General features: G+C 40.8%; 171 protein-coding genes and 2 tRNA genes (2 of these 173 running past the window's edge). 103 read left to right on the top strand and 70 right to left on the bottom strand.

What is annotated here, in order from left to right; all coding sequences use genetic code 11:
• From RYH73_RS14025 to RYH73_RS13985, 9 genes are all read left to right on the top strand, one after another.
• On the top strand, positions 1-492 hold the final stretch of the coding sequence (locus RYH73_RS14025) for a SusC/RagA family TonB-linked outer membrane protein (RefSeq protein WP_335314067.1). It extends 2,976 nt beyond the left edge of the window; only the last 492 of its 3,468 coding nucleotides appear in the window; its start codon lies beyond the left edge, outside the window; its stop codon occupies positions 490-492.
• A gap of 22 nt (positions 493-514) precedes the next feature.
• Complete coding sequence (locus RYH73_RS14020) at positions 515-2,119, top strand: SusD/RagB family nutrient-binding outer membrane lipoprotein (protein ID WP_335314066.1); 1,605 nt, start codon at positions 515-517, stop codon at positions 2,117-2,119.
• Between the two features lie 63 nt (positions 2,120-2,182).
• Positions 2,183-3,334, top strand: coding sequence for a mannonate dehydratase (locus RYH73_RS14015; RefSeq protein WP_335314065.1), 1,152 nt, complete (start codon positions 2,183-2,185; stop codon positions 3,332-3,334).
• A 38-nt stretch (positions 3,335-3,372) separates the two neighbouring features.
• Entirely contained in the window at positions 3,373-4,314 is a 942-nt protein-coding gene (locus tag RYH73_RS14010; RefSeq protein ID WP_335314064.1) for an RraA family protein, read from the top strand.
• 32 nt (positions 4,315-4,346) lie between these two features.
• Complete coding sequence (locus tag RYH73_RS14005; RefSeq protein WP_335314063.1) at positions 4,347-4,775, top strand: nuclear transport factor 2 family protein; 429 nt, start codon at positions 4,347-4,349, stop codon at positions 4,773-4,775.
• Between the two features lie 78 nt (positions 4,776-4,853).
• On the top strand, positions 4,854-6,125 hold the full coding sequence (locus tag RYH73_RS14000; protein ID WP_335314062.1) for an MFS transporter: 1,272 nt from the start codon (positions 4,854-4,856) through the stop codon (positions 6,123-6,125).
• Positions 6,126-6,254: 129 nt separating this feature from the next.
• On the top strand, positions 6,255-8,597 hold the full coding sequence (locus tag RYH73_RS13995) for a TonB-dependent receptor (RefSeq protein ID WP_335314061.1): 2,343 nt from the start codon (positions 6,255-6,257) through the stop codon (positions 8,595-8,597).
• Positions 8,598-8,676: 79 nt separating this feature from the next.
• Positions 8,677-9,153, top strand: coding sequence for a thioredoxin family protein (locus RYH73_RS13990; RefSeq protein ID WP_335314060.1), 477 nt, complete (start codon positions 8,677-8,679; stop codon positions 9,151-9,153).
• 338 nt (positions 9,154-9,491) lie between these two features.
• Positions 9,492-10,208, top strand: coding sequence for a DUF4198 domain-containing protein (locus RYH73_RS13985; protein ID WP_335314059.1), 717 nt, complete (start codon positions 9,492-9,494; stop codon positions 10,206-10,208).
• Between the two features lie 46 nt (positions 10,209-10,254).
• Here the strand turns inward: RYH73_RS13985 and RYH73_RS13980 are convergent, their stop codons facing one another.
• Complete coding sequence (locus RYH73_RS13980; protein ID WP_335314058.1) at positions 10,255-11,259, bottom strand: aldo/keto reductase; 1,005 nt, start codon at positions 11,257-11,259, stop codon at positions 10,255-10,257.
• A 217-nt stretch (positions 11,260-11,476) separates the two neighbouring features.
• Between RYH73_RS13980 and RYH73_RS13975 the strand changes: the two genes are divergently transcribed.
• From RYH73_RS13975 to RYH73_RS13955, 5 genes are all read left to right on the top strand, one after another.
• Entirely contained in the window at positions 11,477-12,058 is a 582-nt protein-coding gene (locus tag RYH73_RS13975; RefSeq protein WP_335314057.1) for an RNA polymerase sigma factor, read from the top strand.
• A 141-nt stretch (positions 12,059-12,199) separates the two neighbouring features.
• Positions 12,200-13,390: a FecR family protein gene (locus tag RYH73_RS13970; protein WP_335314056.1), complete on the top strand. Its 1,191-nt coding sequence runs from the start codon at positions 12,200-12,202 to the stop codon at positions 13,388-13,390.
• Between the two features lie 107 nt (positions 13,391-13,497).
• Positions 13,498-16,848, top strand: a complete 3,351-nt coding sequence (locus RYH73_RS13965; RefSeq protein ID WP_335314055.1) for a TonB-dependent receptor — start codon at positions 13,498-13,500, stop codon at positions 16,846-16,848.
• Positions 16,849-16,866: 18 nt separating this feature from the next.
• A complete protein-coding gene (locus RYH73_RS13960) occupies positions 16,867-18,372 on the top strand; it encodes a RagB/SusD family nutrient uptake outer membrane protein (RefSeq protein WP_335314054.1) in 1,506 nt (501 codons plus the stop codon).
• Positions 18,373-18,384: 12 nt separating this feature from the next.
• Positions 18,385-19,599 (top strand): glycoside hydrolase family 88 protein, encoded by a 1,215-nt coding sequence (locus RYH73_RS13955; protein WP_335314053.1) that lies wholly within the window; start codon positions 18,385-18,387, stop codon positions 19,597-19,599.
• Between the two features lie 54 nt (positions 19,600-19,653).
• Here the strand turns inward: RYH73_RS13955 and RYH73_RS13950 are convergent, their stop codons facing one another.
• The 3 genes from RYH73_RS13950 to RYH73_RS13940 form a co-directional block, all read right to left on the bottom strand.
• The gene (locus tag RYH73_RS13950) at positions 19,654-20,244 is read right to left on the bottom strand and encodes an alpha-ketoglutarate-dependent dioxygenase AlkB family protein (protein WP_335314052.1); all 591 of its coding nucleotides are present in this window, start codon (positions 20,242-20,244) and stop codon (positions 19,654-19,656) included.
• 11 nt (positions 20,245-20,255) lie between these two features.
• Positions 20,256-21,113 carry a methylated-DNA--[protein]-cysteine S-methyltransferase gene (locus RYH73_RS13945; RefSeq protein ID WP_335314051.1) on the bottom strand — a complete coding sequence of 286 codons (858 nt, stop codon included), beginning with the start codon at positions 21,111-21,113 and terminating at the stop codon, positions 20,256-20,258.
• 107 nt (positions 21,114-21,220) lie between these two features.
• Entirely contained in the window at positions 21,221-22,081 is an 861-nt protein-coding gene (locus RYH73_RS13940; RefSeq protein WP_335314050.1) for an alpha/beta hydrolase family protein, read from the bottom strand.
• 193 nt (positions 22,082-22,274) lie between these two features.
• Here RYH73_RS13940 and RYH73_RS13935 point away from each other — a divergent pair, with 193 nt between their 5' ends.
• The 3 genes from RYH73_RS13935 to RYH73_RS13925 are packed head-to-tail and all read left to right on the top strand — an operon-like array spanning position 22,275 to position 26,215.
• On the top strand, positions 22,275-22,958 hold the full coding sequence (locus RYH73_RS13935) for a hypothetical protein (RefSeq protein WP_335314049.1): 684 nt from the start codon (positions 22,275-22,277) through the stop codon (positions 22,956-22,958).
• Between the two features lie 11 nt (positions 22,959-22,969).
• Entirely contained in the window at positions 22,970-24,895 is a 1,926-nt protein-coding gene (locus RYH73_RS13930; protein ID WP_335314048.1) for a hypothetical protein, read from the top strand.
• A gap of 9 nt (positions 24,896-24,904) precedes the next feature.
• On the top strand, positions 24,905-26,215 hold the full coding sequence (locus RYH73_RS13925) for a hypothetical protein (RefSeq protein WP_335314047.1): 1,311 nt from the start codon (positions 24,905-24,907) through the stop codon (positions 26,213-26,215).
• Positions 26,216-26,225: 10 nt separating this feature from the next.
• On the opposite strand, the gene RYH73_RS13920 is transcribed toward RYH73_RS13925, so the two are convergent.
• From RYH73_RS13920 to RYH73_RS13895, 6 genes are all read right to left on the bottom strand, one after another.
• Complete coding sequence (locus RYH73_RS13920; RefSeq protein WP_335314046.1) at positions 26,226-27,593, bottom strand: MFS transporter; 1,368 nt, start codon at positions 27,591-27,593, stop codon at positions 26,226-26,228.
• A gap of 46 nt (positions 27,594-27,639) precedes the next feature.
• The gene (locus RYH73_RS13915; RefSeq protein WP_335314045.1) at positions 27,640-28,098 is read right to left on the bottom strand and encodes a DUF2721 domain-containing protein; all 459 of its coding nucleotides are present in this window, start codon (positions 28,096-28,098) and stop codon (positions 27,640-27,642) included.
• A gap of 29 nt (positions 28,099-28,127) precedes the next feature.
• The gene (locus RYH73_RS13910; protein ID WP_335314044.1) at positions 28,128-29,732 is read right to left on the bottom strand and encodes a Na+/H+ antiporter; all 1,605 of its coding nucleotides are present in this window, start codon (positions 29,730-29,732) and stop codon (positions 28,128-28,130) included.
• Positions 29,733-29,873: 141 nt separating this feature from the next.
• A complete protein-coding gene (locus RYH73_RS13905) occupies positions 29,874-30,332 on the bottom strand; it encodes an SRPBCC family protein (RefSeq protein ID WP_335314043.1) in 459 nt (152 codons plus the stop codon).
• A gap of 17 nt (positions 30,333-30,349) precedes the next feature.
• Positions 30,350-30,877 carry an SRPBCC family protein gene (locus RYH73_RS13900; protein WP_335314042.1) on the bottom strand — a complete coding sequence of 176 codons (528 nt, stop codon included), beginning with the start codon at positions 30,875-30,877 and terminating at the stop codon, positions 30,350-30,352.
• A gap of 147 nt (positions 30,878-31,024) precedes the next feature.
• Entirely contained in the window at positions 31,025-31,336 is a 312-nt protein-coding gene (locus tag RYH73_RS13895; RefSeq protein ID WP_335314041.1) for an ArsR/SmtB family transcription factor, read from the bottom strand.
• 215 nt (positions 31,337-31,551) lie between these two features.
• On the opposite strand from RYH73_RS13895, the gene RYH73_RS13890 reads away from it, so the two are divergent.
• Positions 31,552-32,076: a DinB family protein gene (locus RYH73_RS13890; RefSeq protein ID WP_335314040.1), complete on the top strand. Its 525-nt coding sequence runs from the start codon at positions 31,552-31,554 to the stop codon at positions 32,074-32,076.
• Here RYH73_RS13890 and RYH73_RS13885 read toward each other — a convergent pair.
• Positions 32,073-32,840: an MBL fold metallo-hydrolase gene (locus RYH73_RS13885; RefSeq protein WP_335314039.1), complete on the bottom strand. Its 768-nt coding sequence runs from the start codon at positions 32,838-32,840 to the stop codon at positions 32,073-32,075. The genes RYH73_RS13890 and RYH73_RS13885 overlap by 4 nt on opposite strands.
• A 167-nt stretch (positions 32,841-33,007) precedes the next feature.
• Here RYH73_RS13885 and RYH73_RS13880 point away from each other — a divergent pair, with 167 nt between their 5' ends.
• Entirely contained in the window at positions 33,008-34,138 is a 1,131-nt protein-coding gene (locus RYH73_RS13880; RefSeq protein ID WP_335314038.1) for a metallophosphoesterase family protein, read from the top strand.
• Here RYH73_RS13880 and RYH73_RS13875 read toward each other — a convergent pair.
• From RYH73_RS13875 to RYH73_RS13840, 8 genes are all read right to left on the bottom strand, one after another.
• Positions 34,127-34,687: a DUF922 domain-containing protein gene (locus RYH73_RS13875; RefSeq protein ID WP_335314037.1), complete on the bottom strand. Its 561-nt coding sequence runs from the start codon at positions 34,685-34,687 to the stop codon at positions 34,127-34,129. The genes RYH73_RS13880 and RYH73_RS13875 overlap by 12 nt on opposite strands.
• Positions 34,688-35,493: 806 nt before the next feature.
• The gene (locus RYH73_RS13870) at positions 35,494-36,042 is read right to left on the bottom strand and encodes a DUF3347 domain-containing protein (protein WP_335314036.1); all 549 of its coding nucleotides are present in this window, start codon (positions 36,040-36,042) and stop codon (positions 35,494-35,496) included.
• A gap of 48 nt (positions 36,043-36,090) precedes the next feature.
• On the bottom strand, positions 36,091-37,287 hold the full coding sequence (locus RYH73_RS13865) for an efflux RND transporter periplasmic adaptor subunit (RefSeq protein WP_335314035.1): 1,197 nt from the start codon (positions 37,285-37,287) through the stop codon (positions 36,091-36,093).
• 84 nt (positions 37,288-37,371) lie between these two features.
• Entirely contained in the window at positions 37,372-38,586 is a 1,215-nt protein-coding gene (locus RYH73_RS13860; RefSeq protein WP_335314034.1) for an efflux RND transporter periplasmic adaptor subunit, read from the bottom strand.
• Positions 38,564-39,850 (bottom strand): TolC family protein, encoded by a 1,287-nt coding sequence (locus RYH73_RS13855; protein ID WP_335314033.1) that lies wholly within the window; start codon positions 39,848-39,850, stop codon positions 38,564-38,566. Before RYH73_RS13855 ends, RYH73_RS13860 begins: the two co-directional genes overlap by 23 nt.
• The gene (locus RYH73_RS13850; RefSeq protein ID WP_335314032.1) at positions 39,834-41,768 is read right to left on the bottom strand and encodes an efflux RND transporter permease subunit; all 1,935 of its coding nucleotides are present in this window, start codon (positions 41,766-41,768) and stop codon (positions 39,834-39,836) included. Before RYH73_RS13850 ends, RYH73_RS13855 begins: the two co-directional genes overlap by 17 nt.
• A 4-nt stretch (positions 41,769-41,772) precedes the next feature.
• Entirely contained in the window at positions 41,773-43,056 is a 1,284-nt protein-coding gene (locus RYH73_RS13845) for an efflux RND transporter permease subunit (RefSeq protein ID WP_335314031.1), read from the bottom strand.
• A gap of 139 nt (positions 43,057-43,195) precedes the next feature.
• Positions 43,196-43,600, bottom strand: coding sequence for an HYC_CC_PP family protein (locus RYH73_RS13840; RefSeq protein WP_335314030.1), 405 nt, complete (start codon positions 43,598-43,600; stop codon positions 43,196-43,198).
• Positions 43,601-43,817: 217 nt separating this feature from the next.
• On the opposite strand from RYH73_RS13840, the gene RYH73_RS13835 reads away from it, so the two are divergent.
• Entirely contained in the window at positions 43,818-45,680 is a 1,863-nt protein-coding gene (locus RYH73_RS13835) for a CocE/NonD family hydrolase (RefSeq protein WP_335314029.1), read from the top strand.
• A gap of 51 nt (positions 45,681-45,731) precedes the next feature.
• On the opposite strand, the gene RYH73_RS13830 is transcribed toward RYH73_RS13835, so the two are convergent.
• Genes RYH73_RS13830 through RYH73_RS13820 form a run of 3 tightly spaced genes read right to left on the bottom strand, consistent with a single transcriptional unit; the run spans position 45,732 to position 51,077 of the window.
• The gene (locus RYH73_RS13830; protein WP_335314028.1) at positions 45,732-46,793 is read right to left on the bottom strand and encodes a hypothetical protein; all 1,062 of its coding nucleotides are present in this window, start codon (positions 46,791-46,793) and stop codon (positions 45,732-45,734) included.
• Positions 46,794-46,802: 9 nt separating this feature from the next.
• Positions 46,803-48,590: an HSP90 family protein gene (locus tag RYH73_RS13825; RefSeq protein WP_335314027.1), complete on the bottom strand. Its 1,788-nt coding sequence runs from the start codon at positions 48,588-48,590 to the stop codon at positions 46,803-46,805.
• A gap of 6 nt (positions 48,591-48,596) precedes the next feature.
• Positions 48,597-51,077, bottom strand: a complete 2,481-nt coding sequence (locus tag RYH73_RS13820) for an SEL1-like repeat protein (RefSeq protein WP_335314026.1) — start codon at positions 51,075-51,077, stop codon at positions 48,597-48,599.
• Positions 51,078-51,322: 245 nt separating this feature from the next.
• On the opposite strand from RYH73_RS13820, the gene RYH73_RS13815 reads away from it, so the two are divergent.
• From RYH73_RS13815 to RYH73_RS13805, 3 genes are all read left to right on the top strand, one after another.
• Positions 51,323-51,868 carry an RNA polymerase sigma factor gene (locus RYH73_RS13815; protein ID WP_335314025.1) on the top strand — a complete coding sequence of 182 codons (546 nt, stop codon included), beginning with the start codon at positions 51,323-51,325 and terminating at the stop codon, positions 51,866-51,868.
• Positions 51,849-52,130 (top strand): hypothetical protein, encoded by a 282-nt coding sequence (locus RYH73_RS13810; protein ID WP_335314024.1) that lies wholly within the window; start codon positions 51,849-51,851, stop codon positions 52,128-52,130. Before RYH73_RS13815 ends, RYH73_RS13810 begins: the two co-directional genes overlap by 20 nt.
• A 61-nt stretch (positions 52,131-52,191) precedes the next feature.
• Positions 52,192-52,866: an ATP-dependent Clp protease proteolytic subunit gene (locus RYH73_RS13805; protein ID WP_335314023.1), complete on the top strand. Its 675-nt coding sequence runs from the start codon at positions 52,192-52,194 to the stop codon at positions 52,864-52,866.
• 82 nt (positions 52,867-52,948) lie between these two features.
• Here RYH73_RS13805 and RYH73_RS13800 read toward each other — a convergent pair whose 3' ends face one another.
• Positions 52,949-53,431, bottom strand: coding sequence for a YMGG-like glycine zipper-containing protein (locus RYH73_RS13800; RefSeq protein ID WP_335314022.1), 483 nt, complete (start codon positions 53,429-53,431; stop codon positions 52,949-52,951).
• A gap of 234 nt (positions 53,432-53,665) precedes the next feature.
• Here RYH73_RS13800 and RYH73_RS13795 point away from each other — a divergent pair, with 234 nt between their 5' ends.
• A complete protein-coding gene (locus RYH73_RS13795; RefSeq protein WP_335314021.1) occupies positions 53,666-53,950 on the top strand; it encodes a hypothetical protein in 285 nt (94 codons plus the stop codon).
• 13 nt (positions 53,951-53,963) lie between these two features.
• Here the strand turns inward: RYH73_RS13795 and RYH73_RS13790 are convergent, their stop codons facing one another.
• Positions 53,964-54,686 carry a class I SAM-dependent methyltransferase gene (locus RYH73_RS13790; RefSeq protein WP_335314020.1) on the bottom strand — a complete coding sequence of 241 codons (723 nt, stop codon included), beginning with the start codon at positions 54,684-54,686 and terminating at the stop codon, positions 53,964-53,966.
• Positions 54,687-54,774: 88 nt separating this feature from the next.
• Here RYH73_RS13790 and RYH73_RS13785 point away from each other — a divergent pair, with 88 nt between their 5' ends.
• The 3 genes from RYH73_RS13785 (at position 54,775) to RYH73_RS13775 (ending at position 57,680) form a co-directional block, all read left to right on the top strand.
• Positions 54,775-55,647 (top strand): LysR family transcriptional regulator, encoded by an 873-nt coding sequence (locus RYH73_RS13785; protein ID WP_335314019.1) that lies wholly within the window; start codon positions 54,775-54,777, stop codon positions 55,645-55,647.
• A gap of 179 nt (positions 55,648-55,826) precedes the next feature.
• Positions 55,827-57,245, top strand: a complete 1,419-nt coding sequence (locus RYH73_RS13780; protein WP_335314018.1) for a glycoside hydrolase family 125 protein — start codon at positions 55,827-55,829, stop codon at positions 57,243-57,245.
• Positions 57,246-57,359: 114 nt separating this feature from the next.
• Positions 57,360-57,680 (top strand): cupin domain-containing protein, encoded by a 321-nt coding sequence (locus tag RYH73_RS13775; RefSeq protein WP_335314017.1) that lies wholly within the window; start codon positions 57,360-57,362, stop codon positions 57,678-57,680.
• Positions 57,681-57,716: 36 nt separating this feature from the next.
• Here RYH73_RS13775 and RYH73_RS13770 read toward each other — a convergent pair whose 3' ends face one another.
• Positions 57,717-58,244, bottom strand: a complete 528-nt coding sequence (locus RYH73_RS13770) for a GNAT family N-acetyltransferase (protein WP_335314016.1) — start codon at positions 58,242-58,244, stop codon at positions 57,717-57,719.
• Between the two features lie 167 nt (positions 58,245-58,411).
• Between RYH73_RS13770 and RYH73_RS13765 the strand changes: the two genes are divergently transcribed.
• The 3 genes from RYH73_RS13765 to RYH73_RS13755 are packed head-to-tail and all read left to right on the top strand — an operon-like array spanning position 58,412 to position 60,795.
• A complete protein-coding gene (locus tag RYH73_RS13765; protein ID WP_335314015.1) occupies positions 58,412-58,816 on the top strand; it encodes a GtrA family protein in 405 nt (134 codons plus the stop codon).
• Entirely contained in the window at positions 58,813-60,474 is a 1,662-nt protein-coding gene (locus tag RYH73_RS13760) for an ArnT family glycosyltransferase (protein ID WP_335314014.1), read from the top strand. Before RYH73_RS13765 ends, RYH73_RS13760 begins: the two co-directional genes overlap by 4 nt.
• A 9-nt stretch (positions 60,475-60,483) precedes the next feature.
• On the top strand, positions 60,484-60,795 hold the full coding sequence (locus RYH73_RS13755) for a hypothetical protein (RefSeq protein WP_335314013.1): 312 nt from the start codon (positions 60,484-60,486) through the stop codon (positions 60,793-60,795).
• Here the strand turns inward: RYH73_RS13755 and RYH73_RS13750 are convergent.
• The 7 genes from RYH73_RS13750 to RYH73_RS13720 form a co-directional block, all read right to left on the bottom strand.
• Positions 60,770-61,000, bottom strand: coding sequence for a 4a-hydroxytetrahydrobiopterin dehydratase (locus RYH73_RS13750; protein ID WP_335314012.1), 231 nt, complete (start codon positions 60,998-61,000; stop codon positions 60,770-60,772). The genes RYH73_RS13755 and RYH73_RS13750 overlap by 26 nt on opposite strands.
• Positions 61,001-61,053: 53 nt before the next feature.
• Positions 61,054-62,469 (bottom strand): TolC family protein, encoded by a 1,416-nt coding sequence (locus RYH73_RS13745; RefSeq protein WP_335314011.1) that lies wholly within the window; start codon positions 62,467-62,469, stop codon positions 61,054-61,056.
• Between the two features lie 29 nt (positions 62,470-62,498).
• Positions 62,499-65,702, bottom strand: a complete 3,204-nt coding sequence (locus RYH73_RS13740) for an efflux RND transporter permease subunit (protein ID WP_335314010.1) — start codon at positions 65,700-65,702, stop codon at positions 62,499-62,501.
• A 2-nt stretch (positions 65,703-65,704) separates the two neighbouring features.
• Complete coding sequence (locus RYH73_RS13735; protein WP_335314009.1) at positions 65,705-66,922, bottom strand: efflux RND transporter periplasmic adaptor subunit; 1,218 nt, start codon at positions 66,920-66,922, stop codon at positions 65,705-65,707.
• Positions 66,923-67,021: 99 nt separating this feature from the next.
• Positions 67,022-67,621: a TetR/AcrR family transcriptional regulator gene (locus tag RYH73_RS13730; protein ID WP_335314008.1), complete on the bottom strand. Its 600-nt coding sequence runs from the start codon at positions 67,619-67,621 to the stop codon at positions 67,022-67,024.
• Positions 67,622-67,742: 121 nt separating this feature from the next.
• Positions 67,743-68,255: a C40 family peptidase gene (locus tag RYH73_RS13725; protein ID WP_335314007.1), complete on the bottom strand. Its 513-nt coding sequence runs from the start codon at positions 68,253-68,255 to the stop codon at positions 67,743-67,745.
• A gap of 6 nt (positions 68,256-68,261) precedes the next feature.
• Positions 68,262-69,137, bottom strand: coding sequence for a PfkB family carbohydrate kinase (locus RYH73_RS13720; protein WP_442946081.1), 876 nt, complete (start codon positions 69,135-69,137; stop codon positions 68,262-68,264).
• Between the two features lie 292 nt (positions 69,138-69,429).
• Between RYH73_RS13720 and RYH73_RS13715 the strand changes: the two genes are divergently transcribed.
• The 14 genes from RYH73_RS13715 (at position 69,430) to nagA (ending at position 92,950) form a co-directional block, all read left to right on the top strand.
• Positions 69,430-69,975, top strand: coding sequence for an RNA polymerase sigma factor (locus tag RYH73_RS13715; protein WP_335314005.1), 546 nt, complete (start codon positions 69,430-69,432; stop codon positions 69,973-69,975).
• A gap of 40 nt (positions 69,976-70,015) precedes the next feature.
• Positions 70,016-71,164 (top strand): FecR family protein, encoded by a 1,149-nt coding sequence (locus RYH73_RS13710; protein ID WP_335314004.1) that lies wholly within the window; start codon positions 70,016-70,018, stop codon positions 71,162-71,164.
• A 185-nt stretch (positions 71,165-71,349) separates the two neighbouring features.
• A complete protein-coding gene (locus RYH73_RS13705; RefSeq protein ID WP_335314003.1) occupies positions 71,350-74,640 on the top strand; it encodes a TonB-dependent receptor in 3,291 nt (1,096 codons plus the stop codon).
• Positions 74,641-74,679: 39 nt separating this feature from the next.
• Positions 74,680-76,140, top strand: coding sequence for a RagB/SusD family nutrient uptake outer membrane protein (locus RYH73_RS13700; protein WP_335314002.1), 1,461 nt, complete (start codon positions 74,680-74,682; stop codon positions 76,138-76,140).
• Positions 76,141-76,160: 20 nt separating this feature from the next.
• Positions 76,161-78,149 (top strand): FAD-dependent oxidoreductase, encoded by a 1,989-nt coding sequence (locus tag RYH73_RS13695; RefSeq protein WP_335314001.1) that lies wholly within the window; start codon positions 76,161-76,163, stop codon positions 78,147-78,149.
• Positions 78,150-78,237: 88 nt separating this feature from the next.
• Complete coding sequence (locus tag RYH73_RS13690; RefSeq protein WP_335314000.1) at positions 78,238-80,619, top strand: mechanosensitive ion channel family protein; 2,382 nt, start codon at positions 78,238-78,240, stop codon at positions 80,617-80,619.
• A gap of 225 nt (positions 80,620-80,844) precedes the next feature.
• Complete coding sequence (locus RYH73_RS13685; protein ID WP_335313999.1) at positions 80,845-81,903, top strand: LacI family DNA-binding transcriptional regulator; 1,059 nt, start codon at positions 80,845-80,847, stop codon at positions 81,901-81,903.
• Between the two features lie 182 nt (positions 81,904-82,085).
• On the top strand, positions 82,086-83,096 hold the full coding sequence (locus tag RYH73_RS13680) for a Gfo/Idh/MocA family protein (RefSeq protein ID WP_335313998.1): 1,011 nt from the start codon (positions 82,086-82,088) through the stop codon (positions 83,094-83,096).
• A 7-nt stretch (positions 83,097-83,103) separates the two neighbouring features.
• Complete coding sequence (locus RYH73_RS13675; protein ID WP_335313997.1) at positions 83,104-84,261, top strand: sialidase; 1,158 nt, start codon at positions 83,104-83,106, stop codon at positions 84,259-84,261.
• A 52-nt stretch (positions 84,262-84,313) separates the two neighbouring features.
• Complete coding sequence (locus tag RYH73_RS13670) at positions 84,314-87,427, top strand: SusC/RagA family TonB-linked outer membrane protein (protein WP_335313996.1); 3,114 nt, start codon at positions 84,314-84,316, stop codon at positions 87,425-87,427.
• 33 nt (positions 87,428-87,460) lie between these two features.
• A complete protein-coding gene (locus RYH73_RS13665) occupies positions 87,461-88,975 on the top strand; it encodes a RagB/SusD family nutrient uptake outer membrane protein (protein WP_335313995.1) in 1,515 nt (504 codons plus the stop codon).
• A gap of 26 nt (positions 88,976-89,001) precedes the next feature.
• On the top strand, positions 89,002-90,360 hold the full coding sequence (locus tag RYH73_RS13660) for a Gfo/Idh/MocA family protein (protein WP_335313994.1): 1,359 nt from the start codon (positions 89,002-89,004) through the stop codon (positions 90,358-90,360).
• Between the two features lie 60 nt (positions 90,361-90,420).
• Complete coding sequence (locus RYH73_RS13655; RefSeq protein WP_335313993.1) at positions 90,421-91,728, top strand: sugar MFS transporter; 1,308 nt, start codon at positions 90,421-90,423, stop codon at positions 91,726-91,728.
• Between the two features lie 31 nt (positions 91,729-91,759).
• Entirely contained in the window at positions 91,760-92,950 is a 1,191-nt protein-coding gene (nagA, locus tag RYH73_RS13650; protein WP_335313992.1) for an N-acetylglucosamine-6-phosphate deacetylase, read from the top strand.
• 27 nt (positions 92,951-92,977) lie between these two features.
• Here nagA and RYH73_RS13645 read toward each other — a convergent pair whose 3' ends face one another.
• The 10 genes from RYH73_RS13645 to RYH73_RS13600 are packed head-to-tail and all read right to left on the bottom strand — an operon-like array spanning position 92,978 to position 107,609.
• Positions 92,978-94,606, bottom strand: coding sequence for a GMC family oxidoreductase (locus RYH73_RS13645; protein ID WP_335313991.1), 1,629 nt, complete (start codon positions 94,604-94,606; stop codon positions 92,978-92,980).
• An 11-nt stretch (positions 94,607-94,617) separates the two neighbouring features.
• Entirely contained in the window at positions 94,618-96,144 is a 1,527-nt protein-coding gene (locus tag RYH73_RS13640; RefSeq protein WP_335313990.1) for a PQQ-dependent sugar dehydrogenase, read from the bottom strand.
• On the bottom strand, positions 96,141-96,914 hold the full coding sequence (locus RYH73_RS13635) for an SGNH/GDSL hydrolase family protein (RefSeq protein WP_335313989.1): 774 nt from the start codon (positions 96,912-96,914) through the stop codon (positions 96,141-96,143). Before RYH73_RS13635 ends, RYH73_RS13640 begins: the two co-directional genes overlap by 4 nt.
• Positions 96,915-96,939: 25 nt before the next feature.
• Positions 96,940-98,319: a Gfo/Idh/MocA family protein gene (locus RYH73_RS13630; RefSeq protein ID WP_335313988.1), complete on the bottom strand. Its 1,380-nt coding sequence runs from the start codon at positions 98,317-98,319 to the stop codon at positions 96,940-96,942.
• A 51-nt stretch (positions 98,320-98,370) separates the two neighbouring features.
• Positions 98,371-99,660: an enolase C-terminal domain-like protein gene (locus tag RYH73_RS13625; RefSeq protein WP_335313987.1), complete on the bottom strand. Its 1,290-nt coding sequence runs from the start codon at positions 99,658-99,660 to the stop codon at positions 98,371-98,373.
• A 1-nt stretch (position 99,661) separates the two neighbouring features.
• On the bottom strand, positions 99,662-100,726 hold the full coding sequence (locus RYH73_RS13620) for a dihydrodipicolinate synthase family protein (RefSeq protein ID WP_335313986.1): 1,065 nt from the start codon (positions 100,724-100,726) through the stop codon (positions 99,662-99,664).
• A 22-nt stretch (positions 100,727-100,748) separates the two neighbouring features.
• Positions 100,749-101,771 (bottom strand): NAD-dependent epimerase/dehydratase family protein, encoded by a 1,023-nt coding sequence (locus RYH73_RS13615; RefSeq protein WP_335313985.1) that lies wholly within the window; start codon positions 101,769-101,771, stop codon positions 100,749-100,751.
• Between the two features lie 5 nt (positions 101,772-101,776).
• Positions 101,777-103,054, bottom strand: coding sequence for an Nramp family divalent metal transporter (locus tag RYH73_RS13610; protein ID WP_335313984.1), 1,278 nt, complete (start codon positions 103,052-103,054; stop codon positions 101,777-101,779).
• A complete protein-coding gene (locus RYH73_RS13605; RefSeq protein WP_335313983.1) occupies positions 103,055-104,527 on the bottom strand; it encodes a RagB/SusD family nutrient uptake outer membrane protein in 1,473 nt (490 codons plus the stop codon).
• A 4-nt stretch (positions 104,528-104,531) separates the two neighbouring features.
• On the bottom strand, positions 104,532-107,609 hold the full coding sequence (locus RYH73_RS13600; RefSeq protein ID WP_335313982.1) for a SusC/RagA family TonB-linked outer membrane protein: 3,078 nt from the start codon (positions 107,607-107,609) through the stop codon (positions 104,532-104,534).
• A 309-nt stretch (positions 107,610-107,918) separates the two neighbouring features.
• On the opposite strand from RYH73_RS13600, the gene RYH73_RS13595 reads away from it, so the two are divergent.
• From RYH73_RS13595 to RYH73_RS13535, 13 genes are all read left to right on the top strand, one after another.
• Positions 107,919-108,353, top strand: a complete 435-nt coding sequence (locus RYH73_RS13595) for an Hsp20/alpha crystallin family protein (RefSeq protein WP_335313981.1) — start codon at positions 107,919-107,921, stop codon at positions 108,351-108,353.
• A gap of 333 nt (positions 108,354-108,686) precedes the next feature.
• A complete protein-coding gene (locus RYH73_RS13590; RefSeq protein WP_335313980.1) occupies positions 108,687-111,239 on the top strand; it encodes a glycosyl hydrolase family 95 catalytic domain-containing protein in 2,553 nt (850 codons plus the stop codon).
• Positions 111,240-111,280: 41 nt separating this feature from the next.
• Positions 111,281-113,095, top strand: a complete 1,815-nt coding sequence (locus RYH73_RS13585; protein ID WP_335313979.1) for an alpha-L-fucosidase — start codon at positions 111,281-111,283, stop codon at positions 113,093-113,095.
• A 124-nt stretch (positions 113,096-113,219) separates the two neighbouring features.
• A complete protein-coding gene (locus tag RYH73_RS13580) occupies positions 113,220-116,312 on the top strand; it encodes a SusC/RagA family TonB-linked outer membrane protein (protein WP_335313978.1) in 3,093 nt (1,030 codons plus the stop codon).
• A gap of 11 nt (positions 116,313-116,323) precedes the next feature.
• Complete coding sequence (locus RYH73_RS13575; protein WP_335313977.1) at positions 116,324-117,892, top strand: RagB/SusD family nutrient uptake outer membrane protein; 1,569 nt, start codon at positions 116,324-116,326, stop codon at positions 117,890-117,892.
• Between the two features lie 17 nt (positions 117,893-117,909).
• Complete coding sequence (locus RYH73_RS13570) at positions 117,910-119,364, top strand: alpha-L-fucosidase (RefSeq protein ID WP_335313976.1); 1,455 nt, start codon at positions 117,910-117,912, stop codon at positions 119,362-119,364.
• 66 nt (positions 119,365-119,430) lie between these two features.
• Positions 119,431-121,899: a glycoside hydrolase family 2 TIM barrel-domain containing protein gene (locus tag RYH73_RS13565; RefSeq protein ID WP_335313975.1), complete on the top strand. Its 2,469-nt coding sequence runs from the start codon at positions 119,431-119,433 to the stop codon at positions 121,897-121,899.
• 173 nt (positions 121,900-122,072) lie between these two features.
• Positions 122,073-124,634: a glycoside hydrolase family 95 protein gene (locus tag RYH73_RS13560; RefSeq protein WP_335313974.1), complete on the top strand. Its 2,562-nt coding sequence runs from the start codon at positions 122,073-122,075 to the stop codon at positions 124,632-124,634.
• Between the two features lie 9 nt (positions 124,635-124,643).
• The gene (locus tag RYH73_RS13555) at positions 124,644-126,794 is read left to right on the top strand and encodes a glycoside hydrolase family 31 protein (RefSeq protein WP_335313973.1); all 2,151 of its coding nucleotides are present in this window, start codon (positions 124,644-124,646) and stop codon (positions 126,792-126,794) included.
• Positions 126,791-127,978 (top strand): alginate lyase family protein, encoded by a 1,188-nt coding sequence (locus RYH73_RS13550; RefSeq protein WP_335313972.1) that lies wholly within the window; start codon positions 126,791-126,793, stop codon positions 127,976-127,978. Before RYH73_RS13555 ends, RYH73_RS13550 begins: the two co-directional genes overlap by 4 nt.
• A 127-nt stretch (positions 127,979-128,105) precedes the next feature.
• A complete protein-coding gene (locus RYH73_RS13545) occupies positions 128,106-129,992 on the top strand; it encodes an alpha-L-fucosidase (protein ID WP_335313971.1) in 1,887 nt (628 codons plus the stop codon).
• Between the two features lie 10 nt (positions 129,993-130,002).
• Positions 130,003-131,232, top strand: coding sequence for a glycoside hydrolase family 88 protein (locus RYH73_RS13540; RefSeq protein ID WP_335313970.1), 1,230 nt, complete (start codon positions 130,003-130,005; stop codon positions 131,230-131,232).
• Positions 131,233-131,328: 96 nt separating this feature from the next.
• Positions 131,329-135,534 carry a two-component regulator propeller domain-containing protein gene (locus tag RYH73_RS13535; protein ID WP_335313969.1) on the top strand — a complete coding sequence of 1,402 codons (4,206 nt, stop codon included), beginning with the start codon at positions 131,329-131,331 and terminating at the stop codon, positions 135,532-135,534.
• Positions 135,535-135,606: 72 nt separating this feature from the next.
• Here RYH73_RS13535 and RYH73_RS13530 read toward each other — a convergent pair whose 3' ends face one another.
• The 3 genes from RYH73_RS13530 to RYH73_RS13520 all read right to left on the bottom strand — a co-directional run bounded on the left by RYH73_RS13530 (position 135,607) and on the right by RYH73_RS13520 (position 138,028).
• Complete coding sequence (locus RYH73_RS13530) at positions 135,607-136,608, bottom strand: aldo/keto reductase (RefSeq protein WP_335313968.1); 1,002 nt, start codon at positions 136,606-136,608, stop codon at positions 135,607-135,609.
• Between the two features lie 74 nt (positions 136,609-136,682).
• Entirely contained in the window at positions 136,683-137,600 is a 918-nt protein-coding gene (locus RYH73_RS13525) for an AraC family transcriptional regulator (protein WP_335313967.1), read from the bottom strand.
• A gap of 176 nt (positions 137,601-137,776) precedes the next feature.
• Complete coding sequence (locus tag RYH73_RS13520) at positions 137,777-138,028, bottom strand: hypothetical protein (protein ID WP_335313966.1); 252 nt, start codon at positions 138,026-138,028, stop codon at positions 137,777-137,779.
• Between the two features lie 111 nt (positions 138,029-138,139).
• Between RYH73_RS13520 and RYH73_RS13515 the strand changes: the two genes are divergently transcribed.
• Positions 138,140-138,781: a hypothetical protein gene (locus RYH73_RS13515; RefSeq protein ID WP_335313965.1), complete on the top strand. Its 642-nt coding sequence runs from the start codon at positions 138,140-138,142 to the stop codon at positions 138,779-138,781.
• Between the two features lies 1 nt (position 138,782).
• Here the strand turns inward: RYH73_RS13515 and RYH73_RS13510 are convergent, their stop codons facing one another.
• From RYH73_RS13510 to RYH73_RS13500, 3 genes are read right to left on the bottom strand one after another with little or no spacing between them, the layout of a single operon-like run.
• Complete coding sequence (locus RYH73_RS13510; RefSeq protein ID WP_335313964.1) at positions 138,783-139,859, bottom strand: dipeptidase; 1,077 nt, start codon at positions 139,857-139,859, stop codon at positions 138,783-138,785.
• 10 nt (positions 139,860-139,869) lie between these two features.
• A complete protein-coding gene (locus RYH73_RS13505) occupies positions 139,870-140,994 on the bottom strand; it encodes a D-TA family PLP-dependent enzyme (protein WP_335313963.1) in 1,125 nt (374 codons plus the stop codon).
• A gap of 28 nt (positions 140,995-141,022) precedes the next feature.
• The gene (locus RYH73_RS13500; RefSeq protein WP_335313962.1) at positions 141,023-141,493 is read right to left on the bottom strand and encodes a RidA family protein; all 471 of its coding nucleotides are present in this window, start codon (positions 141,491-141,493) and stop codon (positions 141,023-141,025) included.
• A gap of 218 nt (positions 141,494-141,711) precedes the next feature.
• Here RYH73_RS13500 and RYH73_RS13495 point away from each other — a divergent pair, with 218 nt between their 5' ends.
• Positions 141,712-142,692, top strand: coding sequence for a sugar phosphate isomerase/epimerase family protein (locus tag RYH73_RS13495; protein WP_335313961.1), 981 nt, complete (start codon positions 141,712-141,714; stop codon positions 142,690-142,692).
• A gap of 143 nt (positions 142,693-142,835) precedes the next feature.
• On the opposite strand, the gene RYH73_RS13490 is transcribed toward RYH73_RS13495, so the two are convergent.
• Complete coding sequence (locus tag RYH73_RS13490) at positions 142,836-143,861, bottom strand: LacI family DNA-binding transcriptional regulator (protein ID WP_335313960.1); 1,026 nt, start codon at positions 143,859-143,861, stop codon at positions 142,836-142,838.
• Between the two features lie 239 nt (positions 143,862-144,100).
• Here RYH73_RS13490 and RYH73_RS13485 point away from each other — a divergent pair, with 239 nt between their 5' ends.
• The 3 genes from RYH73_RS13485 (at position 144,101) to RYH73_RS13475 (ending at position 148,416) form a co-directional block, all read left to right on the top strand.
• A complete protein-coding gene (locus RYH73_RS13485) occupies positions 144,101-144,838 on the top strand; it encodes a rhamnogalacturonan acetylesterase (RefSeq protein WP_335313959.1) in 738 nt (245 codons plus the stop codon).
• Positions 144,839-144,845: 7 nt separating this feature from the next.
• The gene (locus RYH73_RS13480) at positions 144,846-145,826 is read left to right on the top strand and encodes a pectinesterase family protein (RefSeq protein ID WP_335313958.1); all 981 of its coding nucleotides are present in this window, start codon (positions 144,846-144,848) and stop codon (positions 145,824-145,826) included.
• 109 nt (positions 145,827-145,935) lie between these two features.
• Entirely contained in the window at positions 145,936-148,416 is a 2,481-nt protein-coding gene (locus RYH73_RS13475; protein ID WP_335313957.1) for a glycoside hydrolase family 95 protein, read from the top strand.
• Between the two features lie 357 nt (positions 148,417-148,773).
• Here RYH73_RS13475 and pelA read toward each other — a convergent pair whose 3' ends face one another.
• From pelA to RYH73_RS13460, 3 genes are all read right to left on the bottom strand, one after another.
• Positions 148,774-149,790, bottom strand: a complete 1,017-nt coding sequence (gene pelA / locus RYH73_RS13470; RefSeq protein ID WP_335313956.1) for a pectate lyase — start codon at positions 149,788-149,790, stop codon at positions 148,774-148,776.
• A 2-nt stretch (positions 149,791-149,792) separates the two neighbouring features.
• On the bottom strand, positions 149,793-151,433 hold the full coding sequence (locus tag RYH73_RS13465) for a glycoside hydrolase family 43 protein (protein WP_335313955.1): 1,641 nt from the start codon (positions 151,431-151,433) through the stop codon (positions 149,793-149,795).
• A 79-nt stretch (positions 151,434-151,512) separates the two neighbouring features.
• Positions 151,513-152,514, bottom strand: coding sequence for a pectinesterase family protein (locus tag RYH73_RS13460; protein WP_335313954.1), 1,002 nt, complete (start codon positions 152,512-152,514; stop codon positions 151,513-151,515).
• Between the two features lie 228 nt (positions 152,515-152,742).
• On the opposite strand from RYH73_RS13460, the gene RYH73_RS13455 reads away from it, so the two are divergent.
• The 13 genes from RYH73_RS13455 (at position 152,743) to RYH73_RS13395 (ending at position 177,237) form a co-directional block, all read left to right on the top strand.
• The gene (locus RYH73_RS13455; RefSeq protein ID WP_335313953.1) at positions 152,743-155,733 is read left to right on the top strand and encodes a SusC/RagA family TonB-linked outer membrane protein; all 2,991 of its coding nucleotides are present in this window, start codon (positions 152,743-152,745) and stop codon (positions 155,731-155,733) included.
• Positions 155,734-155,744: 11 nt separating this feature from the next.
• A complete protein-coding gene (locus RYH73_RS13450) occupies positions 155,745-157,409 on the top strand; it encodes a RagB/SusD family nutrient uptake outer membrane protein (RefSeq protein WP_335313952.1) in 1,665 nt (554 codons plus the stop codon).
• A 295-nt stretch (positions 157,410-157,704) separates the two neighbouring features.
• Complete coding sequence (locus RYH73_RS13445; RefSeq protein ID WP_335313951.1) at positions 157,705-160,806, top strand: SusC/RagA family TonB-linked outer membrane protein; 3,102 nt, start codon at positions 157,705-157,707, stop codon at positions 160,804-160,806.
• A gap of 30 nt (positions 160,807-160,836) precedes the next feature.
• Positions 160,837-162,519 carry a RagB/SusD family nutrient uptake outer membrane protein gene (locus tag RYH73_RS13440; protein WP_335313950.1) on the top strand — a complete coding sequence of 561 codons (1,683 nt, stop codon included), beginning with the start codon at positions 160,837-160,839 and terminating at the stop codon, positions 162,517-162,519.
• A gap of 122 nt (positions 162,520-162,641) precedes the next feature.
• Positions 162,642-164,273 carry a glycoside hydrolase family 28 protein gene (locus tag RYH73_RS13435; RefSeq protein WP_335313949.1) on the top strand — a complete coding sequence of 544 codons (1,632 nt, stop codon included), beginning with the start codon at positions 162,642-162,644 and terminating at the stop codon, positions 164,271-164,273.
• Positions 164,274-164,279: 6 nt separating this feature from the next.
• Complete coding sequence (locus RYH73_RS13430; RefSeq protein ID WP_335313948.1) at positions 164,280-166,181, top strand: glycoside hydrolase family 88 protein; 1,902 nt, start codon at positions 164,280-164,282, stop codon at positions 166,179-166,181.
• A 71-nt stretch (positions 166,182-166,252) separates the two neighbouring features.
• The gene (locus RYH73_RS13425) at positions 166,253-167,791 is read left to right on the top strand and encodes a tagaturonate reductase (protein ID WP_335313947.1); all 1,539 of its coding nucleotides are present in this window, start codon (positions 166,253-166,255) and stop codon (positions 167,789-167,791) included.
• Positions 167,792-167,800: 9 nt separating this feature from the next.
• On the top strand, positions 167,801-169,444 hold the full coding sequence (locus RYH73_RS13420) for a UxaA family hydrolase (RefSeq protein WP_335313946.1): 1,644 nt from the start codon (positions 167,801-167,803) through the stop codon (positions 169,442-169,444).
• An 88-nt stretch (positions 169,445-169,532) separates the two neighbouring features.
• The gene (uxaC, locus tag RYH73_RS13415; protein WP_335313945.1) at positions 169,533-170,945 is read left to right on the top strand and encodes a glucuronate isomerase; all 1,413 of its coding nucleotides are present in this window, start codon (positions 169,533-169,535) and stop codon (positions 170,943-170,945) included.
• Between the two features lie 226 nt (positions 170,946-171,171).
• On the top strand, positions 171,172-172,614 hold the full coding sequence (locus RYH73_RS13410; RefSeq protein ID WP_335313944.1) for an MFS transporter: 1,443 nt from the start codon (positions 171,172-171,174) through the stop codon (positions 172,612-172,614).
• A gap of 229 nt (positions 172,615-172,843) precedes the next feature.
• Positions 172,844-174,013 carry an MFS transporter gene (locus tag RYH73_RS13405; protein ID WP_335313943.1) on the top strand — a complete coding sequence of 390 codons (1,170 nt, stop codon included), beginning with the start codon at positions 172,844-172,846 and terminating at the stop codon, positions 174,011-174,013.
• Positions 174,014-174,767: 754 nt separating this feature from the next.
• Complete coding sequence (locus RYH73_RS13400) at positions 174,768-176,183, top strand: alkaline phosphatase (protein WP_335313942.1); 1,416 nt, start codon at positions 174,768-174,770, stop codon at positions 176,181-176,183.
• A gap of 70 nt (positions 176,184-176,253) precedes the next feature.
• On the top strand, positions 176,254-177,237 hold the full coding sequence (locus RYH73_RS13395) for a 2-hydroxyacid dehydrogenase (RefSeq protein ID WP_335313941.1): 984 nt from the start codon (positions 176,254-176,256) through the stop codon (positions 177,235-177,237).
• Positions 177,238-177,612: 375 nt separating this feature from the next.
• On the opposite strand, the gene RYH73_RS13390 is transcribed toward RYH73_RS13395, so the two are convergent.
• From RYH73_RS13390 to RYH73_RS13345, 10 genes are all read right to left on the bottom strand, one after another.
• Positions 177,613-178,695 (bottom strand): metallophosphoesterase, encoded by a 1,083-nt coding sequence (locus RYH73_RS13390; protein ID WP_335313940.1) that lies wholly within the window; start codon positions 178,693-178,695, stop codon positions 177,613-177,615.
• Positions 178,692-179,372: a GDSL-type esterase/lipase family protein gene (locus tag RYH73_RS13385; RefSeq protein ID WP_335313939.1), complete on the bottom strand. Its 681-nt coding sequence runs from the start codon at positions 179,370-179,372 to the stop codon at positions 178,692-178,694. The genes RYH73_RS13390 and RYH73_RS13385 overlap by 4 nt, the downstream gene beginning before the upstream one ends.
• Before the next feature lie 10 nt (positions 179,373-179,382).
• Entirely contained in the window at positions 179,383-180,336 is a 954-nt protein-coding gene (locus tag RYH73_RS13380; protein ID WP_335313938.1) for an HAD family hydrolase, read from the bottom strand.
• Positions 180,337-180,341: 5 nt separating this feature from the next.
• Positions 180,342-181,121, bottom strand: coding sequence for a glycerophosphodiester phosphodiesterase family protein (locus RYH73_RS13375; RefSeq protein WP_335313937.1), 780 nt, complete (start codon positions 181,119-181,121; stop codon positions 180,342-180,344).
• A 116-nt stretch (positions 181,122-181,237) separates the two neighbouring features.
• On the bottom strand, positions 181,238-182,812 hold the full coding sequence (locus RYH73_RS13370) for a RagB/SusD family nutrient uptake outer membrane protein (protein ID WP_335313936.1): 1,575 nt from the start codon (positions 182,810-182,812) through the stop codon (positions 181,238-181,240).
• Between the two features lie 24 nt (positions 182,813-182,836).
• Positions 182,837-185,965, bottom strand: coding sequence for a SusC/RagA family TonB-linked outer membrane protein (locus tag RYH73_RS13365; RefSeq protein WP_335313935.1), 3,129 nt, complete (start codon positions 185,963-185,965; stop codon positions 182,837-182,839).
• Between the two features lie 316 nt (positions 185,966-186,281).
• Positions 186,282-189,464 (bottom strand): TonB-dependent receptor, encoded by a 3,183-nt coding sequence (locus RYH73_RS13360; protein WP_335313934.1) that lies wholly within the window; start codon positions 189,462-189,464, stop codon positions 186,282-186,284.
• A 218-nt stretch (positions 189,465-189,682) separates the two neighbouring features.
• The gene (locus tag RYH73_RS13355; RefSeq protein ID WP_335313933.1) at positions 189,683-190,417 is read right to left on the bottom strand and encodes an MIP/aquaporin family protein; all 735 of its coding nucleotides are present in this window, start codon (positions 190,415-190,417) and stop codon (positions 189,683-189,685) included.
• A 181-nt stretch (positions 190,418-190,598) separates the two neighbouring features.
• The gene (gene glpK / locus RYH73_RS13350; RefSeq protein ID WP_335313932.1) at positions 190,599-192,113 is read right to left on the bottom strand and encodes a glycerol kinase GlpK; all 1,515 of its coding nucleotides are present in this window, start codon (positions 192,111-192,113) and stop codon (positions 190,599-190,601) included.
• A 42-nt stretch (positions 192,114-192,155) separates the two neighbouring features.
• Complete coding sequence (locus tag RYH73_RS13345) at positions 192,156-193,745, bottom strand: FAD-dependent oxidoreductase (RefSeq protein WP_442946087.1); 1,590 nt, start codon at positions 193,743-193,745, stop codon at positions 192,156-192,158.
• A 177-nt stretch (positions 193,746-193,922) separates the two neighbouring features.
• Here RYH73_RS13345 and RYH73_RS13340 point away from each other — a divergent pair, with 177 nt between their 5' ends.
• The 6 genes from RYH73_RS13340 to RYH73_RS13315 all read left to right on the top strand — a co-directional run bounded on the left by RYH73_RS13340 (position 193,923) and on the right by RYH73_RS13315 (position 199,203).
• Positions 193,923-194,693, top strand: a complete 771-nt coding sequence (locus RYH73_RS13340) for a DeoR/GlpR family DNA-binding transcription regulator (protein WP_335313931.1) — start codon at positions 193,923-193,925, stop codon at positions 194,691-194,693.
• A 261-nt stretch (positions 194,694-194,954) separates the two neighbouring features.
• Complete coding sequence (locus RYH73_RS13335) at positions 194,955-195,197, top strand: thioredoxin family protein (RefSeq protein WP_335313930.1); 243 nt, start codon at positions 194,955-194,957, stop codon at positions 195,195-195,197.
• A 15-nt stretch (positions 195,198-195,212) separates the two neighbouring features.
• Complete coding sequence (gene nrdI / locus RYH73_RS13330) at positions 195,213-195,617, top strand: class Ib ribonucleoside-diphosphate reductase assembly flavoprotein NrdI (RefSeq protein WP_335313929.1); 405 nt, start codon at positions 195,213-195,215, stop codon at positions 195,615-195,617.
• Positions 195,580-197,697 carry a class 1b ribonucleoside-diphosphate reductase subunit alpha gene (gene nrdE / locus RYH73_RS13325; protein ID WP_335313928.1) on the top strand — a complete coding sequence of 706 codons (2,118 nt, stop codon included), beginning with the start codon at positions 195,580-195,582 and terminating at the stop codon, positions 197,695-197,697. The genes nrdI and nrdE overlap by 38 nt, the downstream gene beginning before the upstream one ends.
• A gap of 146 nt (positions 197,698-197,843) precedes the next feature.
• Complete coding sequence (nrdF, locus tag RYH73_RS13320; protein ID WP_335313927.1) at positions 197,844-198,827, top strand: class 1b ribonucleoside-diphosphate reductase subunit beta; 984 nt, start codon at positions 197,844-197,846, stop codon at positions 198,825-198,827.
• Positions 198,828-198,948: 121 nt separating this feature from the next.
• A complete protein-coding gene (locus tag RYH73_RS13315) occupies positions 198,949-199,203 on the top strand; it encodes a hypothetical protein (protein WP_335313926.1) in 255 nt (84 codons plus the stop codon).
• A 180-nt stretch (positions 199,204-199,383) separates the two neighbouring features.
• Here the strand turns inward: RYH73_RS13315 and RYH73_RS13310 are convergent, their stop codons facing one another.
• A complete protein-coding gene (locus tag RYH73_RS13310) occupies positions 199,384-200,274 on the bottom strand; it encodes a bestrophin family protein (protein ID WP_335313925.1) in 891 nt (296 codons plus the stop codon).
• A 289-nt stretch (positions 200,275-200,563) separates the two neighbouring features.
• Here RYH73_RS13310 and RYH73_RS13305 point away from each other — a divergent pair, with 289 nt between their 5' ends.
• The 7 genes from RYH73_RS13305 (at position 200,564) to RYH73_RS13275 (ending at position 207,745) form a co-directional block, all read left to right on the top strand.
• Positions 200,564-201,352: a beta-carotene 15,15'-monooxygenase gene (locus tag RYH73_RS13305; RefSeq protein WP_335313924.1), complete on the top strand. Its 789-nt coding sequence runs from the start codon at positions 200,564-200,566 to the stop codon at positions 201,350-201,352.
• 25 nt (positions 201,353-201,377) lie between these two features.
• Positions 201,378-202,877: a GH3 auxin-responsive promoter family protein gene (locus RYH73_RS13300; protein WP_335313923.1), complete on the top strand. Its 1,500-nt coding sequence runs from the start codon at positions 201,378-201,380 to the stop codon at positions 202,875-202,877.
• Between the two features lie 101 nt (positions 202,878-202,978).
• Positions 202,979-204,157 (top strand): 1-deoxy-D-xylulose-5-phosphate reductoisomerase, encoded by a 1,179-nt coding sequence (locus RYH73_RS13295; protein WP_335313922.1) that lies wholly within the window; start codon positions 202,979-202,981, stop codon positions 204,155-204,157.
• Between the two features lie 3 nt (positions 204,158-204,160).
• Positions 204,161-205,501 carry an RIP metalloprotease RseP gene (rseP, locus tag RYH73_RS13290; RefSeq protein WP_335313921.1) on the top strand — a complete coding sequence of 447 codons (1,341 nt, stop codon included), beginning with the start codon at positions 204,161-204,163 and terminating at the stop codon, positions 205,499-205,501.
• Positions 205,502-205,586: 85 nt separating this feature from the next.
• Positions 205,587-205,666, top strand: a tRNA-Leu gene (locus RYH73_RS13285).
• A 285-nt stretch (positions 205,667-205,951) separates the two neighbouring features.
• On the top strand, positions 205,952-206,803 hold the full coding sequence (locus RYH73_RS13280; RefSeq protein WP_335313920.1) for an NmrA family NAD(P)-binding protein: 852 nt from the start codon (positions 205,952-205,954) through the stop codon (positions 206,801-206,803).
• 12 nt (positions 206,804-206,815) lie between these two features.
• Positions 206,816-207,745 (top strand): helix-turn-helix domain-containing protein, encoded by a 930-nt coding sequence (locus tag RYH73_RS13275; protein ID WP_335313919.1) that lies wholly within the window; start codon positions 206,816-206,818, stop codon positions 207,743-207,745.
• Positions 207,746-207,799: 54 nt separating this feature from the next.
• Here the strand turns inward: RYH73_RS13275 and RYH73_RS13270 are convergent, their stop codons facing one another.
• Positions 207,800-208,681, bottom strand: a complete 882-nt coding sequence (locus tag RYH73_RS13270) for an NmrA/HSCARG family protein (protein ID WP_335313918.1) — start codon at positions 208,679-208,681, stop codon at positions 207,800-207,802.
• 72 nt (positions 208,682-208,753) lie between these two features.
• On the opposite strand from RYH73_RS13270, the gene RYH73_RS13265 reads away from it, so the two are divergent.
• Entirely contained in the window at positions 208,754-209,140 is a 387-nt protein-coding gene (locus tag RYH73_RS13265) for a winged helix-turn-helix transcriptional regulator (RefSeq protein ID WP_335313917.1), read from the top strand.
• A 25-nt stretch (positions 209,141-209,165) separates the two neighbouring features.
• Here the strand turns inward: RYH73_RS13265 and RYH73_RS26690 are convergent, their stop codons facing one another.
• Together RYH73_RS26690 and RYH73_RS13260 are read right to left on the bottom strand one after the other, a co-directional pair.
• Entirely contained in the window at positions 209,166-209,402 is a 237-nt protein-coding gene (locus RYH73_RS26690; RefSeq protein ID WP_442946080.1) for a DUF2798 domain-containing protein, read from the bottom strand.
• A complete protein-coding gene (locus RYH73_RS13260; RefSeq protein WP_335313916.1) occupies positions 209,389-210,156 on the bottom strand; it encodes a nuclear transport factor 2 family protein in 768 nt (255 codons plus the stop codon). The genes RYH73_RS26690 and RYH73_RS13260 overlap by 14 nt, the downstream gene beginning before the upstream one ends.
• A 153-nt stretch (positions 210,157-210,309) precedes the next feature.
• Here RYH73_RS13260 and RYH73_RS13255 point away from each other — a divergent pair, with 153 nt between their 5' ends.
• Positions 210,310-210,672: a winged helix-turn-helix transcriptional regulator gene (locus RYH73_RS13255; protein ID WP_335313915.1), complete on the top strand. Its 363-nt coding sequence runs from the start codon at positions 210,310-210,312 to the stop codon at positions 210,670-210,672.
• 385 nt (positions 210,673-211,057) lie between these two features.
• Here the strand turns inward: RYH73_RS13255 and RYH73_RS13250 are convergent, their stop codons facing one another.
• Positions 211,058-212,032 carry a helix-turn-helix transcriptional regulator gene (locus tag RYH73_RS13250; protein WP_335313914.1) on the bottom strand — a complete coding sequence of 325 codons (975 nt, stop codon included), beginning with the start codon at positions 212,030-212,032 and terminating at the stop codon, positions 211,058-211,060.
• Between the two features lie 112 nt (positions 212,033-212,144).
• On the opposite strand from RYH73_RS13250, the gene RYH73_RS13245 reads away from it, so the two are divergent.
• The 9 genes from RYH73_RS13245 (at position 212,145) to RYH73_RS13205 (ending at position 222,870) form a co-directional block, all read left to right on the top strand.
• Positions 212,145-214,559: a TonB-dependent receptor gene (locus tag RYH73_RS13245; protein WP_335313913.1), complete on the top strand. Its 2,415-nt coding sequence runs from the start codon at positions 212,145-212,147 to the stop codon at positions 214,557-214,559.
• 60 nt (positions 214,560-214,619) lie between these two features.
• Positions 214,620-215,870: a PepSY-associated TM helix domain-containing protein gene (locus RYH73_RS13240; protein WP_335313912.1), complete on the top strand. Its 1,251-nt coding sequence runs from the start codon at positions 214,620-214,622 to the stop codon at positions 215,868-215,870.
• A 191-nt stretch (positions 215,871-216,061) separates the two neighbouring features.
• Positions 216,062-216,646, top strand: a complete 585-nt coding sequence (locus RYH73_RS13235) for a chemotaxis protein CheB (protein ID WP_335313911.1) — start codon at positions 216,062-216,064, stop codon at positions 216,644-216,646.
• Between the two features lie 108 nt (positions 216,647-216,754).
• A tRNA-Leu gene (locus RYH73_RS13230) sits at positions 216,755-216,836 on the top strand.
• 61 nt (positions 216,837-216,897) lie between these two features.
• Positions 216,898-218,241 carry a trigger factor gene (tig, locus tag RYH73_RS13225; protein WP_335313910.1) on the top strand — a complete coding sequence of 448 codons (1,344 nt, stop codon included), beginning with the start codon at positions 216,898-216,900 and terminating at the stop codon, positions 218,239-218,241.
• Between the two features lie 250 nt (positions 218,242-218,491).
• Positions 218,492-219,187: an ATP-dependent Clp endopeptidase proteolytic subunit ClpP gene (clpP, locus tag RYH73_RS13220; RefSeq protein WP_335313909.1), complete on the top strand. Its 696-nt coding sequence runs from the start codon at positions 218,492-218,494 to the stop codon at positions 219,185-219,187.
• A 1-nt stretch (position 219,188) separates the two neighbouring features.
• Positions 219,189-220,433 carry an ATP-dependent Clp protease ATP-binding subunit ClpX gene (clpX, locus tag RYH73_RS13215; protein ID WP_335313908.1) on the top strand — a complete coding sequence of 415 codons (1,245 nt, stop codon included), beginning with the start codon at positions 219,189-219,191 and terminating at the stop codon, positions 220,431-220,433.
• A 114-nt stretch (positions 220,434-220,547) separates the two neighbouring features.
• Positions 220,548-221,366 (top strand): AMP nucleosidase, encoded by an 819-nt coding sequence (locus RYH73_RS13210; RefSeq protein WP_335313907.1) that lies wholly within the window; start codon positions 220,548-220,550, stop codon positions 221,364-221,366.
• 142 nt (positions 221,367-221,508) lie between these two features.
• A complete protein-coding gene (locus tag RYH73_RS13205; protein ID WP_335313906.1) occupies positions 221,509-222,870 on the top strand; it encodes a pyridoxal-phosphate dependent enzyme in 1,362 nt (453 codons plus the stop codon).
• Positions 222,871-222,929: 59 nt separating this feature from the next.
• Here RYH73_RS13205 and murA read toward each other — a convergent pair whose 3' ends face one another.
• From murA to RYH73_RS13190, 3 genes are all read right to left on the bottom strand, one after another.
• Positions 222,930-224,252, bottom strand: a complete 1,323-nt coding sequence (gene murA, locus RYH73_RS13200) for a UDP-N-acetylglucosamine 1-carboxyvinyltransferase (RefSeq protein WP_335313905.1) — start codon at positions 224,250-224,252, stop codon at positions 222,930-222,932.
• Between the two features lie 89 nt (positions 224,253-224,341).
• Positions 224,342-225,025, bottom strand: coding sequence for a DUF4290 domain-containing protein (locus tag RYH73_RS13195; RefSeq protein WP_335313904.1), 684 nt, complete (start codon positions 225,023-225,025; stop codon positions 224,342-224,344).
• 35 nt (positions 225,026-225,060) lie between these two features.
• On the bottom strand, positions 225,061-227,346 hold the full coding sequence (locus RYH73_RS13190) for an ATP-dependent helicase (RefSeq protein ID WP_335313903.1): 2,286 nt from the start codon (positions 227,344-227,346) through the stop codon (positions 225,061-225,063).
• 378 nt (positions 227,347-227,724) lie between these two features.
• Between RYH73_RS13190 and RYH73_RS13185 the strand changes: the two genes are divergently transcribed.
• The 4 genes from RYH73_RS13185 to RYH73_RS13170 form a co-directional block, all read left to right on the top strand.
• Entirely contained in the window at positions 227,725-228,555 is an 831-nt protein-coding gene (locus tag RYH73_RS13185) for a 3-keto-disaccharide hydrolase (RefSeq protein WP_335313902.1), read from the top strand.
• A 3-nt stretch (positions 228,556-228,558) separates the two neighbouring features.
• Positions 228,559-229,026 carry an NUDIX domain-containing protein gene (locus tag RYH73_RS13180; RefSeq protein ID WP_335313901.1) on the top strand — a complete coding sequence of 156 codons (468 nt, stop codon included), beginning with the start codon at positions 228,559-228,561 and terminating at the stop codon, positions 229,024-229,026.
• 68 nt (positions 229,027-229,094) lie between these two features.
• The gene (locus tag RYH73_RS13175) at positions 229,095-229,901 is read left to right on the top strand and encodes a hypothetical protein (protein WP_335313900.1); all 807 of its coding nucleotides are present in this window, start codon (positions 229,095-229,097) and stop codon (positions 229,899-229,901) included.
• Positions 229,891-230,686 carry the 5' end (the start) of a ComEA family DNA-binding protein gene (locus tag RYH73_RS13170; RefSeq protein ID WP_335313899.1) on the top strand. Its footprint extends 1,244 nt past the window's final position, so the window shows 796 of its 2,040 coding nt (coding positions 1-796); the start codon lies at positions 229,891-229,893; its stop codon lies beyond the right edge, outside the window. The genes RYH73_RS13175 and RYH73_RS13170 overlap by 11 nt, the downstream gene beginning before the upstream one ends.

Below are 230,686 nucleotides of genomic sequence, written 5' to 3'. Positions count from 1 at the left end.
TTCACCTGGAGAAATTTTAACCTTAATGTATTGATAGACGGAAAATTCGGAGCAAAAGTTTATTCTGCAACCACTGCTTATGGTACACAATACGGCTTGGACAAGCGTACCGTTGCCAATAATGTTCGCGAAACCGGTGTAGCTGTATCGGGTGTAGATCAGCAAGGGAATCCTTATAATGCTTCTGTGAATGCACAGACATATTACTCCACAATTTGGTCTATGTTAACAGATGAATTCGTTACAAGTGCAGATTTCATTAAGCTACGTTCGATTACCTTGGGATATTCATTGCCTGCAAAAGTATTAAACAAAACCCCCTTCAAAACAGCGTCGTTTTCTTTTGTTGCCCGTAACTTATTGTTCATTTATAAAAAGGCTGATAATATCGATCCTGAGGCCAGTTATAACAGTGGTAATGCACAAGGGTTGGAAAATTTTGGTTTACCAACGGTCCGCAATTATGGATTGAATTTAAGTGTGAAATTTTAGAGCTATAATGAAGCTAAGCGTTATGAAACGATTTCAGCGAAATATCCTACCATCGATTATGGCAATCGCTATGTTATTGTCTGCATGTGACAAAGGTTTTGAAGCAATGAATCAAAACCCCAATGCGTTTACGGATCCTGTATTGGGCAATTTATTCACAACCAGTTTAATAAGAACGGCTGGGACTGGTACGCCGGATAGAAATCGAACAAATATTAAATATTTTGCAGGGACAATGCAATATATGGCGTCGTTGGGCATTAATTGGTCAGGCGACAAAAATTATGAAAATAATCAGTTTGGGGATCTTTTTGAAACAATTTATGGAACACATCTAAAAGAACTGCAACAACTGATAGCGGCTATCGAAGAGAAACCCGAACTTGTGAATGAAGGTGCAATGGCCAACATCTGGCGTGTTTTTGTTTTACATCGAGCAACTGATATGTATGGAGATGTTCCTTACACGGAAGCCGGGCAAGGATATATTAGTGGTACATTTAAACCGAGATACGATAAGCAATCAGCTATTTATCCTATGATGCTAGCTTCATTAGAGACTGCTGCGCAGCAGTTAGATCCATCTAAATCAACCTTCGGTAATAATGATGTGTTATACCAGGGCGATGTAGCAAAATGGAAAACCTTTGCTTATTCGCTTATGTTACGGTTAGGAATGCGATTAAGTAATGTAGACCCTGGTCAGTCAAAAAACTGGGTTGAAAAAGCCATAGCAGGAGGGGTTATGACGAATAATGATGATATCGCAAAAATAGAACACGTCGCTGGAAATGAAAACACACAGAATTGGGATGCATTTGAATTGAAACGGGAAAGCTTGCCGGAATCCAATGCAGGTAAAGGGCCGGTGAAGCTAGGAAAAACCTTAATTGATGCTTTAGTCGACAGAGATGATCCGAGACTATCTTTTTATGCAACTTTATGGCAGGGTAATATAGTGGCCGAACAGTCGGCCAGATTGCCTGCCTCAACGAATCCGACTTTACAACAAGGCTTACCGAACGGTTATGATGCAAATACAATCAGAAATGTTTTTCCAGGATTTTCTAATGAGATGTTAGCCGAATTTTCGGAACCTAATACGGGCACGATTGCCAGTTTAAATGCGCCTACTATTATTTTAAGTTATTCGGAAGTAGAATTTCTTCTTGCAGAAGCCGCTTTGAGAGGATGGGGTTCAGGCACCGCCGCTGAACACTATAATAAAGCCATCACCGCTAACATGCAAAGCACTTCCTTATTTCCTATAACCACTTTATATACGGGGCAAAGTATTATTCCTATAACAATAATCAATAGCTATTTAGCGAGAAATCCTTTAGATGAAAGTGCTTCATTTGATAAACAGATGGAGCAGATTTTTACTCAATTTTGGTTAGCTCATTTTATGTATTATGATAATTTTGAAGCTTTTTCCACGTGGCGTCGCACTGGTTATCCGTTATTGGATCCTCCTAATTATCCAGGTAATTTTACTGGAGGAAAGCATTTGGTAAGGTTACGGTACCCTGTTTCTGAAGCTACATTAAACAAAGAAAATTATGATCAAGCCATTGCCGATCAAGGTTCGGATCTATACACTACACCGGTTTGGTGGGATAAATAGGAGGTGAAGGGAAAAAGGGAATTTATATTGGTAATCAAAACTGCCGGATACAAAAAAACATTTATGGAAAAACAGCGAAGAGACTTTATCAAAAAGATTGCCACGATCACCGCTGGCATATCTTTAACGGATGTTGCCAGAGCTTCAATGGCCGTCCCCAAACAGCTTTCTTTACAGAAGGAGTGGATAAAAGATGCCGGTATGGAAATGAGCAATGCTTATTTTTCAGGAATAACGGCAAATCAGCAACTCATTGCATTGGCAAAGCAAATGGATGCCCTTGGCGCTGTTGCGGGTATTAATCCTAGTGTGGCTGATTTAAGGAATGCAAAACCTTGGGAATATCATACGATCGTAGGCGTAAAAGAGGCTTGGAAAAAGCAAGGGTTGAATTTCAATGTGGTGGAAGGTCCTCCATGTCTTGGTGAACAAACAAAATTGGGTTTATCGGGAAGAGATGAAGAGATTGATCGTTTCATTTTGTTTATGAAAAATCTAAAAAGAGCTGGCATAGATATCATTTGTTATAATTGGATGCCTGTCATTAGCTGGGCTAGAACTTCATTCAATCGTCCTGGACGAGGAGGGGCCTTAATGACAGCTTTTGATTACAGTGATCTTAAGAATAAACCGTTGACGAAATATGGTGAGATAAGCAAAGACGTATTATGGGATAACCTAACCTATTTTCTAAAAGCAGTGGTACCAGAGGCAGAAAAAATCCAGATGAAACTGGCCCTTCATCCCGACGATCCACAAGTAGACAGTATTCAAGGAATTTCGCGTATTATGAATACCGTAGAAAGCTTCGACAGGATGTTGAATATAATGCCGAGCGATTGTAACGGAATCACTCTTTGTCAAGGAAATTTTTCATTGATGGGAACAGATATTCCTTCGTTGATCCGCAGATGGGGTAAAGCTGGAAAAATACATTTTGTGCATTTTAGAAATGTTAAAGAATTGAGTGGCGAAATTCCGAGCACGAAGTTTACAGAGACCTTCCATGACGAAGGAGACATTGATATGTATCAAGCGATGAAAGCTTATTATGAGGTAGGATTTAAAGGTCCGATCAGACCTGATCACGTACCGACCATGGCAGGAGAAGAAAATACTTTTCCAGGTTATATGACTTTGGGTAACCTGTTTGCCATTGGTTATATTCGTGCTTTGGCAGAAGCTGTAACCAAAGAAGCAATGCATCAAGCCTAAACGATTTCACATATTAACAAATAAAGTAAATCCTTTTTATGAAAAAAATTATTTTAAACTGCGTCGTACTAATTTTATTAGTCTCCATTAGCTTTGCTCAGCAAGTCGGGTCTTCACCGGAATATATTAGCGCATTGACCTCACAGTGGAAAGGCGAAAGGTATCCGGATGGACGTCCAAAAATTCCCGATAATCTCTTAGAAAGGCTAGCAAAAATATCTATGGAACAAGCCTGGGGGTATTTGAGAAGCCAAAAATACAACAACCAATTTGAGGCCGATTGGGATCTGATTATGTATCTGGATCAGGTTATGGTGGGAAGGGCTGTGACTGCGCAGTATATGCCTGCCAGGCCCGATCTGATTGATCAGATAAAACAACAAGGACTGAAAGAAAAGCGATCTGCCCAAGGCGGGACAAACACCTGGCCCATTGATGTCCTTGTGCCGGGTGATGTGTATGTCGCAGATAGCTATGGTAAAATTATCGATGGAACATTGATTGGTGATATGTTAGGAAATACCATTTATGCCAATTCAAAAAATGGTGTTATATTTTGGGGTGCTGTACGTGATATGGACGGATTAAGTCAAATAAAAGGCTTCAATGTCTGGGCAAAGGGGCAAGACCCTTCATATATTATGGAAATGACTTTAACAACGATTAATGCACCCATTCGAATTGGTAGAGCAACTGTACTCCCCGGAGATGCCGTGCTGGCAAATAAGTATGGAACCATATTCATTCCGTCTCACCTCGTCGAAGATTTAGTACTCAGTTCCGAATTCACGATGTTAAGAGATAGCTTTGGGGCACAACGGTTAAAGGAAAAGAAATATCTTTCCGGACAAATTGATAGTAAATGGACCGAAGACATAAAAAATGATTTTATTAATTGGTTGAAGAATCTATCAGGTGATGAATTACCAATGTCTCGAGAAGAATTAGATGCTTATTTAAAAAATCGCGATTTTTATTAATAACACGCGGGTAATTGACGAAAGGAGAAAGTATGCAACGATACATTGTAATATTGGCCATGGTCTTAATAAGCTGCTCAAATAAATCAAACGAATCGAATATAATGGCCGTTAAAAAGGCCGTAGAGGTTTTCCGTCAAACAATGCTTCACCCCGATCAATCGAAGTTTGAAGCATTGACATCACCTTTGTTAAGCTATGGTCATTCGAATGGTCTGATCGAAGATAGAGAAAACTGTATAGCGTCTATGGTTGATGGGAAGTTTAAATTCTTACAGATTGAATTAACAGAAGAAACAATCGATATAGAGGATAATACGGCCATTGTAAGGCATCATTTTTTTGCCCGAACCCATGATGAAGGTAAGTCGCCCGGAACAGTTAGTTTAAAAGTTCTTCAGGTTTGGCATCTACATAATGGGCATTGGCGTTTATTGAGCAGACAGGCTGTTCGGATATAATGGAGCCATCTTTAAAACATCGACGCAATCGGGTGAAAATCCCGTGTTTATTTTATTTAAATTATAAATACTAATCTAATGATCAAAACACTAGCCCCTTCCCGTTGGTATCGAATTATTCCTATTGTATTTATTACGTACAGCTTAGCTTATCTCGATCGTGCTAACTTCGGTTTTGCCGCTGCAGGCGGTATGGCAGAGGATTTGAAAATTACACCAGGTATTTCCTCTTTATTGGGATCACTCTTTTTTCTCGGCTATTTTTTTTTTCAGATACCAGGGGCACATTATGCTGCCCATAAAAGTGCGAAGAAATTAATTTTCTGGTCGCTAATCTTGTGGGGGATATTGGCAACGGCCACAGGGATGGTTAACAATGTAAACTTACTCATAATAATAAGGTTTATGTTAGGAGTAGTGGAAAGTGCCGTGATGCCATCTATGTTGATTTTATTAAGTCAATGGTTCACAAAAGAAGAACGTTCACGAGCGAATACCTTTTTAATACTGGGAAACCCGGCAACAGTTCTTTGGATGTCTGTTCTCTCAGGATATCTCATTCATGCCTTGGGCTGGCGTTGGATGTTTATTCTACAAGGAGCACCGGCAATTGTTTGGGCGTTCGTCTGGTGGAAAATGATTGATGAAAAGCCAGGTAATGCCAGGTGGTTAAGTGCTGAAGAGAAAGCGGATATCGAGCATCGTTTAATGGAGGAACAACGTGCGATAAAGCCGGTAAAAAACTATTTAGAGGCATTTAGATCGAAGACTGTTATTTTACTATGTCTTCAATACTTCCTATGGAGCATGGGCTTATATGGTTTTGTGATGTGGTTGCCCTCTATCATTAAAGCAGCACCGGATATGGATATTGTAACAACGGGATGGTTATCATCGGTTCCTTACCTGTTGGCGATTATAGCGATGCTTGTTGCTTCCTATGCTTCTGACAAGCGTATGAACAGAAGACTTTTTATATGGCCCTTTTTATTAATAAGTGCGTTGGCTTTTTATGGTTCTTTTCTGATCGGTACCGCTAACTTTTGGTTTTCGTTTTCCTTATTAGTTATTGCGGGAGGAGCTATGTATGCGCCTTACGGGCCGTTTTTTGCGGTGATTACTGAAATTTTGCCTAAGAACGTATCGGGCGGGGCGCTTGGCTTGATTAATAGTATGGGGGCTTTGGGTTCTTTTGTTGGAGCCTATATCGTGGGTTATTTAAATGGGCTTACTCATAGTTTTGGTACCTCCTATCTTCTCATGGCAGGTACGTTGCTATTGTCTTCTATCTTGACGTTGATGGTTGTAAGACCGGGTGGAAACGTTGACAGGCAAGATAATATGCATTAAAAAATATAGCATTGAACGTTTAGTTTATTTGATGGTAAGTCTTACTTTTTGTTTTAAATATTTTTATTTTATTTGTTAGATTAACCTAACTTTCATAGTTTTGTTGTCTGATAAGTAAATAATAGATATATGAAGCAACTATTCCTTTTTTTATTTTTTCTCTCTGCGAGCATGATTTCCAAGGCACAAACCGATGTTGCTGTCCAAGGTCATATTTTCCATCTTGGAATTCCTTTGGAAGGTGCAACGGTAAAAATAGGGGATATGCAGCGTGGAACGGTAAGTGACAGTTCAGGAAAATATGTTTTAAAGGGACTCGTGAATGGAAATTATCGACTTTCAGTTAGTCGTTTAGGTTTTAAGAGTCAAATGAAAGTATTTCAAGTAACGGATCAGCAGAACATTAATTTGGATTTTAGCATGGAGGAAGAAGAAGGTGGATTGGAAGAGGTCGTGATTACAGGTACAATGAAAGAAGTAAATAGGCTCGAAACACCTGTTCCGGTAGAGGTTTACAATCAACATTTTTTTAAAAAGAATCCCACTGCAACGATCTTTGACGCCTTACAAATGGTGAATGGTGTGCGTCCGCAAATAAATTGCAATGTATGTAATACAGGTGATATTCATATTAATGGTTTAGAAGGGCCTTATACCATGGTGCTTATTGATGGTATGCCGATTGTGAGTGGTTTATCAACTGTTTATGGTTTATCGGGTATTCCGTCTTCTCTTATTGAGCGGGTTGAAGTAGTAAAAGGACCTGCTTCTTCTTTATACGGCTCAGAAGCGGTAGGCGGTTTAATTAATATTATTACAAAGAAACCTCAAAATGCGTCTAAGTTGAGTACAGATGTTTTCGCAACCACTTGGGGCGAATATAATGCTGATATTGGCTTCAATCAGCAAATAGGGAAAAGTGCAAATGTATTGACGGGGATCAATTATTTTAATTTTACCAACAGGATAGATCGTAACCATGATGGTTTTACTGATATGACTTTACAAGATAGAATATCTGTATTTCAAAAATGGAATTTTAATAGAAAAGAGAATAGGTTGTTTTCTTTGGCAGGAAGATACCTATATGAAGATAGGTGGGGAGGCCAAACGAATTGGAACAAATCGTTCCGGGGAAGCGATCAAATTTATGGCGAAAGCATTTATACGAAACGATGGGAGATTTTAGGTAACTATCAGTTACCTATAAAAGAAAAAATGTTCTTTATGTTTTCCTATAATGATCATGATCAAAATTCGGTTTATGGAGAAGATTGGTACATGGCCAAACAACGGATAGCCTTTGGTCAACTAACATGGGACAAACAATTAGAATCACATGATTTGCTGGCGGGAGTGGCCGTACGTTATACTTATTATAATGATAACACACCGGCAACGGCTAGAACAGGGACGAATGGAGAGATAATAAATGATGCTAATAAAATAACTATGCCGGGTGTTTTTATCCAGGATGAAATTAAATTAGCTGCGAAGCACAGCTTGTTATTGGGTATGCGCTATGATTATAATTCAGAGCATGGCAATATCTTTACTCCTCGAATGGCTTACAAATGGCGTATCACAGAAAACGATATACTGCGTCTCAATGCAGGGACTGGTTTTCGGGTGGTTAATCTCTTCACGGAAGATCATGCCGCCATAACAGGCGCCCGTGATGTGGAACTTGAAGGGGATTTAAAGCCAGAAAGAAGCATTAATGTGAATTTGAATTATATTAAGAAATTACAACTTGGCGATGGAAATCTACTTAGTTTTGAATCATCCGCTTGGTATACCTATTTCAACAACCGGATCTTGCCGAATTATGATGAAGACCCGAGGAAAATTATTTATAGAAATCTAGATGGTCATGGCGTAACTCGAGGCTTAAGTTTGAATGCGGATCTCGCTATGTATAATGGTCTAAAGTTAACTGTTGGAGGTACCTGGATGAATGTTTTCAATAAAGAAAGAAACGAAGAAGGTATAATGGAAAAATTTCGCCCTATCTTGACCGAAAATTGGACGGCGACCTGGGCTTTGTCTTACCATATCAAAGCACTGAATCTAGGTGTGGATTATACAGGAAATGTATACGGCCCTATGCGTTTAGCCTTATTGAGCGAATTAGACCCACGACCAGCATACGCTCCCGTTTGGAGCATTCAAAATATTCAATTTACCTGGCATGGTGGAACTAATCTAGAGATATATGGAGGAGTTAAAAATTTATTAAACTGGACCATTTCAAAAAGCGTACCTGCCTTGGATAAAGGAGAAGGATCCGGCATCAAATCACCAATTGCACGGTCTTTTGATCCGTTTAATGAAAAGGTGATTTATGGCGAAAATGGCCAGATTATTCCAACACCAGATAACCCTTATGCTTTACAGTTTGACCCTGATGGATATTCTTACGGTCCTAACCAAGGTATAAGAGGTTTTTTAGGGCTGCGGGTGCGGATTTAAGCCGAATGGCTCCAGTGGGTGTTTAGCTGTGTGGTAGGCGATTCCGCTGAGCTATTATTGAGATCCTATAGCTTGACAAATGAGAAAAAGAACTATTTTATGTTTGCTGGTTTGTAGCATCGTGCTAAGGGCTACTGCTTTGGTAGTTCCCTTAGATACGGTGCCATTTGATCAATTAACGGAACTGCAACAAAAACAGAAGCGATTGGTTTTGGTATTAATCGGTACCAACTGGTGCAAATATTGTCAGGCGATGGAGGCCTATCTTAGGACTGATTTGCCAAGGGATGTAGAACAGGGGTATTATTTTCTTAAACTAGATGCTGAACAAAAAGAACCTATAAAATTCAATAAGAATGTATTCAATTATAATCCGAATGGTATCTCAACGGGATTGCATGAACTGGCGCGCTATCTCGGAGCTGATGAAACGGGCAGGATTTCTTTTCCAACCATTTGTATACTAAACGAAAAGAATGAATTACTATTCCGATACGGTGGTTTTCTCCGAAGAAAGGAACTCTATCGTATTATGATGGAAATTCTATCTAAGTAATACTGACCACATGTATACGGTCGGAAATTTTAGCGCTTTCTAGTGTATTAAAGGCTATCTAAACTTCGTATTTTCCGGTATGCATATCGTTCCTTGATAAGGATTTGGGGTTAAGTTCTGTCTGCGTCTATTGAAATAGGGGAATATGGGTAGCAAAAACCGAACAACAGCTTGTTGCTATTTTAGAAAAATAGCAACGGATTATTAACAATATTTCGGATGTTATTTTTAAATCTGTTCATGTGTTTTATTTGTACTAAATCTAAATAAATGTATATTTGCTGAAACCTTCGTTGATTAACCGAGGCATATCGAAAAATAAAAACGAATAAAAATTCATGAAAACTTTAAAATTTACCTTATTAGTATGCTTATGCATCTTCACCGGTATGCAGGTGCAGGCACATGCTTTATGGATTGAAACACCCACGAATGGAAAGTTGGGGACTGCGCATGATGTTAAAATTTTTTATGGAGAATTTGCGCTTAATGAACGTGATGCTCCGGAAAAATGGTATTCAGATGTGAAAGACTTTACGCTTTGGTTGGTAACTCCGGATGGGAAGAAAACGCAACTTACAACAATTGCGGGGCCATCACATTATAGCAGCAGTTTTACTCCTGAAACAGAAGGAGTATACACCTTGATGGTAAGTCATGAGGCCGCCGAATTGGGAGGAACAACGAAATACCATTTTGTTTCTTCTGCTTATGTAAGCATTGGCAAGTCTAGTAAGGTAAATGCCGATTTAAATGAAAATGGTTTAAAGCTGTATGTTGACAATCACGAAATTTTTGCAAAAAATAAGTCGGTTAAATTGCTCGCGTATTTGAATGGCAAACCTCTTGCGAACAAACCAGTGACCGTAGCTTCTCCCGAAGGGTGGTCAAAAGAAGTAATGACAGACGAAAATGGCGCGCTAAGCTTTCAACCTTTATGGTCGGGCCGTTATGTTGCAGAAGTGCAGAATTTTGAAAAAATAAGTGGAAATCACAATGGTAAAGATTTTGATGCTGCTTGGGTTGGATCAACTTTTTCCTTTGAAGTAAAATAATGTATAAACGCAGGTGTTCTGAGGTATGCAACACCTGCGTTTTTTGCTAGAGAACATATTCTATTAATCCGGCTTCTCTTAAGTCTTTCCAGAAACTTGCCTGAATAGATTCATTTATCAGCATCCTATTACGTTCTACATGGTGCGGTTTGGAGGTATTTAGTGCAATACTATCAATACCGGGTATTCGCAAACCGAAGTGAACACAAACAGCAGCAGGTTGAAGTTTGTGCTTTTTACAGAGATCGAAAAAAAGTGCTCGCCATTGATGCAACTTTCGTCCCTCTTCCGATGCTTTATCTACGTAACAGTAATTGTAATAGTCACTACCTATTAAAAAACCACCATTGAATACAGCAGAGTTAATAACATGAATACCCTTATGGTGTAGATCCAAAATAAAATTCCTTAACTCCTTTGGATGATGGTGAACCGTCAAACTATTGGCAATCATCACCCAGTCGAGCCTAATAAATGGACTAATTCGCTGAATAACCCGCCAGTTTTTTGCCCCGATACCTACTGAATGAACTTCCCCTTTTGCCTTGAGCTCATTCAGTGCTTCATAAGCCTGCAATATTTTCTTAAAACGATGTTCCTCATCTTTGATACTGTCAGCAGCCGCTAGATACTCATCTGGATCGTGCACAGAAACCATTTGCGGTATAAAACCTCCAAGTAGGTCGTTGCCTTGATAAAAGCATTCCAATATGCCTTGGTGGCTTATTTTTTGTATGGCATCGTGTTGAATATCCTTCCACACACCCTTCTCAAAATGAGGTTCGTCGCCTTCTGCCAAAGGGACCCGATACCATCCGAGTTTATTACTGATCAGTATCTCTTCATTTTTCAGATCAAGTTGTTTTAAGCTTTGCCCGAGTGTTTCTAAGGCTAGGCCAGCACCGTATTTTCCGGCACAATCAAATACAGGGATTCCCTCAGACTGTTGGATACAAGATTTAACAATTTCGTGTTTTGTTGCAAAATCCAGTGCTTCATAGAGGTTGCCCAAGCTACTCGTGCCGTAGATGAGACGTGGTAATTTAAACATAGTATGCGGCAGAATAAATGTGATGTATACGTTTACAAATTATGTCCATTTTAATCGTATTTTATTAAGGTTTTTTAACATTTGTTTACGAGATTTTGTCTTAATTTGAAACAATTCATTTCTTTTTTCTTGATTTTTTATCGTTCAAATGTTTAGTTTTTGACTAAAAAAGCTATAATTTAGCTCCAGTTGATTGAGCTAAGAATAAACCTAATTCATGTTGTTACCAAAACTAGAGAACGAACATGCTTTATTGCAAAGGATTGCAAAAAATGATGAACAGGCTTTTAAATATTTGTTCTCTATATATCATCATGAATTGGGTGCTTTCATCCACTCGCTCTTGAATGATCGGGAAAGTACGCTTGAGATTGTGCAAGATATTTTTTTAAAGATCTGGCTCCAGAGAGCTAAACTTCCTGACATTGGCAATTTTACCTCTTATTTATTTATCATTACCCGAAACTATACATTAAATAAAATACGGCAGATTACTCAAGAGCAGAAAAAGTATAAACATTACCTAAATAATCTGGAAAACGAAGTGCTATTTGAGGTCGATCATCAAAATAATCGATATGAAGTGCTTGACAAGGCGTTGAGTAAGTTGCCTCCCCAACAACAACGGGTATTTGCCCTCAGGCAACAAGGGCTTAAAAACCCTGAAATAGCACGGACCTTAAATATTTCCACTGCTTCCGTTGCTAAGTATCAGCAACTGGCCATGCATGCCTTGGCCGAATTTGTCAAAGCCTATCACTTGGTTTTACCCTTTGTATGGTTTTTTTTCACTTTTTAATGTTTGATATTTCCTCACTTACTTAGGTTTATTTTATATCAAATCAAGTGGCAGTAAAAAAAAAAATTGAAAGCATCCATAAATTGACCTTCTCCGTGTCTTTATAGATAACCAAGTGACCAATATTGTTAAAACGCTTATATGAGTCGAGCAAGGATCACATTTTTATTTGATAAGGCGATGCGTATGGAAATTACGCAGGAAGAGCGTTTGGAATTATTTGAATTGATTGAAAATGAGCATCTTAAAAAAGATGTTGATGATGTTTTTTTGCAAGCTCGCTTAAACTTCGAGCATACCGAAACTTTTTTCAACAATGAGGAATCATCCCGTATGATTGATAAGCTAATAGGAGTTGCCAAACCAAAAGAAAGGGAGAGATACCGAATGAACCCGTTGAAATGGATGGTGGCTGCTCTTGTTTTAATCCTATTTGGTTCAGCTATTTTTCTTTATTATTCTCATAAGTCAATTATGATCCAACCAAGGAACTATACTGAAAATGGGGTAATTCGTCCTGCACGTGATCGAGCGACTTTATTGCTGGGCAATGGTAAGATAATAGATTTGGAAAATATTGGAAACAAGGTGGTTAAAGAAGGTGATGTAACTATCACTAAAACGACAAGTGGACAGCTTGTATATCAGGTAGGAAAAGGAGATCCTGCTGATGAAATCAAACAGAATGTGCTGAGTACCCCGCGAGGTGGCCGTTTCCAAGTTCTATTGCCCGATGGAACACAAGTTTGGCTTGGCCCCATCTCTTCACTACGATACCCGACACGATTTGAAGGAGCAAAAAGAGAAGTAACTTTAACAGGCGAGGCTTATTTAGAAGTAGCTAAAAATCAGAAAATGCCTTTTATCGTGCGGGCAGGCGATGCAGTAGTCCAGGTAATGGGTACGAATTTTCTGGTGAGTGCATATGAAGATATGAATGAAACAATGACTACACTTTTTGAGGGGAAAGTGCGTGTTTCTGCTGCTTATAGCACGCTAGAAACAAGCCCTCCTCAGGTTCTTAGCCCCGGTCAACAGGCAAGTATTAATAAAGAGACGAAAGTTATTTCAATTCGAGCGGTAGATACGGAGGACGCTTTGGCATGGAAGAATGGTTATTTTGTATTTCATGGAAACAACATCCAACAAGTGATGAAAACAATTGCCCGATGGTATGATGTCGATGTGACTTATCAAGGGGACCTAAGTGGTGAAACTTTTATCGGTACCGTATCTAAGTTCGATCAGATAGAAAAATTACTACAGACAATCGAGTTAACAGGAGGTGTTCATTTTAAAATAGAAGGGAGGAAGATTATTGTCATGAAATAGCCAAAAAACAAAATTAAAAACTATCAAAGGCGGTGCAACGCCTCTGATAGTAGGCACAATGCCGGATTAAAGATCGAATCAAATTACCAATTCTTTAACCTAATCAAATGTATAAAATAACTGCTACAATATGGCATAGGAGGAAGGACTATGTCAAATTTAAACCTATATTGATCATGAAGTTGTCACTTATCTTGGTCTTAGCCGGTGTATTAGAAGTCAATGCGACGGTTTCCGCTCAAAAGTTGACCATGCACAAGAAGCATGTTTCTTTACATGAAATTTTCAACGAAATACGAAAACAATCGGGTTACAATGTGCTGTACACTGCAAGTACGCTAAAAAATACGCTTCCTGTAAGTGTTGATTTGGAGAATGCTTCGGTAGTACAAGCCATGGAGGAATGTTTAGCTAATCAGGGGTTAAACTATAAGATAATAGATAAAAATATTGTTATTTCCAAAAAATCGTCAATAGCTGATGTGCAACAGGAGATAACTGTTTCCGGTAAAATAACAGATAATAGCGGTAGAATATTACCTGGTGTTTCCGTAAGTGTAAAGGGGCTCGTTAATAGAGGAACCCAAACAAATGAACAAGGCCTTTTTACCTTAAAAGTACCGCAAAATGCTACACTGCTAATTAGTTATATTGGTTTTCAGCGCCAAGAACTATTGTTGAAAAGCGGGCAAACCAGTATAAACGTTCAGCTTGAAGCAGAAGACGCGGCTTTGGACGAAGTGGTGGTGGTGGGATATGGAACACAGCGAAAGAGTGATTTAACTGGATCGGTTGCATCCGTTTCGTCCGAAAAAATAGCCGCATTTCCTGTGGCAGGAACTGCTCAAGCACTTCAGGGCAGATCGCCCGGCGTAGCCGTTTCCAGCGTTAATGGTGAACCAGGTAAAGCTCCTCGTGTCCGAATTAGGGGAGGTACTTCCATCAATGCCAGCAGTGATCCGCTTTACGTAGTAGATGGTTTTGCCGGTGGGACCCCACCTCCTCCAGAAGATGTGGAGTCGGTCGAAGTGCTAAAAGATGCATCAGCAACAGCAATATATGGATCTAGAGGAGCTAATGGGGTTATTATGGTAACGACTAAGAAAGGAAAAGTTGGTCGGCCCGTTATCGATTTCAATAATTCTTACTCCATTCAAAAGATTGGTAAAAAACTCGATCTTTTAAACGGGCGAGAGTTTGCTGAGTATATTAATGATATCTATAGAAACAGCGGGAATTCAAATATTCCCTATCCTGATCCGGCATCTTACGGTGAGGGGACTGATTGGCAAGATTTGATTTTCAGAACGGGTGCACTGGTTAATAATCAACTCGCTGTTTCGGGCGGAAGCGAACATGTCAGATACTATACTTCACTTAGTCATTACGGACAAAAAGGTACGGTTATCAATTCTGATTTCAGACGACTTTCAGGGACTTCCAATCTAGACGTAAAGGTGTCGGAGCGGGTACGTCTAGGTACGAAGCTATTTTTTATTAGAAATGATCTCGATGGTGTGAGGACGCAAGAAACAAGTAGCGGGACGTCCAGTGCAGGTGTGATTTCAGGCGCATTGCGTTTTGATCCTTTGCAAGGCGTATATGATGCCAATGGCAAATATACATTAAAGCAAGTGGGTGATCCACACGACAATCCGGTTGCTGTTGCGCGGGAACGAAAAAATGAGCAAATAACCGATTTGTTTCAAGGAAATGCCTATGGTGAGCTTGAATTATTAAAAGGACTAAAATTCCGCAGTACACTTGGGGTCCAAATTAGCAATCAGCGCACGGGAAACTATGTGACACAAAATTTAGTTGAAGGACGTAATTACGGAGGGGCAGGAAGTATCACGGCACACAAAAATACGAATGTGATTAACGAAAACTTTTTAACCTATACCAAAAGCTTTCAGGATGTACACAATATAGAGGCAATGGGGGGATACTCATATCAATCTTTTAGAAATGAAACCTGGGGAGCTTATAATCGAAACTTCGTTTCTGATAACTTTTCGTTCTGGAATCTAGGTGCTGGATCTAATTATCAGAATGCAGCTTCGGAATTAATAGATTGGGTGATGTCTTCGTTCTATGGAAGGGTTAACTATAATTACAAAGGTAAATATTTACTGACAGTTACGGGTCGTTATGATGGCTCATCACGCTTCGGTGACAACAATAAATGGGCTTTTTTTCCATCAGGGGCTTTGGCTTGGAATATAAGTCAAGAGCCATTTATGCAATCGGTGGAAGCGATATCGAATCTTAAAATTCGTACCAGCTATGGGGAAACTGGTAATACAGAGATCGGTTCTTACATGTCGTTAGCACGTTTTTCTCCAACACTCGCAACGATTAATGGAACACCGATTAATGCTGTAAGACCAACCAATGTGGCCAATCCTAATCTTACCTGGGAAACAACTAAGCAAACGGATGCAGGTTTAGATATCGGTTTTTTGAATGGAAGGCTTAATCTTTCCGTTGATTATTATTATAAAAAAACAGTCGATCTTCTTTATGAAGTACCTCTTCCTATTTATTCCGGGTACACGGTTTCGTTGCAGAACATCGGAAGTGTAGAGAATAAAGGATGGGAACTTGCGCTGAATACAATCAATATTAAGGGAGAAGATTTTACCTGGACCAGCGATTTCAACATTACCTTCAATCGAAACAAAATCCTTCAATTGCCAGGTGGAGATATCCGTTATAATACAATTCCCGGTCATATGTTGTCAACGGAATCACAGATTCTTCGTGTGGGTGAGGTTGTGGGTGCCTTTTATGGATGGCAGTTTGATGGATTGTACCAAGAAGGCGATGACTTTTCAGCATCTCCTAATAAAGTGCCTGGTGATGTGAAGTACCGTGATATATATGGGCGTGATGCTAATAACAATTTAACGGATGGGCCAAATGGCGTGATCAATGCAGACGATCGCACCATTATCGGTAATCCGCATCCTGACTTTATCTATGGTTTCAATAATGATCTTCGATATAAAAATTTTGACCTAAATATTTTCTTTCAGGGAAGTCAAGGTAATGATATGTTGAATATCACCCGGATGGAACTTGATTGGATGGCTGGAAAGGGAAACGCAACCAAAGACGCATTGAATAGATGGACGCCTACTAACACAAATACTGATGTACCTCGAGCAAGTGCGTCCAATAATCCGGAAGTTTCGTCGCGGTGGGTGGAAGATGGTTCTTATCTACGACTAAAAAATATTGCATTGGGTTATAACTTTCCGAAGTTTATGTTGGGGAAATTGCAAGTGAGCCGATTAAGGGTCTATGCAAGTGCGCAAAACATAGTAACCATTACAAATTACAAGGGATATGATCCGGAAGTTAGTTTTCAGGACTCAAATCGAAACGTAGGACTTGACTATATGGGATATCCAAATGTGAAGTCGGTTACCTTGGGAATAAATGTTGGATTTTAAGTTAATGAGAAATAGACAATGAAAGAGCTTTTGAAATATATATATGTATTCACAATACTTATCTTTTCTGCTTGCACCAAATTGGACGAAGAACCGATAAGTATTTTAGTCCCTGGCCAATATTTTAATACAGAAGCGGACGCAGAAGCCGCGGTAATGGGGTCTTATGCTTTGTTGAGCAGTGATAATTTCTATGGAAGACGCTTAACAATGGTATTACAACTGTTGGGCGATGATATCGATATTGCGGATATAGGGACGCAATCGAGCCGTATACAGTTGAATGGTTTTACCCACGATGGTAGTAATCAGGATATACTTGCTGTGTGGCGTTTAGCATATTTGGGCATCGGCGCAGCCAACGCTGCCATCGATGGTATTCCGAATGTGCAGATGGACGAAGCAAAAAAAAATGCGCTTATTGCGGAAGCACGGATGGTAAGAGCCTTAAATTACTATCATCTCGTCCAGTTGTTCGGTGATATCCCTTATATAGGTGAATTTGTAACAGATCCCAATACCATCAAGGATATTAATAAAACTTCTTCAGATGAAGTTTATCAGCGTATTATAGAGGATTGTGAGTTTGGTGTCAGCTACCTACCGGATGCCTTTCCAAGTAACATTAAATCAAGAGCAACCAAAGGCGCCGCTCATACCTTATTATCATCAGTGTATCTGATTTTACAACAATGGGATAAGGCTGCTGAGCATGCAGAATCGGTCATTAACGACGCCGGCAAATACCATTATGGCCTAGTTAACGACTATCAAGATTTATGGAAAGCCGACCTAGGTCATCAGCTTGAACACATTTGGGTAGTTGATTTTATGGGTGGTATTACCGGTGAGAATGGGACAAACCAAGATTATACTGCTCCGATGACGGGAGTTCGTGATGCTGATATGCTGGGTTGGAGCGTATTGGTCCCTTCTCCGGGCATGTATGGGAGTTTTGATGATAACGATTACAGAAAGCAGGTTAGTTACTTAACAGAAACTCCCATAAAAGGAGTTATGACCCCCTATCAACAGTGGAGGTGGCCCCGTATACATACGGCCAAGTGGTGTTTATATCCAGGGGCCAATGCCAATGCGGAAGGTGCTGATTCCGATATTAAACACGTTATCTTTCGTTATGCTGAGGTTTTACTTATGGCGGCGGAATCACTCAACGAAAGTAATGGCGGCCCAACAGCAAAGGCTTATGAATACCTGAATGCTGTTAGGAGGCGAGCGCGTAATACACCAAATGGAACAAAGGCCATACCAATGGATGTTCCTGTTGGATTAGATCAAGAAGCCTTTCGAGCAGCTGTGAGAGAGGAGCGGAGAGTAGAACTTGCTTTTGAATGGAAACGTTGGTACGATTTGAAACGTTGGGATATAGTAGTGGAGGCATTTACGCGCGAAGGGGCTTATGAGAAAAGAGAAAATATAAAGCCATTCCATAAACTCTTGCCAATCCCACAGGAAGAAATTGGTAGAAATGCGAATCTCTTACCCCAGAATGAAGGTTATTAAAAATGGATACATATGACAAATCATTTAAAAATGAGCACACTGCTGCTTTTTCTGGGTATACTATTTATACCTTCTGTAAAGGCACAATATAAGCTAACCGCGGATTTTATTGATGGAAATTTGGATAATGCAGTACAACAAATAATCCATTTAGGTGCTAATACTCCGGACGATAGACTTCCTCGAACCTACGAGGGAGGGAAAGCCATATCATCCGGTACAGGTTGGTGGACCTCCGGATTTTATCCAGGTACGCTTTTATACCTATATGAATATAGTGGTAACAGTGAACTTTTGGACAAGGCGAAACAGAAATTGAAATTGTTAGAGAAGGAGAAGGACAATACCACTACGCATGATTTGGGTTTCATGCTCTATTGCAGTTTTGGAAATGCATTACGCATTACAGGAGATAGCAGTGCTTACAGTAACATTCTTCTGACTGGTGCCAACTCCTTGATTAGCCGCTTTAATGCAACCACTAAAACAATCCGTTCATGGGAAGGTTGGACCTACCCGGTGATTATCGATAATATGATGAACTTGGAATTTCTGACGCAGGTGAGCAAAATTAGTGGTGAAAACAAGTTTCGTGATATCGCCATAACACACGCTAATACAACTATGAAAAATCATTATCGCAGTGATATGAGCTCTTATCACGTGATTGATTACAACCCGCAAACAGGAAAGGTTATTGCTAAAAAGACGGCGCAAGGTGCTTTTGACGAATCAGCATGGGCAAGAGGACAAGCTTGGGGTTTGTACGGTTATACGATGATGTACCGAGAAACAAAGCGAAAGGAATATTTGCAATTTGCCGAAAAAATAGCCGATTATGTTTTGAATCATCCCAATATGCCTCAAGATATGGTACCCTATTGGGACTTTAATGCACCTGATTTGGCCGCTAACAGCCCTTACGCGGTTCAATATAAGCAGTATCGAGATGCGTCTTCTGCTTCCATCATTGCTTCCGCGCTGTTGGAGTTGAGCACCTACGTAAAAGGCAAACGAGCAAAACAATTTGTAAGTGCGGCGGAGAAGATGCTCGTTAGCCTGTCATCCGACGCGTATAAAGCGCCAATTGGGAGTAATGGAGGCTTTATTTTAATGCATAGTGTTGGTTCGATACCACATAACAGTGAGATTGATGTGCCTTTGACCTATGCTGACTATTATTATGTAGAGGCCTTGTTAAGGTATCGGAATCTGTTAAAAAATTAAAAAAGTAAGGGAAGAAAATATCTTCCCTTACTTTTTGTTTTAACCTGGACAACTTTAGTAGTTTGTGATCGTTCTAAAAGTCAAATTAATTCTTGCTTCCGCCAATTTCGGCACTTTTGGTAAGCTATGTTGCCAGTGATGTTGTGTGGCACCTTTCATAAGTAGTAAGCTGCCAGGTGTCAAATTAATTTTAATACGTAATTCCCGGTCATCGTAATGTCGAAGTAGAAAGGGACGAGAAGCTCCAAGGCTAATGGAAACAATCACCGGATTTCTACCCAATGATTGCTCATTATCACGATGCCAACCCATACTGTCTGTCCCATTTCGATAATAATTAAGTAGCACGGTGCTAAACTTTTGCCCTAAAAACGCTTCTATTTTTTTCTTGATGAATAGCAGATCGTCCGTCCATTTTTCCGGATTCATCGTAATGCCTGAATAACTATATGATTTATCAACATCACCATAAAGTGCCGTTAAACGTGGTTGTAGAACTTGGTTGCCCATTATCCTAATGGACTCTTGACGCCACAGTGTTTGCTGCTTAAGGATTGTAAATAAATGGCTTTCTTCTAAGTGTGAGAAGAAATTTTGATAGAGATAAACTTCTCCGTCCTTCGATAATAAATTATTCGGCATCATTGATCTTGCCTTTATTTTTCTATGTATAGTTCTGTTCGTGCGGCTTCCCAACCAATAATTGCTTGTTTTCGTGAACTTCCCCAATGGTACTGTCCGGTTTCACCGGTGGATCTGATAACGCGGTGACACGGTATTAACAAGGCAACGGGGTTGGCCCCAACCGCACTTCCCACGGCTCTTGATGCTAATTTATTCCCCCATCGCTCCGCCAACTGAGCGTAGGTTGTAAGCGTACCTATCGGAATTTGTAGAAGTGTCTCCCAAATTTTTATTTGAAACGGTGTACCCTTTAGATGCAATTTAATCTCTTTAATCTTGTTCCAATCTTGATCAAAGATAAATAAAGCATGTTGTTGAAAGTTATCAACTAATTGCTGATATCGAGCATTTGGAAATACAGATCGAAGGGTGTCGAAAGCGACATCTCTTCCCTCGTCTGCAAAAGCCATATAGCATATACCTTTATGCGTAGAGGCGACAATAATATTGCCAAAAGGACTTTCGGCAAAGCTGTAATTAATCGTTAATGATATCCCACCGTTTTTATATTCCCCAGGGGTCATTCCTTCAATATTTATGAAAAGATCATGTAGTCGTCCCGTACCTGAAAGTCCGCTTTCGTAAGCTGTATCGAAGAGCGTCGAATGGTTTTCTTTAAGCATATTTTTTGCATGCTCAACAGTGAGGTACTGCAAGAATTTCTTAGGCGAAACTCCTGCCCAATCTTGAAACATCCGTTGAAAATGGTATGGACTTAAATGTACATGTTCAGCGATCTGTTCCAAGCTCGGCTGACTTTTGAAGTGTTCTTTAATGAAAGCAATGGAAGCTGCGATTCTATTAAAGTCTAATTGTTGTTGCGTTTCCATAAGTTAACTATTTTTTTCAAAGCTAGCCAAAGACGAAGGATGCCAAAACCCGATTCTTGCGCGTTTGATAAATTCAAAAATAAAAAAGCCAACAGCTTAAAACAACGCTATTGATCAAGATGTTGCTTCAAGAATAAAATGTTTCGGTTCAATACTTCTTGCATGGGGGGCGGTTGAATCGGTTCATACCAAGGGTGTTTTCTTCCGAAAACATGATTAGCGGAAACAGTCACCATAACGGCTCGTAAATTAGCTTCTTTTAAGTTGTACGCATGACTTAAAGGTACATTAGTATCTTCAGTGCCATGACAAATCATCCAGGGGATATCGATAGACGATGCCGCCCTTATAATATCTAAACGCTTGTCGTTATTTAAGTAATCTTCATACAACTGATAGTTTAGTGGCATTTTTTGCCTTGTACGACTGTTTACATAATAAGTCACACCTTCTTGCTTCCAGTCCAGCATTTTTTCTTTTGACCAATTTCCCCAGGGTGTTTTACAGACCGCATTGGCGGACCAGGTTATCAGGGCCTTAATGCGAGGGTCTTCGGACGCCTTAATAACGCTAATACCGCCCCCCATACTATGACCGATTAAGCCAATACGTTTTCTATCAATGCATCGTAAATAAGGGTTGCAACTATTTTGTACCCAGTTTATTACCTGCTCTAGATCGTAAAGTTGCTTGCTGTAGTTGTTTTCACCGAAAGCGGATAAATCAACGAAATTTTCCGGCTGATCGGGAGAGGTGCCATTATGAGAAAAATTGAACTTTATAAATGTAAAGCCTGAAGCGAGAAATTGTTCGGCGATCAAATCGAAGTTTCCCCAATCTTTAAATCCATTGAAGCCATGCGCATATATAATGGTGGGCTGATAATGCCTTGACTCGTTAAAAAAAATATCAAGAACCATCGGCCGATTATTACTGCCGCTGATCATTATATTTTTTACTTTTGCCATGACTCCATTCCTTTTTTAATCTATAAAGTTACGGAATATAACTATGGAATCTGAGGTGCTAGGTATAAATTTTAATGTGGTTGGTGCACTTAAGCTGGCTTTTGCCTTAAAAACCCGTTACCTTAGAAACCCCTGAAATCAGTTAGCCTCGAACTGTTTCTTTTCTCTACTTTTGCTCGGTAGAAAGAAAAAGATGATCCTAAAGACTAAATATATTTGCACATTGCTCTTCTTAAGCCTTTTTAGCCTGAGCTCTTGTTTTGAGGTGATCGAAGAACTTGATGTCCATAAAAGTGGTTCGGGAAACATGACCGTGACACTCAACCTGAGTCAAAGTAAGACTAAACTCGCATCAGTGATGTTATTGGACAGCATTAATGGCTATAAGGTACCTAGTAAGACTCAAATTCAACGTGAGTTAAATGAGGCGGTTACGATACTGAAAAAAACGCCTGGAATAAGTGCTGTTGGACATCGAATAGACTTTGAGAACTTTATCATTTCTATTAGCTATTCTTTTGAGAGAATCGATAATCTAAATCATATCAGTAAAGTCATTTATGAAAAATTAAAGATCAAACCTACTGGAAAGTCTTTATACAATTTTGATACAGGAAAACAATTGTTTTCCCGAGTCTATACGTATGCTCCCGAAGCTAAGAGTGCTTATGCAAAGTTGAAAGATGCGGATAAAGAGATATTTAACACGGCTTCTTATACCAGCATTTATCGCTTTGATAACATGGTAAAACAGTTGACTAACAAACAAGCAAAAGTGTCTGGTACAAAAAAGGCAGTTATGCTTCGTACGTCAGTGTTAGACTTAATTAATGGTAAAACCAATATTGCCAACCAAATACAATTAGTGAATAACTGAGAATAGAAAATATGCAGAAAATTAAACTTTTAATAGGTCTTTTGGGCCTATTCTTTTCAAATAATCTACTAGCACAAAGGCTCGCTCCGAAAATTCCGAAGGATGCTTTTGTTGTGGCTACTATTAATGGGCGCAGTTTTTTTGAGCTAATAAGTGTCAGTCAATTTAACCAATCGAAGATAGGACAGGCATTGATTACAAAGTTAAACAGGATAGGCAAGGGCAATATACAGGGGTTGGAGGAACTGGGTTTTAATCTAGACGCACAAGTATATGCCTATAGTACCAAAACAGATAGTATCCGCTATTATGGGATGTCAGTACCACTTAGCAATAGCACTAGAGTCGGAGACTTTTTGAAAACCTTTGGTGAGCCTCAAAAACTTAATAATGGGCAATGGATCTTGGATCTTAATGAAAAAAAACAGCTGTTGGTCTGGAACGAGCAAACACTTTATCTCCTTAGCGCTGAGCTTCGAACTAGCTTTTTTGAAGATGAAACGACGGCAAAAAAGTACGGATTAGCAAATAAAAAATTAAGTGATGAATATAATGACAGCGTCATTGACTCAACTGCCTTAAAAGATTCTGCGGATGTGGAGTGGGATGCTGTTGATTCTTTATATAATTATGATACGGGCATCGATTCAGCTACAGTAGAGGGTTATGACGAGGTTCTCCCTGCTGAAGAGTATGAAGCTGCTGATGCCGCTCGCAATGCAATGTATGATACTTATTACGCAAGTATTGCAGCAGACGATTCGATAAAAAACGAATTACTTAAACAATGGTTACATCAAGAGGCTATTAAGCTGATTGAATCGAAAGAAGTATTCAATGACCCGGCCTTTAATAAATCGTATCGTAAAAATGCACTGGCAAGCCTATGGATAAGGAACGTCAATGAACTTTATCACGATTTTGTTCCAGGGGTGTATAATGCTTATGCATTGCTTTTAGGGGCAAAAGCCAAAAAATTTGATACGGGATTTGAAAGCGCTAATATTTACTTAACCTTAGCAAAAAATACCCTTACAGTCGATGGTTCTATAGCGCTAGCCAGTGAACAGGTAAGCGCGTATCGTAATGTATATAATCGGAGACTGAACAAAAAGTTCTTTAAATACCTGACTGAAGATGCTATCGCCTATACATCAATTGCTGTTAATACAGAGAACTATCTCAGAGAACTACCAACTTTAATGCAGCAGTATTACGGTAGCCTGCTTGGCCAATACGACAAGGAAGTAGACCTGGGGTCCAGTATATTCTCCCTTTTATTGGACGAAAAAGCAATTGGAAAAACAATTAAAGGCGATGGGGTTTTTGCTTTGACAGGAATAAAAGAACAGGAAGTGAAGTATACGACCTACGAATATGACGAAGATTATAATTCAGTAGAAGTTGAAAAGACTAAAAAAGAAAGTATACCAGCTTTTTTAGCCATGTTTTCTTCTAATGATATGAGCTTATTCAAGAAAACAATTGCCTTGGGAATAGCAAGGGGTAAGGTAACGGAGAACGAGGGTGTTTATACAATTAGTGGGCTGAAAGGGCCATTCGAAGTCCATATTTTATTGAAGGATGGTATTGTATTCATTGGTACAGCATTCGATGATTTACTGGACATTAAGTATAATCGATATAAAAGTAATTTGTCTTCGAAGCACAAAAAGATACTAAATGATAATAAATTTGCTGTTCTCTTTAATAGTAAAAAAATAGTGAAAGCTGTAAACTCGCTGGATATACCTACTACCAAACGAGCTTTGGCTTTGCAAGAAAAGATTCAGGCTTTAGGTGATTTTTATTTTACTTCAAAAGGTATTAAAGGCAAAAAAATGCTCGGTAGTTTTCAGGCTGAGTTTCCGAATTCGAAGAATAATGCTCTACAATATATATTGGATATTGTTGAAAATGAATCTTTTAGGCCTTAGGTTTATTTGATGATGAAGAAGCGAGTACTGATCGGTATTGCAGTTGTTTTTATTACTGGATTGATTGGTTATGGTTATTTAGCATATCGCCAAAAGCAATCGTACCGACAGTACATTCCAGCTAACGCATCTGCGCTCTTTCGTATTAATGTTGACGCCTTATTACAATCAATAGTTTGGAATGCAGTGTCAAATCCCTTATATTATTTCGGTTCTGATAAAGAAAAACCTAAGAAGCCTTTTGAAATAAATGGCTTAGGACTCCATATTCCCGCTAATGTTTTTTTCTTTTCAATGGAGCCTTATGATGCAACACTTTTTTCTGTATTTAGGATCGATGATTTTGAAAAATTTGAACATTATATAAAGCATGGACTAAATATAAAGAGCGTAAACACGATGGATTCGCTTACTTTTCAAGGAAATACAGCTGATGAAAAACTTTGCTTACTGTACTCAAAGGAATATTTGGCGCTTTCTATATCGGCCTCAAAAGTGGCAACTACCACCATACTTCGTAGCTTAGTGCTACAGAATAATATGATAGCCGTTGAGCAATCGCATTTGCTTGACGCAATTAAAGCAAATCATGAGTTGGTTTATACAAATGGAACAAACACCGTGATAGCGGATTTTGGACCTGGAACGCTGTCGCTAAAAGGACAGGTAAAAACAAATATGATTCGTGGTGCAGAACACATCCACCCAAGGAGATTTACCCGCAATAGCTTAGTGAAAGGCTGGTTAGCAGCGGATGTTGGTCCGCTATTAACCAGACAACAAAAATTTTTCGAAAAACATCGTATTCCTGTTGATACCTTGTTACACTATTACGGTGGTTACGTCGATCTGGAATGGAAAAAGAATCTTATTCTTCAACAGGATACGGTCATTACTTACGACTACAATGAGAATTTTGAAAAGGTCGAGCAAAAGTCTATTCGTAAAGAACGCATACCTGAAATTTATCTTTCCTTTCAGGCATCACCACATTTAGCAAATTATCTTCCAAAACAACTCTTTTACAAGTTCGGGCACAAAAGCCAAGGAGATCGTTTGCTTTTTGGCACGGGCGAGAACTATCAGCAGAACAGTCTAGACGGTCTTTCCAGTAATTTCTTTTATTTCTATATAGACATTAAGGGGTTAAAGAAACAAGGAAATTACCCTTTATTACAGCAATACAGCAAGCAAGTGGAGAAAATAGAACTCAAAAGTCAAAAGTTAGCTAGTCAATATATGGCAGTATATGGAAAACTGAATTTTGAGAATAAGTCAATTCATGGCTTAATGCAATTGCTCAGAAGCGTTCCAAACTAAATTTCTCTACCTACTTTTTTAAGGAAAACTCTTCTTTTAGCAGATACAATACAGCAATAGCAGCTATTAACAGGAGAAGGCTTGCTGAAGCAATCAGCTGCTTTATGGTGCTTGGAAACAACGTATTTAATTGCATCATCAATGATATGAGCGATAAGCCGATACCCGATCCAAAAAAATAAGAAGTGGTATTGACTCCAGAAGCTACTCCCTGATGTTCAACCGGAATTTGACTTAGTGCCATGACAGTTAAACTTGGAATTGATATGGCCATACCTGCGCCTATTACACAAGCTATTGAAAATACCAAAGGAGCGAATAATCCATAATACATGCTGATAATTAATAATAATGCACCAAAAAACATCAAAGTCATCCCCAACCGTGCTGTTCGAATAATTTTAAAACGTTTGATCAAGCGGGGTAAAAGAAAGCGAGAGATGAAAGCAGAACCCACACTAAAAGGAAAGAGCAATAAACCTGCTTTAGCGGCTGAAAATCCCAAAATCTCTTGCAAATAGAACGAGAGGATAAGTAGATAGCTCAAGAAGAAAGAACCTAATATAAAAATAGTTCGATTACCCAACATGACATTATTACCTTTTAATAAGGTGAAATTTATTAAAGGATTTGGGTGATGACGAGTTCGCTTAATAAAGTATATCAAGCTCGAGCTTATTAAGCTTAGTACGATGACAATCCATATAGGTTTATGAATAAGAACTGGAATTGCGTGTATGAAATAGGAAAGAAGAACGATACAAAAAGATAGGATAATACCGGAAAGCAAATCTGGTTGGTTCGTACCGATTATCCGTATATCGCGTTCTAGTAAGATAAAAGCTAAAATCAAACTGATACTTATAATCGGGACGTTTATAAAGAAAATCCATTGCCAACCCAACGAAGATGCGATGAGTCCCCCCACCGATAATCCGCAACCTGAACCAATGGCGGCGAAAGAACTGAATATACCCAAGGCCTTGCTTCTGGCATCTTCTGTTATGAATGTATTGGTAATAATTGCCATCGCCGATGGCATAAGAAAAGCGGCTCCTAGGCCTTGGATTGCCCGGAAAAAAAATAAAAACTCAAAGGAATTTGCTTTACCGGCACCGATTGATGTTATTAAAAATAAAAGCGCACCGGTTAAAAAGACTTTTTTTCTCCCCCAAATATCGGCTAGCTTACCCCCGATAATAAGAAAGCCGCCATATAAGAGAACATATATAGTTTGCAACCATTGCGATTGCTCTTCTTCTAAATGAAAGTGTTTTTGAATGAGGGGCAGCGCAAGATTCATAATGGCAAGATCCAGTGCTTCTAAGAAAACGGCTGAACATGCAATAAATAATACAACTGAGTTTTTACGCTTCATAGGAGGTATTATCGGAATGAACCAGGTAGGATATCAAGAGTTTTAATCAGGTGTTTTTGTCTTTTGTTTCCAATTTCTTTTTCAGATAATTAACAAAAGAAAGCCCTGCTTTATCTTCCTCCATGTTACTTAGTTCAAGTTCAAGGGCGGTCGTGCTTTTCTGTATTTCAATCAACGATATAATAAGTGAGATAGTAAAAAAAACTAAACTGAGTCCAAAGAGCATCTCCGCCCAGAATACCCATTCCAAGAATATAAAAAACATACATAAAACGCAGGCCACAAAGCTTAAGACACCATAAGCTTGCATATATTTAATCAGGCGTAGTCGGTAGCGTAAGTTCCTTATCTGGCCATGAATAACACCACTCTGATTATTTTCAAGGTACTTAGCATGTAAACTTCTTACTAAACTAGCCAGAGCGAGAAAACGATTAGTATAGGCCAGCATAATTAAACTGATAGCCGGAAATAATAAGGCGGGTGTGGTGATCGTAATCATCATTTTATGTGTTTTATTTAAGAAATCCAAGCCTATTGTTTGGTAAGCCGAGACTCTTCTAAATCCAGGTTATGTTCCAATTGTCTGATAACGTGATCGTCATATTTTTTTTCTTTGCGTAGTTTATTAAGGCCTTCTCTTCGATGGGCAATTAGCTCTAACATAATATGCCTGTATAACATGCGAACTGAAATTAATTTTTCTTTCTTTCCCTGTTCTTGTGCAGAGCTTTCCGTTGCTTCAATGCTGCGTTGTAGCTGTTCTTTTATTCGACCAATGGTGGGGTGCTCTTCCATTTCGTGATCGTAATTCCGGTCAAGATATTTGATGCTTGACTTGGCGAGCTGAAGACGAATCGCTTCAAGCTGATCTTCTACAGGAACATAGTCATCAATCTCTTCAATTTTTAGTAGCTTTAGAAAAAATGGTAGGGTAATTCCTTGAAAAACCAAGGTAACGAGGATCACAATAAATGTGATAAATAGAATAAGATTACGATGAGGAAACGCTTCTCCGCTTTCAAGTGTTAGTGGTATAGCTAACGCGGATGCCAAGGATACCACACCACGCATGCCTGCCCATCCGATTGCAAAAGGTAGCTTGAGACCCGGGCTTTTTTCCCTTTCCCGTATTTTTTTGCTGATAAGACGTGGAACAAAGGCGGCTAAATAGATCAGGACAAGGCGCAATATAATAATAATCGCGCTGATGATCAAGGCGTATTCAATGGCCTCTTTTTTAGAATAACCTTCCAATCCGGCAACAATAACGGGAAGCTCTAAACCAATTAAAATGAAAACAAATCCATTCAACAAAAAACCAACAGTAGCCCATACCTCAGTTGCTTGTATGCGGGTATGATAATTTAGAAAATCCTTGGATCGAAAAGATAAAAAAAGCCCACCACTTACCACGGCCAGCACACCAGACCATTCAAAAGATTCAGCTACAAGGTACATAAGGTACGGAGCAATCAAAGTGATCGGTGTTGTAATATTCGATGACTTCGCAAGATATCGCAGCACAAAATACAGAATATGGGCGATAACTAAACCAACAACAACCCCCATAATGGATAGTGTAGCAAATTCGACAATGGCTTCTTTTAATATAAACTGTCCGGTCAAAACAGCCGCTAAGGCAAAACGAAACACAGTTAACGAGGCTGCGTCGTTTACAAGACTTTCTCCTTCTAAAATGGCAAGGCCTCTTTTTGGCATAGTAACGCCTTTTAGCACGGATGTTGCGGCGACAGCATCAGGTGGTGAGATGATACCTCCTAATAGGAACCCCATTGCCAGTGTGAAACCTGGAATGATCATAACTGAAAAGTAGGCAACGGCCAGGGAGGTGAATAGCACTAAACCAAAACCCAATAAACCGATCGAACGCCTCCATTTCCAAAAGTCGTTCCAAGAGGTATACCACGCTGCTTCAAAAAGTAGGGGAGGTAAAAAAATCAGAAAGACCAAGTCTGGATCGATACTGATTGGCCGTATTCCAGGAATAAAACATATTCCCAAACCACCAATAACTAATAAAATTGGATAGGAAATTTTTAAACGTTGACTTAACAAATACAACATCGCCATGGCAAAAAACAAAGCCAATATCAAAAGCAATTTCTCATGAATCATGTAGTAAAAATAATAAGAAATCGTTAAGTTGGGTAGTGGGTCAGAAGGTTTGGGATGAAAGTTGAAAAGATAAACTCGGTATTTTGATTTATATATCGGCGCGCGCAATTCACACACGCCAATATATAGATTTATTTAGTGCTAGCTTATTTCTTTTGGAAATTTATCAGCAATCAGATTTAAATTGATATTATGTTCCATGTAGGCTTTAAGACCATCTAAAACGGTAGTAAAGCCACCCGTATTATCATTCACCGCTTGTGTCAATTCATCTCCTATCTGCCAAAAGCCATAGTTTTTAATGATGACGTAGGTGCTGTTTTCGTTGAGTGCGGTGAAAAGAAAATCAACAGTTGTTGCTGGATCGCCCCAAGTGATGGATATCTTCTTGTTTTCAACTAACTCGTTCACTGTTATTTGGCTTGATACCTCGTACATTTCCCACTCCCAAGTGATGGTTTTTCCAAGTGCTAATGGCCCGCTGGCTTTTGTAAACCAAAAATTTTTAGTGATGGCTGGGTCAATGAAAGCTTGGTAAACCACGGAGACAGGTTTTCTTATGAGCATTTGGACTTCAACTTGTGCTTTCTGATTTTTCATAAGGTTCCCATTTTAAACTATAATTCAGTTAATAGTTGTGTGTATTCTTTTTCTATTTGGCTATGTACGCTCCAAAAACCTTCCGGCTCATTTCCTTCTAGTCGAGCAACAAGGATACCAAGATGGGTATGCCAACCGCTGGCCACCCCAATGCGTGCTTTTATGTTTTCTAAATGTCGATGTGTTAGCACCAATAATACTTTCTCTCCCTGCTTTTGTAATTCGAAGGTCACTTCAGAGCCGTCTCCCCAAGTAAAGGTCAATAGCGTTGGAGGTGTGCACCGAATCACGGTGCCGGTGAAACTACTACCATGTTCATAAGATTTATATTTCTCAGGCAGCGTTTCTTGATGGGAAGAAAGGTCAGCGTGAAAGAAATGTAAATGCACTTTGCCGCCAACCTTAAGGTCCATTTCACCACTGGCCAACCATTTTCCTCTTTTTTCAGAATCCGTCAGGTAAGCCCAAACGCGTTCGATGGGGCCTGGTAGTAATCGCTCAAAGCGTATGGTGCCAGGAGCAATGATTTTTCCATAATTTTCCATAATTCATTGTTTTGTTTTTATTCTACTTTTTTTAGCAGATTGAGCAGGCAATCCTTGCTTATGTTTTGTCGCCAAGATAAGTTTCTAACTTGCTTTAAATCTATATGTTATCTTCATTCTCAAATGCTTTGATTTCTATCATTGACACTATTCATTGTTTAAAAGATCTTCTAATGTATCTAAATGATCTTTCCAGAAGGTACGATATTTCTCTACCCAATCTGAAACCTCTTTTAATGAATGCAAATTTGCGTTGCAAAATCGCTCTCTACCTCTTTGTTTAATTGTGATCAAGCCACATTCACTAAGAATCCGAATATGCTTAGAGACAGCTGGACGACTCATGTCAAAATTGTCGGCCACTGAATTGAGATTGAGTGGTTGTTTGGCAATCAATTGAATGATTGCACGTCTTGTAGGATCCGCTATTGCTTGAAATACATCTCGTCTAGTTTCCATGAATTTTATTAAATGTAACCATTTGGTTTCAAATTTAAAAAGAAACCAAATGGTTACCAAATAGTTTTTTGTTTTTTTCCGTGTGCCTTCAGGGATATTAAAAGCTAGTTGGTTACTTAAAGAACGAGTCTATTCGCTTTTTGCCTTTAGAATGTCGCTTTTCCCCTTCATCTAAGCGTATACTGTGTGTTATTTTTGTGATAAATACATTAATTATGAAAATTGATGAGCACCAATTGGCAGCTTCTGTAACGAAAGCGTTTGATGAATTTGTTGGATTGATCGTAAAGTTCGATGAATGGCATATAAACCAGAAACCCCCTTATGGCGGATGGACAGCAGCGCAAGTAGCTGACCACATCATTCAGGGGACTGCGGGTTTGCCTGATAGCCACACCCAGGCACCAACGCGTAAGATTGACGCTTATGTAGAGAGTTTGAGGGATATCTTTCTTAATTTTGAGATTAAATTGGAATCGCCGGATTTTATTTATCCAGGTAATGGGCCTTTTGATAAAAGTGAATTGATAACTGCGCTTGAATCCAACAAGCAGCAGCACGTCAAAACGATTACCAATACAGATTTAACAGCTTTATGTTTAGATTTTGAATTTCCTACTTACGGTTTTCTTACACGTTACGAATGGTTGATGTTCATTCGATTTCATGTTCATCGGCACAGCCATCAATTGATGCAGATTTTCGAAGCATTTAATGGAAAGGAGCAAATTACCGATTAATTGATAATTTGGCCTTCAGAAGTTTGGGGCTTACTGAGATACCAGTCGCGTATCATTACTTTAATGGACGGGTCTTTTTCATTAACCAGTTGCTTATAGCTAAGAATATCACTTTTGCCGTTTTGACCTCTATAATGATAAGGGTAAACTATTTGGGGTTTGAATGCCAATGTAGCGTCGGCCGCTTGCTTTACAGTCATGGTATAAGGCAAATTCATACAGATAAAGGCAATATTAATATCTTTCAAAGTGCGCATTTCCGGAATATCTTCAGTATCTCCGCTTATATAGATACGTTTGTTATCGAGTGTGATCACATAACCATTTCCTCTTCCTTTTGTATGAAATGTACCTGATGACTCGGGAAGATTGTACATGGGGATGGCTTCAATTTTTATATTCTGAAGTTCGGTGGTTTCGCCATTCCTGATAATATACGATTTTTTTCGTAAATCATCCGACAACTGCTCTGCAACTGCCGGGGGGACTACGAGCGTTGATTTCGAAAGATCAAGATTTTTTAGGTTGGAAATGTTAAAATGATCACCATGTATATCCGTTATAAAGATAAAATCAGGGCTTTTTACTTTATTTAATTTTGCTTTCTCCACACTTGGATCAAAAAGAAGCGTTTTTCCCTTCCAAGTTAGTGTGAAAGTTGCATGTTCAATGGGAGAAATAGTAACATCATCTATTTTATCCTGTGCTTTGGCCGATGGGAACATTGATAACCAGATCCATATAAAAAGGGAATACTTAATCATTTTAGATTTAGCTTTTAATTTATCATAAACTTAGGCAAAATACGTGGTATATACAATGGAAACCGAGAATGATTTCTTAATATTAACAATGCGATATCTTAATAAAGGTATAATACTTGCTGCGTACATTTGCATGGATTGGAATGAATATTATAAGTTGATGTACTATGACAATTATTAGGAGAAAGCCGGTGATATTGGAAACGTTGGTGGATGATGCTTTTAAGATTAAACCGTTACCCACCCCAAACGGGAAATGGCCATACAGGTTGAAAGTGGAACAAATTCTTCCGGAAACCGATATGGATACAACAAGCATCAGCTTCCATGTTGTGGGTGATACTGGAAGTATGAAAGAACGAAACTTTCAGCACAAGGTGGCACGCGAGATGACAAATCAGCTTGTTAGTGAGAATAAATCGTGTGTCCCGGCCTTTATGCTGCATCTTGGAGATGTTGTGTACAATTATGGTGAAGCACATGAATATCCAGCGCAGTTCTTTAGTCCATACGAACAATATGCCGCACCCATATTTGCCCTAGCGGGTAATCACGATGCAGATATTAATCCTGAATCCCCCGAAGGGTACACAAGTTTAGAGGCCTTTATGCAGGTTTTTTGTGCGAAAACGAGCGATAAGATTGTGTTTTCTGACGGGAGTAAGCGTTTAAGTATGATACAGCCCAATGTTTATTGGACCCTGGTTACACCATTGGCGAATATCATCTGTCTATACGGAAATGCTACCAAATATGGTTTTATAACAGAAGGGCAGGAGGCTTGGTTTGTTCAAGAATTATTATCCGCACACGCTGAGCGTCCACAAAAAGCACTTATTGTCTGCATTCATCAAGCTCCGTACTCTGCGGATATCAATCATGGCTCCAGCATCAATATGATCACTTTTTTAGAACGTTCATTTCATGCTGCGGGTGTTAAACCGGATCTGGTGCTGAGCGGACATGTACACAATTATCAGCGCTTTACTAAGCAGTATGCAGATGGTACTGTAATCCCCTATGTAGTAGCTGGAGCAGGAGGTTATGCCGACCTTCACCGCATTGCTGAACCAGATAATCCACTGGTCATCGATAATTTACCGATCGTGAGTCAAGTGCAACTTGAAAATTATTGTGATAGCTGTCATGGTTTTCTAAAAATCAAACTTGACAAACAAGATATAGGCATATTGATCACCTGTGAATACTTTACCTTTTCAGACGGGAGCAACGCCATGTTATTTGAACGGTTTTATATACCTGTCAGCTATCCCGAATACCAGGTTTCAGTCCCTTAATGTTTTCACATTTCCTATGGACCGATTTAGTTTTCCGTCCCAAATTGCCTGCTGCTTTTGATTCCTCATGTGGTCCGTTTCTGTATCATACTTAAGCTGCATCGTCTGGTATTTACGGGAAATTTTGTTAAAGAGTGTCGCAGCCTCTTGCTTGTAATGTGAAGTGTATTTCCGGGCATTAAGTCGATTAATTAATTCCCGCTGCATTAAACAGCCTATTTTAAAATGCCCTTGCTCATGATTTAATACTTCTGATAACATTTCTGAGCTTTTAATTTTATCGAATTTTATCCAAGACTCTCCTGGATTTACATCTAAAAAAACATGGAAAGTTACATGATAAGAGTCTCCCCGTTTAAGTATTGTAGAATGATAGCCTATTCGTAATTTCACCTGTGACACAAAGGGACTCTTTGAGTCTACTTTTCCCTGAAAATCGGAAGCAGTTAGCTGACGGCATCCCTGTGCATTTGCTATAGGAGAACTAAATAAAATACTTGTGAGTGATAGGAACAATAGTAAATAAAGGCAGGCGAAATTCTTCAACATGCTAGAAAAAAATCAACTTGTGATATTAAAGCAAAAGTAGTGAAAGTGTTGTAATTAGCAATAAGGTAAGCAAAATTAAAGGAGGTCAACGGAGCGCTATGACCTATAGTTCGAATATGGATGTGATCTAGTGAGTGAGTAGTGCTGTAATAATTAAAAACTATAGCATAAAGAGAAAAGGGGATTTTTTTGGATGTGTGAATTTATTTCTCACTTTTTCTCGTTTTGTTCGAAGTAAATATACAATTGTATTTTACCTGGCAAATGATCGAATGGGTATCTCTATCTTTGTGATGAAAAGAAACTTTTTGCTGTAAATAATTGTGACACTGTGTTTTTAGTGTTGTTAATACTATTGTCGGAGAGATTTTAATCCAACCGTAGCCCAAAGTAGGTGTTTAAATGCCTATTTTAGAGAGGTGTTCGCCCGTTATATTATAACGGGCGCTTCTCTTTTTAAGCAAAATGTTTAGATTGGAAACCTAGCTTGACCTGAAATTTTTGTGTTTTTTCACTATTTTTCACGAAATAAGCACACTAATTCATCATTAAATTATCATTTATATAATTATACCATAAAAAAATAAAAACTATTATATACTTTTGTACACTCCTTCCCAAGGATCAACCTCGATTAGTGAAGGAATCATAATTGCATGTTCCCGTATCGTCAGGCGATACCATAGCATAAGATCTTCTACAGTTACGGTTGGATACTTTTAAGTGTAGAGAACCACCTACTGATTCGTCAGTAGGTGGATTTTTTATGAGCGTATTTTTAGATTCTTTAAAATCTAGTTCCTTCTTTAAAGCTTTTTTAAGGTCTCTTCAATACTTCCACAGCTAAGCATTTTGTCTCCGAAATAAGGATTTTTTATATTTTTTGATGGACTTAACCAATTTGCACCCTTGTCATTAAACGCCATTGGACAATGTGCAATATAAAGCTCTCCCTTCTCGATACCAGTTGTTTTAATAAGACTAATAAACGCGTCACTTAACAAAGAAAAACCGTTCCGTTGGCTCTCTAGAGTCTCCGCAGCTAGAACTTGGGCGGCAGCCCCCTGAAGTGCTTTTGCTTCGTCAATTTGTTTGCTAGTCTCTTCTACCAATAATGCGGCTTCTTTTGCCCTGCCAATATCACCGATAACAAGCGCCTCTTGTAGTGTAAGATAATGAGGGTACAAGGCATCCAGCGCCTCGTTTTTGATTTTTGGAACTTCGGGATTAGCTGCTGTTTGATGCTGACTATGATCATTTTCAGTTTTCGATTGCTGATTTTCCGTATTACAGGAAACTAAGGTAAATATAGCAGCCATGGCCACTACACCGATTTTAAAATTAGTTGTTTTCATCTTATGAGTTATTAGTTGTTTTTTGTAGATAAGACAGTACCCCTTCAGTTAATTGGAAAGTGCTCCTTTCTTTAGCACGTATTCGCTGTACAACAAGTAAGCCCCACTTACCACTACCTTTTCTCCGGGAGCGAGCCCGTTGGTAATTTCAGTTTCATTGAAAGATTCGATGCCGGTTTCGACGAATCGGGGTTCAAATTTTTCTTTATCGCTAGCAAGCCAAACATGACTTTGTTTTCCTTCGCGAATGATTGCTTTACTGGGCACTGTCAGTGTCTTATTTTGACTAGTTTTAGCTAATAAAATGGTGGCCGGCATCCCCGCTTGTAGCCGATGATCTTCATTTGTTACGGTTCCACGTAGTTGCATGATTTGTGTATTAGCCTGATAGTTGGGGGCCATAAACTGTACTTTCATCGTCAACGATGTATCTGACACGCCATTGGCGATTACTTTTAATTCCTGGCCCTCCCGAATAAGTGCAGCCTCTCGCGGATAGATATCTGCTTCCACCCACATGTTATTGTATTCTTCTAAGCGAAGTACCGAAGTGCCTTCATTTACGTACTGCCCTTCTGTAACTAAAAGTTCAGCGATAGTCCCACTACTTGGTGCGTAAAAAGTAATATATGGTGAAGATTTTCCATTTTTAAGTAATACCGTCAATTGCGATTCAGCTTGCCCATATAATAGCAATTTTTGTCGTGCTGCCTTAAAGATATCGGTGAAGCGTTGATCGTTGGGAAATTGTTTGGCCTGTTTATAGGTCATGAGAAATTCCTCTTGTAAAGCGAGCAGGTCTTCAGCGTATAGCCGATAAATTGGTTGTCCCTTTTTAACTGGGATACCCGTCTCTTTGACATATAAGTTTTCAATTCTTCCAGTGTTTCGGCTACTGATATAGTTTGTTTGTTCCGGGTTGACAACAAATCTTCCATTGATGGCCGTATAATCGTTCAAGTTTCCTTCACCAATCACCATAGTTGTAATGTTGGCCAGCGCTTGCTGATCTGCACTAAGTGTGAGGAACTTATCCTTGTTGTTTTTATCAAATGGGACTAGATCCATTCCACATATAGGACAGTTACCGGCATGGTCTTGTACAATCTGCGGATGCATTGGACATGTAAAAGTTGTTTTCTTAGCAATTTGTTGCCCCGATGGTTTGCTTTTACAGGCCGTCCAGAGGAGGGAAGGCACTGCCGTTGACAGCAATAAGGTTTGTACAAATCTTCTCCTATTCATATGCAAGCAATTTGTCATTAAAGTGCACTAGGGGATACCCGTAGGCATTATCTTTGTTTATGTCTATATTCTTCGAAGGATATTTCATAAGTCTAACGTCTTATTTGCTGTAATAAAATCTTCGCTGTCTACCAAATAGGCTGCATCTTTGGCTACTCGCCAAGAGGTAATATTGCTGAGTATTTGTATCTCGTCCTTCGTATGAACCCCTACCTCCACAGGAACTGGGTAGAAGGCACCTTCTGCCTGTTTGAATACTATACTTTTGTTTCCTAAGGAGACAACAGCCGTTCTAGGCAACCAGAAGCCCCTGTTCTCTGTAATCGCAAAGGTTCCCTTAAGGAGCTGCCCTACAGGGAATTTGTCGCTTTTTAGATATATCCTTGCTAAAGTGAAGTTTTCCGCTGTGTTGAAGGTCGGTTGGATAAGACCGATAGTTCCCTGATATAATTGATCTGGTTCGTCTACACTACGGAACAATAATTTCTTTCCTTTGCTGACCTTGGTTGCCCAGAAAGGTGGAATAGCAAATTCAGCTAATAACGCACTGTTTTTATAAATTGTGAAAACAGCTTGTCCTGCAGTAACATATTGACCCTCACGCATCAGCAGGGAGTTCGATTGCTGTTGTCCATTTGTACTCGATGATGTACTGAGATCAGAGGAGAAACTCATATTTGACATAGCGTCTCCTCCGGTCGGTATGGGAGCCGAACTATTTGCGCCTATAGCAGGTGTTGCTACGTTTTTCTCGACAATATAACCATTGGAAGGACTGTATATCGGTACGCGATAAGTTACCTGCTTACTTTGCATCAAAGCTTGTATTTGCCCGAAAGTCATGCCAAGGTATTGAAGCTTTTGAATAGCAGACGATCGAAGTTTCTGTTCTTCCGACCTTTGTAATAACAGGAGTTCTCTTTGCGCTGCCACTAACTCCGGGGAATATATTTCAAAAAGCAATTGACCTTTTCTTACTGGCTGAAAATTATACTTTATATAGATGCGTTCTAGACGCCCAGGTACTCGACTGCTGACCGTGATATTATTTTTGCTATCATAACTAACACGCCCCGTTACATGCACCGGGAAAACTTTCATGCCCGTTTCCGCCTTCACAATTGATGCCCTCGTTACGATCGCTTGATTGGTAGGGCGTGTCAATTTACGAATGCTTGAATCTATTTGCGTATCGCCATGTTGGGTTACATGATCGGATTCACGTTGCGTAGGGGAACAACCTACCGTAAATAGAAGTATACTTAAACTGCATAAGTTAATTAAAAAGTTCCTTTTCATAGTTCGTAATCATTAAATACAGCTTCAATTGTTCATCCAACAACGTATTTTTCATCATATTCAACGCTTCCCAATCAGCCAGCACAATCGGAAGCTCTTGTTTATTTTCTCGATACGATTGAAAGTTGGCTTCCATAGATCGCTCCAACGCAGGAATTACCTTTTTTGCAAGCCGATCAATTCGATTCTGCATCGTATTAATCTCGGCTTGCATACCATATAGCATCCCTTGACTCTCCATAAGCATACTCTTTCGCTCGGCTTGCATTGCATCAAGCTCGAATTGCATGGCTTTCGTTTCATTTTTATACATTTTGCTACTCCACGGAGCAATGGGTATACTAACCATACCCATTATACTGTACGCGTTTGGCATCATTTTCCCTAAGGGGCTCATATGGTCAAAACGGATTTTGAAATCAGGCTTCCTTTCCTGTTTCATCACATTGATTCCATATTGCATCGTTTCTATATCGGCATTTATCTGATGTATATCCTTTCGGCGTGTTGCCAGAAGCAAGGTGTCAAGTGTTGCTACTGGTTCAAAATTCGGAACCAAATTAGTATCAATTTCAAATGTTGTGTTACCGGGGACATTCATCAAACTATTAAGCCAGGCTCTTGAACGAGCAATCTCCGCTTCCTGCATACGTAACATGTTCCGGTTTTCTTCCAATTGCGCATCTGCTTTAAATACATTGCTTAATTGAGACCGGTTATATTCATAGCGTATAGCTTCTAATTGCTTCATACTTTGGATAATCTTCTCATTGTCTTTAAGTAACTGAATACGTTTTTCAGCAATTATCCATGTGTAATAGAGGTTTTTTGCCTGCGCTCTCATGTCATTTAGATTAACAGCTCGTTTTGCTGTTTCTGAAACACGCTGCGAAGCAATGTATCGGCTATTTGCTTTTTGCTTGCTCGGATTGGGAATTTCCTGTTCAATATTAAACATAATGGAACCCTTATCGCCATCTTCCATGATCTGTTGTCCTGGGTAAGGTGTCATAAAAGTGCCTGCTCCAACCATAGGGGCCATCCATCCATAAGCTGCTTTGGCACGATAGTTAAGGCCTTTACTCCTTAAGTCGTAAGCTTTTAGTTTTATGTTCTGTTGCTCAATCCGTGCTAAAATAGTGTCTAAAGGTAATACGCTCGCTTGTTCTGTTTGCCCAAGAGCCACGTTAATGAAGAAGCAAGTGTTCATGATGAGCACTATAGCTCCTTTCAGACAGGGTAATGTTTTAATGCTTCGCATCATAAATTTCCAATTTTCCATATTTACGCAACTCATATTCTTTGGTCATTAAAAATATCAGGGGTGTAACCAATAAAATATGGGTCGAGGATGTGAGCACGCCGCCGATCATAGGCAATACAATTGGTCGCATGACGTCTGTGCCTACTCCAGTAGCCCATAATATTGGCAAAAGCCCAAAAAGTGAAACGCATACTGTCATGATTTTCGGCCGAAGTCTTTTTGCTGCGCCATGTATGACAGCGGTTCGTAAATCCTTTTTAGTAATGGTAGCGCTGCTGTTTCCCTTTTCCTTTACTAATTGTTGCATCGCATCGTTGAGATAGATGACCATGACAATTCCGGTTTCTACGGCAATACCGAATAACGCAATGAAACCTACTGCAACAGCTACCGAAAGATGAACACCCCAGAAATAAATCATATAAGCTCCACCGATGAGGGCAAAGGGGATAGTTATCAGACTTAGAAAAGCCTCTCTTAGGGAATGGAAAGCGAAATACAACGCAAAAAAGATAATAATGAGCACGATCGGAGCAATCCACAGTAAGGTTTGTTGACCCCGTATTAAATTTTCATATTGTCCACTCCATTCCAAAAAATAGCCTGCTGGCAAAATACCTTCGGATGTATTCAGTTTTTCAGCAGCTTCTTTAACAGTGCTTCCTAAATCGCGGTCACGTACATTGAACATAACAGCTCCACGGAGTAACGCATTATCAGAGGTAATCATGGGCGGACCGTTTTCAAAACGAAGATCTGCTACTGAACTTAATGGTACTTCACCGAAAGAGCTGCTTTGCAAAGGAACTCTATTAAGTTGCGCTATGCTATTCCGATAATCCTGTGCCAATCGGATGTTTATGCTAAAACGCCTCCTTCCTTCGATCGTTTGCCCAATCGTCGCTCCACCAATCACACTTTCAACGGTTTGGTTTACCTCATTCACAGTAAGTCCATAACGAGCCAAAGCCTCGCGTTTGATATCAATAGCCAAATATTTACCACCCGTAACGGGTTCTACATATAAATCCTGAATTCCAGAGGTGCCTTCTAGTGCGATCTTAACCCGTTCGGAAACGGCTGCAATGGTGTCTAGGTTTTGTCCGAAAACTTTAATTCCTACATCGGTGCGAATCCCCGTAGACAACATGTTGATACGGTTAATAATGGGCTGTGTCCAACCGTTTACTACACCAGGAATTTGTAACTTCTTGTCTAACTCTTGGATCAATTGATTTTTTGTCATTCCGGCACGCCATTGATTTTTTGGTTTAAGCATGATAATCGTTTCAATCATGCTGATGGGTGCATTGTCCGTTGCAGTATTTGCTCTACCTGCTTTACCAAGCACTTTATCAACTTCGGGAACACTCTTTATAATCTTATCCTGTACCTGTAATAAACGTTTTGCCTCGCTGTTGCTGATGTCTGGCAGCGTAACGGGCATAAAAAGAATACTTTGTTCATCGAGTGGTGGCATAAATTCAGTGCCCAATTTTTTCAGGAGCGGAATGGTGATTAGCAATGCTAAAATATTGACAGCCAAAGTAGTTTTGCGCCACGTCAGTACTTTCTCTATGATCGGTTCGTATATCTTTTCCAGAAAACGATTGATAGGATTGGTCTGATCGGACCTGAAAGTGCCCTTCATAAAGAATGATATTAAAACAGGAGCCAATGTGATAACCAACAGAGCATCTACAAGCATAATAAAGGTCTTCGTGAAAGCCAAAGGATGAAAGAGCTTACCTTCTTGGCCAGTAAGCATAAATACCGGCAGGAATGAAGTAATGATGATGATGGTTGCAAAGAATACACCTCGACTAACTTGTTTGCTACTTTTGCCGATAATTTCGATGCGTTCCTTTTCCGAGATCCATTGAGGGCTACGTTTAACTATTTTTCTTATCCAGCTCATGTTATTATCGTTTTTGTTGGTGTTTTGTTGCATAACACTCTGCAAGGTGTTTGTAAGCATTTTCGCTCATAATGATACCATTATCTACAATCACGCCAATGGCTAATGCAATGCCTGTTAAAGACATAATGTTGGAGGAAATATCGAAAGCATTGAGCAAAATAAAACTGATGGCTATGGTTATAGGAATTTGAATGATAATACTCAAGGCACTTCGCCAATGAAATAAAAAGAGAATGACGACGATAGAAACGACGGCCATTTCTTCGACGAGTGTATGTTTGATCGAGTCTATTGACTCCCTGATCAATTCACCGCGGTCATAAATAACTTCAAATTTTACCCCTTTTGGTAAACCTTTGGCTACCTCTATCATTTTTTCTTTAATACGCTCGGTTACCGCAGCTGCATTTTCTCCGTAACGCATCACAACAATGCCTCCTACACGCTCACCCGTTCCATCTTGATCAAATATACCTAAGCGTGCTTCACCGGTCATTTGTACGGCACCAATATCCGAAAGATAAATAGGGTTGCCTTGTTGATTTCCAACAGGGATGCGTTCGATGTCTTGTATAGACTGAAGATAACCGCTTGTCTTGATGATATAACCAACATCACTCATTTCAAATTTTCGTCCACCACTTTCATTATTGTTTGTTCTGATCGCATTAATTACACCGGATGCAGAAAGCTTATAGTAAAGAAGCTTATTTGGATCGATCGTTACCTGATACTGTTTTTGAAATCCTCCAAAGGATGCAATCTCACTAACGCCTTGGACATTTTGCAATGCAAATTTTACATACCAGTCTTGAATGGCACGTTGCTCTCCTAAGTCGACTTCAGGTGCATCTAAGGTATACCAGAGTACGTGTCCTACCCCCGTACCATCCGGGCCTAAAGTAGGTGTAGCGCCGTCAGGGAGCGTGCTACTCACGGTGCTGAGTCGTTCTAGTACCCGCTCGCGTGCCCAATATATATCCACGTCGTCATCAAAAATGACATAGATGAAACTCATGCCAAACATGGAGCTCCCACGCACATACTTGATTTGTGGCAGACCTTGGAGATTGGTTACCAATGGATAGGTGATTTGATCTTCAATCAATTGTGGTGAACGTCCCATCCATTCGGTAAATACAATAACTTGGTTCTCCGATAAATCAGGGATGGCATCAATAGGGTTCTTTTTTACGGCAAAAACACCCCATGCAAATAAACCTAAACTTAGAATTAATACAATAAAACGGTTGCGTAGCGACCAGTCGATAATGCGATGGACCATAGCTTGTTAGCTTTTAGGAATTAGCCATTAGCTAAATTGTTCGTGAATAATTTGATGATAGAGAAAAAAGGCACGCGTATGGACAATGCCTCAAACCTTCAGCACGCTGTACTGAAGCATATAGAAAGGATGGTTTGGTTTAAATTCGGTAGGTACAGTTCAGCATATAAATGCTTAGGTATTCTTTATTGGGTGGTGCATGACTAAAGGGGTGTGCTGTTGTGATGTTCTCCCAAATGTTATTTGCGGGCAATACATAAGCTGAATTTAATACAACAGCAGGAAAAGATTGAAATTGCTGATATACATATTGCGAGGCCTGATGCTTTTTTTCAAGTTTTACTTCCTTATGTTCTTCCTTGCAGCAATTTTTCTTGGATGTTTCTTTGCTTTTATCCATGCCACAAATCCCGCAATTGCTCCTATCCGTTTTCCATAAGGAAGTTTCAACATAACGATCCATGCAATAATGGCTGTACGTGCTGAAACCTGTGGCGATGCCAAGGTATAAAATGGTTAATATGAGTGCAAATAACTTTTTCACCTGTGCAAAGCTAAGAAAAAAAAATATAGGATGTTTTATATTATAAAAGAATGGATTTATATAATTTTTTAAAACGCTTGGATACGAAGGCTGGAAGCAGTGTAATTAAAATGATCTATTGCCAAGGCATCCCATTCTTATAGAAGAGTAATTGTATGCTTTTTGCTTTGTTTAAAGTATATTGCTGTCTATATTTACCTTTTTAAAAGCTTTTCATATGATAAAATTAGGACTTCCTTTCTTTTTTATTGTTTTTTTTCTGTTCAATAGCATTTTTGCACAGCAGCATGAGGACTCGCTTTATATTCGGGCGCATTACACTAAAATTGAGCGATATATTCCTATGCGAGACGGAGTGAAACTCTTTACATCTATCTATATTCCAAAAGATAAAAGTAAGAAGTACCCGTTTTTGATTAATAGAACGCCCTATACCGTAGCGCCATATGGCGAGAATGACTATAAAAATACATTAGGTCCTGATCCGCTATTTATAAAGGAGGGCTTCATATTTGTTTATCAGGATGTAAGGGGGAAATGGATGAGTGAGGGGGTTTACGAGGATATTCGACCTCATATCCGTGAAAAAAAAGGGAAGAAACAAATTGATGAGAGCAGTGATACCTTTGATACGATCGATTGGTTATTGAAGAATATTGATAACAACAATGGAAAAGCGGGACTATATGGCATTTCCTATCCTGGATTTTACTCGACCGCAGCTTTACCGGGTGCACATCCTGCATTAAAAGCCGTTTCTCCCCAAGCGCCTGTTACGGATTGGTTTAGGGGGGATGACTTTCACCACAATGGTGCTTTCTTTCTAGCAGATGCATTTAATTTCTATAGTAGTTTTGGTGTTCCTCGGCAAAAACCTGTTACACCTGCAAATGCACCACAACGTGTTCAATTTACAATAAATGATAACTATGACTTTTTTATGCAATTAGGTGCGTTGAAGCATGTCAAAGAACGCTATTTTGGAGACAGTATTCAATTTTGGAATGATCTTACAACACATGGAACATTGGACACATTTTGGCAAGCACGCGAGATTGTAAACCACTTGAGTGATATCAAACCGGCGGTGATGGTGGTCGGAGGTTTCTTTGATGCGGAGGATACCTATGGGGCACTTCATACCTATAAAGCGATTGAGAAAGGCAATCCAAAAGCGAGTAATCGTTTGGTCATGGGGCCTTGGTTTCACGGTGGTTGGGTACGATCGAAGGGCGATTCTTTCGGTGATATTCATTTTGGTCAGGAAACCAGTACCTGGTATCAAAAAAATCTTGAACTGCCCTTTTTTAGTTATTATTTGAAAGGACTGGGCACGTTTGACGCCCCGGAAGCTACGATTTTTTTGACCGGAACGAATGAATGGAAACATTTCAATACTTGGCCCCCTAAAGAAACGGCAAGTAGAGAACTGTATTTACATGCCAATGGTAAACTGAGTTTTAATAGGCCAACCGTGCAAAATAGTTTTGACGAATATGTTAGTGATCCGAATGCACCTGTTCCATATCAGGATGGAGTTAATCAATCCAGAAGTAGAGAATATATGATTGATGATCAGCGTTTTGCTTCTAAAAGACCCGATGTGATGGTCTATCAAAGTGATACCTTAGCAGAAGACGTTACGTTGGTCGGCCCGCTAATGGCTAAACTGAATGTTTCTACTTCAGGAACAGATGCAGATTATGTGGTCAAATTGATCGATGTTTATCCCGAAGATACTCCAAATACAGAAAGTGTGATTTTGGGCGGTTATCAAATGCTTGTCAGAGGAGAAGTGCTTCGTGGAAAATTCCGTAATAGTTTCGAAAAGCCGGAACCCTTTATACCGGGAGAAATTTCTGCAGTTAATTACACGTTACCTGATGTGGCACACACCTTTAAAAAAGGGCATCGCATTATGATCCAAATTCAAAATTCATGGTTTCCGTTGGTAGATCGGAATCCACAGAAATTTATGGATATTTATCAAGAAGCGTCGGATAAGGACTTTCAGAAAGCGACTCACCGAATTTATCACGATGAAAACCATCCCTCAAGCATTACTGTAGGTGTTCTATAATTTGAATTAGCTGATTGACCAATTGGTCAATCAGCTAATTGAATTGGGTTGTTACTCAGTCAGTTGCTTGGCGAAGTTCTGATTTCCATTTCTAGTGTCAAATTGCTCAGCCAGATAAGAGGCTTGTTGATCATAATAACTTAGTAGCTCTTGCACGGTATAATGCTGGTCTTCTTTGTAAACTGGATGGTCGATGGGCAATTTAATGGGGGCTACCTGACTGGGATTTTTCTGTTTTAATCCTTCGGTCATGTATTTCGAAAAGAAGAAAGCCCGATTTCTATCACTTTCTAAACTCCATGGAAGATATTTTTCCACATATTGCCAAGCTAGTGATTCATCAACCTGGAATAGATAGGTAATAAGCTGACCGGTGGGGCGTACTAAACTCGTGTCATTGATTGATGCTAATGATTCTTCTGCTAGTTTAAACTGTTCGGCTGCAATCTCTTTTGCATTATGTTTTATGCCGTAGTAAGCCAAACTGCAATGAGTTACAAGTGGAACATGTGCGCAGGAATATTGCTTTGCCAATAGAGGTTGTGCTTTATCATACGCTTTTTGAAAATCGCCGGCGTTTAATAATGCAAGTACTTCCGTATCCATTTCGCAGGCTTGGCAATCACTTAGGTTATCCCGTGGAACGCTATTTACTAAATCGAGATATTGATGCGTTTTTTCTACATCTTTCTGGTCCAGCGCTTCGTGTAATTGTTTAGTATAATAAGCTCTCAGTCCATAGCCTTCTGTTTCAATTCGATTTTTAAAATCCGCAAGTATTTGTTCTGTCTGTTCAAGACTGACATCGGGATTAGAATATACTTCATCAATAATCCATTTGTATTTCCAAAGGAGTTCTTCCGCATCAAACAAATTAGGGTTATGATCATAAGCATCCAACAGCCATGTAAATGTAGGTATAAAGTGTTGCCTGTCGGCTAAACCCCATTCAGCGTCAAGTAGGCTTATTCTCAATTCAAATGCCCATTCGATATCATCGTTTTCATCGGCTAAACGAATTGCCTGTAAATAATACTTAACCCGATCTTTAGCATGTGGGGGAAGTTCCTCTGCCAAATTTAGTAACTTTTGTATCTGTAGTGTGTAACGCATTTTTTTCGATTAAATATTTATAAAATTATCAATTCCCATAATCAGCATATTATGAAGCCCCTCGTTAAAAAGATTCATTTCTTTGTCGCTGACGGGATATTTGCCTAAAAGGAGTGACTGTACATATAAAATATGAACAACTGAATGAATAACATAGTCATCCTTAATCGTAAGAACAGCTTGAATTAGCTTGTTACTGGCATTAAAGCATAGCTGCGGTTTTGTTTCCTTCTTCTTTGAGAATGCACCTAAAGTCGCTGTCAGCGGATTATTTGATGATGCCTTTACACTGCTATTTTTTCCACCATTGTTTAACCCCGAGGCTATGTAAATAGCCGGAATATCGGCAGGTTGGAAATATTTAACCGTCACTTCACAATTAAGAGCCTGTAGAATTTTTTGCGTCCTTTCACAGAAGTCGGTATATGTATTTGCTGAAGCTTCATCTAATTCCTGGAAGCTTTTTAGCAAATGGATAGGAGAGATCTCTTCAATGGATAAAGCCGTATTCAAACGCTGTATTTTCTTTAACAGCTCTTCTTCAAATGTATAGGCTGCATTAACAACTAATAGTCCTTGAGACTCGGCAATTCGTCTGAGCTGCTTGAAATCGTCTATATTGGCTGTATAATAAATATTTTTCTGATAAGTACTAATATTCTTAAAATTTCTGACACCTTTGTTGGTTTCAAAAGGTAGATCATCCATAAATACCTTTAGTAAATCGATATCTTCCGCAGCTATTGCTTTCAGGTGAAGGTAATGCGTACTAATAAGTTTATGATATGTAGACGGGTTGACGACTCCGATTGTCTTTAAATAGGCTTTGATACCTTCGGCAATTTCTTTTTGTGTTGCCTTTAGCTCATTATTTACCATAAGCGATTCTCTCGAAGCAGTGGCGCTTAACCCGTCAGTATTGATAATACAGCGTATAAAGAACGCCCATTTGGGAAGAAGCTTGCAATCATCTTCACTCAAAAACATACGTTTTAAATATAATTTGTGTTGCTGTTTACCACTAAACTGTGTTTTGTAAGGTAGCACATAGGCGACGGCTTTTAGTTTTCCACTTGGGGCCTCTATGCGAAAAGCATCGATAAAATTGGTGTGAAAAGTGTTTTTACCTAACTCAAGAAGTTCACCTTTGGTGCAGTCGTCGTTTAACCATTTTCCGGCATGTTCATTGATCAAAATAGACTCGTGATTATTGCTAAGAGTAATCGTTATAGGTAATAAATCGCCATAAAAACGAAGATTCTTTTCAAAAGCGGAAGTGGAGAACAGGTGCACCCATTCTCTTTTGGCCTGGAGAATGACACGTGTGCCAATCGGCCGTTCTTCACTAATTGCTTCTATTTCGTACGTCCCATCAGCCTTACCTGTCCATCTTAATACCTTATCTTCTATGGCAGATCGCGTTTCTAATATAATTTCGTTGCTGACAACGAAGCACGATAATAATCCTATACCGAATTTACCAATAAAATCATTCGCTTCAAATGCTTCTCGTTTAGAGCTTTCACCAATAACGGCGATGAATTTATGGATTTCATCCTCTTTCAAGCCAATGCCATTGTCCTCAAATACGGCGACGTTCCGTGTTTCATCGATGTAAATCTGAATATTACCAATATGTCGTTCGTCTAAGGTTTTGATTGCGGTAATAGCATCGACGCCATTCTGTAAAAGCTCACGAACGAACGTGTTGGGATTGCTATATAGGTGTTCGGACAAGAGGGAAATCATTCCCTTTAAATTTACCTGGAATAAATATGATTGTTGTTTATCCATCATTTAATATCATCGTCTGTTACCACCCACAATTTTAAGGGCACGTTCATGCCCCTTTTCTGCTGCTTGTTCAAACCAATACATGGCGTTCTCTTCATTTTCTTCTATCCCATCGCCCATCAAGTAGCAATTCCCCAGCTCGTACTGAGCCGCTGCATATTGTTGATCAGCGGCTTTTTGTAGCCATTCAATACCTTCTTCCTTGCTCATGGCCACACCTTTTCCTTGTAACAGAAGTTTACCTAATTGATATTGAGAAGGAACATTAGCCTGTTGGGCGGCATTAAAAAACCACTTGTATGCTTCTTCGGGTTGCTCATTGACACCGGTGCCATTTAAATAACAATTTCCCAGCCGGTACATGGCACCAACTACATTCCTGTTGGCTGCCATTTCATAATATTTGAAAGCCTCACCGATATTGTAATCAACACCTATACCATATTCATAACAAACACCCAATCCTTCTGCTATTACATCTTGTTCAACGGCCTTTTTAAAGAATGGAAAGGCGTTATCAGCTTCATTAAGATTATCGTAATCCCATAAATAATAGTCGCCTAGTTCTACATAAGCATATGGATAACCCGCATCTGCTGCCTTGTTGAGCCATATAACCGCCTGCTCAGAATTGATAGGAATTTGTTCACCAAGGCTGCCATGCATATAATATACACCCACTTTATATTGTGCGAACGCATACCCTTGATCAGCGGCTTGATGCATGAGATCTAAGATTTTCTCTGCGTCAAAATTTACACCATACTCGTATTCGTAGCAAAGGGCTAATTCTACGAGTCCGCGAGGATACCCTGCATCAGCAGCTTGTTGGTAATAACGCAAGGCCTGATCAGTATTTTCCTCTATGCCAATCCCGTAACGATAACAACGGCCAGTTTCATAAATGCAATTAATTTCCTGCAGTTCGGCTCCTTTTTGAAACCAATAGAAGGCCTGCTCTGGCGACTTCTCACCATCATTATAACCATTCTGTAAATACTGACCATAGCAGTACATGGCGTAAGCACTGTTGTTTTCTGCCGCCTTGCCAAATAATTCAAAGGCTCTTTTATGATCTTGTTCTAACGTACCGTCTTCATACATAAAAGCCAATTCCGTAATCGAAAAGGGAACATTTTGTTCAACTCCTTTTTCAAAATAGGTCTTTGCCTTTTCTATATTTATTTCGCCAGCTAGTCCATAGCGGTATATTCTTCCTGCATTACTATAACCATAGGGGTGATCTTTTTCTACTGCTTTTTCATACATATCCAATGCTGTGGATGCATCTTTTTCACCACTTGGGCTCGCACCAACTTCATAAAGATAACCCAAACGTACGTAGGCGTATGGAGCATCCTTTTCGTCAATGGCTTTTTGAAAAAGCGCGAATGCCTGTTGCTGATCTTGGTCAATAATTCGGCCTTCCATGTAAATCTCTGCTTTTTCAATAAGTGCATCGAGCGACCCACCTTCGATGGCTTCATCTAGAAGATGGAAGCCCAGTGCTTTGTCTTCCCAACCTTCAACATAAAGTCTAATCAAAGCCAGGCGATAAGTAGCATAGGGATTATTGTATAAATATCCAAGAGAAAACCAACGAACGGTTTCCGTATAAGCCTCTTTCGTATAAACTTCGGGAAAGGTGTTTACACCAAGATAGTTCATCGCTTCTAGTGAGCCTAAGCTTGCGGCCTCTTTCCAATATTTGATCGAAGCTTCTTTGTGATTGTTGTCGAGTGCAAATCTTATAAGTGCAATTCTTGTCAATGAAAATGCCGTATAATCGTGCTGATACGATTGTTCAAAGACGGTTAAGGCTTCTTCCGGCTTTCCAATGGCTTCTAGGTAACTGCCTTCTAAAACAAGGGCATTTTTCCTTACTCGTTTACTTTCACTCGCTTTTAGCTGTTCGATTATGTGGGGTAGGGTGTCAAATTCTTGCTGATTCAATTGTATATAAGCTTGATAAAGAATACTCCACTCCCCATTATCTTCATTAAATAATTGTGTAGCCTTTGCTTCGTCTTTCTCTGAATTGATGCCATAATAGTAAAAGTAAGCCGACACCGCCTTCGCTATGGGAACTTTATTTTCGATTGCCAAAGAAAGGTAATGATGAAATTTTGCATTGTCACGATAGGCTCGTCGAGTTTCATTATATTGAAAGGCAAGTTGCGAATAGGCCTCTGCATGATGGACGGCAAGTATATTGAGAATAGCCAGTATTTTATTCCAATAAAATGAATAGTCAATTTCATCTAATTCAAAGGAAGCTTTAAAATCCAGGCCTTCAGAAAAAAGCTCCTCGTACAGATCGATAACTTCTTGATGTTGCCGGGGTAAGTTATGGACAGCTGTTTCCAAAGTGGCTAAACCTTCAAACCAAGTTTCCCGATATTGCAATGATGAACGATTATACGTTTTTAACTGAAAGGAGGTTGGGTTGATGCTATTTAGAATAGTTGAATATTGCTGTTCTAATGTCATGTTGTAGTGAAATTAATTTAAATAGGTATTGCGAATATGCTAATAATTAGCGTAAGACGATGGTATTTATTGTTTATTTTGACTTAAAAATCGCTAAAGAAAACGAAAATCCCTGATTTCAGGGGTGTGTTATTAAAGTTAGGTAGGAATGCTTTATATATTTAAACTGACGACTTGAAACTATTTTTTAATTTTAGGGTGATATATTGATTTTTTAATACACATCATAATAAAATCGAATGAATATGGAAGTATTAGAGGTTTGCGAGAAGAAAGCAGTTGTCCCGAAGGATTTATTTAGGGCATTATATCGCGAGGTTTTTCCTTCCGTTGCCCAATATATTGGTAAAAAAGGAGGGACCTTCGAGCAAGCGAAAGATGTATTTCAAGATGCGCTGATCATATATTATGAACAGGTTGTGTGCCATGAAAAAGTAATTAAGGTAAGTGGCCTTGCTTATATTTTCGGTGTTGTGAAGCATCTTTGGAATCATCAATATCGATTAGGGATTAATTATGAACCATTACGATCGGATCGAGAGATTGTTGACGAAGTTGCAGGGGGGCAAGTGTCTAATAAACGTATATTGGCTTTGTTAACCAAGGCAGGGGATCGGTGTCTAAAGCTTCTTAAAGCGTTTTATTATGATAAATCATCTATGACCGAATTAGCAAAACAATTTGGGTTTCGAAGTGAACATTCGGCAACTGTTCAAAAGTTTAAATGCCTGGAAAAAATCAGGTCTTTTATTAAAGTAAAATCATTGCACTATGAGGACTTCATTGAATGAGATAAGTTTATTGGATGCCTATTTACATAATGAATTGATGGGAGAAGAGAAACTATTGCTTGAAGCAAGGTTGATCATTGAGGAGCAACTTAAGGATCATTTGTTCTGGCAAAGACAAAGCTACCGATTTGTTAGAGACTATGGTCGACAAAATTTGCGAGAACAATTGCAAATCGTGGAAGAAGAGTTTCTTGGTGATCCTCGAAATGAAACAATAATTCAACGGATTAAAAGCTATTTTAAGAAACGGCGATTCCGTTAACAAGTTGTTGCGTGAAGTGTGTCGCAATGGATAAATACGAATAATTAATAATCAATAACATATGGATTTTAGAAAATTTGCTGTGTCCCACTACGGGATGAGTGGGAACACTTTTGACCAGTATCAAAGGCGATTCAATCGAAATATATATTCATCGATGACGCCCTATATAACTGAAGAGCGTCAATTGAATGTAGCACAAATGGATGTTTTTTCCCGATTGATGATCGATCGTATTATCTTTTTGGGAGAGGCTGTGGACGATCGGATAGCAAATATCATTCAGGCTCAATTGCTTTTCTTACAGTCAACAGATGCCCATAAGGATATTCAGTTATATATCAATTGTCCGGGTGGTTCTGTATATGCCGGTCTTGGTATTTACGATACGATGCAGTATATAACACCAGATGTTGCAACGATCTGTACAGGTATAGCACTTTCTTTTGGAGCCGTGCTTTTATGCGCAGGAGCCAACAAAAAAAGGGCGGCATTGAAGCACGCAAGGGTAATGATTCACCAACCGTCGGGGGGGATGCAGGGAACGGCTGCTGACTTGGAAATTAATGCGCGTGAAATACTAAAACTGCAAAAGGAACTCTATCAAATCATTGCCGATCATAGTGGTCAGACTTATGAATGGGTACACACCTCTTCCAATCGAGACTATTGGATGACCGCAATGGAGGCTAAAGGTTATGGAATGATTGACGAAGTTTTGGTCAGAGATGTATAAACATCGCGAGTATCAAACAAAAAATCCTGCTGGCGGGTAGCTCAGCAGGATCTCAGTTTAATATATCTGGTTTAAATATATTCTATTGAACACGGCCACTTTGGCGATCTTTCTTTCTCCCAATGGCATAGCCACCGGCACCACCTATGGCGGCACCAATTGCAGCACCTCGTACGCGTTTATCCTTATCGATGATGGCACCCATAACAGCACCGGCGCCGGCGCCAATTGCTGTACCTTTTGCGGCATCACTCCAGCCTTTTTTTTGCGTGCCGGTAGCTACTGGTGTAGCCGATGGTTCGCTTGTTTCATAATATTGTCCTTCTTGTTCAGGCTCGCTGTAATTTGCATTTCCTATATTTTGAACCTCATGCGTTGCTTTAGTTTCCTGCTCCACACGTTCCTTTTCAGTGATTTCAGCTTTTCGAAAGCTATCTAAAGCCAAGCTATCCTTTACTTGCTTCAGCGCTGCTGCTTTCACTAATGCCTCTTCCTTTGCACTGTTATTATTACATGCTGTAAAACCGATTCCGGTGATTAAGCATAAAGCAATGATCTTATTCATGATATTCTATTTTGTTCAGTGTTTTTTATAATGCTAACCTTCTAGAAAAAATTATGCCAAAATTCTATGCAAGCATATTAATTTACAATAAATGACATAAAATTAGTTTTGCATCATCTTGTTGAAAGCGGTACGCAAGGAACACGATGTAATGAAATTAGCGTGCCTTTGCTTTGATTCTTTGTTTTTTAGTTGAATTTTATCATCTTTATCCATTTACTAAACCAAATTGTTTTGAAACTTGAAGCATTTAAAGACACGTTAATTTTGGATTACCCGCCAAAGGAGCTTTCCGTTCATTTACAAGCATTATGGTACGATGCAAAAGGAGAATGGCATTTAGCACATGCTTTGATAGATCATCTGAACGATGTCTCGTCTGCGCATGTACATGCTTATTTACATCGAAAAGAAGGCGATTTGTGGAATGCCGAGTACTGGTACAATCGTGCCAAACAGGTAATGCCCAAAAAGCCATTGAATGAAGAATGGGAAGACTTATTTAATCAGTTGATCTAAATGCCTCCTTCATTTATTTAATTGCACCAAACGCCGCAAAGCACAAATTTTTGTGAAGAATTTCAATTTTACGAAATCCCACTTTTTTCAACAGATCAAGTTGAAAATTAAGTGAGCGGGGGCTGTCTTCTTGTTCAATATAGTTGAATACCTTATCTCGATATGCTTCATTTTCTAGGTCAACTAAATAATTGCTAAAACGTTCATGGTAAATAAGTTGTTGAATGGGGCTTGTTTCCTGGACAACAAAATCGGAAATCCATAAACTACCCCCCGGTTTCAACAGGTGATATAACTTTGTGAAGACGTTTTCCCAATCATTATCGTCACGCAAATGATGGAGTACTGCGGCAGCCATAATCGTACAATAATGCCCTTCTTTAAGAGGAGCTGTGCGGATATCGTCCTGAATGCAGGTTGTCATTCCTGTATTTACAGCTAGGATGCGCTTATGAGCGCGATCTAACATCGGACGACTTAAATCTAACAAGGTGCATGCCAAAGGAGCCTTTTTAGATAAAAGCTTTAAGGTATAATTTCCTGCACCACAACCAATATCTAAGACCGTCTTTAAGTTCGGAGTATGGGCTATGATACTATCCACAATAAGTTCCATACTAAAAGAGGCATCAATAGTAGTTGCTTGACCGGTCTCTATATTGGAAAAGCGTTCGACATCTTGGTCGAAACGCGTTTTGATTTCCTGTACCGTTGATTTGTTTGATAAATTGTTCATTATATCGTTGTTTATAAAACAAATCTATTAATCTGTTTTATGCTTTGGAAATACTATTTTTGGTAATAATTGATACCTTTGAGGTATTATGGAGCTTAGACATCTTATATATTTCAAAACTGTTGCCGAACTTTTACATTTTAGCAAAGCTGCCGAACGTTTACATATTTCACAACCTCCGTTAACGAGACAAATAAAGGAACTAGAAGTGGAGCTGGGGGTGTTATTATTTCATCGAAACAACAAACGGGTTTTGTTGACAGAGGCGGGACGCTATTTTTTAAATGAATGCAATGGACTTATACAGCAGCTTGAACGAAGTAAACAGCTGGTAAAGCAAATACATGAATCATTAAGCGGCGAGTTTCAAATTGGCTATATCAGTTCAACGCCATTAAGTGCACTTGCTAAGATACTGCAACAATTAAGAATTGAATATCCGCTATTAAAGACGCGTTTATACGAGCTTTCAACAGCCAAACAAATAAGAGCGTTAGAGGAAGGGAAATTGGATGTGGGAATTCTTCGCGCACCTATTGATTCCATCTATCTAGACGTAAAATCGCTCTGGCAAGATCCTTTTGTATTGGTATGCCCTGGTAATATCCCTGCAATGCAAACCGGTGACTTAGCAAAAACCGACTTCATTTCTTATAATAGTAATTATGCTCCGCACTATCACCAGCAGTTTATAGCCTGTTGCCATCGAATGGGATTTGAACCGCAGGTCGTTCACGAATGTAACAATATGCATTCCATACTGAGCTTAGTAGAGAATGGTCTTGGTGTGGCTTTGGTCCCTGCGTCTATTAAAAATCAATATCCTTACCTTCATCTGAAGTTTATTGAATTAAGGGATATAACCCTTTGTACAGAAATTGTAATGGCCTACCATCGGCGCACGAAGCATCTTGCCTTGGATAGCTTTAAGAAATACAGTAAATTTTTAATGGCTATTTAGTTCAATGGTCAAAAGGCGAGCGCTTGTTTTATAGAGGAAATTATAATATGTTTACGGCGGCTAAGAAATAAAAAAACAAAAGACAGGTTGGTTCAATACTCGTTTGAGATCGTATAGAAGCGAAATATGCCAATACATAAGAGCAGGGATTGAAATAATTTTAAATGCTATCATATATAATGGAAAGACGAAGTTTTATCAAAAGTACCATGGCCCTTGGTGCTGGTTATTATTTAAGCAATAGCCTTGCTTTTGCACAATCCGAGGATTTCCCGGAGGTGAGAGTGGCAGAGAATATGCGCAATTTTACGAGTGAAGCTGTTGAAAAGGTGATAAAAACCTTTCAAAATAAAGTAAAAAATAAAGAGCTCGCCTGGCTTTTTGGTAACTGTTTTCCCAATACATTGGATACGACTGTTTTCTTTCAATCCATGGACGGTACACCGGATACTTACGTGATTACAGGAGATATTGATGCCATGTGGCTTCGTGACAGCAGCGCCCAGGTGTGGCCTTATTTAGCGCTGGTGAAAGAGGATAAACCTTTGGCTGACCTAATTGCAGGAGTTATTAATCGACAAAGCCACTATATCTTAAAAGATCCATATGCCAATGCTTTCTACGACGACTCTGAGAAAGTTGGTGAATGGGCGAAGGATAAAACTGATATGAAACCAGGTGTGCATGAACGCAAGTGGGAAATTGATTCGCTTTGTTATCCCATTCGTTTAGCCTATCATTATTGGAAAGCAACTAAAGACACGCAACCGTTTAATGATACTTGGAAACAGGCAATACAAAATATTCTAAAGACCTTTAAAGAGCAACAACGAAAGGATGGGACGAGTCCTTATCACTTTGAACGGGTGACCGGGCGTGCCACAGATACTTTACCCATGGATGGTTATGGATATCCCGTAAATCCTATAGGGCTAATCTGCTCGTCGTTTCGTCCAAGTGATGATGCAACGGTACTTTCCTTTTTAATTCCTTCCAATTTCTTTGCAGTAATTTCGCTACGTCAAGCGGCGGAGATGCTAACGACCATTCACAACGATCGTATTTTGGCTAAAGAGTTAACATCCTTAGCTCAAGAAGTGGAAGATGCATTAAATAAACACGCTACTACCAAACATCCAAAATACGGTGAAATATTTGTGTTTGAAACAGATGGTTACGGAGGCCATTTGTTAATGGATGATTCTAATATTCCAAGCCTTTTATCTTTACCTTATCTTGGAGCAGTGAAGGCAGATGACCCCCGTTATGTAAATACACGTAAATTTATTCTTTCTTCCGATAACCCCTTCTTCTATAAGGGGAGTGCGGGTGAAGGTGTAGGTGGACCTCATATTGGAAAAGATATGATTTGGCCAATGAGTATTGTTATGCGTGCATTAACGAGTTCTGATGATAAGGAAATTAAGATGTGTATTCAAACATTGCAGAAGTGTCACGGAGGAACTGGTTTTATGCACGAATCTTACCATAAGGATGATCCAAAGAAGTTTACCCGTTCATGGTTCGCGTGGACAAACACATTATTCGGGGAATTGTTATGGGAAACCTTTGAACGCAAAAAAAGCTTGTTGAGTTAAGCTCAAATTTGTTTTAAAACTAAAATGTTTTAGTTACTGATATAGCGACTAAAACATTTGGTTTTTTTGGTTTGCTTGCTCAGTTTTAAATCATGAGGCTATTTGAGATAGATTATGTTTAATTTTAATAAAGAAACTAATTGGAATAATTTAGATGATGGCATAGCACGGAAAATCCTATCCTACAATGATGAGATGATGATGGTGCGTGTGCGTTTCAAAAAAGGATCTGTGGGTGTTGCGCACCAACATAAGCATACACAATCTACTTTTGTCATCAAGGGAAAGTTTGAATTTCGTATTGGTAATGAAAATAAAGTAATAGAGGCAGGCGATACTTGTTTAATACCGGCGAATGTATTACACGGATGTGTATGCTTGGAAGAAGGGGAGTTGCTGGATATTTTTACACCCCTACGGGAAGATTTTCTTTAAAAACATTCCCATGTTTACCTTTTAGCCTTATCAAAGCTAATTTACATTTTGCAATGGATTATCTTGTGTCAATTTTTTGCACATAATTTTATCTTCCATTAAAAATCCGGAACCGATATCTATATTTTCTGTTCCAATTGTGTTAAAACCCAATCGCGCATAAAATTTTTCTGCTTCATTGTATTTATTCACATTAAGAAGCAAGCTTTTGTCACCTTTACTAATTGCTAAATCTTCCACTGCTTTTATTAATTTTTTTCCAACACCTCTACCTTGCGCTTGGGGTAATATATAAATCTTGTGAATTTTAGTTTGTGACGTTTCTTTATAAGCTAATTCATAAGAGATAAAGCCAAGATATTCGTTGTTTTCCATGGCTAATAGAAAATGATGCGCTAGCTTGGTCATTTGTTGTAATAAGGAAGTTGTGCTATACATCATTTCCAGCATGTAAGTTATTTGTTCAGAAGAGAGAATTTTATCGAAAGTTGCGGGCCAAGTTTCATAGGCGATTTTTTGAACGATGTGAATGTTTTCGGGACTGGCCTCGACAATATATAGCATTTTTTATTTTTTGTTTGCAAAAATAAAAAAATGCTACGAAATTATTATTGTCCAAAGGTTCGGCATACGCTTAAACTGTTCCTATATTAAATAGTCATTATGATTTCGTTATGTTTTGTGAATCAACGGTTTTTCTTACCGTTTTTTAATACATAATTCTTTCTTTTATGGGACATAAGATGTGGAAAGTTGTAAAGTTTGCGATAACAGGAGGAATAGGATTCATTATAGATTTTTTGTTCACTTGGTTTTTTAAGGAACGGATTGGTTTGAATCAGTACGCAGCCAACGGTATCGGATTTTCGATGGCTGTATTGAGTAATTTTTGCCTCAATAAATTCTGGACATTTAATAATAAAGGTAAAATAGGTTTTCAATTCGGCTATTTTGCCCTTTTTAGTTTAATTGGTTTGGCATTAAACACTTTTCTTGTGTTTTGTTTGGTTCAGTACTGTAACCTTAACTTTTATCTAAGCAAGTGTATTGCGATTGGATTGGTATTTATATGGAATTTTTTGGTAAATAATTTCATAACATTTAAAGACCAGCGGATTTTTAAGCAGCAGCAATGAGAAAATACAGAACAATTCATCAAGAAGAAAGAACCTATGGTATTCTACTATTGATTATCGCATCTATAAGTATTTTGAGTCTCTTTGGTGGGGTGATGGAACCCGACGGGGCTCTCTATGCATCGATCGCCAAAAATATGTTGCACTATGATGATTGGTTGAACCTATATGTAAGGGGAGAGGATTGGTTGGATAAACCACATTTAACATTTTGGTTAGCAGCAAGTTCCTTTGAGTTTTTTGGGGTAAGTGGATGGGCGTATAAGCTTCCTTCTCTCTTGATCGGATGGCTTGGTAGTTACTACCTTTATTTGCTGGGTTCTGCATTATATGATAAAAAGTCCGCATTGATTGCTGTCATCGTATATATGACGGCCTTCCATGTCGTGATTTCAAATTTTGACGTAAGAGCCGAGATTTACTTAACAACGTTTACATCGGCTAGTGTTTTTCACTATTATTTGGCTTATCGTTCTTCGCCATATCAGATCATTCCGGGTTCATTCTTTTTGGCATGTGGTATTATGGTAAAAGGAATTTTTGTGATCATTCCGGTATTAGCTGGTTTTGTCATTTATTGGATAATCACAGCTCAATATAAGGAACTACTTAAAATGAAGTGGTGGCTTGCGATCCTTTTAGTTGGCCTATTTATTTTACCTGAACTATATGCACTTTATGCACAGTTCGACATGCACCCCGAAAAGGTAGTTTTTAATCGACAAAATGTTTCTGGCATCCGCTTCTTTTTTTGGGATAGTCAGTTTGGTCGGTTTTTCAATACTGGACCAATTAAAGGGAAGGGAGATGTCAGTTTTTTTCTGCACACAACGTTGTGGGCCTTTTTGCCTTGGAGTGTGATTTTCTATATGGCCGTATTCAATAAGCTGAAAAAGCGATCAATTATGGGCAAACGGAAACATGTTACCCTTATAGTGAATAGTAATGCTCTTGTCGCTTTTCTTCTTTTTTCCTTTTCAAAGTTTCAATTACCCCACTATATCATTATCATCTTTCCGTATTTTTCACTCATCACTGCTTCATGTCTTACTCAGCTGGGGAAGAAGTCATTGAAAACAATTTCAATTATACAACATGTTGTTTTTGCATTAGTCTGCTCCCTTTTGATAGGAATAGCAATGATTTTTAATGTCCCTTTCAAATTCCTTTTTATTTTTTTAACACTGCTTATCACTGCTACTGTTTATTTTAAGTTTTTTCAGGTAAGTGTTCAAAATCTAATTTGTCGGAGTGCTTCTTTAGCAATCATTTTTATGTTGTTCGCTTATATTTTTTTTTACCCGACCTTATTGCGCTATCAAGCTGGTATGATGGCCGGCATCTGGTTACAGAATCATTATCCGAATGAAATAGTGAAAAATTATGAAGGGCATAGTTTTGCATTTGACTTTTATGCACCGAATCGTGTAGAATATGTACGTGATAAATCACTTTTAAAGCCAAAAAATGGCGAAAGACAACTGATTTTTCTACCTACTACTGCTATTGAAGACCTGAAAACACGTTACCAGCTAAGGGTATTGGAGACTTTTGACCACTATCATATTACGAAGTTGAAGTGGGATTTCCTTAATTATAAAACTAGATCGACAACTTTGACAAACTTTTCGCTGGTCGAACTTCAAGCGATTCATTAAGTTTGTCTGATGGACACAAATATGTTGATCGAGTTGATTGTCATCAATAGCAATTACCCTTGGGATCTGTTACTACTGGCTGATCCAAGTAAAAAAGCAATCGAAAAATATCTATATGAAAGTGATTGTTACGTTGCTCGGTGTAATGAAATTACAATAGGTTCAGCGGTTATAAAGACAAAAGGGTCTACAGTTTTTGAACTTATGAATATGAATATAGCTGTTTTCCAGCATATCAAAATAGAGGGTGTGTTTAATATAAAAAAGGTGTCTATGCAAATCATAGACACCTTTTTTATACAAGCTTATCGATTGCAATAGCTAATTTTCGATCTTTCTCTGTTACTACGTTTCCCTGATCATGGGTTGACAACCAAATCTCCACTTTATTCCATTCGTTAGTCCACCTCGGATGATGTTGAGATGATTCCGCCAATAAGGCCACTTTCGTCATAAAGGCAAAAGCATCTGAAAAATTGTTAAATTCAAAATGCTTATATAAACTATTGTTGTTTTCTTTCCACATGAATTATTATTTAATAACAGATAAACAAATCCTATTGGTTTTTGTTCGGTCTTTTACCAACCACCACCTAAGGAGCGGTACAAATCGACTACTGCTACCAATTGAGACTTTTTGATCTGCGCTAATTCAAGTTCACTCTGTAAGACATTGCTCTGCGCGGTGATAACTTCCAAGTAGTTTGCCATTCCTGTATTGAATAGTAAATCCGCATTATGGATGGCACTTTGAAGCTTATTGGTACGATTCAAAGCTATAGATTGCTTTTCTTCTAATTTATTTAATGCAATTAGTGCATCGGAAACTTCTCCCACAGCGGTAATAACTGACTGCTTAAATTGAATAACGCTTTTTTCATGATTAATTGCGGCTAATTCGTAGTTTGTTTTTAGCTGTCTACGTTGCAAAATAGGCTGTGCGATTCCTCCTGCTACCGTACCAAATAACGACGCTGGAATATTGAACCAATTGCTCGACTTAAAAGAGTTAACCCCTCCTTGTGCACTTATGGTCAATGAAGGATACATGCTTGCTCTGGCATACCGCTGATTCGCGCGAGCAGCCACAACGGCTAATTCAGCCTGTTTCACGTCAGGTCGTCTGCTTAACAATAATGACGGTACCCCGGCACTAATTTTTTCCGGGATTCTAATATCATCCAAGGTGCTTTGCATGGCAATAGCTTCTGGAAGTTTGCCGCTTAAAATACTTAATGCATTTTCTTGTATATTAATCTGTTGTTCGAAATCCGGAATTAAAGATGCTGCAGCCAATCGTTGCGCTTCCGCTTGTTCCAGGCCCAGAAGCGTAATTTCACCTACATCATATTGTTGTTGGATGATATTTAATGTACTATCATTTAAGGCTAAATTCTGGCGGGCAATCTTTAATTGTTCATGCAGCATAAGTAAATTATAATAGCCTTGTGCTACATAAGAGACAATTTGTGTTTGCACAGCTTTTTTTGCTTCCTCTGTTTGCAAGTAGGCAGCCAGGGCTTCCGCCTTTTGATTCTTTATTTTACCCCATATATCGGCTTCCCAGGACAGGGCCAAAGCCGCCGTGTAATCTTCGATGTGGTTGCTTCCTAGAAATTGATTTAAGCTTATTCCATTTAAACTATTATTTGATGGATTCGTACTGTTTGCACTTACTTGTAAATTTACATTCGGGGTATAACCAGCTCTTGCTTGCTTCAAGGTAGCTTGCGCAGCATCTATATTTTTAATAGCTAACTGCAAATCAACATTGTGCGTAATAGCGGTATCAATTAGTTTTTGTAAGGTAGCGTCGCCAAAAAAATCACGCCAGGGAATATTGGCTATACTAATTGAATCATCAGAAAGCACTTCCGCATTCCGAAAATTGCCTGGAATCGGCGCTTCGGTATGAATAGCCTTGTCCGTTGTTTTGCAGGCGAAAAAGAATGCCTGCAAAACGAAGATTATAAAGAGATTTAATTTACTGTTCATTTTTTAGAATATTGTTATCCTTCATGATATTAACTTAAGGGGATCGTATCAGATACCGCCACTATTTCTTTACTTTGCTGATCGTGTGAAGCATCGCCTACTTGTTTGGGTGCACCGGAAACACGTTCTTGCAAGTGTTGAAAAACAATGAAGAGCACGGGGATAATAAAGAGACCTAAGATAACGCCCGATAACATTCCCCCTGCAGCACCAATACTGATCGAGTGGTTTCCTTGAGCCGATGGACCATTGGCGCTCATCATCGGTATCATGCCTACTACAAAAGCCAATGAAGTCATAATGATAGGTCTCAACCTTAGTTGTGCGGCCTCTAAAGCTGCAAGAGCAATTGATTTTCCAGCTCTCCGCCCTTGCACAGCAAACTCAACAATCAATATCGCATTTTTAGCCAATAACCCGATAAGCATAACCAGAGCTACCTGTACATAAATATTGTTTGCAATACCTGTCATTCCGATTGCCGCAAATACACCAAAAATACCCGTAGGAATAGATAGAATAACGGCAAGTGGAAGTATATAACTTTCATATTGAGCCGCTAACAAGAAATAAACGAATACCAAACATAAAAGGAAAATAACGGTCGATTGCCCCCCTGATGTTATTTCTTCCTTGGTCATTCCCGAAAATTCATAGGAAAAACCGGAAGGAAGGTATTGTTTAGCTACTTCTTCTACGGCGTTAATGGCGTCACCCGAACTAAAGCCCGGATTTGGCATCGCATTAATACCAATAGAATTAAATAGATTATAACGTGATGCCGTCTCCGGACCATATACACGATCTAATTTAACTAAGGTGTTAATAGGTACCATTTCACCCATCCTATTCTTGACATAAATTCCGTCCATGGAAGAGGGGTCCGCACGATCCGTTTTATCGGCTTGTATCATAACGCGATAATACTTTCCAAACCGATTGAAATCGGATGCTTGCGAACTTCCGAAATAAGCTTGCATGGTTTGCAGAATATCGCGCGTGCTGACGCTAAGCTGCTCCGCCTTTACATCGTCAACTTGTAGCTCATATTGTGGATAGTCAGCGCGGAAAGTCGTAAAGGCAACCATGATTTCAGGACGCTTCATCAGTTCTCCAATAAAGGTTTGCCCTACTTGACCGAATTTATCCAATTTACCCCCTGTGCGATCTTGCAAAACCATATCCAATCCATCAACATTACTAAAGCCAGGTACGGTGGGGAAGGTAAATACAAAGAAATTAGCCCCTTTAATGGCCGCCAGTTTTTGATTTACCACGCCCATAATATCATTGATATCCTTTACCTCACCTCGTTCTTCATGAGGCTTTAATAAGATAAAAGCAACTCCGGCCGATGGGCTTGTCGCTTGGGTTAAGATGTTGAAACCCGAAATAATGTTAAGTGTCTTCGTAAAAGGCGTATTTTGCAAATGTTGTTCTGCTTCTTTCAGTGCATTCGTTGTACGCTCTAAAGAAGCACCTACAGGCATGGAAAGGGAGATGGCTATAAATCCTTGATCTTCGGAAGGTATAAATCCTGTAGGTGTTCTTCTAATCATGAAAATGGTTAGCACTAAAAGCACTGCTAAGCCAGCCATGCTGAACCATTTGTAACGAACTAAGAAACGTAAGCTGCCAACGTAATTTTTTGTCAGACGATTAAAGCTTGTATTAAAACCTACAAAGAATTTGTCTTTGAAGCTTAATTGTTGTTTCTTTTCTCCATGATGAGGCGTTTCTTTCAAGAAAAGGGCACACAAGGCAGGGCTAAGTGTTAACGCATTGATTGCCGAAAGCACAATAGCAATAGCTAAGGTAAATGCAAATTGCCTATAAAATACACCTGTTGACCCTTCCATGAACCCAATGGGTAAGAACACTGCCGACATAACCAAGGTAATCGATATGATGGCCCCGGTAATTTCGCTCATGGCTGACGTGGTGGCAATTCTGGGCGGCAAGTGCTGATGTTCCATCTTCGCATGAACCGCTTCCACTACCACAATTGCATCATCCACCACAATCCCAATAGCTAATACTAACGCAAAAAGCGTGAGCAAATTGATGGAGAAACCAAACAACTGCATGAAGAAGAACGTCCCGATAATGGCGACCGGTACAGCAATCGCCGGAATAAGCGTCGATCTAAAATCTTGCAAGAAAATAAATACCACTAAAAATACCAGAATAAATGCTTCGATCAGCGTATGTTTAACCTGATCAATGGATTGATCCAATGAATCCTTAGTGTTATATAATACTAAGTACTTAACACCCTTTGGAAAATCTTTGGCTGCTTTTTCCATGAATTCCTGGATACCAATTTGTATTTCGTTGGCATTTGAACCTGCCAATTGCATAACGCCAATATTAAGACCTGCTTTTCCGTTAATGCGTGTATGGCTGGCATAGGTATATGCACCTAGCTCAACACGCGCTACGTCCTTAAGTCTAAGTACTGATCCATCTGCATTTGCGCGTATAATAATATTTTCATAATCGCTGGGCTGATTAAGCTTACCTTTATATTTTATGACAAATTCGAAGGCTTCACTGCTGCTCTCACCAAATTTTCCAGGCGCAGCTTCTACGTTTTTATCTTGTATGGCTGCCATTACTTCACCAGGTGTTAATTTATAACTGGCCATCTGATTGGGATTCAACCAAACGCGCATAGAATAATCTTTACTACCACCAAATACCAGCGCCTGGCCTACACCTGGAATACGCTTCAGCTCTGGGATGATATTGATTTGCGCATAGTTTGTCATAAAAGTTTGATCATAAGTGCCTTCGTCTTCTGTATAAAGATCTAATACCATGATCAAACTGTTCTGTTGTTTTGCCGTCGTAATACCTGCCTGAACAACTTCGGCAGGTAATTGACTGGTCGCCTGTGCAACGCGATTTTGTACATTTACTGCAGCTTGATCGGGATCCGTACCCAGCTTGAAATAGACCGTAATCATCAAGGATCCGTCGTTACTGGCAGTAGAACTCATGTAACTCATGTTCTCAACACCATTTATAGATTCTTCTAAAGAAGGTGCTACCGCACGGAGAACAGTTTCGGCGTTGGCCCCTGGATAAAGAGCCGTTACCTGTACGGCTGGAGGAGCTATATCAGGAAATTGCTGCAAAGGCAATTTTACAATCCCGATAACTCCTAGAATTACGAGTAGTATGGATATGACCGTGGCTAATACCGGTCTTTCAATAAATCTCTTTAACATGATTATTTATTATATGCTGTTAACTTGAGGCTGTCAGTATTCAATTTTTGGGGAGCAATTACCTGCCCTTCCTGTAATAAGTCCATGCCTTTGTATACAATGTTTTCCCCGTTTTCAATACCACTTTTCACGAGGTAGTTGACACCGCTTTTACCGACAACCTGTATTGCTTGCTTAGTCACTTTGTTACTATCGTTCACCGTATATACAAATATTTTATCCTGCATTTCTAAAGTCGCCATCTGGGGGACTAACAGTACTTTTGCATGCTGTTTACCTAAGCGGATTTTACCTGTATTTCCTGAACGAAGCAGTCCCTCTTTATTAGGAAAAGTTGCCCTTAGTGTAATAGCACCTGTATTTTTATCGAATTGGCCGTCTACCATATCAATTTTTCCGGTTTGTTGGTAGGCCGTTTGATCAGACAGGACTAGAGTTACCGGGGGTAGATGTTTGATTTTTTCTTCTAATGTTGCCCCTTCGAAATTATTTTTGAAGTTTACAAAATCATTTTCACCTAGGGCAAAATAGACATGCAGCTCATGGATATCGGACAACTCTGTAAGTGCTTGTACGTCAGACGGACTTACTAAGCTTCCCTGTTTTTTTACTAAGCGACCTATGTAGCCTTCAACCGGAGCAGTAATAAGTGTATAGCCTAAGTTGATTTTAGCACTTTCAACACCTGCCTTCGCCTGCTGAAGATTCGCTTTAGCACCGTTCCGAGTGGCGATAGCCGTTTTTAGTTGAAAATCAGCCAGTACCTTATTGTTAACTAATCTGGTCTTTTTCTCTACTTCGAGCTCGGCATTTTCTAACGTAGCTTCTGCAGCATGGAGATTCGCTAAAGCCTGATTCAGCTGTTCACGGTAAGGCCGATCATTTATTTTAAATAGCGGTTGGCCTTTTTTTACTTTTGCACCCTCATCGACGTAAATAGCATCCAGTGTCCCACCTACTTGCGGACGTACTTCCACATTCACCGTCCCTTCAATAGAAGCCGGATATTCCTGGAAAACAGTTTCTTCGCCCGAATTAATTGTTATTACAGGTAGTGACGGCGGTGGGGGAGCACCTTGTTGCTGTTGACCGGAAGAACAGCTATACAAAAAGATGGAAGACGCTATAAAGGTGAGTCTATTTACGTTATTAAATAATTTAACAACGTTAAATAACGGGTTAAAAATTTCAAACGTCATGTTGGAAAATAGATGTTTCATTTTATTTGATATATTACTAGATGTGAATTGGAGAGTTTCTCTTCTCCTTTTTTAACAGTGTTAAATAATTTACGATTGTTATTATTTAAATAAAAAAAATTAATCGGTCAATGAACGGGTTATGCCGTATATCGCATCTTTAAGAACTTGCTGATTTGTCTCCTCGCCATTTCCTTTATTTACCATATTAATTGAAATCAGACCGTGTATAATAGACCAGTAGGTAAAATATTTTCTGCAAACCATATCATCGTCAGGCTGTTTAGCCTTCATGATCTCTTTAATGACTTCGCTTATGAGAACCGCATGTGAGTCAAAACATCGAAATGTCTTTTCCATTTCACAGCATTGTGTGCCGACACCATACATCAATTGATAAAGCTCTTTCTCTTCAAAAGCAAAATCCCAATATGTAAGCCACATGGCTTCTATCTGCTTCTCTAAGCTCACCTCCTTATCTCTTGCTTCTCTTACCCTTTTTGCCAACATAAAGTAACCTCTTCCGGCAAGTTCCATTAAGATGGCCTCTTTATTAGCAAAATACTCGTATATCATCGGGGCCGTATATTCTATAATATCAGCGATCTTCCGCATACTCAGCGCCTGCCATCCTTCTTCTTTGACAATTTGGAGCGATGCGTCTAGAATATTTACTCTGTTTTCATCCTTCAACCGCTGAATACGCTCTTTACTTCCCATTTCTTAACCCCCTAAAGTTATTTAACAGTGTTAGGCAAACTTCGATATTATTTATGAATATTCGTGACATAATATTGTCATTAATTGTAAGTAATTGATTTACAGTATTTTGTTGCATTACTTAAGGGGTTAAACGAACAATCTTTACAAATCGTATTTGATAGCGGCCACTAAGCGATGTCTCCGTCACACAACGCGATTTTCCGGAAGACGCATGGATAAAACGTAAAGGTTGCCCTTTATTAGATGTTACAATGCCCACATGTCCTATTGACTTTACCTTTGGATTAGTACCTCTAAACAGAATTACGTCACCTGTTTGGGCCTCAGTTAAGGGGACGTTTATACCTTCGTTCTTGAAACCTGCTGAACTGCGGGGCACAGCGAAGTGAAAATTTTTGAAAACGTAATTAACAAAGCCCGAACAATCAAAACCTTTATGAGGGTTACTACCTCCGAATTTATAAGGTACGCCCAAAAACTGTTTGGCAAAGGTAACGATAGCTGTGGGTGTAACTTCTTGTATTGTAAAGTTTGAATAATGAATAAATTGCTCTTTTTTACATTCCCCTGCTTTGGACGATAAACACCAAAAGCTGTTGAATAAAATAGTTAAGTACAGATACTTGTTCATACTTGGCTAGCTAGATGGTAATCTATCGTAAACTATTTGCGGGTTATTTTCCAATACAAATTGTATATCCTCACAAGTCCCTATAAATGGACCGGATTCCTGAATTTTAAGTGTCGACATAGCGGCAGCAAATTTTCCGGCTTCTTCCAAGGTAGCGCCTTTTACCTTTTTGGATAAATAACCGGCCATATACGTATCTCCGCATCCGGTGGCATCAGTTACTTGCAGTGGTACATAAGCCGGAATCATGTGGAATGTATTTTCTTTATAAAGAATAGATCCTAAACTGCCTAAAGTAATAACAACTTCTTTAACGCCGTAATCGGCTAAAATTTTTGCACCACTATAAATATCGGAAGTGCCCGTAAGCGCTTCCATCTCAAATTCATTTGCTTTTAGGATATCTATATATTGAAGTCCTTCTTCTTTGTCACGCCAATCCGTATAGTACACCTTATAATTACTAACGATACGTAAATACCCTTGTACATCGAGGGAGACGATCCCTTTCTTTGAAAGAAATCTGATGACTTCCACGGGTATATCATTGGTTAGCAAAGGGCCCAAATGAAAAATTTTAGCTTCAATGTTTGTTAAATGTTCAACAGTGAATGGATCCGCTTCTTGTAAGACCCTTTGTGTACGATGATCTTGATTTTCATTATATATGTTTTCAAAATATACGGTCTTTTTTGTAGGGACAGTCTTGATTAATAATCCGTTATCTTGCAGGTTACTGACGATATGCTTTTCCGTATTGGCTACTGCCGTAACCAACATAAAGGCAACATCCATATTCTTGATGGCATTCGAAAAATAAAAGGACGTCCCGCCGGGCATATGCTTAGTAGCAGTGCTGGTAACAACCTTGTCTAAGGTCATATGTCCTATACAACAGATATCAAACATGCTTGCATTCAAATTAACTCGTCTGGAAAAGTATCAGCACAAAACCAGATGCCGACAAAGGTAACTATTCGTTAAATTAATCAAATAATTTTAAGTAAAATATGTTGAAGGTGAAAATAGGGTATACAGATATTTAATCCTTAAGCCGTTTTATTTGGTGATTTGTTTATTGAAAAAAAAACATTAGTTTCGTTTTCAGATAAAGCCAAGGTTATAAACCATTTCGGTGGTCTCCTTTAAATCCAAGCCTAACGAATCAATTTTGATGGAAGCAAAAAGTGACATGCAGCTGCTTGTTGGTATTCGAAATCGAAATCCAACCGCATTTGATGAATTGTTTCATAAGTACTACAAATTACTTTGTGGCTATGCTTACTTATACTTGAAGGAAGAAGAAGAATCGAAAGACATCGTGCAGAATTTGTTTATAGAAATATGGGAAAAAAAACGTTTGGATAAATTGAATGGCGATGTTAAAAGCTATCTTTACCGTGCCGTTCATAACAGATGCCTGAATTGTTTACGGAACACAGAAACAAAAATCCGAAAACAAACCGATTACGAAAAATCAGGCGAAAATTCCCAGGAGCAATCTCAAGATAAGGAAATGCTGGAGCATATTTATAGAAAACTGGAGGCCAACTTAGATGATTTACCACGGCAACGGAAAGAGGCAATAAGTTTAGTTTATTTACACGAAAAGAAATACCAAGATGTTGCAAATACGATGGGAATAAGTATTAATTCATTAAAAACCCATTTAAAAATAGGCTTAAAGAATTTGCGGGAGAAATTGAAAAAAAACGAATAAAATATTAACCTGAATTTACTTTATCCGTGTATTAGTAGAAATGGTAAGCGAAGAATATATACGAAGACTCTATATAGAGAAAACGATGGGTGTAATCAGCGAAGATGATGATCGATGGTTACAGGAGGAGTTATTGCAGCACCCAAAAAGTCGAAAATTTTGGCAGAAGTTAAACGAAGACAACTGCTATAATCGTTTGGAGACCTTTATGGATAGGGTGAATGTTACCGAAGATCTTTCGGTTATAAAGGCCCGTCTCGTTGAAAAGTCACGTGTTCGCTCCATAAGAAATTGGCTGCCTTATGCAGCGGCGTTTGTATTACTAACTGTTGCGGGAGCTTTTCTTTACATATATACAGATAAGGGGAACAATCTGAATCGTTCGTTGGTTGAGAGCCATTCGCCTAAATCCAATGCCTACCAGGTACAATTATTGGTGGGCGATGGCGAAGAAGTGGTTAATTTAGATGGTGAGAATAAAGTGCTAAAGGTGGCAGGACAACAAATACAGAAAGAAGGAGAAATGCTTATTTATGGTGACAATAACACCGTTAGTCGGACAAATACCTTGCTGGTACCTCCAACGAAAGACTATAAATTGCTATTAGCAGACGGTACAAAAGTTTGGTTAAATTCCTCGTCCGAGTTAAAATTTCCAATGAGCTTCTCGGGTAATTCCAGGGAAGTTTTTTTGAAAGGAGAGGCCTACTTTGAAATAGCCTCAAAAGCGGATCAACCATTTATCGTGCATACAGACAAGGCAAGTGTAAACGTGCTCGGTACTAAATTCAATTTAAATGCTTATGCTGATAATCAGGTAGTTACAACGCTTCTGGAAGGGAAAGTACGTTTGGAAAGCCCAAGTGGCGAAACTTTAGTACTTTCTCCGGGATTAAGTGGGCACTATAGTAAGACAAAAGGTTTTTCACAGGAGAAATTTGACCCTGTGACCGCCTTAAGCTGGAAGGAAGGCTTGTATTATTTCCATGGTATCACCTTGATAGAAATTAGTGAAATGATCAAGCGTTGGTTTGATTTACCCGTAAATTTTGAAAGTAATGAACTAAAGCATGTCCGCATTAGCGGTCTACTCGATAAGAAAAACTTGAAGGGATTTTTAGAGGACCTGAATACGACCGCGGGGGTGCGTGCTGTGGTAATAGATGGCACGTTACATTTCAGGCTTTAAGCAATAGACTCTATGCGATAAGTAGTAAGACCGACACTTTATTATGTCAATTAACCAATCGACTACTTCGCTATTTAACTATTCAACGACTTAATCTTACACAAAAAGAAAAATTTCCTTCACCCATTTTAAAAGGTTCGGTGTGTTTATAGTGAATTTGCTAAAACCATTATAGACATCGAATCATGTATCAGAAGAAAAATCAATTTAACCGATTTCATCGACATGTAGTAAAAGGCTTGTTGATTGCAGGCTTGCTATTTCAGATGAAGCTATTTGCAACTCCCTTATTGGCGCAATATAGGGTAAGTATTAAAAAGGAAAGTATAAGCTTGACTGATCTTTTTAGTACCATTAGGAAACAGACAGGCTTAACCGTATTTTACAGCGAACAGGTGCTGAATGATAAGGAACAGGTGTCAGTTGATTTCAATAACATACCCTTAGACGCTGTTTTGGAAACTCTTTTTAAAAATCGAGGAATCCGCTATGAGATCAGAAGGAATAAGGTCATTGTTTTGGAGAAACAGGGTTCGGAAAATGAGCTTACAGCTACTTCGAAAGTAGAACAGATTGCCGTGAAAGGAAAAGTACACGATGAAAGAGGACAAGCTTTACCGGGTGTTTCTGTCCGAATAAAGGGCAGTCCGGCAACAGGCACTTCTACAGACGGTGATGGCAATTTTGTGATCAATGCTGCCTCAAATGTGATTTTGATTTTTTCGTATACAGGTTACGCTACACAGGAGATCAATCTCGCGGGTAAATCAGCTGTTCAGGTTACCATGGTGCCTCAAGAGGCTGCTTTAGATGAGGTAGTAGTAGTAGGATATGGAACGGTCCGTAAAGGGGACTTAACGGGGTCCGTTTCATCGGTAAAGTCAGAGGACATTACCGCCTTACCGTCAACCAATGCCATGCAAAGCCTAACAGGAAGAAGCGCGGGTGTGCAAGTTATGCAAAGTTCAGGAGCACCTGGCGCCAGTATGAATATACGTATCCGTGGGGGTAATTCCTTACTCGGTAGTAATGAGCCACTTTATGTAGTAGACGGTTTTGCGCTGTCAGGTAGCCCTACTATTCTTGATCCATCGGATATTGAATCTATGGAAGTACTGAAGGATGCGTCTGCAACGGCTATTTATGGTTCTCGAGGAGCAAATGGAGTCGTTATTATTACAACCAAAAGTGGGAAGAAAGATGTTAACCAAGTTACACTTAACAGTTATGTCGGATTCCAAAATGTGGTAAAGAAAATAGATCTTTTAAATGCTCGACAATTTGCCGAAATAGCCAACGAACGAGCTCGTAATGATAATGCTGCTCCTTATTTTACGCAAGAAGAAATCAACAATTTTGGAGAAGGGACCGATTGGCAAGACGCAATTTTTCGTACAGCCCCAATTCAAAACCATAGTCTCAATATTGCGGGAGGAAATGACAAAACGCGCTATTCCGTATCGGGGAGCTATTTCGGTCAGGACGGTATTGTTATCAATTCCGGATATAAAAGAGGATCCCTGCGTTCCAATTTAGAGCAGGAGGTATCAAACAAATTTAAAGTCAACCTAAGTACGATATTGAGCCGTACCATTAACAATGCCGTCACAAATGACAATCAATCAAGAGGGTCGGGAGTAGTTTCTGCGGCTTTGGTGGCACCGCCTACCGTACCGGTTTATGATGAAAATGGTAACTATTCTAACGTAGTGCCTTATTCCTTTAGTTCAAACGCAGCGGAAAACCCCGTAGCTTTAGCTAAAGAGCGCGTGGACAGAACAACAGGAAGTGGTGTATTAGCGAATCTCGGTCTACAATATACCTTTATTGAAGGTTTAACATTAAAGGTATCGGCAGGTGTTGATTATGCCAATTCAAAAAGGGACTATTATTCCTCTCGCCTGATCCGATCAACACCAGCAGGTAATGCACAAACACGCTACGATACCCGAACTAATTTTCTGAATGAGAATATCCTGAATTATACAAAGACTTTCGATGACCATGCCTTGGACCTCATGGCTGGTGTAACCTATCAATCAGAAAATACATCCGTTAATATCACGAGTGCCAGCGGCTTTATTTCCGATGTATTACAGAACAATAATTTGGGATCTGGAACCGTCATAGGTACACCCGAATCAACAATCAACGAATGGAAGTTGGTTTCGGGCTTATTCCGGGCAAACTATAGCTATAAAAATAAGTATCTTTTAACTGCGAGTATAAGGGCGGACGGCTCCTCCCGTTTTGGTGCGAGTAGCCAATGGGGTTATTTCCCTTCAGCGGCTTTCGGTTGGCGATTAAAAGAAGAGGAATTTCTTCAAGATATCAACAGTATTTCCAATCTCAAGCTACGGGCTAGCTGGGGGCAGTCAGGTAATACCGCAATCTCACCTTATGGATCGTTAAATGTGCTTTCCGGTTTTAATATTATTCTAGGAGATGCATTGAACACGGGCTTCGCACCCGGAAATACGCGGCCGAATCCAGATTTAAAATGGGAAACCACCACGCAAAGCAATATCGGCTTTGATTTGGGCTTATTTGACGAACGTTTGCGTCTAACAGCTGATTTTTATATTAAAAACACAAAGAATTTGTTAGCGAGTGTTCCGCAAGCTACTTCAACCGGCTTTCAAAATCAAATGCAGAATATCGGTCGTATCCGAAACAAAGGTATTGAGTTCGAACTTGGAGGGGATATATCCAGAGGAACCTTTAAATGGGACGCTTCCATAAATTTTTCGGCCAATCGAAACAAAGTGATCGAATTGGCAAATCATGCTGATGTATTTGGTGCCGGTTTATCCATTCCACTTAGCATTAGTCCTAATCTTATCCGAGAAGGTTATCCGGTAGGTGTTTTTTACGGATTCTTGGAAGATGGCTTGAACGAACAGGGGCGTATACAATATAAGGACTTGGATGGCAACGGTGTGATTAACAATGAGGATAGAACAATCTTGGGCGATCCCAATCCCGATTTCATCTTTGGCTTCAATAACAACCTAAGCTATAAGAACTTTTCATTGAATATCTTTATTCAGGGAGTGCAGGGCGCCGATCTGTTTAACTTTAATTTGTCGAATCAGGCCAACTCTTTTAATTTCGGAGAAAATCAGATCGCCGACATATTAAATCGTTGGACACCTGAAAACCCAAATTCCAATGCGCCCTATCCAGCTATCAGCGTCGGTTCCAGTTTCCGGGAGTCGAACCGTTTTATAGAAGACGGATCCTTTGTTCGGTTTAAAAATATCCGACTGGCTTATGACGTTCCGCTTAAAAGCAGCAAGATCAAATCTTTACAGTTATACCTAAGCGGACAGAACCTGATTACTATCACAAACTATTCTTGGTACGATCCCGAGGTCAGTAGTCGAACAGCTAATTCAGCCACTACATTGGGCATCGATCAAACCAGTTACCCGGTAGCTAAAACCTATACCATGGGGGTAAAGGTCGGTTTTTAGCTAATAAAATAATAACGTTCGACAAAAATTATAGAAAAAATGAAAAAGCTCTTATATATATTTTCGATCATTTTATTTACTGCTTGCAGCAAAACCTTGGAAGAAGTTCCGATAGATAGACTTTCGGAAGAAAATTTTTATCAGACTGCACAAGATGCGGAAACAGCAGTTAATGCTATTTATGCCCCGTTTAGAGAGTTGGGCTATTACGGTGGCTTTTACATGTTATTAACGGAATCCTGTTCGGATTATGCAAATGGAAGGGGTTCCTTCGGACCTGTTAGTGAATACAATGGCTTGGACGGCGCTAATATCGGTCGGGCTGAGACGATTTGGCGGTTTGCTTATCAATCCATCTTGAGGGCAAATATCGTATTGGAAAGAGTACCACCGATCACGATGGACGACAACAAAAAAAATGAAATCCTGGCAGAAGCACGGTTCCTCCGGGCTTTGGCCTATTTCGATTTGGTTAGAAATTGGGGCGGTGTACCTTTAAGGCAGTCTTCCAATGACCCTACAGATCTGCCTCGGAGTACCGAGCAAGAAGTTTACAATCTAATTATAGCAGATTTAAATACCGGGATTGCTAATCTGCCTACGGTACCGGCAATTCCCGGAAGACCTACCGTAGGGGCCGCAAAGACGTTGTTGGCTTATGTGTACTTGACGCTGGAGAATTGGGAACAAGCACGTAACTTGGCTAAGGAAGTAATGGAAGAGGGGATATACCAATTGGTTCCGGTTTCTACAGTCAACGACTTTGAAAAAGTTTTCGGTGCCGACGTAGTAACGAGTTCTGAAGACATTTTTTCTTTCAAATATTCTTCTTCCGGGGGCTTAGGCTTTCAATACCTGGTGTATATACATGGTGAGAATACCCTTTATGCACCTTTTGGTTTCCGCACGATTTACGCGCGCGAAACTTTTCCGTTGATTGCCAATTGGTCAGACAGTGATTTACGAAAAGAATTTAATCTTTATGATTCGTATATTCACCGGTCAACGGGAGCGCTTGTCCAGCTACCTACCAACGAGCCCTATCAGTTTAGAAAGTTTAAAGACTTAGCTTCGGTGGCCGTTGATGCGAGCGCGAATGATATGCCGGTGTTGCGTTATGCTGATGTACTATTCATTTACGCTGAAGCTGCAAATCAATTGGAGGGAGGTCCTTCCACAGAAGCTTATGAAGCGCTGAACAAGGTTAGAAGACGTGCTTATGGGCTAGATGTTAATACACCCAATCCACAAGTTGATTGGGCAGGGTTAAACCAACAGTCTTTTCGCGATGCCGTTTTCCAAGAACGAGCGTATGAATTTATGGTTGAAGGTAAACGATGGAACGATTTAAAGCGCTTGGGTAGAGATCAGGTACGTGCAGTCATCCAATCGGCGAAGGGAAAAGCGGTTAGCGACAGTCATTTTTTATGGCCAATCCCCAAAGTGGAAATGGATAATAATAATGCCCTGAATCCAAGTGATCAAAACCCTGGTTATTGATAGTGACAAGTTATATAAAAATGATAAGAAATAGATGTTTTTGCTACCTTTTGGTATTGTTGGTCACTTGCGTTCAATCGCAGGCGCAAACTAAGAATTACGATATCTGCATTTATGGCGGTACTTCTGCAGGTGTCATTGCTGCCTATACCGCGGCTAAAGCCGGAAAATCGGTCGTGCTCGTTGAACCGGGAAAACGACTGGGCGGAATGAGTTCCGGTGGTTTAGGTTATACCGATATCGGTAACAAATATGTTGTAAAGGGTCTGGCGCTCGATTTTTATCGCAAGATAGGGCAACACTATGGGAAATTTGAGCAATGGATTTTTGAACCCAAAGTGGCCGATAGTATTTTTCGAGACTATATGCAAAAGGCTTCGATTGACATTATTTATGAGCATATTTTATCGGCTGTCAAAAAGAAAAGTACCCATATTCAACAAATTCAGATAACACCGATAAAGGAGGCTGTGAGTCAAACACGCGTTATAAGCGCTCAGATGTTTATTGATTGTTCTTATGAAGGTGATTTAATGGCGAAATCAGGTGTTTCTTATCACGTTGGTCGAGAAGATAACCAGATTTATGGCGAAACGCTTAATGGCGTACAGCTGATGGACGGCCATCAATTCCCGGACGGAATTGACCCTTATCAAATACCTGGAAATCGTAGCAGTGGTTTGCTGTGGGGAATAAATGATGATGTGTTGAAAGTCGATGGAACGGGCGATAAAAAGGTACAAGCTTACAATTTTCGGATTTGTTTGACAAACAATCCTGCCAATAGGATACCGATCGAAAAACCCAATAACTATGATCCAAAACGCTACGAATTGCTTAAGCGTTGGAAAGAAAAATATCCGTGGAAATCACTGAACGACGTGTTTATCTGGAGTAGGATGCCTAATAACAAAACCGATATAAATAATCGGAACGGTTTTTCTACGGACATGATCGGTATGAATTGGGATTATCCCGAAGCCAGTTACGCGAGGCGGCAGGAAATCATTCAGGCTCATGAAGATTATACAAAAGGACTTTTGTACTTTGTTGGACACGATCCGTCAGTTCCTGAATTTATTCGGCGTGAAATGCTATCTTGGGGATATCCTAAGGATGAATACACGAAGCATGGTAATTGGAGCCCACAACTCTATATACGAGAAGCAAGGAGGATGATCGGCGAAGTGGTGATGACGCAACATCACTGCCAGGGAAGGGAAGTGCTAAAAGATGATATTGGTTACGCGGCCTATACGATGGACTCGCATAATTGCGATCGACTTGTGGTCAATGGTATGGTTAAAAATGAGGGAAACGTAGAAGTAGGTGGTTTTCCGCCTTTCCCGATTTCTTACCGTTCAATTGCTCCTAAAAGAACGGAGGTGTCCAATCTCTTAGTACCCGTTTGTCTTTCTGCGAGCCATATTGCCTACGGGTCCATCCGAATGGAACCCGTTTTTATGGTACTAGGTCAATCCGCTGCTTTTGCGGCTAGTTTGGCAATTGATTATAAAAAAGCAGTACAGGACGTTTCGGGGGATGAGATAAAGACTTTGTGGAAAAAGAATCCGAAGGGCGACGGCCGTAAGCCGGATGTCTGGATTAATAGCATGGTACGTCAAGACGTCCAACTCATGGGCGAATGGAAAGAAGAAAAGCATGGGGGCTTTGGATCAAGTTATTTTATTTCCACAGATAATAAAGCGAGCACAGCCCGATTTAAATCTTCAGAACTATCGATTGGAACCTATGATATTTATACTTATTTCCCTAAAATCGAAGGATCAAGCGCTCAACTTTCATACACGGTGTTTGACGGGAAACAGAAAGTTGAAAAAACACTGAATCTAGCCGATCTTAAAATTGAAGGGCAGACTTCGGGTGAATGGGTTTGGTTGGGTCGTTTTCCAATAAAAAATGCAGAGAATTGTTATGTAGAAATCAATAACCAAAAAGCCGATGGAAAAGTGGCCGCTAATAGCGTTTTACTTGTTCCAACGGAATGATCTTGTCAGAAAGGGTACGCAATAGACTTGATTGTATTTATTTAAGTTATATCTTTATCTTACAGTAATATGATTGTCTATTCACTATATGAACAACACGGATCGATTGGCTTTTAATGGATTCTATGAATCCTGTAAAGCTTGTTTTTGTATATTGTTTGTTTTTTTTACGGTTACGGTGAGTGCGCAGGGCAGCATGAGCATGAATCGTTCAAAGTACGATTCTTCTTTATTGGCCGATACCAATATGCTTTCTACCGGCGATTATTTAGAAGGTTTGGAACGTGTTTACGAAACCTTAAATAAAGTACCCACCGTAACCGCTTCTTTTGGTCGTATATCAGAAATCAAAAATAAGCTCGCTGCCGATGATTCGACGATCAATTTATTGAAAGAGCGTCTATCATTAAATGTACGCACCTTCAATCTACAAAACTTGCAGATGTTCCGGACCTTGTTGAATGAAATGACCGACAATGCCAATGGATACAATGAGGTTATTGTTTCGTACGACAAAGATTTGGATGGTACGAAGAAAGAAATTGCGGCGCTTCGAAAAGACACGGTCATTCGACAGATATTCAGAACGAGGGCACTTCGCGATTCTTTCAGCGTTCAGATAAAAGCACTTCGAATAAAAAGAGCAGGCACGGATAGTATTATTCGAGAGGCGACTAATACGCTGAACGACTTGCGTGCACACATCGCCTCAAATGAATTAGCAATTCAAGAGCTGTTATACCAAACCAATGTGCAGCTTAAATCGATTGGGCCGAAAGCGTTCTTAAAAGAAAAACGTTATCTGTGGGAAAAACGATCAAGTGCAACTGATGCGAAGTATCCGGAATTCAATCAGATGTTTGATAGCGAAAAGAAAATAAATACCTATTACTTCAAAAATACAAGAAGTAATCGGGTCTTACTGCTTTTTACGGGCACCTTATTTTTTATATGGGTATTTTATAATTTTAAAAGTGTAAAAAACCATGGAAAAATGGATATATTGGAAGATCTCAATTTAAGATTGATCGCTCCGCTCCCTGTTTTATCTTCCCTTGCTTTAATCTTAGCCCTTGCGCCTATTTTTGATTTACAGGCACCGACACTGTATCTGGAGCTGACTCAATTTTTGTTGTTGATAACACTCACCGTTGTTTTTTTTAAGAGATTGCCTAAGGATACCTTGTTATCTTGGGGAATCTTCGTTATTCTGTTCTTCGCTTTATCCTTGGTTGGGCTATTGGGATTCTCTTCTCATGTACAGCGATGGATGATTTTATTAATCAATTTGCTTTCAACTGTCTTTGCAGTTCTTGCCTTGAAGAAACTAAAACCTATTAATGGGAATTATCGAATACTAGTTTTCGCTGGAACACTCTATATGTTGTTCAATGGGTTAGCTATTATTGCCAACATTTTCGGAAGAACGACCTTAATGCAGATTTTTTATACAACAGGTGTTTATGCTTTATTGCATACGGTGGCATTGATTGTAGTCCTCCGTTTAATTACCGAAGCTTTTCTTTTGCAGGTTAAAGCAAGTAGGATGCGTAAGCATTATTCTGATCATTTTGAATGGGAAGGGATCTCTCGGGAGTTTTCGTCGATTATGGCTTATCTTGCTGTTTTTATTTGGTTTGTATTATTAACAGCTCATTTGGACATTTTAGAGTTCTTTAGTGAAGCGATCGGTTCATTTTTAAGTACCGCGCGAAAAATTGGTAGCTTTTCTTTTACGTTTGGCGGTGTTCTATTGTTTTTGGGGATTATTTGGACAGCCAATTTTCTACAGAAATACGTTGCTTATTTTTTCGGAGAGACGGGAGATGATACCATCGAAAGTGCCAACGCAGAACATTCCAGACTACTCATTACCAGGTTGGTATTACTCATCGCAGGATTTTTACTAGCGGTGGCAGCATCGGGATTGCCTGTGGATAAGATTACCGTCGTATTAGGTGCCTTAGGTGTGGGAATTGGATTGGGCTTACAGAGTATAGTGAGCAATTTTGTCTCGGGAATTATTTTGATTTTCGATCGTACGATCCGAATTGGTGATGTAGTCGAACTGGGCAATAAAAAGGGAAAGGTAAAAGAAATTGGTATTCGTTCAAGTACCTTGTTAAGTGATGATGGCGCTGAGATTATCATACCAAATGGTGATATACTTTCTAATAATATCATTAATTGGACCTTAAGCAATAACAACATTCGTGTTAACTTGACGGTTACAATTGCCAAGCCTTATGATAAAGAAGAAGTCGTTGAAATGATCAAAAAGATCATTATGGACAATGAACATGTATTTAAGCGAAAAACACCAAGTATTATTATTAGTCCCTTGAATGGAAAATGGTCAACGGTGAAAATATTTTTCTGGTGTAACCTCAACAATACGGACACCCCCAAAAGCACAATTAGCGAGACTGTTTATCAACAGTTAGCAGAAAAGAATATCGAAACACTTTGAGTAGGATATGATTTTTTTCCTGTTGATAATCAGTTTTTTATGTCATAAACGCCAAGGATGAAAGTAGTCCGGAATTTACACCGCCATTTTTAACCGAAAAAAAAGCAGGTTTCCGTAAACAATTTTCCAAATGCATATGATGTTGCTCTACGGGATTTAACTAGTGGTAAATACGAAGAGATAATTTGTTTTAATTTCAATAAAAAGATATTTTCGTTGATAACTATGAGCAAATCCTTAGAAAACAAAGAATTCGGTGTAAAGCAAATTGCACGCTTGGCAAATGTATCAATAGCAACAGTCGATCGTGTCTTGCATAATAGAAAAGGGGTTTCGGAGGCCACAAAAAAACGAATCAATGATATCATTAAAGAGTTTGATTACAAGCCAAATATCATTGCCAGTCGCTTGGCGTCTAAAAAAATTTCAAAATTTGCGGTACTGATTCCAAGTTCTACAGAAACCGATTTCTGGGAGGCACCTTTGTCGGGTATTGACCGAGCCGCCAACGCGTTGAAACAATATGGTATCATGGTAATGAAATTTTTTTTTGATCTCAACGACAAACAATCTTTCCTAAAGCAAGTAGATTTAGTTCTTGAAGAAGCTGTTGACGGATTATTAGTAGCGCCATCCTTTGTCGAAGAAGCAATGCAGTTAGCGACTCATTGCAATGAACGTAAAATTCCCTATGTCTTTATCAATTCTGATGTGCCAGGACAGAATAGCGTTTGCTACATTGGTCCGCATCTCTTCTGCAGTGGTTATCAAGCTGCGCAATTGATGGATTTTTCCGTCAAAGCCGGTAAAGTTTTGCTGGTGAATGTATCGAAAGAATTAGACCAATACCATCATCTTTTACGAAAGGAAGAGGGCTTCAGAGCTTATTTTGAGAAGAATAATAAAAAGCTCCAAATTGTAAAAATTGATATTAAACAAACCGATTCCCTTTCTATAGAAGAGGCCTTAGATAAAGTTTTTAGTGAGCAGAAAGGAATAGAAGGTGTTTTTGTGACGAACTCGCGAGTATCCGCTGTTGCCCATTATTTCGAACGGAAAGGAATCAGCAAAGTTTTAATAGGCTATGATTTCTTAAAGGAAAATATTAAATACCTTGAGCTCGGTATTATACAATTTTTAATTTGTCAGAAACCTGAGGAGCAAGGCTATAGAGGTATTATGACACTTCATCGATATGCCGATTTGCATGAGCGGCGTATTGAAGACCAATTCATGCCCATCGATATCGTTACCAAAGAGAACTACCGCTTTTATCACAATTAGAATCCATTTATTTTTTTTAAAACAATTTGCAATTGAAATATCTTTTCGTAAATTGCGGTAACGTAACCGTTATTATAACCATAAGCTGAGCATTTTTATTTAAGAGATAGATAAGATTTGATTAACATTTAAAATGCATTATATTTTTTTCGTGTACGTACACGAAATAGAATAACTAAATTATGAAAAGAATCCCAAGAAGAAGTTTTATTAAAAAGGCAGCTCTTTCGAGTTTGTCGATCAGTTTACTCAATCTCCCGCTGATACACTCAGCTAGGTCGCAAAACCTTATGGGCAAACGGATAGGAATTATTGGTCTGGATACATCACACAGTATTGCTTTTGCGCAGGCACTAAATGCAGCTACACCGGATGCGGCCCTTCATGGCTATAAGATTATAGCGGCCTATCCCCAGGGCAGTAGCGATATTGAAAGTAGTGTAAAGAGGATTAAAGGATATACCGAAGAAATTAGACAGTTGAATGTGGAAGTTGTTGATTCCATTGCTGATTTACTTAAAAAAGTCGATCACGTACTGCTGGAGACCAACGATGGCCGTTTGCATCTAGAGCAGGCTATCCCAGTCATAGATGCTGGTAAAACGCTTTTTATTGATAAACCCATGGCTGCCTCTTATCGGGATGCTAAAAAGATATTCGAATACGCGAAGAAGAAACACGTTCCTGTATTTTCTGCTTCTTCGTTGCGTTACGCTGATCATATTAAAGAAATAACGGAAACGAAATCGATCGGAGATATTACAGGAGCAGATACTTATAGTCCTGCAACCTTGGAAGCAACGCACCCTGACCTGTTTTGGTACGGAATACATGGAGTAGAAACACTTTATGCGGTAATGGGTCGGGGATGTAAGTCGGTTACCAGAGTTTCTACGCCAGATACTGATGTCGTAGTGGGTACGTGGGACGATGGACGATTGGGAACTTTCAGAGGAATTCGCAAAGGAAAACGTGATTTTGGAGGAACAGCCTTCGGGACCAAAGGTATTCAATCGATTGGTCCTTACCAAGGCTATCAACCCTTATTGGAAGAAATTATAAACTTCTTTGAAACGAAACAGCCACCTGTTCAAGAAGAAGAAACGCTAGAAATATTGGCCTTTATGGAAGCGGCTGATCTAAGTAAAGACAGGGGTGGAGCTGCCGTGTATTTGCAGGAGGTCTTGAAATAGAATGAAGATGATGGTAAAAGAGGGATATCGAGTATGGATGGCCATATTAGGCTTATACCTTGGAGCCGTAATTCCTTTATATGCTCAAATGACAGAATCGTCGGAAAGTAAAAAAGAAGCGCTATGGAAAAAAATAGCCCCCTATTTCAGTCCGCCACAAGGGTTTCAGGACAAGCAAGATATGCTTCGGCCGCTTACTGTTTTTTATAATGGGGATACCCTCCACACGGCAAAAGATTGGCCTAAGCGTCAGTTGGAAATAAAAAAACGTTGGGATAGTCTGATGGGAAATTGGCCAACATTACTTCAAAGGCAGAAGCTGTCAATTATAGATACCAAGGAGAAAGAAAGCCATTTTGAATATCAGGTTAAATTTTACTGGACACCAACGGAGGAGACAACCGGCTATCTATTGGTACCAAAAACTAAAGGAAAGAAGCCGGCAGTTATAACCGTATTTTATGAACCTGAAACAGCCATAGGCAAGGGAAAGCCGAATCGCGATTTCGCCTTACAGCTGACGAAAAGGGGCTTTGTAACCTTGTCCATCGGAACTACGGCTGCTTCAGAAAGAAAGGAATTCTCCTTGTTCTATCCGAGTATCGAAGACGCACAAGTACAACCTTTATCCATGCTGGCTTATGCTGCAGCAAATGCTTATTATGCGTTGGCAAAATTTCCGGAAGTTTTACCCGACAAGATCGGAATTATGGGACATTCCTTTGGTGGAAAATGGGCCATGTTTGCTTCCTGCCTGTTCGATCGCTTTGCTTGCGCGGTATGGTCTGATCCCGGAATTTTATTTCAGCACGATCGTGAATCCATTAACTATTGGGAGCCTTGGTACCTTGGTTATCATCCGAAGCCATGGCGAAAACGTGGTTTGATAACTGCTGATAATCCTGCTTATGGATTGTATCCCGAACTCGTCAAAAACGGATATAATTTACATGAGCTGCACGCGCTCATGGCACCAAGACCTTTCTTGGTATTAGGAGGTGCTGAGGACCCGCCGGCACGATGGCATGCATTAAATCGGATAGTAACGATTGATAAAATGCTGGGTTATGATAACCGGGTTGCTATGCACAATCGACCCACCCATGAGCCAAATAACGAGGCCAATGAAATTGCCTACTCGTTTTTTGAGTACTTTTTGAAATAACAAAAATCGAATATGTAAAAGACAAATCAGACTTAACCTTAAACTTAAATTTATGAGAAGAAAGACGTACGCACTTTTTCTTAGCCTGACCTTAATGTTGCTTCTTCGCGAGCCTGTATTAGCCAATGTTGGGCAAGCCAGATGGTTGAAGAGGCAAGATTTTATCGATATAGTCGGTAACGTAACCGCTTCGGATGGGTCACCCTTACCCGGTGTCAGTGTGAAGATAAAAGGAGGAGTAGCTGGTACCTCCACCGATATAGAGGGAAAGTTTCAACTTAAACATTTGACGGGTAAAGAAACCCTTATATTCACTTTTGTCGGCTATAAACCACAGGAAATCGGCTTAGCAGGTCGTCAAAGCCTCCGTGTGAGTTTGGAAGAAGACTTTACGAGCTTGGAAGAGATTGTTGTAATAGGTTATGGAACCCAATCGCGGAAAGAACTTACCGGTTCTGTATCTTCCGTTAAGTCCACGGAATTGCAAAAGGTGGCATCTGCTTCATTTACGGGGGCTATTCAGGGTAAAGTACCCGGTGTTACAATTAGTCAAACAACAGGAGCCCCTGGTGGTGCAACTGCCGTCAGGATTCGCGGTGTTGGTACTACGGGGGGGAATGAGCCATTATATGTGATCGATGGATTCCCCGTTGGGGGCGGTGGTATGGCCGTCGGTGGAAGCACCGATCGAGTGGATGGAATGTCCATCGTAAATCCAAATGATATCGAATCTATCGAGATTTTAAAAGATGCCGCGGCTGCTTCTATATATGGTGCTAGAGCAGCAAATGGGGTGATTTTGATCACTACCAAGCGGGGGAAAGAAGGTGTTACAACAGCGGAGCTAAGTGCTTATGGTGGTTTACAACAATTATGGAAGAAGCCAAGATTTTTAAATGCAGCGGAATTTGCCACATTGGCGAATGAATTATATAGCAATTCGAATATGACACCTAATCCAGAATGGGCTGATCCTGCCTCATTCGGTAAGGGGACCGATTGGATTGATGAGGTTTTCCGCACCGCTCCTTTACAAAATTACGACGTAAATGTAACCGGCGGATCGCAGAAAGTACAAGCCGCTCTTTCACTGGGCTACCGAGATCAACAAGGAACCTTGATCGAAACTTGGAATAAGCGGTATACGGGTAGGGCCAACGTGGATATCAATGTGAGCAATAAACTAAAATTTGGAGGAACTTTAGCTTTCGCATATACACATAGTAAGGGGCAACGAAATGAAGATTTTCGACTGGGTATCTTTAACCTTGCACAACAATTTTATCCCACACTGGGTTTGAGAGATGTTGTTAATGGTTCTTCTGCTTATTACTCGACACAGGGTGACAACCCTATTCTCCGTGCAGAATCGATGGAGAATTTTCTGAAAAATATGCGGATGTACGGTAATGCCTACGGAGAATATGAAATTATCAATGGCCTGAAGTGGCGTACAAGCATTGGCATCGATGCTAATAATAATAGGAGCACTACTTGGGAACCTAAAGTTGAAAGAGGACATTATCGGAATTTGCAGGCCATTTTGGGGGAAACGTATACACAGGGCCTGAATTGGTTGATAGAGAATACCTTGTCTTTTAATAAGACTTTTGGTGAACACAATGTTTCAGCCGTTATTGGCCAGACAGCGCAAAAGAATACAAACGATTTGATCGGTGTAACAGCAAGAGACTTTCAGAACGAAAATCTTCAGATCATTAATGGAAGCGCTGAACTGGAACGCCGGGCAAATGGTACGGGATCCGTATATGCGTTGGCTTCTTATTTGGGGCGGGTCAACTATGCCTATCGAAACAAATACCTTTTTTCCGCTAGTATTCGTCGGGATGGATCTTCCAACTTCGGCCCCAATCATAAGTGGGGGAATTTTCCATCTTTTTCGGCGGGTTGGAATATTTCGGAGGAAGCATTCTTTCAACAGGTCACGGCAATTAATTCCTTAAAGTTGCGGGCAAGTTGGGGGCAACTTGGAAATGACGCAATTGGCGCTTTTAGCTATGCAAGTACAATTGGGTTGGGAAGAGTGGGGGATAATTATGTGCTGGGACCGGACCAAGGCTTAGCGATCGGCGCAAGTATGATTCGACCAGGTAACCAGAACTTAAAATGGGAAACGAGCGAACAGATTAATATCGGGCTTGATGCCTCTTTTTTAAATGATCATGCGTATCTGACTGCAGAGTATTATATCAAAGATACCAAAGATATGCTGGTGAGTTTACCCGTGTCGATGGAGGCGGGCTTTGAAAGTGCTCCGTCTGTAAATGGCGGAAAGGTAAGGAACAAGGGATTGGAATTGCTTTTGGGATATAATGGTAATAGCGGTGACTTTAAGTATGATGTTAGTTTCAACTTAGCAACACTGAAGAATGAAGTATTATCATTGGGTACGGGGCGACCTATTACCGGACCTACGGTTGGCTTCACGAGCATGAGCTCATCTTATACGGAAGTAGGTGAACCTATTGGTTATTTTAGAGGATACATAGTGGACGGCATCTATCAACGGGATGAAGAGGTCGATAAAGGACTACAGCCCAATGCGAGCGCAGGCGATTTTAGATTTAAGGACATCAATGGAGACGGTGTATTGTCGGATGCTGATCGTGTGAAGTTGGGAAGCCCGTGGCCTTCATTAACGTATGGTGCCAATATGGATTTTTCTTATAAGGGATTTGACTTGAACATTTTGTTTCAAGGAGTTGCAGGGAACGAGATTTTTCATGTAAACAAATTTTCGACTTATCCGATTAAATACTTTGGAGGAAGTGGGGTCATTAATGCTTCTGCCGAAGTTTTAAATCGATGGACACCGGAGAACGGAGGTAATACTGTTCCAAGATTGACTTATACCGATGCCAATGGAAATTATGCCAATGTTTCTTCTTTTTATATCGAGAAAGGCGATTTCCTCCGCCTCCGCAATGTTACCCTGGGGTATAGCTTACCGAATAATTTATTTGCTAATGAAGGTGTGATCAAAAGAATCCGCATTTATGTTAGTGCACAAAACCTACTGACCTTTACGCGGTATTCGGGTTTCGATCCTGAAATTGGCAGTACGAGCCCACTCGCATCGGGTGTTGATGATGGTGTATATCCTATACCAAGAACGTATATGTTAGGGTTGAGGGTTGGACTTTAATGGATAGGAGTTTATGTATTTAAAAATAAAAAAATGAAAACAAACTATATACTCGGGTTTTTAACCTTTTTTATTTTAATGTCGTGTGGCGATAAATTTTTGTCATTATCACCTAAAGATACCTTAACGGAGGAGAATTTTTACCTTAACGAATCAGACGCACAAGCTGGTCTAAACGGGGTATACGGTATGCTACAGCGCGAAGAAACTTTTAGCAATGTAAGAGATGCGGCCGATGTGGAATGGGCCATCACAGGTGATATGTATGAAATGGATGGAAGTGCCAATCGAATCGAATTACATACCTTGGCTTTTCCGGCAACAAATACTATTTTAAGGGATATGTATATGGGCGCTTATCTAGGAGTAAGTCGAGCGAACATGGTCATTAATAAGGTTAATGCCATGGAAAATATAGCTGACGAGCCCAGGCAGCTGATTTTGGGACAAGCGAAGTTCTTGCGTGCCCTATTTTATTATCGATTGGTAACTTATTGGGGGGGTGTTCCGATGATTACCGAAACCTTGGACGCTTCTTCTAATCTGGAAGTCCCGCGGGCAACTGCTGAAGAAATCTGGACATTAATTGAATCGGATCTTTTGGCCGCAAAGACCGCGCTGCCAAAAACCTGGACAGGTAATGATATGGGAAGGGCGACGACAGGATCGGCTTTGGCTTTACTCATTAAAGCTGCTTTATGGCAGGAACAATATGATGAAGCAGTTGGGCATGCGGAAGAACTGGTACAGTTGGGTGTTCATGGATTGGTACCCAAATTCAGGGATGTATTCAGTGAGGAGAACGAAAATAATGAAGAAATCCTTTTTTCAACGCAGTTCAGACCCTCGCAAGATAGTGAAGGGAACAATTTAGTGAAAAGAACAGCGCCACGAGGTGCACCTTCCGAATTTACAGGAGGGGCTGCTTGGAGCAATTTTGTACCACAACAACATTGGGTAAATACGTTTGAAAAAGATGACCAAGGACGCATAAAAGACGAACGGTATTGGGCGGTTATTATTGGCCCGGGAGAGCCCCACCAAAATATGCCTGCGTTTGTGATGCCGAATGAAGTGCCTGCCGGTTGGTCGAAAACGGGATATATTGTAACGAAGTATTGGGAAAAGCCTACGATCAATAATTCGGGAATCAACGCACCGATTATGCGTTTTTCGGAAGCTTTATTAAATTATGCAGAGGCACTCAATGAAATAGGAAGAACTACGGATGCAATTGAGCAACTTAATAAAGTCCGAGAGCGGGCAGGGTTGGGGAATCTTTCACTGAATCTTGGAAAAGAAGAAACCCTGGATGCCATCTTTAAAGAAAGGCGAATGGAATTTATATGGGAACCGACGGGTGGATTTTCGGACCTTAATCGAAGGGGGCGTTTCATCGATTTTATAAAGAAGGAAAGACCGAATATTAACGATTTAAATGTCGATCAGAAACCCTGGTTACATACGCAACCTATTTTATTCCCGATCCCTAGAGAGGCGTGGGATCGCAATAAAGCACTGGAACAAAACCCAAATTATACATTTTGAGTTAATCAATAACGGAGAGCGAAATTATGACGAATCAATTTAACAAATCTCGCCGATCTTTTCTCAAATCGGCAGCAATCGGAACCTCAGCCATTACCTTTGGTGGTATCCTGCCCGGCTTTTCTGCGAAGAGTTATGGGAATATCATGGGTGCAAATGAGAAGATAAACGTTGCCATGGTGGGCGTAAATGCCAGAGGACTGGCACTGGCAAACAATTTTTCAAGTCAACCGAACTGTGAAATCGTTTACGTCTGTGATGTCGATCAAAGGGCAGCAACTAAATGTGTAAACCAAGTCACAAAAAATCAATCTCGTGAACCTAAAAGTCAGGAAGATTTCCGAAAGATTTTGGAACGGAAAGATGTGGATGCAATGGTCATTGCTACACCCGATCATTGGCACGCACCTGCGGCGATCTTGGCTTCGAAAGCAGGAAAACATGTCTATCTCGAAAAACCTTGTAGCCATAATCCATACGAGGGCGAATTATTGGTGAAAGTTGCCGAAAAGTATAAAAATGTGATTCAGATGGGAAATCAACGTCGATCCTGGCCAAATGTCGCTGCCGGAATTGCAGATTTACATAACGGGATTATAGGGAAACCTTATTTTGCAAGAACTTGGTATACCAATAATCGAGCTTCGATTGGTATCGGTAAGAACCTTGCCGTACCCGAATGGCTGAATTTTGATCTTTGGCAGGGTCCGGCACCACGGAAAGATTATAAGGACAATATATTACACTACAATTGGCACTGGTTTTGGCACTGGGGTACCGGAGAGGCACTAAATAATGGTACGCATATGGTTGATCTGGCACGTTGGGGACTGAAGGTTGATTATCCTACCAAAGTGACTTCCGCCGGAGGACGATATCGTTATCAAGATGATTGGGAGACACCCGACACACAAGTGATAGCCTTGGAGTTTGGTGAACAAGGTACGATTACCTGGGAGGGTAGAAGCTGTAACGGGCGCACAATAGAAGGGGCAAGCGTAGGGGTCATTTTCTATGGTGAAAATGGCGCCTTGCAAATCAATGGTGACAATGGTTATGCCGTTTATGACCTTCAGAATAAGTTGGTGAAGGAAGTGAAAAATAGCAAGGAGATCGATACGAGAAATCTTACGAATCCCTCACAGGCTCTTGATGCACTGCACATTCAGAATTTTTTTGATGCAATTAAGAAGGGAACGGATTTAAACGCAGATATTGTAAGCGGACACAAGAGTACCTTATTGGTGCAGTTGGGGAACATTGCACAGCGTGCGGGGGGGCTGTTGAAAACGGATCCCACCAATGGTCATATTCTAGCGAATGAAGAAGCACTTCAATTCTGGAAACGTAGCTACGAGGCTGGCTGGGAACCGACACTTGACTAAATATGAAACGACTGGCGTATATATCGTCTATTGCAGATAAAAGATCTATAAAAACAAACAATGAAAACAGTAACTGTAAGTACGTTGACCAAGAAAGATACCACGATTTCCATTCTGATTATTGGTTTAATGTTTTTTATTTTTGGTTTCGTTTCCTGGGTAAATGCGATCCTTATTCCTTATTTTAAGATTGCCTGCGAGCTTACACATTTTCAATCCTATTTAGTGGCTTTCGCATTCTACATCGCCTATTTTGTCATGTCGGTGCCCGCCTCTTATCTGTTGAAAGCCTTGGGTTTCAAAAAGGGTATGATGATCGGCTTTTTTGCGATGGCTTTAGGTGCGTTGATATTCGTACCCGCAGCTCTCAGTAGAACCTATGGCATATTCCTGTTAGGCTTATTTACGATCGGTATCGGCCTGGCTATTTTGCAAACGGCAGCAAATCCTTACATTACGATCTTAGGGCCTAAAGAACGGGCTGCTCAACGTATCAGCATCATGGGGATCTGTAACAAAGGCGCTGGAATATTAGCACCGATTTTATTTGCTGCGGTCATTTTGAAACCGACCGATCAGGCTTTATTTGAACAGTTAGCCCACATGGGAGCTGCCGAGCGAGCGCAGGAACTGGATGAGCTGATACGAAGGGTTATCGCACCATATACGGTTCTTGGAATGGCGCTTATTCTTATTGGGCTTGGCGTGCGATACTCGCCGCTTCCGGAGATCAATACAGAAGAAGAGGATGAGCAGGTTGCAGCTGCTAACAGCGATAAACATAGTATTTTTCAATTTCCACATTTGATTTTGGGTGCCGTTGCGATATTTATACATGTCGGTACGCAGGTAATTGCAATAGATACGATCATTAATTATGCAGGCTCTATGGACATTCCCTTATTGGAGGCGAAAGTTTTTCCATCTTATACGCTATTCGTCACCATCTGTGGTTATTGCTTGGGTATTATCTGCATCCCCCGTTGGATCAGTCAGGTAAACGCATTACGCATTTGTACCCTTCTTGGAGCTGCCTTGACGCTCTTAATTATTTTTGCCCGAGGAAATGTATCTATATTAGGCCATGACACTGACATATCGATATGGTTTGTAGTACTATTGGGTTTCGGCAATTCCCTGATATGGGCAGGGATATGGCCTTTGGCACTCGATGGCTTAGGGCGGTTCACTAAATTGGGTGGTTCTTTATTGATTATGGGGCTCTGTGGTAACGCTATTTTACCCTTAGCTTATGGTTATTTCGCGGATGCATATAATCTTCGAATGGCTTATTGGGTTTTATTTCCTTGTTATTTGTATCTTATTTACTACGCAGCATACGGCCATAAAATTAGGAAGTGGTTTTAACTTAAAGGCCGGTTTATCGGCATTATTTAATATGACAGAAAAGACAATAAAAATCTATAACACAAAATTAATTAGCCCGCAACGAGTAGTGGACCAAGCGGTAGTGCTTATAAAGAATGGCAAAATTGCGGATATTCTGGAGGAAGATATAGAAATACCAAATGCGATCCATATCGATGCAAAGGGCAAGTATCTTTCTCCTGGATTCATTGACTTGCATATTCATGGTGGCGGTGGTGCGGATTTTATGGATGGCGAAGTAGATGCTTTTCTAAAAGTGGCGGAAACGCATGTGCGATTTGGTACGACCGCCATGGTGGCAACAACCTTGACAAGCGATAAGGCAAATCTCTTGAATACTTTAAAAGTTTATGAGGAAGCGCATCTGAAAAATAAAACCGGTGCTACCTTTTTAGGTTTACATATTGAGGGGCCGTATTTTTCGATGAATCAGCGAGGGGCCCAAGATCCAAGGTACATTCGAGATCCTGATCCGGATGAGTATCGCGAAATTGTGCAATCGTCCGATGCAATTGTTCGTTGGAGTGCAGCTCCGGAAAGGAAAGGTGCTATTGAATTTGGTCGTTATCTTCGCCAACATAATATCATTCCATCGGTAGCGCATACGGATGCGATTTACGAAGAAGTAGTGGAAGCTTTTGAAAATGGATACACCTTGGCTACCCACTTATATTCAGCGATGTCAAGTGTGACACGGAAAAATGCCTTTCGCTATGCAGGTGTTATAGAAGCTGCATTTCTGATCGATGAAATGGATGTCGAAATCATCGCGGATGGGGTACATCTTCCTGCACCTTTATTAAAATTGGTTTATAAGATCAAAGGGTCGGACAGGATTGCTTTGATTACGGATGCCATGCGTGGAGCAGCGATGCCGCCGGGGCCGAGTGTTTTAGGTAGCAAAGAAAATGGTTTAGCGGTTATTGTGGAGGATGATGTAGCTAAATTACCGGATAGAAGCTCTTTTGCGGGAAGTGTTGCCACAGCCGACCGATTACTCCGAACGATGGTGAATGTAGCCAATGTACCCCTCGTGGAGGCCGTGAAAATGTTGAGCTATACACCCGCACGTATTATGAACGTTTTAGATCGAAAGGGATCGATTAGCGTAGGGAAAGATGCAGACCTGGTAATTTTTGATACCGATTTTAATATTCATTGTACCATTGTTAACGGCGTGGTTCTTTACGAAAAAAAATAAAAAAGGTTATGTTCGACAAAAAGGCAATCAAAGGTTGCCTTTTTGCCATTCTTCAAAAGCGTAATTAGCGGCACGTGCGGTAAGCGCCATATAAGTCAATGATGGATTTTGATTGCCGGTGGAAGTCATGCAGGCACCATCGGTTACGAATACGTTTTTGCAATGATGCAATTGATTCCATTTATTTAATAAGGACGTATCAGGATCGGTACCCATGCGTACACCTCCCATCTCATGCACTTCGAGTCCGGGATTACGATAACCGATCTCTTGTTGGTCTGTTGTCTTTATATTTTTGCATCCTGCCGTTTTCAGCATGGCAACACCTTCTTCCAGAAAGTCGCGCATCAGCTTTTCATCATTTTCCGTATACGCAACGGAAGTGATCAGCAAGATCGACATGGATACCGTCCATTGACCAGCTTCAGTGAGGCTATCTTTTAAATGCTGACCAATACCGTTCGCCGGTTTATTCCAGCTCGACCGACTGGCACTGAAGGCTATCATATAGCCTCTTAAAAAATCGGTTTCCTGTCGGTAAACATTGCGAAAAGAGGGCATGAAAACCTGTGTGGGTCTTCTACCATAGTAGTAATTGTCTTCAAAGCCATCCATCGTCGCTGTTATTCTTCCTCGGTAGTTGTGGAAGGCGATGTGTCTACCCATAAGTCCGTTAAGATTTCCCAGTCCATTTGGAAATTTACTTGATTTGGAGTTCAATAAAATCAGATTGCTGTTCAAGGTAGACCCATTTACAAATAGAATACGGGCATGATAAATCGTTTCTTTTTTGGTGATAGCATCAACGGTCTTTACGCCGGTGGCCTTCCCCAACTTTTCGTCGTAAATAATGGAATGGACAACAGTATTTGGTTTGATGGTTAGATTCCCCGTTTTTTCAGCCCATGGTAGGGTAGAGGCATTAGAACTGAAATAAGCACCAAATGGGCAACCTCTTTGACAAAGTGATCTGGCCATACAGGTAGCTCTTCCTTGTTGTAAGTGAATGTCTTCCGCTTTTGTAATATGGGCACATCGGCCTATAATTACGGGCCGATCTGGAAATTCTCGGTTGATTTTATCCTTAATATGCAGTTCCACGGCATTCATCTCAAAAGCTGGCAGGACTTCACTGTCGGGTAAGTTTTTTAAACCATCTCTATTACCTGAAACGCCGATAAACTTTTCGACATAACTATACCATGGGGCCAGATCGGCGTAGCGAATAGGCCAATCCGTTGCAAAACCATCTCGTTTGGGTGCCTCAAATTCATAATCGCTCCAGCGCTGAGTCTGCCTCGCCCACAACAAAGATTTACCGCCCACCTGATAACCTCTAATCCAATCGAATGGCTTTTCCTGAATGTAAGGATGGAGCTTGTCGTGAATATAAAAATGTTCGGTCGACTCATCAAAAGCGTAGTGTTTACTGATAATCGGATTATCTTCGACCATTTGCCGCGTTTTGCTATTATGATGTTTAAACTGCCACGGATCCAGCATAGCCGTCGGGTAATCCTTTAGGTGCTTAACCATTCGCCCTCGTTCTATTACCAATGTTTTTAGTCCTTTTTCACAAAGTTCCTTCGCTGCCCAGCCTCCGCTGATGCCGGAGCCTATTACAATGGCATCGAATGTATATTCTTTTATGTCCATACGCATATTTGTTACTGGTTTGCTCTATTCTTTTTGATGTCGTCTTGGCTTATCTGCCCCCGCTTTGATGCAAACTTCTTCCGTACATAACTTAATACAATGGCCATATCGTGATCACTAAGGAACGAAAAGCTAGGCATTTCCTTTTTCCCATTTAATACCAAGTTAACGAAGTTGGTCGTTTCTCCTTCGACCACCTTGTTTTGCACAAGAGCAGGATACGTTCCCATAAGGCCACGACCATTGGGTTTATGGCACGAAGCGCAATAATTTGTATACAGAACCTCTCCTTCACTTCGTGTTTCTTTACCGTCATGGATTGCTTTTGCTTTTAGGGCCACTTCTTCCTTTATTGCTTTTTTATCCACTTTCTTGATTTGTAAAATGCGATCATCATCGTCCCCCGCAAACCCATTAGGATTCCAATCACGATTACTGGTCGCTATATACACTGCTCCATCAGGTGATGCATATACCGCCCGAATGCGTCCGAATGCGCGCTCAAAAAAGTGATAAACCGTATCGGTTTTTGTTCCTTCTTTATTTAACGGAAGCGCATATAAGCTGTTGCCCTTTAAGATCGCCAAGAGCAATGTATTTTTCCATTCTGGAATTTCAGCTGATGTATAATAAACCAAACCTGCAGGCGCAATAGTCGGTGTCCAGGCTTGTAAGGGCGGTACTAATATAGAGTCCTTTGCAAATAGTCGTTCTTCCGGTGTGTCGACATAGCCTGCGATCTTAGGCCAGCCATAATTACCACCCTTTTGGATCATGTTAACCTCATCATCGGTGGCATCGCCATGATCGGAATTATATAAGATCCCTTTGGAACTAAAGGCTAATCCCTGGGGGTTTCGTAAACCCCAAGCCCATACTGCACTATTTGCAAATGGATTGTCAGAAGGAATGCTTCCATCTACATTAAAACGTAGTATCTTCCCATTTGGAGAGGCAATATCCTGTGCATTCTCATCTTGTGCACCATCACCGGTAGCGACGATCAGTTTACCATCAGGAGCAATAGCCACACGGGCTCCAAAATGGCCTTTCCATGCAGGGTATTCCAATATCGTTAATGGATTAATCAATGTGTCCGTTTTATAGGTGTAGCGTACTACCCTTGAAACATGGACATGGTCACTTTTACGGGCAGAATAAGCAATAAAAATATAAGGGGTTTCGGACATATTTGGGTGTACTACCATCCCCAACAGTCCGGAAGTTCTTTCACGATAAAGATCAGGCAACGTAAGTAGTGTTTTAACATGGCCCGATTCAGCATCTATTTTGTTAACTTTTCCTGCCTGTTCTGTAAACCAAATTTCATCGTTGGGCCCACCGGTAATCTCCCATGGTACATCTAAATGACTAGCCATCGGTGTTACACGTACATAGGTGGAATCTAGTAGGTAAATAGATGCATTTTCCTGCTGGACAGGATCAGATTTACACGTATAAAAAAGTGATAAAATACTGATCATGAAAAGCCAGGCGATCATATATTCTTTTACATTCATGCACGTCATCATTTTCATATTTCAATCGTTTTTTGCCAAGCATGCGCCATTAATTGGGCCCCTGCCGCGGTAGGATGCACCCCATCCCAAGACCAATGACTAGCAGGGGCAATCTTACGCGCTTCATTAAATATCGATTGATAGGGTATAAAAGAGGCCTTAAATTGTTGAGCCAATTCTTTTACAATGGATTGATAGTGAGTAAATTCAGGATACTGAACTTCATAGGCACTTCCTTTAAAACCGGGCTGATACCAGGGCTCGCCGATAATTAATTTGACTTTCGGTAAGTGGGCTTTGGTTGCTTCTAAAAGTTGTTCATAGGATTTACCAAAATCATGGGCAGTCCCTGCATAGCCTTTGGTTTTCGTATGCCAGAAATCATTAATACCTACCAATATGCTTAGTACACTTGGCTTTAATTTTAGGCAGTCCTCATCCCATCTTTCGGCTAATTGATATGCCTTATTACCACTTACTCCGCGGTTGTAGAAAACGAATGGTTTATCAGGATGATTAAATTGAAGTTGAGATGCAACTAAGAATGCATATCCCGATCCGAGTGCCAAGGGATTATGCATGGAGTGATCGTTTCGTTTTCTTCCGGCATCGGTAATCGAATCCCCTTGAAAAAGTATGATATCGTCTCTTTGAAGTTGAATACGAGGTGGGTTATCGATCAGTCGATTTACTTTGCTCAACGTATCGCCCATAGATAACGTTGCCAGCATGCTCAAAGACGCTTTCTTAAGAAATGAACGACGGGAAGCTATAATTTCTTTTTTCATAATCGCGATCTTATAATTATGAAGGTTAAAGACGATAAGGGTTTCTATAAGCGTAATGCAGGCGCTCATTCGCTTCTTCATGATTCGTGAAGACTTCCTTTTGCGGATCCCAGGTTAATTGTTGCTTCTTTTCCAATGCGATATTAGCCAAGTGTGCAAATACCGTCGAATAATGCCCTTCCTGTAGCGGGCAGCAAGGCTCTTTTCTGGTTTGCACACTATGTAGAAAATCGATTACCATGTTTTCGGTAATATCTAATGAATACCCCTTCGGAAGATTCGCTTGTGTTAAGTCAAATGACTCATCTTCCAGGTAATGATCCCATTTCTGAAATTGTCCCTCGGTGGTATGATAAATCCGATAGCCTCGATCACTGATATACATGGTTCCATTGGTTCCTCTGAACTCCAGTTCGCCATAAGGAAAGGGTCTGCCGCTAGACCCCTCATAAATACCTAAAACAGCCAGCGTGCCTTTTGAAAGTTCAAAACAGATCTGCATGGTGTCCGGAATGGTGCGATCATCATCAATCACAAAATTACCTCCCATGGCTGAAACGGCAATAGGGGTGGTTTCTCCTAACATCCAGCGCATCAGGTCTGCATAATGTACACCCCAATTGGCCATTTGACTTGAATAATCACTCCACCATCTGAATTTATAAGGTGCAATGTTATATTGGTAAGGCCGGTAGGCTCGGGGGCCAAGCCATAAATCCCAGTCAAAATCAACTGGCGGAGTTTCCGGTTTTTGTTTCCCGATGCCCAGAGGAAATAAATTATTAAAAGTATAAGAACGCGTTAAGGTAATTTTACCCAAACGACCCGATTGAATAATTTCGGCTGCTTTTTGATGCACGATAGAGGCTCTACGATGTAGACCGACACTGACGATCCGATCGCTCTGTCTTTGTACTTCTAGCATTTTCTGCCCTTCATAAACCGTCATACCTAAAGGTTTTTCGATATAAACATCTTTTCCTGCCTTGATAGCGTCGATGGTTTGCAGGGCATGCCAATGATCAGGTGTAGCAATACACACGGCGTCCACATTTTTGTCTGCCAATAGATCTTTATATTGTTTATAACGCTTCACCTGCGAAGGGAATTGCTCGCCCATTTGCGGTATTCTGGCACCGTTTTCTTCTTTAAAACGTTGATTAACTCGATTGTCATCTCGACTTAGGTATGGCTCATAAATATCGCAGAGTGCGACAACTTCGCAATTTGCTTGCTTCATAAAGCTACGTAACAGTTGTGTTCCTCTGTTTCCGATACCAATAAAGCCCATTTTTACTTTTTGGGTATTAGCCAGCGAGGGGATTGATAGATTCATCAGCCCGGCTGCGGTTGCTAAGGTAGCTGTGTCTTTTAGGAAAGATCTTCTGGATGTTTGCTTTTCCATATGTCAAGTTGTTATTTGAACGTTTAGTGAGATGTATACGTAAAGCGTGCGTCAAAGCAGAGAACTATAATGTTCAGCGCTTTCAAAAATACCACCACTTGTCGCATAGAAATCTTCATTTAAATAAAACACGCCCTGCTTGATTTTCGTCCAGTTCGCGTTATTCTTAGGATGATAGGTGCACATCCTTTTCCAATTAATATAATTCACATCCCCATTGGTTTCGATCAGCCCCATGCCTATATCAGGGAAAGGAAGCACCCTACACGCCAGGTTTTTATGCCAGTCTACAAGAATTGGGTTAACCGTTAAATCAGAACAAGAGCAGGGAATACCTTTTTCCCAGGCAGCTTTTGCAATTTTTATTGACATGCTAAGCGTTTTTGCAATTCCCTTTAATATAATAGCCCGATATCCTTTCTGTATAGCAACAATTGCCCCCTGTTCATCATGAACGCTTTCGTCAGCACCAATTCGTATGGGCACATCGGAAATGTCTTCCTCATTTGATTCCATAAGCGGTTCTTCGTACAATAATATTTGCTCGGAAGCACCAATAGATTCAGCATGTTGCAAGTACTTTAAAAGCGTTTCTTTTTTTTCATATCGTCCATTTGCGTCCATCGTATAAAGTACTTTGCCGTTCTTCGTATGTGGAGTACGGTAGTGCTGGAGTGTTTGGTGAATTTGTGTTAATCGTTCTTGATCGTGTAATAACATGGTATGCTGATCGCCCGGATAACCGGTTTTGATTTTGAAAACAAAGTATCCGGATTGAGCGGCTTCTTTAATTTGTTCCAACGGCATACCATAGGGTATTTGAAACATGACCGCTAATCGATCGCTTTTGGCGGATAATGCCGATTTATACGGTGCTGGGATAAGCGCGTCAAAAGTTTTAAGTCCATGTTCTGCAGCAAATAATAACCAAGCTGCATGGTCAATGCTTACATAAGAATTTAGTACGAAATTAAGATGCAGATTTTGTTTATTGGTAATGGATTTTCCACTTGAAATTAGAGCGGGGAGCATCTTTTCCAGTAAAGAAATGGGATGCGTAAAAGGTGTTTCTTTAACTAGATTTAAGGCGCTATTTGTCAAGGCATACATAAATGCATTACCCTTTGTTTCACTATACTTAATGAACAGGTCGGCATCTCCATATAGAATACTTTGATTGGAAAGACCAATACTTTCCAACCCGGAAGAAGCCCTTAGTTTGGTGATTATTTGCCATAATTCGGTAAGGTAAGCCCCTTTAAAGCCAAAGGGACGAATAAGCTTCTCAATTTCAAAAGCACTATCAGTTTCGACGATCTGTATCGTTTTATCTTTTTCCATTTTACATGTCTTTGGCGAGGAAATCTTGAGTGAATGCATGGTCCACTAAATCGGGATAGACCTTAAAAATGCGATCAATTTCTTCCATTTGTCCAATCGAAAGGTCTTCATCGCGGTCCAGACACCAGCGGCCCGATAAAAGACCCTGTCTTCGTAGTACTTCATGTATTCCAGGGATACAACCTTTGAAATGATGTGCCGCATCGAATATCACTGCATTCATATCGGTAATCTGTATGCCTTTGGAAAGCAAGGTAGAGACACCTGCGAAGTCGGCCTGTTTGCACTTTTTTATTTCCTCCAGCAAAGCAACAGCCTTGCTTGTGAAAACAGCCCAATGCCCTAACAAGCCTCCTACGAAATCTTTTTTGACCAGCTTGCCATTAACATGGAATGTATAAGAGGTTAATAAATCGGCAACGATATTATCGTCATTCCCTGTGTACAGTGCAATTTCGTCTCTACGACTCGAATAACAGAGTGCGCGTACCACATCTAAGGTTTGATATCGGTTGAATGGGGCGATCTTAATAGCCTCGATCGATTCGATTTCAACAAATTTCGACCAGAAATCATAACTAAATATGCGACCACCTACGCTCGGTTGTAAGTAAAAACCGATAAGGGGTGTTATTTTCGCCACCTCCCTTACATGTTCTAGAATTTGTTCTTCATCCCAATCGTTTAATCCACCGAGACTCAGCAAACCTAAATCATAGCCATATTGATTGGCTAACTGTGCTTCCTTGATCGCCTGTTTGGTATGTCCACAGATTCCGGCTATCTTTAAAAAAGGGTGAGGGGGCTGGTTACGCTCAATTTCTTCCGCAGCGATCGCTAACACTTTTTCATATAAATTGACTTGTGGCGATCGTATTGCAAATTGCGTACTATGTACGCCTATGGCTATTCCACCCGCACCTGATGCGATATAGTATCGCGTCAATTGGCGTTGATGGAATTCATTCAAGGTTCTATCTTCATTCAACGCGAGGGGATGCGCAGGAATGACAGTGCCCGTTTGTAAAAGTGATTTTTTGGCTGCTGATAAATGTTGAAAACTCATAACTGATGTTTTTATACCCGTTTTAAAATCGGCCTTGTCTTTCTTGAAAATGTGTTGGCTTCTCAATGGTTTTTCCACCCTGACTCAACCAACTCGCTGTGATCTCAATCATCTCTTTTAAAGTCACTTTTGGATAACCGAATAGCCGATGGGCCGCTGCTGCATTGCTAAGGAGGGCCGTTGGCTGCGTTTCGTTAATAAACCGGGGCACTTTGCTCAGTAAATTACCGAACTGGTTTGCTAACCATTGAATTGAAACAGTTTCTGGTCCCGTGACATTTAGAATTTTAGTGGGCACGGTACAGTGTAATAAAGATCGCAGGGCAATCTCATTAGCATCGCCTTGCCAAATAACGTTCACATTCCCCATACGGAGATCAATGGGTTTGTCTTCCATCACCGTTTTTGCGATCTCCAGCAGAACACCGTATCGTAAATCAACAGCATAATTGAGACGGTAAATTAACGTGGGAATTTGATACTTCTCAGCGAAAAATTGAAATATCCGTTCTCGCCCAAGGCACGACTGTCCATATTCTCCAATGGGCTCCGGTGCCTGTTCTTCTGAACATCCCCCTGCGTTTATCAATGACAAAGGATAAACATTTCCGGTGGAGAATACAACTATGCGCGAATTTTTGAAACGTTCGGCTATTCTACCAGGTAAATAGGTGTTCATCGCCCAGGTAAATGGCTCTTTGCCTGTTGTACCGAATTTCTGTCCCACAAGATAAATGATGTGTTTGACATCCGGAAGTGACTGTAGTTGATCCTCGTTTAAAAGGTCGGCTGCAATGGTTTCGACGCCACTGGTTTGAAGCAAATCCCTTGCTGTCTCATCTGAAAATCTTGATACTGCAATTACCTTTCGGTTTTTGCCAGCCAGTTTGGACGCTTCATGGGCTACTTTTGCCATGCTTGGTCCCATTTTTCCCCCCGCACCTAAAATCATAATATCGCCATCTATTTGGGACATGTCTGCTATTAAGGAAGCGGAGGGTTTGTACATCTTTTGTTCTAATAATTCTAAATTCTGCATCATCATTTTAGTTAAAAAAATAATTCATTGGCATTGCTGATAGCCAGTATAATTAATACGATTAAACCTATAGCGGCAAAAAAATTGATCAGTCTTGTGTTGGCGAAATTCCCCATGATGCGGGTATCATTAGAGATGACGAACATAGCAATGCCAATGAAGGGTACAAGAAATATCGTTACGCTTTGCGCAAAAACGATGAGCTCTAAGGGTAGCTTACCAAAAACAATGGCAATGGCACTGCCAAAAAGCATAACCAAGGCGATGAAAAAACGTACCGCTTTAGCATCCAATTGATAATCAAATCCGAAAGCATCTGCAATCAGGGTGCCGCCCAATGTGGCATTTCCAATTAAGGAAGAGAAGGACGCACCAAAAAGTCCCACTAAAAATAAGGTGGATGCATACTTTCCAAAGAGGGGTTCGAGCGCTCGGGCCATGTCAGACGCATTATTTACGGGTAACTTTTGCACATGCAGAACGGCGGCTGCGCAGATCATCACCATGATGCTCATCAATCCCAACATAATAATACCGGTAATACTTCCGTTTCGATGGCTGTCAGCGGAAGATTTGTTCTTTTTCCGTTCTTGCACTAAATACGATTGGTAAAATGCACCAACAATGGAAAAACAAGAAGCAAAGAATGCGATAACGAGGCTGATGGAGCCTTTGGGAAGCGAGGGAATGAACCCTATGATCATGTCCGAAAAGGAAGGTTTAATAAAAAATAAAGTAACGATAAACGAAAAGAGCATTAAGGCAATCAATAAAATCATCAATCTTTCCAATATTTTATAAAAACCCCGAAAAAATAACAGCGCAATTCCAATGACATTAAAAAGTATAATCCACATGGGAACAGAACTGTTATTGATTTCCGCTATGGAAATTCCTACACCGATTGCGTTTCCGGCTTGGAAGGATGTGGCTACTAAAAATAAACCTAAACCAATGATTATGGCTGAAATTTTGCCCCATTTTTTACGGATTACACAGAGCAGTGATTCGGGGGTAGCGAGACCGATCCGGGCGCCCATATGGGTAAATATGGCCATAAAAAAAATGGCGAAAATCACAATCCAAAGTAAGGAGAACCCGTAGTCTGCTCCTAGCTTTGAGGTAATTGTCATTTTGCTCGGACCGAATACAAGTGCTGCTGTAATAATACCAGGTCCCAAAGAAGCAAGCCAATGCTTGAAATACGGCATAGTTGGTTTACGTTTAGGGTAAATTGTGGAACTTGGGCCGATTTCTTGGTCTGCCATTTCTTGTCGTGTGTCTTTCATTTAATATCCCTCATTTTGAACGAGAATACCCGCAGCCGATTGATCAATCTGACGTTGGGGAATAGGAAAACGTTTCATATAGGCCTGTGGCTTAAGTGTCACTTTGACCGGTGTCTGATTCGCGTAATTAAATAAGCGCTCTTCTTCTTTCATTACTTCTTCAAATTTTCCCGATCTTACCAGGTCAAACCACCGCTCATTTTCATAAGCGAATTCGAGTCGTCTCTCTAGAAATAATACATGGAGAAAGTCCTGCGTATTTGTAATCGAAGCGATCGTATAGTTGTGATCGCCATTTCCAAAAGCCCTTTCTCGGATTCTGTTCAGTGCATTCAAAGCTTCCTGATGTTGTCCAAGATGATACAGCACTTCGGCATGCATCAGCAGAATATCGGCATAACGCAAAACCGGCAGATCAAGTCCGGATTGTCCTTGAGTATGTGGAATCGCATATTTATTGACATAGGGATACCAGATAGGAGGTACATTCGGTGTGTTTGGCGGGATCCACCATTCAGTAATGGTCGGACTTTTACGCGTATCACCTTCCACATAGTTTTTGTGTAGGCTCCAGGAGGGTAATGCAATTTCGTTTCCACGCGAGGCTATGCCGATAACGCCTGAATTTGGCAGAAAGGCTGTGGATAAATTATGACCATTCGAACCGTCAATATAGGTAAGCGAAAGTAGTATTTCCGTATTGTTTTCGGTCGCGGTTTTCCATAAAGAACTAAAATCGTTTACTAAGCTAAAAGACGAACCTACTTCATTAAAGAAACGATCCAACTGCGTTTTGGCGAGATCCCAATCTTGTCGATAAACATAAACCTTTATTAATAAACCGATAGCTGCGGCTTTATTGGCTCTTCCGTTGTCAATAGCACTTTTCATGGGGAGTACTTCAGCCGCCCGTTCAAGGTCTTCAATAATCAACGCGAAAATTTCATCTTCAGCACTTCTACCAATACCTGCAGCCTCTTCAACAGATAAAATGCTTGTTACCTTAGGTACATCGCCAAACAACCGAACCAGATCAAAATAAAATAAAGCGCGCATAAATTTAGCTTCTCCCTCAAACTGTTCTTTCTGACCTTCGGCATAATCTGTCGGTTTCTCCAAATTGTTTAGTACAGCATTCGCTCGGAAAATACCGTTATAGCTTGCCTCCCAAAAGGTAGCTATTAAGGGGTTGGTGGCATTAACAGATAACATATCCATTTCGGGTGTGCCCTCGATCAACGTGTTGGCCGACAAGTATAGATTATCCGTTGGTACTTCTAAGATTTGATAGTCAGTTGGTTTTCTCGTTTGTAACCGGTTATAGATTCCCAACACGGCTAGATCAATATCATTAGCGGTATTGTAATAATTTTTCTCCGTTAAAACAGATTCAGGAACAGGGTTTAACAAGCTGTCATGACATCCACTTAGCAAAAATGCAAGGGAACATAGCGTATAAAAAATCTTCTTCATGTGATTAAAAATTAACATTTAGGCCTATGGTGAATATTCGATTAACAGGCTCTGAACCACTGTTGTAACCGGGCGTACTATTGATTCCATCGATTTCTCCCGCTGTATAACCTTCCGGATTATAACCGTGGAAATTTTTATCTGTGATCATAAAAAGATTGTTGATGGAAGCGTAGAGCCTGAATTTTTTCATTTTTAGCTTATTTGCGATGTGTTCAGGAAAGGTGTATCCGAAATTTACATTGCGAACGGCAAGAAAGGAGGCATTTTCGATATAAATACTGGAATTTGCCTGGAACTCAAGTTGGCTTAAGGCTGCTGCGGGCATCTTTCCGTCGCCCGGCTCTTGTTCCGACCACCATTGTCCTTCTACCAGGGAGCGACGCATTGCACCTAAAACATTGCCCTGATAATATTGATTCTCAAAATTGTAAATCTTTGCACCTAGAGAGGCCTGAATAGCAATACTCAAATCAAAATTCTTCCATGAGAAGTCATTCACCATACCTAAAATGGTTTTAGGCATATAACTGCCTAAGATAACCCGATCTTCCGGGTTAATACGCCCATCACCATTGACATCTTGATAGCTTGGATTTCCTGGTTTGGACCCTGAAAGAACAGGTGTATTATCAACTTCTTCTTGATTCTGCAAGACTCCTGTCGCTTGATAGCCATAGTAAGAAAACATCGGTTCTCCCAGTCGTAATAACCAACTCATACCAAAACGATCGGTATATAAACGTTCGGAAAGTCCGCCAAGATCAACCACCTTGTTCTTATTATGTGCAAAATTGAAAGCTGTCGACCAAGTAAAATTCTCTCCTTGAAAATTGCGAGCGCTCAATTCCAGCTCGACACCCTGATTGCGGATTTTTCCAATATTTGTGAGCCAGCTTGTAAAACCTGTGATTGCAGGAATGGATACGTTATATAATAAATTTGATGTGGTTTTTTGATAATAATCAACCGTAAGGCTAAGTCGGTTTTTCCATAGTCCTATGTCAAGGCCGAAATCATATTCCTGCGTTTTTTCCCAACTGAGTGATGGATTGCCCAGTGTGGTTTGCACCTGCGCATTGGACAGCTCATTATTCGGTGAATAATAGGTGTTCCCGATTTGACCCAGGTAATCAAAATTCCCAATATTGAAATTACCGGTTGACCCGTAGCTTGCGCGTAGTTTTAAATCGCTAATCGCCGGAAGTTTTTTCATAAACTCCTCTTGTGAAACTCGCCAGGCAACGGATGCTGACGGGAACCATCCCCATTTATTGTCCGGTCCGAAACGGGACGAGGCGTCCGTTCGCATAGAAGCGGATAGCAGATACTTGTCTTTATAAGCGTAATGAACTCGGGAGAAATAGGAAACTAATCCCCATTCGGTTTTGGATGTCCGGGTTTGGGCAGGGTCTATAATGGCATTGTTCAGGGTATGAATAATGTCGTTATTGAATGACCCGGGTACAGCCCCCATAGCCGATGATCTGGAGGTCGCTCTTTGATAAGACGCTCCCAAAATCGCGTCGAAATGATGATTATTAAAATCCTTATTATAACTTAATACGTTTTCATTCAGTAAGTTAATGGTTCTGGAGTCACTTGCTGTTCCAGTGGATATCCCGTTGGTTGAGCCCCACGTGCTTCGGAATCGGTCGGAAGAAGAATAGCTTAGGGTGATTCCTATGGAAGATTTTATTTTGAGCCCTTTAGCAAGATCGATACTGGCATACATTTCACCTATAGTGGTCATGGCATCGTCGAAGTAGAAAGATCCTTCCATAAACGCCATGGGATTGGTTTGACCGGAGACAACAAGGCCCCAATAATCACGTGCTTTCGGATAGGAACCATCTGGATTTTGAACCGGTACAAATGGTGGATACTTGACCAGGTCGATCATCGCATGGGGCGATAAGCGGTTACGGGTATAGTTTGGATTAAGCATCAGTCCCATATTCACGCGATCGTTGACCTTTACATCTACATTTGCTCGTGCACCGTAACTTTTAAACCATGTATTCTTAAGTGTGCCCTGTACGTCCTTTATAATAGCGGAAGCATAGTATTTTACATTTTCAGTGCCACCACTCACTGATAAGTCGTAGTTTTGAAAGGGGGCAGGGGATAAGAGGGCATCTTGCCAATTGGTATTGGCGTTGTTTCTTAGCGCATCGCTAACCTGATACTGCGGCGGGCGTCGATTGTCTCCCCAAACGGGAATGCTCGTATCCCCACCGACGTAGTTGAACTCTCGGTTTTGGTATCTAACTGCATAAGCGTAGTACTCGTCTTTATCCAGCCAATCGTCATGTCCCATTGCTGTTGAAACACCCCCATTGGCATTGATGTTGAGCACAGGCTTTCCTGTTTTTCCACGTTTTGTCGTAATAATGATCACGCCACCGGCTCCCCTTGATCCGTAGATGGCAGCGGAAGATGCATCTTTGAGCACCTCAATCGATTCCACATCATTCATATTGATATTGGAGAAGGAACCTCCAGGAAAACCATCTACCACCACTAAAGGGCTATTACCTGCATCAATGGAGCCCGAACCCCCACGGATGCGTATCAGCGGTGTCGAACCGGGAGCGCTGCGCGTTTGAGATACGTTAACGCCGGCCAATCTACCTTGGAGGGCTGCTTCGGGCCTAGCCAATGGGATTTGGTCCAGGTTTTTATTCTCAAGTTTAGATACCGCCGCTGTGACGGAGGATTTTTTCATGGTTCCGTAACCTATGACGACTACTTCATCCAAAGCAGAAATGTCTTCTTTTAAAGTAATGATTAGGTCTGCCTCCCCATTTATCGTATGCATTTGACTGATATAACCTATCAAAGAAAAGGTCAACGTTGATCCCCGATTCGTCATGAGGTTAAAATGGCCCTTAATATCTGTAGTAGCCCCTGTTTTATTAAGGGTGTCCCGGACTGATACCCCCACTAATGGCGCATTTTTTTCATCGACTACTTTACCTTGCATGCGAATGGTTTGCGCGGCTAGTTCTCCTATGGTGGAACAGGCCATTAACAAAAAAGCCAAAATTTTTGATGTTAGGTGATTTGTCTTTTTCTCCATAATTTAAGTTTTAAAAGCACTGGTTCAACTTACTGATCGTATAAGTTACAAATAAATGTGTACGTACACGTAGATGGTCTATGACATTAGCATCATGTATATATATTTAATGAACGATGATCCTACAGTAAGGGTTTATAATTTCGGTTACGTACCCGAAGATAGTTATTTAAAATTTACATTTCAAAATATTTTATGAATTTTAAAAAATAAGGGAATCTTATTTAGAATAGAATTCGTTGAAACTTTTCATTTTTCTGCTTGTTTTTGGACATAAGGTTGACCGTTAAATTAAAAAAGGAGGTTGTAATGTCACTTGTAAGAAGAACTAGCTTTCCATCTCTATTTGACGATTTTTTTAATAGAGATTTATTGAATTGGGATAAGGGGAATTTCTCAGCCCTAAACGTCACCGTTCCTTCTGTCAATATAAAAGAAACAGCAGATAGTTATGAGGTCGAGATGGCTGCACCGGGAATGAACAAGAATGATTTTAAAGTAGAGTTGGATGGTAATCTCTTAACGATCTCTTCTAGCAAAGAATTAAATGATGAAAAAAAGGAAGAGGGGTATGCAAGAAAGGAGTTCAGTTACCAATCGTTTCAACGAAGTTTTAATTTTCCAAAGGACGTAGTAGATGAGGATAAAATTGAAGCTAAGTATGAAAATGGTTTATTGCAATTAACCGTCCCGAAGAAGGAGGAGGCCAAACGAAAGGGCCCTCGATTGATTAATATCTCCTAGTAATTTAAAGCCACTGAAAAGTGGCTTTTTTTTTGCGCAATGACCTTACAAATGTCCTACTAACCGACTTCTTTACGCTTACAGTCATTTTTTACCCCATAATTGATCATAAATTGCCCCCTCTTTTCTGGTTTTAGGTGTTTATTTGCATTGATTGTAAACTTATAAGCTTTTTCGTTAAGAATCTATAAAGGCTGTCGATTTCATTGTAAGGACGAAGACGCCGGTTTAAAAAATGTTGCTTTGATAAACCGTCATTGCTGGATAAATGGCATGCGATAAAAGGATACTTCTTACAGAAGGGGAGTCAGATCTTTATTTAAAGTAGAAAAAATGATAAAAAGAATTGTCACAGGCTGCTTTTGGCTGGCCTTATTCCTTCATACAACATTAATGCAGGCGCAATCCCCCTCAAAAATAGCGAATGAGCCATTAATACAAATGGATTATGAACGTTTGGTGACTAGAGCAGATTTGTACTATACGGAGCCTGTGAAAAGGAGTGAAGAAGGGCAACCCATCGGGAACGGCCGTATGGGAAGTCTCGTATGGACGACCCCCTCGCAAGTGAAGCTACAAATCAATCGAGTGGACATATTTGGTAACAACTCTTCCTCCAATAATTTTTTTGAGCGGAATACGGAATACGTAGGTGCTGCGGCCAACGTCGATTTAGATTTTGGAGAACAAGTTTTTACGGTACCTACTTATCATCAACATCTTTCATGTTATAAAGGGATTTCCACAGTAAAAGGAAAAGGAATAACGGCCGAAGTGATGGCTTTGCCTGAGCAGGACGTCATCATCATGCATGTAAAAGATAAGCGCACCACTCCAAACCCCATTATGACGAACCTAGGCATGCTGCGGAAACCGATTACCGAACGAGGGAATCACCGCGCGCTATCCAAACTGGAAAAGCAAGACGATTATATGGTGCTTACTCAAGCGTTTCGGGAGGATGATTACTACTGTGCTTCCGCTGTCGTCATTGGTTTATCGGATTATGCAGGGCCAGCCGAACGAACCAATGAGTCCACAATGCGTTTGTCAAACGCACAAGACGCCACTGAATTTACTGTTTTTATCGCGAGTGCCGCCACATTTGATTCAACGGAAAATGTAGCTGCTACTGCTGTTGCCAAAATGAAATCGGCAAGAAAACAGCGTTACCTCAAGCTGCTGGAAGCCCATCAGGCATGGTGGGAAAATTTTTGGCAAAAATCGTTTATTCATCTTTCCAGTGCAGACAAAGAAGCTGATTATATTGAACAAAATTATACCTATTACTTATATGTCATGGCCTCGAGTTCAAGAGGAAGGTTCCCCACTAAATTCAACGGGATGCTGTGGGCTACCGGTGGCGATCTGCGGCAGTGGGGAAATGCTTTTTGGGGCGCCAACCAGAGCTGCTTGTATAATGCACTCTTTCCAACAAATCACATGGAGCTCATGGACCCTTTATTTAATCTATACTTCCATAATTATTTCTCCTTAGAAAAAGCTGCTGAACAGCAGTGGCGATCGAAAGGGATCTATATACCCGAGACTATGGGTTTTGATGGTGTACCTGCTATTCCTGATAATATCGCGAAAGAGATGCAATCTTTATATTTAATGGAAGAACCTTGGGCGCAACGTTCAGCTCGATTTATGGCCTATGCGGAAACAAAAATCCCATTTTTGAGCCGATGGAACTGGAAACATACCGGGGAATGGGTAGCGGGAAAATGGATCTATAAAGAGCGAGGTGATGGCCCGTATGGTCCGGTAAACCATCTTTTTTCCAGGGGTGCAAAAATAGCCTACCAATTCTGGCAAAAATATGAATATACTCGAGATGAAAATTGGTTGCGAGAAAGAGCGTATCCCATGTTGAAGGGTATAGGTGAGTTTTATCGAAATTTTCCGAATGTTAAAAAGGAATCAGACGACCGCTACCATATACGCTTCATAAATGATAATGAATCGATTTGGGGTGGACATAATACAGTGGAAGAAATTGCTGCTATGAAAGGCATTTTTCCGGTTTTGATTAAGGCCTCGGAAATTTTAAATGTCGACGCCGATATGCGACCGATATGGCAAGCATTTCTCGCGCATTTATCACCTTTAACTACCAATTTTGACTATCAAGAAGACCCCCGGGAAAAGGAGATATGGGTAGGATCGCTTCCTCCTACAAGTACGGTTCGTGGAAATGGAAAAAGACTTCCTGATGGAAATACAATGCCGGTATGGTTTTTCGATTTATGTAATCCAGGAGCTCAAGGGAATTATTGGGAGATCGCGAATAACACGTTTGACGCTTATTTTAAAACAGAAGAAAAAAAGAGTACATACTTGCATGTGCTGTCAAAACTGCCGATAGCGGGAGCTATTTTAGGAAGGGAAGATGCGATACGCTATTTGTTGCCGAATCAGTTAAGAAGAGCGCCAAAGCAAGAGGTTATGCGGAACCGAATGGATTTAAGTGAAGGCTTTTATACAACCAATATCCAACGCTTGGGTCGTGGAGCGGAAGCGTTACATACGGCTTTGTGTTTTAACGGGCCGACTCATCCTGGTGGAGAACCTATTATACGCGTTTTTCATGCATGGCCAAAGGAATGGGATGCGACTTTTAAATTGTTGACTAGAAATAATTTTCTGGTAAGTGCGTCGATGAATAAAGGATTTATTCGCTTCGTGGAAATCAAGGCGCAGGATAAACAAACATGTCGTATCCAAAACCCTTGGCCCGGGCAGGCATTTGTGGTATATCGAAATGGCATACAAGAGCAGGTAACACGAGACGACTTATTGATTCTCGACACCGAGAAAGGGGATCGAATTGTTATCATGCAGCATGGTTTTGAACCAGCAAGGATTATAATACGAAATTAATTGATTAAATTGATAAAGCTGATACCTAATAAATCGATAAAATGAAAGAAAAAGTTACCTTATCTTATAATAGATCTTGGCCATATTTATTCTTCTGGATGTTCTTATTGAAGATGACCGTACAAGGACAAACCATGGATGAGATGTGGGATAACCGCGCGAGCGGTAAAGAGCACCCCAATATCCAGTGGTTTAAAGATGCTAAGTTCGGTTTATTTATTCACTGGGGGCTCTATTCACATTTGGGAGGCGAATGGAAAGGAAAGCGATATTATGGAAGTGGCGAATGGATTATGAATCGGGCAAAAATTCCTGTAAAGGAGTATGAGGTTGCTGCGGCTTCCTTTAATCCAACTCAATTTAACGCGGATGAGTGGGCACAATTAGCGAAAGACGCAGGCATCAAATACGTGGTTATCACAGCAAAACATCACGAAGGTTTTGCCATGTTTGATTCCAAGGTAAGTACCTTTGATATTGTCGATGCAACGCCGTATAAGCGAGATCCGATGAAATTATTGGCAGATGCGGTTCGTAAACAGGGTATGCAATTCGGTTTCTACTATTCGCAATTTCAAGATTGGCATGATCCAAATGGAGGTAAAAACACATGGGACTTTGATGAATCCAAAAAGGATTATCAAACCTATTATCGACAAAAGGCGATTCCGCAACTGAAAGAATTAATGACCAATTATGGTGATTTAGGTATCGTTTGGTTTGACACGCCCGGTGGTTTAACGAAAGAACAGACGCAACAGTTCGTGGATAGCTTAAGAATATTGCAACCGCAAAGTTTATTCAGCAGCCGGGTAGGACATGGCTTGGGAGATTACCGAGATTATGGCGACTCTGAAATGCCCGCTACGCCAATAAAGGGAGCCTGGGAATCGATTTATACCCATAATGACTCCTGGGGTTATATTAAACATGATATGAATTTTAAGACACCGGAAACTATTATTCAACTATTGGCGGAAGCCGCATCTAAAGGAGGCAATCTCATGTTGAACGTAGGCCCCGACGGTTCGGGTCGCATCCCGGAATATTCAGTACGGTTTTTACGAGAAACCGGAAAGTGGCTACAGATAAATGGCGAAAGTATTTATGGTACAACGGAAGGGTTGATTCCTCAACAGCCTTGGGGTGTTACCACATCGAAGCCGGGGAAACAGTATCTGCATGTTTGGAACCGACCGCATAATGGAGAGTTGCTTATTCCGGCATTCAATAGGCAGGTGAAGAAAGTATATGCCTTGGCAGGCCGGCAAGTGCTTAACTGGCATAAACAAGGGAACGATATACGAATCGATTTGCCGACCTTCCCAATTGATGCAAAAAATACGGTATTCGTCTTGGAATATATGGGTAAAGTACCTACTGATGAGAAGGAAGCTCCTCTTATTGTTTCCGGTTGCTTTGACGAAAACGTATTGAAGGCTGCTTTTGCAAAGACGGAAGGAAATGCGCATATAGAAAATTTAACCTATAGTCATTACTATGGTGATTGGAAACATACAACTTGCGTTGTTGGTATGGCCAACGGAAAAACAGATAAAACCCAATTTGATATTCGAATAACGGAACCGGGAGATTACCAAATTATACTGGAATACGCTTGTCAACCTGAAAGTGCCAACCAGGAGGGGATGTTATCCATCAGCGATCAAAACTTCTATTTTAAAACTTTACATACAGGTAGCTTTGATAAAAAATCACCCTTACTTTTTATTAAACAACCTGTAGCAACGGTTGCCATTGAACGATCAGGACAATATATCTTGGATATAAAACCGGTAGCCAATGGACAAGAGCTGTTTAAGCTTAAAGCCGTGCTGCTAAAGCCTATAAACTAATCCATCATAGTTAAAAACCATTTTATACCCCTAAATAGAACGAAAATTACCCTTTGAGACGGCGATGAATTGGGATTTTTGTGCATTAAACCTAAATAAGGGCTAACCGCATAAACTAAAAAAGATGAAGGGTAAATTAACGAAAAGGCTATTTATAGTACCATTATTATTACTTCAAACCTGTGTTTTGAACTTTCATGCACGGGCACAGAGCAGTAATACTGTATCAGGCAAAGTAACAGGTCCTGATGGGGACACGGCTCCTGGTGTGAGTGTTAAAGTAAAGGGAAAGAATAAAGGTACCACGACGGATGTCAAGGGGCTCTATCAGGTGCAGGCTGAGCCACAGGACGTATTGATTTTTAGTCAGGTCGGTATGGCAACGCAAGAAGTGAATGTTAACGGAAAAAAGCAGATTCATATTGTATTGAAGGAATTGAGCAATCAAATGGATGAAGTGGTGATTGTTGGTTATGGTACACAGAAGAAAGTGAATTTAACAGGAGCCATTGCGTCCGTAGATGGCGATATGGTAAATAAACGGATCGCAACCAATCCGACACAGTTACTTCAAGGTAGAATGCCCGGTTTACGGGTTACGCAAGCGTCGGGCGAAGCAGGTAACGAGAATGTAAACCTGCAAGTGAGAGGATTGGGTTCTTATGGTGCTTCTTCTTCACCATTGATTATCGTTGACGGTATTCCTGGAAGCTTGACCAATTTAAATCCGCAGGCAATCGAAAATGTGACCGTTTTGAAAGACGCTGCTTCGGCTGCCATTTATGGTGCTCGCGCGGCAAACGGTGTTATTTTGGTAACGACCAAGCAAGGTAAGGCGGGGAAAGCTAAGCTGACGTATGATTATAATATTGGCATTACGAAAGCGTCGTCCTTACCGAATTTTGTCTATAATTCAGTCGATTACATGAAGCTCTATAATCAGGCGGCTAAAAACTCAGGTATAACCAATTCCAACGCGATGTTCAGCCAGGAGATGATCGATGCCTATGCAAATGCGACAGATAAAAATTTATACCCTGATTTTAATTGGTTGGATGCCGTATTTCGTACGGTCCCCGTACAAACACATAATTTATCGTTAAGTGGAGGAGGGAGTGGTACGACTTATAATGTTATTCTCGGTTATGTGGATCAACCGGATATCATGATCGGAACTTCCTTTAAAAAGTACAACTTACAGATTAACCTGAACTCCAAAATCAATGAACGGATCAGTTTTGGATCCAGCATTACCTTAAATTATGGTGATCGGAAATATCCGCGGAACGGTAGTGAAGACCAATTTCTTTCCACTATTAGTCAGTCACCACTGTATGGCCCGTACCTACCGGATGGTAGCCGTAGGTACAGCTCTCGAGCCTATCCCTTTCAATCACCTAATAAGAACCCGGTAGCCGTGGCAGAAAATGCCTTGACAAAATTGAACAATTACTATATGCAGGGTAATCTCTTTCTAAATGTCAAATTATTGGATGGCTTGGAATGGAGAACAAGCGGTGGTTTAAATTACAGCTTTTCTAAAAATTATACCTTTAAACCGATAGTTGAACAATACCTATGGTTTGCGGGCCCAAATGATGTGCCCAGTAGACTTTTGGACGTTGGCGGTCAGGGGTTGGAAGTTACCGATGATAACAATGTTTATCCGGTAGGTTATACGCAGCTTACCTACGATAAATCTTTTGGTGATCACCACCTGAAGGTATTGGCGGGTACGCAAGTGGAATATAATAAAACGCAAATGCTCCTTGGTAGCCGTCTGCAATTTCCCAGCAATGACATACCTGAATTAAATGCCGGCGGTGCCGGGCAGCAGACGAATGAGGGTGTTACTGAGGAGTGGTCCCTGCGATCTTATTATGGAAGAATAAATTACGACTATAAAGGTAAGTATTTGGTCGAAGGGAATGCACGTTATGATGCTTCTTCTCGTTTTCCTAAAGATTTAAAGTGGGCCTTTTTCCCTTCCGTATCCGGGGGATGGCGAATCTCGGAGGAAAGTTTTTATAGCGATAAGCTCAAAACAGTGATGAGCGATTTAAAATTGCGGGCATCTATCGGGACATTAGGAAATCAAAACATTGGTAATTATCCATATCAAACCGTGCTGAACTCATCCTACGCTTATCCTTTCGAAGAGTCACTGCAACAGGCCGCTCGTCAGGAGGCTATGGCCAATAATCGTATCAAATGGGAAAGTACCACCGTTGTTGATTTTGGTATTGATCTTGGCTTCTTCAACAACAAATTGACGGCTAATTTCGATTGGTATAATAAAGTTACTTCCGATATCCTTTCTTCCTCTACAGCCTTTCCATCCTATATTGGTTTGGAAGCGCCAACTGTCAATTACGGAGAACTTCGGAATCGAGGGGTGGAGCTTGGACTGCAATACCGCGAAACCTTTGGAGAAGTCGCTCTTAATTTAAGTGGAAATATCCAAGCCAATCGTAATAAGGTCATGAAATATGGCGCTGAACGTATTCAGGGAAATACGATTATTCGTGAGGGCCTGCCTTATGGAAGCTTTTATCTGCTGCAAAACACGGGTATTTTTCGTTCGGAGGAGGATATTACCAATGCACCGGTGCAACAAATACCAGCGAAACCAGGTTACCTGCAATTTGCAGATGTAAATGGTGATCATATTGTGGACAATAACGATCGCGTCGTGATACCGGGCGCATTTCCAAATTTTGACTATTCTTTTAATGCTTCCGCTACCTGGAAAAATTTTGATTTGACGGTGTTTCTCTTTGGATCGCAAGGACAGAAAATATTTGTCAGTGAATGGGGAATTGTTCCATTTCGACAAGGAGGAGTATTCACCCGCGATTGGATGGAAGATTCCTGGACACCCGAAAACCCAAATGCATCACTGCCTATTGTTGGAGCCGAAGGCACACCGGCGGCTAATAATGTGAGAACGGCCTCCTCATTCTTTTTAAAGGATGCTTCTTTTCTTAGGCTGAAAAATCTACAGCTCGGATACAACCTACCGGAAAGTGTTTTAAATAAAATTGGAATCACCGGGTTGCGTGTTTATTTCGCAGGAGATAATCTATTGACCTTTTCGAAATTCCCCGGTTTAGATCCCGAACGCGGTGTGTCTTCTAGTGGAGGTGCAACCTCGGGAAGATACGTTACGCATCCACAGAATAAAGTATTTGCATTCGGTGCGAGTATAACCTTTTAAATCATCATGTTATGAAGCTTACATTAAAAATTACTTATATTTCTTTCATTGTGTTTGCTACGCTTACATGGGGTAGCTGTACAAAAGACTTGTTAGAGAAGAATCCCACCGATAAGATCTCGGAAGAGAATTTCTGGAAAACAAAAAGTGACGCCGATTTAGCGTTGGCCGGATGTTACGAATTATTGAGCCGGGGATACAATGCCACCTCTTCGACCAATGCGCGTGGTGGATGGGGAGGGGCATCGATGTTATGGGACGGCCTCTCCGACGATGCTTTTGTACCAAATAGTTCCAATAGCTTTAATGTAATTTCTCGTTCAGGAATAACGCCAACAACAGGTGGGATGCAGGCAGAAGGTTATGAAATATCCTATCAAGCAATCGGTGCTTGTAATCGCTTACTTGCCAATATTGATAAGATAACAACGTTGAGCGAAGAGGAACGCAATAAGTATAAAGGTGAAGCAAGATTTATTAGGGCACACTATTATTTTTTACTTAGCCGATTATATGGCGATGTTCCATTAACATTGCAACCCTTGGGGCTGGATGAGGCGAGTGCGATGCTAGTGCGTACACCAAAGGCACAAATTATTTCAGCTATTTTAGAAGACCTTGATTTTGCGATCGAGCACCTGCCAAATACGCCGTATAGCGGGCATGCGGTTCGAGGGTCGGCCTTGGGGTACAAAACAAAGGTTTTATTAACGAATAAGCAGTGGGAAGCAGCGGCCGGGACAGCCCAAACCATCATGAATGAAAAAATATTTTCCATCTATCAAGGGGGCTATAGGAACCTTTTTAGAAAACCCGGTCAAAACAACAATTCGGAGATTATGTTCTCTGCTAAATTTTTGCCGCCCAATATGTATAGCCCGGCCGATATGATGTATTCCTATCTTAAAGCGGTTCAACCTTTGCACTATTTGGTTGATAGCTATGCCTGTATAGACGGCAAACCTATTACGGAATCTGCTTATTACAACCCAAGTAATCCTTATGAAAATAGGGATCCACGTTTAAAAGCTTCTATTATTTATACAGGTGTTTGGCGGGGACCAGATGCTGCCTCGGCCTTTGACCCCGTCTTTGAGAATGTGTTGGGAGGTTATTTACCACGTAAATATATTAACGAATCGAAATGGCCCACCAGCTATGCTACGCAAAGTGATCAAGATTGGGTATTTTTACGATATGCTGATGTGCTGCTCATGTACGCGGAAGCGAAAAATGAAAGCAGCGGACCTGATCAAAGCGTGATCGATGCTTTAAATCAGGTGCGTGCGCGCTCAGATGTGAATATGCCTTTGTTTAACTTGAATGATGGTTATAGCCAGGAAGAACTTCGGGCGGTTATCAGGCAAGAAAGACGAGTTGAACTGGCCTTGGAAGGACAGCGTTATTTTGATCTAAAACGGTGGGGAATTATAAAGGAGGTGATGGATACAATTCAAGATCCCGATGGTGCTGCTAGGTTATTTCAAGCGCGTGATACCTTATGGCCGGTGCCGCAATCGGAAGTTGATATTGCTCGTAGTTTAGGAAATGACGGTTATAAACAGACACCTGGTTTTTAAATTTAACGTTTACTGAAATGAACAAGTGCAGACAATCTTGCTGGATGTTTTTGCTCGTAATGAGTATCACATTTTCTTTAAAACCATTGAAGGCACAACTGCTGGTAGAAAAGGATAACAAACGAATGAAATGGTGGACCGAAGCTCGATTTGGGATGTTCATCCATTGGGGGGTATATGCACAGTTTGCGGGTGTTTATAACGGACATGAACAGGCACGAGGTGGCGCCGAATGGATCATGAACCGGTGTAAAATTCCAGTAGCTGTGTATCAGGCAGAGGCCAAAAAATTTAACCCGGTTCATTACAATCCGGATGAGTGGGTAAGAATGGCCAAGGAGGCGGGGATGAAATACTTAATCATCACAGCCAAACATCATGACGGATTCGCCTTGTTCAAAACGGCCGCGAGTAAATGGAACGTGGTAGACGCGACGCCTTATGGTCAAGATTTATTAAAACCTTTGGCCGAAGCTTGTAAAAAATATGGTATAAAATTGGGTTTTTATTATTCCCAGGCTCAAGATTGGAACAACCCAGGTGGTTCAGCGGCAAGAAAGCTGATGCGGGAAGGCTGGCCTAATCCCGATTCTACCCGGATTGATGCTTATACCCTGGCGCACAAAGGTCATTGGGATCCCGCACAAGAGACGGCCAGCTTTGATGAATATATAAACGGGGTCTCGGTCCCTCAGGTAAAAGAACTGCTTAGTAATTACGGTGATATTGCAGTGCTGTGGTGGGATACTCCTACCAATATGACGGATGAAGCGGCTCGTAAACTACAGGCGCAATTGAAACTACAACCCAATATCATTACCAATGATCGATTGAAGAGGCCTAATTTTCCGGGTGATACCAAAACGCCTGAACAAAAGATTCCGGATTTGACGGAATTGGACGGAAAGTACTGGGAAACTTGCATGACCATGAACGGTACCTGGGGGTATCGGACTTCAGATAGCAACTGGAAATCCACGGAAACGCTTATCCGAAACTTAATCGATATTAGCTCCAAGGGAGGTAATTATTTGCTGAATATTGGTCCTCAGCCAGATGGTGCTTTCCCTGCTGCAAGCATCGAACGACTGCGCGAGATCGGTAACTGGATGAAAGTAAATGGGGAAGCAATATATGCATCGAAAGCAAGTCCGCTCGGCCCATTGAATTGGGGTCGATGTACGATGAAAAGTGCCGGAAAGAATACCCTTCTGTATTTATCGGTATTTGATTGGCCCTCTGATGGAAAACTGCTTGTTCCAGCCATTAAAAGCAAAATTATCTCTGTTAAACTTTTGGCCTCTGAGCAAAATTTAAACATGCATACCAAAGGAGAACTTAGCTGGATTGATCTTCCTGCGCACGCACCTGATCAGATTGCAACCGTAATCAAACTGGAGTTGAAAGGTTCTATTGACCCGGTCAAACCGGGACTACCTACAAGGGAGATGAAAAGCGGTGCATTGGATTAGATGATTAGTTGGGTAGTTGAATGGTTGAGTAGTTAAATAGTTGAATAGTCGAATGGTTAATACGTTATGTTTAAATTAAAATATTACTTATTGTATACACTTTTTTTTATAGGTCCCTTTTTTACTTCTCAGGGTCAAGAAACCCACCGTATTGATGAAAATTGGGTATTTTTAAAGAGTGATTTGGGGGGTGTTTGGGAGGCCGTGAGACCTGTTGGAAAGGGAAATCCGGAAGCGGTTCCGAGTTGGCAAATGGTCAATCTTCCTCATTGTTTTAACGCTATGGATGCAGTCGATCCTGATGTAAGTTATTATCAGGGTCCTGGGTGGTATCGAAAAAAAATACACGTCGATAATCCTTATCAAAATGGGCGCACCTTGTTACATTTTGAAGGTGTCGGACAGAAAACGGAAGTCTATGTTTATACAACAAAAATAGGCGAGCATATCGGCGGCTATGATGAATGGACGGTGGATATTACGGATGCGGTAAAAGCCTTTTACGAAAACCCGATAAGTAAAGAACAGTTCCAGGGACAGGTCCCTATTGCTATTCGTGTTGACAATTCCCGCGATTTGGAAATGATACCTTCGGATCTTTCTGATTTTAATCTTTATGGTGGTATCTATCGGCATCTCAATTTGCAGTACGTGCCGGAAATTGCTATTGATCGGCTATCTGCTCACGTAAATGTCGATTCGCAAGGGAAGGAAGGAACGCTCCAAGTACATATACGACTTTCAAATGCTACCCTTAGTTCAAACTTGAAACTCAAGATGCGTCTGTTGGATCCGCAAGGAAAACAAGTAGCACAACTGGAAGATGAATTTTCAACGCAAGGGGGTGAAATTAATCCCGCTGAACTAACCATCAAAAAACCAGCTTTATGGAGCCCTGATCAACCATCATTGTACAAGCTGGTGGTAACAGCTAAAACGGAAACCGCTAGTTATGTGATGGAAGAAAAACTAGGTTTCCGTCACATTGAATTTAAAGAAAGGGGACCGTTTTATTTGAATGGACAACGTTTGTTACTACGCGGCACACATCGTCATGAAGATCATGCAGGAGTTGGCGCGGCAATGACGGATTCAATGATTCTTGCGGAAATGAAACTCATCAAGGAAATGGGTGTTAATTTCATCCGTTTAGGTCATTATCAACAGTCGAAACTTGTTTTGAACGCTTGTGATAGCCTCGGTATCCTGGTTTGGGAAGAAATCCCCTGGTGTCGAGGTGGGCTAGGAGGAGCACCTTATCGAAAGCAGGCACGACAAATGTTGACCAATATGATCGAACAGCATTATAATCATCCGTCTATCATCATTTGGGGTTTAGGGAATGAAAATGATTGGCCAGGTGATTTTCCGGTATTTGATAAAGAGAGGATAAGGGCCTTTATGAAGGAACTCAATGAGTTGGCTCACCGATTAGATCCCTCGAGAAAAACGGCTATCCGTCGATGCGATTTTTGCAAGGATATTGTAGACGTTTATTCACCATCCATTTGGGCAGGTTGGTATAGAGGCTTATACACCGATTATCAACAGGCATCCGAAGAGGAAATGAAAAAGGTAAATCATTTTCTTCATGTGGAATGGGGAGGAGACAGTCATGCACGTAGACATGCCGAAAATCCCGATAAAGCCTTGGCGAAGATTACAGCAAGCGATGGGGTGGACGAAAGAGCGGGTGATGCTTCTTTATATGGCGGAGCAGCAAGGGTTTCAAAGGATGGCGACTGGAGTGAAAGTTATATCTGTAATCTGATTGATTGGCATTTGAAAGAGCAGGAAAATATGTCCTGGTTAACGGGGACAGCTTATTGGCCTTTTAAAGATTTCTCTACACCGGTGAGACCGGATAATCCCGTACCTTACGTGAATCAAAAGGGTGTAGTGGAACGTGATTTGAATAAGAAAGAAGCGTATTATGTATTCCAGTCCTATTGGACAGAAAAAACAATGGTACATATCTATGGACATTCTTGGCCAACGCGTTGGGGAGATCCAGATGAAGAAAAAATGATTAAGGTGTATTCCAATGCAAAGGAAGTGGAACTTTTTGTTAATGGGAAAAGTGTAGGCCTTAAAAAAAGAAATACACAGGATTTTCCTGCTGCGGGCTTGCGGTGGATGGTAAGACTTCGTGCGGGGGAGAATCATTTTAAAGCCGTTGCAAAGAACGGAAAGGAGATGGTAAGCGATGAACTCACACAAAACTATCAAACGGCAAAATGGGGTAAACCGGCGCAAATGGATCTAAAGGAAATCGGCCGTGAGGGTGATATGATCACCATTCAAGCGAGCTTATTGGATACGAAAGGTGTCCCCTGTTTAGATGCCCAAAACTGGTTGCATTTTTCGGCTATAGGTGATGGAAGTTTAATCGATAATCAGGGAACCTCTGACGGCTCGCGAAAGGTGCAGGCCTACAACGGTCGGGCATTGATTAAGATCCGTCTACCGAAGGGAAAATGCGTTGCCAGTGTACAGTCGGAAGGAATGAAAACGGCCTTCGTAACCTTAAATTAGTAGATATCGTTGCGTCATTAAATAGTAGAGTAGTTAAATGGTTGAGTAGTATAGTGGTTGAATAGTGAGGGTCTACATTTTAGCATTGAGCGATCGGACGTTTGATAAATACTAAGGAATGTCAACGACGATTTGAATCCAAATTTAAGCACTGAATAAAAACCAAATGGAAAATGAATAAACCTAAGATCTCTCTTTTTGTGTTCCTAAGCTGTGTCTTTGCCACATTCGTGGGGAATACCCAGGAGCAGGAAAAGTTATTAAAATTATGGTATAGAAAACCGGCATCGGTATGGGAAGAGGCTTTGCCATTGGGCAATGCTAAAACCGGGGCCATGGTGTTTGGCGGAATTCGGGTGGAACGTTATCAACTGAATGACAATACACTTTGGTCGGGTTTCCCCAATCCGGGTAACAACCCGAACGGCCCTCGTGTACTTCCGCAGGTACGAAAGGCTATTTTTGAAGGGGACTATGAAAAGGCAACAAGTTTATGGAAACAAATGCAAGGGCCCTATTCGGCTCGGTATTTGCCACTTGGCGATCTGCTGCTGGATTTTCATCGGAATGATTCACTTGCTTCGTTTTATCAACGTGATTTAGATCTCGACAACGCCGTTTCAACGGTAAAATACACCTACCAAGGCGTCTCTTACACGCGCGAAAGCTTCATCAGTTGGCCGGATAAAGCAATGGTCATTCGTATAACCGCCGACAAGCCCGGTGCAATAACTTTTGATGTTGCATTAACGAGCAAACTGAAATATGAAACAAAGGCGAAGGATGATGATTATTTAATACTTCGGGGAAAGGCGCCTAAATTTGTGGCAAATCGTGATTATGAACCGAAACAGGTTGTTTATGATGAGGCGAATGGGGAAGGGATGAACTTTGAAGTTCATGTAAAAGTACAGACCGTAGGTGGGAAAAGCCTCGCTAACAATAATAGCTTACGTGTTTCCGGAGCCAATTCAGTTACACTTTGGTTAACAGAAGCAACTAGCTTTAACGGGTTTGATAAGTCTCCCGGACTGGAGGGCAAAGATCCTGCTCGCGAAGCAACCACTTGTATGAACCGAGTTTCAAAATTGAATTATGAGGATGTAAAATCGAAACATATCGCTGATTACACATCGCTGTTCCATCGGGTGGCCATCAATCTGGGGAACGATGTGGAAGCCTTGAAACTACCGATCAATGAAAGGATGCTACGGCTGGCTAAGGGGAAATCGGATCATGCACTGCTGGCTTTATACTATCAATATGGTCGTTATCTATTGATTGCCAGCTCGCGTCCAGGTAGTAGGCCTACCAATTTACAGGGAATATGGAATGATCACGTTCAACCTCCCTGGGGAAGTAATTACACGACCAATATCAATACCGAAATGAATTATTGGTTAGCTGAAAATACGAATCTTTCGGAATGCCATCAACCTTTGTTCGATTTTATGAAAGAACTGGCGGTTAACGGGGCAGTAACAGCGAAAGTGAATTATGCGATCGACACTGGTTGGGTCGTTCATCATAATACTGATTTATGGGCAAAGACATCCCCACCCGGGGGATACGATTGGGATCCCAAGGGTATGCCACGCTGGTCGGCATGGCCCATGGCGGGTGCTTGGTTTTGCACGCATCTTTGGGAGCATTATCTTTATACAGGGGATAAAAAATTTCTGAAGGAGGAAGCCTATCCTTTGATGAAAGGAGCCGCCTCTTTTATGCTGGCTTGGCTCACAGAAGATCCTGATAGTCATTATCTGGTAACCAATCCTTCTACCTCGCCCGAAAATACGATTAAAATCAAGGGTAAGGAATATCAATTGAGTATGGCATCAACCATGGACATGGCTATTATTCGCGAACTATTTAACGCGTGTATGCATGCAAGCGATATTTTACAAATCGATCCGAATTTTAAGGCAAAATTAACGACAGCAAAGGCTAAACTTTATCCTTACCATATCGGCCGGTATGGCCAATTGCAGGAATGGTATCAAGATTGGGATGATCCGCAAGATAAACATCGCCATATCTCTCAGCTTTTTGGTCTTTATCCAGGTAATCAGCTATCCATCGGTGGTACGCCTAAACTGGCGGCCGCGGCTAAGCAATCGTTGCTTCATCGAGGTGATGTGAGTACGGGTTGGTCCATGGCTTGGAAGACAAATTGGTGGGCGCGTCTACAGGACGGAAATCATGCTTATAAGATCTTGAAGGATGCGTTGCGCTACATCGATCCCAAAGAAGAAAAAGAGCAGATGAGCGGGGGTGGGGCTTATCCCAATCTTTTTGATGCACATCCACCTTTTCAAATTGATGGAAATTTTGGTGCTACTGCCGGCATCACTGAAATGTTGCTTCAAAGCCACGCAGGTGAAATTCATTTATTACCTGCCTTGCCGGATGCTTGGCCAAGTGGCGCCATTAAAGGCATAAAAGCACGTGGAAATTTTACCGTTGAAATCGACTGGGCGCAAGGGGATTTGACTCGCGCACTGATCCATTCAACGTTAGGTGGTACTTGTCGTTTGCGAACCTCTGTACCGGTTAAAGTGTTGGAAACTACCGTCGCTAAGGTAAGCGTCCCAAATGATTTATTAATAAAACCTGAAGAACTTCCGATCGTAGAAAATCAGCAGACATCTTTGCAGACGCTCCACGTGAAAGAGACTTATGTAATAGATTTCCCAACGGAAAAAGGAAAAACATATACGATTGTACCTTTATAAAGCTAGTTAATGAAAAATGTATGCTCTTATGGACTTTTGTTCTTTCTGCTCATCACCTCGTCCAAAACTATTGGACAGGAAATTCAATGGACGGAAGTCTTACCCGGTGTTTGGAAGGGTGTGGTAGGGACGCCGGAGTCCTATAATTTGTTACGTGCTGCGGGCGTAACGCCACGAGCAGCGGCAATCCAAGCGTTGGATACCCCGTCTTTTCCGCTCCTACAGCAGGAGATCAATGCGAGCACAGTTGACGGAAAAACGTACCTACATTTCCCTTTAGACTCACTGGAACAATTATTTGGTTTCGGACTCAACTTTCAATCAGTGCATCAACGTGGAAAGATTCTACGCCTCCATGTTGATCACTACGGAGGCGTCGATAATGGTAGAACACATGCTCCTACACCTTTTTATGTTTCTTCAAGGGGCTATGGGGTTTTTGTCAATAGTGCACGTTACTTGGAGGTATACGCGGGCTCCGCTGTCCGAAAGGATAGTAAACACCCACCACAGGCGAAAGACCGGAATATGGATAAAACGTGGACAGCTCGTCCCTATAGTGACGCGGTAGAGATATTAGTTCCGGCTGCTGGGGTTGAGTTTTATATTTTTGGAGGACCGAAACCTTTAGATGCGGTACGCCGTTTCAATTTGTTTAATGGAGGAGGTATCTTGCCTCCGCGTTGGGGATTGGGTTTTACCCAGCGTGTCCAACGGCTGTACAATGCTGCAGAGGTAGAGGAAGAGATAAAGGCCTTTGAAGAAAGGGGCTATCCATTGGATTTTGTCGGCCTGGAACCGGGGTGGCAAAGCAAATCTTATCCTTGTACTTTTGAGTGGGATCATAAACGCTTCTCCGATCCAAAAGCATTTGTACAGAAATTGTTGAAAAAAGGTATTCGGATTAATCTATGGACCAATCCTTACGTTTCACCTGCTTCACCCATTTTTAAGGAAATCGAACCTTTTACAGCATCCCACACAGTATGGGTGGGGTTGGTTCCCGACTTGATGATGCCGCAAGCGAGAAACATCCTCTTTTCTCAGTGGCAGCGAAGCCAAGTTGATATAGGCGTCAGCGGTTATAAAATTGATGAAGTTGACGGTGGCGACCACTATCTGTGGCCGGATGTCGCGTCTTTCCCTTCGGGTTATACGGCCGAACAGATGCGGCAGACTTACGGGGTGCTTATGCAACGCTATAGCACCGAGTTATATAAAAAGTCAAACAAACGTACCTATGGTTTGATACGCGGATCAAATGCAGGTGCTGTCTCTTTCCCTTATGTTATTTACAACGATTATTACAAACACGAAGATTTTATTACAGCCTTAATCAACAGTGGATTTGCAGGCGTGTTATGGACACCCGAAGTACGCGCTTCTAAAAGTGCGGAGGAATGGTTACGACGCTTTCAGTCTAACATTTTCTCTCCGATGGCCATGATCAATGCGTGGGCGAGTGGTACGAAACCTTGGTCTTTTCCCGAAGTGGAAGCCCAGGTAAAGGAGGCGGCACTTTTGCGGATGCGCATGATGCCTTATTGGTATAGTGAATTTGCTAAATATCATTTTAAGGGAACACCCCCGTTTCGCGCGATGAATTTAGAGGAGGGTTTTGCGTTACAAGAGTCAGAAAAAGTGTTAACGAAGGATTTGGAAAAGAATCCTTATGTGGAAGCGACCCACCGCGAAATTAAGGATCAATATATGGCGGGTGAAAATCTGCTGGTAGCGCCCATGTTTACCGGGCAAGCGAGCAGGGAAGTGCTATTGCCGAAAGGAAACTGGTATGACTTTTACACAGGCAAGTTTGTCGGCAACGGCGAAATGATTACGGTTAGTCCAGGTTTGGATAAGATACCGGTTTATGTAAAAGATGGGGGAATTATCCCTTTCATGCCGCCACTACTTCATGCGCCTAAAGCAGACGAACGAATAATGATCGAGCTCAGGCATTATGGCGAAAAACCGGGCGTGTATGATCTATACGACGATGACGGTGAAACGTTTAACTATGAAAAAGGGGACTATAGTTTTCGTAGGGTAAAAGTGGAACGTAACAAAGATGGAAAATGGAAAGGTTCCATATCGCCGCCGGAGAAGGGAAAGCCAAATACAATTGGAAAAGTAAGCTTTAAATTTATGACAACATCATGAGAAGGGTTAATTACGGTGCGTTCTATCTGTGTATAGTAATGGCAGGCCTGTGTATCTCATGGACTGATCTTGCAATAGACATGTCCTACGAGACGCAAGCAATGCAAATTTTGCGCAAACAGATTTTACAACAAGCGGAATGGGCCATGCAACAGCAGCCCTTAACGGTTACTGCAGCGCAATCGACGCGAAGTAGTGGAGGTAAACACGATTTTTTTTCAGAAGGAGACTATTGGTGGCCCGACCCCGCGGATCCAGATGGTCCTTATATACAAAAAGATGGGATGACCAATCCGGAGAACTTTGTGGCGCACCGAAAAGCAATGATTCGCTTTAGTCAAATTGTAGGCGCATTGGCTTCAGCCTATCGGCTAACGAAGGACGAAAAATATGTTATGCATGCATTGGAGCATTTAAAAGCTTGGTTTGTAAATCCTGAAACGCTGATGAATCCCAATTTGTTGTATGCGCAGGCTATCAAAGGGCGCTTTACAGGAAGAGGCATTGGTATCATTGATACGATTCATCTCATGGAAGTCGCGCAAGGAGTTCTCGTCATGGAAAGTGCCACCGTTTTTCCTTCCGATCTAAGAAAATACATCAAGGCCTGGTTCACGGATTATTTACAGTGGTTAACTCATCATCCTTATGGAAAGGATGAAATGAATGCAGAGAACAATCATGGCACCTGTTGGACAATGCAGGTGGCTTCTTTTGCCAGGCTTGTGGGGGATGAGCAATTGCTGGAATTTTGCCGCGAACGATATAAAACAGTCTTACTCCCCAATCAAATGGCGCAAAATGGCAGCTTTCCACGTGAGCTTAAACGCACGAAACCTTACGGTTATTCACTTTTTAATCTAGATGCGATGGTTATGTTATGTCAAATAGCGTCTGATACAAGTGACAACTTGTGGGATTTTCAGTTAGTGGATGGACGTTCGATTAAGAAAGGAATGGCCTTTATGTATCCTTATATAAAAGATAAGCGGTCTTGGCCTTATGCAAAGGATGTAATGTATTGGGATAACTGGCCGGTTGCACAACCTGCCCTGTTGTTCTGTGCTCAAGCTTTTAAAGAGGGAAACTGGTTCGTTACCTGGACCCAGTTGGATCATGCACCAAAAGTGGAGGAAGTGGTTCGAAATCTGCCAATTCGGAATCCCGTCATTTGGTTTAGGTAATTGAGTCGTTAACTGGTTAATAGTTGAGTTGTCAAGTGGTTGAATAGTTGAGTGGTTAAATGGTAGGATAGTAAAATAGTTAGTGCGGGTAGAAGACGATTGCTGAAATCTGATAACGGATAAAATAATGAGAAAACGAAATTACCTTTTATATTTTCCAGTCTTTGGTATTGCCTGTATGCTGAACACTGCGCTGTATGCACAGGATGTGGGTGACGAGGGAACAAAAATGTACAATGATCCAAAGGTGCGGGATATCACAGCTATTGAAGAGGCGAAAGCAGGGTGGTGGACCGCCTCCATGCGTAAGCACAACCAACGGATTGCCTGGTGGCGAGAAGCCAAATTTGGTATGTTTATTCATTGGGGGATTTATTCGCTGGCAGGTGGCGAATGGCATGGAAAGGAGGTAGGAGGTTATGCAGAGCATTTAATGCGAAAAGAAAAGATAAGTCGTGCTGACTATCTGCAGTTGGCAAAGCAGTTTAACCCGATATACTTTGATGCGGAGAGCTGGGTGTTAGCGGCAAAAAGGGCAGGCATGCGCTATTTTATCGTTACCGCCAAACACCATGACGGCTTTGCAATGTATGATACGCGATACTCCGATTTTAATAGTATACAGCAAACACCTTTCCATCGTGACCCCATGGCTGAATTAGCAGAGGCCTGTCGTAAGTATGGGTTGAAATTTGGTTTTTACTACTCACATGCTTTTGATTGGGAGCATCCGGATGCTCCGGGCAACGATTGGGAATATCATAATCCTGGAGGTGATAAATTGATCGGGGGTGCCAATTGGTATGATAGACATCCTGAATGGCTTCCGAAAGCACAACGATATGTAAATGAAAAGGCTATTCCACAAATTCAGGAACTGTTGCGGAATTATCACCCGGATATAATATGGTTTGATACACCTCATAAATTGCCCTTTTCAGAGAATCTGCGTATTTTAAAAGCAATACGAGAAATAGACTCAAATGTGGTAATCAATGGACGTTTAGCTCGGAGCACAACCGAAAATTTTGGGGACTATCAGAATACGGCTGATCGGCCGGCAGAGTTCTTTCCTGTAACGGGCGATTGGGAGGCGATTCCTACGACCAATGAATCCTATGGATACTCCAAATACGACCATAGCCATAAGCCAGCTTCCTTTTTTATTCGCTTATTGACAAAAGCGGCATCAAAAGGGGGGAATCTACTGATGAATATTGGACCCAAGGGGGATGGTGCTTTCGATCCAAAAGATACACGGATATTGGACAGCATCGGGCCATGGATCAACAAAAATAGCGAAAGTATCTACCGCACCGAACCGACTATGCTACCCGTTCAATCTTGGGGTGTAACAACCCAACGGAAGCATAAATTATACCTGCACGTCTTTAACTGGCCGAAGAACGGGGGCTTGCTGGTTGGTGGATTGAAGAATGAAGTCCGGCGGGTATACTGCTTAGGTGATCCGGGCAAAAATTTATCAATACAACGGATTACACCGCAAGATTTAAGCATCGAGCTTCCTGCCAATGCCCGTGATTCAGTTAATACTGTGGTCGTTATTGAACTGAAAAATGCAGTACTATCGGTAGATAACGCCCGACTTCTGGATGCAGAGCAGGAGAACCGTCTTTTGGCTTTTGACGCAACGTTAACAGGTAAAGGATTTAAGTATGGCGACGGAAAGAGGAACCGCTACTACGTGGATGGATGGAAGTCAAGTGAGCAAAAGTTGTCTTGGCCAATTCGCGTAATCAAACCTACGCGTTATCAGCTCAAGATAAAATACCTTGCCGACACGATGGGCAATAGCTATGAGGTGAACGTTGATGGCAAAACACTAAAGGGAGAAACCAAAATAAATAACTCAACTGAAGATTTTGTATCAGAAGTGCTGGGCGAAGTTACGCTTACCAACCCACGATGTACACTGGAGATAAAGGCCGATCGAATTAACAGCGGGGAACTTATGAAGCTATTTGAAATCCAATTAATACCTATTCATCCTTAAAAGACGATCTATGATTTTTGAATTCCCTAAGGCCTGTCGGACAAAGCGCTTCGATAGTTCTTTTACGAGAGCGCTTCGATTGTGGCTTTCTTTTTTATTATTGACAGAATTATCCTATGGACAGGTGTCTCCGAAAGAAAAAGAATGGTGGCAATTGGCCGCAAGGCAGTCGAGATTAATGATCAAAGAATTGGCTACTGTGCAACGATCGAATACTACTTTGGTCTCTCCCAGGACACTTTCCCAACGAGGTGAACTAATTGCTGTAAAAAGAGGGGATTGGACAAGTGGTTTTTTCCCGGGGGTTCTATGGTATCTTTATGCGTACACCGGTGATCGGTATTGGGAACAGGAAGCACGGAAACACACCAGATTAATAGAAGACGAACAATATAATGGTAAGACACACGATATGGGTTTTAAAATTTATTGCAGCGTAGGCAATGCTTATCGACTAACAGCCGATTCGCACGATCGGCAAGTGCTTATTCAAGCAGCAAAGACCCTGGCAACCCGTTTTAATCCGAAAGTAGGTTGTATACGCTCATGGGACCATAACAGTGATAAATGGGATTTTCCTGTCATTATTGATAACATGTTGAATCTAGAGCTATTGTTTGCTGCTACTAAGCTTACAGGAGACTCTTCTTTTTATCAGATTGCAGTTAGTCATGCAAACACCACCATGAAAAACCATTTTCGCCCCGATTATAGCACCTATCATGTGATTGATTACAATCCCGAAACAGGCGAAGTTCAGAAACGGAACACCCATCAGGGATATCGTGATGAATCGACCTGGGCAAGAGGACAAGCGTGGGCATTGTATGGGTATACCATGTGTTACCGTGAAACAGGAGACCCTCGTTACTTGGAACAAGCGGACCATATTGCGGGTTGGCTTTTTAGCCAGCCCAATATGCCGAGTGATCTGGTGCCTTTTTGGGATTTTAACGCCCCACACATACCAAACGAGCCTAGAGATGCCTCTGCTGCTGCGGTTATGGCATCAGCTTTATTCGAACTAAGTAATTTTAGTCGAAAAGGTACCGTCTATCGGGATAAGGCTACACGGATTTTAAATAGTTTGGGCGATCATTATACCTCAAAGCCAGCTGAAAATAAGGGATTTATCCTGATGCATAGTACGGGTTCGAAACCAGCAGGTATGGAGGTGGATAAGCCCTTAAGCTACGCTGACTATTATTTTTTGGAAGCACTGTTGCGAGCGAGGTACTGAAGGCTTTGGAATAAAATAAACCGAACCTAAGGCGGCTATCTAATAAATTTCCTTACTTTTACATTAGCCAAATAATGTTAACCTAGTATTCAATAAATGAAGCGGTTTTTTGTGAAGCTTTTGCTGACGGTGATGAGCCTTTTGGGAAGTTTGCGTATTGCTGAAGCAAAGGACATTCGGTTTTTGCATCTCGACGTAACGGAAGGTTTATCCCAAGGAAGCGTGTTTGCCATTGTACAGGACCATCAAGGTTTTATATGGATTGGCACAAGGGACGGTTTGAATAAATACAATGCACGAAAGTTCATTGTTTATCGAAACAACCCAAAAGACACAACTTCATTGGGTGATAATTTCATCCAGTCGATTGCTGAAGATAGTAAAAAAAGATTGTGGGTTGGTACTGGAAACGGCCTTAATCTATACAACCGTACGCTCGATAATTTTCAACGGATTCCACTGGCTAATGTCGAAACGGCGAATTCCTCAGGTGAGCCTGCTGTTCATTTTATAATGGAAGATCATTTCCACCAAGTATGGATAGGAACGAATCAAGGACTTTATCGCGTAAAAGAGGAAGGCCTTCGTATTACTGCCGAATTGGTCTTTAATAGTATACCCGTAGATATCGCCGGTGAAAGGCGCTTTTTTAAAAATATTCGATCTATTTATGAAGATAGTGAGCATAAACTTTGGTTTTGTACCGATGATGGTGTTATTACTGCGAGTTATGTATCGGACAACAGCAAGAAACTGCGAATAAACCGAGCTTATCCAACTTACACGACCTTGAAAAACACCCTGGATCAACGGGCTGTGGCAATTTTGGAGGTAAATCCTCATGTATTCTGGATCGCCACAAAAACCAACGGTATCGTTGTGTTGAATGAAAAAACGGGTAGTATTAGCCACCACAAGCACGTCGAAACAGATCCGCACAGTCTGCCTTGCAATGATATCCGATCGATTACGAAAGACCGAAAGGGAAGGTTGTGGATTGGGACCTTTAATGGTTTAAGTTTATATGAGCACGGGCAATTTAAGAACTTTTATGCGAACGACGATGATCAATATAGTTTAAGTAATAATTCAATTCGTCCTATATATCAGGATAAAAGAGGATCCATATGGATCGGAACATATTTCAGCGGGGTGAATGTGATTGATAACGATATCCCTGCTTTTAAAAATTTTGCCCATCAGGCTCATCGCAATAGTTTAAGTTATAATGTGGTAAGTTCTTTTGTAGAAGATGATTTAGGGAACTTAATAATCGGTACGGAAGGCGGCGGTATTAATTATTTGGATAAACGTCAATTTAAATTCAGTCATAGCAAATATGAACCGAGCAACGTGCGAGGCCTAAGTCACAACAACGTGAAATCGCTATGCTTCGATCGTGAAGGTAATTTGTGGGCAGGTACCTATGAAGGAGGGCTTAATTTAAAGCGAAAGGGCACAAATTATTTTGAACATATCAAGCATAATCCAAATGATCAGCGTTCGCTTTCCAATAACAGTATCTATGCTTTAGCAGAGGATCGCGAAGGTAATTTGTGGATAGGTACCTATGGTGGTGGTTTAAATGTTAAACGCAGTGGCGATCGAGCGCTCTCTTTTGACAAATATAGCTTGGATAATAAAACGCTTTCGTCCAATCTGGTTCGTTCCATTTTTGAAGATTCAAAAGGAAATCTGTGGGTAGGAACGCAAAATGGACTGAATTTAAAGCGGAGGAACAGCAATCATTTTACTTTTTTTACTTACGATCGGGAAAAGCCCCGATCTATTAGTGGTAATGATGTTATCAGTATACATGAGGACAAATTGCATCGCATTTGGGTGGGAACCTATATGAATGGGTTGAATTTATACCATCCGGAAGATGATAGCTTTACACGCTTTGATGCAAGCGTTGGCTTGCCCGGAAATAATATTTTTGGAATCTTAAGTGATGACCATGACAATTTATGGTTAAGTACCAATGCAGGCATATGTTGCTTTAACCCAAGCACCGGAAGTGTCCGAAATTATAATACGATTGATGGATTAATCGGCAATGAGTTTATCTATGGATCGTACCATAAACTTGCCGATGGTACGCTGGCTTTCGGTAGTTCGGCAGGCTTTACCTTGTTTGATCCCGATAGTATAAGCATCAATTATTTTGAACCACCCGTGGTTCTTACAGATTTACGTTTATTTAACAAAAAGGTATTACCTGGCAAAGAAAGCGTGATCAAGAAAGACATTTCCTTGATCGATGAGCTGACACTCAATTACAAACAATATGTATTCAGCATCGAATTTAGCGTTTTAAACTATGTACATGCTGATAAGAACCGGTACGCCTATTTGTTAAAAGGTTTCGATCAAGATTGGAACTATGTGAATACGCCCTTCGCAACTTACACGAATTTAGACCCTGGAACCTACGAACTGATGGTTAAGGGAACCAATAATGATGGAATTTGGAGTGAAATAACCAGCTTGAGAATCCACATTTTGTCACCACCTTGGAAAACGTGGTGGGCATATAGTTTGTACCTGCTATCGGGAAGCTTGCTCATATACTTTGTAGTTCGCTTTTTCCAAGGTAAAAATAAACTAAAGCATGAGTTGTTGCTAGAGCACCTCGCGTTGGAAAAACAGCAAGAGATACATGAAGCGAAACTAAACTTTTTTACGAATATATCGCACGAGTTTCGCACGCCTCTCTCCCTGATTGTTGGGCCTATTGAACGTTTGCAGCAAATCGAACAACTACCAACAAATGCAAAGTCATTATTGCATAATGCGTATAAAAATGCCAACAGGTTGCTCAATTTAGTGAATCAATTACTCGATTTCCGAAAGCAAGAAAGCGGTAGTCTGCATTTACAGGTTCAGCGAACAAAGCTCGTGCAGTTTGTGAAGGATATTATGAATAATTTTCTATTCCTTGGAGAAAAGAAAAACATTCAACTTACCCTTGAAAATAACGCAGCTAATGATTTTGATGTCTGGATAGATGGTGAGCAAATGGAGAAAGTTATTACCAATTTACTTTATAATGCCTTTAAGTTCACAGATAGCAATGGCTTGATAAAGATACAAGTTCAAGCGCGTTCTGCTAGTCTCGCCTATCCTTCGGGAAGCTATATTGTTGAGATTTGGGATACAGGTTGTGGGATTCCGGAAGAACATATTCCACATGTGTTTACGCAATTTTATCAGTCCAAGTCTTACGAGGATCAGACGTATATTGGTTCAGGAGTTGGTTTAGCTTTGGCACAAGGCTTAGTAAAAATGCATCACGGCAATCTTTCTGTTCGAAGTAATCTAGGGCGTCAATCAAATGACTTCAACACCGTATTTCAGCTCGAATTGCCATTAGGTAATGCACATTTTAAACCGACGCAGTTATTGGATACTAAAGACCGATTTGAAGATACAGGCTTAAAGATGAATGAATCAATCCAGGAACCTTTCACTTCCGACAGAATGAAAGGTGAGGAAGCGATCGATAACGCTAATCATCAGTCGGTTGTGCTGATTGTAGAAGATAATGTTGAACTTAGGCGATTTGTCGTAGAAAGTTTGCAGAACAAATTTAAAGTATTAGAAGCGGGAGACGGTTTAGAAGCCTGGCCTATTATTGAGTCGACACAACCCGACATCGTTGTGACGGACGTAATGATGCCTAAATGTGATGGAATCAACCTGCTTCGTAGAATCAAAGGAGAAAAAAGTACCAATCATATTCCGGTGATTTTATTAACAGCTCGGACGGCAGACCCCTACATGATAGAAGCTTTTAAAGAAGGTAGCGACGATTATATTACCAAACCTTTTAGCTTTAGATTATTGGCATGGAAAATTGCAAACGTTTTGGAGACGAGAAAGCGACTTAAAGAAAAATTTGTTCAAGAATACCTATTGCAACCACATAAGGCCGAAGTTACGGAAACAAACACCTTTATGGAAGAAGTGATCGCTATTGTCGAGGAAAATTTAAGCGATGATAATTTTGGTGTTCACACCTTGGCAAGTGAAGTGGGTGTTAGTCGTACGGTATTGTACCGTAAAATAAGGCACCTTTCAGGGTTGAATTTAGTCGAGTTTATTAAGGTTGTACGTCTTAAGAAAGCAGCACAATTCCTCGAAGCGAACAGTGGATTAACAATTAGCGAAATCGCTTATAAGGTTGGATTTTCCGACCCGAAATATTTCAGTAAAACTTTTAAAGCATTTTATAACATGTCGCCGAAACGATACGTTGAAGATTTAGAGGAACGAAGGAGCAAGCTAAATGCGATCTAAACGAATGATGATATTCAAAAAAGCCTTCGTTGTGTCGGGACGAAGACTTTTTTGAATATCCCTATTTGGAATTTAATTATTCACTAATTTTAACGCACCTTCGCTGTAACGCTGGCCGATGTTTGGATATTTATCGATCAATTGCTGAATTTTATCTAAATCAGCCTGATTAAGCTGAACATCCACCGCTTGTGCATTTTCTTCCAAATATTTTCGTTTTTTGGTGCCTGGAATCGGGATCATGTCCTCTCCCTGCGCCAACACCCAGGCCAAAGCCAACTGGGCGGATGTAATATGTCGGTCCTGGGCCAGTGTGGCAAATTCTTCCGCTAAAGATTGGTTATTAGCTAGATTTTCACCACTGTACCGAGGAAGCGTTCTTCGAAAATCACTTTCGTCCAAACTTTCAACTTGAAGTGTATTGGTCACGAGCCCGCGAGCAAGTGGCGAATAGGGAATTAAGCTGACATGAAGTGCACGAGCTGTTTCTAAAATATCCCCCTCCACGTCACGCGTTAACAAGGAGTACTCGCTTTGCAATGCAGCAATAGGATGCACGGCCTGTGCTTTCTTTAATGAGCTTGCCGAAGCTTCGCTTAGCCCTAGGTAACGCACTTTTCCTTCCTGAACCAGCTCGGCCATAGCACCAACCGTTTCTTCTATTGGAACAGTCGGGTCCACGCGATGTGCATAGTATAAATCAATGGTATCAATTTTTAATCGACGCAAACTGTTTTCAACCGCCACTTTCAACCAAGCAGGTGAACCATCAAAATAAGTTCCCGAAGCATTGCTCGGACCCGCTACACCATCCTTAAATCGAAAACCAAACTTAGTAGCGATGAAAATCTTGTCCCGATTCGGAACGAGCACTTTCGAAATAAGTTCTTCATTTGAACCATTTCCGTACATGTCTGCCGTATCCCAGAAGTTAATACCTAAGTCAAGTGCTTTATGTAAGGTGGCGATACTTTCGGCATCATCTGTCGGGCCGTAAGCAAAACTCATGCCCATACACCCCAAGCCTATAGCAGATAGCTGCTCCGTTGTGTTGCTCAAATTTCTGTATTTCATATGATTTTTTTTTAACAAAGATAAACTCAATGGAATGTTTCGTTCTATAATAATCAAACGACTTATTATAAAATTCACATATGGGCATACTGCTCCCTGAAAAGTCCGGGGCTTATTTTTGTTTGCTTTCTGAAAAAATTATTAAAGTAGGGTGGGTAGGCGAAACCTAGGCTATAAGCGATTTCGGAAATAGTCCAGTCAGAATGGATTAAAAGCGCTTTTGCCTCTTTAATCAGTCGTTCGGCAATGTGTTGTGTAGTCGTTTTTCCGGTACTTATCTTAACAGATCGATTCAAATGATTCACATGTACAGAAAGAATATTGGCGTAATCTTGCGCGGACCGCAATTCGAGCATTCGTTCCTGACTATCGATCGGAAATTGCCGTTCTAAGAGATCTAGAAATAAATCACAGACACGTGAAGCGGAGGAGTGTGGCAAATACCGCTGTATCGGTTGCATTTTCATCGCTTCGTGAATAATCAGTTGTAAATAGTTGCGAAGAAGATCGTATTTGTGTACATAATTCGTTTTAATCTCCTCCATCATCTTTTTAAAAATTTCACCGATTTTTTGACATTGATCATCGTTTACAAAGTAGGCAAAATCACCACCTACTTTAAATAAAGGAAGTTGATTTAATAAAAAATGTTGACTATCGGCCTGTAAAAAAGACCCGGTAAATAGACAAAAGTATCCCTCCTGTTTGTCGCTGATTGCTTCCCAGGAATAAGGAACCGATGGATTCGAAAATAAGAGTGCCGGGCGGTCAATATCGATCCACTTATCTGCATAATAAAGTCTTCCGGTACCAATGATAAGTGAAATTTTATAAAAGTCCCGCCGATTGTAAGGTGTAGACCGGAAACAATTTTCACGGCTGAACACATTAAAATGCCCTAAACCATTGGCATTATTGTTAGAAAGTCCAAGTGGGTTTGCCCTCGGATTTCTGTTATAAAAGTCTTGTATGCTCTCCGCTTTGTTGATCATATATATCCATTTCTCATTACCTAACGAAAATACGAAGATTATAGTCTTTGGTCAATTTCTTCCGCAGACCACAGAGGAGCTTGAATGCCATTGAAAACGAACAGGCGATGAAAAAAGTTGATTAATAAAAACGTCTTTTAAAAACGAAATCCCTGATAAATGTAGAAGTAAGATAACTACTCACTAGCCAGCTCCTTCTGTTCAATAGCTTTTCCAATAGAGATTAAACTCGCTTGGTCTAATTCCCCCCAAAGTTGTACCCATTCGTTGCTCTCTTCCTTTCGAATTTCGGCAAGCTGCTGGTCTTTATCAAAACAGCTATAATAAGGTGCACCATCACTTGTTTCCTGTTGATCCACGCGTAGTGTTTTTTCCGCTCCTTGAATATGGGCCTTTATATTAAAGGAGATGTCCGCTGTATCTGCCATAACGCTTGTTTTTCTATCCTAGTTAAAAAACAGTTAATATATTATATTGTTTGTATATTAGAATAGGCTTGCTTTGAAACCTGCAGGTCGAGTAACGATATACCAATTTGCATGAATACGCTTTCCCACGAAAAAAGGTGGCTCCATATAGGCCTCATATTATTGATTAGCGTGCTAAGTTTAGGGGTACTTAAGGTTTTGGTGCCCACGCTCTTTTTAAAAAAAGTTAGTGGAACGGTGAAAGAAATACAGCAAAAATATAGTGGAGAAGGCAACAAAAAACTCATTATCATTTCATTTGCTGAAGGAACGACGTTAAGGCACAGCTATGTAAATAAGGATTATCTTCCTAGTCCACAAATCAATAAACTTAAAGAGCAGACGCAATTAGTGACCTACACAACAAAAGGAGAAGGAAACTTGTTTTATGGCTTAGAACTGACAAATGGCAAAGTGATACAATCTAGAAGATGGGACTTACTAGCCGCTTATTTAAATCACTCGTTGGTTGTCTTTGTATTAATCGTGGTTCCACTTGGGCTCTATTGGATTTACGGAAAGGAGCTATTGAGGCAGAAGTGGGATTGGATAGGTTTTGTTACTTATACGATTTTGTTATCCTATATATGGGGGAAGCTGCATATTTTCCTTATGTTAATACTGGTACTCGGATTGATTCAACTAGGTAAAAGACTTTCAAAACAAAAAGAAGAGCAGGTGACGAAGGATATCGATCTACCTGCTCAGACTTAAATCATGCTTTCCATGCATTTCGTAAGAAGCGGAGCCAATTACCATGGAGTACTTTAGCAATATCATCAGCAGTGTAGCCTCGATTGTTTAACTTTTCTTCCAAGGTCTGTAGATCGGCAATAGTTTCCAAGTCGTAAGGGCATTGCTCTTTTCCAAAGGCACCGTCTAAATCGGATCCGATTCCGATATGATCGCAATTTCCGGCTATTTGACAAATGTGGTCTAGATGATCAATTAATACGTCCAGATTACATTGCATCTCCTTTGGTGTAGAAATACCTCGCTGCCAATTAGGAACCATCATCCACGCATCTAAAGCACCGCCTATAACAGCTCCTCGCTCAATCAGCACTTTTAGCTGCTCATCGCTAAATTGTCGATTGTGATTAACCAACGCTCGGCAATTATTATGGCTGGCCCATACAGGTCCGTTGAAATGATCTAACGCCTCCCAGAAACTATCATCACAAAGATGCGTAGCATCCAATATGATGTTAAGCTTTTCCATTTCTTTCAGGAGCTCGCGACCGGCAGTGCCCATGAAACCTGTTGCGTCTGTTCCTTGCGCATAACGACCCGGGCCATAGTGTGCCGGGCCTACTGCACGAAGCCCAACTTGCCATGCAATGTGTAAATGTTCTGTTGTTACGAGAGAATCTGCCCCTTCCAAACTAAGTATGTAGCCAATCGCTTTCTTTTCGGAGGGTATGCGTTCATCTTCCCACATGGATATATGCTTTTCTAAGGAAGCTACATTATTTATTTGGGTCATCTCTCCCTTCGCTTCCATAGCTTGATACCAAGCCAACTGTCCTTGTGTTTGAGCCCAAGCTTGTTCCGGAGAGTGCCATCCAGGTAAGGAGTTGCCCGGGGCAACGTAACGTGCAATTTGTGTGGCTACCACCAGGCCGATATTTCCTTTTCTCAATTCTGGTAAGGATACCACCGCTTTGCCTCGATCGGGTTTATCGGTTAATCCTTGTTCTCGTTGGTTGATTTCTTTAACTGCTTTCGTCAAATCGCGGTTCCATTCAAGCGCATTCATGCTCAAATCAAGATGGGCATCTATAATAAACATAGCTATATCGTTAAATTGTAATTTTTCGTCTTCTGGCGGTAATTGGCCATTCACCATTCCATCGATTGTCGGTAATCGTAAATGCGGTATCGTATAAGGCTACTGTGGGACAAATATGATGTGGTACACCATAGAAAACGTCGCCGACAGTATAATCACGCGTGTTGGGAACTTCAATAACAAGATGTTCCTCACTGTGAGATACTGTGCGGGCATCTGGAGCGTTCACAAAGAAAACGCGCTTGCTTAATTCGTTTTCCGAGGCAATGGCCTTATGCCCTAAATCTAAACAGAGCTTTGTATCGTCAACAATGGAAATGACACGACTGATAACAAATGCAGCCACTTGAAATGGCTGTTCTGAAAAGAGATGCTGATAACCTTTATCCCAAAAGATAAAGGTTCCGGGACTACATTCTATATCTTTTCGGGGGCTCGCGGCATGAATCGGAAAGGTAGGGGTTCCGCCGGCAACAATGGTGAATGATGATTGATAACGGTCATTTAGTTGCGAAACAAGCTGCTCGATTTCCGTGAAATAGCGTTCGCATTGGATTTTTCGCGTCTCCAAAGATGCATCATGTATATGCCCGTCATAACAATGTAAGCCTCGTATTTTCAAATTTGCGAGCGATAAGCTATGGTCAACGAGCGGAAGAATCTGCGCTAGTTGGACACCGGTTCGATTCATACCAACATTGATATCAATAAAAATACCTACCTGACAATCTTCGTTAAGGGCTGCCTGATGTAACTGTTCAGCGATGTCTCGGTGATCAATCAAGCAAGCAAAGGAAGTGTTAGGAAATCGCTTTATAAGTGTAATAAATCGATCGATGTTTGGTCCAACAGGCTGGTATGCCAATAAGACATCTTTTGCCTCACATGTTCCCAATAATTCTGCCTCGGCAATGGTGGCACATTTGAATTTGTTTATGCCGGCGGATTGCAACAGCTTGATAGCATCTGCCGACTTGCATGTTTTGATGTGCGGGCGAAGTTTATTGACAGACTCGACCATCGATATCAGCTGCTGAATATTATTTTTTACAAGCTCTGGGAAAACAACAAGACTAGGAGACGGTAGATGTTCTACATTGCTGATCCGATAAGCAGGCGTCATTTCGGTTTCCATATAATTACATGAGCGAATTGGCTAATTCCTATTCTATTTCAAACAGTGCTTCTACCTCCACCGGAATATTATCGGGCAAGCTTCCCATGCCGACTGCACTTCGCACACCGATGCCATTTTCTTCGCCCCATACTTTTGCAAATAATTCGCTGCAACCGTTAATAATAAATGGATGTTTTTCAAAATTGGGGGTGCAATTGACCATGCCCAACACTTTAATTACACGTTTTACTTTATTGAGACTCCCCAAATTCGTTTTGATGGTGGAAAGCATGGTTAACCCGACTTGTTGGGCTGCCAATTTACCTTGATCCATGTTGATCGTTTCGCCAATACGACCAATAATAAGGCTCTTATCGTCCTGAACGGGGCCATGTCCCGACAAGTAAAGGTACTTACCGTCAATTAGATAAGGTTTATATACCCCTAGAGGAGCTGGTGCGGGAGGCAAACTTAATCCAAGTGCTTCGAAATTCTTATCTGCGTCTATAAAATCCATCTTTTTATTTTTTGTTATTTTTAGTACGTCCATAAATGTAGGATATTGTTTCTATTTGACAAAACATTTGAAATACCTTAGAGGTGATACCTAAAGCTAACTGATGAAGGCCTTCATGGTTATGTCCTGATACTTAGCGCTTGATACCGGGCAAATCAGCTTGACTTTATCATAAATAAATGTAAATTAGACGAGCTAAATTATTTTATAACTTGAATATGGTATCTAGAAGAAAATTCATAACGCAATCGGGTTTGGCAGTTGCTTCTGCTATGATAGGCAATCAATTATTAGCCGCTTGTTCCCAAAAACGCCCTCAAGAGGCAGAAATAGGCTTGCAATTGTATACAATGCGAGATGATCTCGTAAAAGATGCAAAACAAACGATTATGAAAGTCGCTAATATTGGTTACGGACATGTCGAAACCTTTTACGATTATGGAACGGAAAAGGGTTCGGGGAAATATTGGGGATTGACTACAGAAGAACTCAAAAAATTATTGGAAGAAAATAATCTTCAAACCTTTAGTGGACACTATCAACTGAATGACTTTTTGTCAATGGGGAAAGGGCAGGACGATGAATTGAAGCAACAGGCGGAAATAGCCGCTAAGCTCGGTCAAAAGTACCTGGTTGTTCCCGTCCCCCCGTTTAATCTCGTTGATAAGCTCACCCTCGAGGACTTCAAGTTTATGGCAGCGCAATTGAATAAAGGAGGCGAATATTGTAAAAGTTTGGGACTTAAGATTGGCTATCACAATCATTTTTGGGAATTTAGAAGTTATGGTCCCGATAAGAGAACGGGGTACGATATACTCGTGAGTGAAACGGAACCGGAACTCGTTGCCTTTGAATTGGATATGTTCTGGGCAATAAAATCAGGTGCTCATCCAATAGAACTATTCGCTAAATATCCCAAGCGTTTTGAGATGTGGCATGTGAAGGATATTGATAAATCAAAACCAGAGGTGATTGTTGGCGAGGGGAAAGATTCGCTACCATCTATGGATGTCTTAAAGGATATCAAATTTGCAGAGGTAGGCACAGGTGCCGTGGATTATAAAGCGATTTTTAAAAAATCGGACGAAGCTGGACTAAAACATTTCTTCGTTGAGCAAGATGGGATTTACATGGAAAATCATTTTGAAAGTATCAGGTTGAGTTTTAATTATATTAAAGATAATTTGATTGGGAAATAGTTAAATAGTTGAGTGGTAGAGTAGTAGAGCTGTTTAGTGATTCGGCAATAAATAATAGAAAAGTAGCAGGAGCCGTAGCACCAACTATAACTTTGCTAAGTGATATAAATGAAGCTGACAGCTGATTTCCGATTGCCTAAAGCCTACAGCAGTTTGCCCGGAATCCGTTCGATCAACTCCGTTCCTAATATGATGGATTCGTGCTCATAGACGGGATATTTACTTTCAATGAGCTGAATTAAACGATCAGTCGCCACCCTGCCCATTTCAAAGGCAGGTTGGCGTATACTCGAGAAATCGGTGCTGAATAAATCCAGTACGTCACTGTTTGAAAAACCGGCTATAGCTGGCATATAAGCCTTGTCGCCATATTTTTTGATGGCCGTTAAGCAACCAATACTGAGGCGATCGCTCGCCACAAAAATAGAATCCGGTTTTTCATCCATCGATAAAAAATATTGAACGGCAGCATCCACCTCTTTTTGATTACTGCCTCCATGATGACAATACGTAATGTTAGCCTCCTCAATAGGAATTCCATTTTCTGTTAGCGCCTCTCTATATCCCGCTAACCGTTCCTTTGTAATAGAAAGATGGGGCGCATTCGCTAAATGAGCGATCTTGCGGTACCCTTTTTCTATCAGGTGTTGAGTCGCCATTTTTGCACCATTTCGATTATCGGAAGACACTTTGTGCGTGGCTAGCCCATCATAGATGCGATCAAAAAAGACAATTGGTAAACCGGCATCATGGAGTTTCTTAATATGATCAAAATTGGTCGTTTCAGCGGATAGAGAGATGAGAATACCATCTACTGATCGGTTTGCCAAATGTTTGACATTCATCACCTCCCGATCGTACGAATCGTGTGTTTGTGTAATGATGATATTATAACCATTATTGTAGGCGATCGATTCGATACCGTCTATTGCCTGTGAAAAGAAACTATTTGCTACTTCGCAAACCACCACGCCGATCGAATAACTCTTACGCTGTTTTAAACTTAAGGCAATAGGATTCCGTTTGTAATTATTTTCTTCAGCATAAGCCAGCACCTTCTTTTTGGTCTCCGGATTGATTTCGTAACTGTCACTTAACGCCCTGGAAACAGTGGAGGCAGATAGATTGAGGGCTTGAGCAATATCTTTTATCGTTATCGGTTTGAACACGGTCAGCTTTTTTGAATATCAAATTTAACGAAAATTGCCTTCAATTGCAATGATTCCTGTAGTCTAAATCGCTATTTTGTGCTAAATAGTAGATAGCGTGAATATTAGGTGCAAACGATACCGGTATCGTTTGCGCTAATTTTCTTCTTTTAGCGTTCTTTTCTTACTCATTAAATTCTGTAAACTTGCTCAAGTCACGCTTTGCAGCCATTTAGAACGAATCATTTATTACTCAAAAAATGTATAAGAAAACACGAACGCTTTTGCTTATTTGTTCACTTATTTTCTGTGCTTTCACATTTAAAGACGAAAAAATCACTGTATGGATGATGGGTGATTCAACCATGGCAATAAAGGATCCGAATAAGTATCCCGAAACAGGCTGGGGAGTACCTTTTGCTACGCTTTTTAAATCGAATGTAAAAGTTGAAAATAGAGCAAAAAATGGCAGAAGTACACGCTCGTTCATCAATGAGGGCCGTTGGCAGGAAATATACGATCAACTAAAGACGGGTGATTACCTTTTTATTCAATTTGGACATAACGATGAAAAGCTTGATAAACCGAAAGTCGGTACGGATATCCGTACCTTCAAAGCAAACCTGTGCATGTTTATTGCAAAGGCCCGGGAAAAAGGAGCAAAACCTATTTTGCTAAGCGCTATCGCGCGGCGTCACTTCGAGCAGGGTGTTTTGGTCGATACGCATAAAGGTTATCCCGCTGCGACACATGCGGTTGCGGACAGCTTAAAAGTCCCTTTTATTGACTTAACTGAAAAAACAAACGACCTATTGACAGGGCTGGGGGAGCAAAAATCAGTAACATTATTTCTGCACTTAAAACCTGGGCATAAAAACTATCCGGAAGGCGTTATCGATAATACACATTTGAATAGAGCGGGCGCGATGGCCGTTGCCAAATTAGCCGTAGAGGGCATGAAAGAGCTAAGACTCGATTTGGTAAAGGAATTAAAATAAATAGACGATGGCAAGAGGTTTAAACGTAATTATTTTCCTATTTATCGGTATAAATTCGGGTTCGGCAATAACGAAGGGGTCAACTATCACCGTAGCTCAAGATGGTTCCGGAAACTTCCAAAGCATTCAAAAAGCTTTCGATGCCGTTCCTGATAACGGCGAAAATGTCACTGTAATCCTGGTGAAACCAGGTGTTTATAAAGAACGACTCGTTTTAAAGCCTTCCAAACGGAACGTTAAACTAATCGGGGAGGATCCACATCGTACAATTTTGACTTACGACAACTTTGCGAATAAACTCAATCCGGAAACGGGGAAGAACTATAGTACAACAGGGTCCTCTTCTTTTTTTGTTGAAGCAGATGATTTTGCTGCCGAGAATATCACTTTTGCCAATTCCTCCGGACCGGTCGGTCAGGCGGTTGCTGTGAATGTAACGGCAAACAGAGTGGCTTTTAAAAACTGTCGTTTTCTTGGTTTTCAGGATACCTTGTATACGAAAGGCCCGCAGGACGACCCAAGCAAAGAAAGTATTCAATATTATGAGAATTGCTATATCGAGGGCACGGTAGATTTTATTTTTGGAGCAGCAACCGCCGTTTTCGTAGAATGTGAACTGCATAGTAAAGGGGATGGGTACATTACCGCGGCATCAACACCTCAGGGCAAGCCTTACGGTTATGTGTTTATCGAATGTAAGTTAACAGCTGAACAATCGGGTGTTTCGGTTGCCTTGGGCAGACCCTGGCGACCCTTTGCAAAAGTGGTCTATATCAACTGCGACATGGGCAAACATATTCGTCCCGAGGGTTGGGATAATTGGGGAAAAGAGGAAAACGAAAAAACGGTTTTTTACGCAGAGTATAATAGTAAAGGGGCAGGTGCACATCGGAATAAACGAGCAACATGGGCGAGAAATATAAATCGTAAAGAATCCAAACAATATAGGAAGCAGCAGGTGTTGGGCAACTGGAGGCCTTTTCAGTAATATAGAACTTATTTAGATCGCTACAAGTAAAAATGCCAACGTTGGAAATCAAAGATTTTTTTTAATTTAGGGCAAAAAAAACCAATTGAACTGATTAGCACAATCTCTTATGATGCAAAAAACAATCCTGCAGAAACAGCTAAGCACCATCTGCCTGTTTTTAACGATATTTTTCTCTATAAGCTATGCCGCGGAAGTCGACATGCATAAACTATGGTATAGTAAACCAGCCACCCACTGGAACGAAGCCTTGCCGATCGGAAACGGTAGGTTGGGAGCGATGTTATTCGGCGGAATAGAGCAGGACCATTTGCAGCTTAATGAAGAAACAATCTGGTCGGGTGGACCAGGTAATAATAGTCATAAAGATTTGTATCCTGTGATGCAGGAAATACGGCGATTACTTTTTGAAGGAAATTATAAAGAGGCACAGGACCTGGCGAATAAAGCGATGCCAAGAGAAGCGGAAGCCGATAATAATTATGGCATGTCCTATCAGCCTGCGGGTGATTTATGGATTGATTTTTCACCTATAGGAAAAGCCGTGAATTATCGACGTGAATTGGATATTGCTGATGCTTTGTCTACGGTGACTTATAAAGTAGATGAGGTGACTTATAAAAGGGAGTATTTTGCGACGGCTCATGATCAGGTAATAATGATGCGCGTGACCGCTGATAGAGCGGGAAGTATAAGCTGTAATTTGAAATTAAATACGCCACATCTCATACATCAACGACATATTATTGGCAACCGAATCTATGTAGATGGTGCCTCGGGAGATAAAGAGAATAAAAAAGGTCAGGTTAAATTCTCGATTGCGGTGGAACCGCAAGTAAAAGGCGGTGCTCTCCGGGCTGACGGTGACATGTTGGAAGTACGTCAGGCAAATGAATTGACATTGTATATATCCATTGGAACAAATTTCAATAATTATCATGACTTGGGCGGTGATGCACGTGGACGGGCTGATGATTACTTAAACACCGCGTTGAAAAAAAGCTACAAAAAAATCAAATCAAAGCATGTTGAGGACTATAAGCATTACTTTGATCGTGTATCGTTAGACCTGGGCCAAACAGTTGCTATGAATAAACCCACTGATCAACGAGTGGCGGATTTTCATTTAGGTAATGATCCGCAGCTGGTGTCGCTTTATTTTCAATTTGGCAGGTACCTGTTGATCTCTTCTTCCCGGCCAGGCACACAACCTGCCAATTTGCAAGGAATCTGGAATGATAAATTATCACCTCCTTGGAGCAGTAAGTATACCGTCAATATTAATACCGAGATGAATTACTGGCCTGCCGAGGTAACCAATCTGAGCGAGATGCATGAACCTTTGTTTGCTATGCTCGGAGATTTATCGGTTACAGGAAAAGAAAGCGCCTGGAACTATTACCGTGCTCGGGGTTGGAACATGCATCACAATACCGACATCTGGCGTGTTACCGGGATCATTGACGGTGGCTTTTATGGTATGTGGCCTATGGGTGGAGCCTGGCTTTCGCAACATATTTGGCAACACTACTTGTTTAGCGGAGACAATGCCTTCTTAGCTAAATACTATCCGGTACTGAGAGGGATAACGCAGTTTTATGTGGATGTATTGCAGGAAGAGCCGAAGCATAAATGGTTAGTCGTAGCGCCATCGATGTCACCTGAAAATTCTTACCAGTCGGGTGTAGGTATCTCAGCTGGCACTACCATGGATAATCAACTGGTTTTTGATGTTTTTTCAAATTTTCTTGAAGCAGCAGATGTTTTGCAGGTCGACAAAGATTTTATGGACACTGTAGCTAGTAAGCTAAAACGATTGCCCCCCATGCAGATCGGTAAACTCGGCCAGCTTCAAGAATGGATGGAAGATTGGGATCGCGCAGATGATCGTCATCGGCATATATCGCATCTCTATGGATTATACCCGGCTGCTCAAATATCACCTATTCGACACCCTGCTCTTTTTGAAGCGGCGAAGAAGTCACTCGTCTTCCGAGGCGACAAATCAACCGGATGGTCCATGGGATGGAAGGTAAATTGGTGGGCAAGGTTATTGGATGGCAATCGTGCTTATAAATTAATAGCTGATCAACTGAGTCCCGCTGCCAATGACGGAAGTGGCGAAGCAGGGGGGACCTATGCCAATTTATTAGATGCGCATCCTCCTTTTCAGATTGACGGAAATTTTGGCTGTACGGCAGGTATTGCTGAAATGTTAATCCAATCGCATGACGGTAGTGTACATATTTTACCTGCTTTGCCTGATCAGTGGAAAAATGGTGAAGTGAAAGGATTGAAAGCGCGTGGTGGGTTTACGGTAGACATGGCATGGGAGAATGGGAAACTCCATAAGTTGACAATCTATTCGCGACTAGGAGGTAATTGTAGAGTCAGAATTGCAAAAGATAGATTAGTGGGTAAACTCTTTTTGGAGAAAGCTAAGGCTGAAAATTCGAACCCATTATATAAGGTCGCTGACATTAAAGAACCGATTGGTCGCATAGATCAATTCGCATCCAATCAACTGGATGAATTCGAAGAATATGATTTATCGACTAAAAAAGGCAAGACTTATGATATCATGGAATAAGCTATATGCATAAACCCATTTACCTTCTTGTTCCATCCGAGCTATATCCGACATAGATACGCGCTACAGAAACCGAAGGAACACCCAATGAGTAAGGGAGGTATACCGAATGGCAGGTGGATCTAACGTGGACTAAAGGTGGACTTGATGTGGACTTAACGTGGATTTTATTGACTTCTTATAAGCTCAAAAATGAAATGTAATGATGGATGAGGAAGGTTTCACAAAGATACGAATAATCCTGGATGAAAAGATTTAAAACTTGTTGAATGCAGGTAACTACATTTAGGATACATAACGATGAAGGGTTTTGTTAATCAACTTTTTCATCACGCGTTATTAAAGCCTATTCAATTTTCATTTTTTATAGGCCCTTTCTACTTTATCACCCCAATTTCCATACCAAGCATAACCTATACGGCGCTCATTTTCAATGGACGAAAGCGTCCGATGTGGAACACCATCACGTCCAACAAATAGAGGCTCCTGCTGTTTTAGGTCATAAAAACGGGCCCAAGAAGTCGCCCCTTGTTTAGTGACCAAGATCCGGTCTTTTCCGCTTTTTTGCGTTGAATCATCAATAACAAGCGCTTCTTTATTTTCAATTTTATGAGCGGCAAACCATTTCACCCCGGCTTCAACTGCTTCTACCAATCGAGGTGATGGAGGCTGTTCCATCAAAAAAAGCAGAATGTCGCTTGATTCGGCCGTAGCGAGCGACGGTAATTCATAAGCCCTCGCTTTGGCCGGTTGTAGGCGATCCTTATCGTACTGTGCTGCCCAGATTGTCTTTTGTCCGCCTATGATAACCTGTGTTTTCAGTATACAATCGACACCTAGAACAATTGCTCTTTGCGCTTTTTCTTTATAGCGTGCTTTCAATATTTCAAAACCCTTTGCTGCTTTTGAAATGTCCTGCATGATACGTAAGACGTTAATCATTGCACAATCATTGTATGTGATTTCCGATCGATAGAGATGTGTATCCGGATAATACTGCGGCCAACCACCATTGGGATATTGTGCCTCCAAGAGGTAATCAATACCTTTCTCTACAGCTGTTAAATACGATTTATTCTGGGTTTTCTTGTAAGCTTTGATCAGATAGCGGATCTCACTACTGGTGGCATTATTATCAATAGTAGCGTCCAGTGCGTCTTTTTGATGCTTGGCCAGGTTCATATCCGAAGGACTGAATACGTGGTTATAATCTACTTTTTGCTTATTGAAGAATTTAGACCAACCACCATAACTTCGTTGTAATAACAACATGTTCTCAGCAATCGGATCTACTTTTTCTTGTCCTTTTACAAAACCGAAGAAACAGAACAAAAGGCTTAAACTAACCCACCGATAACTTTTCAATCCAAGCATGCTTATTTTTCTATGCTGAACCAATCATAATCTCCCCATCCCGAATCATTAATTTGGACGTCACGAGTACTGAAAAGACCAATTTTAGCACCAATCCATTGCCCAGGTGTTGCTTTAAACACCGTACTGATAGATTGGAACTTTTTGCCGTCTTCGCTATAACTAAAACTACATTGGGCCCCTGCTTCTACACGGACACGAAGATAAAGCGTATTTGTCTTTATTTTCGAGATGATTGTTTCTCTTTCTGTTGCACCTTTATAGGCATCTTTTGCTTCTCCGTATACTAGAACAATACCGTCTCGTTCGCTTTTGAGGCTTAAATGAGCGTAACTTTGACCCATGATAATCAAACCGGTTTTTTCACCCCTTATTTTCTCATTCGGTGTAAAGGTGACTTTGGTAGTTGCTGTAAAAACTTCCGTGGGGAACTTTTGGAGTAATATATTCGGAACATCCCATAAATTGCGAGCGCTATCGGGAGCTTGTTGTGTATACAGTCGTAACACCCCTTTTTCAGGGTAAAAGAATGACCAGGTGGCCTTCGGATTGGCTTGCCATTGCCATTGTTTGCCCATTATCCGATCATTAAACTCATCACTTTCGACAGGTGTCTGTATGGGGTAGCTTCTCGCTACATTCGGTTTTTTATATGATAAAACGGGCTCACCGGTTCCTTTTCCTTCTACATCCTTCCCGATAACCGGCCAGTCCTTTACCCATTTCATTGGCTGAAGATGCACTACTCTTCCATAAGCATCTTTATCCTGAAAGTGAATAAACCAATCTTCGCCACTTTGCGTGTTTACCCAACCGCCCTGATGTGGTCCATTAATTTTTGTATTTCCTTGTGCCATCGCTACATGTCGTTCGTAGGGGCCATAAATATTTTTGGAACGCAAAACAAGTTGCCATCCCGTAGCCACCCCACCTGCCGGTGCCATGATGTAATAATAACCGTTCCGCTTATAAAATTTGGGACCTTCAATGGTGGGATCCAGTGCATGACCGTCGTAAACTAACGTGCCCTCATCCAAGGTTTTTGTGCCATCAGCGCTTAATTTTTTTACAGCGATAACACTTTTGATGCCGGCCCGGCTGCCCGCATAAGCGTATACTAGGTAGGCTTGCCCGTCATCATCCCATAGGGGACAAACGTCGATCATTCCCTTCCCCGCTTCAACAAGCACGGGTGCTTCCCAATCACCTCGCGGATTTTTCGTTTTGATCATATAAATACCAAAATCCGGATCGCCATAATAGATATAAAACTCGCCCTTGTGATAGCGAATGGAGGGCGCCCAAACACCGTTGCCATGTTGTGTTTTTGAAAAATGATCAAAGGGGGGCTGCCTTTTAAGTGCATGCCCTATAATTTGCCAATTAACCAAATCGTTGGAATGTAAAATAGGTAAACCTGGTATGGCGTCGAAGCTGGATGCGGTCATATAAAAATCATCGTCTACTCGTATAACGTCGGGATCAGAATAATCTGCATCAAGCACTGGATTTTTATAGGTGCCATCACCTTGATCAGCTACCCAAACTTGCGAAATATAAGGTTTCTCCTGGGCCTTTATTGCTGTTGAACAATAGGCTAGTAATGAAAGGGATATAAGACTGGTATTAATTAATGTATTCATTTTCTTTTTATGTCCAAGAGCGCACAGGCTCGGTTTAATCATTCATTATGCGATTGCTGGAATCATGCGGATTCCATTTTTAGCGTTTGTTCAGTGGATTCCAAGCATCCTGGTAATCGAATATGTTATGCAGTTCGTAATGCTTTGCTTCATTTGCTGTCAATTGTTTACTCCATTTTACTCGAGACTGCGCATTGGCTCCGGGTCCTTCACTTTGATATTCTGCATAATATGCCGTTGACTCATTTGCAGGATTTCGCCAATTGTCCCAGCCTTGGGGTAGAATATGCCTTTCCATGTAGCAATGAATAAATACCGTTTTTGCATGAGGGCGCCAAGGTCTGCCAAGGAATACCTTACTGGCTTCTTTATCAGCCGTTAATTTACAATCGCGAAATACAAAACCAAAAGCCTGTCGTGGTGTCGTGGAGGCAGCGGTGATATATGAATTACTTAAACTATGAATGGTACACCCCTGGAAAATAACCGTTGCTTGGCCAAAGATGAAATCGGTGGTGCCCTCAATATAGCAATTAAGATAGTATTGTCGACTGTTTTCGGTGGCTACATATAAGGTGTCTTGATTACCCAATAGTTTGCAGTTTTTTACTACAACTCGATCCGCCTCTACATGCAGCGCCACGGCCTGACCTACACGACCGGCCGTATTCCGGATCGTCAGGCCTTCAGCTGTAAAATCGTTTCCCTGCACCAAAACGGTATACGAGTTATAAGTCGTAAAGGTCTTTTTTCCAAACGCGTCAACGGTGTCTACATAGCCTTTTCCTGCGTAGTCAGCATTGCTGATGATCGTTTGATCAGCTCCATCGCCGATGAACGAAATATTGGTTTTCCAGGAAGGAATAATCACTTTCTCTTTGTAGACGCCCTTTTTAATATAAATACGAACCTGCTGCTGTGAAAGATCGCGTACGGCGTTGACGGCCTCTTGAATCGTTCTGAAGTCTCCATCTCCTGCTTGACTTACAACAAATTTATCAGGATAGATAGTTTGAGAGAATGCAAAATGGTGGGATATAGAAATAAAAAAAAGTATGACTAATAAACACCTTCTTATCATGGGTACGTGGTTTGGGGTTAGCATATGATTGGCTTCCTAAGCAAGAATAGGCAGAATTTTTATAATAGCAAGAAATGCGGCGGGATAATTTTTACGCAATCGTTTCCGGTATCGATTGCGTAAATTTCAATTGATGCCAACGTTGGAAATATATCTATATTGTTCTATAATTGCGAATCAGATGCTAAGCAATTAAAATCAAAACCCAAATTAATTCAGCTAATCAAGATGATGCAATTACCTAAAAGAATCAGCCATTTTTTTATTTTGTTTTTTTGTCTGATCGGAGCAAATTTATCGTTTGCGTATGGACAAAATAAGACAGTTACGGGGAAGGTAGTCGATAAGGAGGGACTGCCTTTAATTGCGGTAAGTGTTTTAGTTAAAGGAACCAACCTAGGAACCAGTACCAATAATCAAGGTGAATTCAGTCTTAACTTGACAGCGATGCCGAGTACCTTAGTTTTTAACTATGTGGGGTATAAAACGCTGGAAATAGCCGTAGATGAACCTAAACAATTAACCCGAGTTATATTGGAAGAAGATGCAACGAATCTGGATGAAGTGGTGGTGATTGGCTACGGAACAGTTAAAAAAAGAGATTTGACGGGTGCCGTTACTTCGGTCGCCCGCGAAGAACTAACGAAATTACCCACTACCAATGTCATGGAATCGGTTCAAGGAAAAGCACCCGGTGTTGATATTGTACGGCAAAGTGGATCGGCTACCTCAGGTGTTAGTATTACGGTTAGAGGAAACCGTTCGATCACCGCCGGTAACGGACCGCTATTTATTGTAGACGGGATGCAGTATTCCAGTATTCAGGATATCAATCCTAACGATATTGAAAGCATGGAGGTGCTTAAGGATGCTTCGTCGACGGCTATCTACGGTTCACGCGGTGCTAATGGAGTTATTATTGTAACCACCAAGCGAGGTGTATCGGGTGCACCTAAAGTTTCTTTTAACGCTTATTATGGTGTGCAGAATGTGGCAGGTTATCCACGTGTGATGAACGGACAGGAATATGTGACGTTGCGTAGGGAGGCCTATCGAACAACAGGTGTTTGGAATAGTCCGGCCGATGACGCCAAGATTTTCAGTAATGAGCAATTAGGTTTTATCCAAAATAACACCTCTACTGATTATGCAGATATGCTGTTAGGAACTGGACATCAGCAAGATTATCAGTTGAATATTTCAGGGGGCACTGAAAAGCTAAAATCGTATTTCTCGCTCGATTTTTTTAATGAAAAAGGATTGTTTGCAATGGATGATGCTAAACGTTATACGGCTCGTTTAAATCTCGACTATCAGGTGACCGGTACGCTGAAGGTAGGAACACAAACGCAGCTGACTTACTATGATCAGAACAAGCGTGCGGATCCACTTAACCAAGCAAATAAAATCAGTCCGTTGAATACACCTTTTGATGCAGAAGGTAACTATGTTATCTACCCAGGGCAGGGTGGAGCTATTAACCCCTTAGCGGATGAACAAGCCGGGAATTATAAAAATAACGTAAAAACATTGCGTGTTTTCCCAACAGTTTTTGCCGAATTTAAACCGATAGAAGGTTTGAGTATCCGCGGTAACTTTGCGGTTAACCTTTCCAATTTGCGGGATGGTTTATATGAGGGATCCTATTCAATACGTCGTAATGGAGCTAATTCAAGAGCTACTTATGTGACAAATAATGGACTCGGTTATAATTGGCAAGCGATTGTGAACTATCAAAAAACGTTTGGAGCACATGATTTCAGTATTACCGGTATCAGTGAATACCTCTATAACGATTCGGAGAACGCCACGGCACAGGGAGAGAATCAATTATTGGATAATAATTTCTTTTATAATCTCGGGTCTAACACGCAAAATTTAGCAATAACCAGCGCATATACCGAAACAAAGCTATTGTCTTATGCCGCACGGGTGAATTATGGTTATAAAGGCAGGTATTTATTGACGCTGACCGCTCGTACAGATGGAGCCAGTCAGTTAGCTGTGGGTAACAAGTGGGACTTTTTTCCTTCAGTGGCTGGTGCATGGCGCATCGTTGACGAAGGATTCATGAAAGAGCAATCCCTCTTCAGTGATTTGAAATTAAGAGCGAGCTACGGTGTTTCCGGTAACTCATCGGTGGTTGCATACTCCTCTCAAAGTACGCTTACTCGAATCCCCTTCGCTTATGGAGACGCTTCCGCTCCTGGTTATGGTTTTCCAAATAATTCGCGTAACCCGCAGCTGGGTTGGGAAAAATCAGCCAATACCAATATTGGTTTAGATTTTGGTCTATTCAAAGGACGGTTAAACGGTACGTTAGAACTTTACCACACCAGTACAAGCGATCTCTTGCTCGATCGAATTCTGCCTCCCACTTCGGGTTATTCTTTCGTTACGCAGAATATTGGGAAAACAGCGAATAAAGGTATTGAATTTATGCTAAATGCAGCTCCTATCAGTAACGCTCAATTCAAATGGAACAGTACCGTTTCGTTTACCAAGAATATCGAAAAGGTGAAAGAGTTGATCGATAATCAAGATGTAATCAGTTTGGATGGTCGTTATGTGGTGGTCGGATATCCTGTGAATTCCTATTTCGATTATGAAAAACTGGGTATCTGGCAATTGGGTGAAGAAGACTTGGCCAACCAATACGGTCAAAAACCGGGCGATATACGGGTGAAAGATCAAAATGGCGATAACGTGATAACAGCTGATGGCGATCGTATCGTGGTTGGTTCGCAGGTTCCCAAATGGAGTTTGGGATGGAATAACGATTTTAGCTACAAAAACTTCGATCTGAATGTCAATATTTTTGCGCGAATAGGACAAATGATCAATGCCAATTATTTAACGCGCTATGATCCGCAGGCTGCGGAAAATAGCACGGCGGACATCGGTTATTGGACACCGGAAAATCCGAGTAATGAATGGCCTCGACCCAATGCCAATTTAAGTAGAACAAGCATGCTATATACTTCGACGCTGGGTTATACGGATGGCTCATTTGTAAAATTGAGGAATGTAACACTGGGTTACACTTTGCCGGCGTCGGTGACGGACAAATGGGGATTGGCCAAATTGAAAGTGTATGTGTCCGGTAGAAACTTAGCGATGTGGAGCAAAACCATCAATGGGTATGATCCTGAACGTGGGGGGAGTGAATCGGCTCCGTTAACACGCTTAATTGTGGCAGGTATTAATGTTAACTTCTAAAAGCAAATACAATGATTTTACATACGAAATATAAAACAGTTTTATTTGCTGCTCTTTTATTGGCGGCTGGACTAACGTCATGCAAAAAAATGCTTGATGAAGAAAATCTAAGCGGTATTACGGATGAAACGCTGTATACTACACCAAAGGGTTTCGAAACGCTGGTGAACGCGGCTTATAGCTACCAACGTTGGTGGTATGGAAAGGAGCGCGGCTATAATATAGGAGAAACGGGTACTGACTTATGGACCAATGGTGCAGGTGATGTTTATCCGGATCTTACTACTTATCAAAATTTACAAGCGACCAACGGCGCTCTACAGGAAGTATGGTCTAATTTTTACAAGGCTATTAATGTATGTAATGCCGGTATCGCCAGAGTGGGGAATTCGGGGATGGATCAGGCATTACAAATACAGCGGACGGCGGAGTTTCGGTTTTTACGTGCTTTTTATTACTATCATATTGTAGAGACGTGGGGTGGTGTTCATTTAACAACGGAGGAAACGGTTGGTGTACTTACGGAGGCACAAAAATCAAGTGTTGATGATTTCTACAATTTAATGATAGAAGATTTACGCTTTGCCGTGGATAATTTGGCGCCTACAACTGCTGATTATGGAAGGGCAACCAAACCAGCAGCGGAGGCATTTTTAGCGCGAGTTTATTTAACCAGGGGGATGAACGCAGAAGCTGGTGCCTTAGCAAAGAAAGTAATTAATGATTATGGGTTTTCCCTGCTTTCAAATTATGCTGATTTGTGGTCAATGAATAATTTGCAAAATAGCGAAGTAGTGTATGCCGTGAATTACTCCGCTAATTTGAATGATAATGATAAGCAGGATGATAATGTTTACCCTGATGGCGATAATAGAGGATCTAGCAGTGCGCATATGCTTTTTCTAATGAAATATGACGATCAACCCGGGGTAATAAGAAGCTTGGAATACGGTAGGCCATTTAATCGCTATCAACCTTCACGCTATTTGTTGTACCTCTTTAATGAAAATATTGACAGTCGCTTTGAAGCTTCTTTTCAAAATGTCTGGTATTGCAATCAACCGAATGCATCGGCAAGGCCTGCAGGAATGAATATAGGTGATACTGCCGTGTTTATTTCGAAATATACTATACCCGCAGCTGTTAGAACGACAAAAAATTATACGATTTATGATGACAGTGATATTTATAACACCGATGGATCATCAAAAAATCGGTTGCGCTACATTTCCCTTAAAAAATTTATGGATGATACGCGTGGTAGTATTAATGAAGCACAGAGTGTGCGGGATGCTTTTGTTATCCGTTTGGCTGAAATGTATTTGATTGCGGCTGAAGCTGCCTTTAATACCGGTAATAGCGAAGAGGCTGCCACTTTCTTGAATTCCATTCGCGAGCGGGCAGGCAAAGAAGGACACAAAGAAGAAATGGATATCAGCGCAGCTGAGGTGAACTTGGATTTTATATTGGAGGAACGGGCAAGAGAGTTTGCCGGTGAGCAGATGCGGTGGTTTGATCTAAAACGTACGGGTAAATTAAAGGAAAATCTGCAAAAATACAATCCGCATGCGATTACTTATTTTAAAGATTATCACTTGCTGCGTCCAATTCCACAAAATCAATTAGATGCGGTGACGAATAAAAGTGAATTTACCCAGAATGCGGGGTATCAGTAGGAGTGGTTAAGTCGTTAAGTCGTTGAATAGTTAGATGGTTGAGTAGTTAAGTCAGGAGACGGCTAATTAGCGGCGTAGTTTTAATAGGATAAAGGCTGTTCGGAAGAACAGCTTTTTTTGTTACGGAGCATCTATATTCCGCAATCGTTGCCGGCAACGATTGCGTATTTTTTTACAAGACCTCTTGAGAAGATTTCTTTTTTATCCATGTATCTTGTATAAATCAATCAGCCCATCAACAGCTTTTTGATGCAATAACCAATAATCTAAAATTCTATTAATTACTAAAACCATTATGACTAAAAAATTATGGATGCTTTTTGGGCTCTTATTTTTCGGTTTTTTCTCTTCGTTTGCCCAAACAAGATCAATTACCGGAAAAGTTGTAAACACAACACAGGAGCCGCTACCGGGTGTAACGGTAGCCTTAAAAGGAACAAGTACAACGACAAGTACAAATGACATGGGGGTATTCAACATAACCGTATCGAATACACAAAACCCTGTATTAGCAATCACTTATCTTGGTTACAAAACGCAGGAAATTCCGATTGATAATCAACAGAATCTAACAATTACGCTGGAGGAAGATGCCACCGGTTTGGATGAGGTCGTGGTAGTAGGATATGGTACCATGAAGAAGGGGGACCTAACAGGTGCTGTCGGTTCGGTTACTTCGGAAACACTGAAAGCCCGTGGAACTACTTCAGCAATGGCCGCTTTACAAGGCTCTGTTCCGGGAGTCGATATCAGTTCCACATCTACAAAACCAGGAGGTGGATTTAATATTCAGATTCGGGGGCAAAACTCGTTAGCAGGTGGCAACCCATTATATGTGGTAGACGGAGTAGTGATGGGTGATATTAATTTCCTGAATCCAGCAGACATTGAGCAAATTGACGTGTTGCGGGATGCCTCTTCAACGGCAATCTACGGTTCGCGCGGTTCGAATGGTGTTGTCATTGTGCGGACAAAGAATGCGGGCAGCAATCACGGTTCGCGCATGACAGTTAGCTATGATGGCTTTTTTGGTATCCGCAAAATCGCGCGAATACCGGAATTTATGAATGGACGAGAATGGGTGGATTTTCGCACGTCGGCCTATTATACGTATAACACTAATTTAGGGCAGTATGAGTTGACTTCCGCCAATAGAAACTCTGTATTACAACGAAGTCCCCTGTTGGAGCAGCGTCTATTTGACGAAGATTATGAAGATTGGTTGGCTTTAGGCACACAAGATGGGCATCAGCAAAATCATTACGTGAATATTGGAGGAAGTTCAAGTGATCTCGCCTATAATCTTGGTCTGGGGTACCAAAATGAAGAGGGGAATTTTATCAACGAAAACTTGAAGCGATACAATATGAAGTTAAGTATTGATCATCGAGGATCAAAGCTTTTTTCTGCAGGTGGTACGATCAATTTATCGCATACAGTAACGAATCAGGGAAGCGAGTATGGCTATCGGGATATTATGCGTATGCCTGTTATCTTACGCGCCTATGATGACCAAGGTAATCTTATTCAACAACCAGGTATTGCTGAATCTATTCAGGGTAGTGGAAACTTTACGAGCTCTCCCAATCCACTACAGGAGATTAATAGTGGTAATCAGGAAACGAGAAGGTATGACGTCTTAGCAAGCGCTTATGCACAATTGAATCTTACAAATGATTTGACTCTAAAAAGTACAATTATGCCACGGTTTACAAGGGAGCGGATAGGTCGGTATTATGATGTAGTCCCCGGCAACCGAAATCAGAACGAGGCATATCAACAAAATAATGAAAGTTTTGAGTATACTTGGGATAATCAACTAACTTACAATAAAACCTTTAATAACGATCATCATTTAAATGCAACCTTTATCAATAGTTTCTATAAGACACGATTTGAGGGTATCCAAGCGGCTACGCAAAATTTACCATATGATTCCCAATGGTATAATTTATTCACCGGGACCTTGATGCGTGACAATTCGTTAACTTCCTACAATGAATCGGGCCTAATCTCTTATGCAGCGCGTGTAAATTATGACTATAAAGGGAAATACCTGGTTACAGGAACCATTCGCTATGACGGGAGCTCCAAGCTAGCCGATAAATGGGCTTCCTTTCCGTCCTTCGCCCTTGGCTGGCGTTTGTCTGAGGAAGAGTTTATGAAAGTGGATTGGCTTTCCGACTTAAAAGCACGCTTTAGTTTCGGTTATTCGGGGAATAATAATGGCATCAACCCCTACGGATCGATGCAAACTCCGATATCCGATGAGTTGATATGGTATGATTTTGGCGACGGGAATGCGGTCTCGGGCCTAAGACCTGGATACCCTGTTAACCCCGCCATCACTTGGGAAAAAACCCGAGAATTGAATTTTGGCTTGGACTTTGGTTTTTTCAATCAACGACTTTATGGATCGCTCGATGTTTACGATAAACTGTCCGATGGTTTGTTGATGAGTCGATCATTGGCCATTGAATCGGGGGTTGCTACCATGACGGATAATATTGGTTCAGTTCGTAATCGCGGAATTGAACTTGCGTTGACCTCAACTAATATTCGTACACCTAACTTTCAATGGACAACGTCTTTAAATTTTGCACATAATAAAAATGCCATTGAATCACTTTATGGAAAAAAGGAGGATGTGATGGGAGAGAAGCGATTCATTGGACAACCCATTGAAGTAATTTATGACTATCGGGTTACCGGTGTATGGAGATCGGACGAAGTAGAGGAGGCCGCGCGCTGGGGACAGCAGCCCGGTCAGGCACGTGTAGCGGATATTAATGGTGACGGTATTATTACTGCAGCGAATGATCGAGTGATTTTAGGTAGCCCGAACCCCAAATGGACAGCCAATTTCCGTTCTACCTTTAATTATAAGAATTGGGACTTATCAGTTGATTTATTTACCCGTCAGGGAATTTTTGTACAAGATCGATTTTTAGAAGAATTTGGACCTGGCAATACCCAACGTGGAAGACCCAAAATTCGCTTTGACTATTTTGTTCCTGTCGGTATTGATCGCTACGATTGGAATAATTGGGGTACTAAAGAAGATGGTTCCCCCGCTGCCACTTGGTCACCCGCCGCTGGGAATGAGAATGCGAAAAATCCGGCCATCAATAATGCCGGACCGTACTATGGCAATAATGGCCAATACACAGATGCCTCTTTTGTGAAGATACGAAATATTATCCTTGGCTATACCCTGCCTAATAAAATGTTGTCGAAAGCAAAGATAAGCCAATTGAGGGTATACTTGAATGTACTTAATCCATTCACTTTTACCAAATACGAAGGATGGGATCCGGAATATGCGACCACTTCTTTACAAAGTGGTAATGGCCCCAGCACGGTCACGTATCAATTGGGTGTAAACCTAAAGTTCTAATTTGAATATTGACAATTTAATTGAAAGATCATGAAGCGTATTTTAATATATGTTATGCTGACTTTGTTATTCAGCGGATGTAAGAAATTCTTAGAAGAAGATAATAAAGGAGGTATTACGAATGAAGAATTTTACCGAACTGAAGCTGGTTATGAAACTTTAGTGACAGCCTCTTATTCATCACTGCGTGAAACGTTTCGTCTGACTCCCTGGCTATTGGTAGCTGGTACGGATATGTATCAACGGCCGAGAGGTACGGGCGATCGGTCGATCCAAGAGTATGAGCAGCTTTATGCAACGGATTCCTATGTGAAAGACTATTATCAATTGTGTTATAAAGCTATACAGACCATTAATATGGGCATCTTTTATAATGATATAGCAGAAATTGATACAGATAAAAAAGCAAGCTACCTTGCTGAATTACGCTTTTTACGTGCTTTTTATCATTTTCTTTTAGTGGAACAGTTTGGTGGTGTCTTTATAAATACAGAAGCTACTTTTGAACCACGCTTAACGATGCCAAGAAGTAGCTTGGAGGAATGTTATGCTTTTATCATCGATGAAATGGAAGCGGCCCTCCCGCTTGTTGGGACGACGAAAGCACGGGTTAACAAAACCGCAATAAACCATTACCTGTCGAAGGTATACCTGACACGAGCGTGGGACCTGAAGCAGAGTGCTGACTTCGAAAAGGCAAAAAGCTACGCTCTTGCGGCCATCAATGGAAAAACGATTAGTATTCCTTTCGAGCAATTATGGAATCCCTATAACGAGAATAATGACGAAGTGATTTTTGCTGTTCAGTATGATCTGGAATCGATTGCTTCCAGTACGGACGGGAATAACCAGCAGGGAATTTTTGGTCCCTATTTAGGTGGTTCTGAATTAAACCATAAATACATGAGTGCCCAATTGTATCCTTCTTGGAATTTGCATACTTTTTATGATGAGAACGACGCTCGTTACGACGCTACGTTTATGTTGACCATTTATGATCAATATTTTGATTATTACGATGATGGCAAAGATAAATCATCAATTTTAATCCGAGCATACTATCCACGTGTTTGGGGTAGAGAATACACCAGTGCCGATTCGTTAGCTTGGGCAAATCAGCATCAAGGTCAAATAGCAAGCAATTTTAGGTATTATCCATTTAAGTACGATGAAGAAGCGTATCGGGCTTTCTACGATGCAGACATGAGCACACCGGTAATTAAAAAGTTTGATAGCCCGCAAACGCGTACCATTTTTCAACAAACCGCTAGTGTACGCGGTATTGTGCTGGCACGTTTAGCGGAAACCTACTTCCTCTATGCGGAAGCTTGCATTGGATTGAATGATTTTGCAAGTGCTGCAACGTATGTGCAAGCTGTATTGGATAGACCTGGAAATGCAAAAGACGGCGGACGGTTAACTCCCAATATAAATATTGCGACAGCCGCTGGCCAAAGTCAAGCTTTAGATGCTTATTTGATCGAAAGTGCAAAGGAGTTTGCCGGCGAATATTTAAGATGGCCTGAATTGAGAAGAACTGGTAAACTAAAAGAATTTTGTGCTAAATATAATTATGATATTAAACGTATCGGCGTTGATCGAGCCTTTAGAGGGCCCGATGGTCAAGATAAAATTTTACGGCCGATCCCGCAGGATGCCATCGATCTCAATGAAGCGGAAATTCAGCAGAATCCTGGCTATGAGGCGAGGTAAAGAAACAGCGCAATCGTTACCGATAACGATTGCGCAAATAAAGAATCTTAAATGTTTGAAAAGATTAGCGGATAGCCTTAGAATTGTACGGGCATAACTGATTGGATACCTGAGAATACTTTATGAATAAGATACTAAAAACAATTATACTTTTAACGGCTACGAATGGAGCTTTCGCTCAAACACCTACTGAACCAACGGTTTCACTACCTACTTTTAAGAAAGACACGATATCCATCACCGCTTTTGGAGCAATTTCCGGTGGTCGTCATTTAAATACAGAATCAATCAATCAAGCTATTGATAAAATGCACGGTAAGGGGGGCGGTGTCGTTTTAATACCTGCCGGTGTCTGGCTTTCGGGACCCATTACCTTAAAAAGTAATGTGAACTTGCATTTAGCAACCAACGCTTTATTACAATTTACCAAAGATTTTTCAAGTTATCCTTTGGTAAAAACCAGTTGGGAGGGTATTCCGCAAATGCGGAATCAATCGCCTATTTGGGCGCTTAATCAACAAAATATTGCTATTACCGGGAAAGGGGTCATTGATGGAAATGGGGATGCATGGCGAATGGTGAAAAAAGGAAAAATGACGGAAACACAATGGAAGAAACTACTTGAATCAGGCGGTATGCTGAATGAAAAGGGAGACATTTGGTATCCGTCGCAGAGTTCTTTGAAAGGCGCTTCTTTTAAGGATCCGGGATTGGTGCAAGACGGGAAAAATGAACAATTCTATCAAGAGGTTAAAGATTATTTGAGACCGAATATGGTGCTGCTCGAAAAATGTGAAGGTGTTTTACTGGAAGGAGTTACTTTTCAGAACTCAGCTGCCTGGAATATTCATCCTTTGATGAGCAGCAATCTTACCATCCGAAACATTACTGTACGAAACCCTTGGTATTCTCAAAATGGTGACGGTCTGGATATCGAGTCTTGTAAAAATGTGTTGGTTGAAGAAAGTACCTTTGATGTGGGGGATGATGCCATTTGCATTAAAAGTGGCAGAAATGAAGCTGGCCGTGAACGGGCTATGCCAACGGAAAATCTATGGGTACGAAATTGCACCGTTTATCACGCGCATGGTGGATTTGTGGTGGGAAGCGAAATGAGTGGGGGAGCAAAAAATCTATATGTAGACAATTGTACGTTTATTGGAACGGATATTGGTTTACGCTTTAAAACGACACGCGGCAGGGGAGGACTCGTGGAGAACGTGTATATCAATAATATTTATATGAAGGATATTCCGGGGGAAGCGATCCTGTTTGATATGTATTATGAAGCAAAGGATCCCATTGTCTTGAGTGGAGAACATCGTGAACCACCCAAAGTAGAAGTCCTGCCGGTTACTGAAGCGACTCCGCAATTCAAGAATTTTTATATCCATCATGTGGTTTGTGATGGAGCGGCGAAAGCGGTTTTTATCCGAGGTTTACCGGAAATGCATATAAAGAATATTCAATTGAGCAAGCTCGATATGGTGGCCAGAGAGGGAATCGATATACAGGAAGCGTCCAATATAAGTTTTCAGGATGTGAAACTGCAAATTGAGGATACTTCTAAGCAAATAGCTTATATCTTAAATAGCGACCACATAAACATGCATCAGTTAGAAGTGAACAATGCAAGTACTTTTCATCTGCAAGGAGCACGTAGTTCCGCAATTGAGGTGCAAGGACTAAAAGGCCTGAAACCAGTGGTTAAGGCCGATTTTGGCGCAAGTGAGAACATAATAAATATTAAATAAGAAGGAATGAATCGAAATTTTAGGGGACTTTTGCTGTTCTTTTTATTGCTGGTTAACCTCAGTGTACGAGGACAGGATGTAAAATACAGTGAGCTAATGACGCAAACCGCGATGCGACTCTGGCCGGATGCATTTACACTTGACAAAGGTCAGGAAGCTAAATGGAGTTATGACTTGGGGGTAATTTTAAAAGGGGTAGAAGGAGTTTGGAAAAATACCGCAGATAAACGCTATTTTGATTATATCCAGCATAAGATGGATCATTATGTGCAAGAAGATGGTACGATCAATGCGTATAAGATGGAGGATTACAATATTGATTTCATCAATAATGGAAAGATCTTGCTATTTCTATATCAGGTAACCGGAAAAGAAAAATACCTAAAAGCAGTTCAGCATCTAAGAAAGCAGCTCGATACCCACCCACGAACCAAGCAGGGCAGTTTTTGGCATAAGAAAATTTATACACATCAGGTATGGTTGGATGGTTTGTACATGGGGCAGCCATTTTATGCAGAATATGCTCAACTATTTAATGAACCGAAGGCCTTCGATGATATTTGTCGTCAATTTGCCCTGATCGAGAAGAATACGAGGGATGAAAAGACAGGTTTATTGTACCATGGTTGGGATGAGTCGAAAGAACAACAATGGGCCAATAAAGAGACGGGGCGATCACCGAATTTCTGGAGTCGTGCCTTAGGATGGTATGGTATGGCAATGGTGGATGTGTTGGATTACCTTCCGAAAGATCATGCAGGTAGGGACACGGTTATTGCCATTTTGAATCGCTATGCAGAGGCGATTATTCGATTTCAGCAGGCTAATGGTCTTTGGTATCAAGTGACGGATATGCCTAATAGAAAGGGAAATTACCCGGAGGCATCTGCCTCATCCATGATGGTCTATACATTGGCAAAAGGGGTTCGCTTGGGGTATTTACCGGCTAAATTTTTGAAAAATGCTGAAAAAGGTTACACGGGAATTTTAAAAGAATTTATTGAAAAAGATGCGGATGGCCATGTTAACTTGAACGGTACGGTAAAAGTATCCGGTTTGGGAGGAAAGCCATATCGTGATGGTTCCTTTGAATATTACATGAGCGAACCGGTGATTCAAAATGATCCAAAGGGGATCGGTGCTTTTATACAATGTGCCGTTGAAATGGAGAAAGTACCCAATCTGAAATACGCTAAAGGGAAAAAGGTATTGTTGGATTATTATTACAACCATGAAACCAGAAAAAATTTGCTTGGAGAACAGGAACGTTATCATTATACCTGGGAAGAACAGGATAATGGCGGATATTCACTCCTAGCTTATATTTTTCAATCCTATGGGGCGCTTACCGATTCATTGGCGGTAAAACCGGCAGCAGAGAACCTTCGAAATGCAGATGTATACATTATCGTAGATCCGGATACCGAGAAGGAAGCTCCTAACCCGAATTATTTGGCAGTTTCTGAAATCGATGCAATTGTAAAATGGGTACAAAAAGGTGGAACGCTTGTACTACTTGGAAATGACGCAGGTAATGCTGAGTTTAAGCATTTTAATGAGCTGGCGAGTCGCTTTGGTGTACAACTTAATGAAGATAATCATTTGATGGTGAAGAATAATCAATTTGAACAGGGAGCTGTTCAGATCGATAAAAATAATCCCATCTTTAAAAAGCCCTATAAACTGTATATCAAAGAAATCAGTTCACTTCGTGTTTTTGCACCAGCTACCCCTGTTGTTGGAACGAAGGATTTGAATGTGATGGCCGCAAGTAAATACGGAAAAGGTAAAGTATTTGTTTTAGGCGATCCCTGGATTTATAACGAATATTTGGACGGTAGAAAACTGCCGGAGGCCTATCAAAATTTTGCCGCTGCCCATGATTGGGTAAAATGGTTACTTAAGTAATTAGCTAATAAGTCAATTAGCCAATTAGCTAATCATCACATTGGCTAATTAACTAATTTAATGAAAAAAAAATGGAACGTTTAAATAATAAGTTTTTGCAAAAGGGTACGTTACCTGCGGAGATTCAGGCGCCTTTGGCCAATTGGCAGGAATTGCCGGTAAAAGTGATCCAATTTGGTACGGGCGTCTTATTGAGGGGGCTACCCGAATATTTTATCGATAAGGCAAACAGACAGCAGGTGTTTAATGGAAGGATTGTCGTCGTGAAGTCCACGTCAAGTGGTAAAACGGATAGCTTTGAAGAGCAGGACGGATTGTATACGTTACGGGTGAAAGGCATTGATAAGGGGGAAGAGATAGAAGAAATTAGTATCAACTCGTCCATTAAGGAAGTATTGGCTGCTTCTGACCATTGGAATGAGATATTACGTTATGCCGAAGAGCCTGAATTACGGATTGTAATTTCCAATACGACCGAAGTAGGGATTACCTACGATAAGCACGATAAAATTACACTGTCCCCCCCTCACAGCTATCCTGCTAAGCTATTAGCTTTTTTGTATAAACGCTTTCAATACTTTGGAGGTGATAAGGACGCGGGTATGGTGATTCTACCAACGGAATTGATCTCGGACAATGGAAAAAAACTGAAAGAAATTATTATACAATTGGCTGAACAACATCAGCTAGACGCTGTGTTTCTCCAGTGGCTTCAAGAAGCCAATTATTTCTGTAACACCTTAGTAGATCGTATCGTGCCCGGAAAGTTACCTTTCGAAGAACATCAAAAAATGGAAATGCGTTTAGGTTATCAAGATGAGTTGATGATCATGGCTGAACCTTTTAGGTTATGGGCTATTGAGGCGGATGATCCTAAGGTTGCCGAAATATTGTCATTCAGTACGGTTGATGATGGTTTGATTATCAGCGCGGATATTCGTAAATTTAAAGAACTGAAATTACGTTTACTTAATGGTACGCACACCTTTTCTTGTGGATTAGCAGTCTTGGCGGGCTGCGAAACGGTGAAAGCAGCCATGCTCGACCCTGTTCTGACAAGCTTTATCAAGAACTTATTAATGGAAGAAATTGTTCCAACGGTTGTGTCGAGAGGTGGGATAGAAACAAAAGAAGCGGTGGTTTTTGCAGAGAAAGTGTTGGATCGTTTTCGGAATCAATCTCTTGATCATAAATGGATTAATATTACATTGAACTATACATCCAAAATGGAGATGCGGAATGTGGCACTTATTAAAGGCTTCCATGAAGCCTTTGGTACTGTACCCGAACTGATGGCGCTGGGCTTTGCCGCTTACTTGCTCTTTATGAAGGGAAAACGAAGTATTGATAATACCTACAAGGGGTACATCAATGACAAAGGTTATTATACAATCAATGATGAATATGCCGCCTTATTTGAAGGGCTCTGGCATAAAGAGCCTGCCTTATTAGTAGAAACGGTTCTAAACGATCAAAATCTATGGAAAGAAAAATTAAATTTTCCAGGGTTTCAAGAAAAGGTGCTGCACTATCTTAATTTGTTAAGAAATAATAGCGTAAAGAAAATAATAGAGGAAGCTGTGAACAAAAAAAAAAGAAAATCAGCTTAAATAATTTTTATGGGAGCAAGGGTTTTAAAAATACATCCGAAAGACAATGTATTAGTAGCGCTGCAGGATTTGCAGCAAGGAGAACAGATCGTGTATCAAGCAGTAACCTACCTGCTGAGGGAGGATATTCCTGCAAAACATAAATTTTACACGCAAGATTTAGATAAAGGTGCGGAAGTTCTTATGTACGGAACGCTTGTCGGGAAGACACAGTATCCGGTAAAAACAGGAGAACGAATGAGTACGGATAACTTAAAGCATGCGGCTGCAGCCTATGCGTTTCGCCCTTATAACTATCATTGGGAAGCACCGGATGTGTCGAAATTTTCCGGAAGAACCTTCAACGGATACCATCGATCGAATGGGGAGGTGGGGACTGCCAATTATTGGCTGTTTATACCGACGGTATTTTGCGAAAATAGAAATCTTGACGTGATACGCGAGGCACTCCATAATGAACTGGGCTATGCGGTGACGGATAAATATAAAAGGAAGACACATCTATTGAAAGAGTGGTACCAACAAGGGAAGGATCTTGCTGCACTCGATTTAGACTTGCAGGAAGCTTGGGTATCAACAGACCGCGTTTTCAAAAATGTGGATGGAATTAAATTTCTGAACCACCAAGGAGGTTGCGGAGGTATTCGTCAGGATGCCGCGGTATTAAGCAAACTTTTAGCGGCCTACGCGGACCACCCCAATGTGGCCGGTGTAACCGTACTCAGTTTAGGATGTCAAAATTTACAAGTACAGGATTTTCTAAATGACCTAAAATCCCGGAATCCAAACTTTGATAAGCCACTTCATATTTACGAACAACAACAGTCGAAAAGTGAAGAACAAATGATTACGGAAGCGATTAGACAGACCTTTATCAGCTTAGCAGAAGCTGATAAATTGGAAAGGGCACCCGCACCGCTCAATAAACTTACTATCGGTGTGAAATGTGGAGGTAGTGACGGATTCAGTGGTATTTCCGCCAACCCCGCTGTTGGCTATTGCGCTGATTTATTGGTGGCACTGGGTGGTAAAATTTTATTGGCGGAATTTCCTGAATTATGTGGGGCAGAACAGAACCTGATCGATCGTACCAAAGATGAAGAGGCTGCAAGGAAGTTTATAAGCCTTATGAGCGCTTACAGTCAAGCAGCGGAAAATGCAGGTTCCGGATTCCACATGAATCCTTCTCCCGGTAATATTAAGGATGGTTTAATTACCGATGCCATTAAAAGTAATGGCGCTGCAAAAAAAGGAGGGACGGCCCCGGTGGAGGATGTTTTAGACTATACTGAACCTGCCGTAAAACCGGGATTGAATTTGGTTTGTACACCTGGGAATGATGTAGAGGCAACAACTGGAAAGGCTGCCAGTGGCGCGACCTTGATCCTGTTTACAACGGGTTTGGGAACACCAACCGGGAACCCCGTATGTCCTGTTATTAAAGTGGCGACTAACTCTGCGTTGGCTTCTCGTATGGCAGACATTATCGATATTGATTGTGGACCGATCATTTCCGGTGAAAAAAGCATTGAGGAGATGGGAGAAGATATTTTGGAATATTGTATTCGGGCAGCAAGCGGTGAGGTTACTCCTAAAGCCGTGCAATTAAATCAGGACGACTTCATTCCGTGGAAGCGAGGGGTGTCTTTGTAGATCTTAGTTATTAGTTGTTAGTTATTGATTGTTAGTTATTAGTAGAAGCAGGCATAAAGCGTACGCCTACTGCCTAAAGCTCACGAGTATGAAAAAATTCTTAGATAAAAATTTCTTGTTAGAAAGCAGCACAGCACAAACATTGTATCATGAACATGCGGCGAAAATGCCTATTATAGACTACCATTGTCATTTGTCTCCGCAACAAATTGCGGAGGATGCTCATTTTGAGAATATTACACAAGTGTGGTTGTATGGTGATCATTATAAATGGCGGGCGATGCGCACCAACGGTGTAGATGAACGTTATTGCACGGGTGATGCCAGTGATCGGGAGAAATTTTTGAAATGGGCTGAAACGGTACCTTATACGCTGAGAAATCCGCTTTATCATTGGACACATCTTGAATTGCAACGCTATTTTGGTATAGATAAAATATTGGATGCGGGCACGGCCGAGGAAATTTATGATGAGGCGAACGATTTACTAAAGAAACCTGAATATAGCGTTAGGAATCTATTAAGGAAAATGAATGTAAAGATTGTCTGTACTACGGACGATCCGACTGATAGTTTAGTGTACCATCGGCAGTTAAAAAAGGAGGGTTTCGAAATCCGTGTTTTACCGGCTTTCCGACCGGATAATGCGATGAATCTTTCAACCTTGTCGAAATTCAGGCAATATGTGGAGAAGCTTAGTCAGGTGTCAGGCATTGCGATCCAGAATTTTGACGATTATGTACAGGCTTTGAAAGCGAGACATGATTATTTCGCTGAGAATGGCTGTTGTGTTTCGGACCACGGTTTGGAGAAAATTTATAATGAGTCTTACCGGTTGGAGGATATTAGAGACATCTTTTCAAATGCATTACAGGGGCAGGTTATTTCGGATGAACAACATGATCAGTTTCGATCGGCGATGTTGACCTATTTTGCTGAGTGGGATCATGAAAAGGGATGGGTACAGCAGTATCATCTGGGTGCTTTGCGAAATAATAATTCACGAATGATGCAGAAATTAGGACCTGATACGGGTTGGGATTCTATTGGCGACTTCTCGCAGGGACGGGCCCTGGCTGGTTTTCTGGATAAATTGGACAGCCAGGATAAATTGGCTAAAACCATTTTGTATAACCTTAATCCAGGTGATAACGAATTAATGGCTACTATGATTGGTAACTTCAATGATGGCTCCTCCGCCGGGAAGATCCAATTTGGTTCGGGTTGGTGGTTTCTTGATCAGAAGGATGGGATGATTAGGCAGATGAATGCGCTTGCTAATATGGGCTTGATCAGTAAATTTGTCGGAATGCTAACCGATTCGCGTAGTTTTCTATCCTACCCTCGTCACGAATACTTTAGAAGAATTCTTTGCAATTTGTTCGGGGAGGAGGTAGAGAAAGGCGAACTACCTGATAACTTATCATGGATAGGCCAGGTTATCGAAGATATTTGTTATCATAATGCCGCTAACTACTTCAATTGGCCTGGGGAGGCATGACACAGCGTATAAGATATAGGGTGTAAGAAGGTATAGGGATACAAGGTGTAAGGTGTATTAAGTTTTGATGCGTTACACCGCTTCCTTATACCTTTTTTAATTCATAAATTCTCAGGAATATTGGTCAAAAATTAATATCATTGTAATTGAAATTAAACTAACAGGGGAAATGTTTGAATGCGCAAACGTTTTCTTTTGACCTAATTAACATTTATTGCCATAAATCATGAATTCTAAAGAGACGATCGGTAAGTACAGATGGACAATTTGTACCTTGCTGTTTTTTGCTACGACAATCAATTATTTGGATAGACAGGTGCTTTCCTTAACTTGGAGTGATTTTATTGCACCCGAATTTAAATGGACGAATAATGATTATGGCAATATAACGGCCTTGTTCTCTATTTTTTATGCTATCTCTCTTTTATTCGCCGGTAGGTTTGTAGACTGGCTGGATACGAAGAAAGGTTTTTTATGGGCAATTGGGGTCTGGTCTATCGGTGCTTGTCTGCATGCATTTTGTGGTATTGCAACGTCGGGGCTTTTGACCGGTAAGTGGTTCGTCGGATTTGAGGGGGCAAAAGAGGCCCTTGCTATGGTAGATGATACGGCAAAGATCATTTCAATTAGTGTAACACTCTTCATTTTTGCTCGTTTAGTTTTAGCCATTGGAGAAGCTGGTAATTTTCCGGCGGCCATAAAGGCTACTGCTGAGTATTTTCCGAAAAAAGACAGAGCCTTTGCTACGAGTATTTTCAATGCAGGTGCCACAGTGGGGGCATTGGCTGCTCCTGTTACCATTCCTTTTATTGCGGAAGCTTACGGTTGGGAAATGTCTTTTATCATCATTGGCGCTTTAGGTTTTTTATGGATGGGATTTTGGGTATTCATGTATCATAAACCGGAAGTACATCCACGCGTTGGGAAGGCCGAACTCGATTATATCCAACAAGATGTAATAAACGATCGGAAGCTCGCTGATTATGTGGAGGAAACTACGGATAAGACTTCTTTCGTTAAATGTTTGAAGTATAATCAAACATGGGCTTTTGCCTTCGGGAAGTTTATGACAGACGGTGTATGGTGGTTTTTTCTCTTTTGGACGCCCGCTTATTTAAGCTCGGTATATGGAATGGATTCAACCCAGAGTGCCTTCCCGCTTTTCATTTTATATCTTATTACGTTGCTTTCTATCATTGGTGGTTGGTTGCCAACTTATTTCGTTGATAAAAAAGGAATGAATCCTTATGAAGGACGTATGCGGGCGATGTTGATTTTTGCCTTTTTTCCTTTATTAGCACTGTTTGCCCAGCCTTTGGGGCATATCAGCTATTGGCTCCCCGTGATTATCATTGGTATAGCCGGTGCGGCCCACCAAGCCTGGTCGGCCAATATTTTTACGACGGTGGGGGATATGTTTCCAAAGAAAGCGATTGCAACTATTACAGGAATTGGTGGTATGGCCGGAGGGGTGGGATCCTTCTTTATTAATAAATGCTCAGGAATGCTCTTCGATTACAGTAAAGATACGGAGATGTCCTTTATGGGCTTTCACGGTATTGAAGCTGGATACTTTATTATCTTTTCCGTTTGTGCTGTTTGTTATATCATAGGCTGGGTAGTGATGAAATCGCTTGTACCGCGTTATGCTCCTATAACGGATTTGTAGTCGATTGGTTGTTAGGTTGTTGAATAGTTGAGTTGTCGAGTTTTAAATCTATCACCACTCAACTATTTAACGAATATAAAACTCCACTAACTCCAAAGAAAAATTATGTAATCTACCATCTTTTTATGAACTTTGTACAAGAATCGGATGATGAAAGAAGCTGAGCTTTACCTATTCTTGCCACATTTGGCTTGTTTTGGAAGCGATTCTTTAAGTTTATAAAATAAACGTGGAAACTCACACACTCCCTGCCACTACGTATAATCGTAGTCGCATTCGTTTGGCCGTATCGCTTTTTTACTTCTGTCAAGGTTTGGCTTTTGCCTCTTGGGCAAGTCGCATTCCGGATATCAAAACGACGCTGAACCTTTCGGACGGGCAGTTGGGAAGTCTACTATTTGCACTTCCGCTCGGACAGCTGGCAACCATGGCACTTTCTGGAACGCTAGTTACGAAATTTGGCAGCAAAAAGGTGTTGACCTTAGCTGCTGCGCTCTATGTAATCGCCTTGACAAACTTAGGTTTAGCCTCCAAAGGTTGGCACTTGGGTGTTTCGTTATTCGTATTTGGGATTATAGGAAATATGTGTAATATAGCAGTTAACACGCAAGGAGTGGCTGCCGAAAACCTCTATGATAAACCGATTATGTCTTCTTTTCATGGTGCTTGGAGCATAGCGGGTTTTACCGGTGCTTTGCTCGGATTAGTCATGATCAATCTGCATATCGCTCCTTATTTGCATTTTTGGATTATTACCGGCCTGGTATGGATCAGTATTCTGATAAACAATAAATACCTGGTGGGAGGTGTTGGTCCCGCGAATACAAGTAAAAAGAGACTATTCTCTAAACCGGAAGGGGCCTTGTTGCAATTAGGGGTAATCGGTTTCTGTAGCATGGCAACCGAAGGTGCCATGTTCGATTGGAGTGGAGTCTATTTTAAAGATATCGTAAAAGCACCACAGGCGTTGGTACCTCTTGGTTATGCTTCTTTTATGGTGATGATGGCCTCCGGTCGCTTTATTGGGGATCGGTTAATTGCTCGATTAGGTAGAAAAAGAGTCTTACAAGTGAGCGGCGTATTTATCTCATCGGGCATGTTCTTAGCGGTATTGTTTCCTTATATTGTTACGGCAGTCGTTGCTTTTATGCTTGTAGGTCTGGGCGTTGCAACCGTTGTCCCTACTGTTTATAGTGTTGCCGGGAGAAATGCCAAAGTATCGCCGGGCATTGCCTTAGCCATGGTTTCAAGTGTGAGCTATCTTGGCTTTCTCATGGGACCTCCACTCATTGGTTATATCGCCGAATTGGCCAGTTTACGGTACTCATATGCAGTCATCGGTATGTTTGGATTGGTGATTACTTTGTTGGTTGCTAAAATAAGGGCCATTAATCAGTAGTCGCTCCTTTTTTAATTCGGTTTCTTTTTAATCTCACGGACTTAAGCCTAAACGGGGGGAGCCTGTTAAAGGAAGGTTTAATTTGTCGCTTAATGGCAGCGACCCCGCCAAATACTTTTTTTCCCGTAAAAAAAGTATTCAAAAAAACTCGTCGCTTCAAAATTTACAGGAATGGTAGTGCCTCCCAGTACTACTTGTAAATTTTGGAGGCGACATTTTCGAAGGCCAACGGATGATGCTTTTAACCGAATGTACTATCTTTAGTCTTTGAATATAGCCTTGTGTGTGGGAAAAACGGCCTTGGAGGATATCGATGCAACGAGCAGCAAAGCATTTGCACACATGTTCGTCCTGCAATACTCAAGCGGATTGAGGAAGTGAAACGGCTCCAATACGCGCCATGAATGTTTTGCCATCAGTTGCGAGGTAGTCTACAAAGCCTTGGGTTTTGCTCAACTTTTTGCCAAGAAAAAGTTGATAAAAAAAGCCTTCGTTTAATCTAAACAATCTATTGAACATAAAAGTGGTTGCCGTAAGGAGAACCACTTCTTGGTAATAGTTTTTTGCAATACCTCTGCATTTTACGTTTTCTATTTTTGTTGCTTGATGATACGCGCAGCGGCCTTGTTAATTTAATATAAATTTAAAATGAAACTAAGTTGCTATTAATATAATTCGTTTAGATTTGCTGTTTAACAAAGAACATCCCTTGTAAGGACATGTTTGGGAATTATTGATATAAAAACAAAAATAAATGAAACGTAGAGATTTCTTTAGAAATACCGCATTTACCGCTTTAGGTGCCTCCGTATTATCTCCTTTCCAATCGATTGCCGGTCATCGGTCAACAAAAAATCTATCCTCGAGAGCGAGTAAGGCCAAGAATATTATCTTTATGGTGAGCGATGGCATGAGCACAGGAACGTTAAATATGGCCAACTTACTGTTGCAACGAAAAGAAGGTAAGCAAAGTAATTGGTTAGCGCTTTATGAGAGAAATGAAGGGGTAAGGGCCTTAATGGATACGGCCTCGGCAAGTTCTTTGGTGACAGATTCAGCTGCTGCCAGCTCTTCTTGGGGAGGAGGGGTGCGTGTTCCGAACGGTTCTTTAAATGTAAACGCCGATGGTTCTTTTAATAAACCGATCCTTCAAAAATTTAAAGCGGCCGGTAAATCGGTCGGTTGTGTTACCTCCGTCCCCATTACACATGCAACACCTGCGGGTTTCTGTGTGAACAGTGATAAACGGTCGGATCAACCGGGAATTGCTTTGCAGTATCTTAATTTACGCTTTGATGTTATGATGGGGGGAGGGTTCGAATTTTTTAGTGCCGATAAAAGAGAAGATAAGCAGGACCTATTTGCTAAATATAGGCAAGCTGGATTTACGGTTTTGCAAAATCGTGATGAAATGAGAGCACTTTCAGGAAATGAAAGTAATCCGATATTGGGCGTTTTTTATGCCGATGGTTTACCTTATGCGCTGGACCGTGCAAACGATCGGGTTTTGGCATCGAAGACACCCAGCTTGGCAGAAATGACAAAAACAGCCATCAACAAGTTAAAAAACAATAAAAATGGCTTCGTATTACAAGTAGAAGGAGGAAAGGTAGATTGGGCAGCGCATGCAAATGATGCAGGAGGGCTCATCTATGATCAACTTGCTTTCGACGAGGCAATCGGGGAGGCTATGGCCTTTGCTTTAGCCGACAAAGAAACGTTGGTCATCTTAACCACCGATCATGGAAATGCAAATCCTGGCCTGTTTTATGGAAACCAGACAAATAAAAATTTCGACCGCATTCAGTTATTCAAACATACGAATGATTGGATCCTAAATGGGATCGACAAGAGTTATACCCCTGCTCGTTTTATCGAACGTATCGAATTTGCTCAAGGTTATGCTATTACCATGGAAGAAGCGAAAGAGCTGTTAAGTCATTATGAAAGCTTGGATGGAGATGGACTCTATAATCCGCGCAAATTACCATTTAGGCAGCTTGCTGAAATTCAACAGAAACATTTATCTATTGGCTGGGGTTCGATGGACCATTCAGCTGACTATGTTGAATTGGCAATGTATGGTCCTGGAAGTGAACAACTGAAACCTTTTGTAAAAAATATAGCCTTGCATAACTTCATGTTGCAGGCTACAGAAATAGCTGTTTAGCGAGAAATAGTATTCGCAGCTTTGCTATAAAGAGAATATATTTTATCTTGTATTGCTTATATATGATCAGATGAAAATAGCTTTTTATAGTGCTCAACCATATGATAAGTCTTCTTTCGATGCAATGAATCAGGAGAAGACTTATCATTTTCTTTTCTTCGAAATCGATCTGAATGAACAAACGGTAAAGCTTGCGGAGGGCTGTGATGCTATTTGTATTTTTGTGAACGATCATGCCAATGCAAAGGTGCTTGAAATGCTTGCCGCGTTAAATATAAACATTATCGTTTTGCGTTGCGCGGGTTTTAATCAAGTTGATTTAGAAGCAGCTCAACAGCTGGGTATGCACGTGTATCGCGTTCCGGCATATTCCCCTGAGGCTGTCGCGGAACATGCGGTAGCCATGATACTCACCTTAAATCGGAAGACACATAAAGCTTATAACCGAGTGCGCGAAGGTAACTTTTCTTTAAATCGATTAACGGGTTTCAATCTACACGGTAAAAAAGTAGGGGTGGTGGGTTTGGGTAAGATTGGCTTGGCCTTTTGTAAAATCATGCATGGTTTTGGAAGCGAGATCTTGGGCTATGATCCCGTTGAATCCCCGCATCCTGATTATATTGTAAAAACTAGTTTTGAAGAACTCCTTGCTGTAAGCGATATTATTTCCTTGCATTGTCCCTTGCTTCCCGGCACCAAACACATCATTAGGGAGGAAAGTTTGTCTATGATGAAAGGAGGGGTGATGTTAATCAATACCAGTAGAGGAGCCTTGATTCATACACCGGATATCATCAAGGCATTGAAAACGGGAAAAGTAGGGCACTTAGGGATCGATGTCTATGAACAGGAAGAAAAACTGTTCTTCAGAGACTTTTCTGAGCATATTATTGATGACGATGATATCCTCCGCTTAATGAGTTTTCCTAATGTGTTGATTACGTCACATCAGGGTTTCTTTACAACGGAGGCACTTGCTGAAATAGCGTCCATTACCCTTCGAAATCTTCAAGATGCAAAAAATGGTGTTAAAACGAGCAATTTGTTAACCTGATAATGAATTGACATAGATGTTTATAACAAGATGATCTTCCGGTAACGAATCATGTTTTTTTATGTTAACGAAGGTTTTTAGTAAGAATTAATATATAGTCCATTTTGTTAAAATTTGTTAAAATTTTAATAACGGATGTAACCATTTGACTTTTCCTTAGTCTTATAAGTGGTTTTTGTTTATATTGGGTTTGTCAAGCCCTGTGGTTCCCAAACTGCAGGGCTTGTTTTTTTAACTATTGTCATCAAAATGTTAAACAGCAAGAAAGGATTTGTCAAAGTGTATTTTGTACACTACCTTTGTGTCATTCATAATTTAGGTTTATAATTGGTTAGTTAGGAAGCCTTCAATCTCCCCGATTGAAGGCTTTTCTTTTCAATCATCAAGTTCAAACGAAAATTCGTCATAATCTTTTGTTCGCCAAGCGAGGTGTTGTGTAGAAGGTGAGATGGCAAACAAAGGTGAAAATGTTTTTACCTTCACCGTTTTTCCATCGGGTAGAAATTCCAATATACGTAACCAGCCATCTCCACCATTTCCATGCCATCCACCACCCAGCGCCTGCGCATTAAAAGTCATTTGCTGTACTTTTTTTCCACCGGCATTTGTGTCCGTACGAAAGCCTATATGTGCTCTTTCATCGTCCGGTGCACCGATATGTCCAGAAAAAACAAGTACAATGTTCTTTGATGGTTTCACGAGTTTTTCCCAGATGGCCTTTCCATAATTGGGATTTTCTACTTGGTAACCTTCGGTTTCAATATGTTCATTCTTCGCATTTAGGTAAGAATGTGTGAGTAATACAACCCGATGTTGGGCATAAACCGGTTTATTGACTACTTCTTTCGCCCAAGCAATCGTGCCATCATGAGGCGCAAATTCGAGTACTAAAAAAAGGTATTTGGTGCCTTTCGGATCGCTGAATTCATACGCGGCATTTGTTAAACTGGGTTTGCCATGAATGTCTGTGCCAATTTCTTTTAGCAAGGCTTTTGATAAAGGGTTTTTATCCAGCGGGAAATATTGATTGTAATTTGTTTCCCGATTCTCCGCACTTTTAAGACCATAATCGTGATTACCAGTTGCGGCAATATAAGGAACTTTGCCATCTAGATAACTAAAACCTTCTGCTACTGACTGCCATTGCTCTATGCTGACTTGATTGCCATTTTGGCCTGCGGGAATCCATAAATTATTCTGTTCTACTAAATCACCTGTACATAACACCATTTTGATGTGTAGGGGATCTATTTGCTCGCTTATCCAACGGGTCATTAAATTGAAGATAGGCTGATTGCGACTAAATTTCACGTATGTCTGCGGGTCGGGTAATAAGACCAGAGACCATGAATTGCTATCCGTTAATGTAGGGGCCTTATAAGTTGTGTTTTGCCCGTAACTTGTCGTGCTGACGAAAAATATAAGGCCAAGTATCCAAATTTTTAAATGTCGATTCATAGATACCCTCCATCTTTTAAGATTTTTGCCCAAAGTTGATAACCTTCTATGCGTAAATGTAGACCATCGTGGGTCAAAGCTGTTTTTAAGCGATTGTCTCCATCAAGAAAGTGGGGATACAAGTCAATGAGTTGAATGCCCTTTTCTTTCGTGAGCTTTCGGATACCCTCATTTACTGAAAGAATATGTTCGTCTTTGCCGTAATGATTTTTGAATTTATCAAACGTGCTGTTTACCGGTAGCAAAGTTTGGAAGTAGATTTTGGTTTTAGGTGAACCCTTTTGTATGCGTTCTACTATTGTTTTGTAATTATGGAGAATGATTTCATCTGGTATATTCCTCGAAATATCATTAATACCAATTAATATAAAGATTTTTTTAGGTTTGCCGGTAATGACATCATCTAAGCGCTCAAGAACCCCAAAGGTAATATCTCCCGAGATTCCTCTGTTTCGGGCCTGTGGAAGTTGAAGTAATTCATTCCAATCGGTTCCGGCTGTAATGCTATTGCCAAGGAAAACAATATCGGTACTTGATTTTGGGAAGGATTTGAATTGATCAACCAGTAGGGGATAAACTGCTGGTCGATAAGTACTATCCCAACTTTGCTGAGCTTGCGACTCGATAAAGCTTATGAATAGCAAAAAAACAATTAAAAGTGATTTCAGTTTGTTCATAATAATAAATTTAATGATTGGCTTTCGGATGACTTTTATTTGCTGATATACCCCATTCTTTCGTGACATACGGCGTATTCGTTTCTTCTACATCCCGGCAATAAACACTTAAACCCTCGTGTTCATCCCAGTATTGTTTGACTGTATAGCCATCCATCGCACCGGCGTGGACACCCTTTTCTATTTTCTCATCGTCGGGGTTTACGATGAGTTTAATGCCAACAGATTCATTCATCATTTCAAGATCGCCACGGCTGTTACCGCCTACAAAAAGGGGGCGAGCTTTGATAAAGGTTTGGATGGCATCCGCTTTTCCGTCATCTTGAGGAACGGGATAAACTAATTGATCCGTTACCTTGCCCTGGTGTATTACGGATTTTACACCCAGGATACGCGCCTCGGGGATGCCGAGATTCTCTTTGACAAATTGCTGATATAGTAGTTCAGGTGATGCGGAGAGTACCCAGATTTCGAAACCATATTGTTCGAGATTCGCCAATAATTCGCGCATTTCGGGGTAAAACTTGGCTTGGTACTTATCTTGGAAGCTGTTTTTTCCAATAGTGCCCACCGTTTCTGGATCTAATCCTGCTAAAAAGGCGACGCGATTTTTGACATAGCTGACCCCCACATTGTCTCCATGTAACATCGCGTCAATAATGGCCATTTTTGATTTGGAAAGACTGTCACTTTTTTCCGCATAGTTCTTTTTGGCAAAGGCATAAATAGCTTCATCAGCTAAGTAATAAGGGACTTGACCGAGCAATGTTCCATCGCAATCAAATACAGCAACTTTCCGTTCTTTAATGATTAATGTCGAATTGAGAAAATGCTCCAACTTTTGATTAACCTGATCAGACCATCCATGAATTGGGCGATAGGTCTGCGCAAAAGAAAAAGTGAAAAAGAAAGAAAAGCTCCAGATAAAGAGAACTTTTCTTATTTTATTTATCAATAACGCCATAGGAATTACTTTTTGCCTAGAATGTCAAAAAGTAGTTCAGGTTCGTTGGTGGTGATGTACTCTACCTTTTGATCCAATAAATTTTTCATTTCAACCGCGTCATTTACGGTCCAAACATTAACCGTTAAACCAAGCTTATGGGCATCTTGAATCCAGGATGGATTCTTTTTGAAAACATCGTAATGATAGTCGATGCCTTTAAACCCATCTGCTTTTGCCTCTGCAGGACTTAAATCGCCGTTGAGATAAGCCACTTCTGCTTTAGGTGCTAATTTCGCCAAATGTTTTCCTGCATCTCGGTCGAATGTGATGTAATCTACCCATTTCTCTGCCCCCAATTTCTTAACCAGAGCAACAGACATTTCAGCTGCTTTCAATACACGCTCTTTACCTAATTTGGAAGGTTTCAATTCGTAAATTAGCTTGGTTTTTTTTTGTTTCATGCCTTCTTTCAGGTAGGCTTCCACGGTTGGAATGGATTCACCATTTGGATGCTTTTTGGCGAGTAATTCTTGATAAGTTGCTGTTTCTATATCGATGCCATAAAAATCTTTGTTATGATTTACGACCAAAATATTATCTTTTGTTAGGTAGACATCGAATTCAGAACCATGACAACCGAGCTCCGATGCGTGATTAAGGGATGCAAGGGAATTCTCGGGTAGGTTTGCCTGTTTCCAAGCCCCACGGTGGGCGATAACTATATTTTTATTGAACTGAGCATAGGTGCTTTGCATAAAGGTAAATAAACAAATTGCAGTCATTAAAAAAAATTGTTTTTTCATTGTTTTGTATAGTTAAAATTTTTTACGAACAATTGAGCAAATTACAAATTATCCTCGATAATGGGACGCTTTGCTCCTGCAGTCCGACATTATATAAATGATATATTTATGTTAATTCAATAGTTTGGATTCTGTTCAAGGCTTGAATTTAAATCCAGCTCCTTTTGTGCTATAGGCCACCAGTAATCTCTTGCAGGATTGAATTTTCTTGTTTCGATAATCATATTCTGCCATGTTTTAATAGGAGCGTTCATCACGATTTCGGCAGTCTTCCATCGCCGTATGTCGTTATAGTACAGGGCTTCCCCTGCGAATTCGATTCGTCTTTCTTTTCTGATGATTTCCCGCATTTCTGACTGGCTTTTATCCGAAGGAATTTCAGGCATATCGACACGTCTGCGAATTTTGTTTAAACTTTCCAGAATGGCTGGGTTACTGGGATCTATTTCGTTGAGTGCTTCTGCGTACATCATTAATATATCTGCATAGCGGAGAACAATGAAGTTTGTTTCGGACTGTCCTGATTTTAAATCTGATTTATCTATTGGCGGTTTTTCGGCATCGTAAATGGAATACTTTTTCATGGCGTAACCTGTTTGCTTATAATAGTCGGCACTCGCAACTTCTCCCTTAAAAAGTGAACCTGGATAGACGACCGTCGCCGACAGCCGAGGATCGCGATTCTCATAGGGCTTTGTAGGATCGTAACCTGAGTTCGGATCGCTAATGGCCAGGCCATTTGTCATTTCATACGCATCCACTAAATCTTGAAGTGGTGCGTTTGAATTATACTGTGTATTGATGAGATCGAAAGAATGTCCCTCATCGGGAAATAGAAATTGCACATCGAAAATGACTTCTTTATTATTTTCATTTTCAGGCAGAAATAGGTTTCTATAGTTTTCGAACAAATCGTAACCTGCAGCGGGAGCAAGCTCTAATACGGCTTTTGCCGCATCTGCGGCAGCCTGCCATTTTTCAGAACTATTGCTGGAGTTTAGGAGAGGACTTGCCTCGTAGAGGAGTACACGGGCCTTTAATGCCATGGCAGCACCTTTCGTAGCCCTTCCTATATCACCTCCTGCTTGCTTTATAGGGAGCTTTTCACTGGCGATGTCTAAATCAGTTAAGACTTGCGCAATCACCTCTTCTCGGGAATTTCGTGCCATACTTACTTGCGTGTCGGGATTGGGTGCTTCCAAAATGAGCGGGACCCCACCGTAATAAGTAGCAAGTTCAAAATAATAGAGTGCTCTTAAGAAGTGAACCTGCCCCTCCATGAGGCTCTGCTTTTCAGCGTCAAGTCCTACATCGCCGACGCGGGCGAAGAACGTGTTAGCGCGTCCTATTCCCTGATAGCATTGTGCCCATCGATTGGCGATGATACCTTCCGTACTGGCTGATTGTTGACTACGACCGATGGCATCATAGCCCAAAGTTCCGCCGCTGTAGCAGTAGGCGTTAGGTGTGGCACCTTCTTCCCATAAAGGAGTAGCATCTCCTCCAAATAATCCATTACCGGTTAATACGGCGTATATACCTGTTAATGCTGCATTAGCAGTTGCTTCGGTTTGCCAAAAATTGCTTTCCGTATATTTGAAATCCGGCTCTCTATCTAGTAGATCTGGATTGCACGCCGCTAAGACGAAGGTTGCGTAAATAAGTGCTATGTTATATTTTGTGCTTTTCATTTTTCGCTGCATTAAATTGAAAGGTTAGAATGTTACATTTATACCCCCGCTAAAGGTTTTAAGCATGGGATAATGATAGAGTGAGCTATAGTTGATGATCGTTTCAGGATCGAAGTCTTTGTATTTCGAAAAAGTTAAGAAATTTTCAGCATTTACAAATACACTCACTTTAGCAATATTGATTTTTGATGTCCACTTCTGTGGAATTAGATAGGCCAGCTGTACGCTCTTTAAACGTAAATAAGCTCCGCTTTTTAACCAGAAGTCGGATTGCAGGAAATTATCTTTATTGCCCGTACTTTCTGTCACAATGGGTAATTTTGCCTGCATGTTTTCAGGTGTCCAAGCCTCGGTTAACCATGCTGTTGTAGCCCCCGCTCCATTATTGAAAGGATAAGCTAAATTGGCTGTCGGATAGATTCTAAGACCCGCTATACCTTGAAAAAATGCGCGGAACGATAAACCTTTATAATCCACATTAAAACCAAATCCATACGTATATTTAGGAATTGCGGATGATTCGTTTAGCGCAACACGATCCTCGCCGTTTATAATGTTGTCTCCATTGATATCTTTATATTTGATATAACCAGGTCTTGTTGCATTACTTTGAAAAGCATGATTGTCGATTTCCTCTTGATTTTGGAAAAAGCCGTCAGCTTGCAACAGGTAATGCGAGCTTATAGGGAGACCTTCTTTTGTTATGGTTGATAAATTTGTATCAAAATCATACAGAATTTGGCCATCTAAATCGATTACTTTGTTTTTATTATAGGCCACATTTCCCTGTATTCCATAGCTCACAGCGCCTACTTGATCGCGATATTGTGCCGTTAGTTCATATCCTGTATTATCTACGGTACCAACATTTCTTTTAGGGCCGGTAAGGCCTACTTGTGATGGGAAATTAACCGTTCGTAAAATGCCGGTCGTATGCTTTTTGTAAACATCTGCGGTTAAATTTAACTTGCTTTGCAAGAGCTCGACATCAAGCCCCCCATTATATGTTGTTGTTGTTTCCCAGGTCGTTCTCGGGTCTGCATAGGCTAATGCAGCTGCACCTGGAGCAAGTAGTCCGCTTGTGCCACCGAAACTATAATCTTGCTTTAACTCGATATTGTTTTCATAGCTATATAACTCGACAGCTTGATTTCCTAGACGACCAACAGAGGCGCGCAATTTTAACAAACTGATAAGATCTGAATCGAAAAAATCTTCTTGATCGATACGCCATCCCGCTAAAACCGAAGGAAAGAAACCCCATCGGTTCTCTTTTGAAAACCTGGAAGAACCATCATAGCGAAAAGTAGCTTCCAATAGGTATTTGTTTTTGTAATCATAGTTGGCTCTTCCGAAATAGGATATTAAAACGTCTTCAGTCGTTTTCCCTGAAATCGCATTTCGAATACTTCCTACACTCAACGCAGTTAATGTTTCATCCAAATAACCGGTCATTTCGGCTGCAAACTGCCCGTTACTAAAATAATCGTAGGCAGACCCTACCATAATGGCCAAATTGTGCTTCTGGTTAAATTGTTGTTTCCAGTCTAACGTGTTATAAAAATGTAGGTTCAAGTCGTTATCATCCGTTTTGCCCGATCTTGGTGCCGTAGCAGGGCTGTTCCAATTGGTTGGCTTCAATGTTTTTGGATTGAAGCTTTGTACTTGAGGTGTAAATTCGGAAAGAAGACCATCATATTTATCCGCTCCAAATTTGATATTATAAGTAATGTTCCAAGGCAATTTATACTCAGCAAAAACGGAAGCCAAAAAGCGTTGAACGATTTTTTTGGAATAGCCTGTTTCTGCAATCATTCGTGGATTTTCCCAGTTATTTCTACCCGGCGTAGATAACCAGGAGTTGCCATACCTGCCATCTGCAAGTCGATCCGTTAGAATGGGCAATGTCCGACTTAAATATTGAAAGAAGTTATTTCCATAAAAAGGTTGTTCATAATTTCTGTAATAACCATCAATAGACGCACCTACTTTTAAACGCGGAGATATATTAATGGATGCATTGAAACCCAGGGAATACCGTTTTTCATTGTCGGACGGACCGATCATGATCCCATCACGATCTAAATAGCCCAATGATAGGCGATATTGATAAGTATCAGAACTACCTCCAAAGCTTAAATTATGCTTTTGTATATTCCCGTCCTTTAAAGCGATGTCAAACCAATTATTAGCCGGGTAAGTATAGGGGTCCGAGGCCATGCCTGCTTGGTATTCTTCGATTTGACTAGCAGAGTAAACGGGTGCCTGTCCTTGATTAGCAAGTGCCTGATTTTTTAATCGCATATATTGAATCGGATCCCAGATAACGTCCGGCATTCGTGTGGGATTTTGTACACCGTTATAATAGTTATAATTGACTTGCGATATGCCGCTTCCCTTTTTGGTTGTAATTAAAATAACACCATTTGCCGCCCTTGAACCATATATTGCGGCCGAAGCATCTTTTAGTACCGTTACAGTTTGAATATCATCTGGATTTAGCTCGTCCATTGAATATTCGATGCCGTTGACGAGTACGAGTGGATTATTATTGCTTAAGGTTCCCATTCCCCTTATTTTAATTTCTGATCGATCAACGCCTGGTTGACTTTGACCAAGTCGAACAAACATGCCAGGCATGCCCGCTAACGCATTACTAATATTTGTTGTTGGCGACCCTTCCTTTTCTTTCATATCTAAAGTGCTCACAGCACCTGTTAGATTTTCCTTTTTTTGTGTGCCATATCCAACAACTACAACGTCCTCCAATAAGGTGCTGGCGGACTCTAGGTTAATGGAAAGATTCGTTAAATTACTTGTCGCGTTTAAGGTATAAGGCCGATAACCCACGTATTTGAAAATTACTTCACTGTTGACCTTGACCTTAAAAGTAAAACTGCCATTTGCATCGGAAATGGCAATTGCTTTGTTATCGGCTACGATGGATACACCAGGTAACGATTCTTTTGTATCTTCAGCTCTTACAATGCCTTGAATGGTTAATGTTTGTTGACCATATGAAGTAGCGATGTATAAGAGTGATGTTAATAGAAAGATCAGTCCGCGCCCTAGCACTGAAATTTTCCGATCTCGATTAATTTGAGTTTTAAATAAGCCTCTTTTTTTTAATGGTTTGGTTTTAATTTTTTTCATTTGCTTAATTTTTGTTGAGGATGAATTGTCGCCTATCGCAAGTAATGACTACGATTACTAGATTCCCTGGGCAGGGTTGGAATCATGGTTTCATAATGTTTCATTTGGATCGATCAGTTGATTGAATGAAAGAAATGGTGTTGAAATGAAAGTAAAATATTGAGATTTATGCGTTTATTGGAAAATCATTTTGTTTTTAGCACCTCAAGACATCCATGGCGATCTACCCATTAACTTCAAATCCTATAGGGTGAGTTTGGAATCCCTAGGAGGCACCTCCCAGGGGGCTAGGGCTTTTTTAAGGTACTTATAGTCATTAAAAACCGTAACGAATGCCTATTTGTATTTGGTACGGATTTCCTGAAGGATTAATAACCCCTACGTTCGTATTTACGTTATAATTGTAGACATTCAGTGTTGGATCAAAACCTCTGATATTATAGATATTCTGCTTGCCAAGCGTTTTTTGTACACCCCAATCCTTATTGAGCAGATTGGCTAAATTGAAAATGTCTCCCGAAAGTTCGATATACTGCGATTTATAAGTAGTAAACCTTTTGGTAACCCGTAAATCCCAGGTGCCATAAAAGCCATTGCTCCCCCCGTTTCGCTCGGCGATCTGACCAATACTTTGCTTAATATAATCCTTTAAGCCCGCGTCCGCTTCCGGGTTGGCTAGAATTTGTTGAATAGCATTCCGATAAGCCTCGGGTACATTATTGTTGTTTGGATCGAAAATATAAGCTAAGTCGTTTGAGTTAACAAAATCACCGTTTACATTTCCATTTACGGCTAGTGAATAACGGGTTCCCCCAATCCCGGAATAACGTAGGCCAATACTGATACCATAAAAGGTTGGCAGCGCTCCATATATCACTAGTTTATGACGGAATTGGGTGTTTGAATAGGCCATTCTGCTTAAATCGCGTGGGTCACCGGGTGTCATCAGTTCTAAGGTCGCCGTATTAGCCACGTCACCGTTGAATGACGTATTGTCTTTGCTATCATTCCAGGTGTAACTAAATGATAAAACGCCATCTTTATAGTATTGATAGGTTCCGTCGAGTACCACGGCGTATTGATTTATTTTACCTTCGCTGTTGAGTTCCAATACCCTTCCTACTTTAGTTGATTTGCGACCATTTTGCCAATCGGCTGATCCATTTGCGGTATTGATCGTTGAGGCCGGTACATAGACCCCCCGGTTCGCTTCGTCTACAATACGGAAGAACGGTTCGTCAACCATATTTTTATCTACATACATATAATTATTTCGCGCTAAACTGGCATAAAGGCTCAGGCCTAACTTTAATCGATTCGTAATGAGCCTGTTGTAAGAAATATTTCCCTTGTAAACCGTTGGTATTTTTGCGTCGCTTCCGTTCATATTGATGGTGGAGGTAGGCGTGACACCAAGCTGTTCAAACAATTCATATCCTGGAGCGGAACCTGGATCTTGTCGGTACTGCGGAAAATTGGGGATAACACCCAAGGGTACCCCGGGGCTACTGCGTTGAATATCAATGGTTGCGACTTTCGTGCCATCGAAGACCATATTATTGATCATGGCGTAATTGTTTATATCCGATCCAAAAATACCCGCGCCAAATTTTAAGATATCTCGTTGCTGTTCATTGATATCCCAGGTGAATTGAATCCGGGGCTGTAAGATGAAGCTGTTTAATGAGTTGGAAGTGTTTAAGCCAAGTTCATCGTAAACTAGTTGATTGAAATTAGGCTTGTTAATATAAGAAGTGTAGTCTGCACGGATACCAGCCATCATGTCTAAACCTTTTCCCAGCTTGGTTTGCATTTGCGCATAAAGTGCCGCTGTTAAAATGTTTTGTTTCACGCTGGGGTCCTCGTCCAGAGCGATTTCACGGGCATAGCGATAGGGGTCTAGATTATTGAATTCTTCGAGCCCTGTGAAATAAAATCGACCGTTCATTTCACTGCCATAAAGTGATTTCATGTGGGTGTACATGATATCCGTTCCAAAAGTGTAATTGATTTTTTCGGTGTTATAATACAAGTTATCGGATAGTTGAAAAACATTGTTATAGAAATATTCGGGTATATAACGCTGGCCTCCTAATTGTATATCGGTCAGGACTTCCTTCCCATCGATCGTGGAACTGATGTTTTGAATGATTGCACGTGGAATACTTTTGGAAGGAAGCTGCTCATTGGGGACGGAAGATTCAGACGTGTATAAATGCTGTGCTTTGAGCTCGTTGGTGATTTTTGGACTCAATACCGATCGGAGTGTCGCTAAAAAACTATTATCTGATGTTTTTACAGAACCATAGACTTCGTATAGATTAATTTTTGAGTTATCGCCCAAGCTGTGATTGTTATTATCATAGACAAAATTCTCTCTAAGTGTAAGCAAATGCTTGTTATTAAGCTGCCAGTCAACTCGCGCGAAAACAGCGTCGGTGCTTCGTTTTCGGTCAAAAGACCCGAACTGCGGCGAGTTAGCAACACCATACTTAGTCCTCGCGATGTCTAAAAATTGATCAAGTGTAGATTGGGTGACATTGTACCGCTTCTCATCTTCCGGTGACCGGATGTCAGCAACTTGAAACGGCCTAGCATCCGCCTGATGATCCCAGGTGACGTAGAAATGCGCTTTATCTTTTACAATAGGTCCACCTAAAGAAAAACCATATTGGTAAGTAGAGAATTCGTTGTCCTGTTTGTTTCCACGTATATCGTAAGGACTGGATAGCCAATCGGCCCTGGCGAAACCAAAGGCACTTCCCGTAAAGGTATTCGTGCCGGATTTGGTTACGGTATTGATGGTACCACCGCCACTGCGGCCGTAGGTTACATCGTATTGGTTGGTTACGATTTTGAATTCTCGTATCGCTTCCATTGAAATAGCGTATGAACCGCCACGGCGGTTAGCCGTGCCACCCGAAGTTGGGTTACGAGAGGTCATGCCATCCAGTGTGAAGTTCGTGGAAGACGCCAGTTGTCCGGCCATACTGTTTCCATTACTCATTGGAGAGAGGTCTATCAGGGACGTGAAGTTCCGACCGTTTACCGGTAATTTTTGTATGTCATTTCCGGTAACAGAAGTCGCGGCCCCGAAGTTCCCAACCGTATTTTTAATGTTGGATGCGCTTACTTCGACTTCATCCATTTGTACCGATTCACTGCTCAAAGAAATGTCGAGTCGTAAAATATCACCCTGATTCAAGGCGTAACCGGTTTGTTCGTGCGGTGAATAACCAATATAGCTGACTCTAATGGTGTAGGGCTTCCCTAAAGGTAGCTGTTTGAAATTGAACTGGCCATTGTTGTTCGTTGTGGTCGTATTGGTGAATCCCGTTGATTCATTTTTTACCACCACAGAAGCTCCGGCAATCGGACTTTGATTTTCGCCTTTTACGGTACCGGTAATTGCTCCTTGTGTTGTTTGTGCACTTAGGCGTCCATAACCTACTGTACTTACAATAAAAGCAAATAACAGTAAACAAATGTTACTTTTCATAATTTTCATTAGAATAAATTGTTTCTTTTTAATAGCAATGAAGCTTGCATAGTATGCAGGTTTCATTCAAAACAATCAGTGCCTGAAAGGCAGACACTTTTTCGTAAAGCTGTAGTACAGCCTGGTTTATAATATTATGTATGTGTTATTTTATTGTTAAGTAACATGGTGAAAAATGCACGAATGCCCCCTTGCATCATCCATGCAGAACGCGCACGCTAGGTTACAATAGTATAAATAGCATAAGCAAGGGCCGCTCCGATAAGTGGCCCAATAACAGGAACCCAAGCATAGCTTGCATTAAAATTCGCCTTGTTTTTTATGGGCAAAATCGCATGCATGATTCGTGGCCCGAGATCACGGGCCGGGTTAATGGCATAACCCGTTGTCCCGCCAAGCGATAAACCAATGACCCAAACGACAAAAGCGACAGGTATTGCGCCGACAGATCCCAAACCTATGGGGGTTTTGGTATTTTCAATCGCAATTTCACCATCTTTAAAAAAGAATACGGCGATAATCAGTACAAAGGTTCCAATGATCTCACTGATCAAGTTGATGGGTAAATTTCTAAGGGCAGGTGATGTACAGAATACGGCTTGTTTAGCACCTGCATCTTCGGTTTCGTCAAAGTGGTCTTTATACATGAGCCATACGAGAAAAGCACCCGTCATCGCTCCCGTAAATTGCGCTAATATATAGGTGCATGCATCAGTCCAAGTTAGATTACCACTTAAGACCATGGCAAAGGTAACCGCAGGATTTAAGTGTGCACCACTATAAGGCCCCGCGATGACTACACCGGTAAATACGGCTAATGCCCATCCCGTTGTGATTACGATCCAGCCACTATTATGCCCATTTGTGCCTTTGAGTAACACGTTCGCCACAACCCCTCCACCTAATAAAATCAAGATCATTGTACCCAGGAATTCTGCTATAAAAGGTGTCATAATTTGGTTATTAGTTACTGGTTATTAGTTATTAGTTATCTGTTGTTCGTTACTGGTTGTTACTTGTATATTCGTAACCGATTGCGAATTCCCTTTCTGCCAATAAGCTAGTTCGGGAAGATATCGAAGCGACGATAAATTCGTTTCTTTCGGTCATCATTTTGGCTCATTATCACCTAAGTTAATTGGCTACTTGACTTTCCAATCGAGCCCATGCTTTAGTCGCTTCAACGGCACGGTGCCAAGCTTTCATACGATTTTCAACATCGACTTGCTTGTTTGGTTTAAATGTGTTGTCGATTTGCCACTGATCTTTTAAATCGGCCATATCTTTCCAATAGCCAACTGCTAGGCCCGCGAGATAGGCAGCCCCAATGGCGGTAATCTCTGTAATTTTCGGTCGTACCACATCTGCCTGTAAAATGTCGGACTGGAACTGCATCAGTAAATTGTTATTTGTAGCACCGCCATCTACGCGTAATTCGTGGATTTCTTTTTTTGCATCTGCTTCCATGGCCTTTAGTATGTCTACGGTTTGAAAAGCGATGCCTTCCAATGCGGCGCGGGCAATATGGGATGCATTGCTTCCTCTAGTCAATCCCACAATGGTTCCCCGTGCATAGGAATCCCAATGGGGAGCTCCTAATCCTGCAAATGCCGGGACTAGATAAACACCATCGGTGTCATCCACTTTGTTTGCTAAGGCTTCAACTTCCTCCGATGACTTGATGATGCCTAAACCATCCCGAAGCCATTGTACAATAGCACCGGCAATAAAAATACTGCCTTCTAAGGCGTAGGTTACCTGGTCGCCAATTTTCCAGGCAACGGTGGTTACCAAGTTATTTTTGGATAAAATAGGCTTATTGCCGATGTTCATTAACATAAAGCAACCAGTTCCATACGTGTTTTTCACCATGCCTTCACTGGTACATAATTGTCCGAATAGCGCGGCTTGCTGATCGCCGGCAATACCTGCTATCGGAATGTGATCGGTCAGTATTTTGCCTGCCGTTTGTCCATAAACTTCGCTCGATGATTTGACCTGAGGAAGCATACTGGAAGGAATATCAAACAGTTCCAACAATTCCTGATCCCACTGCATAGCGGAAATATCGTAAAGCATCGTTCGGGACGCATTGGTTACGTCGGTAACGTGTTTTTCGCCATCTGTTAGATTGTATATAAGCCAGCTATCCACTGTGCCAAAAAGTAATTTTCCTTGCTTTGCCTTCTCTCGAGCTCCGTCTACATGATTCAAAATCCAACGGATTTTAGTGGCAGAGAAGTAAGAGTCGATCAAAAGACCCGTTTTTTTTCTGATCAAATCCTCATAACCTTGTTCTTTTAATTCATCGCAGTAGGAAGCAGTGCGTCGATCTTGCCAAACGATGGCATTGTACACAGGTTTACCGGTATCACGATCCCAAACAATGGTGGTTTCCCGCTGATTGGTAATCCCGATTGCTGCAATGTCTGCTGATTTAACTTCTCCCTTTACCAGCGCTTCCGCTATGACGGCAATCTGTGAGGACCAAATCTCTCGCGGATCGTGCTCTACCCATCCTGATTTGGGATAGAATTGCGTAAATTCTTTTTGTGCGATGGATACAATTTCTCCTTGCTGATTGAAAATAATCGCCCGGGAACTGGTTGTTCCCTGATCAAGTGAAAGTATGTATTTTTTCTCAGTCATAATTATTTTTATAATGTTCTTATCATTGGCCTATATGTTTGGTTAAACTTTATAACCATTTGCAAGGGTATTGAATTGGATGATTTGTTCTTGCATCCAATGATCGTCTTTATCGAGTTCTTTGGCCATTATCTGTGCGACAGCCGGAGCCATTTCGAGCGCTGCCTTTGCGTCAAGGAATAACATTCGTATTCTTCTTGCCAATACATCCTCAACAGTTCGGGCCATTTCCCCACGGACGGCCCACACAACTTCTGCCTTCACGTAAGGATAATCGGGATGTAGTTTTTCATCTAAACCACTTTCCGGTGTAATTAAGCTTTTTATTTTTGCTGCGTCCGAACCATATACTGCCCAATGCCCCTTTTCACGATCGGCTGAAATAGCACCATGAACTTTGATATCAACCGTTTTGCAGGGTAGATAAGCAAGTTTTGCGGTTTTAATGGCTTGATTTACCGTGTCTTCTGCCATTTTACGATAAGTAGTCCACTTCCCACCTGTGATGGTAATGAGGCCGGAATTACTAACGATCAGTTTATGATCGCGCGAGATTTCCTTTGTGCTTTCCTTGCCGTCTTTTGGGGCTGCCAAGGGTCTTAAGCCCGCAAATATACTCAAAGCATCTTTTCTGCATGGTTTTTTTTCGAGATACTGACCTGCTGTGTTCAAGATGAAGTCTACCTCACTGTCAAGCGCTCTGGGTTCCAAACTGTGCTGGTTAAGGGGTGTATCGGTTGTTCCAAGTACTAGTTTGTCATGCCAGGGTACACCAAAAAGCACCCGTCCATCGCTTGTTTCCGGTATCATCAAAGCACTTTTTCCCGGAAGGAAGGACCGCTCTACCACTACGTGAACACCTTGGCTTGGTCGTACCAATGCTTGATGATTCGCTTGTTCGAGCGTTAATATGTCGTCCACAAATACACCGGTGGCATTGATAATCGACTTGGCCTCAATCGTATAGGCTTGGTTGCTTTCCTGATCAACGACGACAAAGCCGGTCGTTTTTCCATTATTATCCTTTGTTAAGCGTGTAACTTTTGCGTAATTTAAGAGTGTTGCACCAAACTCGGCGGCCGTTTGCGCCAAATTGATGGCTAGCCGAGCATCATCGAACTGACCATCGTAATATTCTATCCCGCCTTTTAATCGGTCGGATTTTACACCCTGTATAAGGGTCATGACCTGTTCTTTAGACAATAAGGATGATTTTCCGATTCGGTATTTACCGGCCATCCAATCGTAAATTTTTAAGCCTATCAGAAATTTTAACTGTGCGAACCAAGTGTAGCAGGGGATGATAAAACTTTGTGCATGTGCTAGGTGAGGTGCATTCTTAAAAATAATGCCTCGTTCTTTTAACGCACCATAAACGAGTTTGATATCGCCTTGGGCAAGATAGCGAACACCTCCATGAACCAGCTTGGTACTTCTACTGGAAGTCCCCTTGGCAAAATCGGCCTGTTCTACTAATAAGGTTTTGTAGCCACGGCTTGCGGCATCAACGGCTATTCCTAAACCGGTAGCCCCGCCGCCTATAATCGCCATGTCCCAATGTTGAACGTGACCGAGTTGCGCTAAGTTTACAGGACGATTGAATGTATGCTGATGAATGGTTCTTTCTTGCATGTGAATGCCCAATTTATCTGTTCTTTCTTTTTTGTTCAATTGGTTGCGTTAATCAAAGTTAAACATCTTATTAAGAAATCAAAAATAATTTTTCGAAATCATTTCGAAATAAAATGAAACATCATCCGTTTTCTTGTGTTTTCCGCCAAAAAGATTAATTTAGCACAAAATAAATCTATGAATAGTGTAGAGCGTCATCAATTTATTCTTAAGCAACTACAGGAAAAAGGTTCCATTCATGTATTGGATCTGGGAAAAGAACTCGATGTATCAACTGTTACCATAAGGAAGGATTTGAAGCTGTTGGAAGAAAGGCAAATGCTTTTCCGTACGCATGGAGGTGCTACGTTAAATAATCCTTATACGATTGATCGGTCTGTGGTGGAAAAAGAGAAATTGCAGTCGGAAGAAAAAGCCCTTATAGCCGAAATGGCTGCTTCGATGGTTGTACCTAATGATTCGATCATTATAGCGTCCGGAACGACTGTGTTAGCGATGGCGCGGCATATCCATCCCCAGGGAAATCTAACCGTTGTTACATCGGCGCTTCAGGTGGCGATTGAATTGAACCGACATCCGAATGTTGAAATTCTTCAACTGGGTGGTATGATGCGATCGAGTTCCGCTTCCGTGGCCGGGCCTTATGCGGAAAAAATTTTAGCAGATTTTTTCTGCAGTAAATTGTTCCTTGGTGTCGACGGCATTGATCCTGATTTTGGATTGACTACGACCAGTGGATTGGAGGCACATCTGAATCGTAAAATGATTGAGGTATCTCAGAAGACAATTGTATTGGCAGACTCCACTAAATTTGGTCGACGTGGCTTTGGTAGAATTTGTGGTTTTGATGAAATTGACGAAATAATAACGGATGAAGGCATTCCACCTCATATGTTAAAGGAGCTCGAAAGCAGAGGGGTAAAAGTAACGATTGTAGTCCCAAGTTAAAATAGGTGAGTAGAAAAGTAGTTGAATAGCTCCCGATACCTGTGTCTTTAGCCTTAACCTGCGCTAAGTCAACTAGCAAAAGGAAAACCTACCAATAACAAATAACTTCCATTCCGCAAAATAAAAATCATACCAATTTTCTTCAAATAAAGAAATGTGGATTAATCCACCCTGTGTTGAAAATTATTTACACTGATTCTAAATGTTAAGGTGCACCTTTGCACTTACCCTCTATTTTTAAAAACAAAAAATGTTAAGGCTATGATAAGAGTTATAAAATTCGAAAAAGATAATTGCGCACCCTGCAATATGGTGTCAGAATTTCTTGATAATAAGGGTATTAACTACGAGAAAGTGAACCCTTTTGAGAATCCCGAAGTAGCCATGCAATTCCGGGTTCGAACAGTGCCAACCGTTATCGTAACCAAAGAGAATGAAGAAGTGAAGCGCGTTATTGGTTTTAAACCGGAAGAGTTATTAACCATTAGCAGTTTGCAAGCCTAGGTAAAATCTTCGGTTATGCAACATTGGATCTATTACGATAGTAAAACGGGAAATGTAGATCGGTTTGTGCATAAGCTGATGGCGCAGACTGGTTGGTCCATCCGTCGAATCTCCGAGAATTTGTCGATTTCGCAACCGGGCCATCTTATCACGTTTACTACAGGGAGGGGTGAAGTGCCCCTTGTTACGGATAAGTTCATGAAGCAAAACCACGATTTGATCCAGTCTGTTTCTGCCAGTGGAAACAGAAATTGGGGATCTAATTATGGCAGAGCGGCCGATACGGTTGCCGCGATTTACCAGCTTCCTGTATTATTTAAATTTGAACTTTCCGGTAGCAGCAGGGATGTTCAACAATTTATTAACAAGATAAACGAATACCATGAATACCACAATAACAAAGAATGCGAACATAGCTAAGAAGTGGATACTCTTGAACAACGAGATCATGACCAAAGATGAAGACGACTTTCGCCTTTATAAGGATAAGGAGGCCGTACGATCATATTTTTTGGACTATGTGAATAAAAATACGGTGTTCTTTTATACCTTGAAAGAAAAGATAGATTATTTGATTGAAAACAAATATTATATCAATTTCTACGAACACTATTCTTTCGAACAAATGAAAGAGGTTTATGATTTTGTGTATGCGAAGAAATTCAGGTTTCCTTCTTTCATGAGCGCTTTTAAGTTTTTTCAAAGCTATGCTTTGCGGGATGATAGTGGTGAAAAGTTTTTGGAACGTTACGAAGATCGGGTGGTCTGTGTTTCGCTTTATCTTGCATCGGGCGATTTGAATCGTGCGCTGGAATATGCTGAAATTTTGATCAATCAGGAATATCAACCGGCTACGCCCACATTTCTTAATGCAGGCAAACTACGTTCAGGCGAGTTGGTTTCCTGTTTTTTGGATGAAATAGGTGACAGCCTAAGCGGTATTAGCTATGCCATTGACGAAGCTATGAAACTTTCTTCTATTGGCGGAGGGGTTTCTTTTAATATTTCGAAAGTGAGGGCTCGTGGTGAAGCCATAAAAGGTGTGGAGGGGCGTTCCAGTGGTGTATTACCGGTTATGAAGATCATGGAGGACACTTTTTCCTATGCCAATCAGTTGGGACAAAGACCGGGCGCTGGTGCCGTCTATTTGAATGTTTTCCATAGTGATATTGAAGAATTTTTGGACTGTAAGAAAATTAACGTCGACGAAAAATCGCGTATTAAATCCTTATCTATTGGCGTCATTATTCCGGATAAATTTATGCAGATCGCGGAGGACGACGAAGTTTGTTATCTTTTCTACCCACATACGGTGTTTCAAGAGTACGGCCAGTATTTGGATGAGTTGGATATGACCGAGATGTATGACGAGTTGGTGAGCAATCCAAAAGTAAAAAAGCGCAAAATTAATGCACGTCATTTATTAATCAAAGTTGCCCAAACACAAAAGGAGAGTGGTTATCCTTATCTTTTCTTTAAAGACAACGCCAATCGCGGGCACGCCCTTAATGGTATTGGATCGGTTAAGTTTTCGAATTTGTGCACGGAGATCATGCAGTTATCGGAGGTGTCCGATATCAATCCATACCATCAAGAAGATACCATTCGTTATGGCATCTCTTGTAACCTGGGATCGTTAAACATTGCGACAACAATGGAAAATAGACGCATAAAAGAGGTGGTGAAAACAGCCATGCGTTCGTTAACCGTGGTATCGGATATGACCGATATTAAGATGGTTCCAACCATACAGAAAGCCAACCGCGAGTTGCACAGTGTCGGTTTGGGAGCAATGAACTTGCATGGCTATCTTGCTAAAAATTTCATCACTTATGAAAGCAAGGAAGCACTTGACTTTGCGAATGTATTTTTTATGATGGTGAATTTCTATTCACTGGAATGTTCCATGGAAATCGCCAAGGAACGTGGTGTAACTTTCAAGGGGTTTGAAGACTCAGATTATGCGAACGGCACTTATTTTGATAAATATCTCGCTTCGGATCATTTCCCGATAACAGATCGTGTTAAGGAATTGTTCGAAGGGATTGCAATTCCCGATCGTGCGGCATGGGAGCAATTGAAGCAGGATGTTATGCAATATGGCGTATACCATGCATATCGCATGGCGATTGCTCCGAATCAATCGACTTCCTATATTATGAATGCAACAGCTTCTGTTATGCCCGTAGTAGATACGATTGAGGTTCGTGAGTACGGCGATAGCACGACTTACTATCCGATGCCCTACCTGAATAATGACAACTACTTTTATTATAAGTCGGCTTACGATATGGATCAAAACAATGTACTGCGTCTCATATCGGTTATACAAAGGCATGTGGATCAAGGAATTTCTACTATTTTACATACGAATTCCAAAGATACAACCCGAGATTTAGCTAAATATTATATCTACGCGCATAAAATGGGATTGAAGTCTCTCTATTATACGCGAACTAGAAAAGCATCTATCGATGAATGCATTTCTTGTTCGGTTTAACTCAGTTGTGTCTTGCCGATTGCTGATTGTGGGTGCCTAGCAAGTCTGGCAATCTGTAAGAAGCATTATGTACAAATATCAATAATAACAAGAAAATTATGGGAAGGAGGTCTCTACCTCATAACGCATAACTCACAACGCATACTATGAATCAATATAAAGCAGTCAATTGGAATACACCAGAAAATGATTATGTAGGGATGTTCTGGGAACAAAATATCAGGCAATTTTGGATCGATACCGAATATATTCCCTCAAAGGATATCGATGTGTGGAAGAAGTTAAGTCCTGAAATGCAAGAAACCTATAAAAAAGCTTTGGGAGGCTTAACGTTATTGGATACATTGCAAAGTCATACAGGGATGCCGAAACTATTGGATCATATTGATGGATTACAAAGCAAAGCGGTTTTGTCCTATATGTGTATGATGGAGGCTATTCATGCAAAGTCTTATTCAACGATTTTCACGACGGTGGCGAGTACGCCGGAAATCAATGAATTATTTGAATGGGTGCAAGACAATAAGTATCTTCAATTTAAAGCCGCTACGATCGATCAGTATTATCGGTCGTTGGACAAGAAAAAGGTGAGTAACGAAGAGTTGTTTATGTCGCTTGCTGCTTCCGTACTGCTTGAATCATTTCTCTTTTACAGCGGTTTTTTTATCCCTCTTTGGCTTGCCGGGCAAGGACAAATGGTGGCGAGTGCTGATATTATCAAAAAGATTGTGGCCGATGAGTCCATCCACGGTGTATTCGTAGGTCTTTTGGCCCAGGATATTTTCCGGAAATTATCCAACCAGGAGGAGGTGAAGAAGAAAGTAACGGATTTGCTTATGCTACTCTACGAAAACGAGCTAAAATATACGGAAGAGATTTATACCGATGTGGGCCTTACCGCGGAGGTAAAAGAGTATGTAAGATATAATGCCAATAAAGCATTCATGAACCTGGGTTTTGAGGAGCTTTTCGAAGTAAAGGAAGTCAATCCCATTGTCCTAAATGGTTTAAATTTGGAGACAACACAGCACGACTTTTTCTCGAAAAAATCTACCAATTACGAAAAAGCTACGCAGATCAGTCACCTGCATGATGAAGATTTTGCACCTGATTTAACGTTACCGGTTTAGGGTAGAGCGGAAAATCGTTGCCTTTAAATCGTCGCATAAATTAGGTCGACAGGGGATAGAAGAATAACTTGTAGGCAAAACCTAATGGCTAAACGTTTGTTATAAATAAAAAATAAACATCATGGCACATAAAGAATATCTGCTAACAGAGCGTGATTGCGGCAACATCGAATTTTCCGAACGTGTAATATCTATAGGAACAGGTACTTATATGATTTACAAAGGCGTGCGTGACCTTTTTAAAAGGCCCTTGTTGGCCCTTGGACAGGTTGCGATAGGCAGTGCACTATTATACAGAGGCGCAACAGGGACATGTGACGTGAAGCGATTGATCGAAAGGGAATATGAAGATCCGGAGAGCGGGGAATTTATTTAACAATGATTTTGTAATAATTGAAAAGGCCCTATCTATCACGATAAGTAGGGCCTTTATTATTTTGCACACACCTCGCTGCTACAGCAGGTTTCTTTTTTGAATGATGGAATCTTTTATTTCAGAAGCGCCATGAGCTCGTTTTGATCAGGTTTTTACTTTTTACTTTTGAATTTTAAATTATCACATACTCACACCGGCCTTCGGTTTAAGAGGTTCGGGAAGTGGGTACTCACCCAATATTTCTTTCAGATCAATTTCAATGTTTTTGGCAATTGTTGTCATGGGCGTATCGTTGGGCTGACCCTCAAATGGATCCTGTATTTGAATCGCAATCTGTTCGATAATTAAAAAGATGAAAGAGATGACCATGGCCAGAATAGGGGTTGCATAACCAAGTTCCTTAACCATCGCGAAAGGGATCAAGCAGGCAAAAGTATGGACCAGTAACCACGAAAAGTAGCCATATGGCACAGGGAAAGGCGTGTTTTTGATTCTTTCAGCTTTTCCAAGTTCATCGGTCAAATTCTGCAAAATAGTTTCGAGTTGTACCAATAAATAGGTGTTCAATTTTCCTGCCTCATTCAAGTCTGATAGTTGTCTTAAATTCATCATAAGTAGTGTATTCGGCACATGTTTCTTGCTTTTAACGGTTTCGTAATCTTGCGGTGATAACAACCGGCTTAGATGTTCTACACCTCCCTGTCTTCTGAGATGTTTTCCCATTGATTCAACAAAGCCGATTTGCCGGTAAATCAACTCGCGAGCAGTATCCATATGCGCTACCCCTAAAAAGCCCTTCACTTCACGAGCGAAGGTTCGGGAATTGTTGACAACGGCGCCCCAGATTATCCTTGCTTCCCACCATCTTTTATAAGCTGCATCGACACGGAAACCCATGAGAATAGAAAGCGCTGTACCCATGATCGCTATTTCAGTTTCCGGGATAGCAATACGCCAGCCGAATTCGAGGTATCCAATGCATACAACAATTGATAACAATAAATAAATGATAATCCATTTAGCGATTAGCCGAAACATATGTGTGGCTCGGATGTTGGTTTCTACGATCATAAACTAAGAATGAATACTATGTGTTTTGAAGATGTGGTCATTTCGCATACGGTAACAGTAAAAACGTAGGATTGTTTTATAGCCGTACAGTTTTCATCTCACTTTACCTTGCGCGTGTGTGGTGCAGCACACGCGTAAGCCAAAGCGACAATAAAAGTTAATGAAAAATTTTCCTTTACTAATAAGTACCTCGTTAGGATATAGCAAACACAATTATCATCGAAAATTAAAAACGAAATTAGGCTAATAAAAAAATTTTATATTAGGTTTGTACTGATATAAAAAATATATGATTCAGTTTCTGAAAGATAGTACCTTTGCCGTAAATGATGTCATTAACCGGTCGTGGGATGTTTTGAGAAGGCATTACTTCTCCATCGCAGGACTTTGTTTGCTACTATTTTTAACTTCTAATGCCTCGGGAATCTTAGCCTTTTATTTTCGTGATGTTAGTCGGGTATTAAGTTCGTTTATGGCGCTTATTTTCGTGGTATTGTATTTTGGCATTCAACTTACCTTATTTAAATATATTTTTCATGTGGTCGACGATGCGAGAGAACATGTTTCTTTGCAGGACACCGTTCCGACGACAAAGGAAATCAGCTATTTTTTTATCGCTATGTTGAGCTTGGTGGCGATCATACTCGGCGCTTTTGCGGTATTGGCGGTCATTATTTTACCTGTAATCTATATTTTTAATAGCACGAAGCATGCGGTCGATTTATTTACCATCCTATCGGTGCTCTTTCTGATCAGCTTTATGATGCGGGTCGCTTTTTATCCCTTTTTTATCATTGATCGTCATGAACGTCCGTTCAAGGCCATTCGTCTGAGCTTTGCGATCACCCGAGGTAATTTCCTAAAACTATTGCTTCTATTAACTTTTTTGACCATTTTGCATTTGTTGTCGATTTACTTTAATTATCGATCGTATCCCATGCTGTCCGCAGCCTTGAGTTTGGTAAATTCCTTTTTGGTAGTTCCTCTCTCTAGTGTTGCCATTGCTTTGGCGTACAGGCAGATGATGAAAGAGTATAAAGGGGAAGAAGATCCCACATTTATTAAAAATATAATTTGATTGAAATCAACCGTTAACTGAGCGTATGGGATTAAAAGCTGCTTTAAGTAAGCCTTTTGCTGCATTTGTGACCAAGAAAATTGATCGATGGAAATACCAGGCGGCAGCAGTACAGGAAAAAGTTCGGGATCAATTAGTATCAGCAGCGAAAAACACTGCATTCGGAAAAGATCATCAATTTTCAACAATTCAATCATACGAAGATTTTAAAAAAATGGTTCCGGTTCGGGATTATGAAGGTTTGCGACCTTATATAGAACGGGTTGTAGCTGGCGAAACAGCCGTCTTGTGGCCGGGAAAACCACTTTATTTGGCTAAGACTTCGGGGACTACCTCCGGGACAAAGTACATTCCGCTGACGCGTGAATCGATGCCGGAACATATAATCGCCGCCCGGAACGCACTGTTAAGTTATATACACGAAACAGGGAATACTTCATTTGTGAATGGAAAAGTGATTTTCCTGCAAGGAAGTCCCGAATTGAAAGAAAAAAATGGAATTAAAATCGGACGGCTCTCGGGAATTGTGGCTAACTATGTGCCTGCCTATCTCCGGAAGAATAGGTTGCCGAGTTATGAAACGAATTGTATAGAGGATTGGGAGACCAAAGTAGATGCGATTGTCGATGAAACGATCGGAGAGGATATGCGGTTGATTTCCGGTATTCCGCCATGGGTACAGATGTATTTCGAACGAATTTCTGATAAGGCAGGTGGCAAAAAAATAAAAGAGGTATTTCCTAATTACAGTCTTTTTGTATACGGAGGCGTAAACTTTGAACCCTATCGTGCGCGACTTGAAGATATGGTTGGGAAGCGTATTGACTCCATTGAAACCTATCCCGCTTCCGAAGGATTTATAGCCTATCAAGATTCCCAAAAAGAAAAAGGTTTATTATTACTTTGTGATGCCGGAATTTTTTACGAATTTATCCCTGTAGATGAAATCTTCCATGAAAACCCAAGAAGGCTTAGTATTGGACAAGTTAAATTAAATGAAAACTATGCGCTTATCTTAAGCACAAATGCGGGATTATGGGGCTATAACATAGGTGATACGGTGAAATTTGTTTCCCTTAATCCCTACCGAATTGTCGTTACAGGACGTATTAAGCATTTTATTTCGGCTTTTGGTGAACACGTTATCGGAGAGGAAGTCGAGTTTGCACTTATGCAAGTAGCAAAAGAAGAGGGCGTGGAGGTCACGGAGTTTACAGTTGCTCCTCAGGTGAATCCGCCCGTCGGTGAATTGCCTTATCATGAATGGTTTATTGAGTTTGGAAAACAACCAGTTGATATAGAGCGTTTTAGATCGAAGTTGGACCGAGCGTTACAACAAAAAAATACATACTATTTCGATCTTATTGAGGGACGGGTCTTGCAACCACTTGTGATTAGAAGCATGAAAAAGAATACATTTGTGGATTATATGCGTTCTTTGGGAAAATTGGGGGGGCAGAATAAACTCCCACGTTTGTCAAATGACCGAGTAATTGCAGAAAAAATTGAAAGTTATATTGGCTGAGACAATATTAATAACCATATAAACAGAAATATTGGTTTCTTCAGAGAAGCTCGTAATTTAATAATAGCCTAGCGACTTAAAAAGGTACAAATTACTAACAAATGAAAAGAATAGCGATACTGGGTGCGACGGGAAGTATAGGGACACAAGCCTTAGAAGTGGCTAGGGAGCACCCGGATTTTGTTAAAATAGAAGTGCTTACGGCGGCCAGCAATGCCGAGTTACTCGTTAAGCAAGCATTGGAATTTTTGCCTAAAACAGTGGTCATAAGCGATGAAAGCAAATATCAGTGGGTTAAGAAGTCGCTATCTGCAAAAGCCATCCAGGTATTAGCCGGTAACAATGCCTTATGTGAAGTTGTGAAAGACGCGTCGATCGATATGGTTCTAACGGCTTTGGTTGGATTTGCCGGTTTAGAACCCACTGTTTCTGCCATCCAAGCAGGAAAGGATATTGCTTTGGCCAATAAGGAGACGCTAGTGGTAGCAGGGGAGCATATCATGTCGTTGGCTAGTCAATATGGCGTTCATATTTTACCTGTTGATTCGGAACATTCTGCGATTTTTCAGTGTTTAACCGGCGAAAGTCCGGAGTCGGTAGAGAAAATCTATTTAACGGCTTCCGGTGGTCCTTTCAGAGGAAAGGGGCGAGATTTTTTAGCACATATTACGAAAAGAGAAGCGTTGAAACATCCCAATTGGGTAATGGGGCAAAAAATAACAATTGATTCGGCTTCCCTAATGAATAAAGGTTTAGAAGTGATTGAAGCCAAATGGTTGTTCAATCTTTCTATTGAACAAATTGATGTTATCGTACACCCACAATCCATCATCCATTCGCTGACGCAATTTAAGGACGGTTCCTTAAAAGCACAATTGGGATTGCCTGATATGAAACTGCCGATTCAGTATGCGCTTTTGTATCCTGATCGGCCGGCTAACTCTTTTCAGCGATTCGATTTTATGGATTATCCGCAGCTGAGTTTTGAGAAACCCGATTTGGAAACTTTCGCTAATTTAAGACTTGCTTATCAGGCTGTTCAACAGGGAGGAAATATGCCATGTATTCTAAATGCTGCCAATGAAGTGGCTGTGGCAGCATTTTTGAATGACGAAATTGGATTTTTGGAAATGAGTGCAATTATTGAGGAGAGTATGCAACTCATTCCTTTTATCCTTTCGCCGTCATTAGCTGACTATGTAAGTATCGATCAGGAAGCGCGGAAAATCGCACGTGATTTAGTAACAAAAAAGAAAAAAGTATATCAAATAGAAAAATAAAGAATGAGTGGATTAGTTATGGCAGGCCAGCTATTGCTCGGTTTGTCAATTTTGATTGTTTTACATGAGTTAGGGCATTTTTTGGCGGCCCGAGCTTTCGGGATAAAGGTTGAAAAATTTTATCTATTTTTTGATGCTTGGGGCATTAAACTCTTTAAGTTCAATTATAAAGGATGCGAATACGGCATTGGTTGGCTCCCCTTAGGTGGCTATGTGAAAATTGCCGGTATGATCGATGAATCGATGGATACAGAGCAGCTTAAAGGAGAACCACAACCTTGGGAATTTCGCTCTAAACCAGCTTGGCAGCGACTTATTGTCATGTTGGCAGGTATTATTGTCAATATTATCCTGGGGATTTTTATTTTCTGGATGTTAACGCTTCGCTATGGAGAGACATTCATTCCAAATGATAAATTGGCTGATGGCTTGGCTCCTGGAGTCATCGGAAAGCAAGTGGGTTTGAAAGCCGGTGACCTTATTACAGCGATCGATGGAGAAAAGGTCGTGCGATTTGAAGATGTAAGAAGTCCGAAGGTACTATTAGGCAATACGAAGTTATCTGTCTTGCGAGATGGCCAAACAATTGATCTGGTTGTTCCCGGCGATATCTTAAACGAAGTGTCCGACTTGGGTATCGATGAATTTGTTATACCCCGTTTTCGGGTTACGCATATAGAAAGCTTGCAGAAGGGGGGAACAGCAGAGAAAGCAGGATTGAAACCAGGGGATAGTTTAGTTGCTATTAACAACCAGGCCATCGTATTTTGGGATCAGATGTCTGATGCTCTATTAGCAAATAAAGGCAAAGAAACCAGTATAGCATTTTGGAGAGCCGGTACGATTGATACCGTGCAGGCAACGATAGATTCGGAAGGTAAGTTGGGTATTGCCGCGGGTCGTGATATCAGCCGAATCCCTCAGGAACAAATTAAATACGGCTTTTTAGAGGCTTTGCCGATTGGCGCGGGCAAAGCATGGGGATCGTTAACAGACAATGCAAAAGCTTTAGGGAAGGTGGTTACCGGGCAGGTAAAAGCCAATAAAGCATTATCGGGTCCGGTTGGTATCGCACGAATGTTTGGTGGAGAAGTCGACTGGGTCAAATTCTGGAGTTTGGTAGGTTTGCTGTCTATGGCTCTGGCCTTGATGAACATTTTGCCTATTCCGGCGCTGGATGGTGGACACGCTTTATTTTTAATTGTGGAGATGATTAAAGGAAAGCCTTTGAGTGATAAATTTATGGAAAGAGCACAAATCGTTGGGTTTGTTATCATCGTTGCCTTGATGATTTTTGCTTTGGGAAATGATATTATAAAGGCCATGGGAGATAAACTTCCCTGATAATCTGAGTAATACATAAATTTTTAAAATTTATTTGGTGATTGTTCTATTTAGCAATATATTTGCATCCCATTCACGAGGGAATGCCCAGGTGGCGGAATTGGTAGACGCGCTAGTCTCAAACACTAGTGGGAAACCGTGCCGGTTCGATCCCGGCCCTGGGTACGAAAGATAACCTGCTAAAGATACTGACCGGACTTTGAGATCTTCAAAGTCCGGTTTTTTATTTACTAAATCACCGTTTTTACGTATTTTAAGTGTGCTCAACATATTTCTGACTAAGCTCTTAACAGCAATAGAGCTTCTTGTAAGTCAAAACACAAATCAAGCCCGCCCATTATCTCAAACAATTTAAATGCTTGCAAGACTGTTCATTCTGACTTAAAAAACAGTCGTTTTGGCTACATCTGTTTTTTGACAGTGTTGCACTTTTGTAAGCAAAAGAAGCATATGAATATCGTTTTAACAGGCTCATTGGGCAACATCAGTAAACCACTTGCAACAACATTGATTGCAAACGGACATTCGGTAACGGTTATCAGTAGCAAAACCGACAAACAAAAAAAAATTGAATCCATTGGTGCAAAAGCGGCAATCGGTTCATTAGAAGACATACATTTTCTGACAACAGCATTTGCAGATGCAGATGCCGTGTATTGTATGATCCCCTTCAATTTTATGGAAGAAGACCAAATGGCTTATTTCAAAAGAATTGAAATGAATTATGTGCAAGCGATCAGGCAAAACAAAATTGAAAAAGTTGTGTTTCTGACGGGTTGGGCGGCTGATACCGGTGACTCGCCGTTGCTTAACCAATTATCAGACAGAACGGTTATCGAACTACGTCCCGGTTCTTTTTACACCAATTTTTACAATGATATTCAAACCATAAAAGAGCATGGTGCACTAATGGCCGGCTATGGTGGAAATGATAAAATCGCATTTGTTTCGCCAGACGATATTGCTGACGTGGCTTTTGAAGAACTGACTACACCGTCTCAGGGGAAGAAAGTCCGCTATGTGGCAAGTGAAGAACTGACCTGTGATGAAGCTGCAAAAATTTTAGGTGAAGCGATTGGCAAGCCTAACCTGAAATGGATAGCGCTACCTGAAGAGCAATTGTTAAATGGCTTAATTCAATCGGGTTTTCCACAACAGCTTGCCTATAATTTTGTAAGAATGCAGGCCGAGACACACAGCGGAAAAACATTTGAGAATTATCTGAAACATCGACCGGTTTTAGGTAAAACAAAGTTGAAATCGTTTGCAAATGAATTTGCACACGTATACAATGAACAATAAGTATCTTTGTATATGGCGAATACGACACCTATCAGAATAAGGTCAATCAGTGAGTTTCATCGATTACGGGGCTTGTCCAAGCCTGAACATCCGTTGGTCAGTATAGTAACAAAAGACGATTTTCTCGGACTACCCAATCTAAGTGCGATGAATGCGGTGTTTGATTTTTATTTTATTGCATTGAAACGCACGAAAGGGGTAAGCTATAAATATGGGCAACTGCGCTACGACTTTGAAGACGATGGCGTGCTGTTCTTTATGTCACCCAATCAGGTTCTCAATATTGAAGTTAGTGAGGTAGAAAATACCGGGGAATCCTCAGGTTGGATTTTGCTCATACACCCCGATTTTATTTGGAACACGCCACTTGCAAAGAGTATAAAACAGTATGATTTTTTTGATTACTCGGTAAATGAAGCGTTGCTGTTATCGGAGAAGGAAGAGGTAACGCTAAACGGAATCATTGAAAATATCAGGCAAGAGTATCGCGCCAATATTGACAAATTTAGCAAACGAATTATTATTTCCCACGTTGAAGCATTGCTCAATTATGCTGAACGGTTTTACAACCGTCAGTTCATTACAAGAGAAAAAGCAAATCATCAACGATTAGAACGCCTGGAAAAATTATTAACAGACTACTTTAACAGCGACGATCTGATTTCAAAAGGTTTGCCGACAGTTCAATATGTTGCGGAAAAATTAAACGTTTCGCCAAGTTATCTAGGCAGCTTACTCAGAACGCTTACCGGACAGAACACACAGCAACACATCCACGAAAAGTTGATCGAAAAGGCCAAAGAAAAAATATCCACCACTGACCTCTCCATGAGCGAGATCGCTTACGAATTGGGTTTTGAACATTTACAATCATTCAGTAAACTTTTCAAGGCAAAGACAAATGTTTCGCCTTTAAAATTCAGACAATCGTTTAACGGATAACAAACGCATAGATAAGCTTTTTAAACATAAAAAGCTTATCTATGCGTTTTATAGTTAATTGTCCATAGAGCGTAATTCCTTTATTTTTTTGATTCCTATTTCATCTAGCCACTCTTCAAAACCTGTTAGCTTTGGCATCCAAGTAGCTATAAATTCGTAATCGATCGGGTCATAACCTTCATTGCCGATCATTTCAACCAATTTTGCAAATGTTTCACTTTGTTGATAAAGTGCTTCTAGCGGTACCTGTACGAAATCGATTGGTTGGTTCAGCTTCTTTTCCAATAGTTTTAGGACTTGTTTAGGTGTAAAAAGTTTACCTCCCAAATCAACTGTTTTGCCATTGAATTCTTTATCATGCTGAAATATTATTCGCGCAAAGGTTCCAATATCATTAGTGGCTATCCAGGAGATTGCCGTTTCTTCAGGTAAGGGATTGATAAACTTGCCTTCTCCCAATCCGAAACTCGGCAAAAGTAGATTTTCCATAAAAGAAGCGGGCCTTATTACTGCTCCTTGTAAAGTACTTTCCAATAAGTATTTTTCGATTGTAAATTTAAATTTTGGTCTAAATAAATCTTGCTTATCTGACCCAAGAACTGATGAATAAAGAACAAATTTAATACCTTGTTTTTCTGCTAATTTGATTGTTCGTATTCCAATTTCTGCTTCTTTTTCATCCGTTTCTTTGCTGGAAACCCATACAGGAGGAAGGACTAAATAAAGTCCGTCGACTTTCTTAAATAGATCACTTAACCCTTCCGTATCTTCTAAATCACCTTCTACCAAAATTGCGCCTGCTTTTTTTAAATTGTCGGCTTTTGAAGATCGAGGGTTTCTAGTAAGTGCAAACACTTCAAAATTGTTTTTTAGCAATTCATATACCACGGCACTACCTTGCTTTCCGGTTGCACCCGTCACTAAGATTCTTTTCATTTTAATATCGTTTAAGCAAAGTTATTTTCCTTATTTAGTAAATTTGAGTTTACTAACCTTTAGGAAAGTATTATGGAAAAGAAAATAAAACCTTGTATAGAAGATGAGAGAATCTTAAAACAAAGGTTTTTGGCATTGAGAGACACCTTAGATTTATTAAGTGGGAAATGGCGTTTCTGTATTCTTTTAAACTTACATTATTATGAGAAATTACGATTTAAAGATTTCTTTGAAGTATCCGAAGGCATCTCCCCAAAAGTTCTAAGTTCTGAACTGACTACGTTAGAAGCTCATCAGCTGATCCAAAAAAATATTGAATACACATCCACACAAGATATAACTTACTATGTCTTAACCAGGCACGCTCAAGAAATTTGGACCGTCCTGAATACCTTAATTGAGTTTGGACTGTCCAATCGTAAAGAAGTGATCAAATCACTGCATCAAGATAAAAATTAACTGGAATCAAAATAGGTGATCCGAATTAATTTTTATCTAAAATCTTGCTTGTTATTTTATTGGCAACCGGTAATAAGAGCAATACGCAAGAGTAAGCGATAGGCAATGAAAGGAACCATGATTTGAAGAATTCACCCATCCAATTTTCAGATGTAACCCCTTTAGTAAAACTTAATAAAACTGATATCACAAAAGTTGTTGGTAGGACCACAAAAAAGGTGCTAATTACTCTATAGCACCTATCTTTTTTAGAATTTACCATTATCATTTTTTCGTTTTCCGGGTTCGGGTATTGTTTCAACGACGTCCCAATGTTCTACAATTTTATCCTCTTCAACTCTATACAGATCGTAGAAAGCGACATGTTCTCCTTTAAAAGAACCCTCACTTAACACCAGGACAAAATTTCCTTCTCCAAGCACTTTATGTATTTTAGTATAAACTTGAGGTTTTCCGTCCTTTTTCCATTGTTCCAACGTACTTAGAAATTCTTGCACCCCGTCACCCATATGTGGATTATGTTGAATCAATTCATCTCCCTTAAAATAATTTGACACCAAGTCGATTTGCCCGTTAATAAGAACGTTTTGAACAAAGTTCTGCGCAAGGGCCTTGTTAACCTCCGTTTTATGATGATCTTTTGCCTTGGTCTTCCCATCGGTCATTGTCCTTCCGCTATTATTCAATTTTTTCGGATTTTTTTCCAGATTATCCCAATGTTCAACGCTTACTCCATTTTCAAACCGATGTATGTCAAAAGCAACCGTGGGTTCGAAAAGGAAATAGTCTACGTGAACAAATCCGATGTCACCGTCTTGAAATTTGCGAACCACATTCGTGTAGACTTTATCCATAGGCATTTGCTCATGTAAATCCAAGATCGCTTTAAGACCTGTTGCGACATTTGGATTGTGTTGCCTATACGAAATAGGATTGATCAATCCTATTTCTGCCAACGTTTCAGTTTCGATGCTATTTTGTATAGCTTCAGCTTTGTCTCTATTTGATAATTCCATTTTTACCTATTAAGATTAATTGATAAGCAAAAGTACTAACCGTATATACCTGAAAAAATATGGGTAAAAATATTTCTATAAGGAAAATATTGCCCCTATATCACTTTAGGTGAAATATGCCGTAAATTTGTTCAGGAAATAAAAAAATTAACGATGTACGAGAAAAAAATACCAAAAGATTTTAGTTGTGGTATGACTATTACATTTGAAATTATTGGAGGTAAGTGGAAACCTTGTTTAATTGATTCTATCAACCAAGGAATACGGAGACCTAGTGAGCTAGCAAAGCAACATCCGCATGCAAGCAAAAGAGTTTTGAGCTTGCAACTAAAAGAATTGGAGGCGTATGGTGTTATAAGAAAAGTAATTTATCCAGTACTTCCTCCTAAAGTCGAATATTTTTTAACTGAAGTAGGTGTATCTCTTTTACCGCTTGTTGATATGATGGAAAAATGGGGGAGCGAATTTATGAGTGAATTTAACAAGAAACAAGAGAATATATATGTTGAATCATAGCCATAGAAAATGACGCTATAATACAAGTTTCGTTTTCACCCCAGATATAAATTAACCGTTCTTTTTTAGGAATCGACACTTAAGTATGCGTTTGGTAATAGGATATGATCGTCTGCCTGTTATGATCTGTTTCTTATTGGCTAATTTGCTGAACATCGATAGCAGCCACTTGGTCGAGTAAATAGGGCATAAAAAAACCTCACTTTGGGGAAGTGAGGTAAAACTACTGTTTTTTAATCAACCTAACCTAATGTGTAAAATGAAAGTAAGTGCCTTTTGATATAAAAACTGATACGAAGTAAAACCTTTTTTTTCATGATAAAGAAATTTTTACACAGAAAGGTGTTTTCCTTACACTAAAAGGTTTTCTGGTCGTACGAACGGCTTATTTTCCGATATCTTTTGGCGTGAAACCGAACTTTTTTTTGAAAGCTTTGCTGAAATGATGAACGTACTTATAACCCATTAAATAGGAAATGTCCGTAACGGTGTGATCGCCTCTTTTCAATAGGCTGTAAGCGTTTTTCATCCGCACATCATGAATATAGCCAAAAACGGTCTGGCCAAACAACTCTTTAAATCCTTTTTTTAGTTTGAAATCATTAAAGCCCGCAACTTCTGCGAGTTGTGCTAGCGAATAGGAAGCCCCAGGTTTTGTGTCTATCAAATCTTTTAGGTGGTGAAGCCGATCGCGATCTTCTTTACGAAGTTTTATGTTTGGGGGGGTACTTTCTTTTCGAAATTGCGCTAGCTGTAGATTGAGAAGTTCAATAACCTTCGCTTCAATATACGTTTTTTTAAAGATGCCTTGGAATTCACAATATAAGATATCGTATATGACTTTACCCATTGTTGCCGTTATAACACGACTTTCGCTGCCAATTAAATGGGGGATACTTTTTTCAATGGCATTACCAAGGCTGCCTAAGGGACTCATATCCATCCCAAATAGCTTCTTGAAAAAGTCAACAGTAAAGGTTATATCAAGCACTTTACGGGAATTGGGATAAAATAATGTTCCATCTACTTCCGGTAGAAAAAGCAAGGTGTGTTTTCCATGTAGAATATCAATATGTCGACAAGAAATAGGCATTTTATGCGTGAAAGCCGAATGTCCTTCGATCTCAAATTGCATTTTGAGAAAAGGCTGCTCATGCACGGTTCGCAGTGAAATAGGATCAGGAACTACCCAGTCCCGATAGATGATACTTATACCGTCTATTTTAATAATACGATGTTTCGCCGTAACAAATGGATGGGCGAATTCCATGATTTCATCGCTAACATAAGCATCAGATAGGCTTTGAACTTTTTCTGCACGAAAGATTTCCTGAAAAGTTTGCGCGGATACTTCTTTCATCGTCTCTTAGTTAAAATACTCCGTTTTACGTTTAAATTACTCCCGATTGCGTTTACCAATCGATCAATTGCTTTTTACCTTTGCCTTATTTATAATAAGTCTTAATTACAATATGACGCAAAGGTATACAAAAAGTAAAAATATTACCGATTACGGTACTCATTTGGTAAATGTGCTCCTCCTTTCTTTAATGACTGTCCTGTGTTTGCCCTTACAAGCACAGGAGCACAGGAGCATCGTTAAAGGACGTGTGAAAACGCTTGACGGCGAACCCTTAGCTTATGCATCCGTTTTACTTTTAGACACCCGTTATGGATTGATGTCCGATCAGCATGGTGTTTTCTCTTTTGAGGCTCCGGCGGGCAGTTATACGCTTATTATCACCTATGCGGGTTTTACAACGAGTAAGTTATCCATTCGTATTCGTCCACAGGAAGTGACAGATGTAGGTGATATCGTTGTAAAAGCAGCTTCTAATGAGTTACGAGAGGTAATCGTATCGGACATACAAAGAAATAAATTTGCAAGGAAGGAAAGTAATGGCGTCGCTCGAATGCCATTGGCCGATTTGGAAAATCCATCATCATATAGTGTAGTAACCAAAGAGATTATGCAAGAGCAATTGGCTGTCGACTATAACACAGCAGTAGCCAGTGTTCCGGGCGTGGTGGTGAACAATGGCGTGAATGATAGTGGAAATGATGTTACCCTTCGCGGTTTCCGTGGCCAGGCAACTTTTCGAAATGGTTTAGCCATTGACCCACGTACGCAATCAGAAATTGCCAATGTTGAACGGGTAGAAATTTTAAAGGGGCCCGCCGGTACCTTATTTGGTGGCGCGATGTCAACCTATGGTGGTATTGTGAACACCATCACCAAAAAGCCCTTTGAGAGTTTTAGGGGGGAAGTATCCTATACGACGGGTAGCTGGGGCTTAAATCGGTTCACAGCAGATATCAATACACCGTTAAATGCTGATCGAACAGCGTTGTTGCGTGTTAATGCCGCCGGACATACACAGAGCAGTTTTCAAGATGCCGGTTTTTTGCGCAGTACTTCTTTTGCTGCAAGTATGCTGTTTAAAACAAGTGAACGAACAACTGTTCGTTTCGATGCCGAAGTTTATGCACCAAAAAAAACACTCAATGCCTATGTCCGGAATTCAAATGCATTAACCGTTGCTTCTATAAAAGATCTGAACTTAACAAATAAGCGTTCTTTTACGAGCGATGACATTGGTACGGGAAGGACTTCGATCTATGCGATGGCCGAAATCGAACATAAAATATCCAACCAATGGATTTCAAGAACCTCTTTTCAGCATGGGGAATCGGGGGAGGAGAATTCGGTTTTTCTTGTACTGTCGTATGTCGACAATGAACACATAGCAAGAGGTATTCGTCCATTTGATCAGTATCGTATTACAACAGATAATTTGCAGCAGAACTTTATTGGTGATTTTAAAATTGGCGGCTTACGTAATCGGATGGTTATTGGGATGGATTACTTTGCCCATACCCAGACGTATCAATTCGCTAATTTCCCCACCGTAGGTGGCCGAACGAGTGTTTTTGCAGCCTATGATACCGTACGCTTGGATGCATCAACGCCTTGGGCCTCCATCGCACGAAGTCAGGTTGCTGATTTGCAACGCGCCAATACGGAGAGCCAGCGTGATAAATATTATACGCTAAGTGCTTATGCTTCGGATGTTATTAACATTACCGATAAGCTTTTAGCCATGGCAAGTTTGCGCGTTGACCGCTATGAAAACCAACGGTCCTTAACCTCGGGTGTTCAGCAAGATAATGCCTATAATCAGGTACAGTTCTCGCCTAAATTTGGACTGGTATACCAGCCGATAAAAGAAAAAGTTGCGTTATTCGCCAACTATGTGAACGGCTTCCGCAATATAGCACCCGGTTTTGATGCAGAAGGAGCTGTTATCAATTGGAAGCCTGAACAAGCAAATCAGGTTGAAGGAGGTGTCAAGTTCGATTTATTCGATAATAAATTAAGTAGTACTATTAGCTATTATCATATCGATGTGAAGAATATGGTTCGCACGCTGGATGCGGTTACGCAAGTCCAGGACGGGAACCAAAAAAGTAAAGGTTTCGAAGTTGAAGTGATTGCAAATCCAATAGAAGGGCTCAATTTAGTGGCCGGTTATGCTTTTAATGATAATGAATATGCACTTTATAATGAGAGTTATCAGGGGCAGCGAGCCCCATGGACACCTGTGCATGTTGCTAATTTCTGGGCCAGTTATAAACTCCTGGAAGGTAAAGTCAAAGGCCTGGGTTTTGGCGCCGGGTTTAATCATGCCGGTAAAACGTATATGGAGATTTCGAATAAATTCGGGGTTCCGGCTTACACCATTGTGGGAGCAACGGCATTCTTCGACCAACCAAAATACCGCGTTGGTGTGAAAATTAACAACTTGACCAACCAGACCTACTGGAATTTTTACGGGCAGCCACAGAAGCCAACAGAAGTGGTCGCTAATATCTCCTATAAATTTTAAAAGGCTATTCGCTATAGAAGATTTAGCGAAATCAGGACCAAGCTATAATATATACACACGATGAAAGAAATGTTAAGATCAACCGATGCTCCCGCTAAGAAGATAGGGGAAAGTAACTTGAGCAAACTTATTGCCTGGATTCACTTATGGCCGAGTTTGGTGTCTGCTGTTATTTTGATCTTTGTGTGCATAACGGGAACTATTGTCGTGTATGGAGATGAGATCATGGCTTGGAGTGCGGGTGAAGCCAAATATGTGCAAGAGATAGGAGAGGAACGTCTACCGGTAGAAACATTGATCGCTAAGCTAAGGACGGAATTGCCCAAGTATGGTAACCCTGGTTATGCCGTGATCTACAAAGATCCTAAAAGAAGCGTTCGTTTTAATATGTTCAGCCGAACGGACGGCCTACGGATGGTTTATGTTGATCCATACACCGGCAAGATATTAAAAAACGATGCGTCTATTTATTTTTTTTACATCACCGCCCATCTACATAATTCCTTGCTCTTAGGAAAAACAGGACAGTGGATCGTGGATATTGCCACCATTATATTTCTGATCGAATTACTTACCGGTCTGATCCTTTGGTGGCCGGCGAAGTGGACAAAGTCAACGCGAACATCCAGTTTTAAAGTAAAATGGAATGCGAAGTTTAAGCGATTAAATTACGATTTGCACAATGTAATAGGCTTTTATGCGCTCTCGATTTGCCTCATCTTGACGGTAACGGGTCTGATCATCGCCTTTAAACCCCTTTCCAAGCTTACAATTGAGGCTTTCGGAGGGAATGCATCCCATGATTGGGAAGAAAACTTACCAGCCTTCGACGGAGAGAAAAATCCAGCGGATATCAACAAAACGATTTTTACTCTTTTTGCACAAAATCCAGACGCGCAGGAGGCGCAAGTTGCTACCTATAAAATCGATTCCGCGGGGTCCTATGGTTTACGATTAGCACGTACGATTGGTTTGAAAAGTGCAGATAACGCCCATATCTATTTTATTGACCGCTATTCAGGACAAGCAATTGATGCACCACAGGAGGCCGAGATGCACGAGCTAGTTGAAAATTGGTACTGGAGCCTTCATATGGGGACTTGGATGGGGCAGTGGGGTAAATTGGCGACATTTATTGGCGGATTGATCAGTACAAGTCTCCCGATAACTGGTTTTTTGATTTGGTGGGGCAGGCGAAAGAAGAAAGGGGTTAATCGAAAAGGAATCGCTTCCAACGAAGTGGTGAAAGTCTCCGGTGAAAGTCGTGTTTATAAACCGAAAGTATTGCTAAGTAGACTACCTCGCAACTGATGGTAAAGCATCCATGGCGCGTATTGCAGCCGTTTCACTTCCTCAATCCGCTTGGGCACTGCAATATAGACAGATGTGCAAATGCTTTGCTGCTCGTTGCTTCGATATTCATAAACCTTCATTTTTTACAACCCTGTCTTTTACAAGATTTTCCCTATTTTGACTAACTCTTTTTACCTTTACTGTAAGGTATGAAAAGTAAAGAAGCAAGAATAGAATTGTTAATCATGGCTTGTTCTGCAGGCGGCATGATATTATTGATGGACTTGCTGGCAAGCTTGCAAAAGAACGTCCGTTTTGCGGTGTTGGTTATTGTTCATAGAAATGATAGATACCAAAGTTCATTGGAGCAAATGGCACAGCAGCGGTGCCAGCTTCGTGTAAAATCGGCAGAAGAAAAGGAAATATTACAAGCCGGTACGGTTTACTTTGCCCCAGCGGGATATCATTTACTAATTGAAAACGATCACAGTGTTTCATTAGATGTTTCCGAGCCGGTGCATTATTGCAGGCCTTCTATTGATGTGAGTATGCAAAGTGCTGCCGAAGTTTATAAAGAGTCGCTCTTGGCAATCCTCCTATCAGGGGCAAACCGAGATGGCGCGGAAGGCATACACGCTATCTCCAGGTATGGCGGCATCACCGTGGTTCAGGACCCGAATGATGCAGAAGTTGACATAATGCCCCGAGCAGCTATCGCAACAGGTGCTGTAAGCGTAATTCTTTCAGATGAACAGTTGGAAGCTTATTGCACAAACCTACAAGGCGAAAATTAATGTTCCTATTATCAATGTGTTAACTTTTTTTAACTATTTTGTTTAAGAAATATTTGGAGGAAATGTCTTAATGTATTAGTTTTGCAGTCCAAAATAACACTAAGTACTGCGGAAGTGGCGTAATTGGTAGCCGCACCAGACTTAGGATCTGGCGCCGAGAGGCGTGGGGGTTCGAGTCCCTTCTTCCGCACTTGATTCCTCCCGACAATATCGGGAGGAATTTTTGTATTAAGCATATTAAAACGCAACGAATGAACATTTCACAGGAGAGGGTAGACGACCTGAATGCAGTTATCAATGTAGAAATTACCCCTGCAGATTACACAGACCGTGTAACCAAAGCAATAAAGGAACAGGCTAAGAAAGCAAAGCTTCCGGGGTTCCGTCCAGGCATGGTGCCGGCTTCACACATCAAAAAGACCTATGGTAAAGCTATTCTTTTTGATGAAATTAACCGACTTGTAAGCGACAGCTTAAATGACTACCTGACAGAAAATAAGGTTGAGGTACTTGGTCAACCGCTTCCAAAAGAAGATGCTGAGTCTTCTTACAACTGGGATTTTAACGATGACTTTAAATTTCAATATGAGATTGGTTTAGCACCTGCTTTCGAAGTGCCATTCAGTGAAAAGGATAAGGTGACGCAATATGATATTAAGGTAGATGATGAAACGCTGGCTTCGCGTATTAAAAACCTTCGGAAGAGCTATGGGAAAATGACGAATCCCGAAGTATCGGAAGATGGGGATGTGTTGTATAGTACGTTAACGCAATTGGATGCTGAAGGAAAAGTTTTAGAAGGAGGCTTGTCCAACACGGCATCTGTACGGACAGATCTTGTTGAAGATAAAAAGATAAAAAAATCGTTAATCGGACTAAAAAAAGACGACGAAGTTAAGGTTGATTTAAAGAAAGCTTTTAAGGATGAAACGATAGCACGTATATTAAATATAACTGAAGAGGAAGCAGCAGCTATAACGGAGGCTACCTTTCAATTAGTGGTGAAGAATGTGAATCGCTTGGAAGAAGCAGATCTAAATCAAGAGCTTTTTGACAAACTTTTTGGTAAGGATGAAGTAAAAACGGAAGAAGAATTTAGAGCGCGGGTTACTTCAGAAGTAGAATCTATGCTAACTCAAAACTCGGATCAGCGCTTGCAACAAGATCTTTACAATTTGGGAATGGGAAAAGTAAATGTCGAATTTCCTGATGAATTCTTAAAAAAATGGCTGAAAGCAACGAACGAGAAGTTAACAGAAGAAGAGCTTACGGAAGGGTATGCGGATTTTGTTAAAAATTTAAAGTGGACTTTGATTGAAAATAAGATTATTACCGAAAATAAGCTTGAAATCAAATATGAAGAAGTCTTTAAACTAGCAAAAGAGCGTATTGCTGCTCAATTTAAAATGTATAGCCCGGAGCCAATCAGTGAAGAACAACTGGCGCAATACACTGTTCAATTTCTTCAGGATAAAGAACAGGCCAACAGGCTTTTCGAAGAAGTGAAAGCATTGAAAGTTTTCGATTTCTTGAAAGGTATTGTGAAACTGAATAAGAAGGAGATCGACTACAATAAATTTTTGGAATTGAAGTAAGTCGCGTAATTTTTTATATGAAGCCACCTGTTTGAAAAAGCAGGTGGCTTATTTATTGGTAGGTGGTTGTATTTTGTCAGGTTTTTAATCGGTGAATAAGGCATTCTGTCAGTTTCGAGGGTACTGTGTCGTAGGCCCGGAGGCTTGGCGCATTCTTTGATGCCTGAAAGTAAAAAATAGTATTCACGCAAGCTATCATTCGAGATTCTAGAATTAATCTTATATATTAGCTAGGCAAAAGGCAAAAATCATGAGCATAGATAAAAATGAATTTAGAAAATACGCTGTTAAGCATCACGGTATAGGAAGTCAACATGTAGATAGTTTTATCAATCGGGTAGAGCAGCAGATGCCGGTTTCACTTACGCCTTATATTATTGAGGAACGTCAGCTGAACGTGGCTCAAATGGATGTATTCTCCCGTTTAATGATGGATAGAATTATCTTTTTAGGAGATGCCGTAACTGATCAGGTTGCGAACATCATCCAAGCCCAGTTGTTGTTTTTACAATCTGCTGATGCCCATAGGGATATACAAATCTATATTAATTCACCTGGGGGAAGCGTTTATGCCGGTTTGGGTATTTACGATACCATGCAGTATATTTCACCGGATGTGGCGACGATCTGTACGGGTATGGCTGCTTCGATGGGGGCCGTTCTATTGGTGGCAGGTGCAAAAGGTAAGCGTGCCGCGTTGAAACATTCACGGGTGATGATCCATCAGCCCTCCGGAGGAGCACAAGGTGTCGCTGCTGACATGGAAATCAACCTACGGGAAATGTTGAAATTAAAGAAAGAACTGTATCAGATTATTGCTGACCATTCCGGCCAATCGTATGATTGGGTAGAAAAAGCATCAGACCGCGACTTTTGGATGACCTCCGGTGAAGCAAAAGAAAACGGAATGATTGATGAGGTGTTATTAGGAAAGAAAGAAAAATAAAATGGCAAAGAACCCAAGAGAAGTTACTTGTTCATTCTGTGGTTTACGGAAGTCTGAAACCTTAATGCTTATTGCGGGCAATGACGCGCACATTTGTGACCGTTGCGTTGCCCAAGCCAATGAGATTTTGGCAGAGGAACTTACATTGCGTAAAAATAAGAGTGTACAAGCAGCACTTAAGTTATTGAAGCCTGCAGAAATCAAGTCGCATCTTGATCAATACGTTATCGGCCAAGACGATGCAAAGAAAGTGCTATCGGTGGCTGTTTACAATCATTATAAGCGGTTGAATCAAAAAGTGGACAAAGATGAAATTGAAATTGAAAAATCCAATATCATCATGGTCGGTGAAACCGGTACCGGTAAAACACTTTTAGCAAAAACAATAGCGAAGATATTAAATGTACCTTTTTGTATTTGCGATGCTACCGTTTTAACAGAAGCCGGTTATGTGGGTGAAGATGTTGAAAGCATCTTGACTCGGCTATTGCAGGCTGCTGATTACGACGTAGCCTCCGCTGAACGTGGAATTATTTATATTGATGAGATCGACAAGATCGCACGTAAAAGTGATAATCCATCTATTACACGCGATGTCTCGGGAGAAGGTGTACAGCAAGCGCTATTGAAGATTTTGGAAGGAACCGTGGTAAATGTTCCACCACAAGGAGGGCGTAAACATCCTGACCAAAAGATGATAGCAGTTAATACCAGTAATATCCTATTTATTTGCGGTGGTGCTTTTGACGGAATCCAGAAGAAAATAGCTAATCGTATGCGTACGCAAACAGTTGGCTATAAGATGAACAGTGAGCATGCCGAGATTGATCTTAATAATCTCTATAAATACATCACACCACAGGATTTAAAGGCCTTTGGCCTCATTCCGGAACTAATAGGTCGTTTACCGGTAATCACCTACCTGAATCCGTTAGATAGGGAAGCTTTATTGAATATTCTCACGGAGCCAAAAAATGCATTGGTTAAACAGTACAAGAAGTTGTTCGATTATGAACATATCGATCTTCAATTTGATCCAGAGGTGTTTGAATTTATTGTTGATAAGGCCAATGAGTTCAAATTGGGCGCTCGAGGGCTTCGAGCGATCTGTGAAGCCATTATGCTAGACGCGATGTTCGAAATCCCCTCTCGTGATAAAGACGATGGCGGGGAACTTTATATCAATCTCGACTACGCGAAACAAAAATTCGAGAAGTCTGATTTAAAGAAGCTTCACGTAGCTTAGAAAAAAATCCTCCGCACAAAACGGAGGATTTTTTGTATATTGTTTATGAGGTTGTGAATTGTTAAGTTACCACTAAACTATTTCCCGACTTTACTATTTTCTAAAAAGAAAACGATGGCAAAAACAGTAAAGGAAGTAGAATCACCGGTAAAAGCCGGTTTGAAGAATAAAGAAGATATCGTAAAAAATTGGTTGCCTCGTTATACAGGACGACCTTTGGAGGAATTTGGTGAATACATCCTGTTAACGAATTTTTCTCTTTATGTGAAATTATTTTCGGAATGGCACGATAATGCGCCGATTTACGGATTAGACAAGCCTATGCAAAGCGTATCGGCTGCGGGCATTACCATTATCAATTTCGGTATGGGGAGTCCGGTTGCGGCTACCATTATGGATCTGTTATCTGCCATACAGCCGAAAGCTGCTCTATTCTTGGGGAAAGCCGGCGGCTTGAAAAAAAAGAATAATATCGGTGATCTGATTTTACCAATTGCAGCTATTCGGGGAGAGGGGACCTCCAACGATTATCTGCCACCTGAAGTGCCCGCTTTACCCGCCTTCGCACTTCAGAAAGCAATATCGACCACCATCCGTGATAACAGTTTGGATTATTGGACCGGGACTGTTTATACAACGAACAGACGCGTTTGGGAACATGACAAGGATTTTAAAAAGTATTTAAAATCGTTGCGAGCAATGGCGGTAGACATGGAGACCGCTACAATTTTTACGGTTGGATTTGCGAATAAAATCCCTACAGGTGCATTATTATTGGTATCCGACCAGCCAATGATTCCGGAAGGTGTTAAAACCCAGGAAAGTGACTCGTCTGTTACCGCCAATTTTGTTGAAACGCACTTGAAGATTGGGATCGATTCACTCAAACAGTTAATTAATAATGGATTAACGGTAAAACACTTGAAGTTTTAGTTAGTTGCGTGGGAAATTGGCTTAATAGTTATTAGGCGGATCGTTGAATAACCTCATGACGTAAACCTAAAACCTGTTTTGTTGACCATCGAAGCTAATTTAAATTACTATGTTTGTATATAATCTATTAAACTTGTAGAGAATGTGGTACAATAATATTCTAGAGACGATCGGTAATACGCCCTTGGTAAAATTGAATAAGCTGACAAAAGACATTAAGGCAACGGTTTTAGCAAAGGTAGAGACAACCAACCCAGGTAATTCAATCAAGGATCGCATGGCGATTAAAATGATTGAAGATGCCGAACGTGCAGGGCTGCTCAAGCCAGGCGGAACGATTATTGAAGGTACTTCAGGCAATACCGGGATGGGCCTCGCTATTGCGGCTGTCATAAAAGGGTATAAATGTGTTTTCACAACGACAGACAAGCAGTCGAAAGAAAAAATTGACGCATTGCGCGCCTTCGGAGCCGAAGTCATCGTGTGTCCAACCAATGTGGAACCGGAAGATCCACGTTCTTATTATTCTGTTTCAAGCAGACTTGAAAGAGAGATTCCGAATGCATGGAAACCGAACCAATATGATAATCTCTCGAACAGTCAAGCTCATTACGAACAAACCGGCCCCGAAATATGGGAGCAAACGGAAGGAAAAATTACGCACTTATTAGTCGGGGTAGGAACAGGGGGAACCATCAGTGGTGCAGGGAAATATTTGAAAGAGAAAAACCCTTCTATTAAAGTATGGGGTATTGATACTTATGGTTCGGTGTTTAAGAAATATAAAGAAACAGGTGTTTTTGATAAGAACGAGATCTATCCCTATATTACCGAGGGTATCGGGGAAGATTTTTTACCTCGGAATGTCGATTTCGATGTGATCGATCACTTCGAAAAAGTGACCGATAAGGATGCTGCATTAATGACGGGCGAGATTGCACGAAAGGAAGGTATTTTTGTTGGAAACTCTGCGGGTGCGGCAATTGCCGGATTATTACAATTAAAAGATAGCTTAAAAGAAGGCGATTTGGTGGTTGTCATTTTTCATGATCACGGTTCTCGCTATATGGGGAAGATGTTTAACGAAGACTGGTTACGTGAACGTGGATTTCTCAAAGATACGAAGCTGACAGCCGAACGAATTCTCAAGAAACGGGGTCAACAGGAGATTGTGACGGTTGATGGCGAACAGTCGGTAATGGAGACTTTCAATACGATGAAAACCTTGAATATATCGCAAATTCCGATTACGCAGCAAGGGATGGTTGTCGGTAAAGTCACGGAGTCGGACATTTTGAACGCATTGCTGGAAAACCCCGGTGTAAAATCAGGCAAGGTACAGCAAATTATGACAGCGCCTTTTCCCTTTGTTGATCTAAACACTTCAATTGACCGGCTTTCATCACTCATTAACAAAGATAACAGTGCGGTGCTGGTAGAAGATGGGGAGGGTAAGCTGGAGATTATAACACAGTATGACATTATTAACGCCATTTCGGCTTGAAGGGATAGGCTGTGAAGTGTAAGGTTATATGAAACCTTACACCTTCAATACAAGGCCTTTTAATGCAATGGCTTTCCTTCGATTCGTTTTATCTGCGCACCCAGTGCCAGGAGTCGTTTATCAATGTGCTGGTAACCACGCTCTATCTGTTCGATGTTATAAATAACGGATCTTCCCTGAGCCGATAGGGCGGCGATAAGCAAAGAAACACCCGCGCGGATATCAGGTGAAGTCATTTCGATTCCCTTCAGTTTAAAGGCTTTATTTAAACCGATAACCGTTGCTCTATGTGGATCACATAAAATAATCTGAGCACCCATATCGATCAATTTATCGACGAAGAATAATCGACTTTCAAACATTTTCTGGTGGATTAATACATTTCCTTTTGCCTGTGTGGCCACAACGAGCACAATGCTGAGTAAATCAGGTGTAAAACCTGGCCAAGGTGCATCCGCAATGGTGAGAATGGAGCCATCAATAAAGGTTTCGATTTCGTAAGAATCTTGTGCCGGAATGTAGATATCATCTCCGCGCCTTTCCAGTTTTATTCCTAAGCGACCAAAAACGGTGGGGATGATCCCTAACTCATCAAAACAAACATTTTTTATGGTAATTTCAGAGCCGGTCATAGCCGCTAAACCGATAAAAGAACCAATTTCAATCATATCGGGGAGCATGCGATGTTCCGTGCCTATTAAAGATTCTACGCCCTCAATGCGCAATAAATTGGAACCTATGCCGGAGATTTTAGCTCCCATGCGGTTTAACATCTTACAGAGTTGTTGCAAATATGGTTCGCAGGCTGCATTATAAACGGTTGTTGTTCCTTTTGCAAGCACAGCGGCCATGACAATGTTGGCTGTTCCTGTAACGGATGCCTCATCTAACAATATATAAGTCCCCCGTAAATTAGTCGCATCGATATTGAAGAAATGTTGATCCTGATCGTATTGAAAACGCGCACCTAATTTTTCAAAACCGAGGAAATGTGTATCTAACCGTCTTCTTCCGATTTTATCTCCACCGGGTTTCGGAATAGCGGCCTTTCCAAAACGAGCAAGCAAGGGACCGACAATCATAATAGAGCCCCGCAGACTACCGCCCTTGGTCTTAAATTCTTCTGATTGGAAGTAGTCGATATTGATATTCTTTGCTTCAAATGTATAGGTGTCCTCATTGATACGCTCAACTTCAACGCCGAGATCGCCAAGAAGCTCAATGAGTTTGTTCACATCCTTAATGTCAGGTATATTGCTGATTGTCATTTTCTGAGGTGTGAGCAATACGGCTGACAGTATTTGGAGCGCTTCATTTTTTGCTCCTTGCGGGGTGATTTCTCCCTTCAGTGGTTTTCCACCGTAAATTTCAAATGCATTCATTCAACTATCCTAAAATCGGTAAAAATAAACCGGCCTTCATCTTTATAGTAGATAATAGGCCGGTTGTGAAAATAAGTAACAAGGAGGTCTTAGAAACGCTTACGTTTCTTATTACCGCCATTGTTTTGATTTTTATGCTGCTGCTGACGCCCTTTTTGGCCACCACCATTTTGTTGGTTACTGCCTGTACTGCTTTTTGTACGGTTGCCCGGAGGCGGGGTCTTGAATTCCAGCTTCGTCAGGTTCACATCTTCATCAAGCTCTAGATGACCATTGGACATTTCTTTCAAATCATCCAGAATATGGTCGTCGCTTACCGAATCTTTATTCCAAGTCACGTAAGCCATTTTCATGAAATTGGCCATTGCCTGCACCATGGTTTTCTTGCGATCTGAATCCTCTATTTTTTTGGCTTTTTCTATCATTAACTCAATAATGTAGCCATAATGCTTATATTTTATACGATGCTGCGGATAATTCAAGGTTTCAGGTTTTGCATGTATTGCACCGGGTGTAGGCTTTGGATAGGGCGAATCTACATCTATCTGGAAATCAGAAATGATGTGTAAATGATCCCAAAGCTTGTGTTTAAAATCCGATACATCCCTTAAATGTGGGTTTAAAAAACCCATCAGGTCGATGACAACCTGTGCATGCCGATTGCGTTCTTCCTTTGTAGGAAGGGTGCAGATATAAGCCACCATGTTTTGAACATTGCGACCATATTCTGCCAATATTAGTCTTTTTCGTGTGCTATTATAGTCAAATTCCATATTTCAATTAGCTAATGAGCTAATTAGCCAATTGGCTAATTAACAATTCTAAGTTTTGCAAATTTAAGCAACAATTGCTTTTGTCCTAATTCTTTAAAAAAAATAGTTGCTTTTATGTCTGGTTTATTGCCTTCTAAATTAATCACTTTCCCAAATCCAAAGCGTTCATGTTCTACTTCCATGCCTACTTGCAAATTGCTGGTATCGGATGGAGCGAAACCAGGGCTTGGTTGATGGGCCTTCGGTAGAATGGAAGTGGTTTTAGGTGCTACTTTTGGTTTTGGTTTGGTGAAAATGTCTTGCGATTGCGTCTGAGACCAAGCACTTCTTGCTTTCCCAAAGCTATCGTCACTGTTCGATTTGGCCATTGTAGCCGCATTAAAATCAAGCGCTAAATACCGCGGATCTATTTCATCTATAAATCGACTGGGCTCGCAGTTATTGAGTGTTCCCCAGCGGTAACGAGAAGTAGCGTAGGATAAGGTCAGCTTTTTTTCAGCACGGGTGATCGCCACGTAAAATAACCTCCGCTCTTCTTCCAATTCTGTGCGCGAATTCAACGCCAGCTGTGAAGGGAAAAGATTCTCTTCGAGCCCCACAATAAATACCTGCGGGAACTCTAAACCCTTGGAGGAGTGAATGGTCATCAATGATACCGTATCGGCGTTTGGATTTTTATCATTATCGTCATTTGTCAATAGCGCGATATCTTGCATGAAAACGTCCAAGCCTTTTGCTTCAATGTCTTCTCTTTCACTGAATTCTTTGATACCATTCAATAGTTCCTGAATGTTTTCATAGCGGTTCAGTCCTTCAACCGATTTGTCTTCATATAAATCTTTCAAGATACCGGAATGCTGAGCGATATGCAGTGCGGTATCATAAGCATTATTGTTTTTGGACAATACCTGAAAACTTTGAATAAGGGAGCCAAAAGGATATACAACAGCGGCAGTGCGCCCGTCTAAATATTGTTGCGGTGCTGTAATAATTTCCCAAATACTCTTCTGCTGCTGATCGGCAGCGATGAAAATTCGTTCTACCGAGGTATCCCCAATACCACGCCTGGGATAATTGATAACACGTTTAAGTGCTTCTTCATCATTAGGATTAAAGGTAAGTCGAAAATAGGCAATTAAATCCTTGATCTCTTTCCGTTGGTAGAAGGAGGTACCTCCGTATATTTTGTAGGGTATATTGAGCTTTCGTAAGGCTTCTTCCATCGCACGTGATTGCGCGTTGGTACGGTAGAGAATAGCGAAATCCTTGAAACGGAGTGATTGTAAAGAGCGGTCCTGCAAAATGTTTTCGGCAACCATTTTGCCCTCTTCATTATCGCTAAAGGCACGTACAACTTTTATCTTATCACCTGTTTCATTTTCCGAAAAGACATTTTTCTTTAGCTGGTTTTTATTATTGGAGATGATGCTATTTGCCGCATTTACAATATTCTGAGTGGAACGATAGTTCTGTTCCAATTTGAAAACATTTAAATCCGGATAGTCCTTTTCAAAGTTTAAAATATTCTGAATATTTGCACCCCGGAAGGCATAAATACTCTGCGCATCATCACCTACAACACAGATGTTCTCGTTGATTGCTGCGAGTCTTTTGACAATTAAATATTGCGAAAAATTGGTATCCTGATACTCATCTACCATCAGATACTTAAACTTGGTTTGGTACTTATAAAGTACTTCCGGGTGCTGATTCAGCAAAACATTGGTTTTAAAAAGCAGATCATCGAAATCCATCGCACCTGCTTTATAACAACGCTGACTGTATGTTTGATAAATCTGACCCAAATTTCCCCTGCCGCCGGATTGATCTTCTGCTTGTATCTGTGCATTTTTTTGGTATTCTGCAGCGGATATGAGGTTGTTTTTCGCTGCAGAGATACGGTTATATACGAAATTCGCGTTGTAAAGTTTATCGTCGAGCTGCATTTCCTTAAGAATGGAACGGATTAAGCTCTTGCTATCATCGGTATCGTAAATGGTGAAATTGGCGGGATAGCCTATGTGATGTGCTTCTACACGAAGAATTTTTGCAAAAACAGAGTGGAATGTACCCATCCAAATGTTCTTCGCTTCACTTCCCACCACTTTCATGATCCGCTCGCGCATTTCTTTAGCGGCTTTATTCGTAAAAGTTAATACTAAAATATTAAATGGATCAACGCCCCTTTGTATTAAATGCGCGACACGATAGGTTATGACTCTCGTTTTGCCCGATCCAGCTCCTGCTACGATCATTACAGGGCCTTCTGTTTGTTCTACTGCTGCCCGTTGTGAAGGGTTTAATCCTTGTAAATAATCCAAAATTTTCTCGCTATTTTTTTGGTAATATGCCGTTTAAATAAGTGTTTACCAGATAACAAAGTTGTTCATCGATTCTTTAAAAAAAATGAGGTCGAACCCATGAAATATAAGGGCATAAAGATACGAAATAGATATGAGCTTCATAAGCTGATGGATGATTTTTTTAATCTCAACCGGCAACTCACAACTAATAAGCATCCCTTTTTTAAAGCGATTTTCCAGAATGAACCTGATTTTTCGGTTTCCAAATATTTTAAATTTCGTATTTTCAGCCCATCAAATTTAGATTATGAAACCATCATGATCTTCAAAAATCACACAATGGGATGATTGGATCAGGAGAACAGAGCTTCATCGCCAATGAAAAAAATTAAAAAGATGAAAAAAATAATAGTTTCGCTATTTTTTTTGGGGATTTTGGTGGCAGCAGGTTGTAAATTGAATTCGGCTGCCGAAAGTGAAGATAAACAGAGAGAAGGAGAGTGGGTCTCCCTTTTCAACGGAAAGGATATCAATGACTGGATGGTGAAAATTCACCATCATGCGTTCGGCGAAAACTATGGGAATACTTTTCGGGTTAAGGACAGCATTATACAGGTGCGATATGACCAATATGGCGATTTCAACGATCAATTTGGACATCTGTACTACAAAACACCTTATACCTATTATCACCTCAAATTGGAATATCGTTTTGTTGGTGAGTTGCAAAAAGGGGCTCCATCCTACACCTTACGAAACAGCGGAGTCATGTTTCATTCACAAGACCCTCGTACCATGCCAAAGGAACAAGATTGGCCTATTTCAGTAGAAATGCAATTTTTGGGTGGTTTGGGCGATGGAAAACCAAGGCCTACGGGTAATATGTGTTCCCCGGGAACGGAAGTCGTATTTAAAGGGAAGATCGCTGATTCACATTGTCTTAATTCCACCTCAAAAACGTATGATGGCGATCAATGGGTTCATGCTGAATTGATTGTTTTGGGGGACTCATTAATAACCCATATCATTGAAGGAGATACCGTTCTTCAATACGCTAAACCACAGATAGGTGGCGATGTAGCAAACGGTTATGACCCAAAGATTAAAGTTGACGGTACGTTATTGAAAAGCGGTTATATTGCCTTGCAAAGCGAGGGACAACCCGTCGATTTCCGTCATATTGAAATTAAAGATCTTTCGTCGATTTACAAGAAACACGAACAATAGAACATGCAGGCATTGTACCCATTTAATGTGAGAGTGTATGGACTCCTTATAACGGATCAAAATGAAATCTTAATCAGCGATGAACAGGAATATGGCAAACGCTTTAGTAAATTTCCCGGTGGTGGATTGGAATACGGAGAGGGATTGCGCGATGCGTTACGAAGAGAGTATATGGAGGAATGTTTGGCAGAGGTGGAGGTATTAGAACATATCTATACCACCGATTTTTATGAACATTCTTATTTTAATGATAGCCAGATTATTTCTGTTTACTATCGCGTGCGGAATAAAGAACCTCTTGACCTGTCTTTTAAAACGATTGCTTTTGATTTTGATGCGATTGAAGGAGATGTTTTTCAGTCCTTTCGACTGGTTAAATTGGAAGACCTAAAGAAAGAAGAGCTGACTTTTAAAACAGATCGTATTGCCTTGGAGGAATTCTTTAAACTGGAGAACCTACCTCGTAAATAATTTGTTCAGTTTGTTCATTATCAGGCTTTAACTTCGCTAACGTATAGGATTTACTATCTTTAGGTGAAATGTTTATTGCCTTCTTAAACCTATTTTTACTACTAACCGCCCTTAATCTTTCTGCTCAGGTTTATCCTGCCGCGAGGTACTGTGCCATGGGCAATACAGGAAATGCATTACAAGGAGTGGAGGGGCTTACCTCCAATGTAGCGGGTATTAGTTCCTTAACCGAAGTTCGTGCCGGCATTTATCATCAAGCTCATTTTTTTAACGCGGATATTCGTACGCAGGGTTTGCTTTTAGCGATTCCGACAGGTTTGGGTGTGTTTGGCTCGCAAATCACGAACTATGGGATCAAGGATGCTTACGGTGAGTTCAAGGCGAACTTCAGTTATGCTAAACGATTCGGCCCGCAGTTATCTATCGGCCTTGCCATGAATTACCATCAATTACAGTTGAGTGCATATGGGAAAAGCCAAAGCTTTTCTGTTGATGTTGGCCTACAGCTTCAGGTGAAACCTACTTGGACCATTGGAGCTCGTTTTGCAAATCCGGGATATGCTTCGTACGACTATGATACTTATGCCGTTATCCCCGTTATCATCGGATTGGGTACCAGTTACCAAGTTCATACTAATCTACTCGTCACCGCGGATACGGAGAAGATTCTCTATCGTGATAAGATCGATTTCCGAACGGGACTTGAATATAAACCCATTTCCTGGATGAGCTTTCGGGGGGGGATTGGACTGAATGAGTTCAGTCAATTTTGTGGCTTTGGTTTGGTGTACAACAAAATGAATTTGGACTTAGCGACCGTGATTCATCATCGACTCGGCTTATCGCCTCAATTATTGCTTGCCTATGCTTTCTAAATCGAATTTTTTTGTCCTACTATACCTGTTGCCCCATCTGGTCGCATTGGCCCAAACAGAAAATACAGATCTTATCGAACAATTAGTGGAGTCGATGGCTGATGACCTTACGGAAGATTATGATTATATGGAACTGACCGAGAAATGGAACTATTATTTAAAGCATCCGATCGACCTCAATAAAACGAATGGAGAAACATTAAGTGAGCTTCGTTTTCTGTCGCCTTTGCAAGTCGCTGCTATTATAGCGCATCGTAAAGCGGCTGGACCTTATTTGACGGTCTATGAGTTGCAAGCTGTTGAGGGCTTGAATGTTGAGATTGTGGGCCTGTTATTACCCTTTGTTCAGGTTGAACAAGGATCCGGCTTTGATAGATCAGCAAACGAGTATTTAAGTAGCGGAAGACATGATTTGATGTTTCGGTATGGTAGGATCCTGGAAAAGCAACAGGGATATCTGATCACGGATCCAACGAGATCGAGCTATCTTGGCAATGCAGATCGCTTATTCGGTCGTTATCGTTATACGATCCCCCAAAAGCTTCAATTATCCTTGAATATGAAAAAAGATGCGGGCGAACAGTTTTTTAAGGGGGCGCAGCGTCTGGGCTTCGATTTTTATTCCGGGAGCCTTTCCTTGCAAAAAATAAAGCGATGGCAACAAGTAGTCATCGGTGACTATTCTCTGCAATTTGGACAAGGACTTGCACTATGGACAGGGCTCAGCTTCGGAAAAGGGGCGCTTGTTCAGCATGTGGCTCGACAGGGGATAGGACTAAGGCCCT

It is taken from the genome of Olivibacter sp. CPCC 100613, from assembly GCF_036959255.1.
Taxonomy (GTDB): Bacteria; Bacteroidota; Bacteroidia; order Sphingobacteriales; family Sphingobacteriaceae; genus Olivibacter.
Note: the sequence above shows the minus strand (reverse complement) of the source record. Positions and strands in the feature narration are given on the sequence as shown.

Coding starts and splice junctions, on each gene's coding strand:
- RYH73_RS14020 (WP_335314066.1), top strand. CDS start 515: ATGAAACGATTTCAGCGAAATATCCTACCATCGATTATGGCAATCGCT.
- RYH73_RS14015 (WP_335314065.1), top strand. CDS start 2,183: ATGGAAAAACAGCGAAGAGACTTTATCAAAAAGATTGCCACGATCACC.
- RYH73_RS14010 (WP_335314064.1), top strand. CDS start 3,373: ATGAAAAAAATTATTTTAAACTGCGTCGTACTAATTTTATTAGTCTCC.
- RYH73_RS14005 (WP_335314063.1), top strand. CDS start 4,347: ATGCAACGATACATTGTAATATTGGCCATGGTCTTAATAAGCTGCTCA.
- RYH73_RS14000 (WP_335314062.1), top strand. CDS start 4,854: ATGATCAAAACACTAGCCCCTTCCCGTTGGTATCGAATTATTCCTATT.
- RYH73_RS13995 (WP_335314061.1), top strand. CDS start 6,255: ATGAAGCAACTATTCCTTTTTTTATTTTTTCTCTCTGCGAGCATGATT.
- RYH73_RS13990 (WP_335314060.1), top strand. CDS start 8,677: ATGAGAAAAAGAACTATTTTATGTTTGCTGGTTTGTAGCATCGTGCTA.
- RYH73_RS13985 (WP_335314059.1), top strand. CDS start 9,492: ATGAAAACTTTAAAATTTACCTTATTAGTATGCTTATGCATCTTCACC.
- RYH73_RS13980 (WP_335314058.1), bottom strand. CDS start 11,259: ATGTTTAAATTACCACGTCTCATCTACGGCACGAGTAGCTTGGGCAAC.
- RYH73_RS13975 (WP_335314057.1), top strand. CDS start 11,477: ATGTTGTTACCAAAACTAGAGAACGAACATGCTTTATTGCAAAGGATT.
- RYH73_RS13970 (WP_335314056.1), top strand. CDS start 12,200: ATGAGTCGAGCAAGGATCACATTTTTATTTGATAAGGCGATGCGTATG.
- RYH73_RS13965 (WP_335314055.1), top strand. CDS start 13,498: ATGTATAAAATAACTGCTACAATATGGCATAGGAGGAAGGACTATGTC.
- RYH73_RS13960 (WP_335314054.1), top strand. CDS start 16,867: ATGAAAGAGCTTTTGAAATATATATATGTATTCACAATACTTATCTTT.
- RYH73_RS13955 (WP_335314053.1), top strand. CDS start 18,385: ATGACAAATCATTTAAAAATGAGCACACTGCTGCTTTTTCTGGGTATA.
- RYH73_RS13950 (WP_335314052.1), bottom strand. CDS start 20,244: ATGATGCCGAATAATTTATTATCGAAGGACGGAGAAGTTTATCTCTAT.
- RYH73_RS13945 (WP_335314051.1), bottom strand. CDS start 21,113: ATGGAAACGCAACAACAATTAGACTTTAATAGAATCGCAGCTTCCATT.
- RYH73_RS13940 (WP_335314050.1), bottom strand. CDS start 22,081: ATGGCAAAAGTAAAAAATATAATGATCAGCGGCAGTAATAATCGGCCG.
- RYH73_RS13935 (WP_335314049.1), top strand. CDS start 22,275: ATGATCCTAAAGACTAAATATATTTGCACATTGCTCTTCTTAAGCCTT.
- RYH73_RS13930 (WP_335314048.1), top strand. CDS start 22,970: ATGCAGAAAATTAAACTTTTAATAGGTCTTTTGGGCCTATTCTTTTCA.
- RYH73_RS13925 (WP_335314047.1), top strand. CDS start 24,905: ATGATGAAGAAGCGAGTACTGATCGGTATTGCAGTTGTTTTTATTACT.
- RYH73_RS13920 (WP_335314046.1), bottom strand. CDS start 27,593: ATGAAGCGTAAAAACTCAGTTGTATTATTTATTGCATGTTCAGCCGTT.
- RYH73_RS13915 (WP_335314045.1), bottom strand. CDS start 28,098: ATGATGATTACGATCACCACACCCGCCTTATTATTTCCGGCTATCAGT.
- RYH73_RS13910 (WP_335314044.1), bottom strand. CDS start 29,732: ATGATTCATGAGAAATTGCTTTTGATATTGGCTTTGTTTTTTGCCATG.
- RYH73_RS13905 (WP_335314043.1), bottom strand. CDS start 30,332: ATGAAAAATCAGAAAGCACAAGTTGAAGTCCAAATGCTCATAAGAAAA.
- RYH73_RS13900 (WP_335314042.1), bottom strand. CDS start 30,877: ATGGAAAATTATGGAAAAATCATTGCTCCTGGCACCATACGCTTTGAG.
- RYH73_RS13895 (WP_335314041.1), bottom strand. CDS start 31,336: ATGGAAACTAGACGAGATGTATTTCAAGCAATAGCGGATCCTACAAGA.
- RYH73_RS13890 (WP_335314040.1), top strand. CDS start 31,552: ATGAAAATTGATGAGCACCAATTGGCAGCTTCTGTAACGAAAGCGTTT.
- RYH73_RS13885 (WP_335314039.1), bottom strand. CDS start 32,840: ATGATTAAGTATTCCCTTTTTATATGGATCTGGTTATCAATGTTCCCA.
- RYH73_RS13880 (WP_335314038.1), top strand. CDS start 33,008: ATGACAATTATTAGGAGAAAGCCGGTGATATTGGAAACGTTGGTGGAT.
- RYH73_RS13875 (WP_335314037.1), bottom strand. CDS start 34,687: ATGTTGAAGAATTTCGCCTGCCTTTATTTACTATTGTTCCTATCACTC.
- RYH73_RS13870 (WP_335314036.1), bottom strand. CDS start 36,042: ATGAAAACAACTAATTTTAAAATCGGTGTAGTGGCCATGGCTGCTATA.
- RYH73_RS13865 (WP_335314035.1), bottom strand. CDS start 37,287: ATGAATAGGAGAAGATTTGTACAAACCTTATTGCTGTCAACGGCAGTG.
- RYH73_RS13860 (WP_335314034.1), bottom strand. CDS start 38,586: ATGAAAAGGAACTTTTTAATTAACTTATGCAGTTTAAGTATACTTCTA.
- RYH73_RS13855 (WP_335314033.1), bottom strand. CDS start 39,850: ATGATGCGAAGCATTAAAACATTACCCTGTCTGAAAGGAGCTATAGTG.
- RYH73_RS13850 (WP_335314032.1), bottom strand. CDS start 41,768: ATGAGCTGGATAAGAAAAATAGTTAAACGTAGCCCTCAATGGATCTCG.
- RYH73_RS13845 (WP_335314031.1), bottom strand. CDS start 43,056: ATGGTCCATCGCATTATCGACTGGTCGCTACGCAACCGTTTTATTGTA.
- RYH73_RS13835 (WP_335314029.1), top strand. CDS start 43,818: ATGATAAAATTAGGACTTCCTTTCTTTTTTATTGTTTTTTTTCTGTTC.
- RYH73_RS13830 (WP_335314028.1), bottom strand. CDS start 46,793: ATGCGTTACACACTACAGATACAAAAGTTACTAAATTTGGCAGAGGAA.
- RYH73_RS13825 (WP_335314027.1), bottom strand. CDS start 48,590: ATGATGGATAAACAACAATCATATTTATTCCAGGTAAATTTAAAGGGA.
- RYH73_RS13820 (WP_335314026.1), bottom strand. CDS start 51,077: ATGACATTAGAACAGCAATATTCAACTATTCTAAATAGCATCAACCCA.
- RYH73_RS13815 (WP_335314025.1), top strand. CDS start 51,323: ATGGAAGTATTAGAGGTTTGCGAGAAGAAAGCAGTTGTCCCGAAGGAT.
- RYH73_RS13810 (WP_335314024.1), top strand. CDS start 51,849: ATGAGGACTTCATTGAATGAGATAAGTTTATTGGATGCCTATTTACAT.
- RYH73_RS13805 (WP_335314023.1), top strand. CDS start 52,192: ATGGATTTTAGAAAATTTGCTGTGTCCCACTACGGGATGAGTGGGAAC.
- RYH73_RS13800 (WP_335314022.1), bottom strand. CDS start 53,431: ATGAATAAGATCATTGCTTTATGCTTAATCACCGGAATCGGTTTTACA.
- RYH73_RS13790 (WP_335314020.1), bottom strand. CDS start 54,686: ATGAACAATTTATCAAACAAATCAACGGTACAGGAAATCAAAACGCGT.
- RYH73_RS13785 (WP_335314019.1), top strand. CDS start 54,775: ATGGAGCTTAGACATCTTATATATTTCAAAACTGTTGCCGAACTTTTA.
- RYH73_RS13780 (WP_335314018.1), top strand. CDS start 55,827: ATGGAAAGACGAAGTTTTATCAAAAGTACCATGGCCCTTGGTGCTGGT.
- RYH73_RS13775 (WP_335314017.1), top strand. CDS start 57,360: ATGTTTAATTTTAATAAAGAAACTAATTGGAATAATTTAGATGATGGC.
- RYH73_RS13770 (WP_335314016.1), bottom strand. CDS start 58,244: ATGCTATATATTGTCGAGGCCAGTCCCGAAAACATTCACATCGTTCAA.
- RYH73_RS13765 (WP_335314015.1), top strand. CDS start 58,412: ATGGGACATAAGATGTGGAAAGTTGTAAAGTTTGCGATAACAGGAGGA.
- RYH73_RS13760 (WP_335314014.1), top strand. CDS start 58,813: ATGAGAAAATACAGAACAATTCATCAAGAAGAAAGAACCTATGGTATT.
- RYH73_RS13755 (WP_335314013.1), top strand. CDS start 60,484: ATGGACACAAATATGTTGATCGAGTTGATTGTCATCAATAGCAATTAC.
- RYH73_RS13750 (WP_335314012.1), bottom strand. CDS start 61,000: ATGTGGAAAGAAAACAACAATAGTTTATATAAGCATTTTGAATTTAAC.
- RYH73_RS13745 (WP_335314011.1), bottom strand. CDS start 62,469: ATGAACAGTAAATTAAATCTCTTTATAATCTTCGTTTTGCAGGCATTC.
- RYH73_RS13740 (WP_335314010.1), bottom strand. CDS start 65,702: ATGTTAAAGAGATTTATTGAAAGACCGGTATTAGCCACGGTCATATCC.
- RYH73_RS13735 (WP_335314009.1), bottom strand. CDS start 66,922: ATGAAACATCTATTTTCCAACATGACGTTTGAAATTTTTAACCCGTTA.
- RYH73_RS13730 (WP_335314008.1), bottom strand. CDS start 67,621: ATGGGAAGTAAAGAGCGTATTCAGCGGTTGAAGGATGAAAACAGAGTA.
- RYH73_RS13725 (WP_335314007.1), bottom strand. CDS start 68,255: ATGAACAAGTATCTGTACTTAACTATTTTATTCAACAGCTTTTGGTGT.
- RYH73_RS13720 (WP_442946081.1), bottom strand. CDS start 69,137: ATGACCTTAGACAAGGTTGTTACCAGCACTGCTACTAAGCATATGCCC.
- RYH73_RS13715 (WP_335314005.1), top strand. CDS start 69,430: ATGGAAGCAAAAAGTGACATGCAGCTGCTTGTTGGTATTCGAAATCGA.
- RYH73_RS13710 (WP_335314004.1), top strand. CDS start 70,016: ATGGTAAGCGAAGAATATATACGAAGACTCTATATAGAGAAAACGATG.
- RYH73_RS13705 (WP_335314003.1), top strand. CDS start 71,350: ATGTATCAGAAGAAAAATCAATTTAACCGATTTCATCGACATGTAGTA.
- RYH73_RS13700 (WP_335314002.1), top strand. CDS start 74,680: ATGAAAAAGCTCTTATATATATTTTCGATCATTTTATTTACTGCTTGC.
- RYH73_RS13695 (WP_335314001.1), top strand. CDS start 76,161: ATGATAAGAAATAGATGTTTTTGCTACCTTTTGGTATTGTTGGTCACT.
- RYH73_RS13690 (WP_335314000.1), top strand. CDS start 78,238: ATGAACAACACGGATCGATTGGCTTTTAATGGATTCTATGAATCCTGT.
- RYH73_RS13685 (WP_335313999.1), top strand. CDS start 80,845: ATGAGCAAATCCTTAGAAAACAAAGAATTCGGTGTAAAGCAAATTGCA.
- RYH73_RS13680 (WP_335313998.1), top strand. CDS start 82,086: ATGAAAAGAATCCCAAGAAGAAGTTTTATTAAAAAGGCAGCTCTTTCG.
- RYH73_RS13675 (WP_335313997.1), top strand. CDS start 83,104: ATGATGGTAAAAGAGGGATATCGAGTATGGATGGCCATATTAGGCTTA.
- RYH73_RS13670 (WP_335313996.1), top strand. CDS start 84,314: ATGAGAAGAAAGACGTACGCACTTTTTCTTAGCCTGACCTTAATGTTG.
- RYH73_RS13665 (WP_335313995.1), top strand. CDS start 87,461: ATGAAAACAAACTATATACTCGGGTTTTTAACCTTTTTTATTTTAATG.
- RYH73_RS13660 (WP_335313994.1), top strand. CDS start 89,002: ATGACGAATCAATTTAACAAATCTCGCCGATCTTTTCTCAAATCGGCA.
- RYH73_RS13655 (WP_335313993.1), top strand. CDS start 90,421: ATGAAAACAGTAACTGTAAGTACGTTGACCAAGAAAGATACCACGATT.
- nagA (WP_335313992.1), top strand. CDS start 91,760: ATGACAGAAAAGACAATAAAAATCTATAACACAAAATTAATTAGCCCG.
- RYH73_RS13645 (WP_335313991.1), bottom strand. CDS start 94,606: ATGGACATAAAAGAATATACATTCGATGCCATTGTAATAGGCTCCGGC.
- RYH73_RS13640 (WP_335313990.1), bottom strand. CDS start 96,144: ATGAAAATGATGACGTGCATGAATGTAAAAGAATATATGATCGCCTGG.
- RYH73_RS13635 (WP_335313989.1), bottom strand. CDS start 96,914: ATGAAAAAAGAAATTATAGCTTCCCGTCGTTCATTTCTTAAGAAAGCG.
- RYH73_RS13630 (WP_335313988.1), bottom strand. CDS start 98,319: ATGGAAAAGCAAACATCCAGAAGATCTTTCCTAAAAGACACAGCTACC.
- RYH73_RS13625 (WP_335313987.1), bottom strand. CDS start 99,660: ATGGAAAAAGATAAAACGATACAGATCGTCGAAACTGATAGTGCTTTT.
- RYH73_RS13620 (WP_335313986.1), bottom strand. CDS start 100,726: ATGAGTTTTCAACATTTATCAGCAGCCAAAAAATCACTTTTACAAACG.
- RYH73_RS13615 (WP_335313985.1), bottom strand. CDS start 101,771: ATGATGATGCAGAATTTAGAATTATTAGAACAAAAGATGTACAAACCC.
- RYH73_RS13610 (WP_335313984.1), bottom strand. CDS start 103,054: ATGAAAGACACACGACAAGAAATGGCAGACCAAGAAATCGGCCCAAGT.
- RYH73_RS13605 (WP_335313983.1), bottom strand. CDS start 104,527: ATGAAGAAGATTTTTTATACGCTATGTTCCCTTGCATTTTTGCTAAGT.
- RYH73_RS13600 (WP_335313982.1), bottom strand. CDS start 107,609: ATGGAGAAAAAGACAAATCACCTAACATCAAAAATTTTGGCTTTTTTG.
- RYH73_RS13595 (WP_335313981.1), top strand. CDS start 107,919: ATGTCACTTGTAAGAAGAACTAGCTTTCCATCTCTATTTGACGATTTT.
- RYH73_RS13590 (WP_335313980.1), top strand. CDS start 108,687: ATGATAAAAAGAATTGTCACAGGCTGCTTTTGGCTGGCCTTATTCCTT.
- RYH73_RS13585 (WP_335313979.1), top strand. CDS start 111,281: ATGAAAGAAAAAGTTACCTTATCTTATAATAGATCTTGGCCATATTTA.
- RYH73_RS13580 (WP_335313978.1), top strand. CDS start 113,220: ATGAAGGGTAAATTAACGAAAAGGCTATTTATAGTACCATTATTATTA.
- RYH73_RS13575 (WP_335313977.1), top strand. CDS start 116,324: ATGAAGCTTACATTAAAAATTACTTATATTTCTTTCATTGTGTTTGCT.
- RYH73_RS13570 (WP_335313976.1), top strand. CDS start 117,910: ATGAACAAGTGCAGACAATCTTGCTGGATGTTTTTGCTCGTAATGAGT.
- RYH73_RS13565 (WP_335313975.1), top strand. CDS start 119,431: ATGTTTAAATTAAAATATTACTTATTGTATACACTTTTTTTTATAGGT.
- RYH73_RS13560 (WP_335313974.1), top strand. CDS start 122,073: ATGAATAAACCTAAGATCTCTCTTTTTGTGTTCCTAAGCTGTGTCTTT.
- RYH73_RS13555 (WP_335313973.1), top strand. CDS start 124,644: ATGAAAAATGTATGCTCTTATGGACTTTTGTTCTTTCTGCTCATCACC.
- RYH73_RS13550 (WP_335313972.1), top strand. CDS start 126,791: ATGAGAAGGGTTAATTACGGTGCGTTCTATCTGTGTATAGTAATGGCA.
- RYH73_RS13545 (WP_335313971.1), top strand. CDS start 128,106: ATGAGAAAACGAAATTACCTTTTATATTTTCCAGTCTTTGGTATTGCC.
- RYH73_RS13540 (WP_335313970.1), top strand. CDS start 130,003: ATGATTTTTGAATTCCCTAAGGCCTGTCGGACAAAGCGCTTCGATAGT.
- RYH73_RS13535 (WP_335313969.1), top strand. CDS start 131,329: ATGAAGCGGTTTTTTGTGAAGCTTTTGCTGACGGTGATGAGCCTTTTG.
- RYH73_RS13530 (WP_335313968.1), bottom strand. CDS start 136,608: ATGAAATACAGAAATTTGAGCAACACAACGGAGCAGCTATCTGCTATA.
- RYH73_RS13525 (WP_335313967.1), bottom strand. CDS start 137,600: ATGATCAACAAAGCGGAGAGCATACAAGACTTTTATAACAGAAATCCG.
- RYH73_RS13520 (WP_335313966.1), bottom strand. CDS start 138,028: ATGGCAGATACAGCGGACATCTCCTTTAATATAAAGGCCCATATTCAA.
- RYH73_RS13515 (WP_335313965.1), top strand. CDS start 138,140: ATGAATACGCTTTCCCACGAAAAAAGGTGGCTCCATATAGGCCTCATA.
- RYH73_RS13510 (WP_335313964.1), bottom strand. CDS start 139,859: ATGTTTATTATAGATGCCCATCTTGATTTGAGCATGAATGCGCTTGAA.
- RYH73_RS13505 (WP_335313963.1), bottom strand. CDS start 140,994: ATGGAAACCGAAATGACGCCTGCTTATCGGATCAGCAATGTAGAACAT.
- RYH73_RS13500 (WP_335313962.1), bottom strand. CDS start 141,493: ATGGATTTTATAGACGCAGATAAGAATTTCGAAGCACTTGGATTAAGT.
- RYH73_RS13495 (WP_335313961.1), top strand. CDS start 141,712: ATGGTATCTAGAAGAAAATTCATAACGCAATCGGGTTTGGCAGTTGCT.
- RYH73_RS13485 (WP_335313959.1), top strand. CDS start 144,101: ATGTATAAGAAAACACGAACGCTTTTGCTTATTTGTTCACTTATTTTC.
- RYH73_RS13480 (WP_335313958.1), top strand. CDS start 144,846: ATGGCAAGAGGTTTAAACGTAATTATTTTCCTATTTATCGGTATAAAT.
- RYH73_RS13475 (WP_335313957.1), top strand. CDS start 145,936: ATGATGCAAAAAACAATCCTGCAGAAACAGCTAAGCACCATCTGCCTG.
- pelA (WP_335313956.1), bottom strand. CDS start 149,790: ATGCTTGGATTGAAAAGTTATCGGTGGGTTAGTTTAAGCCTTTTGTTC.
- RYH73_RS13465 (WP_335313955.1), bottom strand. CDS start 151,433: ATGAATACATTAATTAATACCAGTCTTATATCCCTTTCATTACTAGCC.
- RYH73_RS13460 (WP_335313954.1), bottom strand. CDS start 152,514: ATGATAAGAAGGTGTTTATTAGTCATACTTTTTTTTATTTCTATATCC.
- RYH73_RS13455 (WP_335313953.1), top strand. CDS start 152,743: ATGATGCAATTACCTAAAAGAATCAGCCATTTTTTTATTTTGTTTTTT.
- RYH73_RS13450 (WP_335313952.1), top strand. CDS start 155,745: ATGATTTTACATACGAAATATAAAACAGTTTTATTTGCTGCTCTTTTA.
- RYH73_RS13445 (WP_335313951.1), top strand. CDS start 157,705: ATGACTAAAAAATTATGGATGCTTTTTGGGCTCTTATTTTTCGGTTTT.
- RYH73_RS13440 (WP_335313950.1), top strand. CDS start 160,837: ATGAAGCGTATTTTAATATATGTTATGCTGACTTTGTTATTCAGCGGA.
- RYH73_RS13435 (WP_335313949.1), top strand. CDS start 162,642: ATGAATAAGATACTAAAAACAATTATACTTTTAACGGCTACGAATGGA.
- RYH73_RS13430 (WP_335313948.1), top strand. CDS start 164,280: ATGAATCGAAATTTTAGGGGACTTTTGCTGTTCTTTTTATTGCTGGTT.
- RYH73_RS13425 (WP_335313947.1), top strand. CDS start 166,253: ATGGAACGTTTAAATAATAAGTTTTTGCAAAAGGGTACGTTACCTGCG.
- RYH73_RS13420 (WP_335313946.1), top strand. CDS start 167,801: ATGGGAGCAAGGGTTTTAAAAATACATCCGAAAGACAATGTATTAGTA.
- uxaC (WP_335313945.1), top strand. CDS start 169,533: ATGAAAAAATTCTTAGATAAAAATTTCTTGTTAGAAAGCAGCACAGCA.
- RYH73_RS13410 (WP_335313944.1), top strand. CDS start 171,172: ATGAATTCTAAAGAGACGATCGGTAAGTACAGATGGACAATTTGTACC.
- RYH73_RS13400 (WP_335313942.1), top strand. CDS start 174,768: ATGAAACGTAGAGATTTCTTTAGAAATACCGCATTTACCGCTTTAGGT.
- RYH73_RS13395 (WP_335313941.1), top strand. CDS start 176,254: ATGAAAATAGCTTTTTATAGTGCTCAACCATATGATAAGTCTTCTTTC.
- RYH73_RS13390 (WP_335313940.1), bottom strand. CDS start 178,695: ATGAATCGACATTTAAAAATTTGGATACTTGGCCTTATATTTTTCGTC.
- RYH73_RS13385 (WP_335313939.1), bottom strand. CDS start 179,372: ATGAACAAACTGAAATCACTTTTAATTGTTTTTTTGCTATTCATAAGC.
- RYH73_RS13380 (WP_335313938.1), bottom strand. CDS start 180,336: ATGGCGTTATTGATAAATAAAATAAGAAAAGTTCTCTTTATCTGGAGC.
- RYH73_RS13375 (WP_335313937.1), bottom strand. CDS start 181,121: ATGAAAAAACAATTTTTTTTAATGACTGCAATTTGTTTATTTACCTTT.
- RYH73_RS13370 (WP_335313936.1), bottom strand. CDS start 182,812: ATGAAAAGCACAAAATATAACATAGCACTTATTTACGCAACCTTCGTC.
- RYH73_RS13365 (WP_335313935.1), bottom strand. CDS start 185,965: ATGAAAAAAATTAAAACCAAACCATTAAAAAAAAGAGGCTTATTTAAA.
- RYH73_RS13360 (WP_335313934.1), bottom strand. CDS start 189,464: ATGAAAAGTAACATTTGTTTACTGTTATTTGCTTTTATTGTAAGTACA.
- RYH73_RS13355 (WP_335313933.1), bottom strand. CDS start 190,417: ATGACACCTTTTATAGCAGAATTCCTGGGTACAATGATCTTGATTTTA.
- glpK (WP_335313932.1), bottom strand. CDS start 192,113: ATGACTGAGAAAAAATACATACTTTCACTTGATCAGGGAACAACCAGT.
- RYH73_RS13345 (WP_442946087.1), bottom strand. CDS start 193,745: ATGCAAGAAAGAACCATTCATCAGCATACATTCAATCGTCCTGTAAAC.
- RYH73_RS13340 (WP_335313931.1), top strand. CDS start 193,923: ATGAATAGTGTAGAGCGTCATCAATTTATTCTTAAGCAACTACAGGAA.
- RYH73_RS13335 (WP_335313930.1), top strand. CDS start 194,955: ATGATAAGAGTTATAAAATTCGAAAAAGATAATTGCGCACCCTGCAAT.
- nrdI (WP_335313929.1), top strand. CDS start 195,213: ATGCAACATTGGATCTATTACGATAGTAAAACGGGAAATGTAGATCGG.
- nrdE (WP_335313928.1), top strand. CDS start 195,580: ATGAATACCACAATAACAAAGAATGCGAACATAGCTAAGAAGTGGATA.
- nrdF (WP_335313927.1), top strand. CDS start 197,844: ATGAATCAATATAAAGCAGTCAATTGGAATACACCAGAAAATGATTAT.
- RYH73_RS13315 (WP_335313926.1), top strand. CDS start 198,949: ATGGCACATAAAGAATATCTGCTAACAGAGCGTGATTGCGGCAACATC.
- RYH73_RS13310 (WP_335313925.1), bottom strand. CDS start 200,274: ATGATCGTAGAAACCAACATCCGAGCCACACATATGTTTCGGCTAATC.
- RYH73_RS13305 (WP_335313924.1), top strand. CDS start 200,564: ATGATTCAGTTTCTGAAAGATAGTACCTTTGCCGTAAATGATGTCATT.
- RYH73_RS13300 (WP_335313923.1), top strand. CDS start 201,378: ATGGGATTAAAAGCTGCTTTAAGTAAGCCTTTTGCTGCATTTGTGACC.
- RYH73_RS13295 (WP_335313922.1), top strand. CDS start 202,979: ATGAAAAGAATAGCGATACTGGGTGCGACGGGAAGTATAGGGACACAA.
- rseP (WP_335313921.1), top strand. CDS start 204,161: ATGAGTGGATTAGTTATGGCAGGCCAGCTATTGCTCGGTTTGTCAATT.
- RYH73_RS13280 (WP_335313920.1), top strand. CDS start 205,952: ATGAATATCGTTTTAACAGGCTCATTGGGCAACATCAGTAAACCACTT.
- RYH73_RS13275 (WP_335313919.1), top strand. CDS start 206,816: ATGGCGAATACGACACCTATCAGAATAAGGTCAATCAGTGAGTTTCAT.
- RYH73_RS13270 (WP_335313918.1), bottom strand. CDS start 208,681: ATGAAAAGAATCTTAGTGACGGGTGCAACCGGAAAGCAAGGTAGTGCC.
- RYH73_RS13265 (WP_335313917.1), top strand. CDS start 208,754: ATGGAAAAGAAAATAAAACCTTGTATAGAAGATGAGAGAATCTTAAAA.
- RYH73_RS26690 (WP_442946080.1), bottom strand. CDS start 209,402: ATGGTAAATTCTAAAAAAGATAGGTGCTATAGAGTAATTAGCACCTTT.
- RYH73_RS13260 (WP_335313916.1), bottom strand. CDS start 210,156: ATGGAATTATCAAATAGAGACAAAGCTGAAGCTATACAAAATAGCATC.
- RYH73_RS13255 (WP_335313915.1), top strand. CDS start 210,310: ATGTACGAGAAAAAAATACCAAAAGATTTTAGTTGTGGTATGACTATT.
- RYH73_RS13250 (WP_335313914.1), bottom strand. CDS start 212,032: ATGAAAGAAGTATCCGCGCAAACTTTTCAGGAAATCTTTCGTGCAGAA.
- RYH73_RS13245 (WP_335313913.1), top strand. CDS start 212,145: ATGACGCAAAGGTATACAAAAAGTAAAAATATTACCGATTACGGTACT.
- RYH73_RS13240 (WP_335313912.1), top strand. CDS start 214,620: ATGAAAGAAATGTTAAGATCAACCGATGCTCCCGCTAAGAAGATAGGG.
- RYH73_RS13235 (WP_335313911.1), top strand. CDS start 216,062: ATGAAAAGTAAAGAAGCAAGAATAGAATTGTTAATCATGGCTTGTTCT.
- tig (WP_335313910.1), top strand. CDS start 216,898: ATGAACATTTCACAGGAGAGGGTAGACGACCTGAATGCAGTTATCAAT.
- clpP (WP_335313909.1), top strand. CDS start 218,492: ATGAGCATAGATAAAAATGAATTTAGAAAATACGCTGTTAAGCATCAC.
- clpX (WP_335313908.1), top strand. CDS start 219,189: ATGGCAAAGAACCCAAGAGAAGTTACTTGTTCATTCTGTGGTTTACGG.
- RYH73_RS13210 (WP_335313907.1), top strand. CDS start 220,548: ATGGCAAAAACAGTAAAGGAAGTAGAATCACCGGTAAAAGCCGGTTTG.
- RYH73_RS13205 (WP_335313906.1), top strand. CDS start 221,509: ATGTGGTACAATAATATTCTAGAGACGATCGGTAATACGCCCTTGGTA.
- murA (WP_335313905.1), bottom strand. CDS start 224,252: ATGAATGCATTTGAAATTTACGGTGGAAAACCACTGAAGGGAGAAATC.
- RYH73_RS13195 (WP_335313904.1), bottom strand. CDS start 225,025: ATGGAATTTGACTATAATAGCACACGAAAAAGACTAATATTGGCAGAA.
- RYH73_RS13185 (WP_335313902.1), top strand. CDS start 227,725: ATGAAAAAAATAATAGTTTCGCTATTTTTTTTGGGGATTTTGGTGGCA.
- RYH73_RS13180 (WP_335313901.1), top strand. CDS start 228,559: ATGCAGGCATTGTACCCATTTAATGTGAGAGTGTATGGACTCCTTATA.
- RYH73_RS13175 (WP_335313900.1), top strand. CDS start 229,095: ATGTTTATTGCCTTCTTAAACCTATTTTTACTACTAACCGCCCTTAAT.